Raw genomic sequence first — 219,533 nt, forward strand, 5'->3', positions numbered from 1 at the left:
ACGCCCGGTTACATTCCGAACCCGGAAGCTAAGCCTCACAGCGCCGATGGTACTGCAGGGGGGACCCTGTGGGAGAGTAGGACGCCGCCGAACAAATTTTGAGAAATCCCCCGTGCCATTCGGCACGGGGGCTTTCTGCGTTTAGGGTCGAATCATGCGCTATGACCTCGTCATCTTCGACAACGACGGCGTGCTCGTCGACAGCGAACCCATCTCCAACCGGCTGCTGGCCGCCCATCTCACCGAGTTGGGCCACCCGACCACGTACGAGGACTCCATCCGGGACTACATGGGATCGGCGATGCACCGCGTCCACGACCTCGTGTACGAGCGGACGGGGCAGCGGCTGCCGGACGACTTCGACGACGTCTTCCACGCTCGTGTCTTCGCCGCCTTCGCACGGGAGTTGAAGCCCGTGACCGGGGCCGTGGACGTCCTGGAGAAGCTGAGCGCGGACGGGGTCCCGTACTGCGTGGCATCGTCCGGAAGCCATGAGCGGATCCGGGTCGGGCACCGCACGACCGGGCTCGACCGATGGTTCGACGACACCCGGATCTTCAGCTCGCAGGACGTGGGGCGCGGGAAGCCGGCACCCGACCTCTTCCTGTACGCGGCCGGGCGGATGGGGACCGCCCCCGAGCGGTGCGTGGTCGTGGAGGACAGTCCTCTCGGCGTGCAGGCCGCGGTGGCCGCCGGTATGGACGTCCACGGGTTCACCGCGATGACGCCCGCCGACCGGCTCATAGGTGCCACGCAACTCTTCGCTCGCATGGACGAGTTGACCGACCTGCTGGTACGTCCTCGGTCATGACCCCGGCCACCGGACCGGCACTGACATTTGTCATGCAGAGCTCCGGACGATCGTTTCTACTGGCACACCCCTGCCCTCCGCGAAGCTGAGGGCATGACGACGAACACGGTTCCCCAGCGCCAGAGCAAGAAGAACACCTTCGCGCCGCTGATCATGGACGTGGCGGTGCCGGTCGGGTCCTACTACCTCTTCAAGGACGGACTCGGGACGAGCACCCTCATGGCTCTCGGGCTCAGCAGCGTCGTCTCCGCCGTACGGGTCGCCTGGAGCGTCGTCCAGGAGCGGAAGTTCAACCCCTTCGCGTCTCTCATCCTGTTCGTGAACGTGGTCGGGCTGGTGCTCAGCTTCGTCTCCGGCGACCCGCGGCTGATGCTCGCCAAGGACAGCGGGGTCAGCAGCGCGATCGGGATCGGGATCCTGGTCTCCGTGGTGCTGGGGAAGCCGATGATGACGGCAGGCATGAAGCCCTGGCTCGTGAAGGGCGACGCGGAGAAGGAGGCTGCCTGGGAGCGGTTGCAGAACGGGTCGCTGGCCTTCCGGCGGGCCGAGCGAGTCTTCTCCGTGGTGTGGGGTGTGGTGCTGCTCGGTGAGTGCGTCGTGCGGATCGTGGGCGCGTACACGCTGCCCGTGGACACGATGGTGTGGCTCGGGACCGTCGTCCTCATCGTCGCGATGGCCCTGGGCTTCCTCGTCAGCGGTGCCCTCGCCGCCGGCCCCATGGCGGGGATGCTCGCCGCCGAGGTGAAGGCGGACACCCGGACGTTCGCCCCGGAGGCAGCGGCGGGCGAGGCCCGGGTGGCCGCAGCCGCGCCGGCCCTCACCCGGTGAGCTCGACCCTGCGACCGAACGGCACTGCTGAACGGCAAAGCTGAACAGAAATCAACTCAGGCTGGATCTATCCAGCGGTAACCAGGGGCCCTACGCTCGCCGCCATGACAGATGTGCTGCGGCGCGGTAGGGCCTCTTTGGCGTTCAGCTTCTTCGCCCAGGGCGTCACCTTCGCACTGCTGGTGACCCGGATCCCGGCCATCCAGAACCGCTACGGCATCTCCGACGCGCTGCTGCCCGCCTTTCTCGCCGCGGTGCCTGTCCTCGCGGGTGTCGGCAGTGTCACCACCGAGCAGCTCGTCAAGCGCGTCCGGCCCGGTCGGTTGCTGCGCTGGTCGCAGCCCGTGGTGCTGCTGGCCCTCCTCGGTGTCGGGTCCGGGGACCTGCTGGCCGAGGTGGCCGTCGCGCTGGGGGCGTTCGGGCTGACGGTGGGGGCCCTCGACGCCTCCATGAACATGCTCGGGGTCAGCCTGCAACGGGCCTACGGGCGCAGCATCATGCTCGGCTTCCATGCCACGTACAGTCTCGGCGGGATCGTCGGCGCCTCGCTGGCCTGGGTGGGAGCGCACTGGCACCTGGCGCTGTGGGTGTCGTATCTGCCCGTCGTGGCGGTGCTGCTGCCGGCGACCCTGGTGGGCAGCCGGTGGTACGTCGACGGTGAGGGGCCGGCCGCGCAGGCGGAGCTGGGCGGGGCCGACACCGGCAGTGTGGTCTTCCGGCTGCTGCTGCCGCTGTGTCTGGTGATGACCTTCGCCTATATCGGGGACTCGACCGTCTCCAACTGGAGCGCCAAGTATCTGCAGGACACCCTCGGCAGCTCGGAGCAGTTGGCGACCGTTCCGTACAACGTCTACATGGTCACCACGCTGCTCGGGCGGGCGATCGGGGACTTCGGGGTGCGGCGGTTCGGCGCCGCGGCGGTGGTTCGGGCCGGTGCGCTGGTGGCGGCGCTCGGGTTCGCGGTGGTGGCCGGGGCGCCCGGTGCCTGGGTGGGGATGCTGGGATTCACTCTGCTGGGCCTGGGGCTGTGTGTGCTCGTGCCGCAGACGTTCGCGGCGGCCGGGCGGCTGTTCCCCGGGGCGTCGGACGCGGCGATCGCGCGCCTGAACATCTTCAACTACGTGGGGTTTCTGATCGGTTCGCCCTTGGTGGGCGCGCTCGGCGACGCCTGGAGCTACCGCGGCGCCATGCTGGTTCCGATGGCGTTGGTGCTGGTGACGCTGGTGTACGCCCGTTCGTTCGCGCCCAGTGGGGACCGATACGGTGGCGGGCATGAGCGGCCGCGCACAGCTGATGTGGGACGAGGCAGTAACGGGCTATGACTTCGGTCCGGACCATCCGATGGATCCGGTCCGGCTGGCGCTGACCAGGAAGCTGGTCGACGCCTTCGGGCTGGAGAAGGACATCGAGGTGGTCGGGGCGAAGCCCGCGGGTGACTCGACGCTCAGGCTCGTGCACCGGGAGGACTACATCGAGGCGGTGAAGGCCGCCTCCGCGGATCCGCGGTCGGCCGACGGGGCGTACGGGCTCGGGACCGTGGACGACCCCGCCTTCGCCGGGATGCACGAGGTGTCCGCCCTGATCGCCGGGCAGTCGGTCGGCGCGGCCGAGGCCGTGTGGCGCGGGGACGCCCTGCACGCCGTGAACTTCGCCGGGGGGCTGCACCACGCGATGCCGGGTGGTGCCTCCGGGTTCTGCATCTACAACGACGCCGCCCTCGCCGTAGCCCGGCTGCTGGAGCTGGGTGCCGAGCGGGTCGCGTACGTGGACGTGGACGTGCACCACGGGGACGGGGTGCAGGCCGCGTTCTGGGAGGATCCCCGGGTGCTCACCATCTCGCTGCACGAGCATCCGCGGACCCTCTTCCCGCAGACGGGGTGGCCGCAGGAGACGGGTGCCGAGGGAGCCGAGGGCAGTGCGGTCAATGTGGCGCTGCCGGCCGGGACGGGGGACACGGGGTGGGTGCGGGCCTTCCACTCCGTAGTACCGGAGCTGATCGCCGACTTCCGGCCGCAGGTGCTGGTCACCCAGCACGGTGCGGACACCCACTTCGAGGATCCGCTCGCGCACCTGGCGGTGTCGCTGGACGCCCAGCGAGCGGTGCAGATGGCGTGCCACGACCTGGCGCACGAGTACGCGGAGGGGCGTTGGGTCGCGCTGGGCGGGGGCGGGTACGCGGTCGTGGAGGTCGTACCGCGTTCCTGGACGCACCTGGTCGCCGTCGCGGCGGGGCGGCCGATCGAGCCGGAGACCGTGATCCCGGAGAGCTGGCGCAGCGAAGTCTTCGCCCGGACCCGGCAGTTGGCGCCGTTGCGGATGACGGACGGGCGGTGGCCGGTGGGGTACGCGGACTGGGACGCGGGGTACGACCCGGCGGATCGGCTGGACCAGGCGGTGCTCGCGACCCGCAAGGCCGTGTATCCGCTGCGCGGCCTGCTGCCGTAGCGGACCCGCGCCCCGTGCCCTCTCGCGCGGGCAGGGTCGCACGATTAGGCCGACTGTGGGGTGTTTCTCGCATTCCGGTCATGCGGGGCGGGTGGTTGGGCCAGCATCGCTGGAGTGTTGAGCACCGGAGCGCTGCGTGCGCATCTGCTGGCCGCCGGGCTGGCCGGACCCGTGGCCACGGCGCGCGAGGACAGCCTGCGCAGCTATCGGCTTTTCGCCGCTCGTGACCCCCGTGTACTGATCGGACTCGATCCCGAATGGACATGGGGAGCCATAGACCTGATCGAATTGATGGCGGACAAGTGTGGGGTTTCGGCCGATCCTCGTCATACCTCCGGCCGTGATGTGATTGACCCGGAGCGCACCCTGGAAGCTCTGGAGGCCTTCGCCGAGCGGGTCGGTGACGCCGCGCGGCGCGGGGAGACGGTTCTGCTGGGTACCGGTCATCCGCACCGGCTGGTCGGCTTCTACGCCGCTCTCGCCCATGCTCTGTCGGCGGCGGGATGTGCTGTGCTCACACCGGCGCAGGGTCGCTGTGTCGACATATTGACCCGGTTCGGCCTACGTACGTACAACCTTGATTACGTACAGGGCGTCGCTCTCGTACGGAGAACGGATCGCGGACGGGCGGGTTGTGAGCCCGGCGCACACACGCACTCGCCGCTGCCGGTTCGGACCGCGCTGGCCGCCGCGGCGGAGGCCGGCGGGCCGCTGCCGGACCTGGTGATCGGGGACCACGGCTGGGTCTGCGGGGCAGGTCAGCTGGGGTTCGAGGCGATCGGGCTGGCCGACACGGACGATCCGGCGCTCTTCGTCGGCGAGGCGGAGGGGCGGGTGTCCGTCGTCGTTCCACTTGATGACGCTGTGCGGTCTGATTACTACCGGCCGCTTACTCGCTATGTACTCAATCGAGCGTGTCTGTCACAGTAGGCCGCGGATGGCATCCCCTCTTCCCCACTTGCATCACCCGCACCTAGTCTGGGGAGTGAGCACGCAACGACGAAGAGTCACCGGAAGGGGAAGCCGGTGGCCGTCGAGTGCGGAAGGTTCAGGTGTGTCATGGCTGCAGCAGGCGAGAGGCCTCTGAACGAGGTTCAGTTCCTGACCGTGGCGGAAGTCGCCTCGGTGATGCGCGTGTCGAAGATGACCGTGTACCGGCTGGTGCACAGCGGTCATCTGCCGGCGATCCGGGTGGGGAGGTCCTTCCGGGTGCCGGAGCAAGCGGTTCACGAGTACCTCCGCGAGAGCTATGTGGGGGTGGAGACGGCCTGACGGCGGCCCGGCGGGGTCCGGTTGGGGCCTGCCGGGTCACCTCGATTACGACCTCAGCGCTCGGGCGGGTAGGCTAGCCCCTCGTAGGTCGTGTGGGCCCATGGCGCCCAGCACCGAGTGATGAGAAGTGAGCGAGGGTAGTCGTGGGCTCTGTTATCAAGAAGCGGCGCAAGCGGATGGCTAAGAAGAAGCACCGCAAGCTGCTCAAGCGCACTCGCGTTCAGCGTCGCAACAAGAAGTAAGGCGCGGCCCCGCGAGGGGCGACCTTACCTCTGTGCGCGCACGCGCGTGGCCCCCCACCGACGGTGGGGGGCCTTTGCCTTTTTCGGGCCCCTTGTCGGGGAAGCCGCTGTGCGGAGGCCCGTGGGCCGAATGGCTGGGTCTGGTCGTACGTACGGGGCTGTCGTCACTTCGTGCATCAGGCGGTCATCACAGCGCAACATCGACCCGCTAAGTTGGCCGCACACGGGGAACGCGGCAGGCTGAGGGCAGAGCTACGTCCATGACTGGACGGGACGGGAAGAAAGGCGCTGATCTTGGGCAAGGTCGTGCTCGTGACCGGGGTGGCCCGCCGGCTGGGCGGCCGGTTCGTACGACGGATCCAGCGTGACCCGGAGGTGGAGCGGGTGGTCGCGGTGGACGCGGTTCCGCCCGAGCATCATCTGGGCGGCGCCGACTTCGTCCGGGCCGACATCCGTCAGCCCACCATCGCCCGCGTGCTCGCCGAGCACGCCGTCGACACGGTCGTCCACATGGATGTGACCGGTACCCCGCTGGGCAGCGGCAGCCGGGCCACGGTCAAGGAGACGAACGTCATCGGCACCATGCAGTTGCTCGGTGCCTGCCAGAAGTCCCCGTCGGTCAAGCGGCTCGTGGTGAAGTCCAGTACCAACGTCTACGGCTCGGCGCCCCGCGACCCGGCCGTCTTCACCGAGACGACCCCGCCCAAGTCCCTGCCCAGCGGAGGCTTCGCCAAGGACACCGTCGAGGTCGAGGGATATGTACGGGGCTTCGCGCGGCGCCGTCCGGATGTGGCGGTCTGTGTGCTGCGCTTCGCCAACATCCTCGGCCCGAACGCCGATACGCCTCTCGCCTCGTACTTCTCGCTGCCGGTGCTGCCCACCGTGCTCGGTTACGACCCGCGGCTGCAGTTCGTGCACGAGGACGACGTGATCGAGGTGCTGCGGATCGGCTCGCACGAGCCGCAGCGCGGCACGCTCAACAGCGGCACCTTCAACGTGGCCGGGGACGGAGTGCTGCTGCTGTCGCAGTGCGCGCGGCGGCTGGGCCGGCCCACGGTGCCCCTGCTGCTGCCCGCGGTCACCTGGGTGGGCTCGGCGATGCGCACCCTGGGCATGACGGACTTCTCTCCCGAGCAGATCCGGCTGCTGACCCATGGCCGGGTGGTGTCGACGGACCAGATGCGCGAGACACTGGGGTACGAGCCGAAGTACACGACCGCCGAGACGTTCGCGGACTTCGCGCACAGCCGCGGGCCCGGACTGCTGCCGCCGGAGGCCCTCGCGGGGGCCGTGGACCGGATCGCCGCACTGCCCGCACTGGGCGGTGGCCACCCCCCGACGCAGAGCGCCAACTGAGGAGCGCATCAACGATGGCGGACGCCAAGGTCATTCCGTTCGACGACGACCGGTCCCGCGGGGCTGCCGTGCAGCGGCCGCAGCGGCGCCGGAGCGCGGGGAGCCGGCGCAAGGGCGAGCCGGCGGCGGTCCGGGAGGTGCAGCCGCTGCCCGGCAGCGAGACGCCCCAGAATCCCCAGGATCCGCAGGGTCCCCGGGGCGAGTCCCCTGTGACACGTGAGGAGGAGCCGCCGGCCCGGCCCCGGGACAGCGGCCTGGAGCGGCGGGTCGCCGGGGGCCTGGCCTTTCTGCGGCGCCGGCTGACGGGCGACTACGAGGTCGACGACTTCGGCTACGACGAGCAGCTCACGGACCAGGTCCTGATGTCGCTGCTGCGGCCGGTGTACGAGAAGTACTTCCGGGTCGAGGTCAAGGGCATCGAGAACATCCCGTCGAAGGGCGGGGCGCTGATCGTCGCCAACCACTCCGGCACGCTGCCGCTGGACGGCCTGATGATGCAGGTCGCGGTGCACGACAAGCATCCGGCCGACCGCCATCTGCGGCTGCTCGCGGCGGACCTGGTCTTTGTGCTGCCGGTCGTCAACGAACTGGCCCGCAAGCTCGGTCACACCCTCGCCTGCGCCGAGGACGCCGAACGGCTGCTCGAGCAGGGTGAGCTGGTCGGGGTGATGCCGGAGGGCTTCAAGGGCATCGGCAAGCCCTTCAGCGACCGCTACAAGCTGCAGCGATTCGGCCGGGGCGGGTTCGTGTCCACCGCGCTGCGTCATGGGGCGCCGATCATTCCGTGCTCGATCGTCGGGGCCGAGGAGATCTACCCGATGATCGGCAACGCGAAGACCCTGGCCCGGCTGCTGGGCTTCCCCTACTTCCCGATCACCCCGACGTTCCCGTGGCTGGGGCCGCTGGGCGCGGTCCCGCTGCCGACGAAATGGACGATCCAGTTCGGTGAGCCGATCCGGACGGACGGTTATCCGCCGGAGGCCGCCGAGGACCCGATGCTGATGTTCAACCTGACGGACCAGGTCAGGGAGCAGATCCAGCACACGCTGTACAAGCTGCTGGTGCAGCGCAGGTCGGTCTTCTTCTGACCCGTCCTGCCCTGATCTGCCCCGATCCGGTACGACGACGGGGGCGCTCCTCTCGCAGAGGGCGCCCCCGTCGCTGTACGGGCCCTGTGGGCCCTACTTGTGCTCCTCGCTCTCGATGCCGAGGCCCGGCAACAGGCCCGGGAGCAGCGGGGGCAGGGTCACGTTCGGTTCCGACGACGGGCTCTTGCTCGACGACGGTGAACTGCTGGCGGAGTCCTTCGGCGGGTCCAGCAGGCCGCCCGTGCCGCCGCCGAACAGACCGTCGCCGCCGCTCTGGGATGCGGACGGCTCGGGTGTGCCGCTACCGGTGTGGGTGGCGTCGGCGGAGCGGCCCGGGGTGCTGGGGGCCGCGCCGCTCGTGCCGGCGGGGCCGCTGGGGGTCGGACCGGAGCCCCGGTGCGTGCCGGTGCCGCCCTTGGCTGGGGCCTTTGGCAGCAGCGACTGCAGCGGGGCGACCTCCTGGTCTATGGCGTCGAAGACCGACGAGACCTGTCGGCTGACGTCGCCGAGCTGGACGGGCAGCCGCTCGCGCAGGCTGCCCCAGGTCGTGCGGTGGGACTGGGAGAAGGCGGAGAGGGCCTGGATGGGGGCGAGGGAGCCGTCCCGCTCGTAGGCCTCGTGCAGCAGGCGGTGTCCTTCGGACGCGTCGTGCTGGACGCCGGACAAGGTACGCCGGATCTCGCCGATGGACTCGTGGTCGAGGTGGCCGACGCGGTCGCGTTCCATCAGCCGGCGGGCCTCGTTCAGCCGACTGGAGGCCTGGTCCAGGTAGAGCTGCCCACGTTCGTTGTCCCCCTCGGCCATGCCGAGTCTGACGTCCTCGATGCCGCGTTTGAGGCCGTAGAGGGAGTCACCTGGCAGGGCGTCGGAACTGGCGGCGGCCACTCCTCCGAAAGAGGCCGCCGCCACGCCGACGCTGAGCCCGCCCGCTGCGAGGCCCTTGGTGAGCCGGGTACGCGGGCGCAACTTCCCCAGGGGGCTGGCCCGGTGCGCACCTCGGGCCCGGTGGCCGCGCTGCTCGGGTACGGAAGGATCCGCGGCCTCGCCCAGCGTGCCCTCCTGCAGCATGGCCTCCATCGCGGCCACCAGCCGCGCGCGCTGTACGACCTTGACCTCGGGATCCAGTACAGGCCTGGGCAGCTCGCCCAGGCCTGTCGCGAGGGCCAACAGGCGGGCGTACTCGGTCCGTTCCGCGGCAGCCGGGGCCGATCCGTCGGGCTGTCCGGCCGCCGTGCCGCGGTCGTCGGACTGCTCCTCCAGGGCCTGGGCGAAGGCGTTCGCCCGCCGGTGTGCCGATACGTTCGCGATCACTGGCGGCACCTCCTCTCGTCATCACCGTCGACTCCCCAGGGGATCCTGAGGGTTGCACGCCCTGGCCGCATACACACGATCGGGTGAGCGGAGGCGGCCAGGGGTGACCACAGGGAGCCTGTATCCCGCACAACGAGCGGCTCGGCACTTGGGTTACGGACGACGGATGATCGGACCGCGAACGCAACAGGCATACGCGGAACGTGAGTTGAGCGTGGCGCTGTGTGCACGGCGGGTGCGGTGAGCGCGGTCGCGAGGCGGCCTCGATGCGTGGGCGGCGGCTCGACGGACCCGCGGCGGGTGGCGGGACGGCTCGGTGGGGGGCGGTGCCGGACGGTGGGGGGACGGTGCCGGTGGGGGACGGTGCCGGACGGTGGGGGGCGGAGGTGGCCGGACCGGCTCGGAGGGGGTGCGGTCCGTGGGGCTCAGCGGGCGTCTTCGGGCAGGAGTCGGGCGAGGGTGCGCACGGCCCGGTACTGGAGGGTCTTGATCGCGCCCTCGTTCTTGCCCATCACCCGGGCGGTCTCGGCGACGGAGAGCCCCTGGAGGAAGCGGAGCGTGACGCACTCCTGCTGCTGGGGGTTGAGCCGTCGTACCGCATCGAGGAGGGCGGCGTTGGAGAGGGATTCGAGGACGGAGTCCTCGGGGGAGCGCTCGACCTCGTTGGCGTCGAGCATCTCGCCGGTGGTGACCTCGAGCCGGAAGCGGCTCGACTTGAAGTGGTCGGCCACGAGGTTGCGGGCGATGGTGACGAGCCAGGCGCCGAAGTCGCGGCCCTGCCAGGTGAAGGTGCCGATCCGGCGCAGGGCGCGCAGAAAGGTCTCACTGGTGAGGTCCTCGGCGGTCGCCCTGCCTCCCACCCGGTAGTAGATGTAGCGGTACACGGTGTCGCTGTACTGGTCGTACAGCCGCCCGAAGGCCTCGGCCTCGCCGGCCTGGGCGCGCTCCACGAGATCCATCATGCGGGCGCTGTCACTGTCCGCGGCGGGGCGGCGTGCGGTGGTCGCGGAACCGGAACGGCCCCGTCTGCCGCCGACCGCGGCGCTGCCGTCGGCCAGTGCGTAGCACGGGCCGACGGGTGCGGCGGTGGCGAAGGCGGGGACGGCGTACGCGGTGGGGACGAAGCCGCGCAACAGGTCGTGGACCGTCGCGCGCAGCGTAGCCAGGCCCGAGGCGTCAACCCCGACGTGTGGGTACACGGGACTCCCAGAGGCAGAGCTTCCATCACGTGCAGTACGGGACCGTTCACCCGTCGTAGCGACGGAGGGGTACCGGTTTGCGTCTGAGGAGAATAACGCTTAGTACAGGCAGCGCTACACCCAGTTGCTCAAATCATCGATTACGTCGCTTCTGTAACCGATTGACGCCCGTTCAAGTGCCGCACAGTGACCGATTGTTGATCGAACGAGTTCGTTTTCCGTCTGGCTGCGGGGCGTGTTGTGGCCGGGTGCGGGCGAGGGGAGTGGTGGGGAGGGGTGTGGGGTAGAACACGGCGAATGCGGGTGTCCTCCGCGGTCCGATCGGCCTGAGCTCGCCTCGACTGCGTTCGCGCGCGGCCCGTCCGCGGTCCACCGGGGCTCTTTCGCGGTCCGCTCATGGTCCGTCGGTCGTGTGCCCGTGGTCCGCTCGTGGTTCACCCATGGTCCGCTCGTGGTCCGTCTGTGGTCCGGTCCAGGGCAGGCAGGTGTCGGTCACGGAGTGTGATGGGCGCGCGGGCGTCCCGCGCGGTGCTTCGTACGGCGCCCGGCGGGGGTGCGGTCCGTGGTGCCGGCCTGTCCGGCGCTTCAGCGGCGGCGGCGGTGCAGGGCGATCGCCGCGGCCGTGCCGCCCGCCACCGCGCCCACGCCGGCCGCTGCCGGGAGGCCGACCTTGGCGGCCTTGCGGGCCGTGCGGTAGTCACGCAGGCGCCAGTCCTGGGCGCGGGCGTGCTTGCGGAGCTTGGTGTCCGGGTTGATCGCGTAGGGGTGACCCACCAGCGACAGCATCGGGATGTCGTTGTGGGAATCGCTGTACGCGGCGCAGCGGGACAGGTCCAGGCCCTCCGCCGCCGCCAGCGCGCGCACCGCCTCCGCCTTGGCCGGGCCGTGCAGGGGCTCGCCCACCAGGCGGCCGGTGTAGACGCCGTCGACGGACTCCGCCACCGTCCCGAGGGCTCCGGTCAGGCCCAGCCTGCGGGCGATCACCGTGGCGATCTCCACCGGTGCCGCTGTGACCAGCCACACCTTTTGGCCCGCGTCCAGGTGCGCCTGCGCCAGCGCCCGTGTGCCGGGCCAGATGCGCTCGGCCATGTACTCGTCGTAGATCTCCTCGCCGATCGACATCAGCTCGGAGACCCGGTGGCCCTTCACGATCGACAGCGCCGAGTCGCGGGCGTCCTGCATGTGCTCGGGGTCCTCGACCCCGGCCAGCCGGAACCACGCCTGCTGCCACGCGAACTTCGCCAGGTCGCGCGTCTCGAAGAACTTCCGCTTGTACAGGCCCCGTCCGAAGTGGAACAGCGCGGCGCCCTGCATCACGGTGTTGTCGAGGTCGAAGAAGGCCGCGGCCTGCTCGTCGCCGAGGACCGGGAACTCCGGTTCCTCGGAGACGTCCACGCTGCCGTCGGCCACGGCGTCCTGCGAGGTCTTGCGCGCTGCCTCCGCCGAGGCCTCGCCTGCCAACACGCTCCGCGCCGTGGCGGAGCGCCTACGGGGAGTGAGCCATCCGAGAGCGGCCATGACGCGAGCATAGCCAGTCTGTTCGGTGGTTCCGGAGTCGAGAGGTTGGAAGGCTGTGAACTCTCCGCGACCGTACAGTTAAAGAAGTGATCCGATCGGCGTGGCGGCATGGCCGTGACCGGCGGCCGCGCGTTAGGGGCTCGGGCTCGCGCCCGGGTCTTCCGGAGTGAAAATGGCCGACATGAGTCCCATCTTTCGGAGCAACAGCACCAAGGGCCGTGATCCTCAGGACCGCCTCGTCACCCTCATCCGCAAGCCCGGCTGTCATCTGTGCGACGACGCGCAGGTCGTCGTCGAGAAGGTGTGCGGCGAACTGGGGGTCCCCTGGGAGCAGAAGGACATCACCGAGGACGAGGAGCTGCATCGCCAGTACTGGGAGCAGATCCCGGTCGTGCTGGTGGACGGCGCCCAGCACACGTTCTGGCGTGTGAACGAGGAGCGCCTGCGCAAGGCGCTCACCACGGCCCGCTGAGCATCCCGCAGAAACTGACTGATCAGTCCAAGTGGGCCGGAGAGTCGCTTAGGATCGTCGGCGATTGGTCTCGGGGGCGTGGATTGTCTAGGAGAGTGGGCGGCTTTGCCCCCAGGAGAAAAGGAACGGCTGGGTCCGTGCGCCGGTTCCCCACCGGCGCGCCCGGGACGCGTGACGCCGGTCACGTTGGCCGGGCAAATCGGACACCATCTTTGTGCACGCGTTCACAAAGACATAGCCTGCATTCGACGGGGCGGTCTGGGGACGTGTGACCGCCTGCAGCCCCGCGCTACCCGCAGGAGCACCGTGGCAACTGGCCGAACTCACCGACCGGCGACCCGCAGCCGAGGGATTCCCGAGGCCACCGTCGCCCGTCTTCCGCTGTACCTCCGAGCCCTGACCGCACTGTCGGAGCGCTCGGTGCCCACGGTCTCCTCCGAGGAGCTGGCCGCCGCCGCGGGAGTCAACTCCGCGAAGCTGCGCAAGGACTTCTCCTACCTCGGCTCCTACGGCACCCGGGGCGTGGGCTACGACGTCGAGTATCTCGTGTACCAGATCTCCCGTGAGCTGGGCCTGACCCAGGACTGGCCGGTTGTGATCGTCGGTATCGGTAACCTCGGTGCGGCGCTGGCCAACTACGGCGGGTTCGCCTCCCGTGGCTTCCGGGTCGCCGCGCTCATCGACGCCGACCCGGCGATGGCCGGAAAGCCCGTCGCGGGCATCCCGGTCCAGCACACCGACGACCTGGAGAAGATCATCCAGGACAACGGCGTCTCCATCGGCGTCATCGCCACCCCCGCGGGTGCCGCCCAGCAGGTCTGCGACCGGCTCGTGGCCGCGGGCGTCACCTCCATCCTGAACTTCGCGCCGACCGTGCTGTCCGTCCCGGACGGCGTGGACGTGCGCAAGGTCGACCTGTCCATCGAGCTGCAGATCCTCGCCTTCCACGAGCAGCGCAAGGCCGGCGAGGAAGCAATGGAGGCCATGCCCGACGGCCTGCCCGCCACCGCGGCGGTCAAGGGTTCCGCCGACCAGGGGCCTGACGGGGACGTCCCCGCCGTGATGCCGGCATGAGTCTTCTCGTCGTCGGACTGAGCCACCGCAGCGCTCCGGTGAGCATCCTGGAGCGGGCCGCGCTGACCGCGGACACCCAGACCAAGCTGCTCCAGGACACGGTCGCCGCCGAGCCGGCCACCGAGGCCGCGGTGCTCGCCACCTGCAACCGCATCGAGCTGTACGCCGACGTGGACAAGTTCCACGCGGGCGTCGCCGAGCTGTCCACCCTCCTCGCCCAGCACAGCGGGGTGGGCCTGGACGAGCTGACCCCCTACCTCTACGTGCACTACGAGGACCGGGCCGTCCACCACCTGTTCTCGGTGGCCTGCGGGCTGGACTCGATGGTCGTGGGCGAGGGCCAGATCCTCGGCCAGATCAAGGACTCCCTGGCCACCTCGCAGGAGCTGCACACCGCCGGACGGCTGCTGAACGACCTGTTCCAGCAGTCGCTGCGGGTCGGCAAGCGCGCCCACTCCGAGACGGGCATCGACCGCGCCGGACAGTCGCTGGTGACCTTCGGTCTGGAGCAGCTGGCGGCGGGTGCGCCGGTCGCGGCCTGGGCCGCGGGCAAGCGGGCCCTGGTGATCGGCGCCGGATCGATGTCCTCGCTGGCCGCCGCGACCCTCGCGCGCGCCGGGGTCGCCGAGGTCGTGATCGCCAACCGCACCCTGGAGCGCGCCGAGCGCCTCGCGCGGATCCTGACGGAGGCGGACGACATGTACGTGGTGGCCCGTGCGGTACCGATGGAGTCGGTCCCGGACGAGCTGACACGTGCCGACGTCGCGGTCTCGTGCACCGGTGCGACCGGCCTGGTACTGACCGCCGAGGCGGTCGCCCAGGCCCTGGAGGGACGCGTGGAGGGGCCCCTGACCCCCTCGCTCCCGAGCCCCGCGGGTGCCGGATCCCGCCGTACGGCCGACGCCGACGCCCCGCGTACGAGCGCTCCGGCCGCCGTCGGACGCGACGGACTCGCGCCCCTCGGCCCCGACGGTGACGACGACTGCCCGCTGGACCTGTCGGCCGTGCAGGGCACGGCGGGGTTCTCGGTGCTGGGCGAGGCGGCCGTGGCCGGGATGGGCGCCGCCGAGCTGGAGCAGCACGCGGCATGGGTGGACAAGGGCGCCGCGGAGCGCACCGCCCGCCCCGCCGCCGGTGCCGTGCTGGACCCCGAGGCCGAGACCGAGGTCATCACGGCGCTCGCCGCGACCGTGGCCACCGTCGGCCGGATCCCCGAGCGCCGGCGCCCCGAGGCGGTCGTGCCGTCGCCCCGGCCCGAGCCCGTGCTGTCGCTGCTGGACCTGGCGATGCCGCGGGACGTGGACGCCGCCGTGCACCGGCTGCCCGGCGTGCGGCTCGTGGACATCGAGTCCCTCGCCGAGGCGTCCGCGGACGCGCCCATGGCCTCCGACGTCGACCAGGTCCGGGGGATCGTCTCCGACGAGGTCGCCGCGTTCGGCGCGGCCCTGCGCGCCGCGCACATCACCCCGACCGTGGTCGCGCTGCGCTCCATGGCCGCCGACGTGGTCGCGAACGAGATCGCGCGCCTCGAGGGACGGCTGCCGGGGCTGGACGCCAAGCACCGCGCGGAGATCACACAGACCGTGCGGCGCGTCGTCGACAAGCTGCTGCACGCGCCGACCGTACGGGTCAAGCAGCTGGCCGCCGAGCCCGGCGGCGCCGGATACGCGGATGCCCTGCGCACCCTGTTCGACCTGGACCCCGAGACGGTCGTCTCCGTCTCCCGGGCCGACGAGAGCACCGACAACCCCGAGAACCCTGTGAACACCGCCGAGAACCGAGGGCGAGCATGAGTGAGCCACGTGAGCCGAAGGGGCGCGCCCCCCGAGAAGAAGGGGCACTGAGGCTCGGTACCAGGCGCAGCAAGCTGGCCATGGCCCAGTCCGGGCTGGTCGCCGACGCGGTGAGCCGGGTGACCGGACGGCCCGTGGAGCTCGTCGAGATCACGACCTACGGTGACGTCTCGCGCGAGCACCTCGCGCAGATCGGCGGCACCGGTGTGTTCGTGACCGCGCTGCGCGACGCGTTGCTGCGCGGCGAGGTCGACTTCGCGGTGCACTCCCTGAAGGACCTGCCGACAGCGCAGCCCGAGGACCTGGTGCTGGCCGCCGTGCCCAAGCGCGAGGACCCGCGCGACGTGATAGTGGCGCGGGACGCCCTGAAGTTCGCCGACCTGCCCCGCGGCGCCCGTATCGGCACCGGCGCGCCGCGCCGCATGGCGCAGCTGAACGCGTACGCGCGCACCCACGGCCTGGACATCGAGACGGTCCCGATCCGGGGCAACGTCGACACCCGGATCGGATACGTCCGCAGCGGTGAGCTGGACGCCGTGGTCCTCGCGGCGGCCGGACTGAACCGGATAGCCCGGATCGACGAGGTGACCGACTTCCTGTCGGTCGACACGGTTCTGCCCGCCCCCGGCCAGGGGGCCCTGGCGATCGAGTGTGCCGCGGACAACGCGGACCTCATCGCCGCGCTCGCCGAGCTCGACGACCCGTTCACCCGGGCCGCCGTGACCGCCGAGCGGTCCCTGCTCGCCGCCCTGGAGGCCGGCTGCAGCGCCCCTGTGGGCGCGCTGGCCGACCTGTTGGCCGACGGGCAGATTGTCAAGGAAATGCGCCTGCGCGGTGTCGTCGGAACGGCCGACGGCCAGACGCTGGTGCAGCTGTCCACCACCGGTCCCGTGCCCGAGACGCACGACCAGGCAATGGCGCTCGGTCGCGAACTCGCCGCCGAGATGCTCGCCAAGGGCGCGGCCGGTCTGATGGGGGAGCGAGCACATTGAGCCCCACCACCCTTCCCGCCGGCCTTGACCACGGGCACGTCACCTTCCTCGGTGCCGGACCCGGGGATCCGGGACTTCTCACACTGCGCGCCGTGGAGGCGCTGGCGAACGCGGACGTCCTCGTCGGCGAGCACGAGGTGCTCGACGTGGTGCGCGCGCACGCCAGGGCGGGCGTCGCGGTCCTGAACACGGGTCCGGACCCCTTCGCCGGCACCCAGCCAGGCACGGGCACGCCGCAGCTGGCGGTCGTTGACGGGCAGTCAACAGCCGCAGGTGTCCCTGCGTTGAGGGATGCTGCACATCTTGTCATGGAGGCTGCGCGCGGCGGCAGGCGGGTGGTCCGTGCGGTGACCGGCGACCCCGGTCTCGACGCGTACGCCGCCGAGGAGATGCTGGCGTGCGCCGCCGCGGGCGTTCCCTTCGAGGTCGTGCCCGGTGTCGCGACCGCCGTGGGGGTGCCCGCGTACGCGGGTGTGCCGCTGCGGGACGCGCAGGGCGCGGACGTACGGTTCGTGGACGCGCGGACCGCCTCGGAGCGCTGCTGGACCGAGGTCGGCGCCTCCGACGGCACGGTCGTGGTGTCCACGACGCTGGACGCGGTGGCGGCCGCCGCCGGGGAGCTGGTGGCCGCGGGCCGCAAGCCGGACACCCCGCTGACGGTGACCGTCGCCGGTACGACGACCCGGCAGCGCACCTGGACCGCGACGCTCGGCTCGATCGCGCAGACGCTGAAGCAGGCGAAGGTCCTGCCGTCCCCGGACGGCGGGCGGCCGGTCATAGCCGTGGTCGGTGAGCGTTCCGCCGCCGCCCAGCGCGACCAGCTGTCGTGGTTCGAGAACAAGCCGCTGTTCGGCTGGCGGGTTCTCGTCCCGCGGACGAAGGAGCAGGCGGTGTCGCTCTCCGACCAGTTGCGGTCGTACGGAGCCGTGCCGCACGAGGTGCCGACGATCGCCGTCGAGCCGCCGCGCACGCCCCAGCAGATGGAGCGGGCGGTCAAGGGCCTGGTGACGGGCCGCTACGAGTGGATCGCGTTCACGTCGGTCAACGCGGTGAAGGCGGTCCGGGAGAAGTTCGAGGAGTACGGCCTCGACGCGCGGGCCTTCGCGGGCATCAAGGTGGCCGCGGTCGGCGAGCAGACGGCGAAGGCGCTGGTCGCCTTCGGTGTGAAGCCGGACCTGGTGCCGAGCGGGGAGCAGTCCGCCGCCGGCCTGCTGGAGGACTGGCCCCCCTACGACCCGGTGTTCGACCCGATCGACCGGGTGTTCCTGCCGCGCGCGGACATCGCCACGGAGACCCTGGTCGCCGGTCTGATCGAGCTCGGCTGGGAGGTCGACGACGTCACGGCCTACCGGACGGTCCGCGCCTCGCCTCCGCCGGCCGAGACCCGTGAGGCGATCAAGGGCGGCGGCTTCGACGCGGTCCTGTTCACGTCGTCCTCGACGGTCCGGAACCTGGTGGGCATCGCGGGCAAGCCGCACAACGTGACGATCATCGCCTGCATCGGCCCCGCCACCGCGAAGACGGCGGAGGAGCACGGTCTGCGGGTGGATGTGATGGCCCCGGAGCCGTCGGTCCACAAGCTGGCGGAGGCCCTGGCGGACTTCGGTCTGAAGCGCCGCGCCGCCGCCCTGGAGGCCGGTGACCCGGTGACCCGCCCGAGCGAACGCCGCCCGGGCGCCCGGCGCCGCCGCACGACCACCTGAGCACATGGCGAAGCGCCCCTCATCGAGGGGCGCTTCGCCGTTTCACCGGTCAGGGCCGGGCGGCGCCGGCCGAGCGCGCCGTCTCCCGGGTGACGACCTCGTGGAAGGTGCGCGGCGGGCGGCCGGTGAGGCGTTCCACGGTGTCCGTGACCCGGTCCTCCGCTCCCTCGGCGATGGTCCGGTCCATCGTGGCGAGCATCGCGGCGAACTCGGCCGGGATCCCGGCCGTTTTGGTCAGGTGGTCGCGGAGCTGCCCGTGCGTCAGCCGGCGGTGGGTCACGGGGCGGCCGGTGGCCTCGGCGTAGATCCGCGCTATGTCGTCGTATGCGAGGGCCTCGGGGCCGGTGAGGACGAGGTCGGTGCCGGGGGCCCGGTCGTCGGTGAGGGCGTGGACGGCCACGGCGGCGATGTCCTCGGCGTCGACGAAGCCGACGCGGCCGCTTCCGGTCGCGGTCAGGACGACGCCGTCCGCGCGGATGCTCGCCGCGTGGGCGTGGGTGCCGGTGAAGTTCTGCATGAACCAGGAGGGGCGCAGGACCGCCCACTCGTCGAAGAGACCGGGCAGGGCCTCGTGCACCGCTCCCGCCGCGGGACCTCCGGCGGCTATGGCCGAGGAGCTGAGCAGTACCGCGCGGCGCACCCCGGCGGTTCGGGCCCCTTCCAGAAACGGAAGCATGACCGCCGCCGGGTCCGGGTCGCCCACCGGCGGGACGAGATAGACGCGGTCGGTGCCCGCGACGGCGTCCCCGTGGGTGGCGGGGTCGTACCAGTCGAAGCGGACGGCCGTCGCGCCCGGCACCGGGATCGCGCTCCGGGAGGCGGCCCGCACCCGGTGCCCGGCGGCGGCCAGACGTGCGGCGGTACGGCTCCCGGTGGTGCCGGTGGCCCCGATGACGAGCGTGGTGCCGGTGGCCGTCATCGGGTGCTCCCGGTGAAGTCGGCCGCCGGGTCCTGCACGGCGAGGGGGTTCCAGTAGTCGCGGTAGGCGGCGATCCGGCCGTCCCGGACGGTCACCACGGCGACGTACGTCATGTCGAAGGGGGCGCCGGTCCGCACCAGGCGGCCCACGCCGCGCATCTCGGCCACGATGGTCGCGGGGTCGGTGGTCTCGTGGATGCGCAGGTCGGGGAAGTCGTGCAGGTCGATGTGGTCGGGGTAGTGGCGCATGTATCCGGCGACGGCCTCCCGGCCCTCCAGGCGCCGGGGCCAGCCCCGGGGCGCGAAGGGGAACTCCATCACGCCGTCCTCGGCCCACAGGCCGATCCAGTCGCCGATGTTCTTGTCCAGCAGCAGGCGCAGGCCGTGGCGGTACAGCTCCGCCGGTGCGGTGGGGGTGGTCGCGGGCATGGGTGTCTCCGTCCCGTACGATGCGGACCGACGGTCCGTTTCAATGAAAAATACGGACCGTGGGTCCGGATTGCAAGCGAGAGCCGTAGCCGAGGAGCCGTATGACCGAGCGCAAGCCGCGCAGTGACGCCGTCCGCAACCGCGCCGCCCTGCTCGCGGCCGCCGAGGAGCTGTTCGCCCGCAGCGCGCGCCCCGAGGACGTCACCATGGCCGACGTGGCGGCGGCGGCCGGTGTGGGCAAGGGGTCGCTGTTCCGCGCCTTCGGGGACCGCACCGGACTGATCCGCGCGCTGTACGCGGCCCGGCTGGAACCGGTCGAGCGGGCCGTCGCCGAGGGCCCCGCGCCGCTCGGTCCCGCGGCCCCGCCGGCCGAGCGGGTACCCGCCGTGCTCGACGCCCTGCTCTGTTTCAAGCTCGACCACCGCCATCTCGCACTCGCCCTGGAGGCGACCGGCAGCGACAGCCCGTACCAGGCGGAGCACTACGACCGCTGGCACGGCCTGCTGCGCTCGGCACTGGAGCGGATCCCCGGCCTGCAGGACGGCGACTTCACCGCGCACGCGTTGCTGGCCGCCGTCCGGGCCGACCTGGTCGAGCATCTGGTGGGCGCACGGGCCATGGGCCGCGAGGAACTGCGCTCCCACCTGGCGGACTTCATCGCGAGGGTGCTGGGCTGAGCGCGGCCGACGGCACCGGCGGGGCAGGGTCGTCGCCGTGCGCGGTCGACAGGGCGTCGGCAAAAGGGGGTAGGGGCCGGGCGTAGCGTAGAAGTCATGACGAAGTACGGTTCCTTCCCCGGTGCGCGTCCCCGTCGGCTGCGGACGACGCCTGTCATGCGGCGCATGGTCGCCGAGACCCGTCTGCACCCCGCCGACTTCATCCTCCCCGCGTTCGTGCGGGAGGGCGTCAGCGAGCCGGTGCCGATCAAGGCCATGCCCGGGGTCGTCCAGCACACCCGGGACAGCCTGAAGAAGGCGGCCGTGGAGGCCGTGGAGGCCGGGATCTCCGGGATCATGCTCTTCGGCGTGCCGGAGGAGTCGAAGAAGGACGCGCTCGGCACCGCCGGGACCGATCCGGACGGGATTCTCCAGGTCGCCCTCCGGGACGTGCGGGCCGAGGTCGGGGACGACCTGCTCGTCATGTCCGACCTGTGCCTGGACGAGTTCACCGACCACGGGCACTGCGGAGTGCTCGACGCGAAGGGCCGCGTCGACAACGACGCCACCCTGGAGCGCTACGCCGAGATGGCCCAGGTGCAGGCCGACGCGGGCGCCCATGTGGTCGGGCCCAGCGGCATGATGGACGGTCAGATCGGGGTCGTCCGGGACGCTCTCGACCAGATCGGCCGTGAGGACGTCGCCGTCCTCGCCTACACCGTCAAGTACTCCTCCGCCTTCTACGGCCCGTTCCGCGAGGCCGTCGGATCCGCGCTCCAGGGCGACCGGAAGACCTACCAGCAGGACCCCGCCAACTGGCGCGAGTCCCTGCGGGAGCTGGCCCTGGACCTGGCGGAGGGCGCCGACATGGTGATGGTCAAGCCGGCCGGGCCCTACCTCGACATCCTGGCGAGGGTCGCGGACGCGGTCGACGTGCCCGTGGCCGCGTACCAGATCTCCGGCGAGTACTCGATGATCGAGGCCGCCGCCGAGAAGGGCTGGGTCGACCGGGACCGGGCCATCCTGGAGACGCTGACCGGCATCAAGCGGGCCGGTGCCCGCTCCATCCTCACGTACTGGGCCGTCGAGGCCGCGCGGAAGCTCGGCTAGCCGGCGGCGCCCCGGCGCGCAGGGCGACGGCCAGGAGGTCGGACTCCCGGCCCGGCGGGGCGATCAGCTGGAGTCCGACCGGCTCGCCTGCCTCGGTACACCCCGCGGGAATGCTGATCGCGGGGTGTCCCGTGATGTTGAAGGCCCACGTCAGAGCGACGCTCATGCCCGTTCCGGGCCCCTGGTGCCCGTGCGGGGGATGGGGCGTCGTCGGCGTGGCGAGGAGGTCGTACGCGGCGAAGAGGCCGTCCAGCGCGTGCAGCAGGGCGGTTCGGGTCGCTGCCGCGCGCGCCGCTTCACCACTGTTCCCGCCGCCGCGCAGCGCGGTCCAGCATGCTGCCGGGTCGGGCAGATGCAGCGGGACGTCCCTCGGGGCGACGGCGTCCGCGGCGGCCAGGTCCTCCAGGCAGGCGCGGGCGCGAGCGGCGATCCGCCGGGCCGTGTCCGCGAAGCCCAGCGTGGCCGACCAGGCCGTCCGCAGCGGCCGTCGGGGCGGCGCGAGGCCGGGCAGGGTCTGCGTACCGGCGAGGGCGTCGAGGTAGGCGGCCGCGTCCTCGGCGGTGCGGGCGAGCGGGCCGGACACGTTCAGCCCGGCGCGGTCGCGGGCGGGGACCAGGCCGTTCGTGGGCTTCAGACCGATGACCCCGCACCAGGCCGCCGGGATGCGCACCGAACCGGCGCCGTCGCTTCCGGTGGCCAGCGGCACCATCCCGCACGCCACCGCGGCGGCCGAGCCGGCCGAGGAGCCACCGGGGCTCCAGCGCGGATCGTACGGGTTGAGCGTGGGGCCGCGGTCGGTGGCGCCCCAGGTCTGCCAGGCGGTGCCCCGGCCCGGTGTGGCGGTGGCGCCGACGGGGACACAGCCGGCGGCCAGCAGACGGACCGTCTGGCGGGCGCCGAGCCCCTCGGTCGCCTTGACCGCGAGCGGGACACCTGCCAGCGAGAGCCGCTCGCCCGCCCGCACCCGGCGGTCGACATCGGCGGCGTGGTGCGCGGCCTGCTCGCGCCACAGCTCGGTGAACGCCCGCACCGCGCCGTCGAGCCGGGCGATGTGCGCCAGGGCCGCGTGCGCCGTCTCGCGTGCGGACAGCTCCCCGGCCAGCACCCGTGCGGCGATCTGCCGGGCGGACAGCCGGGCGTACTCCTCGCGTTCCGCCGTCGTCCTCCCCCTCGCGTGTGTGCCTCAGTACATCAGAGCCGCCTCGCCGCTGGAGAGCCAGTACGTCACCGTCATGGCGTCGTCGACATGGACGCCCCGCGCCGGGAGCGGCGGGTGGGCGGCGGGGCCCGCGGGCAGGGTCAGGGTGAGGGTGCGTGCCGTGCGGGCGTGGGCCGCGCTGCCGTCCGCCGACGACAGGACCACGCCCGCGTAGGCGGACTCCCCGGGGGAGAGGGTGAGGGCGGTGCGCGGCCTGGTCTCCTCGGCGGGCTGCACGGCCGAGGGCTCCTCGCCGAAGCGGGCCCTCGGGTAGCCGGTGAGGGTGCAGTTCGCGGTGCCCGTGTTGGTCAGCCGCAGCAGCAGACGGTTCGCGGGGCGGCTCACCGCGGTCGCCGTCGTTCTCGTGCGGCTGCCCGAGCAGGGGGCCGTCGCGGGCGCCGCGGCGTGCCGGGGGGAGGCGGAGGACGCCGCTGTCGAGGGGCCCTCGTCCCGTACGCCCTCGCCGTTCTGGCAGGCCGTCAGCGCGAGCGCGGCGAGCGCGACCGTGGTGGCGGCGAGCAGACGGATGCGGACGACGGGAGAAGCGGTCATGGGGGCGGGTCCTTCGGCGTGGGGAGCTGGGGCTGGGTCGCCGCTCGACCGGTCGACGGGAGCGGACGCCTCGGTGGTCACAGCTTGAGCGGAACGTTGCCCCGGGCGCCACGTCCGCCGCGGTTTTCGGGACGCCGGGATCGGGGGACGGTGGCTGAGCTGCGCGGACGCCGTCCCTCGGGAACGGTTTTCGGGACGCGGACGATGGTTCGGAGGGCCTCCCGAGGTCGAAATGGTTACTTCCAACTTGCCTCGGGAGTTACGTTTTTGACCACCGGTTGCTCGTTGAATGACCGGCTTCTTACGTCGGCCTTCGGGGAGAGTCAGCGGATCGTCCCCGGATCACACTGAGCGCGGCTTCAGCTTCGTGCTGCGCTCTGCGAGATCGCCCGGTGCTTCACCAGGACCCCGGGCCTGACGCTCGACGAGTCGGGCGTCTTCCCGGTCCACCACTGGCACCAGGACGGCGCGGCGCCCGCCGCCGAGGCCATGGACCCGGCCCGTCTCGCCGATCTCGACGACATCGAGAAGGTCCGCCACCACGACATCGACGACGTCACCGACTCCGACATCAACGTGTACGCGGCCACCAGCCGGAAGGTGTAACCCGCCCCACCGTGCGCCAGGTTCCGGAGGCCGTGACCGGCCTCCGGGCCCTCAGCCCTTCGTGCCGAACCACAGCTCGGCCAGGGCGTCGAGCCGGGGCTCCGACGGCACCGGCAGTTCCCGCAGATAGAAGGGCAGATCGCTGTACACGTGCAGCAGCGTGTACGCGAGCAACTGCTCCGGGTCGTGCGGATCGCGACCGTAGGCCTCGTAGAAGCGGCGCAGCCGGCGCGGGTCGCCCCGGCTGATGAACAGGCCGACGCTCGCGAAGTCGTAGGCCGGGTCGCCGATCATCGCCGGTTCGAAGTCGAACAGCCCGGTCAGCCGGCGGCCGCCCCGCATGTCGATGGTCAGATGCTCCAGCATGAACTCGGTGTGCAGCAGCGCGAGTTCGCTGGAGGCGGGCAGGGGCACCGAGTCCAGGAAGCCGGGGATACGGCTGAGCCAGGGCTCGGTCACACCGGTGACACGGTGTCTGTCGAGCACGCTCGCGCGCTGACGGCGCAGGAACGAGGACCACTCCGAGGGGCCCACGATGTCCGTCAGCGGCTTCCAGGCCATCGCGTGCAGCGCGGCCAGCACCTCGGCCGACTCGGTCACGATCCGGTCCTGGTCGGCCGCCGTGAGCATCGGCCACGCCTCGGCGACGCTCCGCCCGGGCAGCCGGGACATCAGCACGAACCGCCAGCCGTTCACATACTCGTCCGTGGCGATCAGCCGGGGCGTGGGCAGGGGCAGTTGACCCCACAGATGGCTCAGCACCCGGGCCTCGCGTATCGCCTCGGCCACCCTGAGGCGCGGATACAGCTTCAGCACCATGTCGCCGCCGAGTGCGTACACGGGCAGGGTCCCGTCGTCGAAGCGCCGCAACGCGAGCCCTACCAGACCCATTTGATCGCACAGGTCCAGGGCCGCCGGACGCAGCACCGTCTCGTCCGAGACGATCGCTTCCAGATCCTCGTACGTGTCCACGGGGGGCAGCATGCGCCGCATGCTAGGCCCCGCCGGGGGCGGTCCGCAGGGCGAAACGGGATTGATGTAGGGGGAAGTTATGTCCCTAAGGTGCGCGAACGGGCTGTTTTCGAGTGGCGGGTTTGCGCCGTTCGTACGCCTGGAGCCTGACGGCGGGCGCTACGGCCCCGGACGACCTGGGTGGCCCGCCGAGCCCGCTCCCGCCGAAAAAGACCGGGTGGACATCGCCACCGCCTGCTAGCGTTCGCGGTATGAAGCGCGCTGCCATGACGACGACGCCGGAGAGTGTCCCGGCGCGCTGACCGATGTCTTGGTTCGAAGCCCCGGGGCGAGTGCCCCGGGGCTTTGCCGTGTGGTCACTCGCCCGATGTCCGCGAGGAGACGCCATGCACGACCACCGCAACGACCACCGCAGGCTCGGCCGTGAACTGGGCCTGTTCGACACCGATCCGCTGATCGGCGCGGGCCTGCCGTACTGGCTGCCCGACGGCGCGACCGTACGGCACACCCTGGAGGAGTACATCCGCGCCGCCGAGCGGCGTGCGGGGTACCGGCATGTGTACTCGCCGGTGCTCGGCAAGCGGGAGCTGTACGAGATCTCCGGGCACTGGGCGCACTACAGCGAGGACATGTTCCCTCCGATGGACCTCGGAGGTGAGCAGGTCGTCCTGCGGCCGAGCCTGTGCCCGCACCACGCGCTGATCTTCCGCTCCCGCTCACACAGTTACCGCGAACTGCCGTTGCGCATCGCGGAACTCGGGGGCATGTACCGCTCGGAGCTCTCGGGCGTGCTCGGCGGGCTGACCAGGGTGCGCGCCATCCAGCTCAACGACGCGCACATCTTCTGCACCCTTGACCAGGTCGCCGAGGAGGCGCAGGCCGCGCTGGACATGATCCGCCGGGCGTACGAAGCGCTCGGCATCACCCCGGCCCGCTTCCGCCTCTCCCTCCCCGGTCCCGGCGGCAAGTACGTCGCCGCCCCCGAGAAGTGGCAGCGGTCCACCGCCCTGCTGACCGAGGTCCTCGATGGCTCCGGACTTCCCTACGAGGCAGTCGAGGCAGAGGCCGCCTTCTACGGCCCCAAGATCGACGTCCAGGTCACCGATGCCGCCGGCCGGGAGTCCACCCTGTCCACCGTCCAGGTCGACTTCCACCAGCCCGAGCAGTTCGACCTGCACTACGTCGGCCCGGACGGCCGCAAGCACCGCCCGGTCATGGTCCATCGCAGCATCATCGGCAGCGTGGAGCGAGCCGTCGCCCACCTCATCGAACAGCACGGCGGCGCCTTCCCTGCCTGGCTCGCCCCCACTCAGCTGGCGATCCTGCCGATCTCCGACGCCGAGCTGCCGAACGCCGCGGCGCTCGCCCGGCGCTGCACCGAACAGGGGCTGCGGGCCGAGATCGCCGGTCCGGAACACGGCAGTCTCGGCGCCCGCGTCCGGGACGCCCGTCTGGTCCCCTACCAGGCCGTCATCGGCGCCAGGGAAGCCGCCGACGATCACGTCGCACTGCGGCTACGGGACGGCCGGCGGCTCGATCCACTGCCGGCCGGTGACGTGCTCACCCGCATCGGCGCCCTCGTCTCGGCCCACAGCACCGAGCTGTGGGCCGAGACCGCCGCATAGCGGGGAGACGTCAGGTCAGTCCCACCAGAAGGACCACACCCGCTGTCCCAGAACCTCGTGCTCGGCGTACTCCCGCAGGGTCTCGCGGTACCCCTGCGTGATGTTGTCCGGGCAGAACGCGAAGTGCTCGGCGGCGACCGCCTCCGCCTCGGCCTGGGTGGTGGGCGGCGCCGCGACCGACAGGACCAGCCGGTCGTGGGTGAGTGCGACGACCCGTATGCCGAAGCGGTCCTCCCAGGTGCGGAGCACGGAACAGAGGACGGCCGTGTCGTTCTCGTAGTTGACCGGGCCGGTCCAGCCGATGGCGGCGGGGAGGTCGGCGGAGCGGCGGGCCGGGACCAGGGCGAGGCGCGGCTCCTTGAACCAGGAGCCGTCGTCCAGAAGACGGTCGGCGACCTCGGCGGCACGGCTGTCGGGGTCGGCCTCCAGCCGGGGAGCGTCGGCGAGACCGGGCCAGTCGGGGCCGTGGGGCGCGAGCATCTCGTCCAGGTCGTCGAGGGCGTCGTCCTCGTCGTCCTCGGACGCGTCGGCGACGTACTCGTCCCACAGCTCGGCCAGCACCTCTTCGGCGTCGTGATCGCCGGGATACGACATGCCGCCGGGCGTCAGAAGCCACTCCTGCGGCCCGCCCGCCTCCCCGCCGACGTCGACGAGCACCGGAAGGAGCCCGACCCGCGCGCCGGGCACGCCCAGCCGCATCCAGTTGCCGGAGGACGCGGTGCGCCCGGCATGCCACAGCAGCGGCTCGTGCCACGGACCTTCGTCCGTCGCGTCGATCAGGCTCCCCGGAGGAAGCTCAAGCCCGAGCGCGCGCCCGCTCGGATCTGCCGCCAACTTGGGCAGCGGATTGGGAAGTGTCGCCATGCCAGTGACTGTAGGGCCAGCCACTGACAACCCCCTTACCGGGCCGCGTAGTCGGTGAACGCGACCCAGGCCTCCGGCGACACGGTGAAGGTGGGGCCGGTGGGGTTCTTGGAGTCGCGGACGTGGATGGTGTGGGGATGAGTGGCGACCTCGAGGCACTGGCCGCCTTCGCTGCTGCTGTAGGACGACTTGAACCACTGAAGTGCTTCGGTGCTCATTGCTCTCCTAGCAGGCGGTCGAGCAGGCCCCGGGAGCCCTGAGTGGTCAGGGCCTGCGTCCGCAGCATTCCCCAGCATCTTCATGGCCGAGAGGTTCTTCTTCCGTGGAAGCTTCCTGGAGTTCATGCTGGACCAACTCCCCACGCCTGCCCGTACGCGACCCCGAACGAACCCGTACAAAAAATCTGTACGGGCTCACCCGGTGATCCACGCCAGTGACTCTCCGCAACGCTCGTCGTGAACGAAACGATTCAACTCCCGCCGTTGCGTGAGAGGTTCCTCCGGCGCGAACGCCGAGCCGTTCCCGCCGCCCGGCGGTTCACTGAGGAGACGCTGGCCGGCTGGGGCCTGGCGGCAGCCGACCGCGGTGACGACGTGCTGCTGTGCGTGAGCGAGCTGGCGACCAACGCGCTGGTGCCCGGGTGCCGCCCGGCCGCCGGTTCCGGGTGTTCCTGCGGCACGACGGCGCCGTACTGCGCGTCGAGGTGCAGGACAGCGGCGGCGGGGAGCCGCGGATCCCGGAGCAGGCGGACGAGGGCGGGCGCGGCCTGCTGCTGGTCGCCGCGCTCGCCGACAAGTGGGGTGTCGACGAGCGGGACCCCGGCAAGGTGGTGTGGTGCGAGTTCGCCGCCGCACCACCCGGAGGCGTCACCAGGTGAGGGCGTCGGTCGCGTTGGACTGCCAGTACGTCGAGGTCAGCTTGCTGTCGTAGTACACGCCCTTGGCGGGCAGCGTCACCGTGGCCGTGGGACCCCCGTCGCTGCGCGGGGTGCGTCCCTGGAAGATGATGCTCAGCTTGTGCCCCGTGGTCCCGTTCTCTCCGCTGCCGTCGGCGGCGGAGAGACGCACGCCCGCGTAGCCGGACTGGCCGGGGGCGAGCGTGACCACGGCCTGCGGCCGGCTCTCCTCGAACGCGCCCGGCGCCCACTGCATCTCGTCGAACCGCAGATAGGGGAAGTACGTCAGGTCGCACGGCCGGGAGCCGGTGTTCTTGACGGTGAGCAGCATGTGGTTGAGGGGGCGGGACACCGGCTGGGCGGTGACCCGGGTGTTGGCGCCGTTGCACAGGACGGGAGTCGTGGACGTCGTCCCACGGCCCGAACCGGAACCGGAGGCGCGGCCCGTGGCGCCCTTTCCGGCCGTCGTGCCGGTGTGGGACGCCGTGTTCGTGCCTTGCGCGGCCGACGAGCCGGAGTCGGAACCGGAATTGGAGCCGGAGCCGGAGCCGGAGGCGGAGGCGGTGTGCGAGGCCTGGGTGGTCTGTGTGGCGGGCGTCGACGCCTTGCCCTCGTCCTGCGTGCCCGTGCCGCTCTGGCACGCCGTCAGGGCCAGGGCCGCGAGGACGGTGGTGGTGAGCAGCCCGGTGCGGGAGCGGGCGGTGCGGAAGGTGCGCATGAAGGGAAACCTCTTCGCGGATCCGGTCGGTGCGTGCCGCCGGGCCGGTCGGCGGGGCGGCGTGCTTGGATGACAGGGAGCCTGCGGGGTGATCCGTCCCAGCCGCCACGACCGGCGCACCTTCAGGGACGCTGGGACGCCCGCACTGCTCTGAGCTGGGGAAACGTGCTGTTCCTGGGACGCGCGCAGGGACACGGGGAGTGGAGGAACGGTGTCGGGGGCGGATGCGGCAGACGCGTTCGGGCAGCTGCTGAGGGAACTCAAGGAGCGGTCCGGGCTGAGCTACGGGACGCTGGCCAAGCGGCTCCACTTGAGTACGTCGACGCTGCACCGGTACTGCAACGGGGACGTCGTGCCGACGGACTACGCGCCCGTGGAGCGGCTGGCCCGGCTCTGCAAGGCGTCGCCCGAGGAACTGGTCGAGCTGCACCGGCGATGGGTGCTGGCCGACGCGGTGCGGGAGAGGAAGGGCAAGACGGCCGTCGTACGGCCCGGTGACACGGCAGGATCGGAGCCCGGCGGCAGGACCGAACCGGAGTCCGGCGGCACCGGGGAGCCGGAGCCCGGTCCGCAGACCGTCTCTGTGGGGGCGAGCGCCCCGGCAACTCCCGGCGGCCGTCGGCGCATCCGCCCCGCGGTGCTCGTCCCGGCCGGCGCACTCGCGCTGCTGGGCGCCGCCGTGTTCGCGTGGACCCCCTCCTTCGGCCTGGGAGGGGACCACGCCGAGAACCCGGCGGGGGCATCGCCCGCCGTACGGCGCACCATGGACGGGGGCGGCACGGCAGGCCCCGCGAGCCCCTCGCCGTCGCGGTCCGGTCGGGACACGGGCAAGAAGACCGACGGGAAGCGGAGCCCGGGACCGAGCGCCGGGACCGGGGCCCCGAGCACCGGTGCGGCCACCACCCCGGCCGCCGTCCCCGCCGTACCGCTGACGGTCAACACCCGTCCGTACGCCTTTGAGGACCCGTGCAGCCAGCACTACCTGATCGACCGGGCGCCGCAGCAGGTACCGCCGCCGCCCGCCGAACAGGACGCGCCGGGCTGGGTGTCGGCGCTCGGCGCGGTGTCCTCCGGTGGGCAGTACGTCGTGCTCACGGTGCAGGGCACCGGCGCGTCGACCGTGGTCCTGGAGGATCTGAGGGTCCGGGTCGTCTCGTTGGACACGCCCCTGGCCTGGAGCGACTACTCCATGGGCGTGGGCTGCGGCGGTGGTGTGGAGACGAACGGGTTCGACGTCGACCTGGACGCGGGGCGCCCGTCGGCGGCGCCCGCCCGGGGACAGCGCGACTTCCCGTTCAAGGTGAGCGAGTCCGACCCGGAGGTCTTCCAGGTCCGGGCCCGCACCGCCGCGCACGATGTGCACTGGTACCTGGAACTGGAGTGGTCCAGCGGCGCCCGGCACGGCACCGTCCGGATCGACGACCACGGCAGGCCGTTCCGGACGAGCGGCAGCACGGGACGGCCGGGCTATGACTTCCCGAACGGCGGCGCCCAGTGGATCGTCCGCGAGGGCGGCTGACCGGACGCCGCCACGGGCGGCCCGGAGACGAACGCGGCCCGCCGGAAGTGTCCGGCGGGGCCGCGTCACACGGGAAGGTCAGAGCCGCTCAGGCGTCCTGATGCCCAGCAGGGCCATGCCCTCGTGGAGGGTGCGGGCCGTGACCTCGGACAGGAACAGACGGTTCTCCGCGACGTCCTTCGGCGGCGCCGGCTTGATCACCGGGCACTTGTCGTAAAACGACGTGAAGAGCGACGCCAGTTGGTAGAGGTACGCGGCCAGCTTGTGCGGGGCGTACTCCGCCGCCGCCTCCGCGACCGTCTCCGCGAACTGGTCCACGTGCAGACCGAGCGCCCGCTCCGCGACCGCCAGGTCCAGCTCCGGGTGCGCGGCCGGGCGTACGTCGCCGGCCTTGCGCAGGATCGACTGGATACGGGCGTACGCGTACTGGAGGTACACGGACGTGTCGCCGTTCAGCGACACCATCTGGTCCAGGTCGAACTTGTAGTCGCGGTTCGCCGACGTCGACAGGTCCGCGTACTTCACCGCGCCGATGCCCACCTGGGCGCCGCGCTCGGTGATCTCCTCCTCGGACAGGTCCTGCGCCTTGTCCCGTACGACGGCGGAGGCGCGGTCGATCGCCTCGTCGAGGAGGTCCACCAGCCGGACCGTCTCGCCCTCACGGGTCTTGAACGGCTTGCCGTCCTTGCCGAGGACCGTGCCGAAGGCGAGCTGGTACGCCTTCACGTCGCCGTTCAGCCAGCCGGCCCGCCGCGCGGTCTCGAAGACCATCTTGAAGTGCAGCGACTGACGGGCGTCCACGACGTAGATGATCGAGTTCGCCTTGAGGTTGAAGACGCGGTCGCGGATCGCGGAGAGGTCCGTGGCCGCGTAGCCGAAGCCGCCGTCCGACTTCTGCACGATCAGCGGGACCGGATTGCCGTCCGGGCCCTTGATGTCGTCGAAGAAGACGCACAGGGCGCCCTCGGAGCGGACCGCGACGCCCGACTCCTCCAGCAGGCGGCAGGTCTCCTGGAGCATGTCGTTGTAACCCGACTCGCCCACGATGTCGGCGTCCCGGATCTCCATGTCCAGCTTCTCGAAGACGGAGAAGAAGTAGATCTTCGACTCGTCCACGAACTTCTGCCACATGGCGAGGGTGCGCGGGTCGCCGGCCTGGAGGTCGACCACCCGGCGCCGGGCGCGCGTCTTGAACTCCTCGTCGGAGTCGAAGAGCTTGCGCGCGGCCTTGTAGAGGCGGTCGAGGTTCGACATCGCCTCCTCGCCCGAGACCTCGGCGGCCTTGTGGTCCAGCTCGTGCGGGTGCTCGTCCAGGTACTGGATGAGCATGCCGAACTGGGTGCCCCAGTCGCCGATGTGGTGGCGGCGGACCACCGTCTCGCCGGTGAACTCCAGCAGCTTGGCCACCGAGTCGCCGATCACCGCGGAGCGCAGATGGCCGACGTGCATCTCCTTCGCCACGTTCGGCTGGGCGTAGTCGATGACCGTGGTGCCCGGCTTCTCCGCGTACGGCACGCCGAGGCGGCCCTCGGGGTCGGCGGCGCGGGTGGCGAGGTTCTCGGTGATCGCCTTGTCGGTGACCGTGATGTTGAGGAAGCCGGGGCCGGAGACCTCGACGTCCTTGATCAGATCACCGGTGACGACGTGTGACACGACCCGGGTCGCCAGCTCCCGCGGGTTCGCCTTCGCCTTCTTCGCGAGCGCCAGGATCCCGTTGGCCTGGTAGTCCGCCCGGTCGCTTCGTCGCAGCAGCGGGTCCGCGGCGGCGGCCTCCGGCAGGGTGGCCGAGAGGGCGTTCGCGAGGTGCTGGTGGACGGAGGCGGTGAGGGACGTGACCGAGGCCATGAGGTGGGTGCCGTTCTCCTCGTGCGTGCGGATGGATGTGGCCAGTATCCCATGGGGGTAAAGCGGTTTTTCCGGGTCCGGCCGCGCGTGGGCGGCGCGGCGCTCGTGGTGACGCGCGGGTAAGAGCTTGAAAAGCGGTTTTCGTGGATGCGGTTTCGGCAGGGACAATGGATCGGACAGCCGTGTGACCGTACGGCTGGTCCTGAGGAACCCCCAGAAAAAGAGGACGTGCCGATCGTGGCTCAGAGCACCGAGACCACCGACTGGGTCTCCCGTTTCGCGGATGAGGTCATCGAGGAGTCGGAGCGCCGGGCCCCGGGCAAACCGGTCGTCGTCGCGTCCGGGCTCTCCCCTTCCGGACCCATCCACCTGGGCAATCTGCGTGAGGTCATGACGCCCCACCTCGTCGCCGACGAGATCCGGCGGCGCGGGTACACGGTGCGCCATGTGCTGTCCTGGGACGACTACGACCGGTACCGCAAGGTCCCCTTCGGTGTGCCGGGCGTCGACGAGTCCTGGGCCGAGCACATCGGCAAGCCGCTGACCTCCGTGCCCGCCCCGAAGGGCTCCGCGTACCCGAGCTGGGCGGAGCACTTCAAGGCCGCGATGATCGAGTCGCTGGCCGAGCTGGGCGTCGAGTACGACGGCATCAGCCAGACGGAGCAGTACACCTCCGGCGTCTACCGCGAGCAGGTCCTGTTCGCGATGAAGCACCGGGGGGAGATCGACGCGATCCTCGAGCAGTACCGGACCAAGCCGAAGGCCGCCGGGAAGAAGCAGCAGCAGAAGCCCGTCGACGAGGCCGAGCTGGAGGCCGAGGAGGGCTCCGGCGCCGCCGCCGAGGACGACGGCAGCTCCGGCTCCGCGGGGTACTACCCGTACAAGCCCTACTGCGGCCGGTGCGGCAAGGACTTCACCACCGTCACCGCGTACGACGACGACACCACCGAGCTGACGTACTCGTGCACGGCCTGCGGATTCTCCGAGACGGTGCGGCTGAGCGAGTTCAACCGCGGCAAGCTGGTCTGGAAGGTCGACTGGCCGATGCGCTGGGCCTACGAGGGCGTGGTCTTCGAGCCCTCCGGGGTCGACCACTCCTCCCCGGGCTCCAGCTTCCAGGTCGGCGGGCAGATCGTCGGGATCTTCGGCGGCAAGCAGCCCATCGGCCCGATGTACGCCTTCGTGGGCATCAGCGGCATGGCCAAGATGTCCAGCAGCAAGGGCGGGGTCCCGACCCCGGCCGACGCGCTCCAGATCATGGAGCCACAGCTGTTGCGCTGGCTCTACGCCCGCCGCCGGCCCAACCAGTCCTTCAAGATCGCCTTCGATCAGGAGATCCAGCGGCTCTACGACGAGTGGGACAAGCTGGCGGGCAAGGTCGCCGACGGCTCCGCCCTGCCGGGCGACGTGGCCGCGTACACCCGGGCCGTCGGCACCGCCGCCGCCGAGCTGCCGCGCACCGCGCGTCCGCTGCCCTACCGCACCCTCGCCTCCGTCGCCGACATCACCGCCGGCCACCAGGACCAGGCGGTGCGGATCCTGTCCGACCTCGACCCGGCCGACCCGCTCGCCTCGCTCGACGAGGTCCGCCCGCGCTACGACCGGGCCGAGGCCTGGATCAACACCCAGGTTCCGGCGGACCAGCGCACGATCGTGCGCGAGGAGCCGGACGCCGAGCTGCTGAAGTCCCTCGACGAGCAGGCGCAGCAGTCGCTGCGGCTGCTGCTCGACGGCCTGGAGGAGCACTGGTCGCTGGACGGACTCACCCACCTGGTCTACGGCGTGCCCAAGGTCCAGGCCGGGTTCTCCGCGGACGCGACCCCCAAGGAGCTGCCCGCGGAGATCAAGACCGCCCAGCGGTCGTTCTTCGCGCTCCTGTACCACCTGCTCGTCGGCCGTGACACCGGCCCGCGTCTGCCCACCCTGCTGCTCGCGGTGGGGCAGGACCGGGTGCGCAGGCTGCTCGGCGAGTAGCGGCGGCGAACGGTCCAGCGCACACGAAGGGGGGCGCCCGGTGATCACCGGGCGCCCCCCTTCCGTATGCGGCCGGGCCGCCTACGCGATGTGGTCCTCCTCCAGCTGCGCCGTGTGGCGGTTGGTGAAGCGGTTGACCATGCGCTTCGCCTCCTCTGCGGGGAGGGTGATGCGGAACTCGGCCTCCACGTTGTCGATGAACTCACGCGGGGTCGGATAGCTGCCGTTGATCGACTGCTTGAAGACCTGGTAGTACGCCTCCTCGTCCGGCTCCGGGCTGCCGCCGCCCTCGCCCAGCTCGCGGGTGCGGCCCGCGGTCACGGGGATGGGGAAGCTGCCGGTGTCCTCGGGGGAGGGCTCCTGGTACTGCTGCGGCTGGTCCGGATTCGGGTTCTGGTACTGCTGCGGCTGCTGCTCCTCGTACCACTGCCAGTGCTCTTCCCCGGGCTCGTAGGAAGGCTCCGGCTCGAACGAGGGGTCGTAGCCGCCGTGGTACTCCCCCTGCGCCGGGCTGGTGAACCAGGGGCTCTGCTCGTCCGGCTGCCCGGGGTCCGACTGGGGGCGCTGCCCGACGGCGGGCGCCTGCCCCGGTGTCTGGGCGGCGGGCTGGGTGACATGGTGGCCGCCCATCTGGGCCGCGCGCGAGCCCGGAGCCGCGCCGGCCGTCACCTGGAGCTGCGGCGCCGGGGGTATCAGCGCCGGTTCTATACCGGCCGCCGCGAGGCCCGCCCCGGCCGTCTCGGCCAGCGGTACGCCGTAGCGGGCGAGCCGCAGCGGCATCAGCGACTCCACGGGGGCCTTGCGGCGCCAGGCGCGGCCGAAGCGGGAGCGCAGGCGGGCCTGGTAGACGAGACGTTCCTGCTCCAGCTTGATGACCTGGTCGTAGGAGCGCAGCTCCCACAGCTTCATCCGGCGCCACAGCAGAAACGTGGGCACGGGGGAGAGCAGCCAGCGGGTCAGCCGGACGCCCTCCATGTGCTTGTCCGCCGTGATGTCCGCGATCCGGCCGATCGCGTGGCGCGCCGCCTCGACGGCGACCACGAACAGGATCGGGATCACCGCGTGCATGCCCACGCCCAGCGGGTCCGGCCAGGCCGCCGCGCCGTTGAACGCGATCGTCGCCGCCGTCAGCAGCCACGCCGTCTGGCGCAGCAGCGGGAAGGGGATCCGGATCCAGGTCAGCAGCAGGTCCAGGGCCAGCAGGACACAGATACCCGCGTCGATACCGACCGGAAAGACATAACTGAAGTTCCCGAAGCCCTTCTTGAGGGCCAGCGCACGGACGGCCGCGTACGAGCCCGCGAAGCCGATCCCGGCGATGATGACGGCACCGGTGACGACCACGCCGATCAGAATCCGGTGCATCCGTGTCAGCTGCAGTGGCCCGGCCACCGTTTTCCCCTCCCGTTGCGTGTTGTTGCGCGCAACAGGGTGGCACACCCGTACGGCGTACGGGTGGCCGGTATGGCAGGAGCCCGGTCCGCGCGGGACCGGGCGCCGGCAATGTCCCTGATGGCGCGGGCAGTTGTGGCGCCGGCCGGGTCAGCTCTTCTTCGAGGCCGAAGCGGACGGGGACGCGCTCTTCGACGGGCTCGCGGACGCGCCCTTCGACGGCGAGGCACTCTTCGAGCCGCCCTGCCCCGCGGCCGAACCACCCTTCGCGCCGTCGTGGTTCGCCGCCGACACCGAGGACACGACCTCCTTGACGGCCTTCTCCGCGGCCTTCGCCAGGTCGTCGGCGTCCGGCGTCTTGTCACCGGCGAGTCCGGCGCCGTTGTAGTCCAGGGTGACGACGACGTTCTCCACCCGCGCCACGATCGTCTCCTGCTTGAAGGCGCCTTCCTTCTTCTTCAGGTCGTAGCGCACCGCCGTCGCCTGGTCGCCCGCCCCCGCGACCGGCGCCGACTTGACGTTCTTCGCGCCGTCCACGGACTGCGCGTCCTGTATCTGGCGGCCGTAGTAGTCCTCGGCGAGCTTGTTGCCCGAGCCGCGTGCGGCGTCCGACGCGAAGCGCAGCAGGGAGATGTTCAGCCAGCGGAACTGGGAGCCCTTGACGCCGTTGTTCTCCAGGCTGCTCCACGAGCAGCTCGAACGCGTCCCCGCGTCGTCCGACGTGCCCTGCTTGCCGGACTTGTCCTTGGGTACGAGGTCGCCCAGAGTCTTGTCGGACAGAACGGCGCACGGCTTCGGCAGGCTGGCGTACGCGGCCGGCTGCACCGTGTTCGTGGACGCGCTCTGTGAGGGCTGCGCGTTCGCGGTGTGCTGCTCCTGAGCCTGCGGCTTGGTGTCGCTGCCCGAGCCGGAACCGGAGTCCGAGGAGCAGCCGGCCGCGACGAGCACCGCCGGAACGGCCGCCGCGCAGACGAGGAGGCGGCGCAGGCGTGCCCCGTGGCGGCCCGTCCCCAGGCCGCCCTGAGCCTCCTGAACGCGCTGAACGCCCTCATCGTGCTGATCTCGATGGTCTCGCTGTGCAGGTCGGTGCATGGTTCCTTCACTCAATGACGCTCGTGGATCGTGCGGTCGGATCGGGTCCGAGGGGCCACGGTACGCGGTGGGGACGCATGCGGTACGAGAATCGGTTCCCCTGCGGGGGCGGGCGACGGGGGTGTCTCAGCCGAGGGAACCGGCCAGCTGCCGGGCCAGTTTCCTGGCCTTGTCCTGCATGTACTCGCTGCTCGGGGCACTTCCGGCGGCGGCCGGCTGCTCGTCGTACTGGATGGTCACGATCACGTTGGACGTGCGGAACACCACAGTCACCGTGCGCTGCTGGGAGGTGCTCAGCTGGTCGTCGAGGAACGCCTCGTCGCCCAGATCGTCGAGGGTGCGGGGCTGGAGGTCGGGCTGTGCGTCGTCGGCGGACGGGCTCCCGGACGGGGACGGGGAGCCGGAGGCGGACGCGGAGGGGGGACCGCCGGGGTGCGGGCTGCTGCCGCCGCTCGGCGAGGGGGAACCAGAACGGGAGGGGGAGCCGGAAGCGGAGCCCGAGGGCGAACCGGAACCGGAACCGGAAGCGGAACCCGCCACGGGGAGGCCCGCGGCCTGCTGCTTGGAGCTGTAGACCTCATGGGCGCGGTCGTCGTCGCTGACCGTGTTGTCGTACGAGACCACCCGCTCGAAGTCGACGAACAGATGGTCCGTGGCGGCCGTCGACTCCGCCTTCCAGCGGCAGCCGGAGCGGCGGTCGTTGTTGTACGTCAGCGCGGCCTCGCCCTGGTAGGCGTTGTCGCGCTGATCCTGGTCCGTTATCTGCCTGATGCCCGGCAGCAGCGAGTCCAGCGTGCTGTGGTTCACCGCGCCGCAGGCGTCCGAGAGGGAGCGGTACTTGCCGGGCTGCGCGGCGGTGGCGCTCGCCGTGGAGTTGCCCGCCTTGGAGTCCTCCGCCGCGCCACCGCTTCCCGAGCCCGAGGTGCAGGCGGTCAGCAGGGCCGCGAGAAGCACGGCGGCGCCCGGTACGTACGCCTTCCGCTGCACGGTGAGGGTCCTCTCGACGTTCCGTGGGCGTGCGGGGCCCCTGGTTAATCGGTTGCCGCCGGTGGCGGCCCCCTGGAGACAATGTCTATCGCACGCACTGCCGTGGACGCCGGTCCGTTGTCCTATACGTCGACCTTGGCACCGGTTTTGCGATCAGAGACTTATGTTCTTGTTCGGGGGAAAGAGGCTGGTATGTCGTATGTAGAAGTGCCGGGCGCCAAGGTCCCGATCCGTATGTGGACGGATCCGGCGACGGTCGAGGACGTCGCGATGCGGCAGCTGCAGAACGTGGCGACGCTGCCGTGGATCGAGGGCCTCGCGGTGATGCCGGACGTCCACTTCGGCAAGGGCGCCACGGTCGGCTCGGTGATCGCGATGCGGGACGCGGTCTGCCCGGCGGCGGTGGGCGTGGACATCGGCTGCGGCATGTCGGCGGTGAAGACGTCCCTGACGGCGAACGACCTCCCCGGGGACCTCTCCCGGCTGCGCTCGAAGATCGAGCAGGCGATCCCGGTGGGCCGCGGAATGCACGACGACCCCGTCGACCCGGCCCACTTCCACGGCCTGGCCACCTCGGGCTGGGGCGACTTCTGGGGACGGTTCGACGGGGTGGCGGAGGCGGTCAGGTTCCGCGAGGAGCGTGCCACCAAGCAGATGGGAACCCTGGGCAGCGGGAACCACATGATCGAACTGTGCCTCGACGAGACGGGGTCGGTCTGGATGATGCTGCACTCCGGTTCCCGGAACATCGGCAAGGAGCTGGCCGAACACCACATCGGCGTGGCCCAGAGGCTCCCGCACAACCAGGGACTGGTCGACCGTGATCTCGCTGTCTTCGTGGCGGACACTCCCCAGATGGAGGCCTACCGCAATGATCTGTACTGGGCTCAGGAGTACGCCCGGTACAACCGCATGATCATGATGGCGCTCCTGAAGGACGTCATCCGCAAGGAGTTCAGGAAGGCGAAGCCGACCTTCGAGCCGGAGATCTCCTGCCACCACAACTACGTGGCCGAGGAGCAGTACGAGGGTATGGATCTGCTGGTGACCCGCAAGGGTGCCATCCGCGCGGCAGCCGGCGACCTCGGGATCATCCCCGGTTCCATGGGGACCAGCTCGTACATCGTGAAGGGCCTCGGCAACGAGAAGGCGTTCAACTCGGCGTCGCACGGCGCGGGCCGGCGCATGAGCCGCAACGCGGCGAAGCGCCACTTCACGGTGCAGGACCTGGAGCGGCAGACGCGGGGTGTGGAGTGCCGCAAGGACACCGGTGTGCTGGACGAGATCCCGGGTGCCTACAAGGACATCGACCAGGTGATGCGACAGCAGAGCGACCTCGTCGAGGTCGTGGCGAAGCTGAAGCAGTTCGTGTGTGTGAAGGGCTGACGGGAGAGGCCTCGGCCCGGAGCCGGGGCCTCGCTCGGTCGGCTGTCCACCGGTGAGCCCGCTCGGCCTGCCGACCCGGCCGGTCCGCAGGCGCCAGAGGCGGATGGCGCAGCTCTTTTCGGTCCGGCCGAGTTCGGCGGCGGACGCGACGTCATTGCCGCGCCGCAGGAGGACGAGGTCCTCCTGCTCGGTCCACGGGCGACGCTCGGGTGCGACCCTCATGCCGGCCGGTCGGACCCATGCGGCCGGCGAGTCGGCAGTCGTCTTCTTCCGATGCGGCGACAGACGTCGGGGTAGTACAGGTCGGCAGCCAGAACTTGGGCGTTCTCCTCGGTGCCCCGCTCCCTTCGCAAGGTGCCTTGACGTGAGGGTGTGGCGTGAGCGTAGGGCGGTTGTGCGGGAGGCGTGCGGGTGATCGACGTGATTCACCACTGTGAGTGACCGGCCGCCCGGCCGGTCACTCATGGGCTCACTTGGCGTGGCGTACCGCGTAGATCATGACGAATGCCACGAGGTGGATGCCGAAGAGGAAGTACCCCAGGTAGTACCAGACGTAGCGTTGGCGCTTCTTCTCCAGGGAGAGGCGCTCGCGTTCCGCGGTGCGGTCCTCGTCGGGCGCCGGGTCCGGGGTGGTCATCACAGCTCCCGGTGGACCTTGGTGTTGGAGGCCTGGGCCCGGGGGCGGACCACCAGGAGGTCGATGTTGACATGGCTGGGGCGGGTGACCGCCCAGGTGATCGTGTCCGCCACGTCGTCGGCGGTGAGCGGCTCCGCGACGCCCGCGTAGACCTTCTCCGCCTTCGCCGTGTCACCGCCGAAGCGGGTCAGCGCGAACTCGTCCGTCTTCACCATGCCGGGGGCGACCTCGATCACCCGCACCGGCGTGCCGACGATCTCCAGCCGGAGGGTCTCGGCGAGGACGTGCTCGGCGTGCTTGGCGGCGACATAGCCCGCGCCGCCCTCGTAGGTGCCATGGCCGGCGGTGGAGGAGAGGACCACCACGGTGCCGTCGCCGCTCGCGGTCAAGGCGGGGAGCAGGGCCTGGGTGATGTTGAGGGTGCCCAGCACGTTCGTCTCGTACATCCGGCGCCAGTCCTCGGGGTCCCCGGTGGCGACCGGGTCGGCGCCGAGCGCGCCGCCCGCGTTGTTCACCAGGACGCCGATCGTCCGGAAGGCCGTCGCGAACTCGTCGACCGCCGCCCGGTCCGTGACGTCCAGCGGGTAGGCCGTCGCCGAATGGCCGGCCGCGGTCAGTTCCTCCGCGAGCGCCTCGATCCGGTCCTTGCGGCGGGCGGTCAGGACGACGCGGTAGCCGGCGGCCGCGAGCTGCCGGGCCGTCGCGGCGCCGATGCCGCTGCTCGCGCCCGTGACGACGGCGATGCGGGAGGCGGCGGAGGGTGCTGCGGCGGTCATGGCGAGGCTCCTCGGACGGGCGGGCTCGGACGTGTGCGGCGCCGCGCGCGGTGGCGGACGGCGTGCGCCCAGGATAGGTCGGGGGCGGATGACCTGCCGGAGTGTCCGGCGGGTGGCCGGTGCCCGGGGTGCCCGCGGTCAGTGTCCTCGGGGCGCCCACATGATGACCGCCATCCCGGCGAGGCAGATCAGCGCGCCGGTGACGTCCCAGCGGTCCGGGCGGTAGCCGTCCGCGACCATGCCCCAGGCGAGGGAACCGCCCACGAAGACGCCGCCGTACGCGGCGAGGATGCGGCCGAAGTGCGCGTCCGGCTGGAAGGTCGCGACGAAGCCGTAGACCCCGAGCGCCATCACGCCGGCCCCGACCCACAGCCAGCCGCGGTGTTCGCGCACGCCCTGCCAGACCAGCCAGGCACCGCCGATCTCGAAGAGGGCCGCGACGACGAAGAGGGCGGCGGAGCGAAGGATCAGCATGCGGTCACTTTCGCACGGGGCTTCGGCACGCCGGACGGGCCCGCGCAGGTCACCTGCCCGGCGGTGCCTGTCGCGTCGGGCACGTGGGATACATGCGGTGATGGCAGGCCTGATATGGAGGAAAGTGACAATGAGGAAGTGGATTGCCGGCGCGATGGGCGCGGTGGCGGCGGTGGGCGCGGCCCTGCCCGCCGCGGCGCTGAACGCCGAGGCCGGCCTCACCTATCACGGGTACGTGACCATGGGTCGCGGTGAGGTCAACGTACGGCTCACGCCGTGGAACAAGGGGGTGTCCCGCGTGGAGGACGCCACCGTGCGGCTGCGCTGGTCCAAGGCGCTCGCGGACGGGCAGATGTTGCCGGGAGGCTGTGCGCGGTACGACGCGAGCACGGTGCTGTGCCGTACGGGGAGGGTCCTTCCGATGGGGGAGGGCAAGGAGATCCATCTGCGGGTGCGTCTCGCCGACACGTCGACGGACGAGGTGCGCATGGAGATCGACTCCCTGGGGGGCGGCGGTGCGGCGGACCGCAACCCGGGCAGTCAGCAGGTGCTGGCCCTGGGTACCGGGGACCGCTACACCTTCTGAGACGCGGCCGGTCCGGGGGTGGCGGGCCGGCGCTGTCAGGGGGCGTCGCGGGCGGACGGGCGCACGCGGCGGCGCTGGACTCGGGGGATGCGGGGTGCGTGCCGGTGTGTCCGGCGGCGCGCTCCGGCTCGGCGCGTGTGAAGGGGGCGGGGGTGGACGGCGGCAGGGGGCGGACGCGGGGGCATTCGCCGGGTGTGACCGGATCCGATTCCGAGGCGGAATACCGAGCCAGGTGCTGCGGTTCAAGGGGTATAGTTGAATCGTAAACCACTTGGAGGGTGTGAGCGATCATGCAGTTCGGGATCTTCAGCGTCGGCGATGTCACCCCGGACCCGACCACGGGCCGTACCCCGACCGAGCGCGAGCGGATCAAGGCCATGGTCGCCATCGCGCTGAAGGCCGAGGAGGTCGGCCTGGACGTCTTCGCGATGGGCGAGCACCACAACCCGCCGTTCGTGCCGTCCTCGCCGACCACGATGCTCGGCTATGTGGCGGCCCGGACGGAGAAGCTGGTCCTCTCCACCTCCACCACCCTGATCACCACCAACGACCCGGTGAAGATCGCCGAGGACTACGCGATGCTCCAGCACCTGGCCGACGGGCGGGTGGACCTGATGATGGGGCGCGGCAACACCGGCCCGGTCTACCCCTGGTTCGGGCAGGACATCCGCCAGGGCATCAACCTCGCCATCGAGAACTATGCGCTGCTGCACCGGTTGTGGCGCGAGGACGTGGTGAACTGGGAGGGCAAGTTCCGTACCCCGCTCCAGGGCTTCACCTCCACCCCGCGTCCGATGGACGGGATCCCGCCGTTCGTCTGGCACGGCTCGATCCGGTCGCCCGAGATCGCCGAGCAGGCCGCGTACTACGGCGACGGCTTCTTCCACAACAACATCTTCTGGCCGTCCGACCACACCAAGCGGATGGTCGAGTTCTACCGGACCCGGTTCGCCCACTACGGGCACGGCACCCCGGAGCAGGCGATCGTCGGCCTCGGCGGTCAGGTGTTCATGCGGAAGAACTCCCAGGACGCGGTGCGCGAGTTCCGGCCGTACTTCGACAACGCGCCGGTCTACGGACACGGGCCGTCCCTGGAGGAGTTCACCGACCAGACCCCGCTGACGGTCGGCTCGCCGCAGCAGGTGATCGAGAAGACGCTGAGCTTCCGCGAGTACGCGGGTGACTACCAGCGCCAGCTGTTCCTGATGGACCACGCCGGTCTGCCGCTGAAGACCGTCCTGGAGCAGATCGACATGCTCGGCGAGGAGGTCGTGCCGGTGCTGCGCGAGGAGTTCGCGAAGGGCCGCCCGGCCGATGTGCCCGAGGCGCCGACCCACCAGTCGCTGCGGGCCGCCGCGCAGGAGCCGAAGGCCGCGCGGGACACGGAAGGAGTGAGTGCCGCATGAAGCTCGTCGTCGTCTCGGCGGGGCTGAGTGTCCCGTCCTCCACGCGGCTGCTGGCCGAGCGGCTGGCCGCCGCCGTGGAGCGGCAGACTCCGGTCGAGGTACGGATGATCGAGCTGCGCGACCTCGCCGTGGAGATCGCGCACAACTTCACCAACGGCTTCCCGGGGCGTGCGCTCGCCGCCGCCCTGGGGGCGGTGACCGAGGCCGACGGGTTGATCGTGGTGACGCCGGTGTTCTCGGCGTCGTACAGCGGGCTGTTCAAGTCGTTCTTCGACGTGCTCGACAAGGACGCCCTGGTGGGTACGCCGGTCCTGATCGCGGCGACCGGCGGCACCGCCCGGCACTCGCTGGTCCTCGATCACGCGCTGCGTCCGCTCTTCTCCTATCTGCGGGCCACGGTCGCCCCGACCGGCGTCTACGCGGCCTCGGAGGACTGGGGCGCGGAGGGCCTGCCCGAGCGGATCGAACGGGCCGCGGGCGAGCTGGCTCTGCTGATGACCGCGGGCGCCCCGCGGGAGCGGGGCGGCCCGGAGACGGAGTCCGCCGGTTCCGGGGCGGTCCTCGACGGGGCCGTGCCCGAGCCCGCTCGGCCGGCGGCCGGCGCGGTCCGTCCGGTTCCGGAAGCGGGCGGTTCCGTCCCGCGGGCCGCCGGGCCGGGGCGCGGGGTGGAGGCTCCTCCCGCGGCCGACGCGGCCGGGTTCCGGGTGATCCCCTTCGAGGAGCAGCTGGCCGCGCTGCGGAACTAGGGCTGTGGTCGCGGCACCGGTGCCGCGAGTGAGGGGTGGGCCGCCGCCGTCGTGCGAACCGGCCCACCCCCTCCGCGCCGGCGGACCCTTGCGGGACCGGCCGGCGTCACCCGGGCCGCGCCCTGGCCCGGCGCACCCGAGTGGGCTTGGCGGAGCACGTCATCCTGCGAGGACACGGCGGGACCGGGGGCGCGGTCGGTGCGCCCGGCGACGGGCCCCGACCCGCCCGGTCCGGTGTCCGCGACCGCGGCCGTGCCCGATCCCGCATGGGCTTTCACAGCTTTCACGGCATTCATGACTTCCGTGCCCTGTCCCGTCCCCGAACGGGACAAGGCGACGTGACATAGCCGACACAGTGGCCCTACCGGGTAAACCGCCACGCCAGCAGCGGTGAGAGGGGGGTAAGAAGCCCGCCCGTGGCTCGGTCCATCCGCTGGTGCACCGCGCTGGCCTTGGCAGACTGGTGGGGTGACCCAGACAGTGCTGCTCGCCGAGGACGACCGCGCCATCCGTCATGCCCTGGAGCGCGCACTGACCCTGGAGGGGTACGCGGTGACCGCCGTGGCCGACGGGGTGGAAGCCCTCGCCCAGGCCCACCGCACCCAGCCCGACGTGCTCGTCCTCGATGTGATGATGCCCGGCATCGACGGCCTCCAGGTGTGCCGGGTGCTGCGTGCCGAGGGCGACCGCACCCCGATCCTGATGCTCACCGCCCTGGTGGAGACCGCAGACCGGATCGCGGGACTGGACGCGGGCGCCGACGACTACGTCGTCAAACCTTTTGACGTCGAGGAGGTCTTCGCCCGGCTGCGCGCCCTGCTGCGCCGCACCAACGGCTCCTCCTCCTTCGAGGCACCGAAGGAGGAGGAGAGGATCCCCACCGGCCAGGTCTCCGTCGCCGGGCTGCGCATGGATGTGCAGGCACGGCGCGCCTGGCGCGGTGAGCGGGAGCTGGAACTCACGCGGACCGAGTTCGACCTGCTGGAACTGCTCGCCCGCAACGCCGGCATCGTCCTCGACCACGCCACCATCTACGACCGCATCTGGGGCTACGACTTCGGCCCCGGTTCCAAGAACCTCGCCGTCTACGTGGGCTATCTACGGCGCAAGCTCGACGAGCCGGGGGCCCCGGCCCTCATCCACACGGTGCGCGGCGTGGGGTACGTCCTGAGGGAGGACTAGTGCCTCCACCACCGCACCCCGGCGCCGAGGAGGACGCCGGACTCGGACTGCGCCTGTGGCGGCGGCTGCCGATCGGACTGCGTCGGCGGCTGCGGTTGCGCTCCCGGCTGCGCCAGATGTCGTCGCTGCGGACCACCTTCACCCTGTCCTTCGCCGCCGTGGCCGCAGGGGTCACCGTCCTGGTCGGCTTCCTCAGCTACGACGCCGCCGCCCGGCTGGTGCGTGTGGACCAGCAGACCGTGTTCGCGCAGGTCGTGGCGGATCTACGGGACCAGGTCAGCCAGAAGCAGCTGATGCCGGACGACTTCGCGATCTCCGACAAGGACCACGACACCCCCCGCGACGACATCATCCGGCCCAGCCGCACGGTGGTGCAGGTGCTCGGGCCCGGCGGCATGGTCGTCGACCACTCCAATCCGGCGCTGCCCGTCGACGACACCGACCGGCGGATCGCCGAGACCGTCAAGGCGGGCAAGCTCGTCGAGCACACGAACGTCACCGTCGACGGCGATGTCTACCGCGTCGCGACCGTGGCGCTGGGCCGCCGCCATGGCGCGGTGCAGGTCGCCCAGGAGCTGAGCAGCACCGAGGACCTGCTGCGCAGCCTTCAGCAGCGCACCGCCCTGCTGATGGGCGGGGTCGTGATAGCGGCCGGCCTGTTCGGCTGGTGGCTGGCGCGGCGGATCACCCGGCGGCTGGTGCGGCTCGCCAGTGCCGCCGAGGGCGTGGCGCGCACCCGGCGGCTCGGCATCCAGGTCCCGGTCACGGGGAACGACGAGGTGGCCCGGCTCGGCCGCTCCTTCGACCGTATGCTCGGGCGGCTCGCCCAGTCGGAGGAGGACCAGCGGCGGCTGGTGCAGGACGCGGGCCATGAGTTGCGGACGCCGCTGACCTCGCTGCGGACCAACATCTCGCTGCTGCGCCGTATCGACGAGCTGCCGCCCGCCGCCCGCGAGGAACTGGTCGCCGACCTCGCCGAGGAGTCCCGGGAGCTGACCGACCTGGTCAACGAGCTGGTGGACCTGGCGGCCGGGGATTCGGACACGGAACCGGTGCAGCGGCTGAGCCTCGCGGGCATCGCCGAGGACACCGCGACGATCGTCCGCCGCCGCACGGGCCGCGAGATCGTGGTGCGGGTCACGGGTGACACCACGGTCGACGGGCGGGCGACGGCGCTGCAGCGGGCGGTGACCAACCTGGTGGAGAACGCGGCCAAGTTCGACCGGGACGGCAAGGCGCCGATCGAGGTCGTCGTCACGGGTCCGGTGCACCCGCTCCAGCTGGAGGACTCCGACGCGCCGGACACCGGGCCGCCGCTGGGCAGCGTGCGCGTCGAGGTCCTCGACCGGGGGCCCGGCATCGAGGAGGGCGACCTCCTGCGTGTCTTCGACCGTTTCTACCGGGCCGCGGACGCAAGGAGCCTGCCCGGCTCGGGTCTCGGCCTGTCGATCGTGCGGGACGTGGCGACCTCACACGGGGGAGCGTCGTTCGCCGCCCGGCGCGAGGGCGGGGGATCGATGATCGGGTTCACGGTCGGCGGAGGAGCCGCGCCCAGGGGCGAGTGAGGCCGTACGGGCCGTGGCCGGTCAGCCGACGTGGACGCGCGGCCGGCGTTTGCGGTCGGGTTCCGCCTCGCGCAGCACCTCCCGGGTGACCGGGGCGACCTCGCCCTGGCCGAAGAGGAAGAACCGCAGGAAGTTGGCGAACGGATTGCCCTCGGTCCACTCGAAGTAGATGTGCGGGGTGCAGTTGGTCCGGTCGCGGACGTGGAGGAGCAGGGCGGCGAGGGCGTTGGGGATGGAGGACGACTCCAGGGTGAGCACGCGGTAGCGGTCGTGCAGGACCTCGCCGCGTACGGTCAGGCAGGCCTCGAACTCCGAGGGGTCGGTGACGGTCACCTCCACGAAGACGAAGTCCTCCTGCGGGGGCAGCTCGTTGTCGGCGCGGATCTGCTCGATCTTCTGGCGGTACTCGGCGGCGTCCCGCTCGTCGGGCTCATTGGCGATGAAGCGGATCCGGCGGCTGGCGATGTCCCGGACGAACCGTTCCGCCATGTCGTCCATGGTCACGCTGGTGACCCGCAGCTCGAAGGCCCGCGCGAGGCGGGACATCAGCGACACGAGGATGATCCCGGTGATGAAGCAGGCACCGATCTTCACACCGTCCGGCCGCTCGATGACGTTGACGACGGTGGTGTAGAGGAAAACGGTGGCGATGACGGCGAAGGCGAGGGTCCAGCGCCGCTGGCGGGCCTTGCGGGCGGCGATGGTGACCGCGACGGCCGCGGAGCTGATCAGCACCAGCACACCGGTGGCGTAGGCGCCGCCCTGGGCGTCGACGTTGGCGTCGAAGATCCAGGTGACGAGGAACGCGATCAGGGTGAAGACCATGACCATGGGCCGCACGGCGCGGGCCCAGTGCGGGGCCATGCCGTAGCGGGGGAGATAGCGCGGCATGAGGTTCAGCAGGCCGGCCATGGCGGAGGCGCCCGCGAACCACAGGATCGCGATCGTCGAGACGTCGTAGACCGTGCCGAAACCGCCGCCCAGATACTGGTGCGCGAGGTAGGCGAGGGCGCGGCCGTTGGCCGGTCCGCCGGCCTTGAAGTCGTTCGCGGGGATCAGCAGCGTCGTGATGAAGCTGGTCGTGATGAGGAAGACGCTCATGATCACGGCGGCCGTGGTCAGCAGCTTTCTGGTGTCCCGGATCCGGCCGGTGGGCTTCTCCTCGGTGTCGTCCGGGTCGCCCTGCACATGGGGCATGACGGCGACCCCGGTCTCGAAGCCGGACAGGCCGAGCGCCAGCTTCGGAAACACGATCAGCGCGAGGCCGATCATGACAAAGATGTTGCCGTGCTGGGTGGTCAGGGCTGCGCCCCAGTCGGCGATCACGTGTTCGGCCGTGACGATGTGCCACAGGCCCTCGGCGACCACCACGGCGTTGAGGACGAGGTAGATGCCGACGAGGGCGACCGCGACCCCGATCGCCTCCAGGAACCCCTTGAGGAACACCGCGCCCAGCAGGGCGATCAGCAGCAGGGTGATCAGCATCTGGTGGCCGTGCAGGGTGCCGGTGAGGTGGGGGTTCTCCACGAGGTGGGTGGAGGCGTCGGCGGCGGAGAGGGTGATGGTGATCAGGAAGTCGGTGGCGGCGAAGCCGAGCAGCGTCAGGACGAAGAGCTTGCCCTGCCAGAAGGAGAGCAGCCGCTCCAGCATGGCGATGGAGCCCTGGCCGTGCGGGCTCTCCTTCGCGACGCGGCGGTAGACGGGCAGGGCGCCGGCCAGCGTCACGATCACCAGCACGATGGTGGCGATGGGGGAGAGCAGACCGGCGGCGAGCGCGGCGATGCCGGGCTGGTAGCCGAGGGTGGAGAAGTAGTCGACGCCGGTCAGGCACATCACCCGCCACCAGCGCTGCCCCTTGTGCGGGGGTTCCGGCTCGGCATCCGGGCCCTGTGAGGTGCCCTTGCCCATGTCGGACAGCCCCTCCAGCATCCACGATCGCAACCGGCTCGGGCGGGCGTGCTCCGTAGCGGCCATCGGCGTGCTCTCCTGGCGTACGGCTCTACGAACGATTCCGGCCATCGGGAAGACCGCGTTACCAGCCTAGGCAGAGTGCGTGCCGGGGGCCTCCGCACGGGACCGGCCGATGCGCCGGGACCGGCACGCGGGCCTGGGGACACGGCGGCCCTCGGGTCAACCACCCACCGCCACATCCGAGTTCGGCGTGCGCCCGCCCCAACCGGCCGGGATGTCACGCTGCCGGGCCGGCGAAGTCCTTGCCGAGCCGTCCACGGGGGTGCGCCGGGGCCGGATCACGTCAGGTGAAGGTAAGAACTGGAGCCCCCATAATTACGGAAATGACCTGGGCGTATCACACTCAGTGATGCCATTGGGGGTTCTTTCGTTACTGCAATCCAGTGACAGCCGGGTCGCCGCCCGGTCGCCTCCATGGAAGCCTCAAAGGTGCGCGCAGTTGGGGGAATCCGTCAGGGGGGATCTGTCACAGCACAGGAGAGAAACGTGAAATCCTCGCTTCGTACCCGCTCCGCCCGTGTCCTCCCCGCCGGTGTGCTCGCCGCCGCTCTGCTGGCGGCCGGGGCGCCCGGTGCCTTCGCCGCCCCGCACCCGCAGGCGAAGAGCGTGAACGTGATCGCTGCCTCGATTACCGTGCAGCCCTCCAAGACCGAGCTGACGCTGGGCGAGTCGGTGACCTTCACGGGTCGCACCCAGGGCCTGAAGGCAGGCGACGTACTGAACCTCCAGCGGTTCCACGGTGGCAAGTGGGTCATCGTGAAGAGCGTCAAGGTCGCGCAGGGTGACACCTACGCCATCTCGGCCACCAAGCTGCCTGCCAGGGGCACGGAGAAGTTCCGTGTCATCCACGGCAACACGATGTCGCCGACGGTGACCCTCACCGTGAAGTGACTGACGCCACTGGGTATCACGCGCGAGTGACGCCGCGAGGCATCACCTCGAAGTGACGCCGAGAGGCTGAAGGGGCGCCCCGGGCCCGGGGCGCCCCTTCCCGTGTCGAGCGAGGTTCAGTCCTCGCTGCAGAACTGCTTGGCGGCCAGGGCCGCTCCGTCCTTGAAGCCCTTCTCGTAGTTGGCGTCGACTCCGACGATGCCCTGCTTTATCTTGCCGCTGCAGTTCTTCCTGATCGTCGTGAAGCCGTCCTTGAAGCCCTTCCTGTACTGGGCCTTGGCGTCCTTGGACTCCTTGGATCCCTTGGACTTCGGTGTGCTGCCGCAGTTCACCTTCCCGTCCGCGCTGCTGGAGGCGGAGTAGTGGCCCGCGGGCAGGCCGCCGACGGAGAAGGACCCGGTGGAGGTCTTGACCCCTCCCCCTGCCTTGCTGCCGGAGAACGACACGAAGCCGGGCTCGAATCCCGACCCGACGAGGGTGAACGAGGGGTTGTCAGATGTCGACTTGGTGTCCTCGATGAGCAGACACCTCGCCTTGGCGGGAACGGTGGTGGGTGCCTGTCCTGTCGTTGCGTGGGCGGCGACCGCCGGTCCGAGGGCCAGTGAGGAGACCACCAGCGGGGCGATCATCGCGAGACGGCTCGTGCGGGTCATGTTCTACCTCCCGTGAACGGGAAGGGACCTGCCGACGGGGCGGCGGCCCTCCTTGCGGAAGGCACAGCGCGGCGAAGGGTGTGCGAGAGACGCGGTGACCCGGACTCGGGCGTCACCGCGCGGCCGGCCACCGACCCATGGGTCCGAGCCGCTCTGGACTGCGCCCGCCACGCCCCGTGCCCGGACTCGGGGCACCGGACGTGCGGTCGTACGGGGCGACACGCGTCTGCCGACGCAGCGCGTCCACGCGGTCACCCTCGAACCGGTGTGCCATCGCCTCCATGCTGCGACGCCCTGCCGGGCATGTCCACCGGAGGCCTCAGAGGCCACCCCGGCACCAGACGTAACGGCCCGGGGCCCTGACGTGGGTCGTCCACGCCCGTACGACGCCCCGCGGACACGGTCCGGAGCTGCCTCCCGCGCCGACTGACGGCTCGTCAACGCTCCCTGGCGGACCGCCTCTCCGCGCCGCCGGACACCCCGCCGTCCGGCGACCGGCCGGTGCAGGCTACCTTCGCCCTGGGAGCCGAGTCGGCTCGCTACGGTACGGGCTGAAGGAGGACGATCCGCATGGTTGATCACGCGGCGGCCGGTATGTCCGCTCTGTCCGTAAGTCCGCTCGCGGAGCTGACCACGGGACGCCTGCTGTCCTCGTGGCAGATGGACGTCCCCGCGCTGCTGCTGGTCGCCCTCCTGGGCGGACTCTACGGCTGGGGTGTCGCCCGGCTGCGGCGACGGGGCGAGCCCTGGTCCGTCGCCCGGCTCGCCGCCTTCGTGCTGCTCGGACTCGGTGCGCTGGTGGTGGCCACGATGTCCGGGCTGGCCGTGTACGACCATGTGCTGTTCTGGCCGGCGGCCGTGCAGAACATCCTGCTCGACCTGGTCGCGCCCCTCGGACTGGCCCTCGGCGACCCCCTGCGGCTCGCCGTCGAGGCGCTGCCCGAAGCCGCCGCCGGCCGGGTTCGCCGGGCGATGACCGGCCGAGTGGTGCGGATTCTGGCCTTCCCCCTGGTCAGCACGGCCCTGGTGCTCGGCACCGAGCTGACCGTCTACTTCACGCCGTACTTCGCCACGGCTCTGCGGGTCGGCTGGCTGCACGAGCTGATGTATCTCCATCTGCTCGCGGCCGGCTGCCTGTTCGTCGTGCCGGTGCTCACCCACGAACAGGCCCTGCCCGCCTGGTGCACCCATCCGGTCCGGGCCGCGCTGGTGTTCCTGGACGGCATCGTCGACGCCGTGCCGGGAGTCGTCGTCATGACGCACGGCACGCTGATCGCGGGAGCCTGGTATCTCCACCACGCCCCGTCCTGGGCGCCGGACGTCCACCACGACCAGCAGATCGGCGGCGGTGCGATGCTCAGCATCGCCGAACTCGTCGCGCTGCCCTTCCTGCTGGCCATCCTCGCGCAGTGGGCGCGCGCCGAACGCGTCCAGACGGCGGCCCTCGACCGCCGCCTCGACGCGGAACTCGTCCCCGCCGCCCCCGTGACGACCACCCCGCACCACGACGAGACACAGCCCGCCGAACGCGTACGCCCCTGGTGGGAGACCGAGGAGAACGAGGTGGCGACCCGAATCCGCCGCCAGCACGGCGCGGACTGATCGGACGGAGGGTCAGAGACCGCCCGCCCGGGCGCGCCTGTCACCGCGGGCGACGCATCACTTCGTCGCCGAACGCGCGCTGTGCGTCAGGGTGCCGGCGGCGTCGGCGGCCAGCTTCGTGACCTCGGCGGCCGCGCGGGTGGACCGGCCGGACACCCGCCAGGCGAGCAAGCGACATCCTCAACCGGATCGTCGACGAGGGCGTCACGGCGTCGGGCTACGAGCAGGCCATGGAGCAGGTGATCGCCCTGCGGACGCCCGAGGCGGTCCTCGAGGCGCTCGCGGCCGGTACCCGGCTGGGCAACGAGGGGCAGTTCCCGGTCCACGAGGCGATCCGCAAGGCCCTGCCCTCCCATGAGCACGGCGAGGAGCTGTGGGAACGGGCCACGGCGGACCACCGTGACGCACTCCACGCCGCCGCCCGGCACCTGCACACGCTGACTCCGCCCCCGGCGTGGCACGGTCGACGAGGCGGCGGACCTGCTGTGGTTCTGGTTCGGCCCCAGCGGCCGGCGCACGCTGGTGGTCGAGAACGGCTGGGCCTGGGACCGGGCCGAGAAGTTCCTGCACCGGACCGCGGTCGTCACCCTGTACTGAGGCCGGCCCCTGCCGCCATGACAGGGGCCCCTTCGGCACATGACGAGGGCGGGACCCGAAAGTCCCGCCCGAATCCCGCGAACGCCCGGCTCAGGGCCAGACAAGGCAGTACGGCTGATGCCCGGCCTCATGGAGCCGATGGCTGAAATCCTGCCATTCATGCAGCAATTGGTACACATTGAACGCGTCCCGCGGGCCGCCGCGGTCCGGGACCGTGGACCAGATGAATGCCGCCGCGCCCACCGCCTCCTCGCCGATGCCGCGGAGCGGGTCCACGACCGTCATGGGGAGTTTGACCACCGCGTAGTCGGGGTGCAGGACCACCAGTTCCAGTGGCGGGACCTTGTGCAGCGGGACGCCCTCGATGCCCGTGAGGACCATGGCCGCCATCGTCTCCGGCTTGATCTTGGTGAACATGCCGCCCATGCCGAGCTCGTCACCGCCCAGCTCTTCGGGCCGCATCGAGATCGGGACGCGGGCTGCCGTGGCGCCGTCCGGCGCGCCGAAGTATTTGTACGTCACCCCCACCCGACCACCATTCCCGCTCCCTATCTCGAGCCGATCCACCGCGCGGCCTCTGCGGTCCATACGTGCCGCACGCTCGATTCGCTCAGGATCGGCCGGCGAAGCCTTGGAACCCTGCGCGCCTTGCGCACCCTGTGAATCCTGCGAACCTTGCGGCTCGCGAGCCTCGTAAGGCCCCTGCGCCCGATGTGTCTCCGTCGTCTCCTCCGCGTCGCGCCGGTGCCTTCCCCGCCGGGCGCGTCGAGGACCCAGATCATCGGTCCCCTCGCCCAGTCCGCCACCGCGATGCATATCTCCACCCGACTGCTGTTCTAGGACGCGTGGCCCCCGCCGCGCAACCCGATCATCGTGTCAGTGACCTCCCCCACGGCCGCCCGCCGAAACGTGCGGTGAAACACCTCTCCGCAGGATCTCCGCTGCCTCTGACACCATGGCTAGTGTGAGCTATCCGTACGAAGCCCCAGTTTCGCAGACTCTTTTCGAGCGCGCGGCGGCCGTCACGCCTGGCGGCGTGAACTCTCCGGTACGCGCCTTCCGCGCCGTGGGCGGTACGCCCCGGTTCATGGTGTCCGGTAACGGTCCCTATCTGACCGATGCCGATGGACGCGAATATGTCGATCTTGTTTGTTCGTGGGGGCCCATGATTCTCGGGCACTCCCACCCCGAGGTGATCGCCGCCGTCCAGGAGGCCGTCTCGCGCGGCACCTCCTTCGGTACGCCCGGTGAGGGCGAGGTCGCGCTCGCCGAGGAGATCGTCGCCCGGGTGGCGCCGGTCGAGCAGGTGCGGCTGGTCTCCAGCGGCACCGAGGCCACGATGTCGGCGATCCGGCTCGCCCGCGGGTTCACCCGGCGGTCCAAGGTGGTCAAGTTCGCCGGTTGCTATCACGGCCATGTCGACTCGCTGCTCGCCGCCGCCGGCAGCGGTGTCGCCACCTTCGCCCTGCCCGACACCCCCGGCGTCACCGGTGCACAGGCCGGGGACACGATCGTGCTGCCGTACAACGACCTCGACGCCGTGCGTGCCGCGTTCGCCGCGCACCCCGGTGAGATCGCCTGTGTGATCACCGAGGCGTCGCCCGGGAACATGGGCGTGGTGCCGCCGCTGCCCGGGTTCAACCAGGGGCTGAAGGATCTCTGCCACGAGAACGGCGCCCTCTACGTCTCGGACGAGGTCATGACCGGCTTCCGTACCAGCCGCGCGGGCTGGTACGGCATCGACGGCGTCGAGCCCGACCTCATGACCTTCGGCAAGGTCATGGGCGGCGGCTTCCCCGCGGCCGCCTTCGGCGGGCGCGCCGACGTCATGGCGCACCTCGCCCCGGCCGGGCCGGTCTACCAGGCCGGCACCCTCTCCGGAAACCCGGTCGCCACCGCCGCCGGCCTCGCCCAGCTGCGGCTTCTCGACGACGCTGCGTACGAGAAGGTCGACGCGGTGTCGGCCGAGATCCGTACGCTCGTCACGGACGCGCTCACCAAGGAAGGCGTCGCGCACCGGCTGCAGAGCGCCTCCAACATGTTCTCCGTGTTCTTCACCGACCAGCCGGTGGTCGACTACGAGGACGCGAAGGCGCAGGAGTCCTTCCGGTTCACCGCCTTCTTCCACTCCCTTCTCTCGCAGGGCGTCTATCTGCCGCCTTCGTCTTTCGAGTCCTGGTTCGTTTCCACCGCCCACGACGAGCGGGCGATCCAGCGGATCGCCGACGCGCTTCCGGCGGCGGCCCGTGCAGCAGCGGAGGCCACGGCAGCATGAGTGACATCACGGTCGTCCACCTGATGCGGCACGGCGAGGTCGACAACCCGAGCGGGGTTCTGTACGGGCGGCTGCCCGGCTACCACCTCTCCGAACTCGGCCGGCAGATGGCCGAGCGGGTCGCCGAGCACCTCTCCACCCGGGACATCACCCATGTCGTCGCCTCCCCGCTGGAGCGGGCCCAGGAGACGGCCACCCCGATCGCCAAGGCGCACGGCCTCGACCTCGCCGTCGACGAGCGGCTCATCGAGGCCGAGAACGTGTTCCAGGGCAAGACCTTCGGGGTCGGGGACGGCGCGCTGCGGCGGCCGGAGAACTGGAAGCACCTGGTCAACCCGTTCAAGCCGTCGTGGGGCGAGCCGTACGTGGAGCAGGTGGTGCGGATGACGGCGGCGTTGGACGCCGCCAAGGACGCCGCGCGCGGTCATGAGGCCGTGTGCGTCAGCCACCAGCTGCCGATCTGGATCGTGCGCAGCTTCGTGGAGAAGCGGCGGCTGTGGCACGACCCGCGCAAGCGGCAGTGCACACTCGCCTCTCTTACCACGTTCACGTATCAGGGGGACAGAATCGTGTCCGTCGGGTACAGCGAGCCGGCCCGGGACCTGGTGCCGGCTCATCTGCTGGCGGGCGCCAAGCCGGTGAAGGGTGCGGGCAAGGCGTGCGGGGCCTGACGTGTACGGGACCTGAGTGCGTCGTAGGTGTACGCCTTGCGGTGCGGCGTACACCTACGACAAGGCCTACGGTTTACGCGAAGGCGTACGCTTCGTCACAAAGCGTATTCGGTCCTGTCATCCGCTGGTATCTTCGTAAAATCCGCAACATATAAGCGAGTTCGGGGGAACCGCGATCTCGGTCGTGTCCTCTCATTGTGTGACCACTGAGCGGGCGCTATGAGATGGGGACGGGATGCGGGACATCAGCCGACGGGGACTGATAGGGCTCGGCGCGGGAGCTGCGGCCGCCATGGGGCTGGCCGCGTGCGGCACCCAGGGAGGGAACGGCGCCCAGGCCGGTCACGGATCCGGCAAGGGGGGCTCCGACGCCCCCGACAGCCCCACGGCCAGCGCGCGTCCGCTCGGGGACGGCTCCACCGCCAACACGGGCAAGCAGCCGCACCAGCCGGGCAAGCCGGTGCCCCTGGAGCCCGGTGAGACCCCGCCGCAGTTCGTGGTCTTCTCCTGGGACGGCGCCGGCGAGGTCGGCAACGGTCTCTTCCCGCGCTTCCTGGACCTCGCCAAGGAGCACGGCGCGTCCATGACCTTCTTCCTCTCCGGGCTCTATCTGCTGCCCGAGTCGAAGAAGCGCAAGTACCTTCCGCCGAACAACCTGCCCGGCGCATCCGACATCGGTTACCTCAACGACACGCATGTCAGGGCCACGCTCGACAACGTGCGCCGTGCCTGGCTGGAGGGCCACGAGATAGGCACCCACTTCAACGGGCACTTCTGTGGCGAGGCCCACGGCTCGGTGAAGTGGTGGACGCCCCAGCAGTGGCACAGTGAGATCCAGCAGGCCAAGGCCTTCGTCAAGGAGTGGAAGACCAACACGGGCTGGCACGATCTGCCGCCCCTGCCCTTCGACTACGACAAGGAACTGGTCGGCGCGCGTACGCCCTGTCTGCTCGGGCAGGACAACCTGCTGCCCACCGCCCGCGAACTCGGCTGGCGCTACGACGCCTCCTCGCCCGGCGGCCGGCAGATGTGGCCGGTCAAGCGGCACGGCGTGTGGGACTACCCGCTCCAGGCGATACCGTTCCCGGGGCACACCTTCGAGGTGCTGTCCATGGACTACAACATCCTCGCCAACCAGTCGATCGCGACCACGAAGGCGCCGCCGTCCAACTACCCGGGCTGGCGCACCCAGGCGACGCAGTCCTACATAGCCGGATTTGAGCGGGCATACCAGACAAATCGCGCACCCTTCTTCATAGGCAACCACTTCGAGCACTGGAACGGCGGCATCTACATGGACGCCGTCGAGGCGGCGTTCAAGCACATCGCGCGCGAGAAGGAGAAGGGCGCCGACGTACGGCTCGTCTCCTTCCGGCAGTTCACGGACTGGCTCGACGTGCAGCGGCCCGAGACCGTCGCCAAGCTGCAGAGCCTCAACGTGGGGCAGCGGCCGACGGGCGGTTGGAAGGAGTTCCTCGCGGACAGCGGCAAGTCCACGTCGAGCGACCCGTCAAAGGCCGCCTGATATGCGTTTTTCCACCCGCAAGGGGGGTGCGCAAGATCCCCGGAACGGACATGCGAAACTTTTCACATGAGTGCCGCCTGCCGCGCCCCCCAGCGCCTGAACCGCACCCGTAGCCGCAGCCGCCGCCGCGCCGCCCTCGCCACCGCCGGGGTCGCCGTAGCGGCGCTTGTGCTGTCCGCCTGCGGTTCCGGCGGCACCTCCGGGGGTTCGGGCAACACCAACTTCATCACCGGCAAGGACGGCATCGCGACCGTCAAGAAGGGTGAGCGGGCCGCCGCCCCCGACCTGTCCGGCACGACGATCGACGGCCAGAAGCTCGATGTCGCGTCCTACAAGGGCAAGGTCGTCGTCATCAACGTCTGGGGCTCCTGGTGCCCGCCCTGCCGCGCCGAGGCGACGAACTTCGTCCAGGTCGCGAAGGACACCGCGGGCAAGGGCGTCCAGTTCGTCGGCATCAACACCCGTGACACCAGCACCGAGCCGGCCCGCGCCTTCGAGAAGCAGTACGGCGTCACGTATCCGAGCCTGTACGACCCGACCGGCCGGCTGATGCTCCGGTTCAAGAAGGGCACCCTGAACCCGCAGGCGATCCCCTCCACGCTGGTCCTCGACCGGGACGGGAAGATCGCCGCGCGGACGCTGCAGCCCCTCACCGAGGAGAAGCTGCGCGAGATGCTCGACCCGGTCGTCGCGGAGAAGTGACGTGAGCGGAGTCTCCCTGCTCGCCGCCGCCGGCGACCCGAACCAGACGGTCCTCAACGGGGCGCTGCTGGTCGCCCTTCCGGTCGCCCTCCTCGGCGGTCTCGTCTCCTTCTTCTCGCCGTGCGTGCTGCCGCTCGTGCCCGGCTACCTCTCGTATGTGACCGGTGTCACCGGTACCGACCTCGCCGAGGCGAGGCGGGGCCGGATGGCCGCGGGAGCCTCGCTGTTCGTGCTCGGCTTCACGGCGGTGTTCGTCTCCGGCGGGGCGCTGTTCGGGTACTTCGGGCAGACGCTGCAGGAGAACAAGGACACCCTGACCAAGGTGCTCGGCGTGCTCATGATCCTCATGGGCGTGTTCTTCATGGGCCTGATGCCCTGGATGACCCAGCGCGAGTTCCGGTTCCACCGCAGGCCGGCCACCGGCCTGGTGGGCGCGCCCCTGCTCGGCGCGCTGTTCGGGATCGGCTGGACGCCGTGCATCGGACCGACCCTCTCCTCCGTCCTGGCGCTCTCCTCCCAGCAGGCGAGCGCGGGCCGGGGGGCCATACTGACCGTCGCCTACTGCCTCGGCCTCGGCATTCCCTTCGTGCTCGCCGCGGTCGCCTTCCGCAAGGCGCTCGGCGCCTTCGGCTGGGTCAAGCGCCACTATGTCTGGGTGATGCGCATCGGCGGCTCGATGATGATCGTGACCGGCCTGCTGCTGCTGACCGGTGCCTGGGACGGGATCGTGCAGCAGATGCAGAGCTGGTCCGGCGGCTTCACGGTGGGGGTCTGATCCATGAGCGACACACGGAGCACCGACGTGCACAGCGAGACGACCGACACCACCTCCGACGGCGATCTCGGTGAGGCCGGCTCGCAACTGTCCACCGCGCCCGTCGAGGTGGCCATGCCCGGCTCCTTCGGCGGCTCCCGGGCGCCCGGAGCCCGGGGCTGGATCGCCTGGACCGCGCGCGAGGTCACCGGCTGGGTCCGCTGGTTCTGGCGGCAGCTGACCTCCATGCGGGTCGCGCTGATCCTGCTCTTCCTGCTCTCGCTCGCCGCGATCCCCGGCTCGCTGATCCCGCAGACCGGCACCGACGCGCTGAAGGTGCAGGACTTCAAGGACAGCCACAAGACGCTGGGTCCCCTCTACGACAAGATCGGGCTGTTCCATGTGTACAGCTCGGTGTGGTTCTCGGCGATCTACATCCTGCTGTTCATCTCCCTCATCGGCTGTATCGTGCCGCGCACCTGGCAGTTCATCGGCCAGCTCAGGGGCCGTCCGCCGGCCGCGCCCAAGCGGCTGACGCGGCTGCCCGCGTACGCGACCTGGCGCACCGACGCCGACCCCGAGGAGGTCCGCGAGGTCGCGCTCAAGGTGCTCAGGCAGCGCCGCTTCCGGGCGCATGTGGCCGGGGACGCGGTCGCGGCCGAGAAGGGCTATCTGCGCGAGGCCGGCAACCTGGCCTTCCACATCGCCCTGATCGTGATGCTGATCGCCTTCGCCTGGGGCCAGCTCTTCAAGTCCGAGGGCAACAAGCTGATCGTCGAGGGCGACGGCTTCTCCAACACCCTCACCCAGTACGACGACTTCAAGTCCGGCAACCTCTTCACCGACGACGACCTGACGCCGTTCAGCTTCCGGTTGAACAAGTTCATCGGCACGTACGAGCGCACCGGCCCCAACAAGGGCACCCCGCGCACGTACCAGGCGAACATCACCTACAACGTCGGCGCCTACGGCAAAGACCGGAAGACCGCCGTCAAGGTCAACGAGCCGCTGAACATCGGCGACGCGAAGGTCTACCTCGTCAGCCACGGATACGCGCCCGTCGTCACCGTCCGCGACGGCAAGGGCGACGTCGTCTACCACGACGCCGTGCCGCTGCTGCCGATCGACTCCAACGTCACCTCCCAGGGCGCCGTCAAGGTCTACGACGGCTACCGCAACTCCCAGGGGCAGACCGACCAGCTAGGCTTCGCCGCCTTCTTCGTGCCGACCTTCGCCGGCGCCGGCAAGGGCACGATGTTCTCCCAGTTCCCGGCGCTGGACTTCCCGGTGCTCGCGGTGTCCGCGTACCACGGCGACCTGGGCGTCAACTCGGGCATCCCGCAGAACGTGTACCAGCTGAACACGAAGAACCTGAAGCCGTTCAAGGACGCCAAGGGCGACCTCGTCAAGGCCCGCCTGCTGCCCGGCGAGACCATGCAACTGCCCGGCGGCAACGGCTCGATCACCTTCGACAAGCAGGTCAGGGAATGGGCCGGCTTCCAGATCGTGCAGCAGCCGGCGAGCGGCTGGGCGCTCGGCGGTGCCGTCGCCGCCATCTTCGGTCTGGCCGGCTCCCTGTTCATCCAGCGGCGCCGCGTCTGGGTGCGGGCCACGGCCGGCCCCGACGGGGTCACCGTGGTGGAGATGGGCGGCCTCGGCCGCAGCGAGTCCGCGAAGCTGCCCGAGGAACTCGGCGACCTGGCCGGTCTCGTCCACGACCGGGCACCCACCAAGACCGACGAGAAGGAAGACGCCGACCCCGATCAGGAGCCGGGCGCCGAAACCCCCGTACCCGCCGCTGAAGGGGCTCAGAAGAAGTGACCCTCGCCACCGCCACCAACGAACACCTCGCGAATATCAGCAACACGCTGATCTACTCCGCGATGGCCGTCTACACCCTGGCCTTCTTCGCGTACATCGCCGAATGGCTCTTCGGCAGCCGCAGCAAGGTCGCCCGCACCGCCAACGCCCTCACCGCGGGCGCCGAGCAGCAGGCCCCGGCGCCCGCCGTCACGGTCAAGAAGGCCGGGGGCACCGCGGTGCTGGAGCGCCCGAAGGTCGTCACCCGCGCCGCGTCCGGCGCCCGTGACGTGCCGGACGGCCCCGGCGCCCACGGCGGTGACGCCCAGGGCGACCTCTACGGCCGGATCGCCGTGTCCCTCACCGTGCTCGCCTTCCTCGTGGAGCTGGCCGGTGTCGTCGCCCGCGCGGCCTCCGTGCAGCGGGCGCCGTGGGGCAACATGTACGAGTTCAACATCACCTTCTCCACGGTCGCCGTCGGCGTGTACCTCACGCTGCTCGGCCTGAAGAAGAACGTGCGGTGGCTGGGCCTCTTCCTGACCACCTCGGTCCTGCTCGACCTCGGTCTCGCCGTCACCGTCCTGTACACGGCCAGCGACCAGCTCGTCCCCGCGCTCCACTCGTACTGGCTGTACATCCACGTCTCCACCGCCATCGTCTGCGGTGCGGTCTTCTACGTCGGCGCGGTCGGCACGCTGCTCTACCTCTTCAAGGAGTCCTACGAGAACAAGCTCGCGGACGGCGGCAAGCCCGGCACCTTCGCCACCTCCGTCCTGGAGCGGCTGCCCGCCTCGGCGTCCCTGGACAAGTTCGCCTACCGCGTGAACGCCGCCGTCTTCCCGCTGTGGACGTTCACGATCATCGCGGGCGCCATCTGGGCCGAGTCGGCCTGGGGTCGCTACTGGGGCTGGGACCCGAAGGAGACCTGGGCCTTCATCACCTGGGTCGCGTACGCCTGCTATCTGCACGCTCGCTCCACGGCCGGCTGGAAGGGCCGCAAGGCCGCGTACATCGCGCTCATCGCCTTCGGCTGCTGGCTGTTCAACTACTACGGCGTGAACATCTTCGTGGGCGGCAAGCACTCCTACGCGGGCGTGTAAGCCCCCTTTCGGCGAAGGCCGGTTCCGGTGACCCGAGTCACCGGAACCGGCCTTCGCCGTACGGACAGCCGGAGGCCCGGCGGTTGCGCGGCAGGTTCGACGAGGACGGCGGTTCCCCGCGCCCCTGGCTGCTGGGCATCGCCGGCAACGTCACAAGAAACGCCCGCCGGGCGGCCCGAAGACACACGGACGCGGTCGCCCGGCTGCCCCGGGACGAGGTCGCGGCGGACTTCGCCGACGGGCGCCTCGACGAGGCGGCGGAACCGGGGCTCCTCGGGGCCGCCAGGCCTCGCTGCGCCGGCCGGAGCGTGAGGTGCCGGCCCTGTGCGGCCACCGACTACCGGGCCCTGGCGAAGCTGCCGACCGGCCTCGGCAGGATGCGTGCCTGGCTGTAGCGGGCCGCGGCGAAGCTGCCGACCGGCCTCGGCAGGATGCGTGCCTGGCTGTAGCGGGCCCTGGCGAAGCTGCCGACCGGCCCCGGCAGGATGCGCTTCTGGCTCTAGCGGGCCCTGGCGAAGCTGCCGACCGGTCCCGGCAGGATGCGCTCCTGGCTCTACCGGGCCGACGCCGCCGAGGTGGACCACGAGCGCCCGTCCCGGGACGCCGCCGCCTTCGTCCTCTTCGGCGACCTGATCCGGGAGTCCCTGATGCCCCCCGAGGTGAGCGCCGCCCTCTACCGGGCCGCCGCGACGATCCCCGGCGTCCGGGTGGTCCACGACGTCGAGGACTCCGCCGGGCGCAAGGGCGTCGCGGTCACCCGGGCGACCGGGCGCGAGAGCGGGCAGCCGATCTTCGACCCCCGGACCTGCACCTTCCTCGGGGGCGGCAGGTGGATGCGAAGGGCCAGGTCAGAGGCGCGAGTGCGGTGCTCCCCCGGACCGTGGCCGACCGGGCGGGCGCGCGTCCGTAACACGTGCGGAACCCCGGCCTCCGCGCCAGGCTGGTGTCATGACCAATCCCATCGAAGAGGGCATCGCCGAGCATCGGGGGGATCTGCACGTACGCCACTACCTGCTGCGCCTGGCCCGGCCCGTGGAGGAGGTCTGGCCCGCCCTCGCCACCTCCGCGGGTCTGGGGGAGTGGCTGGCCGCCGCCGAGCCGTTCGAGCCGCGGCTCGGCGGGGCGGTGGCGCTCGGGCTGCCGGAGGGCACGGCCCGGGGCCGGATCACGGCCTGGGACGTGGAAAGGGTCGCCGAGTACACCGTGGAGGGCCGCGGCCGGATCCGCTTCCATCTGGAGCCGGACCGCCCGGCCGGCACCGTCGTGCGGTTCACGCACGAGAGCGAGCAGGACGTCGACCCCGGCTGGCGGGAGCGCTTCGAGCGGCTGCTCGCCGTCGTGGAGGACGACGTCCTCTGACGGGAGGGGGCTCACGCCGGCGGCAGACAGTCCTTGGCGGGCGGCTTGCCCTCCGGCCAGGCGAGCTTCACGAACCGCGACCCGCCCGACGGTGTCAGTTCCACGATCGCCACGGCCTTGTCGTAGGGGTTGCCGTGCCCGTCGAGGCAGATCCATCCGCTCGCCCCGTTCACCCGGTGCGACCCCTTGATGTACGCCCACTCGTTGACCACGTCGGTCAGCGGCGGAACCGCCTGGCCGGTCGGGGTGGCCTCCCGCAGCCCCTGCACCGCGAGCCGCATCCCGTCGTAGGCGATGATCAGCTGTCCGTCCTCCAGGGCCGTCGGCCCGATCGGTCCGACCGGCTGGGACGTGCCCCGGGCGATCAGATCGTCCAGCGCCCGTGCGTCCGCGGTGCTGCCGCCCGTCGCCGGGGTCTGCTGCTTCCAGGCGTCCGGGTGGGCCAGCGAGGTGTAGCGGAGGGCGAGGTTACGGGTGAGGGCGTCCCGGTTGAGTTTCTTGTCGCCGGTGAGATAGGAGCCCTCGTCGCCCGTGAGCACGGTGAGCTTGCGGTCCGTGCAGCCGCGGTCCCCCAACGCGTTGATGAACTGGCGCAGTTGGGTGTGCCGGCCGGCGAACAGGATCGTGTTCATGGACGCCGGGGTGTCGCACACGACGGACGCGATCTGCCGGAACTGGTTGCCGGTGGTGCCGTCCAGGGTGCGGTCGGCGGGCGGGGCGAAGGACTGCGGCGCGATCCGCGATCCGGTCAGCAGCCGCTGGAAGGAGCCCTGGAGCGTGCGGGTGTAGGGGTCGCCGGGCTTGTCGTGCACCAGCAGTGCCTGGCCGCCCGACACCCTGGCGAACGAGGCCAGGGCGCGGGCCTCGTCCGTGTTGGTGGGGGAGACCCGGGCCAGCCCCGGATAGGGGTCCTTGCCGTCCTGACCGTTGGCCAGGTCGTCGGCGGTGATCGAGGTGCCGATCACGGGGATGCCGTGCTGGGTCAGCGACCTGACCGCCTGCTTGTTGGCATCGGTGCTCTGCCCTATCCCGATCACCGCCCGCAGGGTGTCGGGGCCCTTGGCCATCGCGGCCAGCCGGTCGACGACGGTCCCCCAGTGCGCCCCGTCCGCACCCGGGTTGGCGAGCACGAGGCGGATCGACGGGGACTGGTCCGTGGTGTCGTGGTTGGCCTGGTACTGGGCCAGATAGGCGCCCTGCAACTGGTGCTGGATGTCGTTGAGGCTGGCCGGGGCGGACGCGGTGAACGGCAGGAACAGCGCGACGGTCACATAGCTGCCGGACTTGAGCCGGCGGTTCTCACGGTCGATCGCCCGCACAGTGGCGCTGAACGGGGAACGGCCGAAGTCGTACGCCGTCGTCGACACGCCCACACAGTCGTCGCTGTCCTGGGGACGGGACACCCCCGGCGCGCAGGAACGGTCCTCCTTGGTCATCACGAGACCGGACCACACGGCCGCGGCCATGACCGCGGCGGTCAGCAGCAGCGCCACATACCGGCGGAAGCGAATCTCCCAGACGTCCTCGCGCAGCCATCTCCACAGCCGTGCCGCCATCACCGACCCCCGTCCTCGTACGAACCCGTCGCCCCCGTACCGTTCACCCCCGTGGCCCCGTCCGCCGGGCCCCTCATCCCTGCCCCCCGTCCTCGTCGTCGGCCGGGACGCGCAGCGACCGGCCGGCCAGCGCGTCCGAGGGCCAGTCGCGCGAGGCGCGCCACAGCAGGGCCGTGCCCCCGGGCCGCAGGTTCGACAGCTGCTCCAGTTCGAAACGCAGCCGCTCGGCCACCTTGGGGTCGGGCAGCACCAGCGGGTCGGTCAGCTGCCACACCGCGTGCAGCAGCCGCCGTACGCGCAGGTGCAGGGCGTCGTCCACGCCCTCGGGCGGCCGCTGGGCCGGGTCCGTACGGCCGAGCGCCACCGCGGCCCGATGGTCGTGGCCGTCGAAGTCGCGGCCCTCGGGATCGTGTGCGTGGTAGTAGGGCGCGGAGGCGATGAAGACCAGCTCGGACAGCCAGGCGCCGACCTCGGTGTCCGGGAAGGCGTCCCGCAGATGGGCGACCGCCAAGTCGGCTTTGCCGAGGGCCAGTTCGTGGTGCAGCCGGTAGCGGGCCGCGTCCGGGCTGTCCCGCTCGCCGTAGTGGTCGATGACCGCCCGATGGGTCGCCTGCCACTGCGTGTGGCCCGTGCCGAGATGGTGCAGCCGCAGCAGGAGAAGGGCCCGCAGGAACGGGTCGCCGACGAACTGCCCGGCCGACGTCGGCCACCCCTCCTCGGTCAGCCGCTCCTGGAGGCCGAGCACCCCGGCCGCACCGAAGTCGTCCGGGAGCCGGTCCTCGGCCAGCGCCAGCGCCGAGTCCCGGTCGTGCGCGGCGGCGAGCACGGTCAGCTCGTCGAGCCGGCCGCCCGGCACCAGCCGGTCGAGCAACTCCCGGTAGGCGGGGTGGCCGTCGTGGTCCGCGTGCAGGGCGACGTCCGCGGTGAGCAGCGCACCGAGGGACCGGGCCCCGCGCGGCAGGTTCTGCCGGGCGGACTCGGCGAGCAGGGTGATGCCGAGCGGGCTGCCGCCGGTCAGCCGGTGGGTGGCGTGCGGCAGCTCCGGCGGCATCTCGAGGCCCCGGCACGCGGCGCCCACGATGTGCAGGGTGTCGTCGGGCGTGAGCGGCGGCAGCGTGACGAGCAGCGCCCGGGAGGACGGGGAGGCGCCCGGTTCCCATCCGGTGGTGCGGGCGACCTCGGTGAGGGAGCGGCGCCCGGCGTTCCGCAGCGAGACGGGGGTCCCCCCGCCCGAGTGCGGCCGGGAGTGGGGGAGGGTGTACCCGCGCAGGGCGGAGAAGAAGACGACCTGGTCACGGATGCCGTCCGCGCGGTCGTGCAGCACGGACTCCAGGAGGCCGCGCCCGGCGGGTGCCTGCACGTTGTCGATCAGCACGACCGGGCGGCCCAGCCGGTGGGAGCGCTGCATGACCCCGGTGTAGGCGTCGTCGAGGTCGGCCAGCAGGGCCCGTACGAGATAGCGCTCGGCGTGGGCGCGGGAGTCGCCGCCCGCCCGGAAGTGTCCCGAGAGCAGGATCAGGCCCAGCTTGGGGTTGCCGCCGGCGTTCGGGTAGTCCCGGTACCAGGTGGCGGCCCTGCGTAACCGCCGATGGGTCGGCGAGACCCCCTCGCTGAAGGATTCCAGGGTCGCCTCGATGATCGGCTCGACGACGGGCCCGGTGTTCGACATGGAGGCGACGAGTTTGGCGACCACCTTGCCCACCCAGCGCCCCGCGAAGCCGTCGAGGAAGGAGCGGGCGTCGTTCAGCAGCAGGATCCGCTCGGCCTCCTGCCGGATCCGCGGCACGTCCCGGTCGCTCCAGCCGCCCGCCGCCACGGCCAGCAGCCCCGAGGCGAGCCGGGGGAAGTTGATCCGCCCTGCTCCCTTCACGGGCTCGGCGAGCTGTTCGGCGACGGTCGTGAGGGCCTGGGCGAGGGGCGACCACGCCTCGGCGGGCCGCTCCGGGGGCGGCGCCGTGAACTGCGCCTCCTCGGCGTCGACCAGCGCGACGGGCGTATGCCCCTGGTAGGCGGTGCGCACCTCGGCGAGCAGGGCGGTCCTGCCGATGCCGCGCCCGCCCGCGAACACCACGAACGGCAGATCGCCCTGGTGTTCCTGCGGCGAGGAGCGGAGCTGGTACGGACGCAGACCGACGAGCCGTGCGGCGAGGCCCGGCGGCTCGGCGTCGAACAGCGGCCCCCGGCCGTGCAGCGATCTGTGCACCGCATCTCCCCCCGGAGCGGTCCGATCCGATGTGCTGCTGTGAGGTCTACCAAGAGCAGTGTAAAAAGGGGGAGTTGATTCGGACTAGGGCGCACGATGTCCGTTGGGTTACGAAAGCCGTCCGCAGTCGCCCGCAGGCGGGCCGTGAATGATCGCCCCGCGCTTCAGCCGATCGTCAGCTGTGGCAGATGAGGTGCAGACCGGCCCAGGAGTTGTTGGCGTACCCCCTGGGGTTCCAGACCGTCGCCGGCGATTCGGGCTCCACGGCTCCGGTGGAGTCCCAGGCGCGGGCGAGGAGCTCCGTCTCGCCCACGGGCAGGGTGAGCGTGGTGCGCCAGTGCTGCCAGGTCCAGGGGTTCTCCGGGGCGTCCAGATCGGCGTGGGTCCAGCTTCTGCCGTTGTCGGGGGAGACGTCCACGCGTGCCACGGTCCGGTCCTCCCCGGCGAGGGCGTACCCGGTGACCTCGGTCGGCCCGGCGGGCAGCCGGGCGTCCCGGTCGGGCTGCAGGATGGCGCAGTGGAGGGCGATCGGGCCCAGCGTGATGCCGTCGTCCGGTCCGGCCGTGCGGGGGTCGGCCTCCGGCGGCAGGATGCTGTACTCGGTCTGGAAGTGGTTGTCGGACGGTTCGACCTGTGCCGTGATGCGCCGGAGCCATTTGACGCTGCGGGCGCCGATCCAGCCCGGGACGACCACGCGGAGCGGAGCGCCGTGCGCGGCGGGCAGTGCCTCGCCGTTCATCGCCCAGGCCAGCAGGACCTCGTGGGAGGTCGCCTTCGCCACCGGGACGGAGCCGCCGAAGGGCTCCGGCGGGTCGGCCTGCTGCGACACGTCGGTGCCGGTGAAGGCGATATGGGCGGCTTCCTCGCGCAGTCCGGCCGCCGCCAGCACATCCGCCAGGCGCACGCCGGTCCAGCACGCGGTGGAGGTGGCCGCCGGGCCCCAGGGGACCTGGCCCGGGATGTCGCGGAACTCCATGAGATCGGCGCGGCGGTTGCCCGCGCACTGCAGGGTCGCCACCACCGTCCGCTCGGGGAAGCGGTGCCGCAGTTCGTCGAACGACAATTCAAGCGTGTGTTCGACAAGCCCCTCCACCCGTAGCCGCCAGCGGGCCACGTCGACACGGGGGATCGGCGCGTGATTGCGGCCGTAGAAGGTGTCCAGGGGGGTGAGCTGGGCGAGAAGGGCGGCGGGAGGAGGTTCGGCGTTGTACGGCTCGACCTCATGCACCAGCATATTGTCGCGCTTGTTCCATATGCCCATATGGTTCCCGTTCCCCGAACCGTCCGAGGCGATGCGTTCGCCTCGTCCTGAGGCCGGTCTCTCCTGGAAACGGCGGCCGCGGCGAACGGCGGAGCCGATGGGCCCATCGGCAGGACGCCCCGGCAGCGCGTGGACCGGTCGTGCGGCCCGCGCATCACCGGCGTACGGACCCACCTCATCGCCCTGGTGCAGGTCCTCGGCGGCATCCCGCTGCTCCTGCCCTTCGCCGACCTCGGCGCGATGCTCCCCCAAGCTCACGGCTTCGCTCGAGCAGGGGGACCCCCATCGGGGGTGGGGACCGGGGCCGGCTGGTCGGGCGGGGCGTCATCCACACCGGTCTGATGTACGTCCTCCGGGGGCCGCCACCGGGGCCAGCGGCTCCTCGGCCGGCACCACCGTCTCCGGCCCGGCGTGCCCGGTCTCCTCCTCCGTCAGGGAGCCCAGGTCGTACGTCTCCAGCCGCAGCGCCTGCCGGGTCTCGTCACCGATGGTGGTCCGCGGACAGCCGCAGCTCGGGGTGGCGGTGGTGGAGCAACTCCAGCAGCGGGGGGCAGCCGGTAGGAGGTCAGCGACTCCATGGTGCCGACGGTGAGGGCGCCGGCCGGCTCCTCCGCAGCGGCCACCGCCGCCCGGGCCTCCTAGCTCAGCTCGATGATCCGCCGCGCGTAGGGCAGCAGCCGCTCGCCGGCCTCGGTCAGCCGATGCGGCCGCCGAGCCGGTCGAAGAGCTCCGCGCCGAGCGAGGACTCCGGGGCGCGGACCTGACCGGTCACGCCGGACTGCGCGTAGGCCAGTTCCGTCGCGGCCCGGGTGAAGCTGAGGAGGGTGGCGACCTTCTCGAAGGTGACGAGCAGCCGGAGGACCATCGGGCGGTCCCGGTCCGCTCAGTCCTTGGGGTCCTCGTCGCGTTCCCGGCGGCGCAACTCCTCCTCGCGGCGGCGCAGATCGGCCTCCCAGTCCTTCAGCAGCTCCTCGTCCTTCTTGTTCTCCTCCTTCAGCGACTTGAGGAACTCGGGATTGTCGTCGGGCGCGACCCAGTCCATACGGTGGTTGCGGTGCCACTCGGAGGGGGTGGAGCCGTTCGCCGGGGCATGACGCACCTTGCCCGCCACGAGCCAGGCGATCGGTCCGACCAGCACCTCGCCGAAGAGCAGGATGATGATGACCCACACCACCTTGGGCAGCCCCCGGACCTGCTCCTCGGGGGTGTTCAGGCAGTCGATGAAGGCGTATATCCACAGCGCCAGGACCAGCAGGTAGGGCAGATACCTGAACATGGTGGTGGGATCCCCCAGGAGACGACGGCGGAGCGTGGGACGGCCCCGGTGACGGGGTCAGGTTAGCCGGTACCGGATACTGGACCGCATGGCTTACGACGATCTTCGGACCCTGCTCCGGGCGCTGGAGCGCGAGGGAGACCTCAAGCGCATCAAAGCCGAGGTCGACCCCTATCTGGAGGTCGGGGAGATCGTCGACCGGGTGCAGAAGTCGGGCGGACCCGCGCTGCTCTTCGAGAACGTGCGCGGGTCGCGCATGCCGCTCGCCATGAACGTGTTCGGCACCGACCGCCGACTGCTCAAGGCGCTCGGCCTGAAGTCGTACGGCGAGATCTCCGAGAAGATCGGCGGCCTGCTCCGCCCCGAGCTGCCGCACGGGTTCGTCGGCATCCGCGAGGCCTTCGGGAAGCTCGGCGCGATGGCCCATGTGCCGCCGAAGAAGGTGAAGGCGGACAGCGCTCCGGTGCAGGAGGTCGTGCTGCACGGCGACGAGGTCGACCTCGACGCCCTCCCGGCCCTGTTCACCTGGCCCCAGGACGGCGGCTCCTTCTTCAACCTCGGGCTCACCCACACCAAGGACCCCGAGACCGGGATCCGCAACCTCGGGCTGTACCGCCTCCAGCGCCACGACAAGCGCACCATCGGCATGCACTGGCAGATCCACAAGGACAGCCGCAACCACTACCAGGTGGCGGCCCGGCGGGGTGAACGGCTGCCGGTCGCCATCGCCTTCGGATGCCCGCCCGCGGTGACGTACGCCTCGACCGCGCCGCTGCCCGGTGACATCGACGAGTACCTCTTCGCCGGGTTCATCGCCGGCCGGCGGATCGAGATGGTCGACTGCAAGACGGTCCCGCTCCAGGTGCCCGCGGGCGCCGAGGTCGTCCTGGAGGGCTGGCTCGAGCCCGGCGAGATGCTCCCCGAGGGGCCGTTCGGCGACCACACCGGCTTCTACACGCCGCAGGAGCCCTTCCCGGCCCTGAGGATCGACTGCGTCACCATGCGCAGGCGCCCGCTGCTCCAGTCGATCGTCGTGGGCCGCCCCCCGACGGAGGACGGTCCGCTGGGCCGGGCCACCGAGCGCTTCTTCCTGCCGCTGCTCAAGATCATCGTGCCGGACATCGTGGACTACCACCTGCCCGAGGCGGGCGGCTTCCACAACTGTGCGATCGTGTCGATCGACAAGAAGTACCCCAAGCACGCCCAGAAGGTGATGCACGCCGTCTGGGGCGCGCACATGATGTCGCTGACGAAGCTGATCGTGGTCGTCGACTCCGACTGCGATGTGCACGATCTGCACGAGGTCGCCTGGCGTGCCCTCGGCAACACGGACTACGCCCGCGACCTCACCGTCGTCGAGGGTCCCGTCGACCACCTCGACCACGCCTCCTACCAGCAGTTCTGGGGCGGCAAGGCGGGCATCGACGCAACGAGGAAGTGGCCCGAGGAGGGCTACACGAGGGACGGCGGCTGGCCCGAGATGGTCCTGTCGGACCCGGAGACGGCGGCGAAGGTGACCCGCCGCTGGAAGGAGTACGGCCTGTGAGCAGCGCCTCCGCCGCGATCCCGCAGCCGGGACGGACCAAGGCGTTTCTGCGCCTGGTGATGATCGAGCACTCCGTCTTCGCCCTGCCCTTCGCGTACATCGCCTCGCTGACCGCGATGTACCAGTGGGACCAGAACATCCACTGGGGACGGCTGCTGCTGGTCACCGTCTGCATGGTGGGGCTGCGTACGTTCGCCATGGCGGTCAACCGGATCATCGACCGGGAGATCGACGCCCGGAACCCGCGCACGGCGCACCGGGAGCTGGTGACCGGAGCGATGTCGGTCCGCCATGCCTGGACCGGCGCCCTGATCGCCCTGGTGATCTTCCTGGGCGCGGCGGCCCTGCTGAACCCCCTCTGCCTGGCCCTTGCCCCCATCGCGGTGATCCCGATGGTGGTGTACCCGTACGGCAAGAGGTTCACGAACTTTCCGCAGGCCATCCTGGGCCTCGCCCAGGCCATGGGCCCGATCGGCGGCTGGCTGGCGATCAGCGGCAGGTGGGACTGGGACGCGGTGATCCTCGGTCTCGCGGTCGGCGTCTGGATCGGCGGCTTCGACCTGATCTACGCCTGCCAGGACGTGGAGACGGACCGTGAGATCGGGGTCATGTCGGTGCCGGCCCGCTTCGGCATCCCGGCGGCGATCCGGGCGGCCCGGGTCTGCCACGCGATCGTGACGGCGCTGTTCGTCTGGTACGCGGTCGTCACCGGCGCGGGATTCTTCTTCTGGTTCGGACTGGTGATCGTGGCGGGTGCCTTCGTCTACGAGCACTCGATCGTGCGGCCCCACGACCTGAGCCGCCTCAACCGGGCGTTCTTCAGCGTCAACGGGTTCATCGGGATTGCCCTGTTCGTGTGTGCGCTGCTCGATCTTGTGGTTCGGGGCCTGGGCGTCTGAATACCGTGCGGCCTACCATCGAGGGCAGGAACCCAGGGAGGCCGCCGTGACCGTCTCGGGCATCGACCGCCTGCACTCGCAGCTCAGCAGGCTGGAGGACATGTTCCCCGGCTATGTGACGGAAATTGTCGAGGGCAGCATCGTGATGAACCCGGTCAGGCCTTTCCACGGGAAGACGATCCAGAGGGTGTGGGCACTCCTCGAGGAACAGCTGCCGTCGGGGTGGGCTCTGGTCAGCGATGTGGCGTTCCCCTTCGACGACGCCAACGAGTTCTGCCCGGACATCGCGGTCGTCCCGGCCGAGGCGGAGGCCGAGAACCGCAGCGCGTACCCGCCCGACCTGATCGAGTTCGTAGCCGAGGTGGTCTCCCCGGAGAGCGTGCGCCGCGACTACGAGGTCAAGCCCCGCCGGTACGCCTCCCAGGGCATCGCCAACTACCTGGTCCTCGACCCGCTCGAGGGCCACGTCGTCATGATGTGGAACCCGGGCCCCGACGGCTACCGCGGCCGCGACACCATCCCGTACGGCCCCGACCTGACCGTCGACTCCCCGCTCGGCAAGCTGACACTCGCGACCGGCCGTCTGCCGGTGGACCCGAAGGCGCGCGCCGGGTCCTGACCCCGGCCCCGGCCGGAGCCCCGAGCCGGGACCTTGGCCGGTCGGTCGTGTGCGGCGCCGGATAGGCTCGGGGGCGTGAACCCAGTCAAGCCAGGAGAGACGGCGCGTACGCCTTGGATCGTGGGGGTTTCGGGTGCTTCGGGCACCCCCTACGCCGCTGCCGTGCTGCGCGGACTCCTCGACGCGGGCGAGAGCGTCGATCTAGTGGTCAGCCGGGCCTCCCGGCTCACGCTGCTCGACGAGACGGGCCTGCCGTTCCGGGACGCCCACTGGCAGGACGATCTGCGGGCCTGGCTGTCCCGCGGCGCCGACGGAAAGCCCGGGACCTTCGACGTGGACATCTCGGGGGTACGGCACTGGGGTGCCGGGGACCTGGCCGCCGGGCCGTCCTCGGGCTCCTATCCGGCCAAGGGGATGCTGATCGTGCCGGCCTCGACGGCGTGCGTGGCGGGGGTCGCGCTCGGGCTGTCGAAGGACCTGCTGCAGCGGGCGGCGAGCGTGACCCTGAAGGAGGGCCGTCCGCTGGCCGTCGCCGTGCGAGAGACCCCGCTGAACGGTCAGACGCTGCGCCATCTGGTGACCCTGGACGACGCGGGCGCGGTCGTGGTGCCCGCCTCGCCCGCCTTCTACGCCGGGGCCACGCACATCCAGGACCTGGTGGACTTCGTGGCCGGGCGGGTGCTCGACACGGTGGGCGTGGAGCACGGGCTCTACCGCCGCTGGAAGGGCGAACTGGGCGGGGGAAGCCGTACGACGTGAGAGCCGGCCGGGCGTCTCACGGGGCAGGCCACGGCGGCCCGCGGCACTTTCAGGACCTCTTCGGACCTCTGCAACAGATCTCTTCGGACCCTCTGCAACAGCTCTCTCCAGATCTCTGTATCAGACCTCTTCAGTGGAAGGCTTCGATCGCATGGACGCGGTGGACAGGCAGCTCATCCAGGCCCTGAGGGAGAACGGCCGGGCCTCCTACGCGGAGCTGGGACGTCTTGTCGGCCTGTCCGGGCCCAGCGTCACCGACCGCATCAACCGGCTCGAGGCGGCCGGGGTCATCACCGGTTACCGTGCGACCGTCGACGCGGCCTCCCTCGGGCTCGGGGTCACCGCCCTCATCGGCATCTCGCTCTCCGACGCCGCGGACCACGAGGACGTGGCGCACCGGCTGAAGGACCTTCAGGAGATCGAGGACTGCTGGTTCATCGCCGGCGACGACTCCTTCATGCTCAAGGTCCGCGCGAACGACGTGGACGGTCTGGAGAAGACCATCCGTCGGCTGTCCGGCACCAAGGGCGTCTCCCGTACGCGGACCACGATCGTGCTGTCCACGAAGTGGGAGAACCGGGTGGGGGAGCTTCCGGAGACGCGCTAGACGCAGGGCGCCGTACGGTAGCCGCCCGGTGGTGGTGCCGGGTGGGGCGCCGGCCGTCCGCGGGGCGGAGGTACGGTGGGGTCGGTTTTGTCCAAAGGGAGAGGCAGAAGCATGGATGTCGGGCTCAAGCGCGAGCTGGAGGACAAGGTCCGGGCCGGTGAGCGGCTGACCCGCGAGGACGGCATCGCGCTGTACGAGTCGGACGACCTGGCCTGGCTCGGCGGCCTCGCGCACGAGGTGCGGACCCGCAAGAACGGCGACGTGGTCCACTTCAACGTCAACCGTCATCTCAACATGACCAACGTGTGCACCGCGTCCTGCGCGTACTGCTCGTTCCAGCGCAAGCCGGGCGAGAAGGACGCGTACACGATGCGCATCGAGGAGGCGGTCAAGCTCGCCAAGGCGATGGAGTCGGACAACCTCACCGAGCTGCACATCGTCAACGGGCTGCACCCGAACCTGCCGTGGCGTTACTACCCGCGGTCGCTGCGCGAGCTGAAGGCCGCCCTGCCGAACGTCTCGCTGAAGGCGTTCACCGCGACGGAGATCCACCACTTCGAGACCATCTCCGGCCTGAGCGCGTCCGAGATCCTCGACGAGCTGATCGACGCGGGTCTGGAGTCGCTCACGGGCGGCGGCGCCGAGATCTTCGACTGGGAGGTCCGGCAGCACATCGTCGACCACCGGACCCACTGGGAGGACTGGTCGCGCATCCACCGCCTGGCGCACGAGAAGGGTCTGAAGACCCCGTGCACCATGCTGTACGGCCACATCGAGGAGCCGCGCCACCGCGTCGACCATGTGCTGCGGCTGCGTGAGCTGCAGGACGAGACGGGCGGCTTCCAGGTCTTCATCCCGCTGCGCTACCAGCACGACTTCGTGGACATGCAGGACGGCAAGGTCCGCAACCGCCTCCAGGCGCGCACCCAGATGGCGACGGGCGCGGAGGCGCTGAAGACCTTCGCGGTCTCCCGGCTGCTCTTCGACAACGTCCCGCACGTCAAGGTCTTCTGGGTCATGCACGGTGTGCAGACGGCGCAACTGGCCCTCCAGCACGGTGCGGACGACATGGACGGCTCGGTCGTCGAGTACAAGATCACGCACGACGCGGACAACTACGGCACGCCGAACAAGCTGACCCGCGAGGACCTGCTCGACCTGATCCGGGACGCGGGCTTCCGCCCGGTGGAGCGGAACACGCGGTACGAGATCATCCGCGAGTACGACGGTCCGGACCCGGCCCGCCGTGACGCGCCCCAGCCGATGCGGGTCTGACCCTTTCCCATATTTTCGAGCAGGCCCCGGTACCCGCCGGGGCCTGCTCGTCTGTGAAGGTCAGGGGTCATGAGTGAGGGGCGCCACACTTGCTTGAGCCTGCAACCAGGTAATGGATAGCCTCGCCACATGCCCCTTACGTTCGTCCTCGATCCGCCCATGACGCCCGCTCTGCGTGACGGCGTCCTCGAACTGTGGACGGACGTGTCCAATGCCGGCGGGGCCGTCGGGTTCGTGCCGCCCGTCACCCGGGAGACGGTACGGCCGGAGCTGCTGAGGCATCTGACGGCGATGGGCGAGGGGCGCAGCCGGCTGCTCGTCGGCCACGACGAGCAGGGACGGGTGGCCGCGAGCACCTTCCTCACCCTCAACACCCACCGGCTGATGACGCACTGGCTGTGGCTGTACACGGTGATGGTGCACCCGCGCCACCAGGGCAAGGGCTACGGCCGCGATCTGCTGGCGGCCGCCGCGGACTCGGCCCGTGGTATCGAGGGCATCGAGGCGATACGGCTCACCTGCCGCGGCGGCCTCGGCCTGGAGCACTTCTACGGCTCCTGCGGCTACAAGGAGGTCGGCAGGGTGCCCGGCGCGATACGGGTGGCGCCCGGGGACGACCGCGACGACATCACGATGCTGCTGCCGCTGGGATGACCGGTCGGCCCGCACCCCCGTGCAAGATCGGGGGCCGCGCGTGCTTCACTGGACGGTGACCAACAGGGATATTCCCACCGAACGGAAGAGTGGATTGCCGATGCTCCGCTACACGCTGATGCGCCTCGGTGTCTTCGCGGGCTGCCTCGTGGTCGTCTGGGGCCTCGTCTACTCGGGTCTCGCCCCGCGCGGCCTCGGTGCCTCCAACGGCCTGTGGATGGTGCTGCTCGCCCTGCTGATCTCGGCCCCGCTCAGCTTCGTGCTGCTCCGCGGGGAGCGCGACCGTGCCTCGGTGCAGGTGGTGCGCAAGGTCGACCGTATGAAGGCCAACATCGAGGCGAACCGCGCCCAGGAGGATGCCGACGACACGGCGCGGGTGCAGGGCCAGGCGTCCTAGGGCCTCTTCGTCAAACTCGCGTCGCCGCCCGGAGGGCGGCTCTGCGGCGAGAGCGCGTGCATGGCGTCGCGGAGCAGACGGGAGTTTGACGACAGGCCCTGGCTGTTCTGTCCTGAGGTTGTGGACGGGTGAGCCACCGCTGCGTGCGCAACCGGCGTTGTCGGGGCGCCTTACGCTACGGCTATGGGTTCCGTGAAGACCAAGCGGATGCCGCGGGCCGTGCGCGAGCAGCAGATGCTTGACGCCGCCGTGCAGATCTTCGGCCGGCGTGGCTACACGGCCGCGTCGATGGACGAGATCGCGGAACTGGCGGGCGTCTCCAAGCCGTTGGTGTACCTGTATCTGAACTCCAAGGAAGACCTCTTCACCGCCTGCATCCGCCGTGAGGCCGCCGCGCTCACGGCGGCCGTGCGCTCCGGCGTCCGGCCGGGTCTGTCCGCCGACCGCCAACTCTGGGAGGGGCTGTGCGCGTTCTTCACGCACACCGCGCGGAACCCGGAGGGCTGGACGGTACTGCACCTCCAGGCCCGTACGCACGGTGAGCCCTTCGCGGCCGAGGTCGACGCGATGCGCGAGGGGATCGTCGCGTTCGTGACACAGCTGATCGACGTCGCCGCGCGCGAGGCCCGCCCCCGGGTCCTCGGCTGCGCCCGGCCGGGGAGGCACCCTCAGGACCCCGATCTGCCCGAGCGTGAGACGGCCGGGCTGGCCGAGGCCCTCGTCGGCGCGGCGGAGTCCCTCGCGGCGTGGGCCAACGCCACCCCCGGCGTCCCGGCCCGGCAGGCCGCCGCGACCCTCATGAACTTCGCCTGGGCGGGCCTCGGCAACCTCATGGAGGGCCGCCCCTGGTCGCCGCCGGACCACGACTAGGCGCTCTCCGGTGTGCCGTTGTCGGGGGGTGGGTGGTCGTCCTTCGGGTCGCTGTCGGGGGGCGGATGGCCCTCTGGTGTGCCGTTGTCGGGGGGTGGGTGGTCGTCCTTCGGGTCGCTGTCGGGGGGCGGATGGCCCTCCGGTGTGCCGTTGTCGGGGGGTGGGTGGCCGTCCGTCGGGTCGCCGTCGGGCGGCGGATGGTCCTCCGGTGTGCCGCCGTCGAGGGGCGGACGGCCCTCCGGTGTGCCGCCGTCGAGGGGCGGGTGTGGGGGATGGTCGAAGTGGACCGTGATCTTCTCGAAGCCCTTGAAGGACTCCGTCGTCGCGTAGGACCGGTAGGCGCGCAGATCGCCAGGGCTGAGATGGACCCGGTCGGTGAAGGGGCTCAGCAGGCTGCGGGGCCACAGGTGCAGGCACCGCACCGCGCAGATCTCCGCGGTGGTGAGGTACACGAACGCGCCGAGATAGAGCCAGGCGATCAGGCCCAGCACGATCCCGAACAGCCCGTAGGTCGCCGTGGCGCCCTTCAGGACATGGCCGACGTAGTACGAGCCGCCCCACTGGAGCACCTGCCAGGCACAGGCACCGCCGAGGGCCGGGCCGTACATCAGGCGCACCGGCAGCCGGCGGCGCGCCAGGATGCGGTAGCTGAGCATCAACAGTCCGGCGTTGAGCACGATGGCGGTGGCCGCGGCGGCCAGGCGCAGACCGATGGCCAGCCGGGTGCCGAACACGCTGGCCTGGGACTCCCCGGCGGACAGGGCCGTGGTGACCAGCAGCCCGAGCGCGAGCAGCGACAGGAACTTCAGGCCCTTCAGTCGTGAGCGGAAGGGGTCGGGGCGGGCGTGGCGGGGCACCGCGAAGATCTTGTTCAGGGCGAGCTGGGCGGCCTGAGCGATGCCGAGGGCGCCGTAGATGCTGCCCACCACACCCACGCCGAGAGCGACTCCGTTGCCGTGGAAGGAGTGGATGTTGTGCCCGAGCTGGTCGCCGATCACCGGGAACTCGCTCAGTGCCGAGTTCAGCACCGCCTGCTGGAGCTGAGGGTTGCCGCTGAGCAGGGAACCCAGCAGGGCGACGAGGAAGAGCAGCAGCGGGAACAGGGACAGAAAGCCGTAGTACGTCAGCAGCGCGGTCAGATAGGCGGCCTGGTCGTCGAAGAATTTGTAGGCGACGGCCAAAGGAAATCCCGTCCAGCGATGCTGTCGCTGGTAACCGTCCAGGCGGGCCAGCACACCCATGTTCCCCCGGTACCCTCTCCGGGGCGGACCCATGCGGATGCCGGACCGTGCCGACGGGGGGTCCGCCGGGATTCCGCACGGACTTCGATCGGTATTCCGGCCGGTGATTCCCCGGGGATTTCCGAGGGGTACCGAGGGACTCCGCCGGACTTCCGCTTCGGTCGGGAAGGCGTCCGGCCGGAATTCCCGGCCGGAGCACCTCCTACGGCGGCCGGCGCCGGACGCTCACTCCCGCAGCCGCCGTATCTCGCCGCTGAGGTGGAGCCGGTCCCCGCCGCGCAGGGCGAAGCGCCCGCCGTCCGCCGCGTAGGTCACGGTGCCCGGGAGCAGGACGGGCGCCCGGAACTCGGCGCGCATGTGCACGGCGGTACCGGCGGGCTGCTCGGCGAGGCACCGGGCGACGGTCCACATGCCGTGCGCGATGGCCCGTGGGAAACCGAACAGACGGGCGGTGAGGGGATGCAGATGGATGGGGTTGCTGTCCCCGGAGACGGCTGCGTAGCGCCGCCCCACGTCGTCGGCGAGACGCCATTCGGCGAGGGCGGGCAGCGGGGGGTGCCCGGACGGCGGAGGTGCCGCGGCGGGGGCGGCAAAGGTGCGGTGCCGGGCCAGGTACGTACTGGCCGACTCCCACATCAGCCGCTCCCCCCGGTGGGCCTCGGTGACGACGACGGCCTCGGTGCCGCGCCGATGCGGCACGAGCTCCCGCACCCGTACGCCGATGTCGTACTCCCCGTCCGGGGCGAGCGGCTCGTGCTGGGTGATCTCGACGGACGTGTGCACGAGCCCGAGCAGGGGCAGCGGGAACGCCCGGCTCGCCATGATCCGCATGGCGAGCGGAAACCCGAGGACATGGGGATAGGTGACGGGCAGCGCGTCGATCCCGGTCGGGAAGCCGCAGACCCGCTCGTAGGCGGCGAGCAGGTCCGCGTCGATCCGCGCCCCGGGCCGCACGAGCCGGGCCCGGGGGAAGGGCGCGTCGGGCCGGGGGCGCTTGAAGGGGGAGAGGAGGGCGCCCCGGGCCAGCAGCGGGGCCAGCGCGGGGGAGCCGGTGCGGGCGGTCATGGTCTACGCCCCCAGCAGGCTCTGGCCGCAGACCCGCACGACCTGCCCGTTGACCCCTCCGGAGCCCGGGTGGGCCAGCCAGGCCGTCGTCTCGGCCACGTCCACCGGCAGCCCGCCCTGCCCCAGCGAGTTCATCCGCCGCCCCGCCTCCCGTATGGCGAAGGGAATCGTGGCCGTCATCCTGGTCTCGATGAATCCGGGGGCCACGGCGTTCACCGTCACCCCGTGCTCCGCGAGCGCCCGCGGGGCCAGCGACCGAACGAGCCCGATCACGCCCGCCTTGCTCGTCGCGTAGTTCGTCTGGCCCGCGTTCCCGGCGATCCCGGCGATCGACGCGGTGGCCACGATCCGCCCCCCGGTCCGCAGCACCTTCCGGGACAGCAGGGCGTCCGTCGTGCGCAGCACGCTCGCGAGGTTCACGTCGAGCACCGAACTCCACCGGTCCGCCGCCATGTTCGCGAGCCTGCGGTCCCGGGTGATGCCCGCGTTGTGGACGAGGACGTCCAGCCCGTCGGGGAGCGCGTCGGCGATCCGCGCGCCCGCGTCCGCCGCCGTGATGTCGAGCGTCAGCGCGCTCCCGCCGAGCCGCTCGGCCACCCGCCCCACCTCCGCCGCGGAGTCCGGCACGTCCAGGCACACCACCCGTGCCCCGTCCCGCGCCAGCACCTCCGCGACCGCCTCACCGATCCCGCGCGCGGCCCCGGTCACCAGCGCGGTCCGCCCGGCGAGCGGTCGTGCCTCGTCCTCGGGCGCGGCGACGGGCCCCTCACCCACCTCGACGACCTGCCCGCTCACATACGCGGACCTCGGCGAGAGCAGGAACCGCAGCGTCGACTCGGCGGCCTCCGCGTCGGTCAGCCGCAGCAGGGTCACGGTCCGTCCCCGCCCGATCTCCTTGCCGAGTGAGCGGGTGAACCCCTCCAGGCCCTGCTGCACCGCCGCCTGGTGGTGGTCGGCCGCGTCGAGCGGCGCGCCCAGCACCACCACGCGCCCGCTGTCCGCGACCGAGCGCACGACCGGGTGCAGCGCGGCGTGCACCTCGGCGAGCGCCTCGACCTCCCGTACGCCGGTGGCGTCGAGCACCACCGCGGCGGGACGGCCGTCGTCCCCGCCGGCCGGTCCGGTCCGGGCCAGCACCGGGGCGAGGTCCAGCGCGGACGTGCCCGCGGTCAGATGCAGCAACGGCCCGTCCAGGGCGGGGCGTTCGGCCGACCGGCGATGCAGCGTCACGGGCTGGGGCAGACCGAGCCGCCGGGTGAGGAACCGGCCCGGGGTGGTCCCCGTGAAGCGCAGATAGCGGTCGGTCATCGTCAGGCTCCCAGCTCGCTCGACTGCTTACTCTGAAGTAAGGTTACCGGGGGTAAGGCTATGCCTCGGGTGAGGAGCGAGTCGAGATGAGCGGTTCCCTCAGGATCGGCGAGGTGCGGAGAGTCGCCGTGGTCGACGGCAGCCGCATCCCCTTCGCCCGCTCCGACGGGCCCTACGCCACGGCCGGCAACCAGGAGATGCTGACCGCCGTGGTCGACGCCCTTGTTCAGCGCCATGGGCTCCAAGGGCCGGGCGCCGTCGGCGAACTGGTCGCCGGGGCCGTGCTCAAGCACAGCCGCGACTTCAACCTCGCCCGGGAGACCGTGCTGGGCTCCGCGCTGGACGCCCGCACTCCCGCCTACGACGTCCAGCAGGCCTGTGGCACCGGTCTGCAGGCCGTGATCGCCGCCGCCAACAAGATCGCGCTCGGGCAGACCGAGTCCGCGATCGCGGGCGGCGCGGACACCGCGAGCGATGTGCCCCTCGGGGTGAACGACACCCTGCGCCGGATCCTGCTCCAGGCCCGCCGGGCGAAGTCGCCCGCCGCCCGGCTGAAGGCCCTGGCCGGGATCCGCCCCGGCCATCTGGTCCCCGACGTCCCGCGCAACGCCGAGCCGCGCACCGGCCTGTCCATGGGCGAGCACGCCGCCGTCACCGCCCGCGCGTGGGGCATCACCCGCGAGGCGCAGGACGACCTGGCGGCGACGAGCCACCGGCGGCTGGCGGCGGCGTACGACCGGGGCTTTCTGCGGGAGTCGGTGGTCCCCTTCCGCGGCCTCGACCGTGACCAGAACCTCCGCCCCGACTCCACGCCGGAGAAACTCGCCCGCCTCAAGCCGGTGTTCGGCACCGACGGACCCGATCCGACCATGACCGCGGGGAATTCGACCCCGCTCACGGACGGCGCCGCCGTCGTCCTGCTCGCGAGCGAGGAGTGGGCCGGGGCGCGGGGGCTGGCGCCGCTCGCGTATCTGACGGCGTACGAGACCGCGGCCGTCGACTTCGTCGGCGGGGACGTCGCGGGCGGCGAGGACGGGCTGCTGATGGCGCCCGCGTACGCGGTCCCGCGCATGCTGGAGCGGGCGGGGCTCGGCATCGACGACTTCGACCTCGTCGAGATCCACGAGGCCTTCGCCTCCCAGGTGCTGGCGACGCTCGCCGCCTGGGAGAGGCGTGGGCTCGCCCCGGTGGACCGCGCCCGGCTGAACGTCGCGGGATCCTCCCTCGCCACCGGTCACCCCTTCGCCGCCACGGGCGCCCGGATCGTGGCGACACTCGCGAGGCTGCTGGCCGAGCGGGACGCCCCGGGCCGCGGCCTCATCTCGGTCTGCGCGGCCGGGGGACAGGGGGTGACGGCGATCCTCGAACGCCCCTGACCGGCACCGCACAAACGCCTGACCGACGCGGGACAACCCGCACACCCCCGCCTCCGGACCCTCCCCGAACCCGCACAGACTCCCCACGTGGGCCCCGTACGATCCGGGTCCTGACCGGCGGTAACAGTGAGCCGGCGCCGCGGTTGAACATCTCGGTGCGCACGGCGCGTACCCCATGCAGCGAAGAAGTGCACCGCTGCAGGTCCCAGGAGCTGCCCATGCCCATCTCGTACTCGTCCGCTCCCGTTCCCGCCGCCCCGGTCGACCTCGACCACGACGGCGGGCCGGTTCTCGTGGAGCCGGAGACCCGGCGGCTGAACGGTGAGGTGCGGGAGGCGTATGTGCCCCCACTGGTGCCGCAGGTGACCCACGGCTCGCTCGCCGACCTGCCGTTCGAGAACGCGGCCGAGGCGCCCGACCACCGTGCCCTCAGCCGCCGCGACGCGGACGGCGGCTGGACGGATGTGACGGCAGCTCAGTTCGCCGGTCAGGTCCTGGCCGTGGCGAAGGGGCTGATCTCCGAGGGCCTGATGCCGGGCGACCGTGTCGCCGTCATGGCGCGTACGACGTACGAGTGGACGCTCCTCGACTTCGCGGCCTGGGCGGCGGGCCTGGTGACGGTCCCCGTCTACCCCACCTCCTCCGTCTTCCAGACCCGCTGGATCCTCCAGGACGCGGGTGTGGCGGCCCTGGTGACGGAGACGGCCGCCCAGGCGGCGGCCCTCGGCCCCGAACGCCCTCACATGCCCGACCTGCGCCGGGTGTGGGTGATGGAGAAGGGGCACGTCGAGAGCCTGGCGCAGGTGGGGCAGTCGGTCCCCGACCAGGAGATCTCCGTACGCCGGGGCGTCCTGGGCCCGGACACCCTGGCCACCCTCGTCTACACCTCGGGCACGACGGGCCGCCCCAAGGGCTGCGCGCTGACCCACGGCAACTTCCTCGCCGAGGTCGACAACGCCACCGAACTCCTCCACCCGATCTTCAGCGCGAAGAGCAGCGACGAGCCGTCGACGCTGCTGTTCCTGCCCCTGTCGCACGTCTTCGGCCGGATGGTGGCGGTCGCCTGCATCCGCGCCCGGGTACGGCTCGGCCACGCGCCGAGCCTCCAGGCGGAGGACCTGCTCGCCGACCTGGCGAGCTTCCGGCCGACGTTCCTGCTGGTCATCCCGTACATGCTGGAGAAGGTCTACAACAACGCCCGGGCCTCCGCCGAGCGCGCCGGCCGGGCGACGCTGTTCGACCGCGCCGCGGACGTGGCGCGCCGCTACGGCGAGGCGACGGAGGCTCGCCAGCACGGCACCGGCTCCGGCCCGGGCCGCGCCCTGAAGACGGCCCGGGCCTTCTACGACCCCCTCGTCTACCGCCGTATCCGCAACGCCCTGGGCGGCAGGGTCCGCCATGTCATCTCCGGCGGCTCCCCGCTCGGTCGGCGCCTCGCCGCCTTCTACTCGGGCGCCGGCATAGGGATCTACGAGGGGTACGGCCTGACGGAGACGACCGGCGCCGCCACCGTGACCCCGCCGCTCAAACCCCGGCTGGGCACGGTCGGCTGGCCGCTGCCCGGCACGCGGGTGCGGATCGCGGCCGACGGCGAGGTGCTGCTGTCCGGCGGCCAGGTCTTCCGCGGCTACTGGGATCCGCAGGCGGGCGGGGTGGTCCCGGCCGGCCCCGACGGCTGGTTCCCCACGGGTGACATCGGCCGTCTGGACGACGAGGGCTACCTCACGATCACCGGCAGGAAGAAGGAGATCCTGATCACCGCGGGCGGCAAGAACGTGGCCCCGGCCCCGCTGGAGAACTGGCTGCGCTCCCACCCCCTGATCTCCCAGTGCCTGGTCCTCGGCGACGGCCGCCCCTACGTCAGCGCCCTGATCACCCTCGACCCGGAGGGCATCATCCACTGGCGCCAGATGATCGGCAAGCATCCGGTACCACCGGAACTCCTGGTCGACGACGAGGAGTTGTACGTGGTCCTGCAACGCGCGGTGGACGAGGCCAACAAGCTGGTCTCCCGCCCCGAGTCGATCCGCCGCTTCGCGGTCCTCCCCGTGGACTTCACACAGGAGGCCGGCCATCTGACCCCGTCGCTGAAACTCCGCCGCGAGGCGATCCTGCGGGACTTCGCACGGGAGGTGGAGGGGCTGTACATGTCGTAGGGCGCGGCGACGGCGCCTGGCGCTGACGCGTGTGTGCGGCGCCCGTCGGCCGCGCGGAGAGCGGAAGAGCCGGTCGCTGCTGCCGGACGTGGGTCACTGACCGCCGCCGGAGGCGCCGGAGCGGGTGGTCGCGGCGGTCCTCGCCGGCGGGACGGCGAGCGCCGCCCGGCGTCCCGGGCCACCACCCGCTTGACCGACGGGTGATTGGGCCATCTGGCCCAGGGCGGCGGCGCTGCTGGCCGGTGTGGAGGGCCCCGCGTGCTTCCATCCCGTCAGGAGGCGCACATGATGGCTGAGCACCGACCGCAGGACGCCCGACCCGGCACCGGCACGTCACGGCGACGGATGGTGGCCGCGGCCGCCGTGGCGCCGCTGCTGGCCGCGGCGCCGGCCGGCGCCCGCGCCTGGTCCGCCGAGGCGACAGGGGAGCGGGTCCGGGAGCCGGTCCGTCCCGTGTCCACCGCGCTGCCGGACTGGAAGGCCGTCGCGGACGCGCTCGGCCGGACGGGCGACATGAAGCGGAACGTGATGTACCACACGGGTTTCGCCCGCCGGGACCTCGCGGTCCTCTCCCATGGGGTCCACGTCAGGCCCGCGCTCGCCCTGGCGTCGCACATGGCCTTCGTCCGCTACGCCGACGGCGGCACGATGGTGATGGGCGACATGGTGGTCACCGAGACCGAACTCCAGGGGTTCGCCGACGTCCTGCACCAGCGGGGCATCGAGCAGACCGCGCTGCACAAGCATCTGCTCGCCCAGAGCCCAAACGTCTGGTGGGTGCACATCCACGCCCACGGCCACGATCCGGTGGCCCTCGCCCGGGGCCTGCGCGCCGCGCTCGACCGCACCGGCACCCCGCCCCCGGCCCGCCCCTCGCCTCCCCTCCGGCCGCGCCCCCTCGACCTGGACACCGCCGGCATCGACGCCGCGCTGGGCGTCAGGGGCAGCGTCGACGACGGGATCTACAAGAGCCTCTTCGTCCGCCGGGAGACCGTCACCGACGGCGACCGGGTGCTGCCACCGGGCCTGGGCTCCACCTCCGCGATCAACTGGCAGCCGCTGGGCGGCGGTCGGGCCGCCGTCAGCGGTGACTGCTGTCTGGTCGCCGGGGAGGTGCAGGACGCCCTCGCGGCCCTGCGAAGGGCCGGGACCGAACTCGTAGAACTGCACAACCACGGCCTCAGGGACGAACCCCGTCTGTTCTTCGTCCACTTCTGGGCCGTCGGCGACGCGGTGAAGCTCGCCCGGGGCCTGCGCGCCGCGGTGGCCGCCACCAACGTCATGCCGGTGACGGAGGCCTGACGGCCCACGGACCGACGGGCCCGGAACCGACAGGCCCGAGGACTCACGGGCTCGCCAAGCACGGATGGCAGGCGCACGGAACACGAAGGCCGCTCGAAACGGAGACCGCACGATGACCGCAGGCAACGAACCCCTCCTGTGCCCGTTCGACTTCAGCGAGGGCCTGGAGTTCGATCCCTCGCTCGCGAAGCTCATGGGCCGCGACTCCCTCACCCGGATCCGGCTGCCGTACGGCGAAGGCGACGCCTGGCTGGTCACCGGGTTCGAGGGGGTGCGGCAGGTGACCAGCGACCAGCGGTTCAGCCGGGCGGCGATCATCGGCACCGACTACCCGCGGCTGACGCCGGAGCCCATCGTCTCCCCGGAGTCCATCAACGTGATGGACCCGCCGCACAGCAGCCGGCTGCGCCACCTCGCCTCCCAGGCCTTCTCCCAGCGGCAGGTGGAGCGGATGCGGGAGCGCATCACCCGGCTCGCGGACACCCTGCTCGACGAGATGGAGGCGCAGGGGCCGCCGGTGGACCTGGTCGAGCATCTGTCGAACCCGCTGCCCCGGCGCACCATCTTCGACGTCCTCGGCATCCCCGAGGCGGACTGGGACCGGATGCAGGAGTACGTCCACCAGCTGCTGGCCACCGGCCCGGACAGCCGGGAGCAGGCCGCGGCCGCCAAGGCGGAGCTGCGGGCGTACTTCGGCGAACAGGTCGAACAGCGCCGGCGCGCCCCCGGCCCCGACCTGATCAGCGCGCTGGCCGCCGCGCGGGAGGGCGAGGACGCGCTCGACGACCAGGAGCTGGCGGTCATGGCGCTGACGCTGGTGCTCAGCGGGCAGGACACGGCCACCTGCCAGATCAGCGACATCGTCTATCTGCTGCTGACCCGCCCCGCGCTGATGCAGCGGCTCCGCGACCGGCCGGAGACCCTGACGGCCACGCTCCACGAGATCCTTCGCTACATCCCCTTCCGCAAGGGGGTCGGCATTCCCCGGGTGGCGCTGGAGGACGTGGAGATCGACGGGGTACGGATCCGGGCGGGCGACTACGTCCATGTGTCGTACCTGACCGCGAACCGCGACCCGGAGCGCTACCCCGACCCGGACCTCATCGACCCCGAGCGGCCCACCCTGCCCCATATGACCTTCGGCTGGGGCGGCCACCGGTGCATCGCCGTACCGATGGCCATGGCGGAACTGGAAGTGGCCATCGGCCGGCTCCTGGACCGCTTCCCCGAACTGCGGCTCGCCGTACCGCCGGGGGAGATCCGCTGGGACACGGAGACGATCCGCCGCTTCCCGCTGGAGCTGCCGGTGGAGTGGTAGCGGCCACCCGGCCGGGACGGCTCAGTCGAGCAGGCCCGCCGCCGTCAGCAGACGGGTCAGCTCGGTTCGGGAGCGGACCTGGAGCTTGCGGTGGACACGGGTGAGGTGCGCCTCCACCGTCTTGCGGGAGACGCGCTGCGGTGGCGCGTCTCCGGGGCCGCCTCGGCCGGCGCCACCGCGGCCCCCTCGTCGGGGCCTGCGCTGGCCGCCGCCCGGTACCAGGCGTACAGCGTGCCGGTGCTCACCGCCGCGAGGGCGTGGAAGGCGGCGAAGCGGTGGGCGAGGGGCGCCCGGGTGAGGACCAGCGGGCGGAGCACGGGGTGGCGAAAGCCAGGCCGTCCAGGGGCCCGAAGACCCGGCACGTCCTGGAGGCCCTGACGCACGGCGCCCGTCCGCGGCAGCGGATCTTCTGGGCGCCTACGGGTCTTCCACGGCCTTCCGCACCTTCGGGCGCCCTCGTGCGTCTTTCGCTCGCGGTGCGGGAGCGCCGGGTGATCCGTAGCGGGATCTCGGGGCCGGTGGAGTCTCTGTGCGCCTGACGGGGAACCGGTGGGAGACCGGCGGGGAAAGGCGTGCGCAAAAAGCAGGAGCCCCCTGCGCCGGACGGCGCGTGGGGCTCCTTGGGTACTGCTGTCCGTTCCGGATCAAAGCATCGGACTCGATGGGCCGGCAGGCCGGTGAGCCGAAGGCCTGGAACCGAAGACCGAAAACTCCGGGTCAGCGACTCAGATGGCCGTGACGTTCTCCGCCTGCGGGCCCTTCGGGCCCTGGGTCACGTCGAAGCTCACCTGCTGGTTCTCCTCGAGCGAGCGGAAACCGTTCGCGTTGATCGCGGAGTAGTGGACGAAGACGTCGGGGCCGCCGCCTTCCTGGGCGATGAAACCAAAGCCCTTTTCGGCGTTGAACCACTTCACGGTTCCGGTAGCCATAAGCCCTCCTTGGGCCCAAAGGGTTGCCCTGCTCCAGAACCTGCAAGTGTGAAAACTGAAGCGCCGCACAACTGCATGTCTCTGAAAACGACGAGAGCCCGCGGTCACATGCTCCGCAGGCTCTGTACTGCAAGGAAACCAAACTGCAACTTGCGGCGAGCCTAGCACGCGGGCAGCCGAAAGCAATAGAGGCCAAGATCACTTCACCCGAATGTTTGAACGGGTGTGAGCTGAACTGACGACACAGTGTCGCATGGTGGACGTAGGGGTTGACACCAGTGGTCCGGAAGGTATGCAAGGTGACTTCTGGACCCGGAAGCCAGCACCGTACCGCACGGGGTCTAGTCTCGCGATGTGGACAATTCTCGCACCAGGCCGCGCGTCGGCCACATCCAGTTCCTGAACTGCCTGCCCCTGTACTGGGGGCTCGCGAGAACCGGAACGCTCCTGGACATGGAGCTGACCAAGGACACCCCCGAGAAGCTCAGCGAGCAGCTGGTGCGGGGCGATCTCGACATCGGCCCGATCACCCTCGTCGAGTTCCTCAAGAACGCCGACGACCTGGTGGCCCTGCCCGACATCGCGGTCGGCTGCGACGGCCCTGTGATGTCCTGCGTGATCGTCTCCCAGGTCCCGCTGGAGCAGCTCGACGGCGCCCGTGTCGCCCTCGGCTCCACCTCCCGGACCTCGGTGCGCCTCGCCCAGCTGCTGCTCTCCGAGCGGTACGGGGTGACGCCGGACTACTACACGTGCCCGCCCGACCTCAGCCTGATGATGCAGGACGCGCAGGCCGCGGTCCTCATCGGCGACGCCGCCCTGCGCGCCAACCTCCACGAGGGCCCTCGCTACGGCCTCGCCGTGCACGACCTCGGCACGCTGTGGAAGGAGTGGACGGGCCTGCCGTTCGTCTTCGCGGTGTGGGCCGCCCGCCGGGACTACCTGGAGCGCGAGCCGGAGGTCACCCACCGCGTGCACAAGGAGTTCCTGGCCTCGCGTGACGTGTCCCTGGAGGAGGTCGCCAAGGTCGCCGAGCAGGCGGCCCGCTGGGAGGTCTTCGACGCGACCGTGCTGGAGAAGTACTTCACGACGCTCGACTTCCGCTTCGGCGCCCCGCAGTTGGAGGCGGTCACCGAGTTCGCGCGGCGGGTCGGGCCGACCACGGGCTTCCCCGCGGACGTGAAGGTGGAGCTCCTGGGCTCCTAGCAGAGGCCCCCAGGGGCGGCACTACCCTGCTGGGCAGTCGTACGGGGGAGGAGTGGCGCCATGGAGCCACTGGAGTCCGGTGCACCCATCACGATGGGGCCCTACCGGCTGCTCGGCAGACTCGGCTCGGGCGGGATGGGCCGGGTCTACCTCGGGCGCAGCGCGGGCGGACGCACGGTCGCGGTCAAGATCGTGCATCCGCACTTCGCGCTGGACGAGGAGTTCCGCGCCCGCTTCCGCCGTGAGGTGGAGGCCGCGCGGCGGGTCGGCGGCGCCTGGACCGCGCCCGTGCTGGACGCGGACCCCGAGGCGCCGGTGCCCTGGGTCGCGACCGGGTACGCGGCGGGGCCGTCCCTGACCGCCGCGGTGACGGACGGCGGCGCGCTGCCCCCGCATTCCGTACGGGCGCTGGGCGCGGGTCTCGCGGAGGCGCTGGCGGCGGTGCACGGACTGGGCCTGGTGCACCGGGACGTGAAGCCGTCCAACGTCCTGCTCACCCTCGACGGTCCGCTCCTGATCGACTTCGGCATCGCGCGGGCCACGGACGGCACGGCGTCGCTGACCTCCACGGGTGTCTCCGTCGGTTCGCCCGGCTACATGTCCCCGGAGCAGATCCTCGGCAAGGGCGTCACCGGCGCGGCGGACGTCTTCTCCCTGGGCGCGGTGCTGGCGTACGCGGCGACCGGAGAGCCCCCGTTCCCCGGCGACTCCTCGGCGGCACTGCTGTACAAGGTCGTCCACGAGGAACCGGAGCTCGGCGCCCTGGACGGTGAGGTGCGGGAGCTGGTGGCCGGCTGCCTGGCCAAGGACCCGGCGGCACGCCCCGCACCGGAGGACGTGGCCCGGTGCCTCGCCCCGGAGGGCGCGTCCCGCCTGGTGAGCGGCGGCTGGCTGCCCGGCCCGCTGGTGGAACAGGTCAGCCGTCAGGCCGTACAGCTGCTGAACCTGGAGGCCTCGGGGGCACATCCGGCGCGGACACCCCCCTCGGGGCCGGTGGGATTCACCGAGGCGTCGGTGAACGACTCGCCCGGGACGCCTACGGACGCGAGCGCGGGCACGGACGCGGGCGCCGCCTCCGCGCGCCGTCCCGCTCCGGCGCACGAAGTCCCGCTGCCCGCCGGGGTCTTCGGTCCTCCGCCCGCCATGGACTCCCCTCCCTCCCCGCGCCCCGAGGCGCAGCCCCAGGACGTCGTGACCGTTCCCGGGGGCCCCGGAAAGCTCTCCGTGAGCGTCGCCGCGACCTCCGCCCCCACTCCCGGCGGTCGTGGCCGCCGCGTGAGCTGCACGGTCGCGCTGGCGGTCGCCGGGGCGCTGGCCGTGGCGACGCTCGGTTCGCACTTCGTCTTCCGGCTGTTCGACGGCGGCGGTTCCGGCGACAACACCGCCGGCGGAGCCCCCAGGTCCCCGTCGGCGACGAGCAGTGCGTCCGCCCCGGCGAGCGGGAACGCCGCTGTGCCCGCCTTCTATCTCGGCACCTGGGAGGGCGACGCCCTCGCGCTCGGTGGCGCGCTGCCCGCGGGCCGGTTCCGGTTGACCATCGGCCAGGCGGCCGCCGGCGGGCGGATCGGCACCTTCCGGTCCACCGACCAGATCGGCGGCGTGTGCGACGACGTGCTGATCCTGAAGCGGGCCACGGCCGGGCAGCTCGTCGCCACGAGCGTCGCCGAGGAGTCCAACCCGTCTCAGTGCACGACCGGAAGTCACGAGGTCCAGCTGACCCCCACCGGCTCGGACCTCAGGTACGAGACGGACAACGCGGACGCCGGGAACCCGACAGCACTCTTGCAAAAGGTCAAGTAGCCCTCCTCCGGGGCCACTCGGAGCTCTTACCCTGTGCCCGTGGATCTGGACCTCTGGGTGGCCCTCGGGGCCGCGGTGTGGGGCGCGGGCGCCGGGCTGTTGGTGCCCCGGGCCGCGTACCGGCTCTGCGTCGAGCCCGAACAGCCATGGCGGGACCGGTGTCCCGAGGGGCACCCGATCGACGGGTGGCTCGGCCGGGCCCGGTGTCCCGACGGGCAGGCGTACGGCCCCGGGACCGCCCTGGTGTGCGTGGCCACCACCCTGGTGTGCGCCGCCCTCGCCCTGGCCACCGGCACCCGCCCCGAGCTGGCCGTCTGGCTGCTGCTCGCCCCCGTCGGCGTTCTGCTGACGATCGTGGACTTCCGGGTGCAGCGGCTGCCGGACGTGCTCACCCTGCCGCTCGCGGCCGCCGCCCTGGTCCTGCTCGCCGCGGCCGCGGCCCTGCCGGGGCACGCAGGGCACTGGCGCACCGCGCTGTTCGGCGCCCTCGTCCTCGGTGGCGCGTACTACGTGCTCTTCCTCGTCAACCCGAAGGGCATGGGCTTCGGCGACGTCAAACTCGCCCTCGGGCTCGGCGCGGTGCTCGGCTGGTACGGCTGGTCGGCCGTGGTCCTCGGCACCTTCACCGGATTCCTCCTCGGCGGGCTGTACGGACTCGCGCTCGTGCTGGCGCGCCGCGCCGGGCGGCGGACCGCGATCCCCTTCGGGCCGTTCCTCATCGCCGGCGCCCTGGTGGGGCTGCTGACCGGCGCGGGTGCAGCCTGACGTCGGCGCGGTGAAACCCCTGGCGTAGGCTGGTCCGGTCTGTCCACAACCCTTACGAAAGGGACGCCCGGTGACCGAGAAGGCCGACCTCACGCCCATTGATGTCACAGCCGTCCTCGACCGTGCCGCAGCCGGTGGGCGGATCACCCCCGAAGAGGCGCTCGTCCTGTACCGGGACGCCCCGCTGCACGCGCTGGGCGCCGCCGCCGACGCCGTACGCCGCCGCAAGTACGCAGGTGTCGAGCACATCGCGACGTACATCATCGAGCGCAACATCAACTACACGAACGTCTGCGTGACGGCGTGCAAGTTCTGCGCCTTCTACGCGGCCCCGAAGGACACCGCCAAGGGCTGGACCCGCGACCTCGACGACATCCTGCGCCGGTGCGCGGAGACCGTCGAACTCGGCGGCACCCAGATCATGTTCCAGGGCGGCCACCACCCGGACTACGGCGTCGAGTACTACGAGAAGCACTTCCGTGCCATCAAGGAGGCCTTCCCCCAGCTGGTCATCCACAGCCTGGGGGCGTCCGAGGTCGAGCACATGGCACGGATCTCGGGCGTCTCGGTGGAAGAGGCCATCACGCGCATCCACACCGCCGGGCTCGACTCCTTCGCCGGCGCCGGCGCCGAACTTCTGCCCGAGCGGCCCCGCAAGGCGATCGCGCCCCTGAAGGAGAGCGGCGAACGCTGGCTGGAGATCATGGAGGCCGCGCACAACCTCGGCGTGGAGTCCACGTCCACCATGCTCATGGGCACCGGCGAGACCAACGCCGAGCGCATCGAGCATCTGCGGATGATCCGTGAGGTACAGGACCGCACGGGCGGTTTCCGGGCCTTCATCCCGTACACCTACCAGCCCGAGAACAACCACCTGAAGGGCCGGACCCAGGCCACCATCTTCGAGTACCTGCGGATGATCGCGATCGCCCGCCTCTTCCTGGACAACGTCCGCCACATCCAGGGGTCGTGGCTGACCACCGGCAAGGAGATCGGCCAGCTGTCGCTGCACTACGGCGCGGACGACCTCGGCTCGATCATGCTGGAGGAGAACGTCGTCTCCTCGGCCGGTGCCAAGCACCGCTCCAACCGCCAGGAGATCATCGACCTGATCCGGAAGGCGGGCCGGGTCCCGGCACAGCGCTCGACGACGTACGAGCACCTCGTCGTCCACGACGACCCGGCGAACGACCCGGTCGACGAGCGGGTCGCGTCCCACATCTCGTCGACGGCGATCGAGGGCGGCACGGCCCACCCCGAGCTGAAGCTGCTCGCCTCCAACTAGGGCGCGCGTGCTGACGATCCACACCGCCGGTCTCCTGGTCACCGGGGACCGGCGGCCCGCCCTGCCCGACGGGGCGGTGCTCGTCGACGGCCGGGCGTGCGCGGCCGTCGGCCCCTACGAGGAACTGGCGGCGGCACACCCGACCGCCCGGGTCCGACGCTGGCCGGGGCTCCTGACCCCGGGTCTGCTGAACCCGTACGGGCCCGAACTGCTGGAGCAGGCCTACCATCCGGATCCCCGCGAGGCCGACGAACTGGGCACCCAGCCGATCGTGGGCGAGGCCCTCGCGGAGCCGGCGCTGAGCGACACCCGCCGGGGCGCGAGCGCTCGGCGCGGAGTGCAGCGGATGCTGGCGCACGGCACGGTCGCCGTGGCCGGAGCCCTGACGAGGCCCGCCGTGGTGGACGCCGTGTACCGAGCGGGGCTGAAGCTCAGGGAGCGGTCCGGGGATCCCGAGGGGCCGCCCGCTCTCGACCCGCTGGCAGGGCGGAGCCTGGCGGAGGCGCTCGCGACGCCCTTGCCGGTCCCCGGCGCTGACGCGACGTTCGCCGTCTTCGACGTCCCCGACGAGGCCGCCCTCACCGAGCGCGGGGCCGCGACGTGTGTGGCGACGGTCGTCGCCGGGCGGCTCGTACACCGGCGCCGCTGACGGTTCACCCCGCGAAGGCCTGTCCGAAGGCTCCCGAGGCCTGCTTGGCGCCACTGCAGTTCGTGGCCGCGTCGCCCTCGGCGGAGCCGCCGTCCGGCAGCTCCGGTCGCGGAACGTCGACCACATCGACAGCCACGCCAGGTCCCTCTGCTCGGCGAACGACCGCAGCCGGGCCGCGTCGGAGAGCGTGAACGTCTCTCCGGAGACGTCGTTGACGCCGATCATCGAGGTCAGAGCCAGGCCCTGCCACGCGCCCAGGGCCTCGGGCTGCGGAGGTACCCCTGGTTCGTCCTGCTCTCCCCGGTCCTGCTCAGGGTCTTCCGGGCGGCCCCGATCCTGGTCCTGCTCGCCTCGCTCGCCCCGATCGTGGTGTTCCAGTATCTGTGGGCGCCCCCGGACGACCGCTTCGGCAGCGGGCTGTACGACTTCGCCACCTTCCTCTTCTGCTGGCTGCTCGGCTTCGCCCACCGCGAGGGCGTGCTGGGGCGGCTCAGGCCGCTCCCGGTGGTCGTGCTGTCCCTCGCGGCGATCGCGTACGGCGGCTGGTACGCCCTCACCCACCAGCAGGAGACGGGCGGTTACGACCTGGACGACATCCCACTCGCCCAGACGTTCTGGTCCGCCGGCTATGTGACGCTGCTCATGTACGCCAAGGCGTACTTCCGTATCGACCTCGCGTGGCCGGCCCGCCTCCGGCGGACCGACCGGGTGGTGACGGTCTTCAACGCGCGGGCGGTGACGATCTACCTCTGGCACGAGATCGCGCTCGTCCTCGCCGTGCTGCTGATCGACCGGTTCTGGGACGTGCCCGCGTTCGAGAAGTGGCTGCCGCTGGACAGCCAGTGGTTCATGTACGCCGTCGGCTGGGTGCTGATCTGGGCCGCGATCCCCCTCGTGGGATGGGTCGAGGACATGGCCGCGCGGAAGAAGCCGAGGCTGCTGCCGTGACGCCGTACCCCGTACTGCCACAATGGAACCGTGACCCGCGCATCCCTGGACAAGCAGCCGCACGAAGTCGCCTCGATGTTCGACGACGTGGCGGAACGGTACGACCTGACGAACGACCTGCTGTCGCTCGGCCAGGACCGGGTGTGGCGCAAGGAGGTCGCGAGGGCGGTCGACGCGCGTCCCGCGCAGAAGGTCCTGGACCTGGCGGCGGGCACGGCGACCTCGTCGCTGCCGTTCACGCGCGCGGGGGCCTATGTGGTGCCCTGCGACTTCTCGCTCGGGATGCTCCAGGTCGGCAAGAAGCGGCACCCCTGGATGCCGTTCACGGCGGGCGACGCCACGCGGCTGCCCTTCCGGGACGATGTCTTCGACGCCGTGACGATCTCCTTCGGGCTGCGCAACGTGCACGACACCGACGCGGCGCTGCGCGAGCTGTACCGGGTGACCAGGCCGGGCGGGCGCGTCGTGATCTGCGAGTTCTCGCATCCCACGTGGACGCCCTTCCGCACGGTCTACACCGAGTACCTGATGCGGGCGCTCCCGCCGGTGGCCCGCGCGGTGTCCTCCAACCCGGACGCGTACGTCTACCTCGCCGAGTCCATCCGCGCCTGGCCCGACCAGCCGGCCCTCGCCGAGCGGCTGCGCAAGGCGGGCTGGTCGAAGGTGGCGTGGCGCAATCTGACGGGCGGCATCGTCGCGCTGCACCGCGGGTTCAAGGACAGCTGACGCAAGCCGACGGCGCCGGACGGCGCGCCGGGGCCGGGCGGCTCACCTGAGCAGTTCGAAGGTGTCTCCCGGTTCGTCGAGTTCGCGGCGCAGTCCGCCCGGCGGCGGGATGGGCAGCCGTGGCTCGCGGACCCCGGCGCCTCCGCCGCCCTCGCCCTCACCGAGGTCGAACCACACGGTGACCACGGCGCCGCGCGGGACCTCGGCGCCGGGCAGGGGATATTGGCGTACGACGTAGTCGACGACGGTGCGGTGGAAGTCCGGCCGGTCGGGTGCGGCGAGGGCCACGCCCTGCTGCGCGGCGGTCTCGCGTGCGTCCATCGCCATCAGTCCGACCAGGCGCGGCACTCGAACTTCGGGTGTTTTGGGTGTTATAGGCACAGATGTCACCCCCAGCGGTACTGGCAGGGTAACCGGCCGAGGGCGCCACCCGGAAGCGCTGCGTTTCTTTCTGTAGCAGTTGGCTACGCTACGTCACAACGCCAGTCGGTAGCAGTGTGCTTCCTGCTTCGACACCGGCGTCGTGAGGACCTCGGCGAGGCTCATGCCGAGCCGCCGGGTGACCGCGATCGACCTGGCGTTCCGGGCGTTGACCAGGGCCACCACGCCGCCCACTCCCGCCGTGCGGACCCGCTCCAGGGTCATCCGCGCGGCCGCCGTGACATACCCCTTGCCCCAGTGCTCCCGCCCGAGCCGCCAGCCGATCTCGATCTCGCCCTGCGGCCCCCACTCCTGCGGCCACGGCTGGGCACCGGTGAAGCCGAGGACCTGACCGGATTCGTCGAGCACGGTCCACAGACAGAAGCCGCGCTCGGCGTCGTGCCGACGCTGCCGGGCGGTGAGTTCCTCGTAGACGGACAGCTCGGCGGAACGGCCGCCGTGGAACTCCATCACATCCGGGTCGTCGAAGACCCGGTGCCAGGCCAAGGCGTCCTCGTCGGTGGGAACGCGCAACCGTACTACGGGGAGAGCTCGGTTCACGGGGCAGCCCTTCAGCCGGGTGATCAATTCTGCTGAATAGACTGCCCATGTCCAGTGCCCGTCAGCACGCAGATTTCGAACCCTGGGGAGATCCCGCCGTGACCGAGCCCCTCTCCGACAACACCGCCGATGTGATCGTCGTGGGCGCGGGGCCAGCCGGCTCCACGACCGCGTACCACCTGGCCAGGGCCGGGCTCGAGGTCCTCCTGCTGGAGAAGACCGAGTTCCCGAGGGAGAAGGTCTGCGGCGACGGCCTCACCCCGCGCGCCGTCAAGCAGCTCGTGGCGATGGGCGTCGACATCTCCGAGGAAGCCGGCTGGCTGCGCAACAAGGGCCTGAGGATCATCGGCGGCGGTTCCCGCCTCCAGCTCGACTGGCCGGATCTCGCCTCATTCCCGAACTACGGACTCGTCCGCAAGCGCGACGACTTCGACGAGCAACTGGCCCGGCAGGCCCAGAAGGCGGGGGCGCGCCTGTACGAGCGCTGCAACGTCAGCGGGCCGGTCGTCGACGACCGCACCGGCCGGATCACCGGCGTCACCGCCAAACTGGGCGAGGAGAAGCGCGAGGTCACGTTCCACGCGCCGCTCGTCGTCGCCGCGGACGGCAACTCCACCCGGCTCTCCCTGGCGATGGGACTGCACCGCCGCGAGGACCGGCCGATGGGCGTCGCGGTCCGCACGTACTTCACCTCTCCGCGCCACGAGGACGACTATCTGGAGTCCTGGCTGGAACTGTGGGACCGGCGCGGCGGCCAGGAGCGGCTGCTCCCGGGCTACGGCTGGATCTTCGGCATGGGCGACGGCACGAGCAACGTCGGCCTGGGCGTCCTGAACACCTCCGACTCCTTCAAGGAGCTGGACTGGCGCGAGGTGCTCAAGGCGTGGTGCGCCTCGATGCCCGAGGACTGGGGCTACACCCCCGAGAACATGACCGGCCCGATCCGCGGTGCCGCCCTGCCCATGGCCTTCAACCGCCAGCCGCACTACACCAAGGGCCTGCTGCTCGTCGGTGACGCGGGGGGCCTGGTGAACCCGTTCAACGGCGAGGGCATCGCGTACGCCATGGAGTCCGGCCAGATCGCCGCGGACGTCATCGTCCAGGCCATGGCCCGCGCGACCCCCGCCCAGCGCGAACTGGCCCTGCACAACTACCCGAAGATCCTCAAGGACACCTACGGCGGCTACTACACGCTGGGGCGTGCCTTCGTGAAGCTGATCGGCAACCCGAAGGTCATGAAGATCGCGGCCCAGCGGGGCCTGACGCACCCGATGCTGATGAAGTTCACGCTGAAGCTCCTGGCCAACCTGACGGACCCGACGGGCGGCGACGCGATGGACCGCGTCATCAACGGCCTGTCCAAGGTGGCCCCGAAGGCGTAGCCCTTCGGGGGATTCGTCGGGGGCACGGGGGCGTGGCGCGCGCGGGGGCGTGAAGCGCCTGTGTACGGGCGTGAGTGCTCCCGGGGGCGCCGGAGCCCGCCCCCGGGGGCGGTGAGCGGCCTCGGCGGGGCGTGAGGGCTGAGCAGTCGCCCCCGGGCCCGGTCCCCGGTCCCAAAGGACTTGGGTGCTCCTACGGGGCCCAGCTCGGCCACCCTGCCCGCGCGCGGTGCGAACACCACCTCGTGCCGCTCCGTCATCTGCCGGAGCACGTCCCTCCGGTCGCGCTTCGAGAGGCGGTCCGGACGGACGTGACCGCCCAGACGGTCCGTCTCGTGGGGGAGCAAGCGGGCGAAGCGGCCGATGCCCTCGACGACGAGCGGCGTGCCGTCCACGTCCCGGCCGCGGACGACGGCCCGGTCGGGGCGGGGCAGCTCCCGCAGCGATTGCCAATCGCTGTGCACAGCAGTAACGGCAGCGCCGGGGGCTCGTCCCGTCGCCGTCGTCACGCGGGTGTTCCCTTTGGGGTGAATTCCGCCCCGGCAACGAGCGGCGCTCGCGGGCGTCGTGGGCGTTGTGGGCCCGCCGGGGCGGTCCCGAGCGGAGATGTCGGCCGTACCCCCGGCGGGCTCGTCAGGGCAGCCCTGAGGGCCGCCGTGCCCGGTGGCAGCGGCGGCCCTCAGCCCATGACGCCGGTGACGCGCGTGCGCGTCATGCGCCCGTACGGGTCGTGGTGCGGGTCAGAGCACCCGAACCGCGCCGGTCGGCGGGTCGTACGACAGCGGCTTCTCCACGACACCGCTGGAGGGGTTCTGCGCGCCGACGAACATGCCGTCGCCGACGTACACCGCCACGTGGTACGCGCTGCCCGCGCCGCCCCAGTAGAGGATGTCGCCCGGCTGCAGGTTGCTCAGCGAGACCTGGGTACCGGAGGTCGACTGGTCCTGCGACACGCGCGGCAGGCTGACGCCGATCTGCTTGAACGCGGTCTGCACGAGGCCCGAGCAGTCCCACGAGTTCGGGCCGGTGCTGCCCATGACGTACGAGTCGCCGATCTGCGCCTTGACGAAGGCGACGACCGCGGCGACGGACCCGGTGGCCGTGGACGTGCCGGTCGAGGTGGCGTCGGACGTGGCGGCCAGGACGGTCCGGTCGGCACTGCGCGAGGCGGCGGCTGCCGTCTTGCGCTCGGCCTCGGCCTTCCGCTGAGCCTCCGCTTCCTTCTTCTTGGCCTCCGCGAGGTCCGCCTTGGCCTGCTTTGCGGCATTTGCAGCGGCTGCGTCGCGCTCGGCCTGAAGCTGGTAGTTGGCGGCGGCCTGCTGGGTGGCTTCCGCGGACTGCGCGACCTGCGTGGCCATGTCGGCGGTCAGGGTGGGCAGTTCAAGGGTCTGCGTCACCGGCTCGGCGGCGTTCGCCGAGGCCGACGCGCCGGCGACGGCCAGCGTGCCGAGGACGCCACCCGCAACTCCGGTCCGCATCGCGATCGTCGACGAGCTGCGGTTGCGGGGCTTCCGGTGGCTGCGTATGTGAGCGGTGTGGGACATGAGTCCAACGGGTATCAGGGGCTCCTCCATACCTTCAAGAAACGTGTGGTGCGCCACAGTTGTTCAATCGGGCCCTGAAACCCCGGGCGTGTCACTCTTTATTGACGCCGTAACGGGCATTGCGGACACCAGTGATCAAGCCTGTGATCATGGGTTTTCTTCGTTACGTCCGGATTGCGCTGTGCTTATCACCGGTCACGCCCCATGGCCAAGCCCCCTTTATTTCGATCTCATACAGATGTGGCACAGGTCACGGAACGGTCTCCGGCAAGGTGGCGTCTCGCGCACGAAGGACATGTCTCGTTCGCCATCGGTGCGCGTCCTTCACGCTTGATCACATCCGGCCACGCTTGTGAACGTGTGCACGCGTCCACATTCCTCCCCGCCCCTCACTCCCGGGTGTGAACGCGCTCCTTTATCAAGCGATCCGGTCCGGCGCGAATTTGCCTGGAGCGGATGGTCTTTGATATTGCAAGACGCCGTCGACCAGCGAAGACGAGCGAAAATGTCACCTCTTGGTGATCACTTGACTGCTTCGCGTATGAAGGTCACCGCTCATCCGACTTCATGATCCTTCGCCAGGTGGTGGAGATCACAAAGTACGTGGTGACCCCCGTGTCGCAGATCACATACCGCCGGGCATAAGATGCGGGGCAGTTGGGCTTGTGACCTGCTTCACATGTCCGCGATCTTCGCCGGGGCTGGCGGGGCTCGTGGGGCCGATGAGGCCGGTGTGAGCCCCGTGCAACCGCCAGTCAGTGCCGACTGAGAGGAGCGAGGAGCGGTGAACGCGTATGCGCCCATCCTCGTACTGGGAGCCCTCGGGGCAGGCTTTGCGATCTTCTCCGTGGTCATGGCCACGCTGATCGGTCCGAAGCGGTACAACCGCGCCAAGCTCGAGGCCTATGAGTGCGGCATCGAGCCGACCCCCACGCCGGCCGGCGGCGGGCGCTTCCCCATCAAGTACTACCTGACGGCGATGCTCTTCATCGTCTTCGACATCGAGATCGTCTTCCTCTACCCCTGGGCCGTCACCTTCGACGCCCTGGGGATTTTCGGGCTCGTGGAGATGCTGCTCTTCGTGCTCACCGTCTTCGTCGCGTACGCGTACGTATGGCGGCGCGGCGGCCTGGAATGGGACTGAGGGGCCTTTAGTCATGGGACTCGAAGAAAAGCTGCCGAGCGGTTTCCTCCTGACGACCGTCGAGCAGGCCGCGGGCTGGGTGCGCAAGGCGTCGGTCTTCCCCGCCACGTTCGGCCTCGCCTGCTGTGCCATCGAGATGATGACCACCGGCGCCGGCCGCTACGACCTGGCGCGCTTCGGCATGGAGGTCTTCCGCGGCTCGCCCCGGCAGGCGGACCTGATGATCGTCGCCGGCCGGGTCAGCCAGAAGATGGCGCCGGTCCTGCGGCAGGTCTACGACCAGATGCCGAACCCCAAGTGGGTGATCTCCATGGGGGTCTGCGCCTCCTCGGGGGGCATGTTCAACAACTACGCGATCGTGCAGGGCGTCGACCACATCGTCCCCGTCGACATCTATCTGCCGGGCTGTCCGCCGCGGCCGGAGATGCTGATGGACGCGATCCTCAAGCTCCATCACAAGATCCAGACCTCGAAGCTCGGCGTGAACGCCGAGGAGGCGGCCCGTGAGGCGGAGGAAGCGGCCCTCAAGGCCCTCCCGACGATCGAGATGAAGGGGCTGCTGCGATGAGCGACGCGAAGAGCAACGGCGCGGACACGCCCCGCAACGGCGCTGCGGCGAACGGCAACGGCGTCAACCCCGAGAAGGACCTCGGCGCCGCCAACCTCCCGGGCAGGCGCGGCGACCACGGCGAGGAGATCCGCGTCCAGCGCGGCATGTTCGGCGCCAACAACGGCGGCGACACCTCCGGCTACGGCGGCCTGGTCCGCTCCGTCCGGCTCCCCGGCGCCGCCACCCGCCCCTACGGCGGCTGGTTCGACGAGGTGGCCGACGAACTGGAGGGCGCCCTGGAGGAACAGGGACTCGTCCCCGAGAACGCCGTCGAGAAGACCGTCGTCGACCGTGGCGAGCTGACCTTCCACATCGAACGCGAGTACCTCGTCGCCGTCGCCCAGACCCTCCGCGACGACCCGGCGCTCCGCTTCGAACTGTGCACCGGCGTCAGCGGGGTGCACTACCCCGGCGACAAGGGCCGGGAACTGCACGCCGTCTACCACCTGCGGTCGATCACCCACAACCGGTTGATCCGCCTGGAGGTCAGCGCCCCCGACGCCGACCCGCACATCCCGTCGCTCGTCCCCGTCTATCCCACGAACGACTGGCACGAGCGCGAGACGTACGACTTCTTCGGCCTGATCTTCGACGGCCACCCGGCGCTGACGCGGATCATGATGCCCGACGACTGGCAGGGCTTCCCGCAGCGCAAGGACTATCCCCTCGGCGGCATCCCCGTCGAGTACAAGGGCGCCCAGATCCCGGCTCCGGACCAGCGGAGGTCGTACTCATGAGCACGCAGACTCCGTCCTCCGCCTCCTCGCGCGAGACGACCGAGGGCACCGTCTACACGGTCACCGGCGGCGACTGGGACGAGGTCGTCCAGTCCGCCACCCGCGCCGACGACGAACGCCTCATCGTCAACATGGGTCCCCAGCACCCGTCCACGCACGGGGTGCTGAGGCTCATCCTGGAGATCGACGGCGAGACCGTCACCGAGGCCCGCTGCGGCATCGGCTATCTCCACACCGGTATCGAGAAGAACCTCGAGTACCGCACGTGGACCCAGGGCACGACGTTCGTGACGCGCATGGACTATCTGACGCCGTTCTTCAACGAGACGGCGTACTGCCTCGCGGTGGAGAAGCTCCTCGGCATCGAGGACCAGATCCCGGACCGCGCCACGATCCTGCGCGTGCTCCTGATGGAGCTGAACCGGATGTCCTCCCACCTGGTGTGCATCGCCACCGGAGGCATGGAACTCGGCGCGACCACCATCATGATCTACGGCTTCCGCGACCGGGAGATGATCCTCGACATCTACGAGCTGATCACGGGTCTGCGGATGAACCACGCCTACGTCCGCCCCGGCGGACTCGCCCAGGACCTGCCGCCGGGCGCCGTGGACCAGATCCGCGAGTTCGTGAAGAAGATGAAGAAGAACCTCCCGGAGTACGACAAGCTCGCCACCGGGAACCCCATCTTCAAGGCCCGTATGCAGGACGTCGGCTATCTGGACCTGGCCGGCTGCATGGCCCTCGGTGCCACCGGCCCGATCCTGCGCTCCGCCGGCCTGCCGCACGACCTGCGCAAGGCGCAGCCCTACTGCGGCTACGAGACCTACGACTTCGACGTCCCGACCGCCGACACCTGCGACGCCTACGGCCGCTTCCTCGTCCGCCTGGAGGAGATGCGCCAGTCGCTCGGGATCATCGAGCAGTGTCTGGACCGGCTGCAGCCCGGCCCGGTCATGGTCGCGGACAAGAAGATCGCCTGGCCCGCCCAGCTCGCCCTGGGACCGGACGGACTCGGCAACTCCCTCGATCACATCAAGAAGATCATGGGCACCTCCATGGAGGCCCTGATCCACCACTTCAAGCTGGTGACCGAGGGCTTCCGCGTCCCGCCGGGACAGGCGTACGCGGCGGTCGAGTCGCCCAAGGGCGAACTCGGTGTGCACGTCGTGTCCGACGGTGGCACCCGCCCCTACCGGGTCCACTTCCGCGACCCGTCCTTCACCAACCTGCAGGCCATGGCGGCGATGTGCGAGGGCGGCCAGGTCGCCGACGTGATCGTCGCCGTCGCGTCCATCGACCCCGTGATGGGAGGCGTCGACCGGTGACCACCAGTTCCTCGGAGCGCGGCGTCAGTCTGGGCATGCCCGAGCTGCCCGCGCCCGCATACCCGGACGACGTCCGAGCGCGCCTGGAGCGGGACGCGCGCGAGATCGTCGACCGCTACCCGGACTCGCGCTCCGCCCTCCTGCCGTTGCTGCATCTCGTGCAGTCGGAGGAGGGACACGTCACCCGCACCGGGATGCGCTTCTGTGCGGACACGCTCGGCCTGACCACGGCCGAGGTCTCCGCGGTCGCCACCTTCTACACCATGTACCGGCGGGGTCCGTCCGGTGACTACCAGGTGGGCGTCTGCACCAACACCCTGTGTGCCGTGATGGGCGGCGACGCGATCTTCTCCGCCCTGCAGGAGCACCTGGGCGTCGGCAACGGCGGGACGACCGCCGACGGCAAGGTGACCCTGGAGCACATCGAGTGCAACGCGGCCTGCGACTTCGCGCCGGTGGTGATGGTCAACTGGGAGTTCTTCGACAACCAGACCCCCGAGAGCGCCAAGCGCCTGGTCGACGACCTGCGGGCGGGCCGGCAGGTCGACCCCACCCGCGGTGCCCCCATGTGCACCTTCAAGGAGACCGCGCGGATGCTGGCCGGCTTCCCCGACGAGCGGGACGGGGCTGTCGAGGCGACCGGCAGCGCGGGCCCGGCCTCCCTGGTCGGGCTGCGGCTGGCCAAGGGGGAGACCGGCGCGGCGCGCGTGGTGCACCCGCGGGACGGCGGGCCGCACGACGAGCCGCCGGAGGGCACGGCGGTGCACGAGCCGTCACCGGCCGAACACCTCAGTTCGCACGACGCGCCGCAGGACACATCGGCCTCCGACCCTGCCCACCCCGCTGGGCCCGCCGACGAGGAGGGGTAGTGATGACGTTGGCACCCCAGATCAACGAGACCAGCCCTGAGAAGCTGCTGGCACCCGTGCTGTCGGCCTTCTGGGACGAGGAGAAGTCCTGGACGCTGGACGTCTACCAGCGGCACGAGGGGTACGAGGGGCTCCGCAAGGCGCTCGCGATGTCGCCCGACGACGTGATCGCGTATGTCAAGGACTCCGGGCTGCGCGGCCGGGGCGGCGCGGGATTCCCGACGGGAATGAAGTGGCAGTTCATTCCCCAGGGTGACGGCAAGCCTCACTATCTAGTTGTCAACGCCGACGAGTCGGAGCCCGGGACCTGCAAGGACATCCCGCTCCTCTTCGCGAACCCGCACAGCCTCATCGAGGGCATCGTCATCGCCTGTTACGCCATCAGGTCGTCGCATGCCTTCATCTATCTGCGGGGTGAGGTCGTCCCCGTACTGCGGCGGTTGCACTCCGCCGTACGCGAGGCGTACGCGGCGGGCTACCTCGGCGAGAACATCCTCGGCAGCGGACTCGACCTCGAACTCACCGTGCACGCGGGCGCGGGCGCGTACATCTGTGGTGAGGAGACCGCACTGCTCGACTCGCTCGAAGGCCGCCGTGGTCAACCGCGGCTTCGTCCCCCCTTCCCTGCCGTCGCGGGCCTGTATGCGTGCCCGACTGTTGTGAACAACGTCGAGTCGATCGCGTCGGTTCCCGCGATCCTCCACCGGGGCAAGGAATGGTTCCGGTCGATGGGCAGCGAGAAGTCCCCGGGCTTCACGCTCTACTCGCTCAGCGGCCACGTCACGAGCCCCGGCCAGTACGAGGCCCCGCTCGGCATCACGCTCCGTCAGCTGCTCGACATGAGCGGCGGGATGCGGCCCGGCCACCGGCTGAAGTTCTGGACGCCCGGCGGCTCCTCGACACCGATGTTCACCGACGAGCACCTCGACGTCCCGCTGGACTACGAGGGCGTGGGCGCCGCCGGTTCCATGCTCGGCACCAAGGCCCTGCAGTGCTTCGACGAGACGACGTGCGTGGTGCGGGCCGTCACCCGCTGGACCGAGTTCTACGCCCATGAGTCCTGCGGCAAGTGCACACCCTGCCGCGAGGGCACGTACTGGCTCGTGCAGCTGCTGCGGGACATCGAGGCGGGCAAGGGCACCATGGCCGATCTCGACAAGCTCGCCGACATCGCCGACAACATCAACGGCAAGTCCTTCTGCGCCCTCGGCGACGGCGCCGCCTCGCCGATCTTCTCCTCCCTCCAGTACTTCCGCGAGGAGTACGAGGAGCACATCACGGGCCGGGGCTGCCCCTTCGACCCGGCCAAGTCCACAGCCTGGGCGGACAAGCCCGCGGAGGTGACCGCATGACTGTGACCACCGGCGCTCCCTCTTCAGGGGGGCAGGCGGCGGTCCCGCCGGAGGACCTCGTCACGCTGACGATCGACGGCATCGAGATCAGCGTGCCCAAGGGCACCCTGGTCATCCGGGCCGCCGAGCAGCTCGGCATCGAGATCCCTCGCTTCTGCGACCACCCCCTTCTGGACCCGGCCGGCGCCTGCCGCCAGTGCATCGTCGAGGTCGAGGGCCAGCGCAAGCCCATGGCGTCCTGCACGATCACCTGTACGGACGGGATGGTCGTGAAGACTCATCTCACCTCGCCCGTCGCGGAGAAGGCCCAGAAGGGTGTGATGGAGCTCCTGCTCATCAACCACCCGCTGGACTGCCCCGTCTGCGACAAGGGCGGCGAGTGCCCGCTGCAGAACCAGGCCATGTCGCACGGCAACGCCGAGTCCCGCTTCGAGGGCAGGAAGCGCACCTACGAGAAGCCTGTCGCGATCTCCACACAGGTGCTGCTCGACCGCGAGCGGTGCGTGCTGTGCGCCCGCTGCACCCGGTTCTCGAACCAGATCGCGGGCGATCCGATGATCGAGCTGCTGGAACGGGGCGCGCTCCAGCAGGTCGGCACCGGCGAGGGCGACCCCTTCGAGTCCTACTTCTCCGGGAACACCATCCAGATCTGCCCGGTCGGCGCCCTCACCTCGGCGGCGTACCGCTTCCGCTCGCGCCCCTTCGACCTCGTGTCGTCGCCTTCGGTGTGCGAGCACTGCTCCGGCGGCTGCGCGACCCGCACCGACCACCGGCGCGGCAAGGTCATGCGCCGCCTCGCGGCCGACGACCCCGAGGTCAACGAGGAGTGGATCTGCGACAAGGGACGCTTCGCGTTCCGCTACGCGCAGCTGACCGACCGGCTGACCACCCCGCTGGTGCGGGGCGAGTCCGGTGAGCTGGAGCCCGCCTCCTGGCCCCAGGCGCTGCAGGCCGCCGCCGAGGGCCTGCTCGCCGCGCGGGGCCGGGCCGGTGTGCTGACCGGCGGACGGCTCACCGTCGAGGACGCCTACGCGTACAGCAAGTTCGCGCGCGTGGCCCTCGACACCAACGACATCGACTTCCGCGCGCGTGTGCACAGCGGCGAGGAGGCCGACTTCCTGGCCGCCCGGGTCGCCGGACGCGGCCGTGACCTCGACGGCACGGGCGTCACGTACACCGCGCTGGAGAAGGCACCCGCCGTCCTGCTCGTCGGGTTCGAGGCCGAGGAGGAGGCGCCCGGCGTCTTCCTGCGGCTGCGCAAGGCCTGGCGGGGCCACGGCCAGCAGGTGTTCGCCCTCGCCACGCACGCCACCCGGGGCCTGGAGAAGGCCGGCGGCGTCCTGCTGCCCGCCGCACCCGGCACCGAGACCGAGTGGCTGGACGCGCTGGCCGGCCGGGTCGGCCTGGAGGAGGACGGCGTACGGGCCGCCGAGGCCCTGCGCACCGAGGGCGCGGTGATCGTCGTCGGCGAGCGGCTCGCCGACGTGGCGGGCGCACTCACCGCCGCCGTACGGACCGCGGCCGCCACCGGCGCCCAGCTGGTGTGGATCCCGCGCCGGGCCGGGGAGCGGGGCGCGATCGAGGTGGGCGCACTGCCCACGCTGCTCCCGGGCGGCCGCCCGGCCACCGACCCGCGCGCGCGGGACGAGGTCGCCGCCGCCTGGGGCGTCGCCGAACTTCCGCAGCGCTACGGCCGGGACACGGACCAGATCGTCGAGGCCGCGGTCACCGGCGAACTCCGGGCCCTGCTGGTCGCCGGCGTCGAGGTCGCCGACCTGCCCCGTCCGGCACGCGCGCGTGAGGCGCTCTCCTCGGTGGGCTTCCTGGTGTCGCTGGAACAGCGTCCCAGCGAGGTCACCGCACACGCCGACGTGGTGCTGCCGGTCGCGGCGGTCGCCGAGAAGGCCGGCACCTTCCTCAACTGGGAGGGCCGGGCCCGCTTCTTCGAGGCGGCGCTCAAGCCCGACCAGATGACCCGGTCCCTGGCGCCCACCGACGCGCGCGTGCTCCACATGCTCGCCGACGCCATGGACGTCCATCTGGGGCTGCCCGATCTGCGGACCGTGCGGACGGAGCTGGACCGGCTCGGCCCCTGGGACGGACTGCGGGCCGCCAACCCCCTGGAGATCGGGGGCCAACTGCCCCGTCCGGCTGCCGGAGAGGCGGTGCTCGCCGGTCACCGGCTGCTGCTCGACCGGGGACGGCTCCAGGACGGTGACGAGGCGCTCGCCGGCACACGCCACGCGGCACGCGCGCGGGTGTCGGCCGCCACCGCCGCCGAGGCAGGCGTCAAGGACGGTGAACTGCTGGCGGTGAGCGGCCCGGCAGGGACCGCGGAACTCCCGCTCCAGATCACCGAGATGCCGGACCGGGTGGTCTGGCTCCCGCTGAACTCCACCGGTGGGGGCGTCGCCTCCGACACCGGTGCGCTGCCCGGCAACCTCGTCCGCATCGGCCCGGCGACGCCCGCCGCCGAGGCCCCCAAGGAGGTGGAGGCATGAGCCCGTACCTCGCCGCTGAAGACCTCTCCATGTTCGGCCGCGACCCCTGGTGGCTGGTCGTCATCAAGGCGGTCTTCTGCTTCGCCTTCCTGATGGTGACCGTGCTGTTCTCCATCGTCTGGGAGCGCAAGGTCGTCGCCTGGATGCAGCTGCGGATCGGCCCGAACCGGCACGGCCCCTGGGGCATGCTCCAGTCGCTCGCCGACGGCGTGAAGCTGATGCTGAAGGAAGACGTCATCGTCAAGCGCGCCGACAAGGTGGTCTACGTCCTCGCGCCGATCGTCGCGGCCGTCCCGGCCTTCATGGCGATCGCGGTGATCCCCTTCGGACCCGCAGGCAACGAGATCTCGATCTTCGGTCACCGGACCGCGATGCAGCTCACCGACCTGCCGATCGCGATGCTCTACATCCTCGCGGTCGCCTCGGTCGGCATCTACGGCATCGTCCTCGCCGGCTGGAGCTCCGGATCCACCTATCCGCTGCTCGGCGGTCTGCGCTCCTGCGCGCAGATGATCTCGTACGAGATCGCCATGGGTGCCTCCTTCGCCTCCGTGTTCCTCTACTCCGGGTCGATGTCGACGTCGAGGATCGTCGAGCAGCAGCACGACCGCTGGTTCATCCTGCTGCTGCCGGTCTCGTTCATCATCTACATCGTCACGATGGTCGGCGAGACCAACCGCGCCCCCTTCGACATGCCGGAGTCCGAGGGCGACCTGGTAGGCGGCTTCAACACCGAGTACTCGTCGATCAAGTTCGCGATGTTCATGCTCGCCGAGTACGTGAACATGGTGACGGTCTCGGCCGTGTCGACCACGCTCTTCCTGGGCGGCTGGCGGGCGCCGTGGCCGATCAGCGGCTTCTGGGCGGGCGCCAACCACGGCTGGTGGCCGCTGCTCTGGTTCGTCATCAAGGTCCAGCTGCTGCTGTTCTTCTTCATCTGGCTGCGCGGGACGCTCCCGCGCGTCCGCTACGACCAGCTGATGAAGCTCGGCTGGAAGGTCCTCATCCCGGTCTCCGTGGTCTGGCTGATGCTCGTCGCGACCGTGCGGGCGCTGCGCAACGAACACTACGGATTCGCTGACATCGCCCTCTATGTCGCGGGCGGTGTCCTCACGCTGCTGGTGCTGTCGTTCCTCGTCGACATGTTCCGCGAGAAGGCCAAGGAGCCCGAGCGACCCGCGGCGGGGCCCGCCGCCTTCGACCCGATGGCGGGCGGCTACCCCGTACCTCCGCTGCCGGGACAGACGCTGCCGCCCGTGCCCAGGCGCCGCTCGCGCCGGGAACGGGAGCTGATTGTCAGTGGCGGGACGGACACTGTCAGTGACGGATCTACGGATGGAAAGGAGGCGTCCGATGGCTGAGGAGCCCAAGGAGGCCGGGCAGCCGAAGCCCGGCTTCCAGAACCCCGTCGCCGGCTTCGGCGTGACCTTCAGGGCCATGTTCAAGAAGCGGCTGACCGAGCAGTACCCGGAGCAGAAGAAGACCACGGCTCCGCGGTTCCACGGACGGCACCAGCTCAACCGCCATCCGGACGGCCTGGAGAAGTGCGTCGGCTGCGAGCTGTGCGCCTGGGCCTGCCCCGCCGACGCGATCTACGTGGAGGGCGCGGACAACACGGACGAGGAGCGCTACTCCCCGGGCGAGCGGTACGGGCGGGTGTACCAGATCAACTACGCCCGCTGCATCCTGTGCGGCCTGTGTATCGAGGCGTGCCCCACGCGCGCGCTCACGATGACGAACGAGTTCGAGCTCGCGGACTCCAGCCGCGCCAACCTGATCTACACCAAGGAGCAGCTGCTCGCCGGCCTGGAAGAGGGCATGGTCGACACCCCGCATGCCATCTACCCGGGGACGGACGAGCAGGACTACTACCGGGGCCTGGTGACGGAGGCCGCGCCGGGCACGGTGCGCCAGGTCGCCACCTCCAAGGGAGAAAAGCCTGAGGAACAGGAGGCGGACGCATGAGCGCGCAACTCGCCGCCGCCTACACCACCTCCACCGGTGAGGCCTTCCAGTTCTGGGTCCTCGGCACGATCGCGGTGATCGGCGCCCTGTGCACCGTCTTCATGAAGAAGACCGTGCACAGCGCCCTCTGCCTGGCCGGCACCATGATCGTCCTGGCGGTGTTCTACCTCGCCAACGGCGCGTACTTCCTGGGCGTCGTGCAGATCGTCGTCTACACCGGCGCGATCATGATGCTGTTCCTCTTCGTGGTGATGCTGGTCGGCGTCACCGCGGCGGACTCCCTGAAGGAGACCATCAAGGGCCAGCGCTGGCTGGCCCTTCTGTGCGGGGTCGGCTTCGGCGTCCTGCTGCTCGCGGGCATCGCCAACGCGTCCCTGAAGGACTTCGCCGGCCTGGGCAGGGCGAACGCGAACGGCAACGTGGAGGGCCTCGCGGCCCTCATCTTCACCAAGTACGTGTTCGCCTTCGAGATCACCGGCGCCCTGCTCATCACGGCCGCGGTCGGCGCCATGGTCCTCACCCACCGCGAGCGCACCGAGCGGGCCAGGACCCAGCGCGAGCTGTCCGAGCAGCGCGTACGGGAGGGCAAGCACGTTCCGCCGCTGCCGGCGCCCGGCGTCTACGCCCGGCACAACGCGGTGGACATCGCGGGCCTCCTCCCGGACGGCACCCCGTCCGAGCTCACCGTCAACAAGACGCTCCGGGAGCGCGGACAGATCCGTGACGTGTCCGACGAGGCGATCGGCGATCTGAAGGCACTGGAACAGCGCACCGCCGAGCGCCTGGAGCGGGACGAGGACGAGCGGCCGGCGCTCAAGAGGACCGAGGAGGCGTCGAAGTGAACCCGGTCAACTACCTGTATCTCGCCGCTCTGTTGTTCACGATCGGCGCCACCGGCGTGCTGATCCGGCGGAACGCGATCGTGGTGTTCATGTGCATCGAGCTGATGCTCAACGCCTGCAACCTCGCGTTCGTCACCTTCTCCCGGCTGCACGGCAATCTCGACGGCCAGATCATCGCCTTCTTCACGATGGTCGTCGCCGCCGCGGAGGTCGTGGTCGGGCTCGCGATCATCGTGTCGCTGTTCCGTACCCGCCACTCGGCCTCGGTCGACGACGCCAGCCTGATGAAGCTGTAAGGGGTCGGAAGAATCGTGGAGAACCTGATTGCGCTGCTGATCGCGGCGCCCCTGCTCGGAGCGGCCGTCCTGCTGTGCGGCGGCCGGAGGCTGGACGCGGTCGGCCACTGGATCGGCACGGTGCTCGCCGCCCTCTCCTTCGTGTTCGGCGCCCTCCTCTTCGCCGACATGCTGGGGAAGGCGGCCGACCACCGGACCGTGACGCAGCATCTGTTCAGCTGGATCCCGGTGGCCGGCTTCCAGGCCGACGTCACCTTCCGGCTCGACCAGCTGTCGATGACGTTCGTCCTGCTGATCACCGGTGTCGGCTCGCTCATCCATCTGTACTCGGTCGGGTACATGGAGCACGACGAGCGCCGGCGCCGCTTCTTCGGCTATCTGAACCTGTTCCTCGCGGCGATGCTGCTGCTCGTCCTCGCCGACAACTACCTGCTGCTGTACGTCGGCTGGGAGGGCGTCGGTCTCGCCTCCTATCTGCTGATCGGCTTCTGGCAGCACAAGCCCAGCGCGGCGACCGCGGCGAAGAAGGCCTTCCTCGTCAACCGCGTCGGCGACATGGGCCTGTCGATCGCGATCATGCTGATGTTCACGACGTTCGGGACCTTCGCCTTCGGGCCGGTCTTCGCGGACGTGCACGGGGCCAGCGAGGGCAAGCTCACCGCCGTCGGCCTGATGCTGCTGCTCGCCGCCTGCGGCAAGTCCGCCCAGGTGCCGCTGCAGTCCTGGCTCGGCGACGCGATGGAGGGCCCGACCCCGGTCTCGGCCCTGATCCACGCCGCGACCATGGTGACCGCGGGCGTGTACCTGATCGTCCGCTCCGGCGCGATCTTCAACGCCGCGCCGGACGCGCAACTGGTCGTCACCGTGGTCGGCGCCGTCACGCTCCTCTTCGGTGCGATCGTCGGTTGCGCGAAGGACGACATCAAGAAGGCGCTGGCCGGGTCGACCATGTCGCAGATCGGCTACATGGTGCTCGCCGCCGGCCTCGGCCCCGTCGGCTATGTCTTCGCGATCATGCACCTGGTGACGCACGGCTTCTTCAAGGCCGGGCTGTTCCTCGGTGCGGGCTCGGTCATGCACGGCATGAACGACGAGGTCGACATGCGCAGGTACGGCGGCCTCAGAACCTACATGCCGGTCACGTTCGTCACCTTCGGCCTCGGCTACCTCGCCATCATCGGCTTCCCGGGCCTGTCCGGCTTCTTCTCCAAGGACAAGATCATCGAGGCGGCCTTCGCCAAGGGCGGCTCCGAGGGCTGGATCCTCGGCGGCGCGGCCCTGCTGGGCGCGGCCATCACGGCGTACTACATGACCCGCGTGATGATCATGACCTTCTTCGGTGAGAAGCGCTGGCAGCCCGACGAGCACGGCAACGAGCCGCACCCGCACGAGTCGCCCAAGGTCATGACGATCCCGATGATCGTGCTGGCCGTCGGGTCGGTGTTCGCGGGTGGCCTCTTCTCCATCGGCGACCGCTTCCTGCACTGGCTGGAGCCCGTAACCGGACACTCGGAGGGCCACTCGCCGGTCAGCGCCCTGACGGTGACCGCCGCCACCCTCGTGCTGCTGCTCGTGGGCGTCGGCATCGCCTACGTCCAGTACGGCCGCCGTCCGGTCCCGGCCGTCGCCCCGCGCGGGTCGCTGCTCACCCGGGCCGCCCGGCGCGATCTGCTTCAGGACGACTTCAACCATGTCGTCCTCGTCCGCGGCGGAGAGCACCTCACCCGCTCCCTGGTGTACGTGGACCACACCCTGGTCGACGGCGTCGTCAACGGCACGGCCGCCTCGGTCGGCGGCCTGTCCGGCAGGCTCCGCCGATTCCAGAACGGCTACGCGCGCTCGTACGCGGTCTCGATGTTCGGCGGTGCGGCGGTGCTCGTCGCCCTGACCCTGCTGATGAGGGCGGTCTGATAGCGATGTCCTTTCCCCTGCTGACAGCGACGGCGGTGCTCCCGGCCGTGGGGGCGATCGCCACGGCAGCGGTCCCCGCCGCCCGGCGCACCACCGCGAAGTGGCTGGCGCTGGTCGTCTCACTCGCCACGCTGGCGCTCGCCGCGGTGATCGGGTTCCGCTTCGAGCCGGGCGGCGCCCGCTACCAGTTCACCGAATCGCACGCCTGGATCAAGGACTTCGGGGTGCGGTACGAACTGGGCGTGGACGGCATCGCGGTGGCGCTGATCGCGCTGACCGCGCTGCTGATCCCGTTCGTGATCCTCGCGGGCTGGCACGACGCCGACCCTTCCCCAAGCTCTCAACTTCGTTCGAGCAGGGGAGGCCCCAAGGAGACCGGCCCCTATCACTGGCGGCCGACGCAGGGCTTCTTCGCCCTGATCCTGGCCGTCGAGGCGATGGTGATCCTCTCCTTCGAGGCCACCGACGTCTTCCTCTTCTACATCTTCTTCGAAGCCATGCTCATCCCGATGTACTTCCTCATCGGCGGCTTCGGGGACCACGCCCACGAGCACGGCGAGCAGACGGCGTCCACGCAGCGCTCGTACGCCGCCGTGAAGTTCCTCCTCTACAACCTCGTCGGCGGCCTGATCATGCTGGCCGCGGTGATCGGCCTGTATGTGCAGGCGGGGAACTTCTCGCTCCCGGAGATCGTGCAGGCCCGGGCCAACGGCTCGCTGCACATGGCGACCAGCACCGAACGCTGGCTGTTCCTCGGCTTCTTCTTCGCCTTCGCGGTGAAGGCGCCGCTGTGGCCGCTGCACACCTGGCTGCCCAACGCCATGGGGGAGGCCACCGCCCCGGTCGCCGTCCTGATCACGGCGGTCGTCGACAAGGTCGGCACGTTCGCGATGCTCCGCTTCTGCCTCCAGCTGTTCCCGGAGGCGAGCAGGTGGGCCACGCCCGTGATCCTCGTCCTGGCGGTCATCAGCATCATCTACGGGGCGCTGCTCGCGGTCGGCCAGCGGGACATCAAACGGCTGGTGGCGTACGCCTCGATCTCGCACTTCGGCTTCATCGTCCTGGGCATCTTCGCGATGACCAGCCAGGGCCAGTCCGGCGCGACGCTCTACATGGTGAACCACGGGATCTCGACCGCCGCCCTGATGCTGGTGGCGGGCTTCCTGATCTCGCGCCGCGGCTCGCGTCTGATCGCGGACTACGGCGGCGTCCAGAAGGTCGCTCCGGTGCTCGCCGGCACCTTCCTGATCGGCGGTCTGGCCACGCTGTCCCTGCCGGGACTCGCGCCCTTCGTGAGTGAGTTCCTGGTCCTGGTCGGCACGTTCACACGCCATCCGGCGATCGGGATCATCGCCACCTTCGGCATCGTCCTCGCCGCGCTCTACACCCTGGTCCTCTACCAGCGGACGATGACGGGCCCGGTGAAGCCGGAGGTCGCCGCGATGCCGGATCTGCGGGTGCGGGAGCTGCTCGTCGTCGCCCCGCTGATCGTTCTGCTGATCTTCCTGGGCGTCTATCCGAAGCCCGTCGCCGACATCGTGAACCCGGCGGTCAAACAGACCATGTCCGACGTACACCAGACCGATCCCAAGCCTGCGGTGGAGGCGGCCAAGTGAGCACCGTAGCCGTCCACAGCCTGTGGACAACCGCGGCCGAACCGATCTCGAAGATCCCTGCGCCGAAGATCGAGTACGGGCAATTGTCGCCCACCTTGATCGTCATCGGCGCGGCGCTCATCGGAGTGCTGATCGAGGCGTTCGTCCCGCGCCGATCCCGCTACTACGCACAGGTGTTCGTCTCTGTCGTCGCGCTCGCCGCCGCGTTCGCTGCGGTCGTGGCGCTCGCGGCCGACGGCTACGGCACCACCAAGGCGCACATCGCGGCGATGGGAGCCATCGCGGTCGACGGACCGTCCCTGTTCCTGCAGGGCACGATCCTGCTGGCCGGCCTGCTCGGCGTGTTCACCTTCGCCGAGCGGCGCCTGGACCCCGCCGCGCACGGCAACCGGGTCGACTCGTTCGCCGCGCAGGCCGCGTCCGTACCGGGCAGCGAGGGCGAGAAGGCCGCCGTGAAGGCCGGCTTCACGACCACCGAGGCCTTCCCGCTGCTGCTGTTCGCGGTCGGCGGCATGCTCGTCTTCCCCTCGGCCAACGATCTGCTGACCCTCTTCGTGGCCCTGGAAGTCTTCTCCCTTCCGCTGTACCTGCTGTGCGCCCTGGCCCGCCGCAAGCGGCTCATGTCGCTGGAGGCCGCGGTCAAGTACTTCCTGCTCGGCGCGTTCGCCTCCGCGTTCACCCTGTTCGGCATCGCACTGCTGTACGGGTACGCGGGCTCGGTGTCGTACGCGACCATCGCCCACGTCGTCGACGGCACGGTCACGAACGTCGACCCCGCGCTCGCGAACACCATGGGCAACGACGCGCTCCTGCTGGTCGGCGCCGCGCTGATCGCGATGGGCCTGCTGTTCAAGGTGGCCGCGGTGCCGTTCCACATGTGGACACCGGACGTGTACCAGGGCGCGCCGACCCCCGTGACCGGCTTCATGGCGGCCGCGACGAAGGTGGCGGCGTTCGGTGCGCTGCTGCGGCTGCTGTACGTCGTCCTGCCCGGTATGCGCTGGGACTGGCGGCCGGTGATGTGGGCGGTCGCGATCGTCACCATGCTGGGCGGCGCGATCGTCGCGATCACCCAGACCGACATCAAGCGGCTGCTGGCGTACTCGTCGATCGCGCACGCGGGGTTCATCCTCGCGGGTGTCATCGCGACGACCCCCGACGGTGTCTCCTCGGTCCTCTTCTACCTGGCCGCGTACTCGTTCGTGACGATCGGCGCCTTCGCCGTCGTGACGCTGGTCCGCGACGCGGGCGGCGAGGCGACGCACCTGTCCAACTGGGCGGGGCTCGGGCGCAGGTCGCCGCTGGTGGCGGCCGTGTTCGCGGTGTTCCTGCTGGCCTTCGCGGGCATCCCGCTGACCTCCGGCTTCGCCGGGAAGTTCGCCGTGTTCAAGGCGGCCGCGGAGGGCGGCGCGATCCCGCTGGTCGTGATCGGTGTGATCTCGTCGGCGGTCGCGGCGTTCTTCTACATCCGCGTGATCGTCCTGATGTTCTTCAGCGAACCGCGTCCCGAGGGCCCGACGGTCGCCGTCCCCTCGCCGCTGACCATGACGGCGATCGGGGTGGGCGTGGCGGTCACGCTGGTGCTGGGTGTGGCGCCCCAGTACTTCCTGGACCTGGCGAGCCAGGCGGGCATCTTCGTGCGCTGAGAAGTCCCGCCGCACGCGACGGCCCGGTGCCCGCTCGGGGGGTGCCGGGCCGTTCTGCGCGCGGTCCTGGCGGGCGTACCTCATGGGCTTGGTCTCACGATCGCGGGAGAGGGAGTCCTCGGAGACGACCTCGATGGCCAGGGCGACGGCGGAGTGTCGCCGGTCGATTCGGATCATCCGTGCGGAAACGGGCAGGCCTCCCGCGTACATGTGAACGACTGTCGTGTCCTTGAACCCGGACGGAGAGGGGAGCCTGTGGATAACTCCGGGGCTGTCGGCACGGCCCCCTATCGTGGATGGCGTGGTCGAGGGACGACACACGGGGGACGGGCGATGGACGGGACGGCTGTGATGACGGAGGCGGGCGTGATGCCGGCGCCGAGTGACGGCAGCGAGGCGCGGGCCACGCTGCACCGGATCTTCGGATACGAGAGCTTCCGCGGCGAACAGGAAGCGATCATCGAGCATGTGGTGGCCGGAGGCGACGCCGTGGTCCTCATGCCGACCGGCGGCGGCAAGTCGCTGTGCTACCAGATCCCGGCCCTGGTCAGACCCGGCACCGGCGTGGTGGTCTCACCGCTGATCGCACTGATGCAGGACCAGGTGGACGCGCTGCGGGCGCTCGGTGTGCGGGCCGGGTTCGTCAACTCCACGCAGGACCTCGACGAGCGGCGCGTGGTGGAGGCGGAGTTCCTGGCCGGCGAGCTGGACCTGCTCTACCTGGCCCCGGAGCGGCTGCGCCTGGAGTCCACCCTCGACCTGCTCTCGCGCGGCAAGATCTCGGTGTTCGCCATCGACGAGGCGCACTGTGTGTCCCAGTGGGGCCACGACTTCCGCCCCGACTATCTGTCCCTGTCCCTGCTCGGCGAGCGCTGGCCGGACGTCCCCCGGATCGCGCTCACGGCGACGGCGACGCACGCCACGCACCAGGAGATCACCCAGCGGCTGAACATGCCGTCGGCCCGCCACTTCGTCGCGAGCTTCGACCGGCCCAACATCCAGTACCGCATCGTCCCGAAGGCCGACCCCAAGAAGCAGCTGCTGTCGTTCCTGCGCGAGGAGCACCCGGGCGAGGCGGGCATCGTCTACTGCCTCTCACGCAATTCGGTGGAGAAGACGGCGGAGTTCCTGACCCGCAACGGCATCGACGCGGTGCCCTACCACGCGGGCCTGGACGCGGGCGTGCGAGCGGCGAACCAGTCCCGGTTCCTGCGCGAGGACGGCCTGGTCGTGGTCGCGACCATCGCGTTCGGGATGGGCATCGACAAGCCGGATGTGCGGTTCGTCGCGCACCTGGACCTGCCGAAGTCGGTCGAGGGCTACTACCAGGAGACCGGCCGGGCGGGCCGCGACGGCCTGCCGTCCACGGCCTGGATGGCGTACGGACTGAACGACGTCATACAGCAGCGCAAGCTCATCCAGTCCGGAGAGGGCGACGAGGTCTTCCGCCGCCGGGCCCAGGCGCACCTGGACGCGATGCTGGCGCTGTGCGAGACCGCCCGGTGCCGCCGTGGCCAGCTGCTGGCCTACTTCGGCCAGAACCCGGACGCGGGGGACGGCTGCGGCAACTGCGACACGTGTCTGACACCGCCGGAGACCTGGGACGGGACGGTCGCGGCGCAGAAGGTGCTGTCCACGGTCTGGCGGCTGGACCGGGAGCGGCGGCAGAAGTTCGGCGCGGTGCAGATCGTGGACATCCTGCTGGGGCGGCGCACGGCCAAGGTCATCCAGTTCGACCACGACCAGCTGTCCGTCTTCGGCATCGGCGAGGAGCTGACCGAGGGCGAATGGCGGGGTGTCGTCCGGCAGTTGCTGGCCCAGGGCCTGCTGGCGGTCGAGGGCGAGTACGGGACGCTGGTGCTGACGGAGCCGAGCGGGTCGGTGCTGCGGCGGGAGCGCGAGGTGCCCCTGCGCAAGGAGCCCGCGCGACCCGCGGCCGCCCGTTCCTCGTCGCCGAAGAGCGAACGCAGGCCGAAGGCCGCCGCCGAGCTGTCGCCGGAACTGCTGCCCGTCTTCGAGGCGTTGCGCTCCTGGCGCGCGGCCCAGGCGAAGGAACAGGGCGTCCCGGCATACGTGATCTTTCATGACGCGACGCTCCGGGAGATCGCCGCCGTCCGCCCCACGACGGTGGCGGAGCTGGGGACCATCGGCGGGGTCGGCGAGAAGAAGCTGGCGACCTACGGCGAGGGAGTGCTCGGAGTGCTCGCATCGCTGGACGGGCCGGCCGCGGGCGGCGCGGCCCCGACGGCGGAGGCGGCCCGGGCGAGCGAGGGGACACCGGCCGACGACTGGCCGGACGCGGAGCCCGATCTCGAGCCGCAGCCCGAACCCGACGACTGGATGTGAGCGAGGGGACGAGCTGCGGGTCGGAACGGGCTGCGGGTCGGGACGGCTGTCCGCGCCTTTGAGCTGAGGTTGGGCCAGGTGCTGGCTGGCTGCGTCTCCTGCGGGCCGTGGCGGACGCCTGATCCGTCCCCGGGGGCCGTGAGGGGCGCACGACCGGGGACGGGAGCCGTCGGCGCGGGTGCTCGCGCTTCCGCGCCGACGGCCCCTGAGCCCCTGAGAGGGGTGTCGTGCGGGCCGGGGGCAAGAGGTACGGCTCAAGGCGGTGTGGGGGCGGGGGAGAGGGGGAGGGAGGGGGCGGGGGAGGGCCCCCCGGGTGGCTCAGGTGCCGGGTACCACCCGGCCCGTGACCTCCCCCAGCCCCACCCGGGTCCCGTGCGGTCCCGGAGCCCAGGCGGTCAGGGTGACCACGTCCCCGTCCTCCAGGAACGCTCGTTTGCCGTCCGGGAGTTCGAGCGGATCGCGCCCGTTCCAGGTCAGTTCGAGCAGAGAGCCGCGCTCGTGCTCGGTCGCGCCGCTCACGGTGCCCGAGCCGTAGAGGTCGCCCGTCCGCAGCGACGCCCCGTTCACCGTCATGTGCGCCAGTTGCTGGGCGGCCGTCCAGTACATGGTCGAGAACGGCGGCTCGGAGACCACATGGCCGTTGATCGCGACGGAGATGCGCAGGTCGTAGCCGCCGGGTTCGTCGTGCGCGTCGTCCAGGTACGGCAGCAGCGGGTGCGTGCGCCCGGGGGGCGCCACCCGGGCGTCCTCCAGGGCGTCCAGAGGGGTGATCCAGGCAGAGACGGACGTGGCGAACGACTTGCCGAGGAAGGGGCCGAGCGGCACGTACTCCCAGGCCTGGATGTCCCGCGCCGACCAGTCGTTGAGGAGGCAGAGCCCGAACACATGGTCGCGGAAGGCCGACAGCGGGACCGGTCGGCCGAGCTGCGACGGTACGCCCACCACGAATCCCACCTCCGCCTCGATGTCCAGGCGGACCGAGGGGCCGAAGACCGGTTCCGGGTCGGTGGGTGCCTTGCGCTGTCCCTGGGGGCGTACGACGTCCGTGCCGGACACCACGACGGTTCCCGCCCGGCCGTGGTAGCCGATCGGCAGGTGCTTCCAGTTGGGGGTCAGGGAGTCCGCCGCGTCCGGGCGGAAGATTTGGCCGACGTTGCGGGCGTGGTTCTCGGAGGCGTAGAAGTCGACGTAGTCCGCGACCTCGAAGGGCAGATGCAGGTTCACCTCGGAGAGCGGGAGCAGCAGGGGCTCGATGGCCTCCCGGTGCGCGGGCACCGTCACCCACGCCGTCAGCGCCCGGCGCACGTCCGACCAGGCGGTGCGGCCGGCGGCCAGCAGGGGGCCCAGCGAGGGCCCGGACAACAGGGGGGCGTACGGGGAGCCGAGCGCCTCGGCGGCGGCTCCCGCGTCGAGCACGTGGTCGCCCAGACGGACGCCGACCCTCCGCTCGGCGGAGCCGACCGACGAGAACACGCCGTAGGGGAGGTTGTGCGGACCGAAGGGGTCGCCCTCGGGGACGTCGAAGGGGGGCATGGGATGCTGCCTCGCTTTCGTGCACGTCAGGTGTGTCGTGCCTTGGGGGTGCGTTCCATGTGGTCGTCGCACACGTTACGGGTGAGTTCGCTGCCTTGGGCAGGGTCTAAAGAGTTCGCAATGTCCGAATAGGCCTTGTCGGAGCGTCCAATTCCGGCTTAGCGTCCTTTGGGGACACGGACGGGGTGGGTCCGGTCCGTAGGGGGGACACGTGGGGGGACCCGTGGCCAGGAGCACCGGCGCGCCGTTCGACGCGGACCGTGAGGTGCCCGGGCTCATCGTGAAATTCGGCGACTATCCACTGCACCACGGCGGCGTGGGTGCCATCCGCAGCCTGGGCCGGCTGGGTATACCGATGTACGCCATCACCGAGGACCGTTACACGCCGGCCGCGGTCTCTCGCTATCTGCGGCGCGCCTTCGTGTGGCCGACCACCGGGACGGAGGAACCGGAGCAGCTCGTGGAGGGCCTGCTGGGCATCGGGCGTCGTATCGGACGGCCGACCGTGCTCATTCCCACCGACGAGGAGGCCGCCGTCCTGATCGCCGAGCATCAGGACGTGCTCGGCGGCCCCTTCCTCTTCCCGAAAGTGGATGCCAAACTTCCGCGTCGCCTCGCCAGCAAGCAGGGCCTGCACGAGCTGTGCGTGGAACACGGCATCCCGAGCCCGCAGGCGGCCTTCCCGCAGTCGTACGACGACATCGTGCGGTTCGCCGAGAAGGCCCGCTTCCCGCTCGTGGCCAAGAACCGTGAGGCGTTCGTGCGCCGCGAGCGGCCCGCCGTGAACGGGACCACCAGGATCGCCACTCCTGAGGGGCTGCTCACGCTGGCCCGCGAGTGGGGCGAGCGCCCGGGCGTGATCCTCCAGGAGTATCTGCCGCGGGAGGAGGCCGAGGACTGGATCGTGCACGCGTACTTCGGCCAGGACTCCGCCCCGCTCGCCCTGTTCACCGGTGTCAAGGTCCGCTCCTGGCCGCCGCACGCGGGTATGACGGCGAACGCCTACGTCGTCGACAACCCGGAACTCGCCGACCTCGCGGCACGTTTCATCAAGCAGATCGGCTTCACCGGCATCGTCGATCTGGATCTGCGCTTCGACCGCCGCGACGGCCGTTACAAACTGCTCGACTTCAACCCACGCATGGGCGCCCAGTTCCGCCTCTTCGAGAACGAGGCGGGGGTGGACGTCGTCCGCGCCATGCACCTCGACCTGACCGGCCGTACGGTCCCGGAGGGGGAACAGCGCGCCGGCCACCGGTACGTCGTGGAGAACATCGACCTGGCGGCCCTGCTGGCCTACCGGCGCAGCGGCTACACCACGCCGCACGCGCCGGCCCGCGCCAGCGGCACGGAGCTGGCCTGGTTCGCGGGTGACGACCCGCGGCCGTTCTTCACGATGCTCGCACGCTTCGTACGGCCGGGCGCGAAGCACCTGTATCAGCTGTGGCGGACCAACCGCCGCGGTTCCACCACCGGTACGCGATAGCGCGTACGAATCACCGCACCAGCACGCCCTGGTGCGTACGGCTCCACCACGAAGTAGGCATGTTGCGTCCTGGGGAGGGACTTCGTGATTCAACCGGTAGCAGTCATCGGTGCCGGGCCGTTCGGCCTGTCCACCGCCGCCCATCTGAGGGCGCGCGGTATCCCGGTACGCGTCTTCGGTGAGCCCATGGTGAGCTGGCGCGACCACATGCCCGAGGGCATGCTCCTGAAGTCGACCCCGGTCGCCTCGAACATCGACGCCCCTCAGAGCGGCCACACCCTGGTCGACTACTGCGACGCGGCAGGCATACCCCGGCTGGTGACCGACGAGGACATCATCCCGGTCGAGGCGTTCATCGCCTACGGCGAGTGGTTCCAGGAGCAACTGGTGCCCGAGCTGGAGCGGGTCAGGGTCGTCTCCGTGGACCGTCGCCCGGGCGGCGGTTTCGACCTGAAGCTGGACTCGGGCGAGCAGTTCGCGGCGCGGGCGGTCGTGGCGGCCACCGGCCTGTCGGGCCTCGCCCACCTCCCGCCGGAACTGGCCGCCGCCGCGGTGGACGGCCCCACCCCCACGGGACCGGTCTCCCACAGCTCCCAGCACCATGACCTGACCCGGTTCTCCGGCAAGGAGCTGGTGGTCATCGGCGCGGGGCAGTCCGCCCTGGAGACGGCCGCGCTCGCGGCGGAGGCGGGCGCCCGGGTGCGGGTTGTCTCACGGGGCGAGGGCAGGGTGGCCTTCGGCGCGCCCCCCTGGGAGCAGCCGAGGTTCCGTCCCGAATCGCCGTTCGGGCGTGCCTGGTCCCTGTGGGCGTTGAGCTACTACCCGCAGCCCTACCGGTTCCTCCCGGACCAGACCCGTCACTACCTGGTGCGCCGGGTCCTCGGCCCGCTCGGCGCGTGGTGGCTGCGCGACCGCTTCCAGAGCAGGGTGCAGGTGCGTGAGGTCGCCAGGGTGGTCGGCGCCTCCGCGCCGGACGGCAGCCCGGTTCTGACGATCCGGACGCACGCGGGACGTACGGAGGAACTCACCGCGGACCATGTGATCGCCGCCACCGGCTACCGCGTGGACATCGCGGCGATGGACTTCCTGGGCCACGAGCTGCGCACGCAACTGGCGGTGAGCCGGGGCACGCCGAGGCTCGGCGCGGGCTATGTGTCCTCCGTGCCGGGCCTGTACTTCACCGGCCTGCCCGCGGCGGCCTCGTACGGCCCGGTGATGCGCTTCGTGTGCGGCACGGAGTTCGCCTCTCCCCGGCTGGCGAAACACTTGGCGGCGGCGCACGGCTGAGGGCGCGGGGCGGGGCCGACCGGGGATCGACGGACGACGGGCTGGGGTGTGGCATCGCCACGCCCCAGCCCGTCGGTGGGGTGAGTCCGTCCGTCGGAGGCCGGCCGGTTCGTCGATCTCGGTCGGTCGGACGGCCGCCGGCTGCTCTCCGCCCGGAGCGCAGCGGCGGGTCCTCTCCGGCCCGACCGGCCCAGGCCGCCGTCGGCCGGGTCCCTGGCGAGCAGCGCGCGCGAACGCGCCATCGTCTGCCGCCACAGCGCCTCCAGCTCCTCGGGGGAGTCCTGCGCGGGAGACGTACTCCTGCGCTGCCGCTCAAGGGCCCACCAGGGTGTCGGTCTCGTCGCCCGCGACCGGCGGTTCCAGGAGCACCGGTTCGTCATACCCGCCGTTCCGCGTCGTGCGGCCGTACGCACCCCGGGAGGCCGTTCGTGCGCTGGGGCGCCGGCTGTTGGACGCGGGCGCCTGAGCGCCCGATGCGTGCACCGGCCGCGCGCGGTGCTGCCGCGCGCCGGGTGGGCCCTTGGTGCGGCCCCGGGGCCGAAGGGCAGGGCCGGTACCGGGACGGGGCGTGCCGGGGCAGAGCGTGGTCGTGTTCCGGACAGCGCCGGGCAACTCCGGTTCCGTGTTGCGGGAGTTCGGTGGGCACGGGAGACCGGACGTCGTCCGGTTCGCGGCGAGTCGCCGGGGCGTTCCATCCGTATTCTCTGATCATGGCCGCACCACTCGCATATTCACTCATCGCCACTGACCTGGACGGAACGCTGTTGCGTCACGACGACACGCTCTCCGACCGGTCAAGGGCCGCGCTGGCGCGGGCCTCCGCGGCAGGCGCGCAGCACCTGGTCGTGACAGGGCGCCCGGCGCCCAGGGTGCGGCCGCTGCTCGACGACCTCGGCAGCACGGGGCTCGCGGTGTGCGGGCAGGGCGCGCAGGTCTACGACGCCGGCACGAACCGGCTGTTGTTCTCCGTCACCCTGGAACGGGAGTTGGCCGAGACCGCACTCGGCAAGATCGAGGCCGAGGTGGGGCAGGTGTACGCGGCCGTGGACCAGGACGGGGTGGACGGGCTCACGCTCATCGAACCCGGCTATCGGATGCCGCATCCCACCCTGCCCGCGGTACGGGTCGAGCGGCGCGACGACCTGTGGTGCGAGCCGATCAGCAAGGTGCTGCTGCGCCATCACGCCCTGTCGGACGACGAGTTGGCGACGGCGGCCCGCGCGGCGGTGGGCTCTTTGGCGACGGTCACCATGTCCGGGCCGGGCACCGTCGAGCTTCAGCCGTGCGGTATCACCAAGGCGACGGGGCTCGCGCTGGCCGCCGGCCATCTGGGGCTGGGTCCGTCGGAGACCATCGCCTTCGGTGACATGCCCAATGACATCCCGATGTTCGACTGGGCCGCGCACGGGGTGGCGATGGCCAACGCCCACCCCGAACTCAAGGCCGTGGCGGACGAGATCACCACGTCGAACGAGGACGACGGCATCGCCGTCGTCCTCGAACGAGTCCTCGCCGGTCACCGGCCGCCGGCCGACAGCGCCGGCCGGGGGTCCGCCGGCTGTCACCAGGCCTACTGATCGGCTGCCGGGCCCACCGGTCGGTTGTCAGGTTCCTACCGGTAGGCGACCGACAGGCCTCCTAGTACGCGCTGTTGACGTTGTCGATCGAGCCGTACCGGTGGGCGGCGTAGTTGCACGCGGCTGTGATGTTGGCCACCGGGTCGTAGGGATCGAACGACGTGCCGGGCACGTGGTAGGCGGCGAAGGTCGGGTCGATGATCTGGAGCAGGCCCTTGGAGGGGATCCCCTTACGGGCGTTGGAGTCCCAGAGGTTGATGGCTCTCGGGTTGCCGGACGACTCGCGCATCACGTTGCGGTAGATGCCGTTGTACGTGCCGGGGATGCCGTGCCGGGCCATGACGTCCAGCGACTGACGGATCCAGCTGTCGAGGGTGGTGCCGCGGGTCTTCACGACGGTGACGGAGGTGACGTTCCCCGGCTTGCCGGGCGCGGCGGAAGCGCTGGTCGCTCCCATGACCGGCAGGGCGAGAAGGGCGGCACCCGTCCCCGCGATTGCGAGGGCACGGGTGAGACGGGTGGCCTGGGAGCCACGGTCCCGACGGCGTGCGGGCAGTGCGAAAGCGGACATGTCGCGTTCCTCTCCTGCGCCTGCGAGGTGAGCTGTCGGGTTCGGGCGGGGAGGTGCCCGGCTGTGTTCTCGATGCCGAGGCCACGGCTTCACCCCTAGCCGTTCCGGTGTGGTAGCCGGACCGGCGGCTTACCTGGGTCCCCCGCTCCTGCCGTCATGGGTCGAAGGGCTTCCGGGCGGTGGCAGGATTCGGCGTTCCGCTCGGATCGAGGGGAAGGTATGCGATAGCACATGTCGGGAACAAGCCTGCAAGTCACAGTCCTTCCGAATTGACCATGAAATGGGGGAATAAGGTCCGTGATCCAGATTGTTGAGCTGGGTTCAAGTTGCCATTAGCAAAGCCGGAGTTGGCGACACGCCCGCGACGACGCGCATGTCGAGCACGTGAGCTATTTCACTGCCGCTTCCGCGGTTGCCATCGGCATTTCATTACATAAGCGTTTAATTCGGACAAAGCGGCCACGCTTCATATGGTCCGGCTCGAGTTCGCCGGGCGGGCCGGGATCGCTTGTGCGGCCTGGACTTCCCTGCCGGCAAGGGGAGTTCTCCGGGTTCGCCCCGCCGGGCGGAACGAGTCTCCGGTCGGCGCGTGCGGCGTGCACGGGCGGGCAGGCGTAGTGGAGTTGCAGGGAGTGCGGGGGAGTCGCAGGGGCATTCGGTGGCCGAAAAGGGGCGCCCGGAAGGTGGGGCGGTGATGTGCGGAGAGAGCGGAGAGGTGTCCGGCGCCCGCGAGCCCGGGGGGTAAATGGGGTGATTCATGCCGTAAAAGGTGCTTTTCAGTTATGTCAGAGAATGTCTGTTCGTATCAGATGATCAAGAACATACCGTTCGTGATCCGATACCGCCCGGCCTGGAACAGTGGGCGCTCGTGGTGATCGAAACGTGACCGGATACGCTGACTTGAGTGATGGCGGCGACAGATCGACAAACTTGATAAGTCACGTCGACGAACGGCGTCATCGACCAAGTGACCGTCCTTGAGACCGACCGTGTGAGCGTCAGCAGACGTCAGCAGACAGGAGACCCCACGTGACCGTCGTCGGGCCGTTCGGGCTGAGCGTGCGGGACCAGGCTCTGGAAGCCGATGTCCAGGCCGGATTGGCGGCTGTCGAGGAAGGGCTGCTCGAGGCCACCAAGAGTGAGGTGCCCTTCATCACGGGGGCCGCGCAGCACTTGGTGCGTGCGGGTGGGAAGCGGTTCCGGCCGCTGCTCGTGATGCTCGCGGCGCAGTTCGGCGACCCGTACGCGCCCGGGATCGTGCCCTCGGCCGTGGTCGTGGAACTGACCCACCTCGCCACCCTCTACCACGACGATGTGATGGACGAGGCCGAGGTGCGGCGCGGGGTGGACAGCGCGAACACCCGCTGGGGCAACTCGGTCGCGGTCCTCACGGGTGACTTCCTGTTCGCGCGGGCGTCGCACATCCTGGCCGATCTCGGTCCGGAGGCGGTCCGGATCCAGGCGGAGGCGTTCGAACGCCTGGTCACCGGCCAGATCCTGGAGACGGCGGGCCCGCGGGACGGCCGTGACCCCGTGGAGCACTATCTGGACGTCCTCGGCGGCAAGACCGGCTCGCTCGTGGCGGTGGCGTGCCGCTTCGGGGCGATGATGTCGGGCGCCGACGAGACGGTCGTGGACGTGCTCACGCAGTACGGCGAGCGGCTGGGCGTGGCGTTCCAGCTGGCCGACGACGTCCTCGACATCGCCTCGGACTCGCACGAGTCCGGGAAGACGCCCGGCACGGACCTGCGCGAGGGCATCCCCACCCTCCCGGTGCTGCGTCTGCGTGAGCGCGCGGAGCGTATGGGGCTGGCGGAGGACATCGCCCTGTGCGAGCTGCTGGACTCCGACCTCACGGACGACGCCCGGCACGCCGAGGCCCTCGCCCGGCTGCGCGCTCACCCGGCCCTGGAGCAGGCGCGCCGCGACACGGTCCGCTATGTGGAGGACGCTCGCTCGGGTCTGGCCCCACTGCCGGAGTGCGGTGCGAAGGCGGCCCTGATGGAACTGTGCGACGCGGTGGTGCACCGGGCGGGCTGACACCGCTCGCGCATCACCCTCGCAGGGGGACCCGCGGGTCCACTCGTCGTGGGAACCGTATGACCTGGGCCCCGGGATCGGCTCGGATCCGGGCCGAGATCGGCGCCGTGTCCGTAGCGGTACCCGAAGCCGCCCGGGTGGCGTCCTTCCCGTAGAACCCCTACGGGTCGGAGCAGGTCCCGTCTCCCCGATGTCATACCCCAGGATTACGCGGAGTTGAGCCCGCGGGCTGACGCTTCTGCCGTGCCGATTTGGTCAGATGGGGGACACCACCTCAAAGGAGTTCGGGTGAGAATGGCGGCACAGGGGTGGACCAGGGCACGGATGGTAGGCCGCCGCCGACGACGGAGGTAAGGCACACATGGCACCGTACGAATCCGACGGCAGCACGCCCGCCGGCGAGGCCGAGGACGTACGCGACGGGCGGCGCACCGCCGCACGGTACGTCGTCCCGGTCGCGGTGGTGGGAGTGGCGGCCGCGACCATCGGGCTCGTCCCGGCGTTCGCCGGATCCGGCGACCCGGATCTGCCGAAGATCAGCGCCCAGCAGCTCATCGAGAAGATCGCCAAGTCGGACGTCCAGCAGCTGTCCGGCACGGTGAAGATCAGCACGGACCTGGGCCTGCCCAACCTGGGCGGCCTGGAGAGCAGCCTCGCCTCGGGCGCGCTCTCCCAGGGCGCGGGCGGCAAGAGCGGCTCGGCCGCGGACCCGAGCGCCAAGCTCCTGGAGCTGGCCTCCGGCACGCACACCGTGCGCGTCGCCGCCGACGGCGAGGACAAGCAGAAGATCTCCCTCATGGAGAAGGCCGCCGAGTACAGCGTCATCCGCAACGGCGACCAGATGTGGACGTACGACAGCGCGTCCAACGAGGCGTTCCACGCGACCGGCGCCGGCGACCACAAGGGTGCGAAGGCGGCGCCCGAGGACATGCCGGCCACGCCGAAGGACATGGCCGAGGAGGCCCTCAAGGCCGCCGACAAGACCACGTCGGTGACGGTCGACGGCACCGCGCAGGTCGCGGGCCGGGACGCGTACAAGCTGCTCATCCGGCCCAAGCAGTCGGGTACGACGGTCGGTGCCATCAGCATCGCGGTCGACGCGAAGACGGGTCTGCCGCTGAAGTTCACCCTGACCCCGGCATCGGGCGGCGCGGCCGTCGTCGACGCGGGCTTCACCGAGGTGTCGTTCAGCAGGCCGGCCGCGTCGACGTTCACCTTCACGCCGCCCAAGGGCACCAAGGTCACCCAGGGTGACGACTTGAAGGACGAGGGCAAGGCGCGGGCCCACGGCACCGAGAAGTCGGCGCACGGCGACTGGAAGGCGGCGCCTGGCTCCGAGAAGGCGGTACCGGGCACCGGGCCGAGGACCATCGGCGAGGGCTGGAACTCGATCTACGTCCTCGACTCGGGCAGCAAGGGCGGCGTGCCCTCGGGCACCTCGTCCAAGGGCGGCGCGTCCAAGGACGGCGCGTTCGCCGGTTTCCTGGGCTCCCTGGGCGACCACGTCAAGGGCAAGTTCGGTTCGGGCACGGTCTTCTCGACTCGCCTGGTCAACGCCCTGATCACGGACGACGGCAAGGTGTACGCGGGCGCGGTCACCAAGGACGCGCTGGTGAAGGCGGCCGACGCGGGGAAGTAGTCCCCCGCGCGGCTCGGACGGCTGGAGCAGGGGAGCAGGAGAGTCCATGGAGGAACTGCCCGCCGGGGAAGGGGAGCCGCACGGCTCCGGGGCGACGGTGAGCGACCCGGGGGCCCAGCAGGCCCCCGAGGCCGAGGAGGCCCCGGTCATCGCCACCCGTGCCCTCACCAAGCGCTACCACGGCGGGCAGCTCGCCGTTGACGGACTCGATCTGACCGTCCCGGCGGGCAGCGTCTTCGGCTTCCTCGGGCCGAACGGCTCGGGCAAGACCACGACCATCCGCATGCTGATGGGCCTGATCGAGCCCACCTCGGGCACGGCGCGCGTGCTGGGGCAGCCCATGCCCCGCGCCTCGCGCGCCGTGCTCCCGCACGTCGGCGCCCTCATCGAGGGCCCGGCGCTCTACGGCTTCCTCTCCGGCCGCGACAACCTCCTGCGCTACGACTTTGCCGACCCCACCGCCGACCCGCGCACCCGGCGCGCACGGGTCGAGGCCGCGCTGGACCGGGTGGGTCTCTCGGCGGCGGCCGGCAAGAAGGCCAGGGCTTACTCCCTGGGGATGAAGCAGCGCCTGGGACTCGCGGCCGCCCTGCTCCGGCCCCGCCGCCTCCTCGTCCTGGACGAGCCCACCAACGGCCTCGACCCGCAGGGCATGCGGGAGATCCGCTCCCTCGTCAGGGAACTGGCGTCCGAGGGCACGACCGTCTTCCTCTCCTCCCATCTGCTCGACGAGATCGAACAGGTCTGTACGCACGCCGCCGTGATGGCGCAGGGCCGGCTGATCGCGCAGGGCGCGGTGGCGGACCTGGCGGCCGGGGCACGCGGACGTCTCGTCGTCACCACCCCGGACGTGACGGAGGCGGCCCGCGTCCTGAAGGAACAGGGCGTCGCCGACGTGGTCGTGGGGGACGGCCGGGTCACGGCGGACCCCCCGGAGGGCGAACCGGCGGACGTGAACGCCGCACTGGTCACCGCCGGAGTCCGCGTCCGCGGCTTCGGCGTCGAACGCGCCTCACTGGAGGACGCGTTCGTGGCGCTGACGGGAGAGGGATTCGATGTCGCAGGCTGAGTGGACGGGGCCGGACCGGACGCTGGTCGCGCGGGAACGCAACCCGTTGTGGTCTCTCGGACTGCTGCGCAGCGAGCTGGTGACCACCCTGCGGCGCTGGCGTACGCTCGCGCTGCTGGCCGTACTAGCGGCCGTACCGGTCCTGGTCGGGATCGCCGTGAAGGTGGAGACCGGCGACGGTCCCGGTGCCGGCGGACGAGGCGGCGACGGCGGCCCCGCGTTCATCGCGCAGATCACCAACAACGGCCTGTTCCTGGTCTTCACCGCGCTCGCCGTGTCGCTCCCGTTCTTCCTGCCGATGGCGGTCGGCGTCGTCGCCGGCGACGCGATCGCGGGCGAGGCCAACTCCGGCACCCTGCGCTACCTCCTGGTCGCCCCCGCGGGCCGCACCCGCCTCCTCCTCGTCAAGTACGCCACCACGATGGCCTTCTGTCTGCTCGCCACCCTCGTCGTAGCGCTCTCGGCGCTCGCCGTGGGCGCCCTGCTCTTCCCACTGGGCGACCTGACGACGATCTCGGGCACCCGTATCGACTTCGCCGACGGCCTCGGCCGCGCCCTGCTCATCGCGCTGACCGTCGCCGCGTCCCTGACCGGGCTCGCGGCCCTGGGGCTTTTCGTCTCCACCCTCACCGACAGTGGAATCGCGGCCATGGCGACCACGGTCGGCCTGGTGATCACCGTGCAGATCCTCGACCAGATCCCCCAACTGCACGCACTGCAGCCGTACTTCTTCCCGCACTACTGGATGTCCTTCGCGGACCTCATGCGGGACCCGGTCTACTGGGACGATCTGACCCGCAACCTCGGCCTCCAGGCCCTCTACGTGGCGGTCTTCGGCTCGGCGGCGTGGGCGCGCTTCACGTCGAGGGACATCACTTCCTGAGGGCGTGTACCGCGCTCACCCGTTGAGGCTGTCGAAGCCGTCGAGGCCGTCGAGGCCGCAGTCCGCAAGGGGCGGGTCGGATCCTGGGACAGGCCTGTGACGCTGCGGTGACGCCAGAAGGGTATGGCGGCCGCAGACTTCAAGTAGGCCGATCGGACATCGTGGCCGGGCCTGGGTGAGGAGGGGCAGGGATGACGCGTACGGCACTCACGGCACGTGCGACCGGCACGGGACGCCGGGGACGCCGGACGTCGCCCCTCCCGCGTAGGCTTGCCTGCCGTGGGCTCGTCGTCGCGGGCGCCCCCACCGCCGCCCTTTTCTCGACCGGCCGACCCGAGTGAGGGGAACGATGTCGCGACTCAGCCGCGAACCCGAGCGGGAGCGCTCCGCCGTCGTGGTCGCGTCCATGGAGGGAACGGAGTCCGGGATGACGCCGATCGAGGTCCATGTGCCGGTGGGCGCGCGGGACGGGGCTCCCGATGCCGGGACCGGGATCGGGACCGGGGCGACTGTCGGCGGGATGCCGGTGGTCGCGGCACCGGGGGAGTCGGTCCAGCAGGCTGTCCTGAACCATCTCCACCGTCTCGCCCTCACCGCGGGCCACCCTGTCCTCGCGGCCGTCCGGGACGAGCGGATCGGGTACGTGGTGTCGGTCCGGGTCCTGATCGACGGATCGAGCGAGTTCACGGGTGAGCCGAGGCAACTGGACACGCCCGACACGCCCGCTTGCCCAGCCGACGCGGCCACCGCGGTGGACGCTCCGGAGCGCCCCGGAGCCGCCGTCGCGACCTGCATGGTGCAGGCGGTACCCGAGCAGGAGCCGTTGATCACGGCGACGTCAGGACCGGCCCAGGTGTGGCCGAGGGCCGAGGCCGTCGTTCCGGGTACGGTCCAGCCCCCGACCGGAACCTTCGGGCCTCCGACAGGGATCTTCGGCGCCCCGACAGGAACTTCCGGCTCCCCGACAGGAACTTCCGGCTCCCCGGCAGGGACCCTGGGCTCCTCGGCAGGGTCTCTCGGGCTTCCGCCGGTGACCGCTCCCGTGTGGCCGGCGCCCGCGACCGAGCCGGACGATCCGCAGACGCCGGAGCCCGGCTTCGGGTCCGGTCTCCACTCGCACTCCGCGCCCGAGTGGCAGCCCGCCCCCGCCTCCGCCCCGGCCCCGCCGGACGTTCCCCTCACCGGGGACGAGGAGGCGCCCACGGAGCCGCCGGTACGCGAGTTCGACTCCGTCGCCGAGGCCGTGCTCGCGCCCGACGCGGACATGGCCGGACCCCTGGCCGAGCCCCTGGCCCGGATCAACGAGGCCGTGAAGGAGGGCCGGATCACGGAGGCCTCCGAGACGGCCGAGCGGACCTTGGCCGAGGTCTCCGGGACCCTCGGCGCCGACCACCCCGATGTGCTGCGCCTGCGCGAACTCTCCGCCTACGTCGCCTATCTCGCCGACGACCCGCTGCGCTCGTTCCGCCTCTCGCTCGACCTCGCCCGGCTCCGCCGTCGTCAGTGCGACGCGCGCGGCGCATACGGCAATGTGCAGAGCGCGGCGGCCGCCTGGCGTGCCGTCCGTGATCCGCACCAGGGCCTGGACCTCGGCCGCGACCTCATCGAGGTGTGGAGCGAACTCGCCGCCGGACCGGGCCCCGCCGCGCGCGACGTCGGGCAACTGGAGCGTGCCCGCACCCGTATGGGCCGGCTGTCCGAGCGCGCCCGAGCCGCCACCGGCGAAGCACCGGTCGGCGTCCAGTGACCCGAGGGGTCGCGGGCCCTCGGCCCCGCACCCTTGGCCCGCCCGGTGACGTAACTGCCGTCCACGGCACTCGTCCGCCGACGGGACCCGTCCTGAGCCGGGCGGAACCCCGTCCGGCCCCGGGCCCCGGCGGGAACCGGTCGCCCGGACTACGACGTGGCGTCCACCGGATCGGGGCCGGCCGCCACACCGTCCGGGTTCCGCGGCGCGCTCACGGTCGCGGAGACGCTGGGGACGGAGCCCGCCACCACGGAGCGGTCCTTGAGCGCGCGCGCCGCCGCGCGGGCCGTACGCAGCGCGGCCCCGGTCAGCAGCGCCAGCGCGACCCAGACCAGCGCGAAGCCCGCCCATCGCTCGGGCGGCATCGCCTCATGGAAGTAGAAGATGCCCAGCAGGAACTGGAAGACCGGCGCCAAATACTGCAGCAGACCGAGCGTGGACAGCGGCACCCGGATCGCGGCGGCGCCGAAGCAGACGAGGGGAAGCGCGGTGACCACCCCGGTGGCGGCGAGCAGCGTCGCGTGCCCGGCGCCGTGGGAGGCGAACGTCGACCGGCCCTGCGCCGACAGCCACAGCAGATAGACCAGCGCGGGCACGAACTGCACGGCGGTCTCCGCGGCCAGCGACTCGATGCCGCCCAGGCCGATCTTCTTCTTGACCAGCCCGTACGTGGCGAAGGAGAAGGCGAGACACAGGGAGATCCACGGCGGACGGCCGTACCCGATCGTCAGCACGGCCACGGCGGTGAAGCCGACCGCGACCGCCGCCCACTGGACGGGCCGCAGCCGTTCCTTCAGAAGCAGCACGCCCATCGCGATGGTGACGAGCGGGTTGATGAAGTAGCCGAGCGAGGCCTCCACCACATGGCCGCTGTTCACGGCCCATATGTACACGCCCCAGTTGACGGTGATGACCGCCGCCGCGACCGTGATCAACGCCAGTTTGCGGGGCTGCCGCAGCAGTTCGCCCGCCCAGGCCCAGCGCCGCATCACCAGCAGCGCCAGGACGACCAGGGCCAGCGACCACACCATGCGATGGGCGAGGATCTCCATCGCCCCGGCGGGTTTCAGCAGCGGCCAGAAGAGGGGGACGAGCCCCCACATCCCGTACGCCGCGAAGCCGTTCAGCAGACCTGTCCGCCGCTCGCCCGTCGACTTCTCGGCCACGGGCCCTCCTCACTCACGCTCTCGGCTGCTCCTGTGCAGCATCCAAGAAGGTAACGCGAGCACCCCCGCCTGTCATACCCGTATCGCCATACGGTCATGACAGGCGGGGGCTGAGGTGATCAGGAGCCGTCGAGACGGTGTCAGCCCTTGAGTGCGGCCGTGATCGACTCGGCGAACGGAGTGGTCGGGCGGCCGGCCAGCCGGGAGAGGTCGCCGGTGGTGACGGCCAGCTCGCCCTTCTCGATGGCGACGTCCACGCCGGCCAGGATCGCGGCGAGGGGCCCGGGCAGTCCGGCGCCGGTCAGGATGCCGCTGTAGACGTCCAGCGGGACGGCGTTGTAGGCGATCTCCTTGCCGGTCTGCCGGCTCAGCTCGGCGGCGTACTCGGCGAAGCCCCACGCGGTGTCGCCGCTCAGCTCGTAGGTGGCGTTCTCGTGGCCCTCGCCGGTCAGCACCGCGACGGCGGCGGCCGCGTAGTCGGCGCGGGAAGCGGACGCGACCCGGCCCTCACCGGCGGCCTGGACGACCGCACCGTGCTCCAGGACGGGGCCCAGGTTCTCGGTGTAGTTCTCGTGGTACCAGCCGTTGCGCAGCAGCACATACGGCACGCCCGACTCGACGATCAGCTGCTCGGTGGCCCGGTGGTCGTCGGCCAGGGCGGCGGTCAGGCTGCCGGGGGCGCTGGTGTAGGCGAACAGCGCCACTCCGGCGGCCTTGGCGGCTTCGAGGACGACCCGGTGCTGGCCGACCCGGCCCTTGTCGAACTCGTTCCCGGAGATCAGCAGCACCTTGTCGGCGGCCGCGAAGAGGCCGCCGAAGGTCTCGGGAGCGTTGTAGTCGGCGACCGCGATCCGCACACCGCGGTCCGCGAAGTCGGCGACCTTCTCCGGGGTGCGTACGACGGCGGTGATCTGGTCGGCCGGAACCTTCTCCAGCAGTTGCTCCACCACGTGGCGGCCGAGGTGTCCGGTGGCTCCGGTGACGACAATGCTCATGACGGGATCTCCTTGTGGGGTGTGTCTGACACTCACCCTAGAAGGGGCACTAACTTCTGGAAAGTACCCACTTTGAAGTAAGGTACTGGCATGACGGTAAGTGCATCGCGCCCCTCCAGCGCCCCCGCAGCCCGTGCAGACGCCTCGGTGGACCGCGCAGGCGCCCCGGCGGTCCGTGCGACGGACGCCGACGCCGCGCAGTGTCCCTACCGGCTCGTCCTGGAGCACGTCACCAGCCGCTGGGGTGTCCTCGTGCTGATCGAACTGCTCGACCGCCCCTACCGCTTCAGCGAGCTGCGCCGGGCCATCGGCCGGGTCGGCCGCATCAGCGAGAAGATGCTCACCCAGACCCTGCAGACCCTGGAACGGGACGGCCTGGTGCACCGCGACGCCAAGCCGGTGATCCCGCCGAGGGTCGACTACTCCCTGACCGAACTGGGCCGCGAGGCGGCCGACCAGGTGCGTGCGCTGGCGCTGTGGACGGAGCAGCGGATGCCCGAGGTCGAGCGCGCCCGCCACACATACGACGAGGCCCGGACGCGGAGCGCCCAGGCCTCGTAGAACCGCTCTCTGCCGGCTCTGCTAGCCGACGACCGTCCAGGTGTCCCCGCCCGCCAGGAGCGCGGCCAGGTCGCCCTTGCCGTTCTGCTCGATGGCGGTGTCGAGCTGGTCGGACATCTGCATGTCGTAGACGGGCCGCTCCACGGAGCGGAAGACGCCGATGGGGGTGTTGTGCAGGGTCTCCGGATCGGCCAGCCGGGACAGCGCGAACGCCGTCGTGGGCGAGGCGGCGTGGGCGTCGTGGACCAGGACCTCCGCCTCGTTCTCCGCGGTGACCGGGACGATCTTCAGATCGCCCGTGCGCATGTCCCGGACGACACCGCGCGAACCCTCCGCCCCGAACCGGATCGGCTGCCCGTGCTCCAGCCGGATCACGGTCTCCTCCGCCGTCTGCTTGTCCTTGAGGGCGTCGAAGGCGCCGTCGTTGAAGATGTTGCAGTTCTGGTAGATCTCCACCAGCGCGGTGCCCGGGTGGGCGGCGGCCCGGCGCAACACCTCGGTCAGGTGCTTGCGGTCGGAGTCGACCGTACGGGCCACGAAGGACGCCTCGGCCCCGATCGCCAGCGACACCGGGTTGAAGGGCGCGTCCAGCGAGCCCATCGGCGTCGACTTGGTGATCTTGCCGACCTCGGAGGTGGGCGAGTACTGGCCCTTGGTCAGCCCGTAGATCCGGTTGTTGAACAGCAGGATCTTCAGGTTGACGTTGCGGCGCAGGGCGTGGATGAGGTGGTTGCCGCCGATGGACAGCGCGTCGCCGTCACCCGTGACCACCCAGACCGACAGATCGCGACGCGAGGAGGCGAGCCCGGTCGCGATCGCGGGAGCACGGCCGTGGATGGAGTGCATGCCGTACGTGTTCATGTAGTACGGGAAGCGCGACGAACACCCGATGCCGGAGACGAAGACGATGTTCTCCCTGGCCAGGCCCAGTTCCGGCATGAAGCCCTGGACGGCGGCGAGGATCGCGTAGTCGCCGCAGCCGGGGCACCAGCGCACTTCCTGGTCGGACTTGAAGTCCTTCATGGACTGCCTGGCCACGGCCTTCGGGACGAGGGAAAGCGCCTCGATCGTGTCCGTGCCTTCCGTGGTCGTCTCAGCCATCGATGGCCTCCTTGAGAGCCGCGGCGAGCTGCTCGGCCTTGAACGGCATACCGTTCACCTGGTTGTACGAGCGGGCGTCCATCAGGTACTTCGCCCGGACGAGCGTGGCGAGCTGACCGAGGTTCATCTCGGGGATCACCACCTTGTCGTAACGCTTCAGAACCGGGCCGAGATTCCGCGGGAACGGGTTGAGGTGCCGCAGATGGGCCTGGGCGATCGACTCGCCCGCCGTGCGCAGCCGCCGTACCGCCGCGGTGATCGGGCCGTACGTCGACCCCCACCCGAGAACCAGGGTCTCCGCCTCGTGCGGGTCGTCGACCTCCACGTCGGGTACCACGATTCCGTCGACCTTCGCCTGACGCGTGCGCACCATCAAGTCGTGGTTGGCCGGGTCGTAGGAGATGTTGCCCGTGCCGTCCTGCTTCTCGATGCCGCCGATGCGGTGCTCCAGGCCCGGCGTGCCCGGGATGGCCCATGGGCGGGCGAGGGTCTGAGGGTCGCGCTTGTAGGGCCAGAACACCTCGGTGCCGTCGTCCAGCGTGTGGTTCGGGCCCTGGGCGAACTGCACCCGGAGGTCCGGCAGCTCGTCCACCTCGGGGATCCGCCAGGGCTCGGAGCCGTTCGCCAGATAGCCGTCGGACAGCAGGAACACGGGCGTGCGGTAGGTGAGCGCGATCCGGGCCGCCTCCAGGGCCGCCTCGAAACAGTCGGCCGGGGTGCGCGGGGCGATCACCGGAACCGGCGCCTCGCCGTTGCGCCCGTACATCGCCTGGAGCAGGTCGGCCTGCTCGGTCTTGGTCGGCAGGCCGGTGGACGGCCCGCCACGCTGGATGTCCACGACCAGCAGCGGCAGCTCGAGGGAGACCGCGAGTCCGATGGTCTCGCTCTTGAGGGCCACACCGGGGCCGGAGGTCGTGGTGACCGCGAGTGAACCGCCGAACGACGCGCCCAGCGCGGCACCGATGCCGGCGATCTCGTCCTCGGCCTGGAAGGTCCGCACACCGAAGTTCTTGTGCTTGGACAGCTCGTGCAGGATGTCCGAGGCCGGGGTGATCGGGTAGGAACCCAGGAACAGTGGCAGATCCGCCTGGCGGGAGGCGGTGATCAGGCCGTAGGACAGGGCCAGGTTCCCGGAGATGTTGCGGTACGTGCCCACCGGGAAGGCCTTGGCGGCCGGCGCCACCTCGTACGAGATCGCGAAGTCCTCCGTCGTCTCGCCGAAGTTCCAGCCGGCGCGGAAGGCGGCGATGTTGGCGGCCGCGATGTCCGGCTTCTTCGCGAACTTCGCGCGCAGGAACTTCTCGGTGCCCTCGGTCGGCCGGTGGTACATCCACGACAGCAGGCCCAGCGCGAACATGTTCTTGCTGCGCTCGGCCTCCTTACGGCTGAGGTCGAACTCCTTGAGCGCCTCGACGGTGAGCGTCGTGAGGGGCACCGGGTGGACGCTGTAGCCGTCCAGCGTGCCGTCCTCCAGCGGACTGGCGGCGTAGCCGACCTTCTGCATCGCCCGCTTGGTGAACTCGTCCGTGTTGACGATGATCTCCGCGCCGCGGGGCAGATCGCCGACGTTGGCCTTCAGGGCGGCCGGGTTCATGGCCACCAGTACGTTCGGCGCGTCGCCGGGGGTGAGGATGTCGTGGTCGGCGAAGTGCAGCTGGAAGGACGAGACACCCGGCAGGGTGCCGGCAGGGGCGCGGATCTCGGCCGGGAAGTTCGGCAGGGTGGACAGGTCGTTGCCGAAGGACGCCGTCTCGGAGGTGAAACGGTCGCCCGTGAGCTGCATTCCGTCACCGGAGTCGCCCGCGAACCGGATGATCACCCGGTCGAGCTTGCGCACGTCCTTCGCGCTCGCCGGTTTGCGCTGTTCTCCTACGACGGCTCCGTCGGCCTGCTCCGCTGTCCTGCTGACCTGGCTGGTCACTGAACTGGACCTCCTTCGAGGCAGCTGTCGGGGTGCGGCCGTCCCGTCGGCCTACCCGAAATCAACCCTACGTCGGTAAGGGTCGCCTTCCCTCGGTGTCTCGCACGATGGACGCGATCGAGGGGCAGTCCGACGACCTGGTGTGCCATGTTCTCTCCGCCTCCCGGCGCTGCTTTCGACGACGCTCCCTGTTCATCATTCGGTGCTGGTACTTCGGGGTGCTGACGTGAGGCCGTGCCGGTGTCCGGCCCGGCCCGACAGGCCGTCGGGTGCGCGCCTGAGCGTCCCGCCGCCTGACACAGTGTCGGTCGATCAGGAGTTGAGGTAGGTGAGCACGGCCAGAACACGCCGGTGATCCCCGTCGCTCTGCGCCAGGCCGAGCTTCAGGAAGATGTTGCTGACGTGCTTCTCCACAGCCCCGTCGCTCACGACCAGCTGCCGGGCGATCGCGGAGTTCGTGCGTCCCTCGGCCATCAGTCCGAGGACCTCCCGCTCACGCGGAGTGAGCGCGGCGAGCACGTCCTGCTTGCGGCTGCGCCCGAGCAGCTGTGCGACCACCTCCGGGTCCAGCGCCGTACCCCCCTCGGCCACCCGCACCACGGCGTCCACGAACTCGCGCACCTCGGCGACCCGGTCCTTGAGCAGATAGCCCACACCGCGGCTGGAGTCGGCCAGCAGTTCGGTGGCGTACCGCTCCTCCACGTACTGCGACAGCACCAGCACACCGAGGCCGGGGTGCGCCTTGCGCAGCTGCACTGCGGCCCGGACACCCTCGTCCGTGTGCGTGGGCGGCATCCGGACGTCGGCCACGACCACGTCGGGCAGCTCGCCCCGGTCCGCCAACTCGGTGATGGTCTTGATCAACGCGACCCCGTCACCGACACCGGCGACGACCTCATGCCCGCGATCGGTCAGCAGCCGGGTCAGGCCCTCCCTGAGCAGCACTGAATCCTCGGCGATGACCACCCGCACCCTGTCCTCCACGATCCTCGGCCCCCCGTGCCCTTCGTCTTCGGCCGTGCGTCTGCGCGTCCGGCGGTGTCCTGGACGCCCGACGCCCAGCCCCCTTCGGCACCTCAGTATCGCGCGATCCACACTTCCACATCGGGCCTGTGGATAAGCCTCGCGCGGCCGTGTTGGGGGGCGATTTCGTGCTGTGGAAGGGGTGGTGGGGCGGGTCGGGCCGGTGGGCCCGGGGCTTCGGGGCGGGCGGGAATGCGGCCGGTGGCGGGCCAGGGTGGCGAGCACGGGGTGACGGAGCGGTGGGTCAGGGAAGCGGGGAGGGGTGCGGCGGGGGTGGGGCATGGGGTGGGGGTTCCGTCAGGTGGCGTGCGTCGGGTGTCTTCGGGTGTGGGGTGCCGAGGTGTTCGAGGGGGCAGGCGCTCTGGCCGGTGAGGTGTGGTCGGTCAGGACGATCGCCATGGCAGTTCGGCGGTGACTCGGGTCGGCCCCCCGGGCGGCGAATTGACCACCAGCACCCCGTCCACCGCGTCCAGCCGCTCCGACAGCCCGGCCAGCCCCGACCCGCTGGAGGCGTCCGCGCCCCCCACCCCGTCATCGGCCACCTGGAGCAGCAACCGCTGCTCCGCCCGCCACACATCGACGGAGGCCGACTTCGCCCCGCTGTGCTTGCTGACGTTCTGCAGCAGCTCCGACACGGTGAAGTAGGCGATCCCCTCGATCGCCGGGGCCGGCCGCGACGGCAGGTCCACCTCCACCCGCACCGGCACGGTGCACCGCGAGGCCACCGCCGACAGCGCCGCATCCAGTCCCCGGTCCGTCAGCACCGCCGGATGGATCCCGCGTGCCAGGTCCCGCAGCTCCTGCAGCGCCGTCTTCACCTCTCCGTGCGCCTCGTCCACCATCCGCGCCGCCGCCTGAGGGTCCTGGGCCAGCTTCTCCTTGGCCAGCCCCAGATCCATGGCCAGCGCCACCAGCCGCGCCTGCGCCCCGTCGTGCAGGTCCCGCTCGATGCGCTGGAGGTCCGCCGCCGCCGTGTCGACCACCACTCCCCGGTCCGACTCCAGCTCGACCACGCGGGTGGCCAGCCGCGACGGCCCGAGGAGTCCCCGCACCAGCAGCCGGTCCACGGTCGTCAGCCCCCGGACGATCCACGGTGTGGCCAGCGTGATCAACAGGCCCACCAGCGCGGTCACCGTGATCTCGAACGGGTTGTCGAGGTAGACGCTGTGGGTCTCGTCGCCGTAGAGCTGAATGCCGCCCTGACCGCCGTACATGGGGAACACCCAGAACCACAGGGGATACGTGACCAGCCCCCATCCACACGTCCAGAAAGTGACCCCCACGACGAACGAGAAGACCGCCCACGGGAACAGCAGCACCGTGTACAGCATGTGCCGCCACGACACCCCGCTCCGGAGCATCGCCCCGATCCAGGCCATCGGCCCCCGCCGCTTGACCACCACGGGCTCCGGCTCGGCCACCTCGAGCCCCAGCAGCCCCCGGGCCCGCGCCCGCTCCAGCGCCCCGAAGCCCCGGCATCCCGCGAGGGTCGCCGCGAGCACCGGTATCCCCAGGAACGTCACCAGCAGGCCGGCGCCGAGCGAGAGCATCGTGACGCTGTAGCTGAACATCAGGATCCCGAGGGGCAGGTTCAGCAGCAGATGGCAGAACTCACGCCAGCTGCGCCCCTCGAACGGCGCCCGCAGCACGACCGGAAGCCGGTGCGGCCGCCTTCCGGCGCCGGGTGATCCAGGGTCGTCCCACTCTCCGTACCCCTGCCCGTAGTACGTGGCCATCGGTGTCTTCCGTTCTCCTCGTCGTCCACCCCGGTGCGCTCGGGCTGTGCGGGCCTCTCCGGGTTCGTACCTCTACCCTCCCGGTCCCCCGCCCGCCCGGCCATGGAGCGCGTCGGCCTCTTGGAACGGGGGTTTTCCCCACCCCCTACGACGGGCGCGCACGACCTCGGGGCGAGCTGAGGCGAGCCCACATACGCAGAAGCGGCCCCGCGCCTCCGCGCACGACCGCTCCCTGCCCCGCAGCTCCGCGTACTGCCTACCGCCCGGGCGCCCTGTCCTCCCGGTCCCGCCACGGCAGTTCCGCCGTGACCGTCGTCGGGCCGCCCACCGGGGAGTCGACGACGAACAGGCCGTCGACCGCGTCAAGGCGCTCCGCCAGCCCCGCCATGCCGGTGCCGCCGTCGAGGCGGGCGCCGCCGCGACCGTCGTCCCGGACCTGGATGAGCAGCCGTTCCTCCGAGCGCCAGACATCGACGGAGGCCGACTTCGCCGCGCTGTGCTTGCTGACGTTCTGCAGCAGCTCGGAGACCGTGAAGTAGGCGATGCCCTCGATCGCCGCGGCCGGTCTCCGGCTCAGGTCAACGGTCACCTTGACCGGCACCGTGCAGCGGGTGGCGACCGCCGACAGCGCCGCGTCCAGGCCCCGGTCGGTCAGCACCGCCGGATGGATGCCCCGCGCGAGGTCCCTCAGCTCCTGCAGCGCCAGCTTCACCTCGCCGTGCGCCTCGTCGACCATCGCCGCCGCCGCGTCCGGGTCCTCCAGCAGCTTCTCCTTGGCCAGTCCGAGCCCCATCGCCAGGTTCACCAGCCGCGCCTGCGCCCCGTCGTGCAGATCGCGCTCGATGCGCCGCAGGTCGGCCGCCGCCGTGTCCACGACCACCCCGCGGTCGGACTCCAGCTCGGCGATGCGCCGCTCCAGCTCGTCGGAGGGGGACAGCAGGACCCGTGCCATCGCCCGGTCCACGTTCGCCAGCCCGCGCGCCAGGAACGGCAGAACCGGCCACAGCACGAACAGCGACACGAGGGTCACCGTGAAGGTCAGAATCCCCCAGGGCAGCCGGATGAAGCCGTACAGCATCGTCCGCCAGCCCACGGGATCCTTCAGCGCCATCCACAGCCGTTGGAACAGCCCGCGGCTTCTGAGCAGGCGCAGCGGTGTCGGCTCGTCCACGCGCATCCCGAGCAGCACCCTGGCCCGCGCCCGCTCCAGCCTGCCGATCTGCCGCGCGCCCGCGAGCCCGGCCGCCAGCAACGGGAGACCGATCACGGTCACCGTCAGTCCCGCACCCGTGGACAGCACCGTCACGGCGTAGACGAACCCCACCAGCGACATCGGCAGGTTCGCGAGCAGATACGCGATCTCCCGCCAGGTGTGCCCGTCCAGGGCGAGACGCGCGGGCGGCGGGTGCTCGTCGTGGTCCCGGGCGCTCTGGGTCATGCGTTCGGTCATATCTGCCGGCCTCGTTCGGTCATGTCTCTCAGCCTGCCGTGCCGCCCGCCGCGACACCATGAGGCGGGCCGCCGCGATCCGGTGGGGGAAACCCCACCTTCCGGGGGCGGCGAGGCACGCCTACGGAGACGGTGCGCCCGTTCTCGAGGGCGCCGGGTGTGCTTTCGGGGTCCCGCGAGGCGTGCGCGCGGTTGCACGATGGGTACGTGACCGGAGCGCGCGGGGGAGGACCGGCCCGTCTCGAGGTGTGACGGGCTGCTCACCCTCTCTTTAGCAGGGCCTAGACTCCCGTGCGTACAGATCGTCGAACACAACGTTCACCACGGTCACGAGGTCAGGGAGCGAGGGGCTGACGTGCCGGATCCGACCGCCGTCGCTGTCATGGCGGAGACGGGGAGCGCGAAGAACGCCGCGAACACGGGGAACGTCATCGCGGCGGGCTACTTCCACTCCTACTCCGTCGTCGGGCTGCTCGTCGTCATCGGCGTGTTCTTCGTCGCCGTCGCCTTCGGCGCGGGCCGCCTGCTGCGTCCCGTCGTGCCCACCCCGGAAAAGCTCCTGACGTACGAGTGCGGCGTGGACCCCGTCGGCGAGGGCTGGGCCCACACCCAGGTCCGCTATTACGTCTATGCCTTCCTGTACGTGATCTTCGCGATCGACTCGATCTTCCTGTTCCCCTGGGCGACGGTCTTCGCCGCCCCCGGCTACGGCGCGGCGACGCTCGTGGAGATGTTCATCTTCCTCGGCTTCCTGACCGTAGGCCTGCTGTACGCATACAAGAAGGGCGTCCTGGCATGGACGTGAACCCCTCGGCCACCTCTGCTTCCCCGGTCCCGGAGCCCGTGCTGCTGCCCGAGCCGAAGCGGCTCGGCGCGCTGGCGCGCCTCGCTCCCGAGCCGATGAAGGTGGTGTTGAACTGGGGCCGCCGTTACTCGCTGTGGGTCTTCAACTTCGGCCTCGCCTGCTGTGCCATCGAGTTCATCGCCGCGTCGATGGCCCGGCACGACTTCATCCGCCTCGGGGTGATCCCGTTCGCGCCGGGGCCGCGCCAGGCCGACCTGATGGTGGTCTCCGGCACGGTCACGGACAAGATGGCCCCGGCGGTCAAGCGCCTGTACGAGCAGATGCCCGAGCCGAAGTACGTCATCTCCTTCGGGGCCTGCTCCAACTGCGGCGGCCCCTATTGGGACTCGTACTCGGTCACGAAGGGCGTCGACCAGATCATCCCGGTGGATGTGTACGTCCCCGGTTGCCCGCCGCGCCCCGAGGCGTTGCTCCAGGGCATCCTCAAGCTTCAGGAGAAGATCGCGCGCGAGTCGCTGGGGGAGCGGTACGGCTCTTCGCGACCGTCCGCCGCCGCCCTGCAGAGCGGGCTGGTCCAGCCGCCGTCGGCTGTTCCGGACACGGACTCGGGCCCCGGTGCAGACCCGGCCTCCGGGGTGGCGCGATGACCGCCGTCGGCTGGCTGCCCGTACCCGTCGAGGACCTCTTCGGCCCGGAGGCCACGGCCGAGGAGTCGTACGAGGTCCTGACGGTCGACGTGCCGTCCGCGGGCTGGATCGCGGCGCTGCGGGTCGCACGCGACGAGCTGGGGTGCACCTATTTCGACTGGCTGAGCGCCGTCGACGAACCGGGCACCGGTCTGCGCGTCTCGGCGCATGTGGTGGCCCTGTCCCCGGTCCGCCGTCTCCTCGTACGGACCACGGTCGCGCACGAGGCCCCTGTCCTGCCCTCCGCCGTGGCGGTCTACGCGGGCGCCGCCTGGCACGAACGCGAGACCCACGAAATGTTCGGCGTCGCCTTCGAGGGCCACCCGGCGCTGGACCACCTGCTTCTGCCCGAGGGCTTCGAGGGCCACCCCCTGCGCAAGGACTTCGTCCTGGCGGCCCGGGTCGCCAAGGCCTGGCCCGGTGCCAAGGAACCGGGGGAGTCCGACCACGGCGGTCCCAAGCGCCGTCAGATGCTGCCCCCGGGCGTCCCCGACCCGAACGAGTGGGGCCCTCTCAAGGGGCAGCTGCCTCCGGCTCCCGCCCGTCCGGCCCGAGCCGCCGCCGGCCGTGCCGCGGGCGAGCGCCCGGTCCGCCGCGCCCGTACGACAGCGGAGGACTCGGCCAGCCAGGCCCCGGCAGGCGTCGAATCCGCGGAGGCCGCACCTGCGCCGCGCCGCGCTCGCTCCGTGTCGGAGGGTTCGGCCTCGCAGCGCGGGGCGGAGCCGGGCACGGAAGCTGCGGCTCCGTCGGGTCCGCGCCGCGCCCGGAGCGCCTCGGAGGGCTCCGCCTCGCAGCGCACCGAGGGCGACACCGGGGCGACGGCCGCCCCGGCCGGTCCCCGTCGTACGCGGAGCGCGTCGCAGGGGTCGGCCTCGCAACGCGCTGCTGAGAGCACCGAGAGCACCGAGGGTGTCGAGCAGCCTGCTGCTCCTGCCGGTCCTCCGTCCGGCCCCCGCCGGTCTCGCAGCGCCTCGGAGGGCTCGGCCTCACAGCGCGCGGACACCGCGGCGGCGGGCGCGGACCGCAAGCCGTCCGCCGCCTCGCGCAGCGCGGACGCCCCGTGGCACCACGCCCGCCCGGCCTTCGACGAGCCCGGGCCAACCGCCCCCGAACAGCCCTCGAAGCCGTCGGCCGGCGCTGAGCCGTCGGCCGGCGCCGAGCCTCCGGCGACCGAGACGGAGACCGGGACCGCGGCCGCCGCCGAGCCCGACGCGACCGACGGTGGCACCCGCCCCGGCGACACCGCCCCCGGCAGGGACCGCCCGGGCGGCCCCCGGCCCGCCGAGCCCGGCTCAGGCGAACCCCGCCCCGAGGACACCGGCCCCGGCAAGCCCCGCCCCGGCGACCGGCAGCCCCCCGAGCCGCCCGCCCCGGACGACACCACTCCCGACGAGACCACCCACGACGATTCCTCCGGAGGCACGCAGTGAACGGCGCTCTCGACGTCGCCCTGCGACTCGTCGTCGTGTTCGTCGTCTTCCTCACGTTCCCCCTGATCGTCGGCCAGACCGAACACAAGGTCATGGCCCATATGCAGGGCCGTCTGGGTCCGATGTACGCCGGCGGATTCCACGGCTGGGCCCAGCTCGTCGCCGACGGCGTGAAGTTCGCCCAGAAGGAGGACGTGGTCCCGGCGGGCGCCGACCGCCGCATCTTCCAGCTCGCCCCCGTCGTCGCCCTGCTGCCCTACCTCCTCGTGCTCCTGGCCATCCCGATCGGCCCGGGCCAGGGCGCGGTCGGCCAGGTCATCGACGCGGGCATCTTCTTCGTCCTGGCCGTCATGGGCGTCGGCGTGCTCGGCTCCCTGATGGCCGGCTGGGCCTCCGCGAACAAGTTCTCCCTCCTCGGCGGTCTCCGTACCGCCGCCCAGCTCCTCGCCTACGAACTCCCCATGCTGCTCGCCGCCGCCTCGGTGGCCATGGCGGCGGGCACGGTCTCGCTCCCCGGCATCGTCAACGCCTTCGAGTGGTGGTGGCTGCCCTGGCAGATCATCGGCGCGCTGGTCTTCTTCGTCGCCGGCCTCGCCGAGCTGCAGCGCCCGCCGTTCGACATGCCTGTCGCCGACTCGGAGATCATCTTCGGTGCGTACACCGAGTACACCGGCCTCCGTTTCGCTCTGTTCCTTCTCGCCGAGTACGCCGGGATCGTCGTCCTGTGCGGCCTGACCACGGTTCTCTTCCTGGGCGGCTGGCACGGCCCCTGGGGTGCCGACGGCCTCGGCTGGCTGTGGACCCTTCTGAAGACCGCGATCCTCGCCTTCGTGGTCATCTGGCTTCGCGTCACCTACCCCCGCCTGCGCGAGGACCAGCTCCAGAAGCTCTCCTGGACCCTTCTCGTCCCTCTCTCCCTCGCCCAGATCGCCCTCACCGGCATCGTCAAGGTGGTGATCTCCTAACCATGTCCCGCCCGTCGCCCGACCACCACGCCTCGAGGACGCCCTCCGGGCGGCCCCGCCTGTCGATCCCCGGTTCCGGCCTCGCCAAGGGGCTGGCCGTCACCCTGCGCACGATGACGAGGAAATCCGTCACCGAGCAGTACCCGGAGTCCCAGCCGTCCCTCCCGCCCCGCAGCCGCGGCGTCATCGGCCTGTTCGAGGAGAACTGCACCGTCTGCATGCTGTGCGCCCGCGAGTGCCCGGACTGGTGCATCTACATCGACTCCCACAAGGAGACGGTCCCGCCCGCCGCCCCCGGCGGCCGTGAGCGCAGCCGCAACGTCCTCGACCGTTTCGCCATCGACTTCTCCCTCTGCATGTACTGCGGTATCTGCATCGAGGTCTGCCCCTTCGACGCCCTGTTCTGGTCCCCGGAGTTCGAGTACGCCGAGACCGACATCCGCGAACTCACCCACGAGCGCGACAAGCTCCGCGAGTGGATGTGGACCGTGCCGGCCCCGCCCGCCCTCGACCCCGGCGCCGAGGAGCCCAAGGAGGTCGCGGCCGCTCTCAAGGCCGCCGAGAAGCTGGCCGCGGCCCAGGCCGCCGAGTCGGCCGAGTCCGCCCGTCCGCAGGAAGGAGCGTCGTGAGTCTCGCCTTCGCGACGGCGGCCGTCGCGGCCGCCCCCACGCACGGCTTCCTCTCCCCGACCGGAGTGGAGGTCGCCTTCCTCCTCGTCGGCGTCGTCACCTTCGGCGCCGCGCTGGTCACCGTCACCACCCGGCAGCTGGTGCACGCCGCACTGTGGCTCGTGGCGACCCTCGGCGGGCTCGCCATCGAGTACCTCCTGCTCACCGCCGAGTTCATCGCCTGGGTGCAGGTCCTCATCTACGTCGGTTCCGTCGTCGTCCTCCTTCTGTTCGGTCTGATGCTCACCAAGGCACCCATCGGCCGCTCCCCGGACGCCGACTCCGGCAATCGCCGGGCCGCCCTCGCGGTGGCCCTCGCCGCGGCGGCCGCGCTGGTGTGGGTGGTCGTCGACGCCTTCCGTGCGACCTGGATGGATCTCGGCGGCGCCGCCTCCGGCTCCACGAAGGTCACGGGCGCGAGCCTCTTCCAGAACTGGGTCCTCCCCTTCGAGGCGCTCTCCGTCCTCCTCCTCGCCGCCCTGGTCGGCGCGATCGTCCTGTCCCGCAAGGCCAAGGCGGACGCGGCGGCCACCACCGCGAGCGCCCCGGTCGTCCCGGGCAGCCGGAGCGAGAAGGAAGGCGCCCGCTGATGCACCTCGTCTATCCCGCCGCGCTCTCCGCTCTCCTCTTCTCCACCGGCCTGTACGGCGTCCTCGCCCGCCGCAACGCGATCCTCGTCCTGATGTCGGTCGAGCTGATGCTCAACGCCGTCAACCTCAACCTCGTCGCCTTCGACGTCTGGCTGAGCAGGACCGCCCGCGAGACGCTGCACTCCGGCCAGGCCCTGACCCTGTTCACCATCGCCATCGCGGCCGCCGAGATCGGCATCGGCCTGGCGATCGTCCTCGCCGTCTACCGCAACCGCGGCACCTCGGACATCGACCGGCTCCGCGACACCGCCGAGGGGCACGACCTCGACACCCCGGCGGCTGAGAAGGCTGAGGCCACCGCGTGACCACGACCACCCTCGCCGTCCTCGTTCCCCTCCTTCCGTTCCTGGGCGCCGCGGCCGGCCTGCTGCTCGGCCGCACGGCCCCCGGCTTCGTCCGTCCCCTCGCCGTCCTGCCCACGCTCGCGTCGCTCGTGGCTGCCGTGCTGGTCGCCGCGCGTCAGGGCGGCGGCACGGCGATCGACTCGGCCACCGAACTCACGCCCACGGGCTCGGTCCCGATCGAACTCGCCCTGCACGTCGACGGCTTCGCCGCCCTCGTCGCCGTCCTGGTGGGCGTCGTCGCCACCTGTGTGCAGATCTACTCGACGGGCTATCTGCGCGACGACCCGCGCTACCCCTCGTACGCCGCTCTCGTCTCCCTGTTCACCTCCGCGATGCTCCTGGTCGTCTACTCGGGCGACCTGATCGTGCTGCTGGTCGGCTGGGAAGTCATGGGCATCTGCTCCTACTTCCTGGTCGGCCACTACTGGGAGACTCCGGAAGCCCGCGCCGCCTCCATCAAGGCCTTCCTGGTCACCAAGCTCGGCGACGTCCCCTTCCTCATCGGGCTGTTCGCCCTCGGCACCGACGCCGGCTCCTTCCGCATCACCGGGGTCCTCGGCACCGTGGCGAGCGGCGGACTGCACCACCCCACCCTGGTCGCCCTGCTGCTTCTGGCCGGTGTGGCGGGCAAGTCGGCGCAGTTCCCGCTCCACACCTGGCTCCCCGACGCGATGGCGGGCCCCACCCCCGTCTCCGCGCTGATCCACGCCGCGACCATGGTCGCCGCCGGTGTCTACTTCATCGCCCGTCTCCTCCCGGTCTTCGAGGCCTCCTCGGCCGCGATGGTGGTCCTCGCCGTGATGGCCGCCGTGACGATGGCCGGATCGGCGCTCGCCGCGCTCGCCCAGGACGACATCAAGCGCGTCCTCGCCTACTCGACGATCGGCCAGCTCGGCTACATGACCGGCGCCCTCGCCGTCGGCGACCGCGGTGCCGCCGTCTTCCACCTCCTGTCGCACGGCGCCTTCAAGGCGCTGCTGTTCCTCGCCGCCGGCGTGATCATCCACGCCGCCGGGACCAACTCGCTGGCCGCCATGTCCCGTATGAAGGACCTGCGGGCCCGCGTGCCCGACGCCTACTGGACGATGACCGTGGCGCTGCTGTCGCTCGCCGCGATCCCGCCCTTCGCGGGCTTCTTCTCCAAGGAGTCCGTCCTCGGCGCCGCCGAGCATGTCGCCACCGGCCACACCGCGCACGCACCCGGCGCCGCGGGGTGGATCGTCCTCGTCACCGGCCTGGTCACCGCTCTGCTCACCGCCGCCTACGCGACCCGCCTGTGGCTGCTCGCCTTCCGCGGCCACGGACCCGAGGCCCCTGACCACGGCAAGCAGCCCCTCACCATGAACGCGATGCTGTGGGTGCTCTGCGTCCCGTCGCTCGCGTTCGGTCTCGCCTACGGCGTGCTGCCCGGCTGGTTCGACGGCCGCTCCCTCACGCCGGCGCTCACCACGTCCGTCCTCGGCACGGGCCTCGCCCTGGTCGGCGGACTCATGACCTACGGAGCCTGGCGGCACACCACCGCCCTCGCGGCCCGTGTCCCGCTGGGTGCGGTCGCGGCTCACCCCGAGGCAGACGCCGGACTCGTCGAGGCCGAGGCCATCGCCAGCCACACACCCGTGTACGGGGACGTCGCCTACGCGCCGGACCCGGCGGACCCGGGCCGTCTGCTGCTCGGCCCGCTGCACCGTCACGCGGCCGTCGGCTTCCACCTGGACGCCGTGTACGACGCGCTCTTCGTCCGGCCCGTCAGGGCCGGGGCGAGCCTCGTAAGGTTCCTGGACCGCGAGGTCGTCGAAACCTACGTACGTGGCGCGGGCGCCCTGCCCCGCCTGCTGGGGGCCGCCGTACGGCGCGCCCAGACCGGCAATGTGCAGACCTATGTGAGCGCGCTGCTCGCCGGCACCGTCCTCCTGGCGGTGGCCGCCCTCCTCGTCGCCACGGGAGTGTGAGCAGACGTGATCGATATCAGCGAGCCCGTGATGCAGTACCTTCTGGCATTCATCGTCGGCGTGCCGCTCATCGGCGCGCTCGCCGCTCTCCTGCCGGCCCCGCCCGGGCTGACGGGGAAGTCACCCGAGCAGGCCGTGCTGCGGCACGGGGTCACCGTCACCGGTGCCGTCCTCGTCGCCGCGATCGTCCTCGCGCTCGGCTTCGACCACGGCCACCCGTCGAAGATGCAGGCCACGACCGACATCAGTTGGATCCCCGCACTTGATGTGCGGATCCACCTCGGCATCGACGGCATCTCCCTCCCCCTTCTGGTCCTGACCGCGCTGCTGACCTTCCTCTGCGCGCTCTACTCGTACTTCAAGCCGCCCACGGGGCCCTCCCCGAAGGCGTTCGTCGCTCTGCTGCTCGTCCTCGAGTCCGGCACCCTCGCCACGTTCGCCGTCCTCGACCTGCTGCTGTTCTTCCTCGCGTTCGAGATGGTCCTCATCCCGATGTACTTCCTCATCGCCCGCTGGGGCGGTGAGGGGCGGACCCAGGCCGCGTGGCGATTCATCCTCTTCACGCTGCTCGGCTCCGTCGTCATGCTGCTCGGCCTGCTTCTGATCGGACTCAAGGCAGGCACGTTCGACATGGTGGCACTCGCCACTGACAACGGCCGGTCACTCACCACATCCGTTCAGGTCATCGCCGTTCTGGCGATCGGGATCGGGCTCGCGGTCAAGACGCCGATGTGGCCGCTGCACAGCTGGCTGCCCGACGCCCACACCGCGGCCCCCACCGTCGGCTCGGTCCTGCTGGCCGGCGTGCTGCTGAAGATGGGCACGTACGGGTTCGTGCGCATCCTCCTGCCGGTCGCGCCGGAGGGATTCCACACCTTCGCGCCCTACCTCGCCGCCTTCGCCGTCGTCGGGATCATCTACGGATCCCTGGCCTGCCTCGCCCTCGCCAAACGGGGCGCGAAAGGCGACCTCAAGCGGCTCATCGCCTATTCCTCCGTCGGCCACATGGGCTTCGTACTGCTCGGCATCGCGACGACCACCCCGACCGGAGTGAACGGCGCGCTGTTCGCCAACATCGCCCACGGCCTCATCACCGGCCTGCTCTTCTTCCTTGTCGGCGGGCTGAAGGACCGCACCGGTACCACCGACCTCGACACCCTGGCCGAGGAGACCGGCGCCGGCCTCTACGGCAAGGCACCCCGCCTCGGCGGGCTGGTCGCCTTCGCCGCCGTCGCCTCCCTCGGTCTGCCGGGACTGGCCGGATTCTGGGGGGAGATGCTGGCCATGTTCGGCGCCTTCAAGCCCGCCGCCGACCTCAGCCGCCCGGCCTTCCTCACCTTCATGGCGATCGCCGCGTTCGGCACCCTGCTCACCGCCGCGTACATGCTCATCGTGGTACGGCGGGTGTGCATGGGCGCCGTACCGCAGGAGGCCCCGAGCCTCGCCGACGTCCGCACCTACGAATTCGCGGCCTGGACGCCGCTCGTCGTCCTCACCGTCGTCGCCGGCCTGTGGCCCAGGGCCCTCCTCGGTCTGACCGACCCGGCCGTGCAGCAGCTCCTCGCAGGAGGCACCCGATGAGCTCCCTCGTCCAGTCCGTCGACTGGTTGGCGATCGCGCCGCCCACCATCGCGGCGGTCGTCGGACTGGTCGTCCTGGTCGCCGACCTCTTCCTCGACGAGCGGAGAAAGGCCCTGCTCGGCTGGGTCTCCATCGCGGGGCTCGCCGTCGCGACGGTCATGCTGCTGCCCCTCCTGGACGGCGACCGCGCCACCTTCTGCCTGACGGGCGATCCGCACCTGTGCAGCTACACGGCGGACCGTTTCACCCTCGTCATCCAGCTCCTGGTCCTCCTCGGTGCCCTCCTCGCGGCCCTGTTGTCCGTCACCACCCTGAAGGACGCCCGGAAGACGGTCCCCGAAGGGGAGTTCTGGTTCCTGCTGCTCTCCTCCGCCGCCGGAGCCGCCCTGCTGCCCGCCTCCCGCGACCTGGCGACCCTCATCGTCGCCCTGGAGGTCGCGTCCCTCCCGGCGTTCGCCCTCGTCGGCATCCGGTACGGCGACAAGAGGTCCTCCGAAGCGGCCCTGAAGTTCTTCCTGTCGTCCGTCACCGCGACCGCGGTGAGCCTCATGGGCATCAGCTTCGTGTACGCGTCCACGGGCAGCCTGTACCTCGTCCGGATCGCCGACCGGATCCAGCACGTGGACGGCCAGCTGCACACCCTCGCGCAGGCGGGCGTCGTCCTCACCCTCGTCGGCTTCGCCTTCAAGACGGCCGCGGTGCCGTTCCACTTCTGGGTGCCCGACACCTATGTGGGCGCGCCCCTCCCGGTCGCCGCCTACCTGTCCGTCGTCGGCAAGGCGGTCGGCTTCTCCGGCCTGATCCTCGTCACCGTCGTGGCCCTCCCGTCGTACGCCGACGTCTGGGGCCCGGCCCTCGCCGCGCTGGCGGCCCTGACCATGACCGTCGGCAACGTCGGCGCCCTGCGGCAGCAGGCCACGCGCGCGTACAGCGCCGTACGCCTGCTCGCCTGGTCCTCGGTCGGTCAGGCGGGCTACCTCCTGGTGCCGATCGCCGCGGCCGCCTACTCCAAGGACGCCCAGAAGTCGATCGGTTCCACCGTGGCGTACGCGCTGACGTACGGGGCGGTGAACCTCGGTGCCTTCGCCGTGGCCGCGCTCGTGGGACGGGCGAAAACCCTGAACCGGATCAGCGACTACCGCGGTCTGTACGCGTCCCACCCGCTCGCGGCCTTGCTGCTGGCGTTCTTCCTGCTCTGCCTGGCCGGTCTCCCGCCGGGCATCATCGGCCTCTTCGCGAAGGTCACGGTGTTCTCCGCGGCCGTCGACGCCGGGCTCGGCTGGCTCGCCGTGGTCATGGCCGTCAACGTGGTGATCGCCCTCTTCTACTACCTCCAGTGGACCGCCCTGCTCTTCCGGGCCCCTGAGGGAGAGCCCGAGAAGCACCGCGTCCCGGGCCCGCTCACGGCCGCCATCGCCCTGACCGCCGTCCTGGGCATCGCCCTGTCCGGAGCGCCGCAGCTGGTGCTCCGCTTCTCGGCCGCCGCCCTGTTCTGACCGACGCCCCTCACCGCGCGGGCACCCGAGAGCCGCCACGCGCGCGTGCGGCCGCCTCACCCGGACGGCCTACGCGCCCCGGTACCGGCACAAGGGAACTTGCTGTCCCCGCCTGGCGTTGACCAGTGCGGGAGGGTCCACTGAGAAGTGGAGTCAGCAGCATCCGCAGACAAAGGGTTCCCCTGCCGCACCACTTGGAGGGCGTACCGTGCACCGCCGGCACAACGGGCTCAGGACCGCAGTACTCCTCGGGGGACTGTCCGCACTCATCATCGTCATCGGCAGCTTCTTCGGGCGTACGGGTCTGATCGTCGCGGTTCTCGTAGCGATCGGCACCAATGCGTACGCGTACTGGAACAGCGACAAAATGGCTCTACGCGCGATGCGTGCGCGCCCGGTGAGCGAATTCGAGGCCCCGGCGCTGTACCGCATGGTCCGTGACCTGTCCAACCAGGCGCGTCAGCCCATGCCGCGGCTCTACATCTCGCCGACGGAGGCGCCGAACGCGTTCGCGACGGGCCGCAATCCGCGCAACGCGGCCGTGTGTTGCACCGAAGGCATCCTGCGCATCCTCGACGAGCGTGAACTGCGCGGTGTCATCGGGCACGAGCTGAGCCATGTCTACAACCGCGACATCCTGATCTCCTCGGTTGCCGGAGCGCTCGCTTCCGTGATCATGTTCCTGGTGAACTTCGCCTGGCTGATCCCGTTCGGCCGCTCGGACGACGACGAGGGCCCAGGCCTCCTCGGCCTGCTCCTGATCATGATCCTGGGTCCGCTCGCCGCGACCCTCATCCAGCTGGCCATCAGCCGCTCCAGGGAGTACCAGGCGGACGCCTCCGGCGCACAGCTGACCGGCGACCCCCTCGCGCTCGCGAGCGCCCTGCGCAAGCTCGAGGCGGGCACCAGGCAGCTCCCGCTGCCGCCCGAGCCGCGCATCGAGACCGCGAGCCACATGATGATCGCCAACCCCTTCCGTCCGGGCGAGGGACTCTCCAAGATGTTCTCCACGCACCCGCCGATGGCGGAGCGCATCTCCCGGCTCGAACAGATGGCAGGCCGCCACCGGTAAGACCATCCTGAACGTCATACGGCTCGTGCTGAGCGGCTTCCGGCGTTCCTCGGCTGTCTGCCTGCCGGCGGGAGTGCTGCTGTGCCTCACGATCATCGGGATTCCGTTCGGGATCGTCCTTCTGGGTGCAGCATCACGCTCGGGTCGACGCGTCCTTCGATGACCATCGGGGGCAGGAGCTCAGGCTCCGGAAGGGGGACGCGCTCCACGTCCGCGAGAGCAGCGTTCACCCGGTCCCAGACGACGGTCGTGATCGAAGCGTTCATTCCCCTCGATCTGCCGATCAAGGTCCGCGATGCGATCGGTCAGGGCCGACTTGGCTCCCTCGGCCAGGATCGGACGAGTGTGCGGTGACGCCGGGCCCGGCTGCCCCCTCGCCGACGTGGTGCTGGCGGCCCGACCCGTTCAGCTGGCGGCGACCACTCGCCCGCTTGCAGCCTGCCCCTCCCGAGGCACGTAAAATCGAGGGCCGATATCGGTCTCGTCACTGCTGGGTGGTGGGGCGTGGAGGGGTGGACGATGCGTGAGTTCCAGCGCGGAGCAGTGCGGCTGCACATCCTGCATCACGCCGCCGAAGGGGAGATCCACGGCGCGTGGATGACGGAGGAACTGGCGCACCACGGTTACCAGATCAGTCCCGGCACGCTGTACCCGACGCTGCACCGGTTGGAGGCCGACGGTTTGCTGGTCTCCGAACAGCGCGTCGTCGACGGCCGTGCCCGGCGCGTCTACACGGCCACGGAGGCCGGCCGCACGGCGCTGGCCGAGGACCGCAAGGCACTGGCCGAACTGGCTCGCGAAGTCCTGGGCAGCGACGCCGTCTGAAGGCGGGTAGGCGGAGGCCTCGCGGCCTTGGTGGGCACCGGTCGGTGAACCTGCCGGCCGAAGCTTCGTCCCACCCGCCCCTGGAGTCGACCCGGCCGGCGGCGAGGTGTTGGCTCCCCGCCAGACGACGCGCCGTCTTGCCGTACGGCGAGGCCTCGAGGCGCGCTTGGTGTGCTGCTCCTGCGTGCGGTGCACTCGGTCTAAGGGGTGCGGCGCGCGGTCACCGCGTGGCGCACCCCGTACGCGGCAGCCCCGAGCGCGAGTACTGCCGCTCCCCAGACCACGGACGTCTCGGGCAGGGTGAAGGCCAGCAGCAGGCAGCCGGCCAGGCCGACGGAGGGGACGACGCGTGGCGGCCGGTTCTCCTGCGGCGTCAGCGTCCAGGCCGAGGCGTTGGCGACGGCGTAGTAGACCAGCACTCCGAAGGACGAGAAGCCGATCGCGCCGCGGACGTCCGTCGTCGCCGCCAGCGCCGCGACGACCGCGCCGACCAGGAGCTCCGCGCGGTGGGGCACCTTGAAGCGGGGGTGGACGGCGGACAGGACGCGCGGAAGGTGCCGGTCGCGGGCCATGGCCAGCGTCGTGCGCGAGACCCCGAGGATCAGTGCGAGCAGGGATCCGAGCGCGGCCACCGCCGCCCCGACCCGTACGACAGGCGCCAGCCGGCCCACCCCCGCAGCCCGCACGGCGTCGGACAGCGGTGCGGTGGCGTCGGCCAGCCGCTGCGGACCCAGCACCGCCAGAGCGGAGACGGCCACCACCGCGTACACGACCAGCGTGATACCCAGTGCCAGTGGAATGGCCCGGGGGATGGTCCGGGCGGGGTCGCGTACCTCCTCGCCCAGGGTGGCGATGCGCGCGTATCCGGCGAACGCGAAGAACAGCAGGCCACCGGCCTGGAGCACGCCGCTGAAGGAGGCGTCCGTACCGACGTCCAGCCGTGTCGCGTCCGCCGCGGAGGACGTGAGGGCGGCGACGACCACCGCGGCCAGCACGGCCAGCACCACGGCGACGATCACGCGGGTCAGCCATGCCGCCTTCTGCACTCCGGCGTAGTTCACCGCGGTCAGCGCCACGACGGCCGCGACCGCCACCGCGTGCGCCTGGCCGGGCCAGACGTACGCTCCCACGGTGAGTGCCATCGCCGCGCAGGAGGCGGTCTTGCCCACCACGAAGGCCCAGCCCGCGAGGTAGCCCCAGAATTCCCCGAGTCGTTCGCGGCCGTAGACGTAGGTACCGCCGGAGGCCGGGTAGCGGGCCGCGAGCCGTGCCGAGGACGTCGCATTGCAGTACGCCACCACGGCGGCCACCCCGAGACTGATCAGAAGCCCGGAGCCGGCCGCGTGTGCGGCGGGAGCGAGCGCGGCGAAGATCCCCGCCCCGATCATCGATCCCAGCCCGATCACCACGGCATCCGGCACACCCAGCCGCCGCTCCAGCTCATCGGGGACGGCGGCCGCCCCGGACGGTCTGCTCATCACGCGCTCCCTGAGGATGATCGGAACTCCACGCCATCCTACGGTTGCCGATATCGGAACACGATATGGGTGCTACGGCTTGGCAGGCCTGGCCGACGGCCCACTGCCTGGGTCGGTCACTTTCGGGTGTGGCAGGCACAGCCGTTCACCACCAGCCCTCCGGAGGTGAGTACGCCCGCGGCTTCCAGAGGGTGGCCGATCTTGCGGTGCGGCTAGGTGTATTGGCCTGGAGCGTTGTTTACGCGGCTGATCGGTGGGTGGCCGCCGAGTGCGGTGTGGCAGGGTCGTCCGCGTACGCTCAGTACGCGGACGACCCTCCGCCTTGCGATGCGCCGCACCGGACGCCGCGGGCCCCGCCCTTCGGGCGGAGGACGCTGGTTCGAAACACGCCCCTAGGCGCAGACGACGTGAGTCCAGGCTTCTTCAGTGGAGTGCAGAGACTTGTGACGCGTGCCGGGCAATGCGCGTCGCGGCGAATTCCGTCCCTGCCACGAACCGCATCATCGGGCCGAACATCGGGGCGGCGAGGGAACCGGTGAAGTACAAGCCGGGGACCGACGACTCGAACGAAGCGGACAGGTGGGGCGCCTTCGAACCCGGCACACAGGCCAGGGCTCCACGCGCCTCGGACGACAGAAACGGCACCGCGTCCAGGTCGAGCCGGTATCCGGTGGCCGCGAGCACGTGATCGACAGTAAGCGTCTCGGACCCGCCGGGTCCATCGACTTCCAGGCGCACGCGGGACTCGGTCGCCTCGGCTCGGGTGACGCGGCTTGACGTGCGTACCGGAACGATGCCCTCGACCCGGTCCCGCAGCCACCATCCTCCGGATGGCCCCAAAGCACGGCGGAACAGCAGCATGCGGGCGGACGCGGGAAGCCTTCGCACTCCTCCCGGAGCCGTGCACACCGCGGCCAGGGCCCAGCCCGTGCCCAGGGGCGAGGCGGGCCTGGCCACGCGCTGCGTCCAGGGGCGGACCAGGTCCGGTTTCACCCCCCACAGGACACGCGACTCCCGGACCAGCACCTGCACCTCGGCGCCGGCCTCGTGCAGCAGCGCGGCGCTTTCCAGCGCGGACTGACCACCGCCGATGACGGCAACGCGCTGACCGGCGTACGGCGACAGGTCCGTGTGGTGGCTGGTGTGTGACACCAGGGCACCTACGCCCGGCCCTGCGGGGGCGAGCAGTCGCAGTTCCTCCGGGATGTGGGCGAGGCCGTTCAGACCAGTGGCCACCACGACCGCAGCGGCAGGGATCTCCTGCCCGTCGTTCAGCCGGACGTGGAAACCCGGGCCTGACGGGGCCTGGTCGACGGCCACGACCTGGGCCGGGTCCACCTCGCCGACGTAGCGCTTCTGAAACCACATCCCGTAACGCACGAAGACATCGCATGGGATCGGCGTCAACTCGGTCAGTTCCGGCTCACCGTGCACACGGCGGAAGTCCGCCAGGCGCCCGCCCGGCTCAGGCGCGGACAGATCGGTGGCGGCCGGAGTGGATTTCAAGAACATGCCGGTCGCCATGGCGTGCCGCCAACTGCCCATCACCTCACCGAAGATGCGGACGGACATCCCGGCCGCCCGAAGGTGTGCAGCCACCGACAGTCCATACGGGCCGGCGCCGACCACGACGACCGGCAGTCCCGCGCGCCCGGTGTACGCCTGCTCGTGGGCAGGGCGTTGCCCCGGAAGCGACTGCGTCATGCATCCCCCCACTGATCGCCGCACCGCCTCCCCCAAGGCAGCGCGAACCCTCGGACCGGCATCTCGGCGCACCGCTGCCGCACCGGTCCCCCCTCCGCAGCCAGTGTGACTTATCGGCTGGTATCGGGCGACGATATCGACATACCTTGCCCAAAGGATTGGAATGCGCCCCACGGACGCGGCCGGGCCGGAGCGGGCGGAGCCAGGAACGTCGAAGCCCCCTCCCGCGAAGAGTCGAAGCCCCCTCCCGCGACGAGTCGAAGCCCCCTCCCTGGGAAGAAAGGGGGCTCAGCCGGTAATGCAGTCACTGTTGAGAGATCAGCGCCCGGCAAATCCCTGATCCGACGGCACTACCTCACGTCCAAGCGGCATGAGTGAGATCGGGATGAGCTTGAGGTTCGCCCAGCCGAAGGGGATGCCGATGATCGACAAGAAGAGCGGGATGCTCGTGACCAGGTGCCCCAGGGCCAGCCACCAACCCGCGAAGACCACCCAGATCACGTTGCCGATGAACGACGGTGTCCCGGCGTCCGGCCGTTCCACCGTGGTGCGGCCGAACGGCCACAGGACAAAGCCGGCGATACGCAGCGACGCAACGCCGAACGGGATGGTGACGATGAGGATGAAGCAGATCAGCGCCGCGATCAGGTAGCCCAGCGCCATCCAGATGCCACACAGGAACAGCCAAAGGATGTTCAGCAGCAGGTTGATCAGCTTCATGATCGGCACCCCTCCAGGTCGCTCCGCCGGCACTGCCTGCCAAGACAAGTATCAGCTGGTCAGGCGTTCGGGTGGAACCGCAACGGCCTTGTAGCGCGATCAGGAACGCACGGAGACGATCCCGTTCGGCATCGCCGCCCTTCGTAACGGTGTCTACGCCTTGTGGCCCTTCGGCAGCACGACGGTCGAGCGCAGGGCGGCGCCGGCCGCGAACGTCGCCGCGCAGTGGTGGGAGGGGTTTTCCACAGGCCGGCCGATTGTCAGTGGTGCCCCGCATCATGAACCTATGACCGAGATCGAGCAGTTGCTGGACAGGGTGGCGGACCAGGCCCGCAACACCCTCCCACGGGGCTGGTCTTCGCTGCCCGGGCCCGTGGGGAAGGAGTCGCTAGCCCGCGCCGGGGAAGCCCTGGGCTTCTCCCTGCCGCCGCTCCTCGCGGAGCTGTACCTGCGGATGGGGGACGGCGGATTCGGCCCCGGATACGGTCTGTTGCCCCTGCTCGACAACCCTCCCTCCAGCGAGCCGGCCGCCGTCCAGCAGTACCTCGCCAACCGCGAGAGCGGCCGCAAGGACCCCGACTGGCCCTGGCCCGAGGGTGTCCTGCCGATATCCCACTGGGGCTGCGGAATGTACGCCTGCGTGGACTGCCGCACCCCGCAGGGCACGGTCCTGCTCTACGAGCCGAACGCCGACGAGGCCGACCACGCCTGGTACGTGGACTCACCCGCCCTCGCGGAGTGGCTCCAGACGTGGCTCGCCGGCACGGGCTGGTACGAGGAGTCCCACGACGGCGCGGACCCGGCTCCATGGCCGGACTTCGCGATACGCAAGGGCGCCACGCGGCTGCCATGACCGGGTACTCCCGCACCCACGCCGGTGGCTCCGCCACTGCCGAGGGGTCCCGTTACGGCCGGGGGCTCCCGTCACTTGCCGGTCCGTCCTCTCCGACGCCTGATGGCTACCGCGCGGCACCCCACCGCCGTCCTCCGTACGCCACCACGCCCAGCACCAGCACCCCCGCGCCACACCCACCGACACGGCGGGCAGCGCGAACGCCAAGGTGATGCAACCGATCCCGCCCGCACACACAGGTGCCGCCCGAGGCTGGGACACAGGGCGGCCAGCCGTGCCGAGGACGTCGGGTTGCAGTGGGCGACCACGGCCGCGGCCGCCAGTCCGAGCAGCAGCCCGGACCCGGCCGCGCGCGCCGCCGGGGCGAGAGCGGCGAAGATCCCGGCCCCGATCATCGCTCCCAGGCCGACGACGATGGCGTCACCGAGCCCGGGAGTCCGGCGCAACCCCACCTCACCGGGCTGTCGTGCCCCCGACCGGGCCAGGGGGCCGCGCCCCCCCGAGCCGCAACCGCCGATGACCTGGGGGCGTCCTCCCCGATGGCAGGCACGACCGCAGGAAACCGTGCGACCAGCAGCATCGGACGGCGACGTCAGCGCATGGACACGGCCCGGCCGGAGCATGAGCACAGCAGCACAGGCACAGCGTGGAGAGGCAGGTTCAGGCCATGAGCATCGTCGGCTGGATCATTCTGGGGCTGTTGGCAGGCGCCATCGCGAAGTTCCTGCTGCCGGGCAAGGACCCCGGCGGCTTCATCGGCACGACCCTCATCGGTGTCGCGGGAGCGTTCATCGGCGGCTGGATCTCGGCCCGCTGGCTCCACCACCCGATCACCAAGCACTTCTACGACGGCCCGACCTGGGCGGCTGCGATCGGCGGCTCCCTGGTGCTGCTGATCGTCTACCGCCTCCTGTTCGGCGACTCACGGCGCTGAACGGCGCTGTAACCCCCTGAAGCCGCCGCCGGCAGCGGAGAAGGGTGGGCACCCCGGCACGGGGCGCCCACCCTTCCTCGTGTCGAACGACAGGCGGCAAAGGCCTATCGGTAGTTCACGAACTGCAGAGCGAAGTCGAAGTCCTGGCCCTTCAGCAGGGCGATCACAGCCTGCAGGTCGTCGCGGCTCTTGGAGCTGACGCGCAGCTCGTCGCCCTGCACCTGCGCCTTGACGCCCTTCGGGCCCTCGTCGCGGATGATCTTCGCCACCTTCTTCGCGTTCTCCTGGGAGATGCCCTCCTCGATCGACGCGAAGATCTTGTACTCCTTGCCGGAGAGCTGCGGCTCACCGGCGTCCAGAGACTTCAGGGAGATCCCGCGCTTGATCAGCTTCGACTCGAAGACGTCGAGGATGGCCTTCACCCGGTCCTCGGAGTTGGCCTGCATCAGGATCTTGTCGCCGGACCAGGCGATCGAGGCGCCGACGTTCTTGAAGTCGTAGCGCTGCGAGATCTCCTTGGCGGCCTGGTTGAGGGCGTTGTCGACCTCCTGCCGCTCGACCTTCGAGACGATGTCGAAACTGGAGTCGGCCATGTCCTGTGGCTCCTTGCATCGGGATGGATCGGGGTGCGTGTCGGCGTGCGGGAGCGCGTCCGCCTGGCCCGGCTTCAACCCCGGGCCGCATCCGCTTAAGCCTAGTCATCCCGTCCCGCTCAGGGTGCCGATCTATGGGGTGGCGAAGCACCCCTGCGTATCGGGTATCGTTTACGTCGTTGCCAGGGAGCACCGCAGAAAAGCGGCTCCAGGGCGGCAATCCCCGGCGGTGTGCCCGAGCGGCCAAAGGGAGCAGACTGTAAATCTGCCGGCTCAGCCTTCCCAGGTTCGAATCCTGGCGCCGCCACGCTAGTGGGAATCGGCCCCTGACCAGCGCGTTTGGTCGGGGGCCGTTCTAGTTTGGGCCTGCTGTGAGTCACTGTGATTCCCCGTCGTTCCCCGCTTGATCTGGCACGCTTGTGGCACGCCTCGGTGACCTTGATCACGCGGGAGCGCCAGCTCCGCTCCGCGCCGATCGAGCCAGCTATGTGGTGACAGCATCTTGGGGGCACTGTGTGGGATGGCCCGTTCTACCGGGTGAAGCGCGACGGATATGAGGTCTGCTTCGTGCCAGGGGCAGGCGAAGACCTGGACGAGGTATGCAACATCGACATGTGGGTGACGTTCGCCGATGGCAACCGGTGGTCCGGGACGGTCTTCACCCTGCATGAGGTCCAGCGTCTGATGGACCGCTGGAAGGGCACGGGCGAGTGTCTGGACGGCAGCTACTTCTGGTGCTGGGACGGGCTCATCGTCCGGGAGGCCGGCATCCCCGCCATGGTCCGCGTCGTCGATGACCTCGTTGCCACCGGCGACTACAAAGGAGCCCTTCGCGCACTCGGACCGGAGGATGACCGGGACGACTAACCCCTCGCCGCACGGTCCGGCCGCCAGCGTCGGCCGGATCGATGTACATGGCGGCATCACCTCCCGCCAGGCGCAGTGATGCCCAGAACTCCTGCCCTTCAGGGGTACCTGGGAGAGGCGGCGCAGTGAAGAGATCGACCAGATGCCCATTGGCCGACTGATCGTAGGAGACATCGCAAGCCGCTGCGGCAGCGACTTTCGCGACATGCTCGGTGTCCAGCTCGGCCATCTGGCCAGTCGAGTGGACTGTTCAGTTCGTTGGTGAGTGTCCTGTCTCACCGAAAGTTGAGCAGTCTCAGCGAAGTCTGAGGACCATCCCGTGCCTACGCCCGCTGGGGCAGCACTCGGAAGTGCACGATCGTGACTTCGTCGTCCGCTGTGATGTCGGGGTAGTGCCGTGGCAACCGGGCCAGGAGGTCGGCGTGGTCGCGGTTGCCGGCCGCAGCTGCCTCATCGTCGGTGACCTCAGCAAGTCGCTTCGAGGAGACGTTGGTGACCTCACCTGCCACGACGACTTCGGGGTCGGTTTGGAAGACGAGGTCGGCAGGGCCGGGGGTGATCGGGTCGCGGTACCGGATGGTGGCGTGCTTTGCGCCGCGGCGTACCGCTTCCAGGTAGTCAGGGTGGAAGTACACCCGCTGACCGGCGTACTCATGATTGATCGACATCTGGCGAACGTAGCAGCGAGGGAGCGGCGGTGCACTTCCGATTTCTCGGCCGACGTGTGCGACGCACTTGCTGGCCATCAAGCTTCGATGAGAATGCTCAACCTTCGATGAGGATGCTCAACCTTCTGTGAGACGGAACAGTGAGGTGCTGGGCTAGCTCGTCATCCTTATCCAGATAGAATCGAACGATCACAAGTTCCCCCACTTCAGAGAGAGATGGCGCATAAGGCGACGTCCCTACGGCTGCCGGTCCGCCCAACTCGGCAGTGCTCCACCGATGTGTGTGGACAACGTCCGGAAATTGCCCGTGTCGTTGACTCGAGGCATGTGTCTGTGTGGCCGTGGTCTGGAACTTGCTTTGCTCAGTACCGCCTCGCGTCCGAAAGTGAAGCCGCAGCACTCTTGATGCCGTCCGCTGCCCTGCTGAGAGCTGCCGACAGGGCTGCCACGCGCATCAAGGCCTGAGCGGCGGAGGCCAGCAAGCTGACGTTGTCTTGCAAGTGCGCAAGATCGTCCCCCACATCCATCAGCAAAGGTGCGTTGTGCTGGAGATGCGCCAGGTTGCGGCTGGCCTCGTACACCATCCAGGCCGTGTCCTCCGAAATGCCAGGCGCACGCCCCCGCGTGCGCTCAAGATCTGACTTGAGGACCTTGAGGAGCGACGACAACTCCGGCACCCGTTTCGCGATGGCCCCCAACGCCGGAGCGAGCCGAGCACCAGCTCGACGCCCTGATCGACGCCATGGTGACGCGCCTCCTGCCGGGAGAGGGTGCCGGTCCGACGTAGCCTTCGCGCTCCGCCTGACCATGGGGTCCTCGGTTATGCCGGGGGCCTCAAAGCGTTCAGACGGTCGAAGCGGCCTCGGATTTCGGAGACGGGCTCGTCGAACACGGCCTTGCCGTCCTCTGATGAGGAGCTTGCGCGCGCACCAGGCAGCGGCTGCCGGGCAGAGCAGGACGAGGACAGCCACGACGACGATCGTGGGGTAGAGCCAGTTCGGAACAAGGTCGTAGTGGGCGTTGCATTCGGTGCCCCGAGGGAAGTGCCTGCTGGGTTCGCGCCGGTGGGAGTCCCGGTAGGAGTCGTCGTAGGTGACGTGGCGACGCAGTCCGCACTCCTCGCGCGTGTCGAGGCCGCTCAATGCCGCAACCCTGACGTCCCCGCGAACGCTCACCGGAGTCCGCCTCATGAGCATGCCACCGTGGAGTGCCGTCGCCGCGGGCCGCTTTTCGGCCGCCGTCCGGGGGGCGTGCTTCCCGGGTCGGCCCACGGCCGTCGCGCTGCGGTTGCCGCTGCCCCGCCCACCTCGTTAGCTGGAACGAAGGGCGAGGTCCATCGGGCGGCGAGGCTCATGGAGCGGCGAGGAGCGGCGATGATCACGCAAGAGCAGATCGAGCGAATCCTGCGGCTGAGTGGCAACGGAATCCCAGTGGTCTCCCTGTACGTCCCGGTGAACCCCGGCAGGCCCGACCGCCGCGAGTTCGACAGCCGCGTATCGAGCCTGCTGGACCGCATCCGGCCGCTGGCGCAGGACGGCTCGGCCGAGCGCGATGTGCGGCTCTCGCTCCGCGAGGACATCGCGAGGATCGAGAAGGCCCTCGGTGAGGAGCCCCTCCGGCCGGGCGCCGTCGCGGTCTTCTCCTGCGGCGGCCGCGACATCTACGAACAGGTGTGGTTGCCCCGCAGGACGCACGAGCGCATCGTGGTGGACGCCGACCCCTATGTCCGTCCCCTGCTGGGCCTGCTCGACGAGTACTACCGCACCTGCGCCGTCGTCGTGGACAAGAGCGTGGGCCAGGTCTGGGAGTACTACCTCGACGAGGTCCGCGAGCTCGAGGCGATCCGCGACCGTGTGCTGCGTAAACACGGCTACGCCGACGAGTACGCCGAGTACCGCGTCCGCAACAAGGCGGACGAGCTGAGCAAGAAGCACTACCGGCGCCTGGTCGGCGAACTCAAACAACTGTTCGCGAGCGGGGGCTACGACCTGCTCGCCGTCGGCGGTCAGGCGCACGACGTGCCGGCCTTCGTCGACTTCCTGCCGCGTGAGCTGAAGGACCGGCTCGTCGGAACCTTCACCCTCGACCGGGAGAGCGCGACGTCCGAGGACATCCGGCAGAAGGTGCGGGAACTCGTCTCGGAGCACGCGGATCAGGAGCAGCGGCGGCTCGTCGACGAGATCCTGGAGGCCAAGGCGGCCGGGAGGCCCGCCGCCATGGGGCTCGACGAGACACTGTGGGCGGCGTCCCTGGCTGCGATCCGGACACTCGCGGTGGACGGGCAGGCCGTCGTCCCCGGCGGCGTCTGCGACCGGGACGGGCTGCTGTCGCGGTCGGGGAAGACCTGCTCGCTCTGCGGGGAGCCGCTGCGCGAGGTGCCCGACGTGATCGACGAGCTGGCCGAGACCGTCATCGATGACGGAGGCGAGGTACGACACGTGGACGCGGAGACGGAACTGCGCACGCAGCAGGCCGGAGCCCTGCTGCGGTTCGAACTCCCCCCGCAGCCGACCACCGCGTCGTAGCTCGGCTGACCCTCTTGACTGTGCCACAAATCACGACAATCCTGGCAAATGGACCGGTCAACCATGGCAGGACTCCTCCGCGGAGTACCTGTCAGGCACCGGCCAGGTCCCCGGTGATTTCTGAGAGATGCGAAAGTGTTGATCGGGACTTTCCGGGGACCGCTCGTGTGTACGGGCACCGGGCACGACCACGACACCGCGAGCGGTGATCTGGGCCAGTTCCTGCTCGCTCGCCGGGGTCGGGGGCGCCGTGCTGGAAGAGCATCACGTCCTGGCTCCGCCGGCGCCACATCAGCACCTGCATGACCGCGGCGGACTGGTGCCCAGCACCCCCAGTGCACGGTCACGATGTTCCCAGCCGAAGCAGTAGGGGCAATGCGCGCTCATGCGTGCTGAGGCGGAAACGGCCGTCGTCGAGCCGTGTGATGGTCTCGACGGTGCCTTGGGCGATCCGCCCGCCTCGAGAGCTGTCCCGCAAATGATCTCCGAGCCGCTTCCTTCGGGGGTCGTCGGCCGTCGTACGGGCCTCTCGTCTATCCGGCGAGAGCTGCCTGTGGCGCACCCCCGACAACCCCGACGGTGCCGCCCGAGCCAACCGCCTGCTGGAACCGGCGATCGACGGCTTCCGGCCGTAGCGCGGCCCCCGGCGCCAGTTCGCCACCGTGCGCCCTGTGGCAGCTTCCCGTGCCGGGGCGCACAAGCCTGTCGCTCTTTAGCCGAGGGCGATGTCATCTCGCCGGTGGTCGCAGGGCACCCGTGGGGCCAAGGGCTCCGAGTGCAGGGAGTAGCCCAGCTCAAGCGGGTCTCTCTGCGCGGTCTGTAAATCTGGCGCCCAGCTGCAGGAGTTGCAGTCGCCAGTTGCCGGGAGCTGGACGAAGCAGCCGCGGCACACAGGCGGCGGCTCAGCAGTCCGGGCGCGCCGCCGCTCGATGGTCGCTCGGTACCTGGGAGCGAGGGCGGGCACCCCTCCGCCTTGGGCGGGCCCGGTCAGCGGCCCCGCTCCCGACAGCCACGTCACCTGAATGGCGCAACATGATGTGCCACCCACATGGGCGAAGCTCAAGCTGGCTAGTGCCCCAACCGAGGCAATCCGTGAAAGGGGAACCGAATGCGCACTCGACGAATCCTCGCCGCCGTCATCGCCACGGCAGCCCTCGCCGGACTCGGCCTCACAGGCGCCGCCACCGCCACCGCCGCCACCACACAGGGTGCCCCGTCGTACGTCACTCCTGGTCAGTGCGAGGAGGGCGGCGGAACGGCCCGGATCGACTTGCCGGGCAATCCCTGCGTGGGCGGTAAATACAACGGCCAGGCGGTCGACTAAACGCCACAAGGCGCCCCGCAGCCACGCGCCGCGGGGCGCTCCCGCGCGAGCGTAGCCGGGAGAGTCGCAGGGACTGTGCCGACCCGTCGGACGCCCTAGGCGCCTCCCGATCCCGGCCTCAGTCTGAGACCGTTTGGCGCGTGGCAAGTCGAGGGAGTTTACGCAGCAACAAGGTTCCGCCCGACCGCGAGGGCGACGCTTCCGGGCGCATCGTGGGGCACGGAGCGGCGCACTGCGGGAACGGTCAGCTCAGCGCGGAGTGATCGCGCGGTCTGTAAATCTGCCGGCTTCGCCTTCCCAGCTTCGAATCCTGGCGCCGCCACACTGGGATAAACCCCTCTGATCTGCGAAAAAGCGGGTCAGGGGGATTTCTTCTTGTGCGCGGGTGATCGGTGTGCGGCCGTCCAGGCAGTCGGGTGAGTTGTCCCACGCGATGTCGTCGCGCGGTGTCGCTGCTGTCGTCGGAGGGCGTGCTCCGGTCGGCCGTTTCGCCGCTCGGTGGGGCGAGCCGGTGCCCGTTCGTCGCCGTTGCCCTTGGGAGCCCGAGCCATGGGTCGTATCGACTGTCTGCATGATCCGGACGCCCCGCCCGCCAACTCCGTCGTGCCCTCGGTCGTGGCCTTCGTGCGGGACGCGACCGGGCGGGTGCTGATGGTCCAGCGGTCGGACAACGGCCGTCGGGCGCTGCCGGGCGGCGGGCACGACATCGGGGAGACCATCGCGGACACCGTCGTCCGGGAGGTGCGGGAGGAGACCGGGATCGAGGTGGAGGGCGCCGGCTTCAGCGGGATCTACACCGACCCGGGGCACGTCCTGCGGTACGACGACGGAGAGGTCCGCCGGCAGTTCAGCCTCTGCTTCCGGGCGCGGCCGGTCGGCGGGCGGCTGCGGACCAGCTCGGAGACGACGCAGGTCCGCTGGGCCGACCCGGGGGACCTCCAGGGTCTGGACGTGCACCCCACCATGCGGTTGCGGATCGAGCACGCGAAGGACGAGAGCCGGGGTGCGCCCTACATCGGCTGACCCGCTGGGCCGGCCGGGTTCTCGTACGCTGAGGCCATGTCGTCGCCCCGTAGTACCTGTCCCGAGTGCCATCGGGAGATCGCCGTCGTCGCGGGGCGGTTCGCGCGGCACGATCCGCCGGGGGCGCGCGCCGACGGGTCGCTCGTCTCGTGCCCCGGGTCCCGTCGGCTCGCGCAGGTCGGCGCCGCCCAACCCACGCTGGACGGATACGCCGTACCGGCGTTTCCCGGTCAGCTGCCGCTCTTCTGAGGCGTCGGAGGGGCCCTCAGTTCCCCGCCACGGACTTCACCGCCACCGACACAGGGGTCGAGCCGCTGATCACTTCCAGGGTCAGACCGGCTGTTGCGGGTGTGTCGACGAGTTCCGCGAGGACCGCCGCCACGTCGTCGCGTGGGATCGTGCCACGGCCGGTGTGGGCCTCCAGCCGTACGAGGCCCTTGCCGGCGTCGTTCGTCAGGGAGCCGGGGCGCAGGATCGTCCAGTCCAGGGACTGGTGGGCGCGTACGTACGCGTCGGCCTCGCCCTTCGCCCGCAGATACACGTCGAAGACCTCGTCGCCCGGGTGCTCCGGGTCCGCGCCCATCGAGGAGACGAGGACGAAACGGCGTACGCCCGCGCGTTCCGACGCGTCCGCGAACTTGATCGCCGCGTCGCGGTCCACCGTGAACTTGCGCTCCGGGCCACTGCCCGGACCGGCGCCCGCCGCGAAGACGGCCACGTCGGCCCCCTCCAGACGCCCGGCGACCTCCTCGACCGAGGCCGACTCCAGGTCGCAGACGACGGGTTCGGCGCCCGCCGCGCGCAGATCGTCGGCCTGCTCCGCGCGCCGGATGATTCCCGCGACCTCGTCACCGCGCGCGGCGAGCAACCGCTCCAGCCGCAGCGCGATCTGACCATGACCACCAGCGATGACAATGCGCATGTTTCCGACCGTACGCCCGCAGGGGCTTCTTTGCCGCACGACCTCACACGCGGCTCGATACCGACCTTCTTCCACGACTCGATACCGACGTTCGGGTGCGGCTCAATACAGACCTCGCAGATGTCACTCACGTCACTGACGTGCCGTCATGGGGCCTACGGCCGCTGCGGTCTTCGGTCATGGCGCGCACGCCGGGGCGGCACGGTCACGACGGCTGGGCCCGCCCCTGGCGCGGCAGGTCCAGGGCCAGCGCCGCCGACCCGCAGTACTCCCGTACCGCGCTCGTACGAGCGACCACGCGTCCCCGGTGCACCACGATCCGGCTGTACGCGAGCGACAGCACCCCCGCCAGCCCGTCGCCGCGCACGGCGAGCAGCTCCGCCGGAAAACCCGCCTCGACGCGTACCTCCGGCAGTCCGAGCGCGGCCCGCGCCGACGTGCTCACCAGGCCGTACGCCTCCTGGGGCCGGAGCCCGTAGCGCGACGCCAGCAGATAGGCGGCCTCCAGGGGGTCCCCGCGTCCCACCGGGTTCGCCACGTCCCTGAGCGCCCCGCTGCCCGCCGCCACCCGCACCCCGGCCGACCGCAGCAGCCGCACCGGAGCCGTGTCGCGCCGCTCGACGCCGCCGCAGCCGCCCTGGGGCAGACAGACCACCGTGACCCCGGCGGCGGCGAGCCGGTCCGCGGCGCGGGCGGCCGTCGCCGCGGGGAGTCGCCCCAGACCGCCGCACGGGCCCAGCGTCACCCCGGGCCGCAGCCCGCCCGACATCGTCGCGATCCGGATCAGGCGTGCCGGGTCGTCGGCGTCCGTGTGCAGATCGACCGGACAGCCGTACTCGGAAGCCAGTTCGAGGACCGTCTCCACATACCCCGTGGGGTCGGGGTCCGCGTCCGGGCAGCCGCCCACCACCGCCGCGCCCATCTTGACCGCGTCCCGCAGCATCGCCAGCCCGTCCGCCCCGGCGGCCCCGGTCAGCAACCGCGGCATCGCCACGGTCGTCAGCTCGGCGAGCCCGCTCAGTGAGCGCCGCGCCCGCAGGACCGCCACCAGCCCCTCCAGGCCCTGGACATCGCCGATGTGCACGTGGGAGCGCAGGGCCGTGGCACCGTGCCCGAGCTGGAGCAGTGCGGCCTCGGTGGCCCGTCGCTGCACCTCGTCGGGGTGGCGCGACACGGGCCCGTCGTCGCCGTCCGCGGTCAGCGCCGTGTCGCCGTGGGTGTGGGGTTCGGCGGGGGCGGGGAGCAGCAGATAGCCGCGGAGGTCGACTCGGGTGCCGGCCGCTCCCGAGGCCAGGCTGCCGGCGGTGCCGACGGCCTCGATGCGCCCGCCGCCCAGCCGCACGTCCACCGTCCGCCCGTCGGTGAGCCGCGCTCCGCAGAGCAGCAGGGGGTTCGCGTCGGCCGGTCCCGACGACGAGGGCGACGAACGGGGCGGCTGCGGTCGACTGTCGGGCATCGCGCTCCTGGGGCTCGGGGCGGCTGCGCACCGGGGGCAAGATCACGGAGAGTGAGTCGAGCCTAGGGTGACGACCGGGCCGGGGCGGGGAGGAGCGCAATAGTCGTACCGGTGTGGTGCTTGCCGCTGTGTGGGCGATGGGGCTGCTGAGGTGGGCCGCGCAATGGATTTGGGCGAACGGCTGGCGACCGTGTAATGTCTTCATCGCTCGCCCCAATAGCTCAGTCGGCAGAGCGTCTCCATGGTAAGGAGAAGGTCTACGGTTCGATTCCGTATTGGGGCTCTGGTGTGAGAGGTTCCCGTCGCGAGGCGGGGTCCGATCGCATCGCAGCGGTGTAGCTCAGTCGGTAGAGCAAGCGGCTCATAATCGCTGTGTCACCGGTTCAAGTCCGGTCACCGCTACTCACAGTAGCCGATTGCGGGGTCGGTCCTTCGATCGGCTACTCTTTCTTGCGTTAATTTCATTTCGTCCACCCGTTCGTCAAGGAGCACTCACGTGGCTGCCACCGACGTCCGCCCGAAGATCACGCTGGCCTGCGTGGAGTGCAAGGAGCGGAACTACATCACCAAGAAGAACCGGCGTAACAACCCGGATCGCCTTGAGATGAAGAAGCACTGCCCGCGTTGCAACGCGCACACCGCGCACCGCGAGACGCGATAAATCAGGCTCGTACGCGAGGCCGTCCCCACGAACAGGGGGCGGCCTCGCGGCGTTGAGGCGGCCGGAACCGCGGGTTTCGTCGAGCCCGCGCCACAATGGGGCGCACCGGCCCACCGGCCCCGTACCGGGTCGGATCCCGCAGAACAACCAGGAGGTACCGAGCCCATGGCGCTCGACCAGTCCTTCGTAGGGCGGTCCCACCCGCCCACCGACCCCTACGAGGTGGGCCGGGAGAAGATCCGCGAGTTCGCGGAGGCGATCGGTGACGCCAACCCGGCCTACACGGACCCGGAGGCCGCCAAGGAGCTCGGTCACCCGGATGTGATCGCCCCGCCGACCTTCGTCTTCGCGATCACCTACAAGGCCGCGGGTCAGGTCGTCCAGGACCCCCAACTGGGCCTCGACTACAGCCGCGTCGTGCACGGTGACCAGAAGTTCACCTACACCCGCCCGGTGCGGGCCGGTGACCGGCTGAGCGTCACCTCGACCATCGAGTCGATCAAGTCGCTGGCGGGCAACGACGTCCTGGACATCCGCGGCGAGGTCCACGACGAGGCCGGCGAGCATGTGGTGACCGCCTGGACCAAGCTCGTGGCCCGGGGTGCGGACGAGGAGGCTGGACGCGCATGACCGCGAAGATCGCGTACGACACCGTCGAGGTCGGCACCGAGCTGCCGACGCAGACCTTCCCCGTCACCCGTGCCACGCTCGTGCAGTACGCCGGGGCCTCCGGGGACTTCAACCCCATCCACTGGAACGAGAAGTTCGCCAAGCAGGTGGGCCTGCCGGACGTCATCGCGCACGGCATGTTCACCATGGCCGAGGCCGCCCGTGTGGTGACCGACTGGGCCGGCGACCCGGGCGCGGTCGTCGAGTACGGGGTCCGCTTCACCCGGCCGGTCGTCGTCCCCAACGACGACGAGGGCGCTGTCATCGAGGTCAGCGGCAAGGTCGCGGCCAAGCTCGACGACCAGACCGTCCGCGTCGACCTCACGGCGACCAGCGCGGGCCAGAAGGTGCTGGGCATGTCCCGGGCGGTCGTACGACTGGCCTGAGCGCCCCCGGCGACGGCCGACCGCACCCCACGGTGACGGCCGAAGCCGCGTTCCGACGCCTCGCACACCTGTACGCGGACCGCGTACGGGTGTGTCGGGGGCTGTCGGTGCCGTCTCGTAGTCTTGGCGCGTGCAGGAACTCCACGACGCCCCGCTCGCCCCGCTGACCACCTTCCGGCTGGGCGGCCCCGCGACCCGTCTGATCACCGCCACCACCGACGCCGAGGTGATCGCCGCGGTCCGTGAGGCCGACGGCTCCGGCATCCCGCTGCTGCTGATCGGCGGCGGATCCAACCTGGTCATCGGCGACAAGGGCTTCGAGGGCACCGCCCTGCGCCTCGCCACGAAGGGCTTCTCCCTCGACGGCACGACGCTGGAGCTGGCCGCCGGCGAGGTGTGGACCGACGCGGTCGCCCGCACCGTCGAGGCCGGACTCGCCGGGCTCGAGTGCCTCGCCGGAGTCCCCGGCTCTGCCGGTGCCACCCCGATCCAGAACGTGGGGGCGTACGGCCAGGAGGTCTCCTCCACGATCACCGAGGTGATCGCCTACGACCGCACGACGGGCGAGACGGTCACGCTGACGAACGCCGAGTGCGGGTTCTCCTACCGCCACAGCCGCTTCAAGGCCGACCCCGAGCGCTATGTCGTCCTGCGTGTCCGCTTCGCACTGGAGGACGCGCAGGGCCTGTCGGGCCCGGTCAAGTACGCCGAGACGGCCCGCGCCCTCGGGGTCGAGCAGGGGGAGCGCGTGCCGCTGGCCACCGCCCGCGAGACCGTCCTCAAGCTGCGTGCGGGGAAGGGCATGGTGCTGGACCCCGAGGACCACGACACCTGGTCGGCGGGTTCCTTCTTCACCAACCCGATCCTCACGGACGAGGAGTTCGCCGCCTTCCACGCGCGCGTGAAGGAGCGACTGGGCGAGGGCGTGGAGCCGCCGGCGTACGCGGCGGGCGACGGCCACACCAAGACCTCCGCGGCCTGGCTCATCGACAAGTCCGGTTTCACCAAGGGCTACGGCACCGGGCCCGCCCGCATCTCCACCAAGCACACGCTCGCCCTCACCAACCGCGGCGGCGCGACCACCGAGGACCTGCTGGCCCTGGCCCGCGAGGTCGTCACCGGAGTCCACGAGGCCTTCGGGATCACGCTGGTCAACGAGCCGGTGACGGTGGGCGTGAGCCTCTGAGGCACCCCCGGCCCTGGTCGCGGCTCTAATACGCCACCCCCACCCCCTGCTTCACCGTCCCGGGGTCCCCGGTCATCGCCAGCATCGCGTGGGCCACGTCGGCGCGGGCGATGAAGCGGCCCCGGCGCGGGAAACCGCCGACGACCGTGCGGTAGGAGCCGGTGAGCGGCTTGTTCTGCAGGCGGGGCGGGCGTACGACCGTCCAGTCCGTGGCGCTGCCGGCCAGCGCGGCCTCCATCTCCCGCAGGTCGGCGTAGACGTCCTTGAGCACCGCCGAGACGACACCGCGCATGGTGCGGTCCAGCATCCCGTCCCCCTCGGCCTCGGGGCCGACCGGACCGGCGCTGACCACGAGCAGCCGGCGGACCCCCTCCGCCTCCATGGCGTCCAGCACCGTGCGGGTCAGCCGGGTGGCGACCCCGGCGTCCTTGCGGCTGCGCGCGCCGAGCCCGGACAGCACCGCGTCGCGGCCTGCGACGGCCGGGCGGACCGTCTCCGGGGCGGACAGGTCGTCCCGGACCACCGTCAGGTTCGGGCCCGTCACGGTGAACCGCGCCGGATCCCGGACCACCGCGGTGACCTCGTGCCCCGCGTTCAGTGCCTGCCGCACGATCTCCTGACCGATGCCACCGGTGGCACCGAAAACGGTGAGCTTCATTGGTACTCCCGTGATGCGTACGCTGTCGTGTGAGTGGGTGAGTATTTACTCACCACATTGCCCTCTAGGGTGAGTAAATACTCACCCACCCGTCAACCCTTCGGGGCCGTTCATGGAATCCTTGGTGCCCATGCAGCAGACGCAGCCGAAGCCCGCCCGGGTCCGCATCCTCGACGCCGCACACGACCTGATGCTCACGGTCGGGCTCGCCCGGGCCACCACCAAGGAGATCGCCAAGGCGGCCGGCTGCTCCGAAGCGGCGTTGTACAAGTACTTCCCGAGCAAGGAGGAGCTCTTCATCCAGGTCCTGCACGAGCGCCTGCCGCGGCTCACCCCGCTGCTGCACAGCCTCGCCGCCGAGCCCGGGCGGCGCACCCTGGAGGAGAACCTCACCGATATCGCCCGGCAGGCGGCCCTCTTCTACGAGCAGAGCTTCCCGATCGCGGCCTCGCTCTACGCGGAGACCCAGCTCAAGCGGCGGCACGACGAGGCGATGCGGCAGATGGGAGCGGGGCCGCACGTGCCGATCGAGGGCGTCGCCGCCTATCTGGAGGCCGAGCGGGCGGCCGGGCGTCTGCGCGCCGACGCGGACACCTTCGCGGCCGCGTCTCTCCTCCTCGGCGCCTGTGCGCAGCGTGCGTTCGCCTACGACGCGACGGTGACCGGCGCGCGGCCGCCGGTGGACGACTTCGCACACCGCCTCGCCCGGACGTTGCTGAGCGGGATCTCCGACTCGGCGAGCCCCTCGGCCGCGGACGCCTCAGACCCCTCCTGATCGGCCCGGTCAGGCCCCCGGACCCGCCAGCCACGCGTCCACGCCCGCCAGCAGCCGCGCCTTCTCGTCCTCGGGTGCCGCGGACGCGCGCAGCGACTGCCGCGCCAGCTCCGCCAGTTCCGCGTCCCTGAAGCCGTGGTCGCGGCGGGCGATCTCGTACTGGGCCGCCAGACGTGAGCCGAACAGCAGCGGGTCGTCCGCGCCCAGGGCCATCGGGACGCCCGCGTCGAACAGCTTTCGCAGGGGGACGTCCTCGGGCTTCTCGTAGACGCCGAGCGCGACGTTCGAGGCCGGGCACACCTCGCAGGTCACCCCGCGGTCCGCCAGGCGCTTCAGCAGCCGCGGGTCCTCCGCCGCGCGCACCCCGTGGCCCACCCGGTCGGCGTGCAGGTCGTCCAGGCAGTCGCGCACCGAGGACGGCCCCGTCAGCTCGCCGCCGTGCGGGGCCGACAGCAGCCCGCCGTCGCGGGCGATGGCGAAGGCGCGGTCGAAGTCCCGGGCCATGCCCCGGCGCTCGTCGTTCGACAGCCCGAAGCCCACCACCCCGCGGTCCCGGTAGCGCACCGCCAGGCGCGCCAGGGTGCGGGCGTCCAGGGGGTGCTTCATCCGGTTCGCGGCGACCAGGACGCGCATCCCGAGACCGGTCTCCCGCACGGCCGAGTCCACCGCGTCCAGGATGATCTCCAGCGCCGGGATCAGACCGCCCAGGCGTGGTGCGTACGACGTCGGGTCGACCTGGATCTCCAGCCATCTCGACCCGTCCCTGATGTCCTCCTCGGCGGCCTCCCGCACCAGCCGCCGGATGTCCTCCGGCTCCCGCAGGCACGAGCGCGCCGCGTCGTACAGCCGCTGGAAGCGGAACCAGCCCCGCTCGTCCGTCGCCCGCAGCCGGGGCGGCTCGCCGCTGACCAGCGCCTCGATCAGGGCCTCGGGCAGCCGTACGCCGTACTTGTCGGCCAGTTCCAGGAGGGTGGCGGGCCGCATCGACCCGGTGAAGTGCAGATGGAGGTGGGCCTTCGGCAGCTCAGAGACATCACGTACGTGCTCCATCCCAGGATCCTGCCGCACGTCCGGGGCGTCCCGGTAGCGGTTTCCCCGGACGTGGTCTTGCTCGCACAAACGAAGGGGGCCCCGTGCGACTCGCACGGGGCCCCCTTTGGGGGGACATCAGTCCCGGGCCTCCGCCAGCAGCTTCTGGATCCGGCTCACGCCCTCGACCAGGTCCTCGTCACCGAGGGCGTAGGACAGCCGCAGATAGCCGGGGGTGCCGAAGGCCTCGCCCGGGACGACCGCGACCTCGGCCTCCTCCAGGATCAGCGCGGCCAGCTCCACGGAGTTCTGCGGGCGCTTGCCGCGGATCTCCTTGCCGAGCAGCGCCTTCACCGACGGGTACGCGTAGAACGCGCCCTCCGGCTCGGGGCAGAGCACGCCGTCGATCTCGTTCAGCATCCGCACGATGGTCTTGCGGCGCCGGTCGAAGGCCTCGCGCATCTTCGCGACCGCCTCCAGGTCGCCCGACACGGCCGTCAGGGCCGCCACCTGTGCGACGTTCGACACATTGGACGTGGCGTGCGACTGGAGGTTCGTCGCCGCCTTCACCACGTCCTTGGGGCCGACGATCCAGCCCACGCGCCAGCCCGTCATGGCGTACGTCTTGGCGACGCCGTTGACCACGATGCACTTGTCGCGCAGCTCGGGCAGGAGGGCCGGCAGGGACACGGAGGTCGCGTCGCCGTAGACCAGGTGCTCGTAGATCTCGTCGGTCAGCACCCACAGGCCGTGCTCCACGGCCCAGCGGCCGATGGCCTCGGTCTCGGCCTCGGTGTAGACCGCGCCGGTCGGGTTGGACGGGGACACGAAGAGCACGACCTTCGTCTTCTCCGTGCGCGCCGCCTCCAGCTGCTCGACGGAGACGCGGTAGCCGGTCGTCTCGTCCGCCACGACCTCCACCGGGACACCGCCGGCCAGCCGGATCGACTCGGGGTACGTCGTCCAGTACGGGGCGGGGACGATCACCTCGTCGCCCGGGTCGAGGATCGCGGCGAAGGCCTCGTAGATGGCCTGCTTGCCACCGTTGGTGACCAGGACCTGCGAGGCGTCCACCTCGTAGCCGGAGTCGCGCAGCGTCTTCGCGGCGATCGCGTTCTTCAGCTCGGGCAGGCCGCCGGCCGGCGTGTAGCGGTGGTACCTCGGGTTCTTGCAGGCCTCGACGGCCGCCTCGACGATGTAGTCCGGAGTCGGGAAGTCGGGCTCGCCGGCGCCGAAGCCGATCACCGGACGCCCGGCGGCCTTGAGGGCCTTGGCCTTGGCGTCCACGGCGAGGGTGGCGGACTCGGAGATCGCGCCGATCCGGGCGGAGACCCGACGCTCGGTGGGAGGGGTTGCAGGGCTCATGGAACCCATCGTTTCAGACCGGAAACGCCCGCGGCACGGGTGTTCCACAGACTGAACCGGTGCGGGCCGACGATCGGACACCAGTCCGGATCTTGCGCGGTGGCCTGGCCGATCTTTGACGGACAAAGACCGTACGGGCACTTTCTGTTCGACGCCCGGCCGCGGACCACGTACACTCTCACCTCGTTGGCCTCCAGCGACGGCGATCGTGCCGGTGCACACCGAGCACCCGGTCGGATGCGGTACGTTGGGGTACAACCAAAGGGTCGTAGCTCAATTGGTAGAGCACTGGTCTCCAAAACCAGCGGTTGGGGGTTCAAGTCCCTCCGGCCCTGCTACACACTCCCCGACCAGGAAGTGTGCGCACAGTACGTATGTATTGCACTCGCCGTGCGGCTCCACCGGGCGCGGCACGGCCACGACCCGGGATTCAGGTGAGGACGAGTGACGGACGCCGTGGGCTCCATCGACATGCCTGACGCCCAGGACGAGCTGCAGGAGTCGAAGAAGAAGTCCCGTAAGGGCGGCAAGCGAGCCAAGAAGGGCCCGCTGAAGCGCCTTGCCCTCTTCTACCGCCAGATCGTCGCGGAGCTCCGCAAGGTCGTCTGGCCGAGCAGGAACCAGCTGACGTCGTACACCACCGTGGTGATCTTCTTCGTCGCGATCATGATCGCCCTGGTGACTCTGATTGACTATGGGCTCAACCACGCCGCCAAGTACGTCTTCGGCTGAGCCCAGAGCGAAGGACGCCGAGGTACCCGGCGTCCCTTTCGCGTGTTCCACCCCTATGTATCCAGGAAGAAGCAGCCACCGTGTCTGACCCGAACCTGAACGACGCCGTTGAGCCACGAGGCGAGTCCGCCGAGTCCGTGGATGACGAGCTCGACATCGTCGAGGGCGCGGACGAGCAGGACGAGTTCGAGGCTGCCGAAGCCGAGGCTGGTGACGCGGCCGAGGAGGCCGCCGTGCACGTCGTGGACGAGGACGAGCTCGCCGCCCAAAACGAGACCGCCGAGGCCGCCGACGCGGAGGAGACCGCTCCGGTCGACCCCGTCGAGGCTCTCCGTGACGAGCTGCGTTCCCTGCCCGGCGAGTGGTACGTGATCCACACGTACGCCGGCTACGAGAACCGCGTGAAGACCAACCTCGAGCAGCGCGCAGTCTCGCTGAACGTCGAGGACTTCATCTTCCAGGCCGAGGTGCCCCAGGAAGAGGTCGCGCAGATCAAGAACGGCGAGCGCAAGACCATCCGTCAGAACAAGCTGCCCGGCTATGTGCTGGTGCGCATGGACCTGACGAACGAGTCCTGGGGCGTCGTGCGCAACACGCCCGGTGTCACCGGCTTCGTGGGCAACGCCTACGACCCGTACCCGCTGACCCTGGACGAGATCGTCAAGATGCTCGCCCCGGAGGCCGAGGAGAAGGCCGCCCGCGAGGCCGCCGAGGCCGAGGGCAAGCCTGCTCCGCAGCGCAAGGTCGAGGTCCAGGTGCTGGACTTCGAGGTCGGCGACTCGGTCACCGTCACCGACGGCCCGTTCGCCACGCTGCAGGCGACCATCAACGAGATCAACGCCGACTCCAAGAAGGTCAAGGGCCTCGTGGAGATCTTCGGCCGCGAGACGCCGGTCGAGCTGAGCTTCGACCAGATCCAGAAGAACTAACCGCTTCTGGTACGAGCACTTCCGAACAGGTCAGACAGGCTGCGAAAGCCGGTCTGACCTGCTCGGTTTTCGGCCCCGCAGCGATACCCGTTATCGTTGTGCGGTATGCCTCCATCCGGATGATCCGGATTGGACGGCGGAAACTCTCACTAAGGACCCGGAGAGAGCAATGCCTCCCAAGAAGAAGAAGGTCACGGGGCTCATCAAGCTCCAGATCAACGCCGGTGCGGCCAACCCGGCCCCGCCGGTCGGCCCCGCGCTGGGTCAGCACGGCGTCAACATCATGGAGTTCTGCAAGGCCTACAACGCCGCGACCGAGTCGCAGCGTGGCTGGGTCATCCCGGTGGAGATCACGGTCTACGAGGACCGTTCCTTCACCTTCGTGACCAAGACCCCGCCGGCCGCCAAGATGATCCTCAAGGCCGCAGGCGTCGAGAAGGGCTCCGGCGAGCCGCACAAGACCAAGGTCGCCAAGATCACCGAGGCGCAGGTCCGCGAGATCGCCCAGACCAAGCTGCCCGACCTCAACGCCAACGACCTGGACGCCGCCGCGAAGATCATCGCCGGTACCGCGCGTTCCATGGGCGTCACGGTCGAGGGCTGAACCTCCCCTTCGTAGATCATGCGGCCGTAGAAAGCCGCACGTGGCAGGGCCTGCTCGGCCCGTACCACGACTCCTTTCAGAACACACAGGAGCAGTTGTGAGCAAGCGCAGCAAGGCCCTCCGGGCTGCGGACGCCAAGGTCGACCGGGAGAAGCTGTACGCCCCGCTCGAGGCCGTCCGTCTCGCCAAGGAGACCTCCACGACCAAGTTCGACGGCACCGTCGAGGTCGCCTTCCGCCTGGGTGTCGACCCGCGCAAGGCCGACCAGATGGTCCGTGGCACCGTGAACCTGCCGCACGGCACCGGCAAGACCGCCCGGGTCCTGGTCTTCGCGACCGGTGACCGTGCTGCGGCCGCAGAGGCCGCGGGCGCCGACATCGTCGGCTCCGACGAACTGATCGACGAGGTCGCGAAGGGCCGTCTGGACTTCGACGCCGTCGTCGCCACCCCGGACCTCATGGGCAAGGTCGGCCGCCTCGGCCGCGTCCTCGGCCCCCGTGGTCTCATGCCGAACCCCAAGACCGGCACCGTCACGCCGGACGTCGTCAAGGCTGTCAACGACATCAAGGGCGGCAAGATCGAGTTCCGCGTCGACAAGCACTCGAACCTGCACTTCATCATCGGCAAGGCGTCCTTCGACGACGAGAAGCTGGTGGAGAACTACGGCGCCGCGCTGGAGGAGATCCTCCGTCTGAAGCCGTCCGCCGCCAAGGGTCGCTACATCAAGAAGGCCGCGGTCAGCACCACGATGGGCCCCGGCATCCCGGTCGACCCGAACCGCACCCGCAACCTCCTCGTCGAGGAGGACCCGGCCGCCGTCTGATCCTGACGGCAGCCGCGGGCACACGCAGCTGACGCCGGGCCCCGCACCTTTCCCAAGGTGCGGGGCCCGGCGTTTTTCGTGCCCTTCGCCCGGCGGAGCCCGGCAAGGGGCACATGCCGTTTCGCGGGAGGTGCGTGCCGTTTTCCCCGGGTCGGGGTTAGCGTGAAGATCACGGAGCGCACGAGGGGGAACGGATGAGGGACAGGATCGTCAGGCGCGGACTCCTGCCGGTCGCGGCTCTCGCCGCGCTGTCCGTCCTGGCGGGGTGCAGCCTCTCCGGCGACAGCGGCGCCGGCAAGGGCTCCGCGGCGACCTCCGGCGGCGCGGCCGGACGGGTCGACCCCCGGTCGGCCGCCGCTCTGCGCGCCGTGGAGCAGGCCACCGTGCGGGCCGGTTCGGCCCGCATCGAGTCCGCGACCACCATGGGCGACATGCTCTCCCTCAGGACGGACGGCGCGCTCGGCTGGTCCGGCGACCCGGTCGGCACGCTCCGCATCACCTACACCGGCGGACAGCTCGCCGCCACCATGCGCGCCCTCAGCAGCACCTCCATGGAGGCGCGGCTGCTGCCCGACGCGTACTACGCCGAGGTCGGCGAGACGTTCGCGCGCCGCCTCCAGGGCCGGCACTGGATCCACTACGGCTACGGCGACCTGGCGGCCCTGCCCGGCGGCTCGGGCGCGTATCTGACGGACCAGCTCCGCGACACCGCGCCGCTCCAGCCGGTCCGGCTGCTGCGTGCCTCCGGGGACGTGCACCGGGTGGGTGAGGAGACGGTGCGCGGCCGGCGCACCACGCACTACTCGGGCGCGGTCACCCCGGCGGCCCTCACCGGAGAGGACGCCGCCGCACTGCGGGAGCGGCTGGAGCAGGCCGGGGTGACCAGGGAGACCGTCGACATCTGGGTCGACGACCACGCCCTGCTGGTCAAGAAGGTCGAGAAGGGCGAGCTGGCCGGCGGCCGCATGTCCGCCACGGCCTACTACCGCGACTACGGCGTGAAGGTCTCGGCCGGCCGGCCCCCGGCGGCGGACACCGCGGACTTCAAGGAACTGATGAGCACCCGGGGTTCATAGCACATCCCCGTTCACCGCTTGACGCCGGAATTGACGCGCCTTTGTCAGTCCTCGGGTATAGGCTCGCGGTCTTGTTATGGATCAACCATGCGTTCTCTGGGGGGAATCATGACCTTTGCTGTGCGCAACCGGGTGGAGCGCGGTGCGGCGGGCGCGGTGCTCGCGGCCCTGGTTCTGGGTGGCGGAGCGGTCGGCTGCTCGAAGGGCAACAGTGCGGAGGAGTCGCCGCGGATGTCGCCCGCCGCGGCCGTCGCCGAGGCCGCGAAGAACACCGAGGGCATCACGTCCCTGCACTACCGGATGACCGGGACGATGCCGGGCGCGGGCCAGGTCAAGGCCGAGGCCCGGATGGCCATGAAGCCGCTCGCCATGAGCATGAAGATGACGTCGTCTGAGCAGAAGACCGGGGGCCCGGTCGAGATCCGCTTCGTCGACAAGGTGATGTACATCGGCGCGGGTGGCGAGGCTGCCAAGGAGCTGGGCGGCAAGCACTGGATGAAGCTCGACCTGGGCGCGCTGGGCGGGGACATGCAGAAGAACCTCGACCAGATGGGGGCGGCCGGCCAGGCGAACCAGAACCCGGCCCAGGACTCCACGTTCCTGACCAGCTCCAAGCATGTGACGAAGGTCGGCACCGAGACCGTGGACGGCGTGAGGACGACCCACTACAAGGGCGACCTCACCGTCGCGGAGATGCGCGCCTCCCTCAAGACCCAGAAGCTGGACAAGGCCACCCTCGAGCAGCGCGAGAAGGGCCTCGACCAGTACGCCAAGATGGGCGCGGACAAGATGTCCATGGACATGTGGATCGACGGCAGCAACCACACCAAGCAGTTCCGGATGCGCGGTGACGCCGACAAGGGACCGCTGGACATGACCATCACCTTCGTCGACTACAACAAGCCGGTGACGGTGACGGCCCCGTCCGCCAAGGACACGGCCGACCTCGCCGAGATGATGAAGGGCGCCCAGCAGGGCTGACCTCCGCGGGCCGCCCCGTGGGACGAGTCCCCGAGGCCGAGCCCGGCCGAGCTCGGGAACGGATTTGCCCGACGGCGATCCGTTCCCGTACTCTCCTACAGAAGCCAAAGACCGCTGGTCGTTGCCGTGCTCTCGATTGAGAATGCGGCGGCCGAAGGATCCGCTGTACTGCGGACGACCCGCGCAGGTGAATGTGGAAGAACTCCCGGAGTACGCGCGTGAGCCGCGTGTGCGCTCGGTCGAGTCCGCCCCGTGCGCCTGCGCCGGGGCGTTTCGTTTTAGCCCAGCCCCTTCCGAGCGGTCCCATCACCCGGAAGGAGGCCGACGCTCTATGGCAAGGCCCGACAAGGCTGCCGCGGTGGCCGAGCTCGCGGAGCAGTTCCGCAGCTCGAACGCCGCCGTGCTGACCGAGTACCGGGGTCTCACCGTGGCGCAGCTCAAGACGCTGCGTCGTTCGCTCGGTGAGAACGCCCAGTACGCCGTGGTGAAGAACACGCTGACCAAGATTGCGGCCAACGAGGCCGGGATCACGACGCTCGACGACCTGTTCAACGGTCCGACGGCGGTCGCCTTCGTCACCGGTGACCCGGTGGTGTCGGCGAAGGGTCTTCGTGACTTCGCCAAGGACAACCCGAACCTCGTCATCAAGGGCGGTGTCCTTGACGGCAAGGCGCTGTCCGCCGACGAGATCAAGAAGCTTGCGGACCTCGAGTCCCGCGAGGTTCTGCTCGCCAAGCTGGCGGGCGCCTTCAAGGGCAAGCAGACCCAGGCTGCTCAGGTCTTCCAGGCGCTCCCGTCGAAGCTCGTCCGCACCGTGGACGCTCTTCGTGCCAAGCAGGCCGAGCAGGGCGGTGCCGAGTAATTCGGCTCGCGCACTGACCGCCGCCTGAGGCGGCGGTCGTAGCGGGCCGAACGTACGCCCGCCAGACATGTACATCCGGCACCAGCCGACTCATTGGAAGGATCGCCCATCATGGCGAAGCTCACCCAGGAAGACCTGCTCGCGCAGTTCGAGGAGATGACCCTCATCGAGCTCTCCGAGTTCGTGAAGGCGTTCGAGGAGAAGTTCGACGTCACCGCCGCCGCCGCGGTGGCCGTCGCGGGCCCGGCCGGTCCGGCCGCCGCCGCCGAGGCCGAGGAGGAGAAGGACGAGTTCGACGTCATCCTCTCCGGCGCCGGTGACAAGAAGATCCAGGTCATCAAGGTCGTGCGCGAGCTGACCTCCCTCGGCCTGAAGGAGGCCAAGGACCTGGTGGACGGCGCCCCGAAGCCCGTCCTGGAGAAGGTCAACAAGGAGGCCGCCGAGAAGGCCGCCGAGGCCCTCAAGGGCGCGGGCGCGTCCGTCGAGGTCAAGTAACACCTCCTGGGTCCCCGCAGGGACCCACGGGCCGCGCCAGGGCCCACACCGGGCCCTGGCGCAGGGCTCGCCGGGCCGCACGCAGCCTCGCTCCGTGCGGCCCTTTCGCATGTGCCGGTCCGGTTCACTCGAACGCCGCAGCCGGCGCCCACGGGATTCCGGTCGAGGCTCACTCGTAGGGCTGTAACGCGAACGCACCGAAGGGCGATCATCCATCCGGGTGGTCGCTCTTCGGCGTTCCGGGGGGTCCGGCGGCGGCTGCCTTGCACCCGTCGCCGCGGGGAGTATGGTGATCTTCGTCGTGCGTCCCGAGGGCCCCGGTGACTAGTGCAAGTGACGACGGCAGCACCCGGTTCGGCCATGGGGGGCCTTGACGAACTGCACGCAGCGCGCAATTCTCAGGACGCGTCGTCACAACGATCCGGATCCGAGGCATGGATCGACGACGAAGAGGGCAGTATCGATGTGCATCGAGGGCGTGGCTTGCCGCAGCTGTTGAGGGACAACGAGGGCTTCTGTCGTGGGCCTGCAAACCCGCACTGGACATCAGTGTGCCAAGTGGCTACACTGACCCTTTGCGCTGCCTGTTAGCTGCCTCCTGCCCGTCACCAGGAGCAGGCCCCTCGCTTGAGCACCGACGATAAGAGTCTCTGACCTGAGGCTTTCCATCTCTGTGCCTGGTGGGGACCGGTACGCGCGTAGTGAGTCCGAGCCCTCGGAAGGACCCCCTCTTGGCCGCCTCGCGCACTGCCTCGACCGCGAATACGAACAACGGCGCCAGCACCGCCCCGCTGCGCATTTCCTTTGCAAAGATCAAGGAGCCTCTCGAGGTTCCCAACCTGCTCGCGCTGCAGACCGAGAGCTTTGACTGGCTGCTCGGGAACACCGCCTGGCAGAGTCGGGTCGAGGAGGCTCTGGAGTCCGGTCAGGACGTCCCCACCAAGTCCGGTCTCGAGGAGATCTTCGAGGAGATCTCCCCGATCGAGGACTTCTCCGGGTCGATGTCGCTGACGTTCCGCGACCACCGTTTCGAGCCGCCGAAGAACTCGATCGACGAGTGCAAGGAGCGCGACTTCACGTACGCCGCGCCTCTCTTCGTCACGGCCGAGTTCACCAACAACGAGACCGGCGAGATCAAGTCCCAGACCGTCTTCATGGGCGACTTCCCGCTCATGACGAACAAGGGCACGTTCGTCATCAACGGCACCGAGCGTGTCGTCGTGTCGCAGCTGGTCCGTTCGCCGGGTGTCTACTTCGACTCCTCCATCGACAAGACGTCCGACAAGGACATCTTCTCGGCCAAGATCATCCCGTCCCGGGGTGCCTGGCTGGAGATGGAGATCGACAAGCGCGACATGGTCGGTGTCCGTATCGACCGCAAGCGCAAGCAGTCCGTGACCGTCCTCCTGAAGGCGCTCGGCTGGACGACCGAGCAGATCCTCGAGGAGTTCGGCGAGTACGAGTCCATGCGCGCCACCCTGGAGAAGGACCACACCCAGGGCCAGGACGACGCGCTGCTCGACATCTACCGCAAGCTGCGTCCGGGCGAGCCCCCCACGCGTGAGGCCGCGCAGACGCTGCTGGAGAACCTGTACTTCAACCCGAAGCGCTACGACCTCGCGAAGGTCGGCCGCTACAAGGTCAACAAGAAGCTGGGTGCGGACGCTCCGCTGGACGCGGGCATCCTGACCGTCGAGGACGTCATCTCGACGATCAAGTACCTGGTGAAGCTGCACGCGGGCGAGACCGAGACGGTCGGCGACAGCGGTCAGGCGATCGTCGTCGAGACCGACGACATCGACCACTTCGGCAACCGTCGTCTGCGCAGCGTCGGCGAGCTCATCCAGAACCAGGTCCGCACCGGTCTGGCCCGTATGGAGCGCGTCGTCCGCGAGCGCATGACGACCCAGGACGTCGAGGCGATCACGCCGCAGACCCTGATCAACATCCGGCCGGTCGTCGCCTCCATCAAGGAGTTCTTCGGCACCAGCCAGCTGTCCCAGTTCATGGACCAGAACAACCCGCTGTCCGGGCTGACGCACAAGCGTCGTCTGTCCGCGCTCGGCCCGGGTGGTCTCTCCCGTGAGCGGGCCGGCTTCGAGGTCCGTGACGTGCACCCGTCGCACTACGGCCGCATGTGCCCGATCGAGACCCCTGAAGGCCCGAACATCGGTCTGATCGGCTCGCTCGCCTCCTACGGCCGGGTCAACGCGTTCGGTTTCGTCGAGACCCCGTACCGCAAGGTCGTCGACGGCCAGGTCACCGACGAGGTGGACTACCTGACCGCCGACGAGGAGGACCGCTTCGTCATCGCGCAGGCCAACGCCGGTCTCACCGACGAGCTGCGCTTCGCCGAGGCCCGCGTCCTGGTCCGCCGCCGTGGCGGTGAGGTCGACTACGTCGCCGGTGACGACGTGGACTACATGGACGTCTCGCCGCGCCAGATGGTGTCGGTCGCGACCGCCATGATCCCGTTCCTCGAGCACGACGACGCCAACCGTGCCCTCATGGGCGCGAACATGATGCGCCAGGCCGTTCCGCTGATCAAGTCGGAGGCCCCGCTCGTCGGTACCGGCATGGAGTACCGCTCCGCCGTCGACGCCGGCGACGTCGTCAAGGCCGAGAAGGCCGGTGTGGTCCAGGAGGTCTCCGCGGACTACATCACCACGGCCAACGACGACGGCACGTACATCACGTACCGCCTGGCCAAGTTCGCCCGCTCCAACCAGGGCACCTCGGTCAACCAGAAGGTCATCGTCAACGAGGGTGACCGCCTCATCGAGGGCCAGGTCCTCGCCGACGGTCCCGCCACCCAGAACGGCGAGATGGCGCTCGGCAAGAACCTGCTCGTGGCGTTCATGCCGTGGGAGGGTCACAACTACGAGGACGCGATCATCCTGTCGCAGCGCCTCGTGCAGGACGACGTCCTCTCCTCGATCCACATCGAGGAGCACGAGGTCGACGCCCGTGACACCAAGCTCGGCCCCGAGGAGATCACCCGGGACATCCCGAACGTCTCCGAGGAGGTCCTCGCCGACCTCGACGAGCGCGGCATCATCCGTATCGGTGCCGAGGTCATCGCCGGTGACATCCTCGTCGGCAAGGTCACCCCGAAGGGTGAGACCGAGCTGACCCCCGAGGAGCGTCTGCTGCGCGCGATCTTCGGTGAGAAGGCCCGTGAGGTCCGTGACACCTCGCTGAAGGTGCCGCACGGCGAGACCGGCAAGGTCATCGGTGTGCGCGTCTTCGACCGCGAGGAGGGCGACGAGCTGCCGCCGGGCGTGAACCAGCTGGTCCGCGTCTACGTCGCGCAGAAGCGCAAGATCACCGACGGTGACAAGCTGGCCGGCCGTCACGGCAACAAGGGTGTCATCTCCAAGATCCTGCCGATCGAGGACATGCCGTTCCTGGAGGACGGCACCCCGGTCGACATCATCCTCAACCCGCTGGGTGTGCCGTCCCGAATGAACCCGGGACAGGTCCTGGAGATCCACCTCGGCTGGCTCGCCAGCCGCGGCTGGGACGTCTCCGGCCTCGCGGACGAGTGGGCGCAGCGCCTGCAGGCGATCGGCGCCGACCAGGTCGACCCGCGGACCAACGTCGCGACCCCGGTCTTCGACGGTGCCCGTGAGGACGAGCTGGCGGGTCTGCTCCAGCACACCATCCCGAACCGCGACGGCGACCGTCTGGTCCTCCCGTCCGGCAAGGCGCGGCTGTTCGACGGCCGCTCGGGTGAGCCGTTCCCGGACCCGATCTCCGTCGGCTACATGTACATCCTGAAGCTGCACCACCTGGTCGACGACAAGCTGCACGCTCGGTCGACCGGTCCGTACTCGATGATCACCCAGCAGCCGCTGGGTGGTAAGGCCCAGTTCGGTGGCCAGCGGTTCGGCGAGATGGAGGTGTGGGCCCTCGAGGCCTACGGCGCCGCGTACGCCCTCCAGGAGCTGCTGACCATCAAGTCCGACGACGTCACCGGCCGCGTGAAGGTCTACGAGGCCATCGTCAAGGGCGAGAACATCCCCGAGCCCGGCATCCCCGAGTCCTTCAAGGTGCTCATCAAGGAGATGCAGTCCCTGTGCCTGAACGTGGAGGTGCTGTCCAGCGACGGTATGTCCATCGAGATGCGCGACACCGACGAGGACGTCTTCCGCGCTGCGGAGGAGCTCGGCATCGACCTGTCCCGGCGCGAGCCGAGCAGCGTCGAAGAGGTCTGACGGGAGTCCGGCGGGCCTGACTCCAAGGCCCGCCGACCCCGGGACCCCCGTACAGACCGAAAGACTTACGACCCTGAGAGGGATTGACGCATAGTGCTCGACGTCAACTTCTTCGACGAGCTCCGGATCGGCCTGGCCACCGCGGACGACATCCGTCAGTGGAGCCACGGCGAGGTCAAGAAGCCCGAGACCATCAACTACCGCACCCTCAAGCCCGAGAAGGACGGCCTCTTCTGCGAGAAGATCTTCGGCCCCACCCGGGACTGGGAGTGCTACTGCGGCAAGTACAAGCGCGTCCGCTTCAAGGGCATCATCTGTGAGCGCTGTGGCGTAGAGGTCACGCGCGCCAAGGTGCGCCGTGAGCGGATGGGCCACATCGAGCTGGCCGCCCCGGTCACGCACATCTGGTACTTCAAGGGCGTTCCGTCGCGGCTGGGCTACCTGCTCGACCTCGCCCCGAAGGACCTGGAGAAGGTCATCTACTTCGCGGCGTACATGATCACGTACGTCGACGAGGAGCGCCGTACGCGTGACCTGCCCTCCCTGGAGGCGCACGTCTCCGTCGAGCGGCAGCAGATCGAGAACCGTCGCGACGCCGACCTGGAGGCCCGCGCCAAGAAGCTCGAGGCCGACCTGGCCGAGCTGGAGGCCGAGGGCGCCAAGGCCGATGTGCGCCGCAAGGTGCGCGAGGGTGCCGAGCGCGAGATGAAGCAGCTGCGCGACCGTGCGCAGCGCGAGATCGACCGTCTCGACGAGGTGTGGACCCGCTTCAAGAACCTCAAGGTCCAGGACCTCGAGGGCGACGAGCTGCTCTACCGCGAGCTGCGGGACCGCTTCGGCACGTACTTCGACGGTTCGATGGGTGCCGCGGCGCTGCAGAAGCGCCTGGAGTCCTTCGACCTCGAGGAGGAGGCCGAGAAGCTCCGCGAGATCATCCGCACCGGCAAGGGCCAGAAGAAGACCCGTGCCCTGAAGCGGCTGAAGGTCGTGTCCGCGTTCCTGCAGACCTCCAACAGCCCCAAGGGCATGGTCCTGGACTGCGTCCCGGTCATCCCGCCGGACCTGCGTCCGATGGTGCAGCTGGACGGTGGCCGCTTCGCGACCTCCGACCTGAACGACCTGTACCGCCGTGTGATCAACCGCAACAACCGTCTGAAGAGGCTGCTCGACCTCGGCGCGCCCGAGATCATCGTCAACAACGAGAAGCGCATGCTTCAGGAGGCTGTTGACGCCCTCTTCGACAACGGCCGTCGCGGCCGCCCGGTCACGGGCCCCGGCAACCGCCCGCTGAAGTCCCTCAGCGACATGCTGAAGGGCAAGCAGGGTCGCTTCCGTCAGAACCTGCTCGGCAAGCGTGTCGACTACTCGGCGCGTTCCGTGATCGTCGTCGGTCCGCAGCTGAAGCTGCACCAGTGCGGTCTGCCGAAGGCGATGGCGCTGGAGCTGTTCAAGCCGTTCGTGATGAAGCGCCTGGTCGACCTGAACCACGCGCAGAACATCAAGTCGGCCAAGCGCATGGTGGAGCGCGGCCGCACAGTCGTGTACGACGTCCTCGAAGAGGTCATCGCCGAGCACCCGGTGCTGCTGAACCGTGCGCCCACCCTGCACCGCCTCGGCATCCAGGCCTTCGAGCCGCAGCTGGTCGAGGGCAAGGCCATCCAGATCCACCCGCTCGTCTGCACCGCGTTCAACGCGGACTTCGACGGTGACCAGATGGCCGTGCACCTGCCGCTGTCCGCGGAGGCGCAGGCCGAGGCCCGCATCCTGATGCTGTCCTCGAACAACATCCTCAAGCCGGCCGACGGCCGCCCGGTCACGATGCCGACCCAGGACATGGTCCTCGGTCTGTTCTTCCTGACCACGGACGGCGAGCTGCGTGACGTCAAGGGCGAGGGCCGGTCCTTCGGCTCCACCGCCGAGGCGATCATGGCGTTCGACGCCGGTGAGCTCTCGCTGCAGGCGGCCGTGGACATCCGCTTCCCGGTGGGCACCATCCCGCCACGCGGCTGGACCCCGCCGGCGCAGGAGGAGGGCGAGCCGGAGTGGCAGCTGGGTGACAGCTTCCGTCTGAAGACCACGCTGGGCCGTGCGCTCTTCAACGAGCTGCTGCCCGAGGACTACCCGTTCGTCGACTACTCGGTCGGCAAGAAGCAGCTCTCCGAGATCGTCAACGACCTCGCCGAGCGCTACCCCAAGGTCATCGTGGCGGCGACGCTCGACAACCTGAAGGCGGCCGGCTTCTACTGGGCGACCCGTTCCGGTGTCACCGTCGCCATCTCCGACGTCGTCGTTCCCGAGGCGAAGAAGGAGATCGTCAAGGGTTACGAGGCGCAGGACGAGAAGGTCCAGAAGCAGTACGAGCGCGGTCTGATCACCAAGGAAGAGCGCACTCAGGAGCTCATCAACATCTGGACCAAGGCGACCAACGAGGTCGCCGAGGCGATGAACGCGAACTTCCCCAAGACGAACCCCATCTTCATGATGGTTGACTCGGGTGCCCGAGGAAACATGATGCAGATGCGGCAGATCGCCGGTATGCGTGGTCTGGTGTCGAACGCGAAGAACGAGACGATCCCGCGTCCGATCAAGGCGTCGTTCCGTGAGGGCCTGTCCGTGCTGGAGTACTTCATCTCCACGCACGGTGCCCGTAAGGGTCTCGCGGACACCGCTCTGCGTACCGCCGACTCGGGTTACCTGACCCGTCGTCTGGTCGACGTCTCCCAGGACGTCATCATCCGCGAGGAGGACTGCGGCACCGAGCGCGGCCTCAAGCTCCACATCGCGGAGGTCGGTGCGGACGGCGTGCTGCGCAAGGCGGAGAACGTCGAGACGTCCGTGTACGCGCGCTGCCTCGCCGAGGACATCGTCGTCGACGGTCAGGTGCTGGCCCCGGCCGGTACCGACCTGGGTGACGTCCTCATCGAGGAGCTCGTCGCCCGTGGCATCTCGGAGGTCAAGACCCGCTCGGTCCTGACCTGTGAGTCCGCCGTCGGCACCTGCGCCATGTGCTACGGCCGCTCGCTGGCCACCGGCAAGCTGGTCGACATCGGTGAGGCGGTCGGCATCATCGCCGCCCAGTCCATCGGTGAGCCCGGTACCCAGCTGACGATGCGTACCTTCCACACCGGTGGTGTGGCCGGTGACGACATCACCCAGGGTCTGCCGCGTGTCGTCGAGCTCTTCGAGGCCCGTACCCCGAAGGGTGTCGCCCCGATCTCCGAGGCCCAGGGCCGCGTGCGGATCGAGGAGACCGAGAAGACCAAGAAGATCGTCATCACGCCGGACGACGGCAGCGACGAGACGGCTTACCCGATCTCGAAGCGCGCCCGACTCCTGGTCAGCGAGGGCGAGCACGTCGAGGTGGGCCAGAAGCTCACCGTGGGTGCCACCAACCCGCACGACGTGCTGCGCATCCTGGGCCAGCGTGCCGTCCAGGTCCACCTGGTCGGCGAGGTTCAGAAGGTGTACAACTCGCAGGGTGTGTCGATCCACGACAAGCACATCGAGATCATCATCCGGCAGATGCTCCGCCGTGTGACGATCATCGAGTCCGGCGACGCCGAGCTGCTGCCCGGCGAGCTGGTCGAGCGCTCGAAGTTCGAGACCGAGAACCGTCGTGTGGTCCAGGAGGGCGGTCACCCGGCCTCCGGCCGTCCGCAGCTCATGGGTATCACCAAGGCCTCGCTGGCGACGGAGTCCTGGCTGTCGGCCGCCTCCTTCCAGGAGACGACCCGAGTCCTGACGGACGCGGCGATCAACGCCAAGTCCGACAGCCTCATCGGCCTCAAGGAGAACGTCATCATCGGTAAGCTCATCCCGGCCGGTACGGGTCTGTCCCGCTACCGCAACATCCGGGTCGAGCCGACCGAGGAGGCCAAGGCCGCGATGTACTCGGCCGTCGGCTACGACGACATCGACTACTCGCCGTTCGGCGCCGGCTCCGGCCAGGCGGTGCCGCTGGAGGACTACGACTACGGTCCGTACAACCAGTAAGCGAGCGGCCTGAACCGAAGGGCGGTCACCTTGTGGGGTGGCCGCCCTTCGGCGTGTCCGGGGACCGGCCCGCGGCCGGGCTCAGCGCCCCGGCTGGAGGTAGGGCTGAAGATGGTGCAGCCGGGTGTGGTAGTCCGGGTGCGAGGAGAGCAGCCTGCCGAGGGTGCCCTCCTCCACGGGGACGCCCCCGTTGCGAGCGGCCTGCTCGGCCTCCGTCCGCTGCTCCTGCTGATGCAGCTTGTGCAGGACGGCGGCCAGCATCGGGGCGAAGCCGAGGGCGGCCGCGTGCTCGTCGGCGCGCAGCTCGGAGCGGCGGCCCACGGCGGCGAGTGCGTAGGGGACGCCGAGGAGCAGCAGCGGCAGTCCGTAGAGCGTGCTGATCGTCGCCAGCGCGAGGCCGCCCATGAACAGCACCACGAAGGCGACGCCGAAGCAGCCGAACGCCCGCGACACCTTGAACGCGAAGCCGGAGAACGCCTTGAGAAGGCGCCAGGCCACCCGGCCGGGCAGCGCGTACCAGTAGCCGAGCAGTGAGGACCATGCGTGGCCGCCGACGTGGTGGCCCAGCTCGTGCGCCAGTACGGCGGCCAGCTCGCCGTTGGGCAGCTGGTTCATGGCGAAGCGGGTGACACCGACGATATGGCCCGCCGCGGCGACCGCGTTCAGCCCGTCGCTGTCCTCCACCCACAGCTCATAGCTGCGGCCCTCGATCCCGGCGCGGGCCGTGACCGTACGCCACACCGGTTCGAGTTTGGCTCGTTCTTGTGGAGTGGGGTAGCGCAGACGAAGCAGATGGCGCGCGAGGGCGCTTTCCGTCGGGCGGTGGAACACGAGTGCGCCGCTGGCGATCCAGGCGAGGATCACCAGGACGGCGAACTTGCCGAAGAAGGCCGAGACCAGGGCGACCACGAAGAGGCTGCACAGGAAGTTCGGCAGATGCAGCAGGAGGTTGCCGACGGCGGTGGCGTCGGTGCGCCGCTGGTCCTTCGACAGGTGGACGCGGCCGTGGTCGGTGCTGATGTGGTGCGGGTGCGCGGGGTCGTCGGGGGACAGGGGCGGTGCCTCGGGTGGCGCGGGCGGGGGAGTCGGACCGGCCTGTGCGGGGTGGGGCGGTGGGGCCGACTGGGGATACGGGGGAGGGGCCGACTGCGGGTACGCGGGCGGGGCCGGGTACGGAGGCGGGGGTGCCGCCTGGGGGTACTGCGGGGCCGGGCCCGGCTGCGGGTGGTGCGGGGCGGGGCCCGGCTGGGGGTGGTGCGGGGCGGTGGGGCCGGGCTGCTGCGGGTAGGCGGGAGGCTGTTGCGGGTACTGCGGCGCTATCGGCTGCTGTGCGCCGGTGTGGGCCGGTGAGCCGGGGTACTCCGGCGGGACCGGTTGCGGTGGTTGGGACATGGTCGTTCTTTCCTTCGTCTGCGGGTGCGGGGACGAGTGCGCTACGGCGGGTCGGCGGATCAGCGGATCAGCAGAGAGGCGGGCAGCAGGACCGTGCCGGAGCCGAAGGCGACGAGTCCCGCCCGGATCCACTGGTGCTTGCGCGCGGCGATCCGGCTGGTCTCGGCGAGCGCCCTGGTCAGTCCGGCCGTGGGCAGGCGCTCGGTGTCGGCGAGCGCGCTCTCCAAGTGGCCGTGCTTGACGGCCTGTTGAATGTCACCGAAGTAGGACAGCGGAAGGCCCGGCGCCCAGGTCCCGGAGCGGTAGCGGGGGAGGACGGCGAGCAGCAGGGCGAACAGCGAGAGGGCGAGGCAGACGGCTCCGGCCCACCACAGCACGGTGCCCGCTCCGGAGAGCGCGGCCGGGGACCACTGCCGCCCGGCGAGCAGCCCGCTGAAGACGCCCGCGGTCATGCCGAGGGCGGCGACCAGGACCGATGCCTTGCTGTCGGCCCGGGAGATCTCGGCCCGCAGCTCGGTCAGGAGTCGTTCACAGAGCTGGGCGCGTGCCGCGGGGTCGGCGGGGCTGCCGGTGGGCGGGGCGGGCGCAGGGCCGGGGGCGGTCATGTGCCGCCCTTCTCGGTGCCGCTTCCGGTCCCTCCGGGCCCCATGAACGTGCCGGTGTCCTCGCCGTCCTCGGTGTCCGCGGCGCCCCTGGGATCCTCGCCGGCGACCGGGGCCGGGGCCCCGGCGGGCACGGTGGGCGTGGTGCCGTAGCCGGGCGGGGGCTGCCAGGCCGGGGCCTGACCGGCGCCGTACGCGCCGTGCTGCGGATCCTGCGGTACGCCACCGGCGCCGTACGGCACGGCCGTCTGCCAGGGCTGGGGCGCGCCCGGAGCCGGCGGAACGAAGGGCGGGGCGCCCGGAGGCGGCGGTGTGAACGGGGGCGCGCCCGGAAGCGGGGGTGTGAACAGCGGGACGCCCGGCACCTGCGGTGGGAAGGGCGCGGCGTTCGGCACCGGCGGTGGGAACACGGGTCCGCCCGGGGCCGACCCTGGCTGGGGACCCGGGAATCCGAGTGGGCCGCCGGGTCCCGGGGCCGCCGCGGCCGACGGCGCCTGGCCCGGCACGGTGTCGTCCGGCCGCGCCGCCGAGGGGTTCACCGGCGGCTCGGGCGCGCCCGGATAGACCGGTCCCGTGCCCTCGGGCAGCGGGGCCGGGGTCTGGGGGACGCCGGGCAGCCGCTGGGTGAGGATGTCGTTGACCGTGCGGAGGGCCAGCTGCTTGGGCCCCTCCAACTCGTAACCTTCCGCCGCGTCACCGTTCAGGAGCTGGCGTACGAGTTCCATCTGCGACTGGATCATGCGGAGTTGGTCCTCGCGCATGCTGGCCATGACGAGCCGTGAGTCCTCCGGGTGCTGGGCGAGATGAAGTGCCCAGGCGTGGACGCCGCCCTGCTGGAGATGCCACTCGTAGAAGGCGACCTTCTGGGCCTCGAGCTGCTGAAGTTCCAGCTGCTGCTGACCCTGTTGCAGCGCGAGCTGGTGCTGCTGTCCGCTGTGCAGCAGGGCCTGCTCGTACTGCCACCGCTGCTGCTGGATCATCAGTTCCTGCTGCTGGGTGCCGTAGGCTATCGCCCGTTCGATCTGCAGGGAGTCCTGCTGCCGCTGGCGGCGGTCGGCCTCGACGTCGACCTCCATGCCCCGCTGGGTCACGCGGACCTGTTCGGTGGCGGTGTGGTCGATGGCCTGCAACCGCTGCTGGTGCTCGATGTTGGCCCTGTCGCGCTTGATGCGCAGGGTCCAGGTGACCTGCAGGCCCGCGGGTGCCCCGAGCGGCCCCAGCACGGTGACCGCCTGGAGCAGCTCCTGTTCGGCCGCCGCGCTGTCGGCGATGGCGAAGCGGCGGGTCACCGGCCGGGCGGCCTGCTGGAGTTCGCTGAGCACCAGGCCGGGCACGTCCCGGTGACCGCTCGCCACGAACCGGGCCGGGTCCAGGACCTGCCAGGAGATGTCGACCTCGGCCGTGAACTCGAAGGCGTCGTTGTCGCTGGGCAGCGCGAGTTCCGACGTCCAGGGATGCACGCCCATGTCCACCTCGTACACGGCGGTGTACCGGTTCGCGGCGACCTCGGCGCGCGTCGGGCGCCGCGGCGGCAGATATGCCTCGTAGGAGCCCTTCGGGGTGGAGAAGACGAGTGCGTGGTCGATGCGGACGAGCTGTCTCAGGTTGAACTCGAAACGCGACAGCTGACGCACGGTGAGCACGGGGTCGACCAGCTGCGTGTGCCGGTCCGCCGACTGCTGCCACTCGGGCTGGCGGTGGAAGGTGGGCATGGTGCGTGTGGCTCCTCGGGACGTACCGACGGACGTGCGGACGGGTCACGGGCTTGTGCGCGGAGGTGAGGTCAGCGGGTGGGCAGCGTGGTGAGCAGGCGGGACGCGACCAGCGGCGGGGGATCACCGTCCTCGCCGGACATGGTGCGCAGCAGATGGCTCAGCCGCTGGTGCTCGGCGGCCGTGGTGACGAGCGTGGGCAGCAGCGCGGCCAGCGCCCACTCGACCGCCGTGGACCGGTCGGCGATGAGCACCCACTCGCGCAGCACCTCCAGCGCGTGCCGGGTGGTGCGCGGGTCGGCCAGGGCGGCGCGCCACAGATACGGGACACCCTGCGCGGCCGGCCTGCCCTCGGCCGCCGAGCGGGCGAACCAGCCGAGGACCAGTGGAGTGCCGTAGCGCTGGTCGTCGTTCTCGGTGCGCCTGCAGGCGCCGACGAACCCGCCGAGTGTGAGGTCGTGCACGGCCCGGTCGTCGTCCAGATGGGTGCGCAGCTCGGCGAGGACCGTCTCGCTCGCCGCCGACAGCAGCAGCAGCTCCACCGCCTCGGCGAGCTCCCGCGCCAGCTCGCCGTCGATGTCGTCGGGCGCGTCCGCGTACAGCCGCCGTACGGCGCCGCGCAGCGCGGCCAGGGCCTGTTCCGGGCGCTCCGGGCCGAGCAGCCCGTACGCCCGCACGGCCACCCAGCGCAGCCGTGGATCGTCGCCCGCGCACCAGGTGTCGAGGATGCGCGGGATGTTGGGCGTGTCGATGAGATGGGCGAGGGTGAGGGAGTTTACGGCGACGAGCCGGTGCCGGAACAGCTTGGAGGTTCCCCACGGCTCGATGACCAGGGCCATCGCCGACGGCAGATCGGTGCGGGTGAGGACGGCGACGGTGGCGGCGGCGCGGGTGCGGACCAGGGGGCGGCCGTCGTCGGCGAGCCGGCGCAGCCAGCGGATCAGGGCGGGGCGGGCGGAGGGATGCCCGGTCCACACCTCGCGCAGCAGCACCAGGGAGGCCCGCTCGTCGCGGAATCTGGCCTTCTGCTGGGTGACCGGGCCCCACTCGGTCTGCTCGTCCTCCGAGTACCGCTCGGCACGCGCCCGTTGGAGCCGTTTGCCGACATGGGTGCCGAAGACGGGCACCTCGGGGACGTGGGCCGGGTTCTCGGTCTCCTGAAGGAAGCGGTAGAGCAGGTCGCTGAGTTCGGCGGTCAGCGCGTACGGGCCTCCGTCGAAGGCGGCCAGCGCGACGAGGAACGCCTTGTCGCGCAGATGCAGGGAGGCGTCGTCCTCCTCGAACCACTCCTGGACCTGGGACTCCAGCGAGACCAGGGAGAACTGGCCGACCGCGTCCTCGGCGACCTCCCCGGCGGCGTACCGGCCGAGCAGCTGGGCGAACGCGGCGGCCTCGCGCGGCTGGTGGCTGCGCTCCAGGAAGTCGGCCACCTGCGGCAGGTCGAGCAGCTTGGCGGCGGTCTCCTCGTCGGTGCGGGCGCGCAGCTGCGCGGCGAGGACATCCGCGGCGGCCGGTGCGCGCCACTCCTCGGCGGTCACGTCGTCCAGGGCGGCGCCGGGGTCGAGGGTGACGACCAGATAGGCGTCCCGTTCGGCGAGACGGTCCCGGGCGGCCAGCAGATGGGTCCAGCGCAGCGGGTCGTCGCGGCGCGGGGCCAGGTCGCACAGGACATGACCGCGGGCCTGGTGCTCGCCGGTGACCAGGTCGGCCAGACCGCTCGGGCCGGTGTCGTGCACCAGGGTGCGCACCGGGAGGGCGCCGAGGCGGTGCAGCAGCATCAGCGCGGCGGTGCGCCGGCCGGTGAACCGGCCGCCGGACAGCACCAGGACGCGGTCGTCGCGCAGCCGGCCGAGCAGCCGGGACATGAGTCTCTCGTCGGCGACGAACCGGCTCGACAGCTCCTCAAGGGTGGCCGCCGGTATCTCGCCGGACGCGGAGGCGGAGGTGCCGAAGCCGGGGGCCGGGAGCTGGTAGATCTCCGTCTTGCTGCCGAGGAAGACATCGCCGGAGAAGTGGCCGCCGCTGATGCCGCCGTGCTGGTCGCCGCCGAGCAGCCCGCCGCTGAAGCGGGCCCGGGCGCCGACGTTCATGGACCGCGGGCTGTGGTCGACCAGGTCCCGCCGGGCGGACCAGGCGTTCTGCGGCTGGTCGCGCTCCTCGGGCTCCGGCTGGTCGCCGTGCCCGGTGTCGTCGGAGGGTGCCGGGTCGCCCGGCGGCTGGTCCTTCGCCGCGCTCCCGGCGTCGGGCACCGGGTGCGGGGGAGTCCCCGCCTCGGGGGTGCTCATGCGCGCTCGCCCCGCTCATGTCCGCCGCCCTCGCCGAGGACGACGTCGCCGGAGAAGTGGCCGCCGCTGATGCCGCCGTACTGGGCACCGCCGATCACGCCCCCGCTGAACGTGCCGCCCTGGATCGTGACGACAGGGCCCGGCGCCGGGGCTCCCCCTGGTCCGCCCGGCGCCGGGCGGTCCTCGGGGGCGGGCGTGCCGCGCGGGGGCACCCGCGGCGCCGGGCGGTCCCCCGATCCGCCCGGCGCCTCCCCCGCCCCCGTGTCACCGTGGTCCTCGCGGCCGTTCGCGGCCGTGGCGCCGGGGACCGGTCCGTGCAGCCACGCCCTGAGCGGGCCGTTCTTGCTCTCCACCGTCACCGGGTGGAAGTCGGCGGCCGGGACGCCGACGTGGTCATGGCGCACCACCCCGGCGTAGAGGGCGTCCGAGACGCACAGCGCGAAGTCGTTCGTCCGTTCGCGCAGCGCCTCGCGCAGCATCCCGGCGTCCAGCAGCCGGCAGGCGTGGTTCAGATCGGAGCCGACCCAGCCGTCGTGCTCGTCCACCGCGACATAGCCGATGGCGACGACGCCGCGCAGCCGGATCTGCGCGGAGCGGGAAGCCATGCGGTTGACCGTCCGCAGATGCGCCGGGACATCCGTGAGCAGGGCCCGCAGCAGCGCCGTGACCGGGGCGTTCGCATCGATGAGGGCCATCACCGAGTCGCCGCGGTCGGCCCGCAGCCGCCGGGTCTCGTCGATGCCGGCGCCTTCCAGCGTGCGGTCGGTGATGTCGTAGAGCATGCGCCGCAGATACGCCTGCTCCACGTCGTCCCGGTCGCTGAACCTCTCGATGTCCAGCAGCAGGATCGTGCGGCTCACGGGATCGGTCATGGTCGCCTCTCGAGGGGGGAACGCCGTGCAGGGCAGCAGACTGGCCGCGCGGCTTCCCGACTGGTGAGGGCGGATGACGCACTCCGAGTGTGACCGTGTGCACAGAGCGTCGGACGGGACGGCCGGGGCCCGGCCCCACCTCGTCGCGGACGGGAGGGCCCCGTCAGCCCTCCAGGGGCTCCGACGGCGCGGGAACGCCCGGCGCGGGCCCCGCGGCGGCGATCCGGCGCAGGAGGTCGGGGCGCAGGATCAGCAGGGTGCGGCGGCCCGTCACGACGGCTTCCCTGTCGCGCAGTTCGCGCAGCAGCCGCTGCACCATCTCCCGTGAGGCGCCCACCGATCCGGCCAGCTCCTGCTTGCTCAGCGGCACGGCCAGCTCGACGCCGTCGGCGGTGCGCCGGCCGTGGGTGCGGGCGAGGTCAAGCAGCAGGACCGCGAAGCGTTCGCGCACGCTCATGGACGCGAACTCCAGCCGGCGCCGGTCCGCCGCGCGCGTACGGTCCGCGGTCAGCCCCAGCAGGGCGAACGAGACGGCGGGGGAGCGGTTCAGGAAGTCCTTGAACCGCTCGTGCTCCACGGCCGTCGCCCGCACCGCCTCCAGCGCGGTCACCGTCGCCGACCGCGGCCGGCCGGTGAGCGCGGCCGACTCGCCCACGATGTCGCCGGGCCCGCGCAGCGCGAGGAGTGCCTCGTAGCCGTTGGCCGCGGAGGCGGTGACCTTCGTCCAGCCGCGCACGAGGAAGAGGACATGGGACGAGGGCTCGTGCTGGTGCACGAGCACCATGCGCGGGCTGAAGGTCAGCTCACGGCCGAGCGCGAGCAGGGCCGAGCGGTCCTCGGCCTCCAGACGCGCCAGGAAGGGCACCCGGTCGTCCAGGCCGCCGTCGTCCGGTGAGTACGCCGTCGGCGGCCTCGGTGTCGTCGCCATTCCATCCCCCGATTTCTCGCGCCCGAGCGGACGGATCAACGTACTCAAAGCGCAAGACCGCGTGGTGGGGAAGCACGGGTTTCGGCCAAGCGTGGCCAAAGGGCTCGGGGTGTCCGGCGACCTGCGGCGCGACAGGGCGCGCCGTCCCTGGCGGAGCGCCGGGACAAGTGGGACGAATCCCAGGTGGCGAGGTGGAAAGTCCGGCGTGTCGCGGGGGACTCCATTTGTTTTGACCGAAGTCCGTGCGGTAGGTACGCTCAGACCTTGTGCCTGGGGTGTGCCCTGGCTCTCGTGCGTGCCTCCACACCGCTCCGGGAGTTCTGACCGGCCACCGTGATCTGCGCCCTTTTCGCCTCGCGGCGGGAGTTTGCGGGATTCGACACACCCGACCGCGTGGGTCGGAGATGTTCCAGGTTAGCTGTACCCATCGGCACACAGAAACCGGAGAAGTAGTGCCTACGATCCAGCAGCTGGTCCGCAAGGGCCGGCAGGACAAGGTCGAGAAGAACAAGACGCCCGCACTCGAGGGTTCCCCTCAGCGTCGTGGCGTCTGCACGCGTGTGTTCACGACCACCCCGAAGAAGCCGAACTCGGCCCTGCGTAAGGTCGCGCGTGTGCGCCTGACCAGCGGGATCGAGGTCACCGCTTACATTCCGGGTGAGGGACACAACCTGCAGGAGCACTCCATCGTGCTCGTGCGCGGCGGCCGTGTGAAGGACCTGCCGGGTGTTCGCTACAAGATCATCCGTGGTTCGCTCGACACCCAGGGTGTCAAGAACCGCAAGCAGGCCCGCAGCCGCTACGGCGCCAAGAAGGAGAAGTAAGAATGCCTCGTAAGGGCCCCGCCCCGAAGCGCCCGGTCATCATCGACCCGGTCTACGGTTCTCCTCTGGTGACCTCCCTGATCAACAAGGTGCTGCTGAACGGCAAGCGCTCCACCGCCGAGCGCATCGTCTACGGTGCCATGGAGGGTCTGCGTGAGAAGACGGGCAACGACCCGATCATCACGCTGAAGCGCGCGCTGGAGAACATCAAGCCGACCCTCGAGGTCAAGTCCCGCCGTGTCGGTGGTGCGACGTACCAGGTTCCGATCGAGGTCAAGCCCGGTCGCGCCAACACGCTCGCGCTGCGCTGGCTGGTCGGTTACTCCCGCGCCCGTCGCGAGAAGACCATGACCGAGCGCCTGCTCAACGAACTCCTCGACGCCTCCAACGGCCTCGGTGCCGCTGTGAAGAAGCGCGAGGACACGCACAAGATGGCCGAGTCCAACAAGGCCTTCGCGCACTACCGCTGGTAGTCGCAGTCCACATCGAGACCGAGAGAAGACTGAAGCCTTATGGCTACCACTTCGCTTGACCTGGCCAAGGTGCGCAACATCGGCATCATGGCCCACATCGACGCGGGCAAGACGACCACCACCGAGCGGATCCTGTTCTACACCGGTGTGTCCTACAAGATCGGTGAGGTCCACGACGGCGCTGCCACCATGGACTGGATGGAGCAGGAGCAGGAGCGTGGCATCACGATCACCTCTGCTGCCACCACCTGCCACTGGCCGCTGGAAGACGTCGACCACACCATCAACATCATCGACACCCCGGGCCACGTCGACTTCACGGTCGAGGTGGAGCGTTCCCTGCGTGTGCTCGACGGTGCCGTGACGGTGTTCGACGGCGTCGCCGGCGTTGAGCCCCAGTCCGAGACGGTGTGGCGTCAGGCGGACCGCTACGGCGTTCCGCGTATCTGCTTCGTCAACAAGCTCGACCGCACCGGTGCCGAGTTCCACCGCTGCGTCGACATGATCTCCGACCGCCTGGGTGCGCAGCCGCTGGTCATGCAGCTGCCGATCGGCGCGGAGGCGGACTTCAAGGGCGTCATCGACCTCGTGACGATGAAGGCCCTCGTCTGGTCCGCCGAGGCGACCAAGGGCGAGATGTACGACACCGTCGACATCCCGGCCACGCACACCGAGGCCGCCGAGGAGTGGCGCGGCAAGCTGCTCGAGGCCGTCGCGGAGAACGACGAGGAGCTGATGGAGCTGTACCTGGAGGGTTCCGAGCCCTCCGTGGAGCAGCTCTACGCGGCGATCCGTCGTATCACCATCGCGTCCGGCAAGGGCACCGGCACCACCGTCACCCCGGTGTTCTGCGGCACCGCGTTCAAGAACAAGGGTGTTCAGCCCCTGCTCGACGCGGTCGTGCGCTACCTGCCCTCCCCGCTGGACGTCGAGGCCATCGAGGGCCACGCCGTCAACAACGCGGAGGAGGTCGTCAAGCGCAAGCCGTCGGACGAGGAGCCCCTCTCCGCGCTGGCGTTCAAGATCATGAGCGACCCGCACCTCGGCAAGCTCACCTTCGTCCGGGTGTACTCGGGCCGCCTGGAGTCCGGCTCTTCGGTGCTGAACTCCGTCAAGGGCAAGAAGGAGCGCATCGGCAAGATCTACCGCATGCACGCCAACAAGCGTGAGGAGATCGAGTCGGTGGGCGCCGGCGACATCGTCGCCGTCATGGGTCTGAAGCAGACCACGACGGGCGAGACGCTGTGCGACGACAAGGCGCCGGTGATCCTGGAGTCCATGGACTTCCCGGCGCCGGTGATCCAGGTGGCCATCGAGCCCAAGTCGAAGGGCGACCAGGAGAAGCTGGGCATCGCGATCCAGCGCCTGGCCGAGGAGGACCCGTCGTTCCAGGTCCACTCGGACCAGGAGACCGGCCAGACCATCATCGGTGGCATGGGCGAGCTGCACCTCGAGGTGCTGGTCGACCGTATGCGCCGTGAGTTCAAGGTCGAGGCCAACGTCGGCAAGCCCCAGGTCGCTTACCGTGAGACGATCCGCAAGGCCGTCGAGCGCATCGACTACACGCACAAGAAGCAGACCGGTGGTACCGGCCAGTTCGCCAAGGTGCAGATCGGCATCGAGCCGCTCGAGGCCGGCGACACCTCGTACGAGTTCGTGAACAAGGTGACCGGTGGCCGTATCCCGAAGGAGTACATCCCTTCGGTCGACGCCGGTGCGCAGGAGGCCATGCAGTTCGGCATCCTCGCCGGTTACGAGATGACCGGCGTGCGTGTCATCCTGCTCGACGGTGGCTACCACGAGGTCGACTCCTCCGAGCTGGCGTTCAAGATCGCTGGTTCGCAGGCCTTCAAGGAGGCCGCCCGCAAGGCCAGCCCCGTGCTGCTCGAGCCGATGATGGCCGTCGAGGTCACCACGCCCGAGGACTACATGGGTGAGGTCATCGGTGACATCAACTCCCGCCGTGGCCAGATCCAGGCCATGGAGGAGCGTGCCGGCGCCCGTGTCGTGAAGGGCCTGGTTCCACTGTCGGAGATGTTCGGCTACGTCGGCGACCTCCGCAGCAAGACGTCGGGTCGCGCGAGCTACTCGATGCAGTTCGACTCCTACGCCGAGGTTCCGCGGAACGTCGCCGAGGAGATCATCGCGAAGGCCAAGGGCGAGTAACGCACCCCGTTTACACGCTTTAGGCTTGACACCGACCGCCGGGGGTTCTTCCTCCAGAAGAACCCCGGCGGGCGGCACCCCAGCAAAGATCACCTGGCGCCGATGAGTAAGGCGTACAGAACCACTCCACAGGAGGACCCCAGTGGCGAAGGCGAAGTTCGAGCGGACTAAGCCGCACGTCAACATCGGCACCATCGGTCACATCGACCACGGTAAGACGACCCTCACGGCCGCCATTACCAAGGTGCTGCACGACGCGTACCCGGACCTGAACGAGGCCACCCCGTTCGACAACATCGACAAGGCGCCCGAGGAGCGCCAGCGCGGTATCACCATCTCCATCGCGCACGTCGAGTACCAGACCGAGTCGCGTCACTACGCCCACGTCGACTGCCCGGGTCACGCGGACTACATCAAGAACATGATCACCGGTGCCGCCCAGATGGACGGCGCGATCCTGGTGGTCGCCGCGACCGACGGCCCGATGCCGCAGACCAAGGAGCACGTGCTCCTGGCCCGCCAGGTCGGCGTTCCGTACATCGTCGTCGCCCTGAACAAGGCCGACATGGTGGACGACGAGGAGATCCTGGAGCTCGTCGAGCTCGAGGTCCGTGAGCTCCTCACCGAGTACGAGTTCCCGGGCGACGACGTTCCGGTCGTCAAGGTCTCCGCTCTGAAGGCCCTCGAGGGCGAGAAGGAGTGGGTGGACTCCGTCCTCAACCTGATGGCCGCCGTCGACGAGTCGATCCCGCAGCCCGAGCGCGACGTCGACAAGCCGTTCCTGATGCCGATCGAGGACGTCTTCACGATCACCGGTCGTGGCACCGTCGTCACCGGTCGTATCGAGCGCGGCATCCTCAAGGTCAACGAGACCGTCGACATCATCGGCATCAAGACCGAGAAGACCACCACCACGGTCACCGGTATCGAGATGTTCCGCAAGCTGCTCGACGAGGGTCAGGCCGGTGAGAACGTCGGTCTGCTCCTCCGTGGCATCAAGCGCGAGGACGTCGAGCGCGGCCAGGTCATCATCAAGCCGGGCTCGGTCACCCCGCACACCGAGTTCGAGGCGCAGGCCTACATCCTCTCCAAGGACGAGGGTGGCCGCCACACGCCGTTCTTCAACAACTACCGTCCGCAGTTCTACTTCCGCACGACGGACGTGACCGGCGTCGTGACCCTCCCCGAGGGCACCGAGATGGTCATGCCGGGTGACAACACCGAGATGAAGGTGGAGCTCATCCAGCCCGTCGCCATGGAAGAGGGCCTGAAGTTCGCCATCCGTGAGGGTGGCCGCACGGTGGGCGCCGGCCAGGTCACCAAGATCGTCAAGTAAGTACCCCTTGCTTGAGGGTCACCCGCTGACCTGAAGAGGCCCGTACGACTCCGGTCGTACGGGCCTCTTCGCGTTCCCACGGCGGATTTTCGGATCACCTCACTCAGCGTGGCCGAATGCGCCTACCGTGAGGGGTGATCGAGCGGTTGCGTGCGGTGACTGTCGGCGGGCTGTCCAGTGCTGTCCGGGCTGTCGGGCTCGTTGCGACGGGTAGGGCGTCGCGGTACGCGGCGGGACTACGGAGGGGCGCGGTATGTCGGTGGACGGCGAGGCGGGGCAGCTCCGCGGGGAGGCGGACGAGCCGGGGTGGGAGGTGGATCCGGACGACGAGTGGGGTGTCGCCGTCATCACCACCGTGGGCCGGCAGCTGAAGCTGCGCCGGGAGGCCGTGGGGCTGCGGGCCGCCGAGTTCGGCCGGGCCGTGGGGTACGGAGAGGACCTGGTCTACAAGGTCGAGGGCGGGAAGCGGATCCCACGGCAGGACTACCTGGTGCGGGCCGACGAGGTGCTGGACGCGGGCGGGCTCATCGCGGCGACCTGGGAGGACGTGCGGCGGGTCCGGTATCCGAAGAAGGTTCGGGAGCTGGGCAAGCTGGAGGCCAGGGCGGTCGAGATCGCTCTGTACGAGTGCCACATCGTCCCCGGACTGCTGCAGACCCCTGATCACGCACGGTCCGTGATCGGCGCGGCACAGCCGCCGTACTCGCCGGACGACGTGGAGCGCATGGTGGCCGCACGTCTGGCCAGGCAGTCGGTCTTCGAGCGCTCGCCCGCTCCGGCACTGAGCTTCGTACTGGAAGAGGGAGTTCTGCGACGTCCCATCGGGGGCACAATGGCGTGGCGTCAGCAGCTCGAACGCCTGCTGGAGGTGGGGCGGTTGCACAACGTCGTACTCCAGGTGATGCCGTTGAGCTGCGACACGCATTCCGGCCTCGACGGCCGGATCGAATTGCTGAAGTTCCCGGACGGCACGGCGGTCGGCCGCTCGGACGGCGCGTTCAACGGCCGACCGACCCCCGATCCCAAACACCTGCGCATCCTTGAGCTGCGGTATGGCACCATCCGGGCTCAGGCGCTCTCTCCAGGGGAGTCGCTGGGCCTTATCGAGCAACTGCTGGGAGAGACATGATCCGCAAGACCACGGCCGGGGACGCCTTCGAGCTGGCGTGGTTCAAGAGCAGCTACAGCGGTGGCAACGACGGCAACTCCTGTGTGGAGCTGGCCGTCACCCTCGGCGCCGTGCACGTCCGTGACTCCAAGCAGTCCGAGGGTCCCCGGCTGGCGCTGACCCGTGCCGCGTGGTCCGCCTTTGTGCCCTATGTCTCCGGGAGCTGATCTCCGGGGCGGGACACGCCGGTCCGCGGTTTGACCTATGCCACTCCCGGGGTATTCTTCCCGGCTCGATTGGCCAGGCCCCCGCCTGGTATGGCAGACTAGCGGGGTTGCTCGGTCGAGTGTTGATGCTGCGCGCCTCCCGCCGGGAGGACCGGAAGCGAGTCCCACAGTACTCGTCGCCCTAACTGCCTCACGGCAGCGCTGGGGCGGACGTACGGGAATCTTCCGGGAAGTGTCGGCGCGGCACCGGCCAGGCACCCGGTGGGCTTTCCGCCCTCGGTCCCACGGTTCCGGCAGGGCCGTGCGCAATCCCCGTCAGGGATGTTCGAACAAGGGACATTCATGTCAGCGGGGGAGCGACACGCCCGACCGCGTGGGTCGGAGAAGAGGGCTGGAACACCGGGTTCCAGAGCGTAAGAAGAGACAGGACTACGAAGTAGCCATGGCGGGACAGAAGATCCGCATCCGGCTCAAGGCCTACGACCACGAGGTCATCGACTCCTCGGCGAAGAAGATCGTCGAGACGGTGACTCGCACTGGTGCGTCGGTCGCGGGCCCGGTGCCGCTGCCCACTGAGAAGAACGTGTACTGCGTCATCAAGTCGCCGCACAAGTACAAGGACTCGCGCGAGCACTTCGAGATGCGCACGCACAAGCGCCTGATCGACATCCTCGACCCGACTCCCAAGACCGTTGACTCTCTGATGCGACTCGACCTCCCGGCCGGTGTCGACATCGAGATCAAGCTCTGAGGGTCGGTGATCTGAGAATGGCTAAGCAGATCAAGGGCATCCTGGGCGAGAAGCTCGGCATGACGCAGGTCTGGGACGAGAACAACCGTGTTGTTCCCGTGACCGTCGTCAAGGCCGGGCCGAATGTCGTGACCCAGGTCCGTACGAACGACGTCGACGGCTACGAGTCGGTCCAGATCGCCTTCGGCGAGATCGACCCGCGCAAGGTGAACAAGCCCCTCAAGGGCCACTTCGCCAAGGCGGACGTCACCCCGCGTCGTCACCTCGTCGAGCTCCGCACGTCGGATGCCTCCGAGTACACCCTCGGCCAGGAGATCACCGCTGAGGTGTTCGAGGCCGGTGTGAAGGTCGACGTCACCGGCAAGAGCAAGGGCAAGGGCTTCGCCGGTGTCATGAAGCGTCACAACTTCAAGGGCCTCGGCGCCGGACACGGCGTTCAGCGCAAGCACCGCTCCCCCGGTTCGATCGGTGGCTGCGCCACCCCGGGCCGTGTGTTCAAGGGCGTCCGCATGGCGGGCCGCATGGGCAACGAGCGTGTCACCACCCAGAACCTGACCGTCCACGCCGTTGACGCGGAGAAGGGTCTGCTGCTCATCAAGGGCGCGGTTCCCGGTCCGAACGGCGGCCTCGTCCTGGTCCGCACCGCGGCCAAGGGGGCCTGAGGTAACCGATGAGCACTGTTGACATCCTTTCGCCTGCCGGCGAGAAGACCGGTAGCGTCGAACTCCCCGCGGAGATCTTCGGCGTGGAGAAGGTCAGCATTCCGCTGATCCACCAGGTCGTCGTCGCGCAGAACGCGGCTGCCCGCCAGGGCACGCACAAGGCCAAGACCCGCGCCGAGGTCCGTGGTGGTGGCAAGAAGCCGTACCGCCAGAAGGGCACCGGCCGCGCCCGTCAGGGTTCGACCCGCGCGCCGCAGTTCGCCGGTGGTGGCGTCGTGCACGGTCCCGTGCCGCGTGACTACTCGCAGCGGACCCCGAAGAAGATGAAGGCTGCCGCTCTGCGTCACGCCCTCACCGACCGGGCCCGCCACAACCGCATCCACGTCGTCACCGGCGTGATCGAGGGCGAGACCCCCTCCACCAAGGCCGCCAGGACGCTGTTCGGCAAGATCTCGGAGCGCAAGAACCTGCTCCTGGTCGTCGAGCGTGCCGACGAGGCCGCGTGGCTGTCCGCCCGCAACCTGCCCCAGGTCCACATCCTGGAGCCGGGCCAGCTGAACACGTACGACGTGATCGTCTCCGACGACGTGGTCTTCACCCAGGCCGCTTTCGAGTCCTTCGTGTCCGGCCCGAAGGCCACTGACACCGAAGGGAGCGAGGTCTGATGGCTATCCGTCACCCCGCCATTGCCTCGAAGGCCGCCAAGGCCGCCAAGGCCGCGCGCGTCGCCAAGGCGAAGCGCCACGCCACCGAGGGCAAGAACACCGTCGTCACCCCGGCGAGCAAGTCGTACTCGGACCCCCGTGACGTCCTGCTGAAGCCGGTCGTGTCGGAGAAGAGCTACGCGCTTCTCGACGAGAACAAGTACACGTTCATCGTTGCTCCGAGCGCCAACAAGACCCAGATCAAGGAGGCCGTCCAGTCGGTCTTCTCGGTCAAGGTCACCGGGGTCAACACGATCAACCGCCAGGGCAAGCGCAAGCGGACCCGCACGGGCTTCGGCCAGCGTGCCGCCACCAAGCGCGCGATCGTGACCCTCGCCGAGGGCGACCGTATCGACATCTTCGGCGGTCCGACCGCGTAAGCGGGTCGGATCGTCCGATATCGGACGAGGACTGAGAAATGGGAATCCGCAAGTACAAGCCGACTACGCCGGGCCGTCGTGGCGCCAGCGTCGCCGACTTCGTCGAGGTCACGCGGTCCACGCCGGAGAAGTCGCTGGTCCGCCCCCTGCACAGCAAGGGCGGCCGTAACAACGCCGGTCGTGTGACCGTTCGCCACCAGGGTGGCGGACACAAGCGCGCCTACCGCGTGATCGACTTCCGTCGTCACGACAAGGACGGCGTGCCGGCGAAGGTCGCGCACATCGAGTACGACCCCAACCGCACCGCGCGTATCGCGCTGCTGCACTACGCCGACGGCGAGAAGCGCTACATCCTCGCCCCGCGCAACCTGTCGCAGGGCGACCGGGTCGAGAACGGCCCCGCGGCCGACATCAAGCCCGGCAACAACCTGGCGCTCCGCAACATCCCGGTCGGTACCACGATCCACGCGATCGAGCTCCGTCCGGGCGGCGGCGCCAAGCTCGCCCGCTCCGCAGGTGCCTCCGTGCAGCTGCTGGCGCGTGAGGGTGCCATGGCGACGCTCCGTATGCCGTCCGGCGAGATCCGCATGGTGGACGCGCGCTGCCGCGCCACCATCGGTGAGGTCGGCAACGCCGAGCAGTCGAACATCAACTGGGGCAAGGCCGGCCGCAAGCGCTGGCTGGGCGTCCGCCCGACCGTGCGTGGTGTGGTCATGAACCCTGTCGACCACCCGCACGGTGGTGGTGAGGGTCGTACCTCCGGTGGTCGCCACCCGGTGTCCCCGTGGGGTCAGAAGGAAGGCCGTACTCGTTCCGCCAAGAAGGCGAGCAACAAGTACATCGTCCGCCGCCGCAAGACGAACAAGAAGCGCTAAGGACGGGTTGAGATGCCTCGTAGCCTGAAGAAGGGGCCCTTCGTCGACGACCACCTCATGAAGAAGGTGGACGCCCAGAACGAAGCCGGCACCAAGAACGTCATCAAGACCTGGTCCCGCCGCTCGATGATCGTCCCGGCCATGCTGGGTCACACGCTGGCGGTGCACAACGGCAAGACCCACATCCCGGTGTTCGTCACCGAGTCGATGGTCGGCCACAAGCTCGGCGAGTTCTCGCCGACGCGCACCTTCCGGGGTCACGTCAAGGACGACAGGAAGTCGAAGCGCCGCTAACCGCGGATCGCATTCAGACACGTAAGTAACTCTGAAGGGACAACCATGGAAGCCAGGGCCCAGGCGCGGTACATCCGCGTCACGCCCATGAAGGCCCGCCGTGTGGTGGACCTCATCCGTGGCATGGACGCCACGGAGGCCCAGGCTGTTCTGCGATTCGCTCCGCAGGCAGCCTCGGTACCGGTCGGCAAGGTGCTCGACAGCGCCATTGCCAACGCCGCGCACAACTACGACCACGCCGACGTCGACGGCCTCTTCATTTCCGAGGCCTACGTCGACGAGGGCCCGACCCTGAAGCGGTTCCGTCCGCGTGCCCAGGGCCGTGCCTACCGGATCCGCAAGCGGACCAGCCACATCACCGTGGTCGTCAGCAGCAAGGAAGGAACCCGGTAATGGGCCAGAAGGTAAACCCGCATGGGTTCCGGCTCGGTGTCACGACCGACTTCAAGTCGCGTTGGTACGCCGACAAGCTGTACAAGGACTACGTCAAGGAAGACGTCGCCATCCGTCGGATGATGACGTCCGGCATGGAGCGCGCCGGTATCTCGAAGGTTGAGATCGAGCGCACCCGTGACCGCGTGCGGGTGGACATCCACACCGCTCGTCCGGGCATCGTCATCGGCCGCCGTGGCGCCGAGGCCGACCGCATCCGCGGCGACCTCGAGAAGCTCACGGGCAAGCAGGTCCAGCTGAACATCCTCGAGGTCAAGAACCCCGAGACCGACGCTCAGCTGGTTGCTCAGGCCGTTGCCGAGCAGCTCTCCTCCCGCGTCTCCTTCCGTCGCGCCATGCGTAAGAGCATGCAGTCGGCGATGAAGGCGGGCGCCAAGGGCATCAAGATCCAGTGCGGTGGCCGCCTCGGTGGCGCCGAGATGTCCCGCTCGGAGTTCTACCGCGAGGGCCGTGTGCCCCTGCACACGCTCCGTGCGAACGTGGACTACGGCTTCTTCGAGGCCAAGACGACCTTCGGCCGCATCGGTGTGAAGGTCTGGATCTACAAGGGCGACGTCAAGAACATCGCCGAGGTCCGCGCCGAGAACGCTGCGGCCCGTGCGGGTAACCGCCCGGCCCGTGGTGGTGCCGACCGCCCGGCCCGTGGTGGCCGCGGTGGCGAGCGGCGCGGTCGCAAGCCGCAGCAGGCTGCCGGCGCCGAGGCCCCCAAGGCCGAGGCTCCCGCGTCCGCTCCGGCTGAGAGCACCGGAACGGAGGCCTGACCGACATGCTGATCCCCCGTAGGGTCAAGCACCGCAAGCAGCACCACCCGAAGCGCGACGGCGCTGCCAAGGGTGGCACGACGGTTGCGTTCGGCGAGTACGGCATCCAGGCGCTCACCCCGGCGTACGTGACGAACCGTCAGATCGAGGCCGCTCGTATCGCCATGACGCGTCACATCAAGCGTGGTGGCAAGGTCTGGATCAACATCTACCCGGACCGTCCGCTCACCAAGAAGCCCGCTGAGACCCGCATGGGTTCCGGTAAGGGTTCTCCTGAGTGGTGGATCGCCAACGTCAAGCCCGGACGCGTGATGTTCGAGCTGTCGTACCCCAACGAGAAGATCGCCCGTGAGGCGCTGACCCGTGCGGCCCACAAGCTGCCGATGAAGTGCCGGATCGTCAAGCGCGAGGCAGGTGAAGCGTGATGTCGGCCGGTACCAAGGCGTCCGAGCTGCGCGAGCTGGGCAACGAGGAGCTTCTGGGCAAGCTCCGCGAGGCCAAGGAAGAGCTGTTCAACCTCCGCTTCCAGGCGGCGACGGGCCAGCTCGAGAACCACGGCCGTCTGAAGGCGGTCCGCAAGGACATCGCGCGGATCTACACCCTGATGCGCGAGCGTGAGCTGGGCATCGAAACGGTGGAGAACGCCTGATGAGCGAGAACAACGTGACTGAGAACACTGAGGCGCGCGGCTTCCGCAAGACCCGTGAGGGTCTCGTCGTCAGCGACAAGATGGACAAGACCGTCGTCGTCGCCGTCGAGGACCGTGTCAAGCACGCGCTGTACGGCAAGGTCATCCGCCGTACGAACAAGCTCAAGGCGCACGACGAGCAGAACGCCGCGGGTGTCGGCGACCGCGTCCTCCTGATGGAGACCCGGCCGCTGTCCGCGAGCAAGCGCTGGCGCGTCGTCGAGATCCTCGAGAAGGCCAAGTAATTCTCCTGCGAGGCATTCCTCGCAGGACAGTTCCGCCAGGCTCCGGGGGCCGCTCGTCGAGTGGCCCCCGGGGAACCGGCAGACAATCAGGAGATAGACGTGATCCAGCAGGAGTCGCGACTGCGTGTCGCCGACAACACTGGTGCGAAGGAGATCCTTTGCATCCGTGTGCTCGGTGGCTCCGGTCGCCGCTACGCGGGCATCGGTGACGTCATCGTCGCCACCGTCAAGGACGCGATCCCCGGTGGCAACGTGAAGAAGGGTGACGTCGTCAAGGCGGTCATCGTTCGCACCGTCAAGGAGCGCCGCCGTCCGGACGGCTCGTACATCCGCTTCGACGAGAACGCCGCCGTCATTCTGAAGAACGACGGCGACCCTCGCGGCACCCGTATCTTCGGCCCCGTCGGCCGTGAGCTGCGCGAGAAGAAGTTCATGAAGATCATCTCGCTCGCGCCGGAGGTGCTGTAAGCATGAAGATCAAGAAGGGTGACCTGGTCCAGGTCATCACCGGCAAGGACAAGGGCAAGCAGGGCAAGGTCATTGCCGCTTACCCGCGCGAGGAGCGTGTCCTGGTCGAGGGTGTCAACCGGGTCAAGAAGCACACCAAGGCCGGTCCGACGGCTGGGGGTTCCCAGGCCGGCGGCATCGTGACCACCGAGGCCCCGATCCACGTGTCCAACGTTCAGCTGGTCGTGGAGAAGGACGGCAACAAGGTCGTCACGCGTGTCGGCTACCGCTTCGACGAGAACGGCAACAAGATCCGCGTTGCCAAGCGGACGGGTGAGGACATCTGATGGCTACCACCACCACTCCGCGTCTGAAGCAGAAGTACCGCGAGGAGATCGCGGGCAAGCTGCGTGACGAGTTCAAGTACGAGAACGTCATGCAGATCCCCGGCCTCGTCAAGATCGTGGTCAACATGGGTGTGGGCGACGCCGCCCGCGACTCCAAGCTGATCGAGGGCGCCATCCGCGACCTCACCACGATCACCGGTCAGAAGCCGGCCGTCACCAAGGCCCGCAAGTCCATCGCGCAGTTCAAGCTGCGTGAGGGCCAGCCGATCGGTGCCCACGTCACGCTCCGTGGCGACCGCATGTGGGAGTTCCTGGACCGCACCCTGTCGCTCGCGCTGCCGCGCATCCGCGACTTCCGCGGCCTGTCCCCCAAGCAGTTCGACGGCCGTGGCAACTACACCTTCGGTCTCACGGAGCAGGTCATGTTCCACGAGATCGACCAGGACAAGATCGACCGTACCCGGGGCATGGACATCACCGTGGTCACCACGGCGACCAACGACGCTGAGGGCCGTGCGCTCCTTCGTCACCTCGGCTTCCCGTTCAAGGAGGCGTGAGCGAGATGGCGAAGAAGGCTCTGATTGCCAAGGCTGCTCGCAAGCCCAAGTTCGGTGTGCGTGGCTACACCCGCTGCCAGCGCTGCGGCCGTCCGCACTCCGTGTACCGCAAGTTCGGCCTGTGCCGCGTGTGCCTTCGTGAGATGGCTCACCGTGGCGAGCTGCCGGGCGTGACCAAGAGCTCCTGGTAACAGCCCACTTGGGTTGATGCCGGGCTCTCGGTAAGCATCTGGGTCGGCAGGCGTCCCATCTCACATGCCTTAGGCTTGTGGGGTTGGGCGTCTGTCGCCCGTACGACTTACTACGCCGTAGGTCCACCGCGCCGCACCCGTCCCGTCTCGGATCGGGGAGAGGGATGGCGCACCAGGAAACCCCGGCGAGAGAGGCCGAAGGCCAATTCATGACCATGACTGATCCGATCGCAGACATGCTGACGCGTCTGCGGAACGCGAACTCGGCGTACCACGACTCCGTGACGATGCCGGCATCGAAGATCAAGTCTCACATCGCGGAGATCCTCCAGCAGGAGGGCTTCATCACGGGCTGGAAGATCGAGGACGCCGAGGTCGGCAAGAACCTCGTCCTCGAGCTGAAGTTCGGCCCGAACCGTGAGCGCTCCATCGCGGGCATCAAGCGGATCTCCAAGCCCGGTCTCCGGGTCTACGCGAAGTCCACCAACCTGCCGAAGGTGCTCGGCGGCCTGGGCGTGGCGATCATCTCCACGTCCCACGGGCTCCTCACCGACAAGCAGGCCGGCAAGAAGGGCGTGGGTGGGGAAGTCCTCGCCTACGTCTGGTAACGGAAGGGAACGGAGGAAACAGCTATGTCGCGCATCGGCAAGCTCCCCATCGCGGTTCCCGCCGGCGTGGACGTCACCATCGACGGCAACGCGGTTTCGGTCAAGGGCCCCAAGGGCGAGCTGACCCACAACCTCGTCTCGCCGATCGAGATCGTCAAGAACGAGGACGGCACCCTCCAGGTGACCCGTCCCAACGACGAGCGTCAGAACAAGGCCCTCCACGGCCTGTCCCGCACGCTGGTGGCGAACATGATCACCGGCGTGACCCAGGGTTACGTGAAGAAGCTCGAGATCAGCGGTGTCGGTTACCGCGTGACCGCCAAGGGATCGAACCTCGAGTTCGCCCTCGGCTACAGCCACCCGATCCTGGTCGAGGCCCCCGAGGGCATCACCTTCAAGGTGGAGACCCCGACCCGTTTCCAGGTCGAGGGCATCGACAAGCAGAAGGTCGGCGAGGTTGCGGCCAACATCCGCAAGCTGCGCAAGCCTGACCCGTACAAGGCCAAGGGCGTCAAGTACGAGGGCGAAGTCATCCGCCGCAAGGTCGGAAAGGCGGGTAAGTAAGCCATGGCATACGGGCAGAAGATCCTCAAGGGCGACGCCTACAAGCGCGCCGCGATCAAGCGCCGTCACATCCGGATCCGCAAGCGGGTCTCGGGTACGGCGGAGCGTCCCCGTCTGGTCGTGACCCGCTCCAACCGCCACATCGTGGCGCAGGTGATCGACGACCTCAAGGGCCACACCCTGGCTTCCGCGTCCACGCTGGACGCGTCGGTCCGCGGTGGCGAGGGCGACAAGTCCGCGCAGGCCAAGCAGGTCGGCGCCCTGGTCGCCGAGCGTGCCAAGGCCGCCGGTGTCGAGGCTGTCGTGTTCGACCGTGGTGGCAACCAGTACGCCGGGCGCATCGCCGCTCTGGCGGACGCCGCCCGCGAGGCCGGGCTCAGGTTCTGAGCCGCCGTAGCTAGCGGAAAAGAGAGAGGTAAATCCAATGGCTGGACCCCAGCGCCGCGGTGGCGGTGCCGGTGGCGGCGAGCGGCGGGACCGGAAGGGCCGTGACGGCGGCGCTGCTGCCGCCGAGAAGACCGCGTACGTTGAGCGCGTCGTCGCGATCAACCGCGTCGCCAAGGTTGTGAAGGGTGGTCGTCGCTTCAGCTTCACCGCGCTGGTCGTGGTGGGCGACGGTGACGGCACCGTGGGTGTCGGATACGGCAAGGCCAAGGAGGTGCCGGCCGCCATCGCCAAGGGCGTTGAGGAGGCCAAGAAGCACTTCTTCAAGGTCCCCCGGATCCAGGGCACCATCCCGCACCCCATCCAGGGTGAGAAGGCTGCCGGCGTTGTGCTCCTGAAGCCCGCGTCGCCCGGTACCGGTGTTATCGCCGGTGGTCCGGTGCGTGCCGTGCTCGAGTGCGCCGGTATCCACGACGTGCTGTCGAAGTCGCTCGGCTCCGACAACGCGATCAACATCGTGCACGCGACCGTGGCGGCCCTGAAGGGTCTGCAGCGTCCCGAGGAGATCGCGGCTCGCCGTGGTCTGCCGCTCGAGGACATTGCTCCCGCGGCCCTGCTGCGTGCGCGTGCCGGGGCGGGTGCGTAATCATGGCGCAGCTCAAGATCACGCAGGTCAAGTCCTACATCGGCAGCAAGCAGAACCACCGTGACACCCTGCGGTCCCTTGGTCTCAAGGGCATCAACACGCAGGTCGTCAAGGAGGACCGCCCCGAGTTCCGCGGCATGGTGCACACCGTCCGCCACCTCGTGACGGTCGAGGAGGTCGACTGATCATGGCGGAGAACAACCCGCTCAAGATCCACAACCTCCGTCCCGCCCCGGGCGCCAAGACCGCCAAGACCCGTGTCGGTCGTGGTGAGGCGTCGAAGGGTAAGACGGCCGGTCGTGGTACCAAGGGCACCAAGGCCCGCTACCAGGTTCCGGAGCGCTTCGAGGGTGGGCAGATGCCCCTCCACATGCGCCTCCCGAAGCTGAAGGGCTTCAAGAACCCGTTCAAGACCGAGTTCCAGGTCGTGAACCTCGACAAGCTGGCCGCGCTCTACCCCGAGGGTGGCGAGGTCACGGTCGAGGGTCTGGTGGCCAAGGGTGCCGTTCGCAAGAACAGCCTCGTCAAGGTCCTCGGCCAGGGCGAGATCTCCGTGGCGCTGCAGGTGACGGTCGACGCCGTCTCCAGCTCCGCCAAGGAGAAGATCACCGCTGCCGGCGGTACCGTCACCGAGCTCGTCTGAGTCTTTCGGACGTCTCGATGACCTGAACGGTCGCAACCGGGGATATCCCACATAAGGGGTATCCCCGGTTGGTCGTTCCAAGGGGGGCAGTCTCGCCGGTAAGGTGGCCTGCACTGCCAACTTTCACAGGGTGCCGCGGTTCGGGCACTCGAGGCGGCAGTCGACCGTTACCTATGTCGTTGTTCGTTCAGTCGGAATCTCAAGACCATCACCCTTGACGCAGTTGCGCGGGGGTCGCAGGAGGCACCGTGCTCACCGCGTTCGCCCGGGCGTTCAGGACGCCCGACCTGCGCAAGAAGCTGCTCTTCACGCTCGGGATCATCGTGGTGTACCGGGTCGGTACGCACATCCCGATCCCCGGCGTCGACTACAAGAGCGTCCAGACCTGCATGCAGGTGGCCAGCTCGAACCGCGGGCTGTTCAGCCTGATCAACATGTTCAGCGGCGGAGCGCTGCTGCAGATCACGGTCTTCGCGCTGGGCATCATGCCGTACATCACGGCGAGCATCATTCTCCAGCTGCTGACCGTGGTCATCCCGCGCCTCGAAGCCCTCAAGAAGGAGGGCCAGGCCGGTACGGCGAAGATCACGCAGTACACCCGCTACCTGACGTTGGCGCTCGCCATCCTGCAGGGCACCGGCCTGGTGGCGACGGCCCGCAGCGGCGCGCTGTTCAACGGCTGCCCGGTGGCGACCCAGATCGTCCCGGACCAGTCGATCTTCACCACCATCACCATGGTCGTCACGATGACGGCGGGCACCTGTGTCGTCATGTGGCTCGGTGAGCTCATCACCGACCGCGGTATCGGCAACGGCATGTCGATCCTGATGTTCATCTCGATCGCCGCGACCTTCCCGAGCGCCCTGTGGGCGATCAAGCTCCAGGGCAAGCTGGCCGGGGGCTGGATCGAGTTCTCCACCGTGATCCTCGTGGGTCTCGTCATGGTCGGTCTGGTCGTGTTCGTCGAGCAGGCCCAGCGGCGGATCCCCGTGCAGTACGCCAAGCGCATGATCGGACGCCGGTCGTACGGAGGCACGTCCACGTACATCCCGCTGAAGGTCAACCAGGCGGGTGTGATCCCTGTGATCTTCGCCTCGTCGCTGCTCTACATCCCGAGCCTGGTGGCCCAGTTCGCGGGCGGCAACTCCAGCTGGAAGACCTGGGTCCAGAACAACCTCACCAAGGGTGACCACCCGATCTACATCACCGTGTACTTCCTCCTGATCGTTTTCTTCGCGTTCTTCTACGTGGCGATCTCATTCAACCCCGAGGAAGTCGCGGACAACATGAAGAAGTATGGTGGCTTCATCCCGGGCATCCGGGCCGGTCGGCCCACCGCTGAGTACCTGTCGTATGTGCTCAACCGGATCACCTGGCCGGGTTCGCTGTACCTGGGTCTGATCGCTCTCGTACCGACAATGGCGTTGGTTGGCTTCGGGGCGAGCCAGAACTTCCCGTTCGGTGGGACCAGCATCCTGATCATCGTGGGTGTCGGCCTCGAGACGGTGAAGCAGATCGAGAGCCAGCTCCAGCAGCGCAATTACGAAGGGTTCCTCCGCTGATGCGAATCGTCCTCGTCGGGCCGCCCGGTGCCGGCAAGGGAACGCAGGCTGCGTTCCTCGCCAAGAACCTGTCGATCCCGCACATCTCCACGGGCGACCTGTTCCGCGCCAACATCAGCCGCCAGACGGAGCTCGGGAAGCTCGCGAAGTCCTACATGGACGCGGGCAACCTGGTCCCGGACGAGGTCACCATCGCGATGGCCAAGGACCGTATGGAGCAGCCGGACGCGCGAGGCGGCTTCCTGCTCGACGGCTTCCCGCGCAACGTCTCGCAGGCCGAGGCGCTGGACGAGATGCTCAAGGCCGAGAGCATGAAGCTGGACGCGGTACTGGACCTGGAGGTCCCCGAGGACGAGGTCGTCAAGCGCATCGCGGGCCGCCGCGTGTGCCGCAACGACTCGTCGCACGTGTTCCACGTGTCGTACAAGCCCCCGAAGCAGGAGGGCGTCTGCGACATCTGCGGCGGTGAGCTGTACCAGCGCGACGACGACTCCGAGGACACCGTCCGCAAGCGGCTGGAGGTCTACCACACGCAGACCGAGCCGATCATCGACTACTACAAGGCCCAGGGCCTGGTGGTCACCATCTCGGCGCTCGGCAAGGTGGAAGAGGTCACCGGGCGCGCGATGGAGGCGCTCAAGCAGAAGGACGGCGACAAGTAGTCGTCGCCGCCACGGCCGCGGTTCCCCTGCCGGGGGCCGCGGCCGAGCTGTGGGCGGTGCCGGTGGCGCCGGATCTCCGGAAGCCCGGCCCCCGAGCCCCCGCCGGCCCGGCGGGATGCCCTCCCCGCACGCGAACCGGGCCGGATGGCGTGTCCCCGTATCGTTGAAGGTATTCGTAGCCCCGGTCAGAAAGGCCGCAGCCCTCATGGTGCAGATCAAGACCCCCGAGCAGATCGCCAAGATGCGTGAGGCGGGGCTGGTCGTCGCCGCCGTGCACGCGGCCACCCGTGAGGCGGCGGTGCCGGGCGCCACGACGAAGGACCTGGACGAGGTGGCGCGCAAGGTCCTCGCCGAGCACGGGGCGAAGTCGAACTTCCTGGGCTACGGCGGCTTCCCCGCGACCATCTGCACCTCCGTGAACGAGGTGGTCGTCCATGGCATCCCCTCCGACGAGGTGGTCCTGAAGGACGGCGACATCATCTCCATCGACGCCGGCGCGATCGTGGACGGCTGGCACGGGGACGCGGCGTTCACCGCCTTCGTGGGATCCGGTCACGCCCCGGAGCTGATCGAGCTGTCCCGGGTGACCGAGGAGTCCATGTGGGCCGGGATCGCGGCCGTGAAGCAGGGACACCGGCTCGTGGACGTCTCCCGGGCGATCGAGACGTACATCCGCCGGCAGCCCAAGCCGGGCGGCGGGCGCTACGGGATCATCGAGGACTACGGCGGCCATGGCATCGGCACCGAGATGCACATGGACCCGCACCTGCTGAACTACGTCGACCGGCGGCGCGGGAAGGGCCCGAAGCTGGTGCCCGGCTTCTGTCTGGCCATCGAGCCGATGGTCTCGCTCGGCACGCCGCGGACCGAGGTCCTCAAGGACGACTGGACCGTCATCACCACCGACGGCACCTGGTCCTCGCACTGGGAGCACTCCGTCGCCCTGACCGAGCAGGGCCCGCTGGTGCTCACGGCTCCCGACGGCGGCAGGGCCAAGCTCGCGGAGTACGGCGTCACCGTTGCTCCCGACCCTCTCGCATAATGATCTTCGGCATGGGGCAGACTCCCCCGATTCGTGTTTCCTGGTGCGCTGACGTAGACTGACTCGTCGGCTCTCGTGCATCCGCATGTCCGCATGCGCTCGTACGGGGTCGATCAAGGTAGTCGATTCGAAGGGCGAAGCGTGGCCAAGAAGCAAGGTGCCATCGAGATCGAGGGCACTGTCGTCGAGTCTCTGCCGAACGCCATGTTCAAGGTCGAGCTCCAGAACGGCCACCAGGTCCTGGCACACATCAGCGGCAAGATGCGTATGCACTACATCCGCATCCTCCCTGACGACCGGGTCGTGGTGGAGCTTTCTCCGTACGACCTGACGCGTGGCCGGATCGTCTACCGCTACAAGTAGATCTTGCCCGCCCCCCGCATCCGCAGGGGGCGCATCCCGCTCACGCGGGGTGGTGGCACTGACCCGGAGAACCTCACACCCATGAAGGTCAAGCCGAGCGTCAAGAAGATCTGCGACAAGTGCAGGGTGATCCGCCGTCACGGCCGGGTCATGGTCATCTGCGACAACCCGCGCCACAAGCAGCGCCAGGGCTGACGCAGGACCGCACCCTCTGCACTGATACGCAGAGATTCGCGCGACGCAAGCTGAATAGTTCATACGCAGGGCCCGAGCCGTATGGCTCGACACCCCCGGTTCGGAGGCCGGGGACCCAGTTCGTACCTCGTACGGCGGCTGGGAGTCGGTTCTGTGGAAGACCTCCGAGTAGTTAACTGGAGCCATTGAATGGCACGCGTTTCCGGTGTTGACATCCCGCGCGAAAAGCGCGTGGAGGTCGCCCTCACCTACGTGTTCGGCATCGGCCGGACCCTCTCGAAGGAGACGCTGGCTGCGACCGGCGTCGACCCGAACACCCGCGTTCGCGACCTGACCGAAGAGCAGCTCGTCGCGATCCGCGAGTACGTCGACAACAACATCAGGACCGAGGGTGACCTCCGTCGTGAGATCCAGGCCGACATCCGCCGCAAGGTGGAGATCGGCTGCTACCAGGGTCTGCGGCACCGCCGCGGTCTGCCCGTCCGCGGTCAGCGCACCAGCACCAACGCCCGTACCCGCAAGGGCCCGCGTCGCGCCATCGCCGGCAAGAAGAAGCCGGGCAAGAAGTAGTCCGCAGCGGACACCTGTCCACGGTCTTCGCTGTAGGACCGACCACCTCCCGTAGGAGTTAGTAGATGCCCCCCAAGGGACGTCAGGGCGCTGCCAAGAAGGTGCGCCGCAAGGAAAAGAAGAACGTCGCTCACGGCCACGCGCACATCAAGAGCACGTTCAACAACACGATCGTCTCGATCACGGACCCGTCCGGCAACGTGATCTCCTGGGCCTCCGCCGGCCACGTCGGCTTCAAGGGCTCCCGGAAGTCCACGCCGTTCGCCGCGCAGATGGCCGCCGAGTCGGCTGCCCGCCGCGCCCAGGAGCACGGCATGCGCAAGGTCGACGTGTTCGTCAAGGGCCCGGGCTCCGGTCGTGAGACCGCTATCCGTTCCCTGCAGGCCACGGGCCTCGAGGTCGGCTCCATCCAGGACGTCACCCCGACCCCGCACAACGGCTGCCGCCCGCCGAAGCGCCGCCGCGTCTGACGCACGGCTGCTTCGTCCGGCAACCGCCGGGCAGTGGTTTCCGGGCGGTACGGCCTCTTCGGGCCGTACCGCCCGTACCCTTGCAGTACCCGCACCTTTCACGGGTGCGGTCTCCGTCGGACGTCAAATAGCGGGCGTCCACGAATGAAGGATCTGATCCACACATGCTGATCGCTCAGCGTCCCTCGTTGACCGAAGAGGTCGTCGACGAGTTCCGCTCCCGGTTCGTGATCGAGCCGCTGGAGCCGGGCTTCGGCTACACCCTCGGCAACTCCCTGCGTCGTACGCTCCTCTCCTCGATCCCGGGTGCGGCGGTCACGTCCATCCGCATCGACGGCGTTCTGCACGAGTTCACCACCGTGCCGGGCGTCAAGGAGGACGTCACCGACCTGATCCTCAACATCAAGCAGCTGGTCGTCTCCTCGGAGCACGACGAGCCGGTCGTGATGTACCTGCGCAAGCAGGGCCCGGGTCTCGTCACCGCCGCCGACATCGCGCCCCCGGCCGGTGTCGAGGTGCACAACCCCGACCTCGTCCTCGCCACGCTCAACGGCAAGGGCAAGCTGGAGATGGAGCTGACCGTCGAGCGCGGTCGCGGTTACGTCTC

Annotated in this window: 210 protein-coding genes, 4 tRNA genes, 1 rRNA gene, 7 pseudogenes and 1 riboswitch; of the genes and pseudogenes, 159 read left to right on the forward strand and 63 right to left on the reverse strand. The window is 70.2% G+C overall.

Annotated features, from left to right (window positions below):
• The 10 genes from rrf to ACFY2Z_RS18030 form a co-directional block, all read left to right on the forward strand.
• Positions 1-93, forward strand: a 5S ribosomal RNA gene (gene rrf / locus ACFY2Z_RS17985); the annotation flags it as partial.
• A gap of 61 nt (positions 94-154) precedes the next feature.
• The gene (locus tag ACFY2Z_RS17990) at positions 155-811 is read left to right on the forward strand and encodes an HAD family hydrolase (RefSeq protein WP_390745122.1); all 657 of its coding nucleotides are present in this window, start codon (positions 155-157) and stop codon (positions 809-811) included.
• A gap of 93 nt (positions 812-904) precedes the next feature.
• On the forward strand, positions 905-1,639 hold the full coding sequence (locus ACFY2Z_RS17995; protein ID WP_390745123.1) for a VC0807 family protein: 735 nt from the start codon (positions 905-907) through the stop codon (positions 1,637-1,639).
• Positions 1,640-1,743: 104 nt separating this feature from the next.
• Positions 1,744-2,961, forward strand: coding sequence for an MFS transporter (locus ACFY2Z_RS18000; RefSeq protein WP_390745124.1), 1,218 nt, complete (start codon positions 1,744-1,746; stop codon positions 2,959-2,961).
• Positions 2,912-4,084, forward strand: a complete 1,173-nt coding sequence (locus ACFY2Z_RS18005; protein WP_390745125.1) for an acetoin utilization protein AcuC — start codon at positions 2,912-2,914, stop codon at positions 4,082-4,084. Before ACFY2Z_RS18000 ends, ACFY2Z_RS18005 begins: the two co-directional genes overlap by 50 nt.
• 114 nt (positions 4,085-4,198) lie before the next feature.
• On the forward strand, positions 4,199-5,014 hold the full coding sequence (locus ACFY2Z_RS18010; RefSeq protein WP_390745126.1) for a phosphatase: 816 nt from the start codon (positions 4,199-4,201) through the stop codon (positions 5,012-5,014).
• Between the two features lie 129 nt (positions 5,015-5,143).
• Complete coding sequence (locus ACFY2Z_RS18015) at positions 5,144-5,356, forward strand: helix-turn-helix domain-containing protein (RefSeq protein WP_004984898.1); 213 nt, start codon at positions 5,144-5,146, stop codon at positions 5,354-5,356.
• Positions 5,357-5,499: 143 nt separating this feature from the next.
• Positions 5,500-5,598 (forward strand): 30S ribosomal protein bS22, encoded by a 99-nt coding sequence (locus ACFY2Z_RS18020; RefSeq protein WP_003948845.1) that lies wholly within the window; start codon positions 5,500-5,502, stop codon positions 5,596-5,598.
• A 294-nt stretch (positions 5,599-5,892) separates the two neighbouring features.
• Positions 5,893-6,954 carry an NAD-dependent epimerase/dehydratase family protein gene (locus tag ACFY2Z_RS18025; RefSeq protein WP_390745127.1) on the forward strand — a complete coding sequence of 354 codons (1,062 nt, stop codon included), beginning with the start codon at positions 5,893-5,895 and terminating at the stop codon, positions 6,952-6,954.
• Positions 6,955-6,968: 14 nt separating this feature from the next.
• Complete coding sequence (locus ACFY2Z_RS18030; protein ID WP_390745128.1) at positions 6,969-8,042, forward strand: lysophospholipid acyltransferase family protein; 1,074 nt, start codon at positions 6,969-6,971, stop codon at positions 8,040-8,042.
• Between the two features lie 93 nt (positions 8,043-8,135).
• On the opposite strand, the gene ACFY2Z_RS18035 is transcribed toward ACFY2Z_RS18030, so the two are convergent.
• The 3 genes from ACFY2Z_RS18035 to ACFY2Z_RS18045 form a co-directional block, all read right to left on the reverse strand.
• Positions 8,136-9,353 (reverse strand): DUF5667 domain-containing protein, encoded by a 1,218-nt coding sequence (locus ACFY2Z_RS18035; RefSeq protein ID WP_390745129.1) that lies wholly within the window; start codon positions 9,351-9,353, stop codon positions 8,136-8,138.
• Between the two features lie 425 nt (positions 9,354-9,778).
• Positions 9,779-10,552, reverse strand: a complete 774-nt coding sequence (locus ACFY2Z_RS18040) for an ECF subfamily RNA polymerase sigma factor, BldN family (protein WP_311697457.1) — start codon at positions 10,550-10,552, stop codon at positions 9,779-9,781.
• A gap of 585 nt (positions 10,553-11,137) precedes the next feature.
• On the reverse strand, positions 11,138-12,070 hold the full coding sequence (locus tag ACFY2Z_RS18045; RefSeq protein WP_311697458.1) for an HAD-IB family hydrolase: 933 nt from the start codon (positions 12,068-12,070) through the stop codon (positions 11,138-11,140).
• Between the two features lie 172 nt (positions 12,071-12,242).
• Between ACFY2Z_RS18045 and ACFY2Z_RS18050 the strand changes: the two genes are divergently transcribed.
• From ACFY2Z_RS18050 to ACFY2Z_RS18070, 5 genes are all read left to right on the forward strand, one after another.
• Positions 12,243-12,542 (forward strand): glutaredoxin family protein, encoded by a 300-nt coding sequence (locus ACFY2Z_RS18050; RefSeq protein ID WP_355918941.1) that lies wholly within the window; start codon positions 12,243-12,245, stop codon positions 12,540-12,542.
• Positions 12,543-12,848: 306 nt separating this feature from the next.
• A complete protein-coding gene (locus tag ACFY2Z_RS18055) occupies positions 12,849-13,616 on the forward strand; it encodes a redox-sensing transcriptional repressor Rex (RefSeq protein ID WP_390745130.1) in 768 nt (255 codons plus the stop codon).
• Complete coding sequence (locus ACFY2Z_RS18060; RefSeq protein WP_390745131.1) at positions 13,613-15,409, forward strand: glutamyl-tRNA reductase; 1,797 nt, start codon at positions 13,613-13,615, stop codon at positions 15,407-15,409. The genes ACFY2Z_RS18055 and ACFY2Z_RS18060 overlap by 4 nt, the downstream gene beginning before the upstream one ends.
• Positions 15,406-16,401, forward strand: a complete 996-nt coding sequence (hemC, locus tag ACFY2Z_RS18065; RefSeq protein ID WP_390745132.1) for a hydroxymethylbilane synthase — start codon at positions 15,406-15,408, stop codon at positions 16,399-16,401. Before ACFY2Z_RS18060 ends, hemC begins: the two co-directional genes overlap by 4 nt.
• The gene (locus ACFY2Z_RS18070; RefSeq protein WP_390745133.1) at positions 16,398-18,104 is read left to right on the forward strand and encodes a uroporphyrinogen-III synthase; all 1,707 of its coding nucleotides are present in this window, start codon (positions 16,398-16,400) and stop codon (positions 18,102-18,104) included. The genes hemC and ACFY2Z_RS18070 overlap by 4 nt, the downstream gene beginning before the upstream one ends.
• Positions 18,105-18,153: 49 nt before the next feature.
• On the opposite strand, the gene ACFY2Z_RS18075 is transcribed toward ACFY2Z_RS18070, so the two are convergent.
• Both ACFY2Z_RS18075 and ACFY2Z_RS18080 read right to left on the reverse strand, forming a co-directional pair.
• Positions 18,154-19,023 carry an NmrA family NAD(P)-binding protein gene (locus ACFY2Z_RS18075; RefSeq protein WP_390745134.1) on the reverse strand — a complete coding sequence of 290 codons (870 nt, stop codon included), beginning with the start codon at positions 19,021-19,023 and terminating at the stop codon, positions 18,154-18,156.
• Positions 19,020-19,451 carry a nuclear transport factor 2 family protein gene (locus ACFY2Z_RS18080; RefSeq protein ID WP_390745135.1) on the reverse strand — a complete coding sequence of 144 codons (432 nt, stop codon included), beginning with the start codon at positions 19,449-19,451 and terminating at the stop codon, positions 19,020-19,022. The genes ACFY2Z_RS18075 and ACFY2Z_RS18080 overlap by 4 nt, the downstream gene beginning before the upstream one ends.
• A 101-nt stretch (positions 19,452-19,552) precedes the next feature.
• Here ACFY2Z_RS18080 and ACFY2Z_RS18085 point away from each other — a divergent pair, with 101 nt between their 5' ends.
• Positions 19,553-20,128, forward strand: coding sequence for a TetR family transcriptional regulator (locus ACFY2Z_RS18085; RefSeq protein ID WP_390745136.1), 576 nt, complete (start codon positions 19,553-19,555; stop codon positions 20,126-20,128).
• A gap of 96 nt (positions 20,129-20,224) precedes the next feature.
• Positions 20,225-21,217 carry a porphobilinogen synthase gene (gene hemB, locus ACFY2Z_RS18090; RefSeq protein WP_390745137.1) on the forward strand — a complete coding sequence of 331 codons (993 nt, stop codon included), beginning with the start codon at positions 20,225-20,227 and terminating at the stop codon, positions 21,215-21,217.
• Here the strand turns inward: hemB and ACFY2Z_RS18095 are convergent.
• The 3 genes from ACFY2Z_RS18095 to ACFY2Z_RS18105 all read right to left on the reverse strand — a co-directional run bounded on the left by ACFY2Z_RS18095 (position 21,177) and on the right by ACFY2Z_RS18105 (position 24,557).
• Complete coding sequence (locus ACFY2Z_RS18095; protein WP_390745138.1) at positions 21,177-22,322, reverse strand: amidase family protein; 1,146 nt, start codon at positions 22,320-22,322, stop codon at positions 21,177-21,179. The two genes, hemB and ACFY2Z_RS18095, sit on opposite strands and share 41 nt — an antisense overlap.
• A 78-nt stretch (positions 22,323-22,400) precedes the next feature.
• A complete protein-coding gene (locus ACFY2Z_RS18100; RefSeq protein WP_390745139.1) occupies positions 22,401-22,967 on the reverse strand; it encodes a DUF4232 domain-containing protein in 567 nt (188 codons plus the stop codon).
• 657 nt (positions 22,968-23,624) lie between these two features.
• Positions 23,625-24,557 carry a phosphotransferase family protein gene (locus ACFY2Z_RS18105; RefSeq protein WP_390745140.1) on the reverse strand — a complete coding sequence of 311 codons (933 nt, stop codon included), beginning with the start codon at positions 24,555-24,557 and terminating at the stop codon, positions 23,625-23,627.
• 374 nt (positions 24,558-24,931) lie between these two features.
• Here ACFY2Z_RS18105 and thrS point away from each other — a divergent pair, with 374 nt between their 5' ends.
• Positions 24,932-26,170 carry a threonine--tRNA ligase gene (gene thrS / locus ACFY2Z_RS18110; RefSeq protein ID WP_390745141.1) on the forward strand — a complete coding sequence of 413 codons (1,239 nt, stop codon included), beginning with the start codon at positions 24,932-24,934 and terminating at the stop codon, positions 26,168-26,170.
• A gap of 15 nt (positions 26,171-26,185) precedes the next feature.
• Here thrS and ACFY2Z_RS18115 read toward each other — a convergent pair whose 3' ends face one another.
• Positions 26,186-27,034, reverse strand: coding sequence for a DUF4253 domain-containing protein (locus ACFY2Z_RS18115; RefSeq protein ID WP_390745142.1), 849 nt, complete (start codon positions 27,032-27,034; stop codon positions 26,186-26,188).
• A 35-nt stretch (positions 27,035-27,069) separates the two neighbouring features.
• Positions 27,070-27,252: a DUF397 domain-containing protein gene (locus tag ACFY2Z_RS18120; protein WP_390745143.1), complete on the reverse strand. Its 183-nt coding sequence runs from the start codon at positions 27,250-27,252 to the stop codon at positions 27,070-27,072.
• A 237-nt stretch (positions 27,253-27,489) separates the two neighbouring features.
• Between ACFY2Z_RS18120 and ACFY2Z_RS18125 the strand changes: the two are divergent.
• A pseudogene (locus ACFY2Z_RS18125) lies at positions 27,490-27,911 on the forward strand (ATP-binding protein).
• On the opposite strand, the gene ACFY2Z_RS18130 reads toward ACFY2Z_RS18125, so the two are convergent.
• Entirely contained in the window at positions 27,901-28,647 is a 747-nt protein-coding gene (locus tag ACFY2Z_RS18130) for a DUF4232 domain-containing protein (RefSeq protein WP_390745144.1), read from the reverse strand. The pseudogene ACFY2Z_RS18125 and the gene ACFY2Z_RS18130 sit on opposite strands and share 11 nt — an antisense overlap.
• Before the next feature lie 211 nt (positions 28,648-28,858).
• Here ACFY2Z_RS18130 and ACFY2Z_RS18135 point away from each other — a divergent pair, with 211 nt between their 5' ends.
• Entirely contained in the window at positions 28,859-30,166 is a 1,308-nt protein-coding gene (locus tag ACFY2Z_RS18135) for a helix-turn-helix domain-containing protein (RefSeq protein ID WP_390745145.1), read from the forward strand.
• Between the two features lie 78 nt (positions 30,167-30,244).
• On the opposite strand, the gene argS is transcribed toward ACFY2Z_RS18135, so the two are convergent.
• Positions 30,245-32,011 (reverse strand): arginine--tRNA ligase, encoded by a 1,767-nt coding sequence (gene argS, locus ACFY2Z_RS18140; RefSeq protein ID WP_390745146.1) that lies wholly within the window; start codon positions 32,009-32,011, stop codon positions 30,245-30,247.
• Between the two features lie 228 nt (positions 32,012-32,239).
• Here argS and lysS point away from each other — a divergent pair, with 228 nt between their 5' ends.
• Positions 32,240-33,985 (forward strand): lysine--tRNA ligase, encoded by a 1,746-nt coding sequence (gene lysS / locus ACFY2Z_RS18145; protein ID WP_390745147.1) that lies wholly within the window; start codon positions 32,240-32,242, stop codon positions 33,983-33,985.
• 81 nt (positions 33,986-34,066) lie between these two features.
• Here lysS and ACFY2Z_RS18150 read toward each other — a convergent pair whose 3' ends face one another.
• The 3 genes from ACFY2Z_RS18150 to ACFY2Z_RS18160 form a co-directional block, all read right to left on the reverse strand.
• Complete coding sequence (locus ACFY2Z_RS18150; RefSeq protein WP_390745275.1) at positions 34,067-35,350, reverse strand: DUF2637 domain-containing protein; 1,284 nt, start codon at positions 35,348-35,350, stop codon at positions 34,067-34,069.
• 177 nt (positions 35,351-35,527) lie between these two features.
• The gene (locus ACFY2Z_RS18155) at positions 35,528-36,469 is read right to left on the reverse strand and encodes a DUF3558 domain-containing protein (RefSeq protein WP_390745148.1); all 942 of its coding nucleotides are present in this window, start codon (positions 36,467-36,469) and stop codon (positions 35,528-35,530) included.
• Between the two features lie 126 nt (positions 36,470-36,595).
• The gene (locus ACFY2Z_RS18160; protein WP_390745149.1) at positions 36,596-37,456 is read right to left on the reverse strand and encodes a DUF3558 domain-containing protein; all 861 of its coding nucleotides are present in this window, start codon (positions 37,454-37,456) and stop codon (positions 36,596-36,598) included.
• 192 nt (positions 37,457-37,648) lie between these two features.
• Between ACFY2Z_RS18160 and ACFY2Z_RS18165 the strand changes: the two genes are divergently transcribed.
• Positions 37,649-38,842, forward strand: coding sequence for an RtcB family protein (locus ACFY2Z_RS18165; protein ID WP_390745150.1), 1,194 nt, complete (start codon positions 37,649-37,651; stop codon positions 38,840-38,842).
• 469 nt (positions 38,843-39,311) lie between these two features.
• Here ACFY2Z_RS18165 and ACFY2Z_RS18170 read toward each other — a convergent pair whose 3' ends face one another.
• The 3 genes from ACFY2Z_RS18170 to ACFY2Z_RS18180 all read right to left on the reverse strand — a co-directional run bounded on the left by ACFY2Z_RS18170 (position 39,312) and on the right by ACFY2Z_RS18180 (position 40,729).
• Positions 39,312-39,479, reverse strand: coding sequence for a hypothetical protein (locus tag ACFY2Z_RS18170; RefSeq protein WP_390745151.1), 168 nt, complete (start codon positions 39,477-39,479; stop codon positions 39,312-39,314).
• Positions 39,479-40,255, reverse strand: coding sequence for an SDR family NAD(P)-dependent oxidoreductase (locus ACFY2Z_RS18175; RefSeq protein WP_311697484.1), 777 nt, complete (start codon positions 40,253-40,255; stop codon positions 39,479-39,481). The genes ACFY2Z_RS18170 and ACFY2Z_RS18175 overlap by 1 nt, the downstream gene beginning before the upstream one ends.
• Before the next feature lie 138 nt (positions 40,256-40,393).
• Positions 40,394-40,729, reverse strand: a complete 336-nt coding sequence (locus ACFY2Z_RS18180; RefSeq protein WP_390745152.1) for a YnfA family protein — start codon at positions 40,727-40,729, stop codon at positions 40,394-40,396.
• 130 nt (positions 40,730-40,859) lie between these two features.
• Here ACFY2Z_RS18180 and ACFY2Z_RS18185 point away from each other — a divergent pair, with 130 nt between their 5' ends.
• The 5 genes from ACFY2Z_RS18185 (at position 40,860) to ACFY2Z_RS18205 (ending at position 46,214) form a co-directional block, all read left to right on the forward strand.
• A complete protein-coding gene (locus ACFY2Z_RS18185) occupies positions 40,860-41,315 on the forward strand; it encodes a hypothetical protein (protein ID WP_390745153.1) in 456 nt (151 codons plus the stop codon).
• A gap of 290 nt (positions 41,316-41,605) precedes the next feature.
• The gene (locus ACFY2Z_RS18190; protein ID WP_390745154.1) at positions 41,606-42,721 is read left to right on the forward strand and encodes an LLM class flavin-dependent oxidoreductase; all 1,116 of its coding nucleotides are present in this window, start codon (positions 41,606-41,608) and stop codon (positions 42,719-42,721) included.
• A complete protein-coding gene (locus ACFY2Z_RS18195) occupies positions 42,718-43,467 on the forward strand; it encodes an FMN reductase (protein ID WP_390745155.1) in 750 nt (249 codons plus the stop codon). The genes ACFY2Z_RS18190 and ACFY2Z_RS18195 overlap by 4 nt, the downstream gene beginning before the upstream one ends.
• 480 nt (positions 43,468-43,947) lie before the next feature.
• Positions 43,948-44,649, forward strand: a complete 702-nt coding sequence (locus tag ACFY2Z_RS18200) for a response regulator transcription factor (RefSeq protein ID WP_390745276.1) — start codon at positions 43,948-43,950, stop codon at positions 44,647-44,649.
• A 116-nt stretch (positions 44,650-44,765) separates the two neighbouring features.
• The gene (locus ACFY2Z_RS18205) at positions 44,766-46,214 is read left to right on the forward strand and encodes an ATP-binding protein (protein WP_390745277.1); all 1,449 of its coding nucleotides are present in this window, start codon (positions 44,766-44,768) and stop codon (positions 46,212-46,214) included.
• A gap of 21 nt (positions 46,215-46,235) precedes the next feature.
• On the opposite strand, the gene ACFY2Z_RS18210 is transcribed toward ACFY2Z_RS18205, so the two are convergent.
• The gene (locus ACFY2Z_RS18210; RefSeq protein WP_390745156.1) at positions 46,236-48,188 is read right to left on the reverse strand and encodes an amino acid transporter; all 1,953 of its coding nucleotides are present in this window, start codon (positions 48,186-48,188) and stop codon (positions 46,236-46,238) included.
• Positions 48,189-48,671: 483 nt separating this feature from the next.
• On the opposite strand from ACFY2Z_RS18210, the gene ACFY2Z_RS18215 reads away from it, so the two are divergent.
• Positions 48,672-49,076, forward strand: coding sequence for a hypothetical protein (locus ACFY2Z_RS18215; RefSeq protein ID WP_390745157.1), 405 nt, complete (start codon positions 48,672-48,674; stop codon positions 49,074-49,076).
• Between the two features lie 116 nt (positions 49,077-49,192).
• Here the strand turns inward: ACFY2Z_RS18215 and ACFY2Z_RS18220 are convergent, their stop codons facing one another.
• Positions 49,193-49,729, reverse strand: a complete 537-nt coding sequence (locus ACFY2Z_RS18220) for a hypothetical protein (RefSeq protein WP_390745158.1) — start codon at positions 49,727-49,729, stop codon at positions 49,193-49,195.
• Positions 49,730-50,299: 570 nt separating this feature from the next.
• Here ACFY2Z_RS18220 and ACFY2Z_RS18225 point away from each other — a divergent pair.
• Entirely contained in the window at positions 50,300-51,331 is a 1,032-nt protein-coding gene (locus ACFY2Z_RS18225) for a cytochrome c oxidase assembly protein (protein WP_390745159.1), read from the forward strand.
• A 687-nt stretch (positions 51,332-52,018) separates the two neighbouring features.
• On the opposite strand, the gene ACFY2Z_RS18230 is transcribed toward ACFY2Z_RS18225, so the two are convergent.
• Positions 52,019-52,744, reverse strand: a complete 726-nt coding sequence (locus tag ACFY2Z_RS18230; RefSeq protein ID WP_390745160.1) for a hypothetical protein — start codon at positions 52,742-52,744, stop codon at positions 52,019-52,021.
• Positions 52,745-52,883: 139 nt separating this feature from the next.
• Here ACFY2Z_RS18230 and hemL point away from each other — a divergent pair, with 139 nt between their 5' ends.
• From hemL to ACFY2Z_RS18280, 10 genes and pseudogenes are all read left to right on the forward strand, one after another.
• Positions 52,884-54,203, forward strand: a complete 1,320-nt coding sequence (gene hemL, locus ACFY2Z_RS18235; protein WP_390745161.1) for a glutamate-1-semialdehyde 2,1-aminomutase — start codon at positions 52,884-52,886, stop codon at positions 54,201-54,203.
• Positions 54,200-54,874 carry a histidine phosphatase family protein gene (locus ACFY2Z_RS18240; protein ID WP_390745162.1) on the forward strand — a complete coding sequence of 225 codons (675 nt, stop codon included), beginning with the start codon at positions 54,200-54,202 and terminating at the stop codon, positions 54,872-54,874. Before hemL ends, ACFY2Z_RS18240 begins: the two co-directional genes overlap by 4 nt.
• A 235-nt stretch (positions 54,875-55,109) precedes the next feature.
• The gene (locus ACFY2Z_RS18245) at positions 55,110-56,399 is read left to right on the forward strand and encodes a hypothetical protein (protein WP_390745163.1); all 1,290 of its coding nucleotides are present in this window, start codon (positions 55,110-55,112) and stop codon (positions 56,397-56,399) included.
• A 66-nt stretch (positions 56,400-56,465) separates the two neighbouring features.
• Positions 56,466-57,101, forward strand: a complete 636-nt coding sequence (locus tag ACFY2Z_RS18250) for a TlpA family protein disulfide reductase (RefSeq protein WP_390745164.1) — start codon at positions 56,466-56,468, stop codon at positions 57,099-57,101.
• Position 57,102: 1 nt separating this feature from the next.
• Positions 57,103-57,876, forward strand: a complete 774-nt coding sequence (locus tag ACFY2Z_RS18255; protein ID WP_390745165.1) for a cytochrome c biogenesis CcdA family protein — start codon at positions 57,103-57,105, stop codon at positions 57,874-57,876.
• Positions 57,877-57,879: 3 nt separating this feature from the next.
• Positions 57,880-59,676, forward strand: a complete 1,797-nt coding sequence (locus tag ACFY2Z_RS18260) for a cytochrome c biogenesis protein ResB (RefSeq protein ID WP_390745166.1) — start codon at positions 57,880-57,882, stop codon at positions 59,674-59,676.
• Positions 59,673-60,755 carry a c-type cytochrome biogenesis protein CcsB gene (gene ccsB, locus ACFY2Z_RS18265; RefSeq protein WP_390745167.1) on the forward strand — a complete coding sequence of 361 codons (1,083 nt, stop codon included), beginning with the start codon at positions 59,673-59,675 and terminating at the stop codon, positions 60,753-60,755. The genes ACFY2Z_RS18260 and ccsB overlap by 4 nt, the downstream gene beginning before the upstream one ends.
• Before the next feature lie 83 nt (positions 60,756-60,838).
• Positions 60,839-61,150: a hypothetical protein gene (locus tag ACFY2Z_RS18270; RefSeq protein ID WP_390745168.1), complete on the forward strand. Its 312-nt coding sequence runs from the start codon at positions 60,839-60,841 to the stop codon at positions 61,148-61,150.
• A 123-nt stretch (positions 61,151-61,273) separates the two neighbouring features.
• Positions 61,274-61,564 (forward strand): annotated as a pseudogene (locus ACFY2Z_RS18275) (CU044_5270 family protein); the annotation flags it as partial.
• A gap of 139 nt (positions 61,565-61,703) precedes the next feature.
• The gene (locus ACFY2Z_RS18280) at positions 61,704-62,114 is read left to right on the forward strand and encodes an SRPBCC domain-containing protein (protein ID WP_390745169.1); all 411 of its coding nucleotides are present in this window, start codon (positions 61,704-61,706) and stop codon (positions 62,112-62,114) included.
• Between the two features lie 11 nt (positions 62,115-62,125).
• Here ACFY2Z_RS18280 and ACFY2Z_RS18285 read toward each other — a convergent pair whose 3' ends face one another.
• From ACFY2Z_RS18285 to ACFY2Z_RS18305, 5 genes are all read right to left on the reverse strand, one after another.
• On the reverse strand, positions 62,126-63,670 hold the full coding sequence (locus ACFY2Z_RS18285) for an ABC transporter substrate-binding protein (RefSeq protein WP_390745170.1): 1,545 nt from the start codon (positions 63,668-63,670) through the stop codon (positions 62,126-62,128).
• A 73-nt stretch (positions 63,671-63,743) separates the two neighbouring features.
• The gene (locus ACFY2Z_RS18290) at positions 63,744-65,873 is read right to left on the reverse strand and encodes a hypothetical protein (protein WP_390745171.1); all 2,130 of its coding nucleotides are present in this window, start codon (positions 65,871-65,873) and stop codon (positions 63,744-63,746) included.
• A gap of 175 nt (positions 65,874-66,048) precedes the next feature.
• Positions 66,049-67,107 (reverse strand): sulfite oxidase, encoded by a 1,059-nt coding sequence (locus tag ACFY2Z_RS18295; protein ID WP_390745172.1) that lies wholly within the window; start codon positions 67,105-67,107, stop codon positions 66,049-66,051.
• Positions 67,108-67,828: 721 nt separating this feature from the next.
• The gene (locus ACFY2Z_RS18300) at positions 67,829-67,999 is read right to left on the reverse strand and encodes a LysR family transcriptional regulator (RefSeq protein ID WP_390745173.1); all 171 of its coding nucleotides are present in this window, start codon (positions 67,997-67,999) and stop codon (positions 67,829-67,831) included.
• Positions 68,000-68,017: 18 nt separating this feature from the next.
• Entirely contained in the window at positions 68,018-68,410 is a 393-nt protein-coding gene (locus tag ACFY2Z_RS18305; protein WP_390745174.1) for a PLD nuclease N-terminal domain-containing protein, read from the reverse strand.
• Between the two features lie 88 nt (positions 68,411-68,498).
• On the opposite strand from ACFY2Z_RS18305, the gene ACFY2Z_RS18310 reads away from it, so the two are divergent.
• The 9 genes from ACFY2Z_RS18310 to ACFY2Z_RS18350 all read left to right on the forward strand — a co-directional run bounded on the left by ACFY2Z_RS18310 (position 68,499) and on the right by ACFY2Z_RS18350 (position 76,036).
• On the forward strand, positions 68,499-69,956 hold the full coding sequence (locus ACFY2Z_RS18310) for a menaquinone biosynthesis decarboxylase (protein WP_390745175.1): 1,458 nt from the start codon (positions 68,499-68,501) through the stop codon (positions 69,954-69,956).
• On the forward strand, positions 69,953-70,855 hold the full coding sequence (gene mqnP / locus ACFY2Z_RS18315) for a menaquinone biosynthesis prenyltransferase MqnP (RefSeq protein ID WP_390745176.1): 903 nt from the start codon (positions 69,953-69,955) through the stop codon (positions 70,853-70,855). The genes ACFY2Z_RS18310 and mqnP overlap by 4 nt, the downstream gene beginning before the upstream one ends.
• Before the next feature lie 46 nt (positions 70,856-70,901).
• Positions 70,902-71,474, forward strand: a complete 573-nt coding sequence (locus tag ACFY2Z_RS18320; RefSeq protein ID WP_390745177.1) for a Uma2 family endonuclease — start codon at positions 70,902-70,904, stop codon at positions 71,472-71,474.
• A gap of 75 nt (positions 71,475-71,549) precedes the next feature.
• Positions 71,550-72,233, forward strand: a complete 684-nt coding sequence (locus tag ACFY2Z_RS18325) for a UbiX family flavin prenyltransferase (RefSeq protein ID WP_390745178.1) — start codon at positions 71,550-71,552, stop codon at positions 72,231-72,233.
• Positions 72,234-72,384: 151 nt separating this feature from the next.
• Positions 72,385-72,840, forward strand: coding sequence for an Lrp/AsnC family transcriptional regulator (locus ACFY2Z_RS18330; protein ID WP_355908603.1), 456 nt, complete (start codon positions 72,385-72,387; stop codon positions 72,838-72,840).
• Positions 72,841-72,951: 111 nt separating this feature from the next.
• Complete coding sequence (gene mqnE / locus ACFY2Z_RS18335; RefSeq protein ID WP_390745179.1) at positions 72,952-74,115, forward strand: aminofutalosine synthase MqnE; 1,164 nt, start codon at positions 72,952-72,954, stop codon at positions 74,113-74,115.
• A gap of 129 nt (positions 74,116-74,244) precedes the next feature.
• Positions 74,245-74,769: a GNAT family N-acetyltransferase gene (locus tag ACFY2Z_RS18340; protein WP_390745180.1), complete on the forward strand. Its 525-nt coding sequence runs from the start codon at positions 74,245-74,247 to the stop codon at positions 74,767-74,769.
• Between the two features lie 100 nt (positions 74,770-74,869).
• Positions 74,870-75,166: a DUF4229 domain-containing protein gene (locus tag ACFY2Z_RS18345; protein WP_390745181.1), complete on the forward strand. Its 297-nt coding sequence runs from the start codon at positions 74,870-74,872 to the stop codon at positions 75,164-75,166.
• Positions 75,167-75,349: 183 nt separating this feature from the next.
• Positions 75,350-76,036 (forward strand): TetR/AcrR family transcriptional regulator, encoded by a 687-nt coding sequence (locus ACFY2Z_RS18350; RefSeq protein ID WP_390745182.1) that lies wholly within the window; start codon positions 75,350-75,352, stop codon positions 76,034-76,036.
• Here ACFY2Z_RS18350 and ACFY2Z_RS18355 read toward each other — a convergent pair.
• From ACFY2Z_RS18355 to ACFY2Z_RS18365, 3 genes are all read right to left on the reverse strand, one after another.
• Positions 76,033-77,277, reverse strand: coding sequence for a YihY/virulence factor BrkB family protein (locus ACFY2Z_RS18355; protein ID WP_390745183.1), 1,245 nt, complete (start codon positions 77,275-77,277; stop codon positions 76,033-76,035). The genes ACFY2Z_RS18350 and ACFY2Z_RS18355 overlap by 4 nt on opposite strands.
• A 225-nt stretch (positions 77,278-77,502) precedes the next feature.
• The gene (locus tag ACFY2Z_RS18360) at positions 77,503-78,342 is read right to left on the reverse strand and encodes a MaoC/PaaZ C-terminal domain-containing protein (protein ID WP_390745184.1); all 840 of its coding nucleotides are present in this window, start codon (positions 78,340-78,342) and stop codon (positions 77,503-77,505) included.
• A gap of 3 nt (positions 78,343-78,345) precedes the next feature.
• Positions 78,346-79,650: a 3-oxoacyl-ACP reductase gene (locus ACFY2Z_RS18365; RefSeq protein ID WP_390745185.1), complete on the reverse strand. Its 1,305-nt coding sequence runs from the start codon at positions 79,648-79,650 to the stop codon at positions 78,346-78,348.
• Positions 79,651-79,736: 86 nt separating this feature from the next.
• Between ACFY2Z_RS18365 and ACFY2Z_RS18370 the strand changes: the two genes are divergently transcribed.
• The 4 genes from ACFY2Z_RS18370 (at position 79,737) to ACFY2Z_RS18385 (ending at position 85,802) form a co-directional block, all read left to right on the forward strand.
• Positions 79,737-81,026, forward strand: coding sequence for an acetyl-CoA C-acetyltransferase (locus tag ACFY2Z_RS18370; protein ID WP_390745186.1), 1,290 nt, complete (start codon positions 79,737-79,739; stop codon positions 81,024-81,026).
• A gap of 218 nt (positions 81,027-81,244) precedes the next feature.
• The gene (locus tag ACFY2Z_RS18375) at positions 81,245-83,182 is read left to right on the forward strand and encodes an AMP-dependent synthetase/ligase (RefSeq protein ID WP_390745187.1); all 1,938 of its coding nucleotides are present in this window, start codon (positions 81,245-81,247) and stop codon (positions 83,180-83,182) included.
• 285 nt (positions 83,183-83,467) lie between these two features.
• Entirely contained in the window at positions 83,468-84,484 is a 1,017-nt protein-coding gene (locus tag ACFY2Z_RS18380) for a DUF1259 domain-containing protein (protein ID WP_390745188.1), read from the forward strand.
• A gap of 112 nt (positions 84,485-84,596) precedes the next feature.
• On the forward strand, positions 84,597-85,802 hold the full coding sequence (locus ACFY2Z_RS18385; protein ID WP_311697525.1) for a cytochrome P450: 1,206 nt from the start codon (positions 84,597-84,599) through the stop codon (positions 85,800-85,802).
• A 21-nt stretch (positions 85,803-85,823) separates the two neighbouring features.
• Here the strand turns inward: ACFY2Z_RS18385 and ACFY2Z_RS18390 are convergent, their stop codons facing one another.
• Together ACFY2Z_RS18390 and ACFY2Z_RS18395 are read right to left on the reverse strand one after the other, a co-directional pair.
• A complete protein-coding gene (locus ACFY2Z_RS18390) occupies positions 85,824-85,919 on the reverse strand; it encodes a hypothetical protein (RefSeq protein ID WP_390745189.1) in 96 nt (31 codons plus the stop codon).
• A gap of 608 nt (positions 85,920-86,527) precedes the next feature.
• Positions 86,528-86,731 carry a cold-shock protein gene (locus tag ACFY2Z_RS18395; RefSeq protein WP_043442843.1) on the reverse strand — a complete coding sequence of 68 codons (204 nt, stop codon included), beginning with the start codon at positions 86,729-86,731 and terminating at the stop codon, positions 86,528-86,530.
• 354 nt (positions 86,732-87,085) lie between these two features.
• Between ACFY2Z_RS18395 and ACFY2Z_RS18400 the strand changes: the two genes are divergently transcribed.
• From ACFY2Z_RS18400 to ACFY2Z_RS18420, 5 genes are all read left to right on the forward strand, one after another.
• Positions 87,086-87,934, forward strand: coding sequence for a menaquinone biosynthetic enzyme MqnA/MqnD family protein (locus tag ACFY2Z_RS18400; RefSeq protein WP_390745190.1), 849 nt, complete (start codon positions 87,086-87,088; stop codon positions 87,932-87,934).
• Between the two features lie 60 nt (positions 87,935-87,994).
• Positions 87,995-89,734: a protein kinase gene (locus ACFY2Z_RS18405; protein ID WP_390745191.1), complete on the forward strand. Its 1,740-nt coding sequence runs from the start codon at positions 87,995-87,997 to the stop codon at positions 89,732-89,734.
• A 33-nt stretch (positions 89,735-89,767) separates the two neighbouring features.
• Complete coding sequence (locus ACFY2Z_RS18410; RefSeq protein WP_390745192.1) at positions 89,768-90,499, forward strand: prepilin peptidase; 732 nt, start codon at positions 89,768-89,770, stop codon at positions 90,497-90,499.
• A 70-nt stretch (positions 90,500-90,569) separates the two neighbouring features.
• Positions 90,570-91,784, forward strand: a complete 1,215-nt coding sequence (mqnC, locus tag ACFY2Z_RS18415; protein ID WP_390745193.1) for a cyclic dehypoxanthinyl futalosine synthase — start codon at positions 90,570-90,572, stop codon at positions 91,782-91,784.
• Positions 91,785-91,791: 7 nt separating this feature from the next.
• A complete protein-coding gene (locus ACFY2Z_RS18420; RefSeq protein ID WP_390745194.1) occupies positions 91,792-92,433 on the forward strand; it encodes a hypothetical protein in 642 nt (213 codons plus the stop codon).
• A 4-nt stretch (positions 92,434-92,437) separates the two neighbouring features.
• Here the strand turns inward: ACFY2Z_RS18420 and ACFY2Z_RS18425 are convergent.
• Positions 92,438-92,685, reverse strand: a pseudogene (locus ACFY2Z_RS18425) (hydrolase); the annotation flags it as partial.
• A gap of 15 nt (positions 92,686-92,700) precedes the next feature.
• On the opposite strand from ACFY2Z_RS18425, the pseudogene ACFY2Z_RS18430 reads away from it, so the two are divergent.
• Both ACFY2Z_RS18430 and ACFY2Z_RS18435 read left to right on the forward strand, forming a co-directional pair.
• Positions 92,701-93,381 (forward strand): annotated as a pseudogene (locus ACFY2Z_RS18430) (acyltransferase family protein); the annotation flags it as partial.
• Positions 93,382-93,411: 30 nt separating this feature from the next.
• Complete coding sequence (locus tag ACFY2Z_RS18435) at positions 93,412-94,107, forward strand: demethylmenaquinone methyltransferase (RefSeq protein ID WP_390745195.1); 696 nt, start codon at positions 93,412-93,414, stop codon at positions 94,105-94,107.
• A gap of 42 nt (positions 94,108-94,149) precedes the next feature.
• Here ACFY2Z_RS18435 and ACFY2Z_RS18440 read toward each other — a convergent pair whose 3' ends face one another.
• Both ACFY2Z_RS18440 and ACFY2Z_RS18445 read right to left on the reverse strand, forming a co-directional pair.
• A complete protein-coding gene (locus ACFY2Z_RS18440) occupies positions 94,150-94,488 on the reverse strand; it encodes a PASTA domain-containing protein (protein WP_390745196.1) in 339 nt (112 codons plus the stop codon).
• Between the two features lie 93 nt (positions 94,489-94,581).
• The gene (locus ACFY2Z_RS18445) at positions 94,582-95,088 is read right to left on the reverse strand and encodes a GNAT family N-acetyltransferase (protein ID WP_390745197.1); all 507 of its coding nucleotides are present in this window, start codon (positions 95,086-95,088) and stop codon (positions 94,582-94,584) included.
• Positions 95,089-95,135: 47 nt separating this feature from the next.
• Here ACFY2Z_RS18445 and ACFY2Z_RS18450 point away from each other — a divergent pair, with 47 nt between their 5' ends.
• Positions 95,136-96,470 (forward strand): geranylgeranyl reductase family protein, encoded by a 1,335-nt coding sequence (locus ACFY2Z_RS18450; RefSeq protein WP_390745198.1) that lies wholly within the window; start codon positions 95,136-95,138, stop codon positions 96,468-96,470.
• Positions 96,471-96,757: 287 nt separating this feature from the next.
• Here ACFY2Z_RS18450 and ACFY2Z_RS18455 read toward each other — a convergent pair.
• Together ACFY2Z_RS18455 and ACFY2Z_RS18460 are read right to left on the reverse strand one after the other, a co-directional pair.
• Positions 96,758-96,976 (reverse strand): annotated as a pseudogene (locus ACFY2Z_RS18455) (peptide deformylase); the annotation flags it as partial.
• A gap of 231 nt (positions 96,977-97,207) precedes the next feature.
• Complete coding sequence (locus ACFY2Z_RS18460; RefSeq protein ID WP_390745199.1) at positions 97,208-98,011, reverse strand: C40 family peptidase; 804 nt, start codon at positions 98,009-98,011, stop codon at positions 97,208-97,210.
• Between the two features lie 784 nt (positions 98,012-98,795).
• On the opposite strand from ACFY2Z_RS18460, the gene ACFY2Z_RS18465 reads away from it, so the two are divergent.
• The 15 genes from ACFY2Z_RS18465 to recQ all read left to right on the forward strand — a co-directional run bounded on the left by ACFY2Z_RS18465 (position 98,796) and on the right by recQ (position 117,174).
• Entirely contained in the window at positions 98,796-99,155 is a 360-nt protein-coding gene (locus ACFY2Z_RS18465; protein ID WP_003992243.1) for an NADH-quinone oxidoreductase subunit A, read from the forward strand.
• A 13-nt stretch (positions 99,156-99,168) separates the two neighbouring features.
• Positions 99,169-99,723 carry an NADH-quinone oxidoreductase subunit B family protein gene (locus ACFY2Z_RS18470; protein ID WP_023547484.1) on the forward strand — a complete coding sequence of 185 codons (555 nt, stop codon included), beginning with the start codon at positions 99,169-99,171 and terminating at the stop codon, positions 99,721-99,723.
• Complete coding sequence (locus ACFY2Z_RS18475; RefSeq protein WP_390745200.1) at positions 99,720-100,502, forward strand: NADH-quinone oxidoreductase subunit C; 783 nt, start codon at positions 99,720-99,722, stop codon at positions 100,500-100,502. Before ACFY2Z_RS18470 ends, ACFY2Z_RS18475 begins: the two co-directional genes overlap by 4 nt.
• The gene (locus ACFY2Z_RS18480) at positions 100,499-101,830 is read left to right on the forward strand and encodes an NADH-quinone oxidoreductase subunit D (RefSeq protein ID WP_355908529.1); all 1,332 of its coding nucleotides are present in this window, start codon (positions 100,499-100,501) and stop codon (positions 101,828-101,830) included. The genes ACFY2Z_RS18475 and ACFY2Z_RS18480 overlap by 4 nt, the downstream gene beginning before the upstream one ends.
• Positions 101,827-102,699 (forward strand): NADH-quinone oxidoreductase subunit NuoE, encoded by an 873-nt coding sequence (gene nuoE / locus ACFY2Z_RS18485; protein ID WP_390745201.1) that lies wholly within the window; start codon positions 101,827-101,829, stop codon positions 102,697-102,699. Before ACFY2Z_RS18480 ends, nuoE begins: the two co-directional genes overlap by 4 nt.
• A gap of 2 nt (positions 102,700-102,701) precedes the next feature.
• A complete protein-coding gene (gene nuoF / locus ACFY2Z_RS18490; protein ID WP_390745202.1) occupies positions 102,702-104,051 on the forward strand; it encodes an NADH-quinone oxidoreductase subunit NuoF in 1,350 nt (449 codons plus the stop codon).
• A complete protein-coding gene (locus tag ACFY2Z_RS18495; RefSeq protein ID WP_390745203.1) occupies positions 104,048-106,552 on the forward strand; it encodes an NADH-quinone oxidoreductase subunit G in 2,505 nt (834 codons plus the stop codon). The genes nuoF and ACFY2Z_RS18495 overlap by 4 nt, the downstream gene beginning before the upstream one ends.
• Positions 106,549-107,913 carry an NADH-quinone oxidoreductase subunit NuoH gene (nuoH, locus tag ACFY2Z_RS18500; RefSeq protein WP_390745204.1) on the forward strand — a complete coding sequence of 455 codons (1,365 nt, stop codon included), beginning with the start codon at positions 106,549-106,551 and terminating at the stop codon, positions 107,911-107,913. The genes ACFY2Z_RS18495 and nuoH overlap by 4 nt, the downstream gene beginning before the upstream one ends.
• A complete protein-coding gene (gene nuoI, locus ACFY2Z_RS18505) occupies positions 107,906-108,517 on the forward strand; it encodes an NADH-quinone oxidoreductase subunit NuoI (protein ID WP_390745205.1) in 612 nt (203 codons plus the stop codon). Before nuoH ends, nuoI begins: the two co-directional genes overlap by 8 nt.
• Positions 108,514-109,359, forward strand: a complete 846-nt coding sequence (locus ACFY2Z_RS18510; RefSeq protein ID WP_390745206.1) for an NADH-quinone oxidoreductase subunit J — start codon at positions 108,514-108,516, stop codon at positions 109,357-109,359. Before nuoI ends, ACFY2Z_RS18510 begins: the two co-directional genes overlap by 4 nt.
• Positions 109,356-109,655 (forward strand): NADH-quinone oxidoreductase subunit NuoK, encoded by a 300-nt coding sequence (gene nuoK, locus ACFY2Z_RS18515; RefSeq protein WP_076093711.1) that lies wholly within the window; start codon positions 109,356-109,358, stop codon positions 109,653-109,655. The genes ACFY2Z_RS18510 and nuoK (ACFY2Z_RS18515) overlap by 4 nt, the downstream gene beginning before the upstream one ends.
• A 15-nt stretch (positions 109,656-109,670) precedes the next feature.
• Complete coding sequence (gene nuoL / locus ACFY2Z_RS18520) at positions 109,671-111,566, forward strand: NADH-quinone oxidoreductase subunit L (protein ID WP_390745207.1); 1,896 nt, start codon at positions 109,671-109,673, stop codon at positions 111,564-111,566.
• A 5-nt stretch (positions 111,567-111,571) separates the two neighbouring features.
• A complete protein-coding gene (locus ACFY2Z_RS18525; RefSeq protein WP_390745208.1) occupies positions 111,572-113,182 on the forward strand; it encodes an NADH-quinone oxidoreductase subunit M in 1,611 nt (536 codons plus the stop codon).
• Positions 113,179-114,828, forward strand: coding sequence for an NADH-quinone oxidoreductase subunit NuoN (nuoN, locus tag ACFY2Z_RS18530; protein ID WP_390745209.1), 1,650 nt, complete (start codon positions 113,179-113,181; stop codon positions 114,826-114,828). The genes ACFY2Z_RS18525 and nuoN overlap by 4 nt, the downstream gene beginning before the upstream one ends.
• A gap of 333 nt (positions 114,829-115,161) precedes the next feature.
• On the forward strand, positions 115,162-117,174 hold the full coding sequence (recQ, locus tag ACFY2Z_RS18535) for a DNA helicase RecQ (protein WP_390745210.1): 2,013 nt from the start codon (positions 115,162-115,164) through the stop codon (positions 117,172-117,174).
• 318 nt (positions 117,175-117,492) lie between these two features.
• Here the strand turns inward: recQ and fahA are convergent, their stop codons facing one another.
• Complete coding sequence (gene fahA / locus ACFY2Z_RS18540; RefSeq protein ID WP_390745211.1) at positions 117,493-118,707, reverse strand: fumarylacetoacetase; 1,215 nt, start codon at positions 118,705-118,707, stop codon at positions 117,493-117,495.
• Between the two features lie 223 nt (positions 118,708-118,930).
• Here fahA and ACFY2Z_RS18545 point away from each other — a divergent pair, with 223 nt between their 5' ends.
• From ACFY2Z_RS18545 to ACFY2Z_RS18555, 3 genes are all read left to right on the forward strand, one after another.
• Entirely contained in the window at positions 118,931-120,193 is a 1,263-nt protein-coding gene (locus ACFY2Z_RS18545) for an ATP-grasp domain-containing protein (protein WP_390745212.1), read from the forward strand.
• Positions 120,194-120,277: 84 nt separating this feature from the next.
• A complete protein-coding gene (locus tag ACFY2Z_RS18550) occupies positions 120,278-121,480 on the forward strand; it encodes an FAD-dependent oxidoreductase (RefSeq protein WP_390745213.1) in 1,203 nt (400 codons plus the stop codon).
• A gap of 710 nt (positions 121,481-122,190) precedes the next feature.
• Positions 122,191-123,057: an HAD family hydrolase gene (locus tag ACFY2Z_RS18555; protein WP_390745214.1), complete on the forward strand. Its 867-nt coding sequence runs from the start codon at positions 122,191-122,193 to the stop codon at positions 123,055-123,057.
• Between the two features lie 61 nt (positions 123,058-123,118).
• On the opposite strand, the gene ACFY2Z_RS18560 is transcribed toward ACFY2Z_RS18555, so the two are convergent.
• Positions 123,119-123,628: a transglycosylase SLT domain-containing protein gene (locus ACFY2Z_RS18560; RefSeq protein ID WP_390745215.1), complete on the reverse strand. Its 510-nt coding sequence runs from the start codon at positions 123,626-123,628 to the stop codon at positions 123,119-123,121.
• A gap of 4 nt (positions 123,629-123,632) precedes the next feature.
• A riboswitch (cyclic di-AMP (ydaO/yuaA leader) is annotated at positions 123,633-123,833 on the reverse strand.
• Positions 123,834-124,657: 824 nt separating this feature from the next.
• Between ACFY2Z_RS18560 and ACFY2Z_RS18565 the strand changes: the two genes are divergently transcribed.
• The 5 genes from ACFY2Z_RS18565 to ACFY2Z_RS18585 all read left to right on the forward strand — a co-directional run bounded on the left by ACFY2Z_RS18565 (position 124,658) and on the right by ACFY2Z_RS18585 (position 131,006).
• Positions 124,658-125,668: a polyprenyl synthetase family protein gene (locus ACFY2Z_RS18565; protein WP_311701277.1), complete on the forward strand. Its 1,011-nt coding sequence runs from the start codon at positions 124,658-124,660 to the stop codon at positions 125,666-125,668.
• Positions 125,669-126,029: 361 nt separating this feature from the next.
• A complete protein-coding gene (locus ACFY2Z_RS18570; RefSeq protein WP_390745216.1) occupies positions 126,030-127,307 on the forward strand; it encodes an outer membrane lipoprotein carrier protein LolA in 1,278 nt (425 codons plus the stop codon).
• Positions 127,308-127,353: 46 nt separating this feature from the next.
• Entirely contained in the window at positions 127,354-128,376 is a 1,023-nt protein-coding gene (locus ACFY2Z_RS18575) for an ABC transporter ATP-binding protein (protein ID WP_390745217.1), read from the forward strand.
• A complete protein-coding gene (locus ACFY2Z_RS18580) occupies positions 128,363-129,259 on the forward strand; it encodes an ABC transporter permease (RefSeq protein ID WP_390745218.1) in 897 nt (298 codons plus the stop codon). Before ACFY2Z_RS18575 ends, ACFY2Z_RS18580 begins: the two co-directional genes overlap by 14 nt.
• Before the next feature lie 349 nt (positions 129,260-129,608).
• Entirely contained in the window at positions 129,609-131,006 is a 1,398-nt protein-coding gene (locus tag ACFY2Z_RS18585; protein ID WP_390745219.1) for a hypothetical protein, read from the forward strand.
• Between the two features lie 149 nt (positions 131,007-131,155).
• Here the strand turns inward: ACFY2Z_RS18585 and rarD are convergent, their stop codons facing one another.
• Complete coding sequence (gene rarD, locus ACFY2Z_RS18590; protein WP_390745278.1) at positions 131,156-132,109, reverse strand: EamA family transporter RarD; 954 nt, start codon at positions 132,107-132,109, stop codon at positions 131,156-131,158.
• A gap of 203 nt (positions 132,110-132,312) precedes the next feature.
• Positions 132,313-133,167 (reverse strand): SDR family oxidoreductase, encoded by an 855-nt coding sequence (locus ACFY2Z_RS18595; RefSeq protein WP_390745220.1) that lies wholly within the window; start codon positions 133,165-133,167, stop codon positions 132,313-132,315.
• A 90-nt stretch (positions 133,168-133,257) separates the two neighbouring features.
• Between ACFY2Z_RS18595 and ACFY2Z_RS18600 the strand changes: the two genes are divergently transcribed.
• Positions 133,258-133,728 carry a winged helix-turn-helix transcriptional regulator gene (locus tag ACFY2Z_RS18600; protein ID WP_390745221.1) on the forward strand — a complete coding sequence of 157 codons (471 nt, stop codon included), beginning with the start codon at positions 133,258-133,260 and terminating at the stop codon, positions 133,726-133,728.
• 21 nt (positions 133,729-133,749) lie between these two features.
• Here ACFY2Z_RS18600 and ACFY2Z_RS18605 read toward each other — a convergent pair whose 3' ends face one another.
• Together ACFY2Z_RS18605 and ACFY2Z_RS18610 are read right to left on the reverse strand one after the other, a co-directional pair.
• Positions 133,750-134,829 (reverse strand): 2-oxoacid:ferredoxin oxidoreductase subunit beta, encoded by a 1,080-nt coding sequence (locus ACFY2Z_RS18605; protein WP_390745222.1) that lies wholly within the window; start codon positions 134,827-134,829, stop codon positions 133,750-133,752.
• Positions 134,822-136,750: a 2-oxoacid:acceptor oxidoreductase subunit alpha gene (locus ACFY2Z_RS18610; RefSeq protein ID WP_390745223.1), complete on the reverse strand. Its 1,929-nt coding sequence runs from the start codon at positions 136,748-136,750 to the stop codon at positions 134,822-134,824. Before ACFY2Z_RS18610 ends, ACFY2Z_RS18605 begins: the two co-directional genes overlap by 8 nt.
• A 95-nt stretch (positions 136,751-136,845) precedes the next feature.
• Here ACFY2Z_RS18610 and ACFY2Z_RS18615 point away from each other — a divergent pair, with 95 nt between their 5' ends.
• A complete protein-coding gene (locus ACFY2Z_RS18615) occupies positions 136,846-136,980 on the forward strand; it encodes a hypothetical protein (protein WP_390745224.1) in 135 nt (44 codons plus the stop codon).
• 82 nt (positions 136,981-137,062) lie between these two features.
• On the opposite strand, the gene ACFY2Z_RS18620 is transcribed toward ACFY2Z_RS18615, so the two are convergent.
• The 3 genes from ACFY2Z_RS18620 to ACFY2Z_RS18630 form a co-directional block, all read right to left on the reverse strand.
• On the reverse strand, positions 137,063-137,722 hold the full coding sequence (locus tag ACFY2Z_RS18620) for a LuxR C-terminal-related transcriptional regulator (protein WP_390745279.1): 660 nt from the start codon (positions 137,720-137,722) through the stop codon (positions 137,063-137,065).
• Between the two features lie 434 nt (positions 137,723-138,156).
• Positions 138,157-139,509, reverse strand: coding sequence for a sensor histidine kinase (locus ACFY2Z_RS18625; protein ID WP_390745225.1), 1,353 nt, complete (start codon positions 139,507-139,509; stop codon positions 138,157-138,159).
• A gap of 256 nt (positions 139,510-139,765) precedes the next feature.
• Positions 139,766-140,959 (reverse strand): sensor histidine kinase, encoded by a 1,194-nt coding sequence (locus ACFY2Z_RS18630; RefSeq protein WP_390745226.1) that lies wholly within the window; start codon positions 140,957-140,959, stop codon positions 139,766-139,768.
• Positions 140,960-141,340: 381 nt separating this feature from the next.
• Between ACFY2Z_RS18630 and ACFY2Z_RS18635 the strand changes: the two genes are divergently transcribed.
• The 13 genes and pseudogenes from ACFY2Z_RS18635 to ACFY2Z_RS18695 all read left to right on the forward strand — a co-directional run bounded on the left by ACFY2Z_RS18635 (position 141,341) and on the right by ACFY2Z_RS18695 (position 153,429).
• Positions 141,341-141,763: an NADH-quinone oxidoreductase subunit A gene (locus ACFY2Z_RS18635; RefSeq protein WP_390745280.1), complete on the forward strand. Its 423-nt coding sequence runs from the start codon at positions 141,341-141,343 to the stop codon at positions 141,761-141,763.
• Positions 141,754-142,410 carry an NADH-quinone oxidoreductase subunit B gene (locus tag ACFY2Z_RS18640; protein WP_390745227.1) on the forward strand — a complete coding sequence of 219 codons (657 nt, stop codon included), beginning with the start codon at positions 141,754-141,756 and terminating at the stop codon, positions 142,408-142,410. The genes ACFY2Z_RS18635 and ACFY2Z_RS18640 overlap by 10 nt, the downstream gene beginning before the upstream one ends.
• Positions 142,407-143,879 carry an NADH-quinone oxidoreductase subunit C gene (locus ACFY2Z_RS18645; RefSeq protein WP_390745228.1) on the forward strand — a complete coding sequence of 491 codons (1,473 nt, stop codon included), beginning with the start codon at positions 142,407-142,409 and terminating at the stop codon, positions 143,877-143,879. Before ACFY2Z_RS18640 ends, ACFY2Z_RS18645 begins: the two co-directional genes overlap by 4 nt.
• Positions 143,876-144,844: an NADH-quinone oxidoreductase subunit H gene (locus ACFY2Z_RS18650; RefSeq protein ID WP_390745229.1), complete on the forward strand. Its 969-nt coding sequence runs from the start codon at positions 143,876-143,878 to the stop codon at positions 144,842-144,844. The genes ACFY2Z_RS18645 and ACFY2Z_RS18650 overlap by 4 nt, the downstream gene beginning before the upstream one ends.
• A gap of 113 nt (positions 144,845-144,957) precedes the next feature.
• Positions 144,958-145,473 carry a 4Fe-4S binding protein gene (locus ACFY2Z_RS18655; protein ID WP_390745281.1) on the forward strand — a complete coding sequence of 172 codons (516 nt, stop codon included), beginning with the start codon at positions 144,958-144,960 and terminating at the stop codon, positions 145,471-145,473.
• On the forward strand, positions 145,470-146,102 hold the full coding sequence (locus ACFY2Z_RS18660; RefSeq protein WP_390745230.1) for an NADH-quinone oxidoreductase subunit J: 633 nt from the start codon (positions 145,470-145,472) through the stop codon (positions 146,100-146,102). Before ACFY2Z_RS18655 ends, ACFY2Z_RS18660 begins: the two co-directional genes overlap by 4 nt.
• Positions 146,102-146,467 (forward strand): NADH-quinone oxidoreductase subunit NuoK, encoded by a 366-nt coding sequence (gene nuoK, locus ACFY2Z_RS18665; RefSeq protein ID WP_390745231.1) that lies wholly within the window; start codon positions 146,102-146,104, stop codon positions 146,465-146,467. Before ACFY2Z_RS18660 ends, nuoK (ACFY2Z_RS18665) begins: the two co-directional genes overlap by 1 nt.
• On the forward strand, positions 146,464-148,455 hold the full coding sequence (locus tag ACFY2Z_RS18670; RefSeq protein WP_390745232.1) for an NADH-quinone oxidoreductase subunit L: 1,992 nt from the start codon (positions 146,464-146,466) through the stop codon (positions 148,453-148,455). The genes nuoK (ACFY2Z_RS18665) and ACFY2Z_RS18670 overlap by 4 nt, the downstream gene beginning before the upstream one ends.
• A 6-nt stretch (positions 148,456-148,461) precedes the next feature.
• Positions 148,462-150,036, forward strand: coding sequence for a NuoM family protein (locus tag ACFY2Z_RS18675; RefSeq protein ID WP_390745233.1), 1,575 nt, complete (start codon positions 148,462-148,464; stop codon positions 150,034-150,036).
• Entirely contained in the window at positions 150,033-151,532 is a 1,500-nt protein-coding gene (locus tag ACFY2Z_RS18680; protein WP_390745234.1) for an NADH-quinone oxidoreductase subunit N, read from the forward strand. The genes ACFY2Z_RS18675 and ACFY2Z_RS18680 overlap by 4 nt, the downstream gene beginning before the upstream one ends.
• Positions 151,533-151,740: 208 nt before the next feature.
• Positions 151,741-152,604, forward strand: a complete 864-nt coding sequence (gene htpX, locus ACFY2Z_RS18685) for a zinc metalloprotease HtpX (protein ID WP_390745235.1) — start codon at positions 151,741-151,743, stop codon at positions 152,602-152,604.
• Between the two features lie 4 nt (positions 152,605-152,608).
• Positions 152,609-152,719, forward strand: a pseudogene (locus tag ACFY2Z_RS18690) (hypothetical protein); the annotation flags it as partial.
• Positions 152,720-153,123: 404 nt separating this feature from the next.
• Positions 153,124-153,429 carry a PadR family transcriptional regulator gene (locus tag ACFY2Z_RS18695; protein ID WP_311696839.1) on the forward strand — a complete coding sequence of 102 codons (306 nt, stop codon included), beginning with the start codon at positions 153,124-153,126 and terminating at the stop codon, positions 153,427-153,429.
• 200 nt (positions 153,430-153,629) lie between these two features.
• Here ACFY2Z_RS18695 and ACFY2Z_RS18700 read toward each other — a convergent pair whose 3' ends face one another.
• The 3 genes from ACFY2Z_RS18700 to ACFY2Z_RS18710 form a co-directional block, all read right to left on the reverse strand.
• Complete coding sequence (locus ACFY2Z_RS18700; protein ID WP_390745236.1) at positions 153,630-154,907, reverse strand: APC family permease; 1,278 nt, start codon at positions 154,905-154,907, stop codon at positions 153,630-153,632.
• Between the two features lie 423 nt (positions 154,908-155,330).
• The gene (locus ACFY2Z_RS18705) at positions 155,331-156,611 is read right to left on the reverse strand and encodes an FAD-dependent oxidoreductase (RefSeq protein WP_390745237.1); all 1,281 of its coding nucleotides are present in this window, start codon (positions 156,609-156,611) and stop codon (positions 155,331-155,333) included.
• Between the two features lie 318 nt (positions 156,612-156,929).
• Positions 156,930-157,331: a YccF domain-containing protein gene (locus ACFY2Z_RS18710; protein ID WP_390745238.1), complete on the reverse strand. Its 402-nt coding sequence runs from the start codon at positions 157,329-157,331 to the stop codon at positions 156,930-156,932.
• A gap of 286 nt (positions 157,332-157,617) precedes the next feature.
• Between ACFY2Z_RS18710 and ACFY2Z_RS18715 the strand changes: the two genes are divergently transcribed.
• On the forward strand, positions 157,618-158,184 hold the full coding sequence (locus ACFY2Z_RS18715) for an SMI1/KNR4 family protein (RefSeq protein WP_390745239.1): 567 nt from the start codon (positions 157,618-157,620) through the stop codon (positions 158,182-158,184).
• Between the two features lie 213 nt (positions 158,185-158,397).
• Here the strand turns inward: ACFY2Z_RS18715 and ACFY2Z_RS18720 are convergent.
• Positions 158,398-158,669 (reverse strand): annotated as a pseudogene (locus tag ACFY2Z_RS18720) (amino acid permease); the annotation flags it as partial.
• 182 nt (positions 158,670-158,851) lie between these two features.
• Between ACFY2Z_RS18720 and ACFY2Z_RS18725 the strand changes: the two are divergent.
• Entirely contained in the window at positions 158,852-159,118 is a 267-nt protein-coding gene (locus ACFY2Z_RS18725) for a GlsB/YeaQ/YmgE family stress response membrane protein (protein WP_355908416.1), read from the forward strand.
• Positions 159,119-159,222: 104 nt separating this feature from the next.
• On the opposite strand, the gene ACFY2Z_RS18730 is transcribed toward ACFY2Z_RS18725, so the two are convergent.
• The gene (locus ACFY2Z_RS18730; RefSeq protein ID WP_311696833.1) at positions 159,223-159,711 is read right to left on the reverse strand and encodes a YajQ family cyclic di-GMP-binding protein; all 489 of its coding nucleotides are present in this window, start codon (positions 159,709-159,711) and stop codon (positions 159,223-159,225) included.
• A 225-nt stretch (positions 159,712-159,936) separates the two neighbouring features.
• Here ACFY2Z_RS18730 and ACFY2Z_RS18735 point away from each other — a divergent pair.
• Both ACFY2Z_RS18735 and ACFY2Z_RS18740 read left to right on the forward strand, forming a co-directional pair.
• Positions 159,937-160,018: transfer RNA gene (locus tag ACFY2Z_RS18735), tRNA-Tyr, on the forward strand.
• 260 nt (positions 160,019-160,278) lie between these two features.
• Positions 160,279-160,578, forward strand: coding sequence for a hypothetical protein (locus tag ACFY2Z_RS18740; protein WP_390745240.1), 300 nt, complete (start codon positions 160,279-160,281; stop codon positions 160,576-160,578).
• 323 nt (positions 160,579-160,901) lie between these two features.
• Here ACFY2Z_RS18740 and ACFY2Z_RS18745 read toward each other — a convergent pair whose 3' ends face one another.
• Together ACFY2Z_RS18745 and ACFY2Z_RS18750 are read right to left on the reverse strand one after the other, a co-directional pair.
• Positions 160,902-161,246, reverse strand: a complete 345-nt coding sequence (locus tag ACFY2Z_RS18745) for an ASCH domain-containing protein (RefSeq protein WP_390745241.1) — start codon at positions 161,244-161,246, stop codon at positions 160,902-160,904.
• A 362-nt stretch (positions 161,247-161,608) separates the two neighbouring features.
• Positions 161,609-161,944, reverse strand: coding sequence for a hypothetical protein (locus ACFY2Z_RS18750; protein ID WP_390745242.1), 336 nt, complete (start codon positions 161,942-161,944; stop codon positions 161,609-161,611).
• A 675-nt stretch (positions 161,945-162,619) separates the two neighbouring features.
• Between ACFY2Z_RS18750 and ACFY2Z_RS18755 the strand changes: the two genes are divergently transcribed.
• The 4 genes from ACFY2Z_RS18755 (at position 162,620) to ACFY2Z_RS18770 (ending at position 166,367) form a co-directional block, all read left to right on the forward strand.
• Complete coding sequence (locus ACFY2Z_RS18755) at positions 162,620-163,771, forward strand: hypothetical protein (protein ID WP_390745243.1); 1,152 nt, start codon at positions 162,620-162,622, stop codon at positions 163,769-163,771.
• A 1,108-nt stretch (positions 163,772-164,879) separates the two neighbouring features.
• Positions 164,880-165,095, forward strand: a complete 216-nt coding sequence (locus ACFY2Z_RS18760) for a hypothetical protein (protein WP_390745244.1) — start codon at positions 164,880-164,882, stop codon at positions 165,093-165,095.
• Positions 165,096-165,644: 549 nt separating this feature from the next.
• Positions 165,645-166,118, forward strand: a complete 474-nt coding sequence (locus ACFY2Z_RS18765) for an NUDIX hydrolase (RefSeq protein WP_390745245.1) — start codon at positions 165,645-165,647, stop codon at positions 166,116-166,118.
• 36 nt (positions 166,119-166,154) lie between these two features.
• Entirely contained in the window at positions 166,155-166,367 is a 213-nt protein-coding gene (locus tag ACFY2Z_RS18770) for a hypothetical protein (protein WP_390745246.1), read from the forward strand.
• A 16-nt stretch (positions 166,368-166,383) separates the two neighbouring features.
• Here the strand turns inward: ACFY2Z_RS18770 and ACFY2Z_RS18775 are convergent, their stop codons facing one another.
• Both ACFY2Z_RS18775 and ACFY2Z_RS18780 read right to left on the reverse strand, forming a co-directional pair.
• Complete coding sequence (locus ACFY2Z_RS18775) at positions 166,384-167,040, reverse strand: SDR family oxidoreductase (protein WP_390745247.1); 657 nt, start codon at positions 167,038-167,040, stop codon at positions 166,384-166,386.
• A 205-nt stretch (positions 167,041-167,245) separates the two neighbouring features.
• Positions 167,246-168,496 (reverse strand): amidohydrolase family protein, encoded by a 1,251-nt coding sequence (locus ACFY2Z_RS18780; protein ID WP_390745248.1) that lies wholly within the window; start codon positions 168,494-168,496, stop codon positions 167,246-167,248.
• 210 nt (positions 168,497-168,706) lie between these two features.
• Here ACFY2Z_RS18780 and ACFY2Z_RS18785 point away from each other — a divergent pair.
• The 6 genes from ACFY2Z_RS18785 to ACFY2Z_RS18810 all read left to right on the forward strand — a co-directional run bounded on the left by ACFY2Z_RS18785 (position 168,707) and on the right by ACFY2Z_RS18810 (position 171,398).
• Positions 168,707-168,779: transfer RNA gene (locus tag ACFY2Z_RS18785), tRNA-Thr, on the forward strand.
• A gap of 46 nt (positions 168,780-168,825) precedes the next feature.
• Positions 168,826-168,898: transfer RNA gene (locus ACFY2Z_RS18790), tRNA-Met, on the forward strand.
• A 94-nt stretch (positions 168,899-168,992) separates the two neighbouring features.
• Complete coding sequence (rpmG, locus tag ACFY2Z_RS18795; RefSeq protein ID WP_003948671.1) at positions 168,993-169,157, forward strand: 50S ribosomal protein L33; 165 nt, start codon at positions 168,993-168,995, stop codon at positions 169,155-169,157.
• A 165-nt stretch (positions 169,158-169,322) separates the two neighbouring features.
• Positions 169,323-169,787: a MaoC family dehydratase N-terminal domain-containing protein gene (locus ACFY2Z_RS18800; protein WP_390745249.1), complete on the forward strand. Its 465-nt coding sequence runs from the start codon at positions 169,323-169,325 to the stop codon at positions 169,785-169,787.
• On the forward strand, positions 169,784-170,212 hold the full coding sequence (locus ACFY2Z_RS18805; protein ID WP_355908395.1) for a MaoC family dehydratase: 429 nt from the start codon (positions 169,784-169,786) through the stop codon (positions 170,210-170,212). Before ACFY2Z_RS18800 ends, ACFY2Z_RS18805 begins: the two co-directional genes overlap by 4 nt.
• Positions 170,213-170,342: 130 nt before the next feature.
• Complete coding sequence (locus ACFY2Z_RS18810; RefSeq protein WP_390745250.1) at positions 170,343-171,398, forward strand: UDP-N-acetylmuramate dehydrogenase; 1,056 nt, start codon at positions 170,343-170,345, stop codon at positions 171,396-171,398.
• A 25-nt stretch (positions 171,399-171,423) separates the two neighbouring features.
• On the opposite strand, the gene ACFY2Z_RS18815 is transcribed toward ACFY2Z_RS18810, so the two are convergent.
• Positions 171,424-172,056 carry an NAD(P)-dependent oxidoreductase gene (locus ACFY2Z_RS18815; RefSeq protein WP_390745251.1) on the reverse strand — a complete coding sequence of 211 codons (633 nt, stop codon included), beginning with the start codon at positions 172,054-172,056 and terminating at the stop codon, positions 171,424-171,426.
• Between the two features lie 130 nt (positions 172,057-172,186).
• Here ACFY2Z_RS18815 and ACFY2Z_RS18820 point away from each other — a divergent pair, with 130 nt between their 5' ends.
• Positions 172,187-172,831, forward strand: a complete 645-nt coding sequence (locus ACFY2Z_RS18820) for a TetR/AcrR family transcriptional regulator (protein WP_390745252.1) — start codon at positions 172,187-172,189, stop codon at positions 172,829-172,831.
• A 9-nt stretch (positions 172,832-172,840) separates the two neighbouring features.
• On the opposite strand, the gene ACFY2Z_RS18825 is transcribed toward ACFY2Z_RS18820, so the two are convergent.
• Together ACFY2Z_RS18825 and ACFY2Z_RS18830 are read right to left on the reverse strand one after the other, a co-directional pair.
• A complete protein-coding gene (locus ACFY2Z_RS18825) occupies positions 172,841-173,881 on the reverse strand; it encodes an adenosine deaminase (RefSeq protein ID WP_390745253.1) in 1,041 nt (346 codons plus the stop codon).
• Positions 173,882-173,998: 117 nt separating this feature from the next.
• On the reverse strand, positions 173,999-175,225 hold the full coding sequence (locus ACFY2Z_RS18830) for a pyridoxal phosphate-dependent aminotransferase (protein WP_390745254.1): 1,227 nt from the start codon (positions 175,223-175,225) through the stop codon (positions 173,999-174,001).
• Between the two features lie 262 nt (positions 175,226-175,487).
• Between ACFY2Z_RS18830 and ACFY2Z_RS18835 the strand changes: the two genes are divergently transcribed.
• The 11 genes from ACFY2Z_RS18835 (at position 175,488) to ACFY2Z_RS18885 (ending at position 189,937) form a co-directional block, all read left to right on the forward strand.
• Positions 175,488-175,560, forward strand: a tRNA-Trp gene (locus ACFY2Z_RS18835).
• A gap of 109 nt (positions 175,561-175,669) precedes the next feature.
• Positions 175,670-175,957, forward strand: a complete 288-nt coding sequence (gene secE, locus ACFY2Z_RS18840; RefSeq protein ID WP_355908380.1) for a preprotein translocase subunit SecE — start codon at positions 175,670-175,672, stop codon at positions 175,955-175,957.
• Between the two features lie 80 nt (positions 175,958-176,037).
• Positions 176,038-176,886, forward strand: a complete 849-nt coding sequence (gene nusG, locus ACFY2Z_RS18845) for a transcription termination/antitermination protein NusG (protein WP_390745255.1) — start codon at positions 176,038-176,040, stop codon at positions 176,884-176,886.
• 169 nt (positions 176,887-177,055) lie between these two features.
• Positions 177,056-177,490 carry a 50S ribosomal protein L11 gene (rplK, locus tag ACFY2Z_RS18850; RefSeq protein WP_311696792.1) on the forward strand — a complete coding sequence of 145 codons (435 nt, stop codon included), beginning with the start codon at positions 177,056-177,058 and terminating at the stop codon, positions 177,488-177,490.
• A 97-nt stretch (positions 177,491-177,587) separates the two neighbouring features.
• A complete protein-coding gene (gene rplA, locus ACFY2Z_RS18855; protein WP_311696791.1) occupies positions 177,588-178,313 on the forward strand; it encodes a 50S ribosomal protein L1 in 726 nt (241 codons plus the stop codon).
• A gap of 194 nt (positions 178,314-178,507) precedes the next feature.
• Positions 178,508-179,389, forward strand: coding sequence for a hypothetical protein (locus tag ACFY2Z_RS18860; RefSeq protein ID WP_390745256.1), 882 nt, complete (start codon positions 178,508-178,510; stop codon positions 179,387-179,389).
• A gap of 108 nt (positions 179,390-179,497) precedes the next feature.
• On the forward strand, positions 179,498-180,370 hold the full coding sequence (locus ACFY2Z_RS18865; protein WP_390745257.1) for a DUF1396 domain-containing protein: 873 nt from the start codon (positions 179,498-179,500) through the stop codon (positions 180,368-180,370).
• Between the two features lie 331 nt (positions 180,371-180,701).
• On the forward strand, positions 180,702-181,232 hold the full coding sequence (gene rplJ / locus ACFY2Z_RS18870) for a 50S ribosomal protein L10 (RefSeq protein WP_365161970.1): 531 nt from the start codon (positions 180,702-180,704) through the stop codon (positions 181,230-181,232).
• 111 nt (positions 181,233-181,343) lie between these two features.
• Entirely contained in the window at positions 181,344-181,727 is a 384-nt protein-coding gene (rplL, locus tag ACFY2Z_RS18875; RefSeq protein ID WP_390745258.1) for a 50S ribosomal protein L7/L12, read from the forward strand.
• Between the two features lie 731 nt (positions 181,728-182,458).
• Positions 182,459-185,944, forward strand: coding sequence for a DNA-directed RNA polymerase subunit beta (gene rpoB, locus ACFY2Z_RS18880; RefSeq protein ID WP_311696787.1), 3,486 nt, complete (start codon positions 182,459-182,461; stop codon positions 185,942-185,944).
• Between the two features lie 93 nt (positions 185,945-186,037).
• Positions 186,038-189,937 (forward strand): DNA-directed RNA polymerase subunit beta', encoded by a 3,900-nt coding sequence (locus ACFY2Z_RS18885; protein WP_311696786.1) that lies wholly within the window; start codon positions 186,038-186,040, stop codon positions 189,935-189,937.
• Positions 189,938-190,018: 81 nt separating this feature from the next.
• On the opposite strand, the gene ACFY2Z_RS18890 is transcribed toward ACFY2Z_RS18885, so the two are convergent.
• The 6 genes from ACFY2Z_RS18890 to ACFY2Z_RS18915 all read right to left on the reverse strand — a co-directional run bounded on the left by ACFY2Z_RS18890 (position 190,019) and on the right by ACFY2Z_RS18915 (position 197,728).
• Positions 190,019-191,329, reverse strand: a complete 1,311-nt coding sequence (locus ACFY2Z_RS18890) for a M48 family metalloprotease (protein WP_390745259.1) — start codon at positions 191,327-191,329, stop codon at positions 190,019-190,021.
• 59 nt (positions 191,330-191,388) lie between these two features.
• On the reverse strand, positions 191,389-191,934 hold the full coding sequence (locus ACFY2Z_RS18895) for a Pycsar system effector family protein (protein ID WP_390745260.1): 546 nt from the start codon (positions 191,932-191,934) through the stop codon (positions 191,389-191,391).
• A complete protein-coding gene (locus ACFY2Z_RS18900) occupies positions 191,931-193,643 on the reverse strand; it encodes a hypothetical protein (protein ID WP_390745261.1) in 1,713 nt (570 codons plus the stop codon). The genes ACFY2Z_RS18895 and ACFY2Z_RS18900 overlap by 4 nt, the downstream gene beginning before the upstream one ends.
• 71 nt (positions 193,644-193,714) lie before the next feature.
• A complete protein-coding gene (locus ACFY2Z_RS18905; RefSeq protein ID WP_390745262.1) occupies positions 193,715-195,928 on the reverse strand; it encodes a hypothetical protein in 2,214 nt (737 codons plus the stop codon).
• Positions 195,925-196,800, reverse strand: coding sequence for a hypothetical protein (locus ACFY2Z_RS18910; protein ID WP_390745263.1), 876 nt, complete (start codon positions 196,798-196,800; stop codon positions 195,925-195,927). Before ACFY2Z_RS18910 ends, ACFY2Z_RS18905 begins: the two co-directional genes overlap by 4 nt.
• Before the next feature lie 163 nt (positions 196,801-196,963).
• On the reverse strand, positions 196,964-197,728 hold the full coding sequence (locus ACFY2Z_RS18915; protein ID WP_390745264.1) for a Crp/Fnr family transcriptional regulator: 765 nt from the start codon (positions 197,726-197,728) through the stop codon (positions 196,964-196,966).
• A gap of 452 nt (positions 197,729-198,180) precedes the next feature.
• On the opposite strand from ACFY2Z_RS18915, the gene rpsL reads away from it, so the two are divergent.
• The 35 genes from rpsL to ACFY2Z_RS19090 form a co-directional block, all read left to right on the forward strand.
• Positions 198,181-198,552 (forward strand): 30S ribosomal protein S12, encoded by a 372-nt coding sequence (gene rpsL / locus ACFY2Z_RS18920; protein ID WP_003948652.1) that lies wholly within the window; start codon positions 198,181-198,183, stop codon positions 198,550-198,552.
• A gap of 2 nt (positions 198,553-198,554) precedes the next feature.
• Entirely contained in the window at positions 198,555-199,025 is a 471-nt protein-coding gene (gene rpsG, locus ACFY2Z_RS18925; protein ID WP_003992340.1) for a 30S ribosomal protein S7, read from the forward strand.
• Positions 199,026-199,064: 39 nt separating this feature from the next.
• A complete protein-coding gene (fusA, locus tag ACFY2Z_RS18930; RefSeq protein ID WP_311696779.1) occupies positions 199,065-201,191 on the forward strand; it encodes an elongation factor G in 2,127 nt (708 codons plus the stop codon).
• 142 nt (positions 201,192-201,333) lie between these two features.
• Positions 201,334-202,527 (forward strand): elongation factor Tu, encoded by a 1,194-nt coding sequence (gene tuf, locus ACFY2Z_RS18935; RefSeq protein ID WP_390745265.1) that lies wholly within the window; start codon positions 201,334-201,336, stop codon positions 202,525-202,527.
• A 253-nt stretch (positions 202,528-202,780) separates the two neighbouring features.
• The gene (locus tag ACFY2Z_RS18940) at positions 202,781-203,656 is read left to right on the forward strand and encodes a helix-turn-helix domain-containing protein (RefSeq protein ID WP_390745266.1); all 876 of its coding nucleotides are present in this window, start codon (positions 202,781-202,783) and stop codon (positions 203,654-203,656) included.
• Entirely contained in the window at positions 203,653-203,862 is a 210-nt protein-coding gene (locus tag ACFY2Z_RS18945; protein WP_390745267.1) for a DUF397 domain-containing protein, read from the forward strand. Before ACFY2Z_RS18940 ends, ACFY2Z_RS18945 begins: the two co-directional genes overlap by 4 nt.
• A 442-nt stretch (positions 203,863-204,304) precedes the next feature.
• Positions 204,305-204,613, forward strand: a complete 309-nt coding sequence (gene rpsJ / locus ACFY2Z_RS18950; protein WP_003948644.1) for a 30S ribosomal protein S10 — start codon at positions 204,305-204,307, stop codon at positions 204,611-204,613.
• Positions 204,614-204,630: 17 nt separating this feature from the next.
• Entirely contained in the window at positions 204,631-205,275 is a 645-nt protein-coding gene (rplC, locus tag ACFY2Z_RS18955; RefSeq protein ID WP_311696777.1) for a 50S ribosomal protein L3, read from the forward strand.
• An 8-nt stretch (positions 205,276-205,283) separates the two neighbouring features.
• Complete coding sequence (gene rplD, locus ACFY2Z_RS18960) at positions 205,284-205,940, forward strand: 50S ribosomal protein L4 (protein ID WP_311696776.1); 657 nt, start codon at positions 205,284-205,286, stop codon at positions 205,938-205,940.
• A complete protein-coding gene (gene rplW, locus ACFY2Z_RS18965) occupies positions 205,940-206,359 on the forward strand; it encodes a 50S ribosomal protein L23 (protein ID WP_390745268.1) in 420 nt (139 codons plus the stop codon). Before rplD ends, rplW begins: the two co-directional genes overlap by 1 nt.
• Before the next feature lie 38 nt (positions 206,360-206,397).
• On the forward strand, positions 206,398-207,234 hold the full coding sequence (gene rplB, locus ACFY2Z_RS18970) for a 50S ribosomal protein L2 (RefSeq protein WP_311696774.1): 837 nt from the start codon (positions 206,398-206,400) through the stop codon (positions 207,232-207,234).
• A gap of 12 nt (positions 207,235-207,246) precedes the next feature.
• Positions 207,247-207,528: a 30S ribosomal protein S19 gene (gene rpsS, locus ACFY2Z_RS18975; protein WP_053759516.1), complete on the forward strand. Its 282-nt coding sequence runs from the start codon at positions 207,247-207,249 to the stop codon at positions 207,526-207,528.
• Between the two features lie 45 nt (positions 207,529-207,573).
• Complete coding sequence (gene rplV, locus ACFY2Z_RS18980) at positions 207,574-207,921, forward strand: 50S ribosomal protein L22 (RefSeq protein ID WP_390745269.1); 348 nt, start codon at positions 207,574-207,576, stop codon at positions 207,919-207,921.
• Positions 207,921-208,742: a 30S ribosomal protein S3 gene (gene rpsC, locus ACFY2Z_RS18985; RefSeq protein ID WP_003998826.1), complete on the forward strand. Its 822-nt coding sequence runs from the start codon at positions 207,921-207,923 to the stop codon at positions 208,740-208,742. Before rplV ends, rpsC begins: the two co-directional genes overlap by 1 nt.
• Positions 208,743-208,747: 5 nt before the next feature.
• Entirely contained in the window at positions 208,748-209,167 is a 420-nt protein-coding gene (rplP, locus tag ACFY2Z_RS18990; RefSeq protein WP_103837549.1) for a 50S ribosomal protein L16, read from the forward strand.
• Positions 209,167-209,391 carry a 50S ribosomal protein L29 gene (gene rpmC / locus ACFY2Z_RS18995; RefSeq protein ID WP_018564811.1) on the forward strand — a complete coding sequence of 75 codons (225 nt, stop codon included), beginning with the start codon at positions 209,167-209,169 and terminating at the stop codon, positions 209,389-209,391. The genes rplP and rpmC overlap by 1 nt, the downstream gene beginning before the upstream one ends.
• Entirely contained in the window at positions 209,391-209,675 is a 285-nt protein-coding gene (rpsQ, locus tag ACFY2Z_RS19000; RefSeq protein WP_263231444.1) for a 30S ribosomal protein S17, read from the forward strand. Before rpmC ends, rpsQ begins: the two co-directional genes overlap by 1 nt.
• Positions 209,676-209,774: 99 nt before the next feature.
• On the forward strand, positions 209,775-210,143 hold the full coding sequence (rplN, locus tag ACFY2Z_RS19005; RefSeq protein ID WP_003998823.1) for a 50S ribosomal protein L14: 369 nt from the start codon (positions 209,775-209,777) through the stop codon (positions 210,141-210,143).
• A 2-nt stretch (positions 210,144-210,145) separates the two neighbouring features.
• The gene (rplX, locus tag ACFY2Z_RS19010; RefSeq protein ID WP_265566060.1) at positions 210,146-210,469 is read left to right on the forward strand and encodes a 50S ribosomal protein L24; all 324 of its coding nucleotides are present in this window, start codon (positions 210,146-210,148) and stop codon (positions 210,467-210,469) included.
• Positions 210,469-211,026: a 50S ribosomal protein L5 gene (gene rplE, locus ACFY2Z_RS19015; protein WP_023547375.1), complete on the forward strand. Its 558-nt coding sequence runs from the start codon at positions 210,469-210,471 to the stop codon at positions 211,024-211,026. The genes rplX and rplE overlap by 1 nt, the downstream gene beginning before the upstream one ends.
• Positions 211,027-211,031: 5 nt before the next feature.
• A complete protein-coding gene (locus ACFY2Z_RS19020) occupies positions 211,032-211,217 on the forward strand; it encodes a type Z 30S ribosomal protein S14 (protein WP_003948630.1) in 186 nt (61 codons plus the stop codon).
• A gap of 209 nt (positions 211,218-211,426) precedes the next feature.
• Positions 211,427-211,825: a 30S ribosomal protein S8 gene (gene rpsH / locus ACFY2Z_RS19025; protein WP_007494756.1), complete on the forward strand. Its 399-nt coding sequence runs from the start codon at positions 211,427-211,429 to the stop codon at positions 211,823-211,825.
• Between the two features lie 24 nt (positions 211,826-211,849).
• Complete coding sequence (gene rplF / locus ACFY2Z_RS19030) at positions 211,850-212,389, forward strand: 50S ribosomal protein L6 (protein WP_390745270.1); 540 nt, start codon at positions 211,850-211,852, stop codon at positions 212,387-212,389.
• A gap of 3 nt (positions 212,390-212,392) precedes the next feature.
• On the forward strand, positions 212,393-212,776 hold the full coding sequence (gene rplR, locus ACFY2Z_RS19035; protein ID WP_365161929.1) for a 50S ribosomal protein L18: 384 nt from the start codon (positions 212,393-212,395) through the stop codon (positions 212,774-212,776).
• A gap of 37 nt (positions 212,777-212,813) precedes the next feature.
• Positions 212,814-213,419: a 30S ribosomal protein S5 gene (rpsE, locus tag ACFY2Z_RS19040; protein ID WP_365161927.1), complete on the forward strand. Its 606-nt coding sequence runs from the start codon at positions 212,814-212,816 to the stop codon at positions 213,417-213,419.
• 2 nt (positions 213,420-213,421) lie between these two features.
• The gene (rpmD, locus tag ACFY2Z_RS19045; RefSeq protein WP_003974250.1) at positions 213,422-213,604 is read left to right on the forward strand and encodes a 50S ribosomal protein L30; all 183 of its coding nucleotides are present in this window, start codon (positions 213,422-213,424) and stop codon (positions 213,602-213,604) included.
• A 2-nt stretch (positions 213,605-213,606) separates the two neighbouring features.
• Positions 213,607-214,062: a 50S ribosomal protein L15 gene (gene rplO / locus ACFY2Z_RS19050; protein WP_390745271.1), complete on the forward strand. Its 456-nt coding sequence runs from the start codon at positions 213,607-213,609 to the stop codon at positions 214,060-214,062.
• Between the two features lie 248 nt (positions 214,063-214,310).
• Positions 214,311-215,624 carry a preprotein translocase subunit SecY gene (secY, locus tag ACFY2Z_RS19055; RefSeq protein WP_390745272.1) on the forward strand — a complete coding sequence of 438 codons (1,314 nt, stop codon included), beginning with the start codon at positions 214,311-214,313 and terminating at the stop codon, positions 215,622-215,624.
• Positions 215,624-216,286: an adenylate kinase gene (locus tag ACFY2Z_RS19060; protein WP_390745273.1), complete on the forward strand. Its 663-nt coding sequence runs from the start codon at positions 215,624-215,626 to the stop codon at positions 216,284-216,286. Before secY ends, ACFY2Z_RS19060 begins: the two co-directional genes overlap by 1 nt.
• 205 nt (positions 216,287-216,491) lie before the next feature.
• The gene (gene map, locus ACFY2Z_RS19065; RefSeq protein ID WP_390745274.1) at positions 216,492-217,328 is read left to right on the forward strand and encodes a type I methionyl aminopeptidase; all 837 of its coding nucleotides are present in this window, start codon (positions 216,492-216,494) and stop codon (positions 217,326-217,328) included.
• A gap of 141 nt (positions 217,329-217,469) precedes the next feature.
• The gene (infA, locus tag ACFY2Z_RS19070) at positions 217,470-217,691 is read left to right on the forward strand and encodes a translation initiation factor IF-1 (protein ID WP_003948620.1); all 222 of its coding nucleotides are present in this window, start codon (positions 217,470-217,472) and stop codon (positions 217,689-217,691) included.
• 81 nt (positions 217,692-217,772) lie between these two features.
• A complete protein-coding gene (rpmJ, locus tag ACFY2Z_RS19075; RefSeq protein ID WP_003974245.1) occupies positions 217,773-217,886 on the forward strand; it encodes a 50S ribosomal protein L36 in 114 nt (37 codons plus the stop codon).
• Between the two features lie 189 nt (positions 217,887-218,075).
• Entirely contained in the window at positions 218,076-218,456 is a 381-nt protein-coding gene (gene rpsM / locus ACFY2Z_RS19080) for a 30S ribosomal protein S13 (RefSeq protein ID WP_311696765.1), read from the forward strand.
• Between the two features lie 65 nt (positions 218,457-218,521).
• Positions 218,522-218,926 carry a 30S ribosomal protein S11 gene (gene rpsK / locus ACFY2Z_RS19085; protein WP_003956432.1) on the forward strand — a complete coding sequence of 135 codons (405 nt, stop codon included), beginning with the start codon at positions 218,522-218,524 and terminating at the stop codon, positions 218,924-218,926.
• A 164-nt stretch (positions 218,927-219,090) separates the two neighbouring features.
• Positions 219,091-219,533, forward strand: a 443-nt coding sequence (locus ACFY2Z_RS19090) for a DNA-directed RNA polymerase subunit alpha (RefSeq protein ID WP_362355900.1), incomplete at its 3' end; no start/stop codon positions are given.

This window comes from Streptomyces sp. NPDC001222, assembly GCF_042896945.1.
GTDB classification, from domain to species: Bacteria; Actinomycetota; Actinomycetes; order Streptomycetales; family Streptomycetaceae; genus Streptomyces; species Streptomyces gibsoniae.

Coding starts and splice junctions, on each gene's coding strand:
- rpsG (WP_003992340.1), top strand. CDS start 198,555: ATGCCTCGTAAGGGCCCCGCCCCGAAGCGCCCGGTCATCATCGACCCG.
- ACFY2Z_RS18050 (WP_355918941.1), top strand. CDS start 12,243: ATGGCCGACATGAGTCCCATCTTTCGGAGCAACAGCACCAAGGGCCGT.
- ACFY2Z_RS18910 (WP_390745263.1), bottom strand. CDS start 196,800: ATGACCGATCCCGTGAGCCGCACGATCCTGCTGCTGGACATCGAGAGG.
- ACFY2Z_RS18155 (WP_390745148.1), bottom strand. CDS start 36,469: ATGCACCGACCTGCACAGCGAGACCATCGAGATCAGCACGATGAGGGC.
- rpsQ (WP_263231444.1), top strand. CDS start 209,391: ATGAGCGAGAACAACGTGACTGAGAACACTGAGGCGCGCGGCTTCCGC.
- ACFY2Z_RS18340 (WP_390745180.1), top strand. CDS start 74,245: ATGCCCCTTACGTTCGTCCTCGATCCGCCCATGACGCCCGCTCTGCGT.
- ACFY2Z_RS18195 (WP_390745155.1), top strand. CDS start 42,718: ATGAAGCTCGTCGTCGTCTCGGCGGGGCTGAGTGTCCCGTCCTCCACG.
- ACFY2Z_RS18330 (WP_355908603.1), top strand. CDS start 72,385: ATGGACGCGGTGGACAGGCAGCTCATCCAGGCCCTGAGGGAGAACGGC.
- ACFY2Z_RS18605 (WP_390745222.1), bottom strand. CDS start 134,829: ATGGCTGAGACGACCACGGAAGGCACGGACACGATCGAGGCGCTTTCC.
- ACFY2Z_RS18600 (WP_390745221.1), top strand. CDS start 133,258: ATGACGGTAAGTGCATCGCGCCCCTCCAGCGCCCCCGCAGCCCGTGCA.
- hemL (WP_390745161.1), top strand. CDS start 52,884: ATGGCTAGTGTGAGCTATCCGTACGAAGCCCCAGTTTCGCAGACTCTT.
- ACFY2Z_RS18285 (WP_390745170.1), bottom strand. CDS start 63,670: ATGGCGGCACGGCTGTGGAGATGGCTGCGCGAGGACGTCTGGGAGATT.
- rplC (WP_311696777.1), top strand. CDS start 204,631: ATGGCTAAGCAGATCAAGGGCATCCTGGGCGAGAAGCTCGGCATGACG.
- ACFY2Z_RS18940 (WP_390745266.1), top strand. CDS start 202,781: ATGTCGGTGGACGGCGAGGCGGGGCAGCTCCGCGGGGAGGCGGACGAG.
- ACFY2Z_RS18830 (WP_390745254.1), bottom strand. CDS start 175,225: ATGAGCCCTGCAACCCCTCCCACCGAGCGTCGGGTCTCCGCCCGGATC.
- ACFY2Z_RS18045 (WP_311697458.1), bottom strand. CDS start 12,070: ATGGCCGCTCTCGGATGGCTCACTCCCCGTAGGCGCTCCGCCACGGCG.
- ACFY2Z_RS18350 (WP_390745182.1), top strand. CDS start 75,350: ATGGGTTCCGTGAAGACCAAGCGGATGCCGCGGGCCGTGCGCGAGCAG.
- ACFY2Z_RS18130 (WP_390745144.1), bottom strand. CDS start 28,647: ATGCGCACCTTCCGCACCGCCCGCTCCCGCACCGGGCTGCTCACCACC.
- nuoF (WP_390745202.1), top strand. CDS start 102,702: ATGACGTTGGCACCCCAGATCAACGAGACCAGCCCTGAGAAGCTGCTG.
- ACFY2Z_RS18295 (WP_390745172.1), bottom strand. CDS start 67,107: ATGCTGGTGCATGAGGTCGAGCCGTACAACGCCGAACCTCCTCCCGCC.
- ACFY2Z_RS18225 (WP_390745159.1), top strand. CDS start 50,300: ATGGTTGATCACGCGGCGGCCGGTATGTCCGCTCTGTCCGTAAGTCCG.
- map (WP_390745274.1), top strand. CDS start 216,492: ATGGTGCAGATCAAGACCCCCGAGCAGATCGCCAAGATGCGTGAGGCG.
- ACFY2Z_RS18730 (WP_311696833.1), bottom strand. CDS start 159,711: ATGGCCGACTCCAGTTTCGACATCGTCTCGAAGGTCGAGCGGCAGGAG.
- rplK (WP_311696792.1), top strand. CDS start 177,056: ATGCCTCCCAAGAAGAAGAAGGTCACGGGGCTCATCAAGCTCCAGATC.
- ACFY2Z_RS19020 (WP_003948630.1), top strand. CDS start 211,032: ATGGCGAAGAAGGCTCTGATTGCCAAGGCTGCTCGCAAGCCCAAGTTC.
- ACFY2Z_RS18305 (WP_390745174.1), bottom strand. CDS start 68,410: ATGTTCAGGTATCTGCCCTACCTGCTGGTCCTGGCGCTGTGGATATAC.
- ACFY2Z_RS17995 (WP_390745123.1), top strand. CDS start 905: ATGACGACGAACACGGTTCCCCAGCGCCAGAGCAAGAAGAACACCTTC.
- ACFY2Z_RS18360 (WP_390745184.1), bottom strand. CDS start 78,342: ATGACCGCCCGCACCGGCTCCCCCGCGCTGGCCCCGCTGCTGGCCCGG.
- ACFY2Z_RS18890 (WP_390745259.1), bottom strand. CDS start 191,329: ATGTCCCAACCACCGCAACCGGTCCCGCCGGAGTACCCCGGCTCACCG.
- ACFY2Z_RS18260 (WP_390745166.1), top strand. CDS start 57,880: ATGAGCGACACACGGAGCACCGACGTGCACAGCGAGACGACCGACACC.
- argS (WP_390745146.1), bottom strand. CDS start 32,011: ATGGCCTCGGTCACGTCCCTCACCGCCTCCGTCCACCAGCACCTCGCG.
- ACFY2Z_RS18570 (WP_390745216.1), top strand. CDS start 126,030: ATGGCACCGTACGAATCCGACGGCAGCACGCCCGCCGGCGAGGCCGAG.
- ACFY2Z_RS18585 (WP_390745219.1), top strand. CDS start 129,609: ATGTCGCGACTCAGCCGCGAACCCGAGCGGGAGCGCTCCGCCGTCGTG.
- rpmJ (WP_003974245.1), top strand. CDS start 217,773: ATGAAGGTCAAGCCGAGCGTCAAGAAGATCTGCGACAAGTGCAGGGTG.
- ACFY2Z_RS18080 (WP_390745135.1), bottom strand. CDS start 19,451: ATGCCCGCGACCACCCCCACCGCACCGGCGGAGCTGTACCGCCACGGC.
- ACFY2Z_RS18635 (WP_390745280.1), top strand. CDS start 141,341: ATGGCGGAGACGGGGAGCGCGAAGAACGCCGCGAACACGGGGAACGTC.
- ACFY2Z_RS18100 (WP_390745139.1), bottom strand. CDS start 22,967: ATGACCGCTTCTCCCGTCGTCCGCATCCGTCTGCTCGCCGCCACCACG.
- ACFY2Z_RS18170 (WP_390745151.1), bottom strand. CDS start 39,479: ATGACCACCCCGGACCCGGCGCCCGACGAGGACCGCACCGCGGAACGC.
- ACFY2Z_RS18905 (WP_390745262.1), bottom strand. CDS start 195,928: ATGAGCACCCCCGAGGCGGGGACTCCCCCGCACCCGGTGCCCGACGCC.
- rplV (WP_390745269.1), top strand. CDS start 207,574: ATGGAAGCCAGGGCCCAGGCGCGGTACATCCGCGTCACGCCCATGAAG.
- mqnE (WP_390745179.1), top strand. CDS start 72,952: ATGGATGTCGGGCTCAAGCGCGAGCTGGAGGACAAGGTCCGGGCCGGT.
- ACFY2Z_RS18280 (WP_390745169.1), top strand. CDS start 61,704: ATGACCAATCCCATCGAAGAGGGCATCGCCGAGCATCGGGGGGATCTG.
- rplW (WP_390745268.1), top strand. CDS start 205,940: ATGGCTATCCGTCACCCCGCCATTGCCTCGAAGGCCGCCAAGGCCGCC.
- ACFY2Z_RS18595 (WP_390745220.1), bottom strand. CDS start 133,167: ATGAGCATTGTCGTCACCGGAGCCACCGGACACCTCGGCCGCCACGTG.
- ACFY2Z_RS18755 (WP_390745243.1), top strand. CDS start 162,620: ATGATCACGCAAGAGCAGATCGAGCGAATCCTGCGGCTGAGTGGCAAC.
- ACFY2Z_RS18745 (WP_390745241.1), bottom strand. CDS start 161,246: ATGTCGATCAATCATGAGTACGCCGGTCAGCGGGTGTACTTCCACCCT.
- rplF (WP_390745270.1), top strand. CDS start 211,850: ATGTCGCGCATCGGCAAGCTCCCCATCGCGGTTCCCGCCGGCGTGGAC.
- ACFY2Z_RS18820 (WP_390745252.1), top strand. CDS start 172,187: ATGCAGCAGACGCAGCCGAAGCCCGCCCGGGTCCGCATCCTCGACGCC.
- ACFY2Z_RS18640 (WP_390745227.1), top strand. CDS start 141,754: ATGGACGTGAACCCCTCGGCCACCTCTGCTTCCCCGGTCCCGGAGCCC.
- ACFY2Z_RS18895 (WP_390745260.1), bottom strand. CDS start 191,934: ATGACCGCCCCCGGCCCTGCGCCCGCCCCGCCCACCGGCAGCCCCGCC.
- rpmD (WP_003974250.1), top strand. CDS start 213,422: ATGGCGCAGCTCAAGATCACGCAGGTCAAGTCCTACATCGGCAGCAAG.
- ACFY2Z_RS18945 (WP_390745267.1), top strand. CDS start 203,653: ATGATCCGCAAGACCACGGCCGGGGACGCCTTCGAGCTGGCGTGGTTC.
- ACFY2Z_RS18815 (WP_390745251.1), bottom strand. CDS start 172,056: ATGAAGCTCACCGTTTTCGGTGCCACCGGTGGCATCGGTCAGGAGATC.
- rplD (WP_311696776.1), top strand. CDS start 205,284: ATGAGCACTGTTGACATCCTTTCGCCTGCCGGCGAGAAGACCGGTAGC.
- rpsH (WP_007494756.1), top strand. CDS start 211,427: ATGACCATGACTGATCCGATCGCAGACATGCTGACGCGTCTGCGGAAC.
- rpsJ (WP_003948644.1), top strand. CDS start 204,305: ATGGCGGGACAGAAGATCCGCATCCGGCTCAAGGCCTACGACCACGAG.
- ACFY2Z_RS18865 (WP_390745257.1), top strand. CDS start 179,498: ATGACCTTTGCTGTGCGCAACCGGGTGGAGCGCGGTGCGGCGGGCGCG.
- ACFY2Z_RS18210 (WP_390745156.1), bottom strand. CDS start 48,188: ATGGCCGCTACGGAGCACGCCCGCCCGAGCCGGTTGCGATCGTGGATG.
- ACFY2Z_RS18375 (WP_390745187.1), top strand. CDS start 81,245: ATGCCCATCTCGTACTCGTCCGCTCCCGTTCCCGCCGCCCCGGTCGAC.
- ACFY2Z_RS18230 (WP_390745160.1), bottom strand. CDS start 52,744: ATGCATCGCGGTGGCGGACTGGGCGAGGGGACCGATGATCTGGGTCCT.
- rplP (WP_103837549.1), top strand. CDS start 208,748: ATGCTGATCCCCCGTAGGGTCAAGCACCGCAAGCAGCACCACCCGAAG.
- ACFY2Z_RS18695 (WP_311696839.1), top strand. CDS start 153,124: ATGCGTGAGTTCCAGCGCGGAGCAGTGCGGCTGCACATCCTGCATCAC.
- ACFY2Z_RS17990 (WP_390745122.1), top strand. CDS start 155: ATGCGCTATGACCTCGTCATCTTCGACAACGACGGCGTGCTCGTCGAC.
- nuoK (WP_390745231.1), top strand. CDS start 146,102: ATGCACCTCGTCTATCCCGCCGCGCTCTCCGCTCTCCTCTTCTCCACC.
- rarD (WP_390745278.1), bottom strand. CDS start 132,109: ATGTGGGGGCTCGTCCCCCTCTTCTGGCCGCTGCTGAAACCCGCCGGG.
- ACFY2Z_RS18860 (WP_390745256.1), top strand. CDS start 178,508: ATGAGGGACAGGATCGTCAGGCGCGGACTCCTGCCGGTCGCGGCTCTC.
- nuoH (WP_390745204.1), top strand. CDS start 106,549: ATGAGCCCGTACCTCGCCGCTGAAGACCTCTCCATGTTCGGCCGCGAC.
- rpmC (WP_018564811.1), top strand. CDS start 209,167: ATGTCGGCCGGTACCAAGGCGTCCGAGCTGCGCGAGCTGGGCAACGAG.
- thrS (WP_390745141.1), top strand. CDS start 24,932: ATGCACGACCACCGCAACGACCACCGCAGGCTCGGCCGTGAACTGGGC.
- ACFY2Z_RS18780 (WP_390745248.1), bottom strand. CDS start 168,496: ATGCCCGACAGTCGACCGCAGCCGCCCCGTTCGTCGCCCTCGTCGTCG.
- ACFY2Z_RS18405 (WP_390745191.1), top strand. CDS start 87,995: ATGGAGCCACTGGAGTCCGGTGCACCCATCACGATGGGGCCCTACCGG.
- rpsK (WP_003956432.1), top strand. CDS start 218,522: ATGCCCCCCAAGGGACGTCAGGGCGCTGCCAAGAAGGTGCGCCGCAAG.
- ACFY2Z_RS18380 (WP_390745188.1), top strand. CDS start 83,468: ATGATGGCTGAGCACCGACCGCAGGACGCCCGACCCGGCACCGGCACG.
- ACFY2Z_RS18625 (WP_390745225.1), bottom strand. CDS start 139,509: ATGGCCACGTACTACGGGCAGGGGTACGGAGAGTGGGACGACCCTGGA.
- ACFY2Z_RS18480 (WP_355908529.1), top strand. CDS start 100,499: ATGAGCACGCAGACTCCGTCCTCCGCCTCCTCGCGCGAGACGACCGAG.
- rplL (WP_390745258.1), top strand. CDS start 181,344: ATGGCGAAGCTCACCCAGGAAGACCTGCTCGCGCAGTTCGAGGAGATG.
- ACFY2Z_RS18915 (WP_390745264.1), bottom strand. CDS start 197,728: ATGGCGACGACACCGAGGCCGCCGACGGCGTACTCACCGGACGACGGC.
- rplJ (WP_365161970.1), top strand. CDS start 180,702: ATGGCAAGGCCCGACAAGGCTGCCGCGGTGGCCGAGCTCGCGGAGCAG.
- ACFY2Z_RS18030 (WP_390745128.1), top strand. CDS start 6,969: ATGGCGGACGCCAAGGTCATTCCGTTCGACGACGACCGGTCCCGCGGG.
- ACFY2Z_RS18725 (WP_355908416.1), top strand. CDS start 158,852: ATGAGCATCGTCGGCTGGATCATTCTGGGGCTGTTGGCAGGCGCCATC.
- ACFY2Z_RS18345 (WP_390745181.1), top strand. CDS start 74,870: ATGCTCCGCTACACGCTGATGCGCCTCGGTGTCTTCGCGGGCTGCCTC.
- rpsE (WP_365161927.1), top strand. CDS start 212,814: ATGGCTGGACCCCAGCGCCGCGGTGGCGGTGCCGGTGGCGGCGAGCGG.
- ACFY2Z_RS18800 (WP_390745249.1), top strand. CDS start 169,323: ATGGCGCTCGACCAGTCCTTCGTAGGGCGGTCCCACCCGCCCACCGAC.
- ACFY2Z_RS18450 (WP_390745198.1), top strand. CDS start 95,136: ATGTCCAGTGCCCGTCAGCACGCAGATTTCGAACCCTGGGGAGATCCC.
- rplX (WP_265566060.1), top strand. CDS start 210,146: ATGAAGATCAAGAAGGGTGACCTGGTCCAGGTCATCACCGGCAAGGAC.
- ACFY2Z_RS18310 (WP_390745175.1), top strand. CDS start 68,499: ATGGCTTACGACGATCTTCGGACCCTGCTCCGGGCGCTGGAGCGCGAG.
- ACFY2Z_RS18630 (WP_390745226.1), bottom strand. CDS start 140,959: ATGACCGAACGCATGACCCAGAGCGCCCGGGACCACGACGAGCACCCG.
- ACFY2Z_RS18370 (WP_390745186.1), top strand. CDS start 79,737: ATGAGCGGTTCCCTCAGGATCGGCGAGGTGCGGAGAGTCGCCGTGGTC.
- ACFY2Z_RS18005 (WP_390745125.1), top strand. CDS start 2,912: ATGAGCGGCCGCGCACAGCTGATGTGGGACGAGGCAGTAACGGGCTAT.
- ACFY2Z_RS18165 (WP_390745150.1), top strand. CDS start 37,649: ATGTCGTATGTAGAAGTGCCGGGCGCCAAGGTCCCGATCCGTATGTGG.
- ACFY2Z_RS18150 (WP_390745275.1), bottom strand. CDS start 35,350: ATGCACCGGATTCTGATCGGCGTGGTCGTCACCGGTGCCGTCATCATC.
- ACFY2Z_RS18575 (WP_390745217.1), top strand. CDS start 127,354: ATGGAGGAACTGCCCGCCGGGGAAGGGGAGCCGCACGGCTCCGGGGCG.
- ACFY2Z_RS18700 (WP_390745236.1), bottom strand. CDS start 154,907: ATGAGCAGACCGTCCGGGGCGGCCGCCGTCCCCGATGAGCTGGAGCGG.
- ACFY2Z_RS18825 (WP_390745253.1), bottom strand. CDS start 173,881: ATGGAGCACGTACGTGATGTCTCTGAGCTGCCGAAGGCCCACCTCCAT.
- ACFY2Z_RS18355 (WP_390745183.1), bottom strand. CDS start 77,277: ATGGGTGTGCTGGCCCGCCTGGACGGTTACCAGCGACAGCATCGCTGG.
- ACFY2Z_RS18180 (WP_390745152.1), bottom strand. CDS start 40,729: ATGCTGATCCTTCGCTCCGCCGCCCTCTTCGTCGTCGCGGCCCTCTTC.
- ACFY2Z_RS18460 (WP_390745199.1), bottom strand. CDS start 98,011: ATGTCCCACACCGCTCACATACGCAGCCACCGGAAGCCCCGCAACCGC.
- ACFY2Z_RS18495 (WP_390745203.1), top strand. CDS start 104,048: ATGACTGTGACCACCGGCGCTCCCTCTTCAGGGGGGCAGGCGGCGGTC.
- ACFY2Z_RS18240 (WP_390745162.1), top strand. CDS start 54,200: ATGAGTGACATCACGGTCGTCCACCTGATGCGGCACGGCGAGGTCGAC.
- ACFY2Z_RS18680 (WP_390745234.1), top strand. CDS start 150,033: ATGAGCTCCCTCGTCCAGTCCGTCGACTGGTTGGCGATCGCGCCGCCC.
- ACFY2Z_RS18705 (WP_390745237.1), bottom strand. CDS start 156,611: ATGACGCAGTCGCTTCCGGGGCAACGCCCTGCCCACGAGCAGGCGTAC.
- rpsS (WP_053759516.1), top strand. CDS start 207,247: ATGCCTCGTAGCCTGAAGAAGGGGCCCTTCGTCGACGACCACCTCATG.
- rplR (WP_365161929.1), top strand. CDS start 212,393: ATGGCATACGGGCAGAAGATCCTCAAGGGCGACGCCTACAAGCGCGCC.
- fusA (WP_311696779.1), top strand. CDS start 199,065: ATGGCTACCACTTCGCTTGACCTGGCCAAGGTGCGCAACATCGGCATC.
- ACFY2Z_RS19060 (WP_390745273.1), top strand. CDS start 215,624: ATGCGAATCGTCCTCGTCGGGCCGCCCGGTGCCGGCAAGGGAACGCAG.
- rpsC (WP_003998826.1), top strand. CDS start 207,921: ATGGGCCAGAAGGTAAACCCGCATGGGTTCCGGCTCGGTGTCACGACC.
- nuoI (WP_390745205.1), top strand. CDS start 107,906: ATGGCTGAGGAGCCCAAGGAGGCCGGGCAGCCGAAGCCCGGCTTCCAG.
- hemB (WP_390745137.1), top strand. CDS start 20,225: ATGACGAAGTACGGTTCCTTCCCCGGTGCGCGTCCCCGTCGGCTGCGG.
- ACFY2Z_RS18710 (WP_390745238.1), bottom strand. CDS start 157,331: ATGAAGCTGATCAACCTGCTGCTGAACATCCTTTGGCTGTTCCTGTGT.
- ACFY2Z_RS18300 (WP_390745173.1), bottom strand. CDS start 67,999: ATGGTCCTCCGGCTGCTCGTCACCTTCGAGAAGGTCGCCACCCTCCTC.
- ACFY2Z_RS18510 (WP_390745206.1), top strand. CDS start 108,514: ATGAGCGCGCAACTCGCCGCCGCCTACACCACCTCCACCGGTGAGGCC.
- ACFY2Z_RS18645 (WP_390745228.1), top strand. CDS start 142,407: ATGACCGCCGTCGGCTGGCTGCCCGTACCCGTCGAGGACCTCTTCGGC.
- ACFY2Z_RS18655 (WP_390745281.1), top strand. CDS start 144,958: ATGACGAGGAAATCCGTCACCGAGCAGTACCCGGAGTCCCAGCCGTCC.
- ACFY2Z_RS18115 (WP_390745142.1), bottom strand. CDS start 27,034: ATGGCGACACTTCCCAATCCGCTGCCCAAGTTGGCGGCAGATCCGAGC.
- ACFY2Z_RS18190 (WP_390745154.1), top strand. CDS start 41,606: ATGCAGTTCGGGATCTTCAGCGTCGGCGATGTCACCCCGGACCCGACC.
- ACFY2Z_RS18245 (WP_390745163.1), top strand. CDS start 55,110: ATGCGGGACATCAGCCGACGGGGACTGATAGGGCTCGGCGCGGGAGCT.
- ACFY2Z_RS18385 (WP_311697525.1), top strand. CDS start 84,597: ATGACCGCAGGCAACGAACCCCTCCTGTGCCCGTTCGACTTCAGCGAG.
- ACFY2Z_RS18250 (WP_390745164.1), top strand. CDS start 56,466: ATGAGTGCCGCCTGCCGCGCCCCCCAGCGCCTGAACCGCACCCGTAGC.
- ACFY2Z_RS18365 (WP_390745185.1), bottom strand. CDS start 79,650: ATGACCGACCGCTATCTGCGCTTCACGGGGACCACCCCGGGCCGGTTC.
- ACFY2Z_RS18760 (WP_390745244.1), top strand. CDS start 164,880: ATGCGCACTCGACGAATCCTCGCCGCCGTCATCGCCACGGCAGCCCTC.
- rpsM (WP_311696765.1), top strand. CDS start 218,076: ATGGCACGCGTTTCCGGTGTTGACATCCCGCGCGAAAAGCGCGTGGAG.
- ACFY2Z_RS18475 (WP_390745200.1), top strand. CDS start 99,720: ATGAGCGACGCGAAGAGCAACGGCGCGGACACGCCCCGCAACGGCGCT.
- ACFY2Z_RS18085 (WP_390745136.1), top strand. CDS start 19,553: ATGACCGAGCGCAAGCCGCGCAGTGACGCCGTCCGCAACCGCGCCGCC.
- ACFY2Z_RS18525 (WP_390745208.1), top strand. CDS start 111,572: ATGTCCTTTCCCCTGCTGACAGCGACGGCGGTGCTCCCGGCCGTGGGG.
- ACFY2Z_RS18805 (WP_355908395.1), top strand. CDS start 169,784: ATGACCGCGAAGATCGCGTACGACACCGTCGAGGTCGGCACCGAGCTG.
- ACFY2Z_RS18555 (WP_390745214.1), top strand. CDS start 122,191: ATGGCCGCACCACTCGCATATTCACTCATCGCCACTGACCTGGACGGA.
- ACFY2Z_RS18770 (WP_390745246.1), top strand. CDS start 166,155: ATGTCGTCGCCCCGTAGTACCTGTCCCGAGTGCCATCGGGAGATCGCC.
- hemC (WP_390745132.1), top strand. CDS start 15,406: ATGAGTGAGCCACGTGAGCCGAAGGGGCGCGCCCCCCGAGAAGAAGGG.
- fahA (WP_390745211.1), bottom strand. CDS start 118,707: ATGCCCCCCTTCGACGTCCCCGAGGGCGACCCCTTCGGTCCGCACAAC.
- ACFY2Z_RS18205 (WP_390745277.1), top strand. CDS start 44,766: ATGTCGTCGCTGCGGACCACCTTCACCCTGTCCTTCGCCGCCGTGGCC.
- ACFY2Z_RS18900 (WP_390745261.1), bottom strand. CDS start 193,643: ATGCCCACCTTCCACCGCCAGCCCGAGTGGCAGCAGTCGGCGGACCGG.
- ACFY2Z_RS18185 (WP_390745153.1), top strand. CDS start 40,860: ATGAGGAAGTGGATTGCCGGCGCGATGGGCGCGGTGGCGGCGGTGGGC.
- ACFY2Z_RS18560 (WP_390745215.1), bottom strand. CDS start 123,628: ATGTCCGCTTTCGCACTGCCCGCACGCCGTCGGGACCGTGGCTCCCAG.
- ACFY2Z_RS18060 (WP_390745131.1), top strand. CDS start 13,613: ATGAGTCTTCTCGTCGTCGGACTGAGCCACCGCAGCGCTCCGGTGAGC.
- rplO (WP_390745271.1), top strand. CDS start 213,607: ATGGCGGAGAACAACCCGCTCAAGATCCACAACCTCCGTCCCGCCCCG.
- rplE (WP_023547375.1), top strand. CDS start 210,469: ATGGCTACCACCACCACTCCGCGTCTGAAGCAGAAGTACCGCGAGGAG.
- ACFY2Z_RS18715 (WP_390745239.1), top strand. CDS start 157,618: ATGACCGAGATCGAGCAGTTGCTGGACAGGGTGGCGGACCAGGCCCGC.
- ACFY2Z_RS18105 (WP_390745140.1), bottom strand. CDS start 24,557: ATGCTGCCCCCCGTGGACACGTACGAGGATCTGGAAGCGATCGTCTCG.
- ACFY2Z_RS18220 (WP_390745158.1), bottom strand. CDS start 49,729: ATGACCCGCACGAGCCGTCTCGCGATGATCGCCCCGCTGGTGGTCTCC.
- ACFY2Z_RS18000 (WP_390745124.1), top strand. CDS start 1,744: ATGACAGATGTGCTGCGGCGCGGTAGGGCCTCTTTGGCGTTCAGCTTC.
- ACFY2Z_RS18120 (WP_390745143.1), bottom strand. CDS start 27,252: ATGAGCACCGAAGCACTTCAGTGGTTCAAGTCGTCCTACAGCAGCAGC.
- ACFY2Z_RS18075 (WP_390745134.1), bottom strand. CDS start 19,023: ATGACGGCCACCGGCACCACGCTCGTCATCGGGGCCACCGGCACCACC.
- ACFY2Z_RS18580 (WP_390745218.1), top strand. CDS start 128,363: ATGTCGCAGGCTGAGTGGACGGGGCCGGACCGGACGCTGGTCGCGCGG.
- ACFY2Z_RS18395 (WP_043442843.1), bottom strand. CDS start 86,731: ATGGCTACCGGAACCGTGAAGTGGTTCAACGCCGAAAAGGGCTTTGGT.
- ACFY2Z_RS18015 (WP_004984898.1), top strand. CDS start 5,144: ATGGCTGCAGCAGGCGAGAGGCCTCTGAACGAGGTTCAGTTCCTGACC.
- ACFY2Z_RS18775 (WP_390745247.1), bottom strand. CDS start 167,040: ATGCGCATTGTCATCGCTGGTGGTCATGGTCAGATCGCGCTGCGGCTG.
- recQ (WP_390745210.1), top strand. CDS start 115,162: ATGGACGGGACGGCTGTGATGACGGAGGCGGGCGTGATGCCGGCGCCG.
- ACFY2Z_RS18470 (WP_023547484.1), top strand. CDS start 99,169: ATGGGACTCGAAGAAAAGCTGCCGAGCGGTTTCCTCCTGACGACCGTC.
- rplB (WP_311696774.1), top strand. CDS start 206,398: ATGGGAATCCGCAAGTACAAGCCGACTACGCCGGGCCGTCGTGGCGCC.
- ACFY2Z_RS18175 (WP_311697484.1), bottom strand. CDS start 40,255: ATGACCGCCGCAGCACCCTCCGCCGCCTCCCGCATCGCCGTCGTCACG.
- ACFY2Z_RS18765 (WP_390745245.1), top strand. CDS start 165,645: ATGGGTCGTATCGACTGTCTGCATGATCCGGACGCCCCGCCCGCCAAC.